Origin of the sequence: Actinomadura spongiicola, from assembly GCF_003432485.1 — a bacterium.
GTDB lineage: Bacteria > Actinomycetota > Actinomycetes > Streptosporangiales > Streptosporangiaceae > Spirillospora > Spirillospora spongiicola.
Genome location: NZ_QVNQ01000008.1, coordinates 171,443 through 400,095, shown reverse-complemented (window position 1 = coordinate 400,095; position 228,653 = coordinate 171,443). Strand labels below are relative to the sequence as shown.

Sequence of the window (228,653 nt, the reverse complement as noted above, 5' to 3'; positions counted from 1 at the left end):
GAAGACTTGAGTTGAGAGGGTATGACATATGCTCACGCATTTATCGCTTGACTACTGATAGGTCCCTTGTTGTTTCCTCTACTGCTTGTATCAAGAAATCCGCTGCTCGGTTGATTGCGTTCGTTACCTTATGGCCTTCGCCATAGCGCATTGTTATCTCGGTGAGTCGTTCTTGCACTGACAAAATGTGACCTTCTGGACTGGTTGTCATGTCGCAATATGTCAGGCGGTCGTACAATTTGGGGGGCCGGTAGCCGAATTCTTTCGATAGATCTGCGAAGAGCTTGCGGTCTTGAGCCTCGATTAGGGCGCAGGAATGGTGTGCGATTAGTCGGCACAGGTGGTCGTCGGCGTGGTGAGTGTCGCGTAGGTAGCGGGCGCCGTCTAGGGGGTGGAAGCCGGTGTCTATGAGGTCGGGGGCGTAGCCGATGTCGTGGAGCCAGGCGGCGGCTTCTAGGAGGTCGGCTTGGTCGCCGAGGATGGGGGCGAGGGTGCGGGCTTGGCGGGCTACGCCTTGGGTGTGGGCCCAGCGGCGGGGGAGTGGGGTTTCTAGGTGTTTGCGGGCGAGGTCGCGTGCCCATGCTGCGGTGTTCTTCATGGTGTTGACGCTACGAGGGTGAGTGAGGACGTCCACGGGCGTGTGTGGATCATCTGGGGACGTCTTGGCGGACGTAGCGTCCTTTGCCGTGGACGCAGGTGACGAGGCCGGCGGTTTCGAGGGTGATGAGGGCTGTTCGGGCTGTGGAGCGGGATACGCCGTGGCGTTGGGCAAGTTGAGCCTCGCTGGGTAGGGCGTCGCCGGGTTGGAAGTGTCCGGTCTCGATTTGGTGGCGTAGGTTCGCGGCGATTTGTTCGGAACGGGTGCGTGGTTGGGCTGTCGGGTCGTGGACGAAGCGGCCTACGCCGGTGCGGACGGTGATGAGTCCTTCGGCTTGGAGGGTGGACAGGGCCCGCCGCACGGTGTTGCGGGCTACGCCGAACTCGGCGCAGAGGGCGGCCTCGCCCGGTAGGCGGGTGCCAGGGGCGTAGGTGCCGTCTGTGAGGCGTTGGCGTAGGTCGCTGGTGATTTGGGCGTAGGCGCCCCATGCCGTGCGGCGGACCATGTCAGGGCTGGTCGTCTCTGAGGGGGTCGAACGCCGCGGAGACCCAGGGTGTGAGGAGGATGCTGAGCTTGTACGTGGCGAGGGTGACTCGCTTGCAGGGTGTTAGCCACAGGCCGGTGCTGGACTGGTACCACCACTCGCCGTTGCCCAGCGTCACGGAGATGCTCTCGCCGATCGCTGGGGCGTCCCATGAGTACACGCGCAACATGGGCCTGTGCCCGCCGGTACGGAATTCGGCCGCCCAGCCGGTGCGGCGGACACTGAAGGCGAGGCGGGTGAGGTGCCAGCGTCCTCGCCATGGGCCGCTGTAGGTGGGCAGAGGCGGCGCGGGCGGTGCATCCGGGGGATTAAGCACCGACCGCGCCACCTCCGCCCCTCCTCTGGGGACCGTCCTCCCCTTGACGGTCCCCTCTGGTGACGGCTGCGAGTTTCGCGCCATTACCAGGTCCCGGCGCGCACGACTTCGGCGCGGGCGGCTTCGTTGACGAGCGCCTCGCGAAGTTCGGCGGGGCTCGACCTGATGACCGTGGGGTCGACTCCGGCGGACGGGTCGTGCAGGCTCGCGACCCAGTCACCAAGACGTCCGTCCCTCTTCACGCCGCGCCAGATCCGGTGACCGGTGAAGTCCCGGCGCAACGCGGCGAGCGTCTCGTCTGCCGAACGCTCCGAGTCGGGCTTGTGGGTGGTCGGCGTGGCCTTGACGGGCCCTTCGCTGGACATGGGGTGCTCCTTGTCTTGCGTGCAGGTCGTTGGGCGAAGGGCGCGGTCTTCGCCGGTGCCTTGAGCCTTCCGTCCGGGTCGGGACCTCTCTATCGGCATCTAGGGACGTCTTGGGACGTCTTCTGTTAGCGTCGTTTGTGCGTCGTTCGTACTTGCGAATGCGGGAGGTTCGGTGAACGACTTGTTGCGGCGTGCCCTTGCCGACGCTCGTCTGACCGAAGCCGGTGTGGCCGCCCGGTTGGGGGTGGACCCTAAGACCGTCCAGCGGTGGGTGGCTGGGCGCGTGCCCTATCCCCGTCACAGGACGAGGGTCGCGTCTTTGGTGGGACGAGACGAGGCGGATTTGTGGCCAGAGCTCACGGTGGTGCACGTCCAGGAAGAGACGCCGGTGATCGAGATCCTGGCGACCTACGGGCACCGTTGGGCCGTACCTCGTCCCGTGTGGTTACAGCTCTTTCGAAGCGCGCGGACGGAGATCGACATTTTGGCCTATGCGGGACTCTTCCTCGCCGAGGACACCGGCATCATGCGCACGCTTGCCGAAAGGGCACGGGATGGCGTCCGTGTGCGCATCTTGCTTGGGGACCCGGAGGGCGTGTGTGTCGCTGAGCGTGGCAGTGACGAAGGGGTGGGGGAGTCTATGGCGGCGAAGATCCGCAATGCTCTCGTTCACTACAAGGCGCTGCGGGACGTGGACGGCGTTGAGATCAGGCTGCATGACACCGTCCTCTACAACTCGATCTACCGCGCCGATCAAGACCTACTGATCAACCCGCATGCCTACGGCATCGCCGCGTCCCATGCGCCGGTGCTGCACTTGCGGAGGGCGGGGGACGGCGACATGGCGAGTACCTACCTGGAGAGCTTTGAGCGTGTCTGGTCTAGCGCGTCGTCGGTGGCGTAGCCGGGCATGCAGAAGCCCCAGTCACGGCCTGGACGAGGCGTGACTGGGGCTTCGTGGTTCACGCTGGGGCGGATTGCTCCGCGGTGGTGATGATCTGTTTGACCTTACGACGGTCTATGCCGTGCTTCTCGGCAAGGTAGCGCTGTGAGAGTGGGCGTCCGGGACCGTTCAGGCTCGCTGTGTACTCGTCCAGCACCGCTTGCTCCGGTGTTCGCTCCGTATCGGTGTGGGGTTGTGCCGGTTCGGTGCGTTGCTTGTCTTGGGCGGCATTAGAGCGTGCCGCCGCGCGGGTGAGTGTCATGAGGAGTTCGAACGAGCCGACGAGGGCGAGTGCGGGCCATGCGCTGACGATCGCGCCTATGACGCCGTGGGACGCGCCGTGCGCCACGTTGGCGCCTACTGTCGCCACGATGCCGACGGCGAGGCTCCACTTGGCCAATGCGGGGGCGGGTTGCTTCCGGCGGCTTGCGTCTAGGATCACCATGGACGCGGCCCAGATGAGGCCGTCCACCGTGAACGGGACGAGACGTGCGGTCGGGCCGGTCTCGCCGTGGGTGTGGACGAGTTCGTAGGCGTGGCGGTAGGAGATGACGGCTGCCACGGCGGCTACCGCCAGTACGGCGAGCGCGGTTGTGATCCGGATGAGGCGGTCAGCCATGGGCCAGTTCCCTCCGCCACTCGATCACGCACGGGTCGTCCTCGCCGTGGGTGATGATCCGTTCGGCGAGTGACAGGGCGGTGATGGCGGCGTTGCGGTCGAGTGGGGTCGGCCATGTGGTGACGTGCCATCCGGTGGGCGTGCGGGTTCCGGTGGCGATGACCTTGTCGTTGAGGGTTGCGGTCATCGTGGTTTTGGTGATTTCGAGTGCCATGGGGTGGCCTCCTCTCTGCTGAGAGGGAGGGAGCCAGGGGAGCCAATCTCGGGAGCCAACGCGGGTCGGATCAACGCGACCTAGATCGACTGTGCCGGACTGGTCCTCTGGCTTCCCTTCCTCGTTTTCGCAGGTGAGTGGCTCCTTGGGCGACTTCCCGAGACTGTGTCGGACGAGGCGCGAATAAGGCTCGCTCAGGGGCTCCTTAACGCGGGCATAAGGGGGGTGCTGTGGGGGGTGGGGGGTGCGAGGTTCGGGGTGTGGCAATGGGAATGGGCAAGGGCATTGGTTCGTTCGCTCCCGGCGTGACGGGGGAGCGGATGCGGCCTGTTGTGGTCGCTCGGGCCTTTCGGGCGCTGCCGTCCGCGCACCGGGAGATTCTCGCCGAGACCGTGTTCAGGGAGCGGTCGGTCAACGAGGCCGCCGTGTCGCTGGGGGTGCCGGTGGACGTGGTCAAGCTTCGCGTCTACGAGGCGCTGCGGGCGTTGAGCGCGGCTCTGGAGACGGCCGGGCGGTAAATGGTTTGCCGGGGTGGGAATGGCCTTGGCAGTATGGGTGTTGTCGGGATCGAGACCGGGAGGGAACATGCGTAGTCATCGAATGTTCAGTCATTCCGGGCTCGGACGTGGGACGTGAGGTTCACGTTCTGAAGTCGGCCGCCCGGTTCTTCTGGGCGGCTTTTTGTTTCGGAGGGTTGGCCGAGTGGGAAGGCAGCGGCTTGCTAAGCCGTCGTCAGGGTCATCCCTGCGCGAGTTCGAATCTCGCACCCTCCGCACCGGGTGAGGACGCTGGTGTGTCCGGCGGTTTCATAAGCCGCGGCAGGCAGGTTCGATTCCTGCACCCGGTACGTATCATCAAGTCTCCGTGGCGCAGTGGAGAGCGCGCCGGGTTGCGGACCCGGAGGTCGCAGGTTCGATTCCTGCCGGAGATGCGGCTTTCGTGGTGTAGTGGTCTGCACGCCAGGTTGTGGTCCTGGAGGTGTCGGTTCGATCCCGATCGAAGGCCCTCAGATATTGCCGAGTGGCTGGTTCCGGATTGCGTTGTGTTGGAGCCGCGCTGGAGATGCCCTCTTGTATGCACGGTTTCTTCGGGAAGGCGACACGGTCTCGGGTGGTCGGGTGCGGCATGGTCGTCGTCCTGGCGCTCGTCACGTGCGGGGGGCGGGTGGAGCCCGGGCCCGCGCCCTACATGGATTCGCGGTTGGCCGTCGAGGATCGGGTGGACGACCTGCTCGACCGGATGAGCCTGGACGACAAACTCGGGCAGATGACGCAGCCCGAACGCAGGTACATCACGCTGCAGGAGATCACCCGGTACCGGATCGGGTCGGTGCTGTCGAGCGGCGGGTCGGCGCCCACGCCTAACACGGCGAAGAGTTGGGCGGACATGTACGACGGGTTGCAGCGGGCCGCGCTCGCCGGGCCGTTGGGGATTCCGCTCATGTACGGCGTGGACGCGGTGCACGGGCATAACACCGTGGTCGGGGCGACTGTTTTCCCGCACAATATCGGGCTCGGCGCGACACGTGACCCGAGGCTGGTCCGCGAGATCGGGGCGGCGACCGCGAAGGAGATGGCCGCGACGGGGGTGGACTGGAACTTCGCGCCGTGTGTGTGCGTGGTCCGCAATGACCGGTGGGGCCGGACGTACGAGTCGTTCGGTGAAGTGCCCGAGCTGCCGTCGATGATGACCACGGTCATCGACGGGATGCAGGACGCCGGTCCGGCGTCCGTCCTGGCGACGGCGAAGCATTACCTGGGGGACGGCGGCACCGAAGGGGGCGACGACCGGGGCGACACCAGGGTCTCGGAGAAGGAGCTGAGGGCGGTTCATCTGCCGCCGTTCCGGGCCGCGGTGAAACGCGGAGTGGGATCGGTGATGATCTCCTATAGTTCGTGGAACGGGCTGAAGATGCACCGGCACCGGTATCTGATCCGCGATGTGCTGAAGCGCGAACTCGGGTTCACGGGGTTCGTGGTGTCGGACTACAACGGCATCGACCAGATCGACGGGCAGCCGGGCTTCACCAAGGACGAGGTCTCCGCCGCGGTCAACGCCGGGATCGACATGGTGATGGTGCCGGCGAAATGGCGCCGGTTCATCGACTACCTGCGGGACGCCGTGAAGGCCGGTGAAGTCTCGATGGCCCGCATCGATGACGCGAACCGTCGGATTCTGACCAAGAAATTCCAGTTGGGGCTGTTCGAGCGTCCGATGGCGGACCGGTCGTATCTGACGACGGTCGGCGGTGCGGCGCACCGGAAGCTGGCGCGGCGTGCCGTGGCGGCGTCGCAGGTGTTGCTCAAGAACGACGGCGTGCTTCCCCTGGACGACGAGGACAAGATCTTCGTGGCGGGGGACAGCGCGAACGACATCGGCATGCAGTCCGGCGGCTGGACGATCACCTGGCAGGGGAAGGCGGGGCCGATCACGCCCGGCACGACGATCCTGGACGGCATCCGAAAGGTCGCCCCGTCCGCGTCCATCACCTATGGCAAGGACGGCACGGGGATCGACGGGTCCTACGACGCCGCGGTCGCCGTCGTGGGGGAGCGCCCGTACGCCGAGTACCACGGGGACCGCACCGGCGACCTCGGCCTCGACGCGGGCGACCTCAGGACCATCGACCGGCTCCGCGACGCGGGGGTCCCGGTGGTCGTGGTGCTGGTGTCGGGACGTCCGCTGGACATCGCCGAGCGGCTCCCCGGGTGGGACGCGCTGGTCGCGGCGTGGCTGCCGGGCACCGAGGGCGGCGGTGTCGCCGACGTGCTGTTCGGCCGGACCGCCCCGACCGGTCGGCTCCCGGTCACCTGGATGCGCGACGGCGACCAGCAACCGATCAACCGGGGCGACGGGAAGAGGCCGCTCTTCCCGTTCGGCCACGGGCTCACCTACCGGTGGCTCAGGTCGGGTTGAGCAGGACGAGGGGCGTGGTGGTCGGTCGTACGGAGCCGCCCGCCGGTTCGATCGTCACGCCCACCCGGTCGGAGGGACGCCACGTTCCCGCGACGACCGGCCGTGTCCGGTCGGCGGGCAGCAGACCCGCCGAGCGGGGGCCGGAGTCGTTGACCAGCCACAGTTGGTAGGTCTTCGAGGACGGCAGCGCCCGCAGCCCTGACGTGGTGACGACGACGCGGCCCGCCGCTCCGGACGCGATGATCGTGATGGTTCCGCCGCCCCTGGCGAGGCCCGTCGCCGACCGCGCGTCGGGCGCGGACAGTACGGACGCCACGGCGCGGGACGTCTCCTCGGCACGGTCCACACGCTGGCGTTCCCGGATCGCCTGGGTCACGGACACGGCCGTCACCAGGCACGCGGCCCCGACCAGGGCCGCGGTGGCGGCGCGGCGCCACCGTCGCGGACGCCCCTTCGGACGTTCCGGCGCGGGCGACGGCCGCGCGGTGACCGGGGGAAGCTGGCGGACGTGCCGGATGTCGGCCAGCACCCGGTCGCGCAACCCCGGCGGGGGAGGCTCCGCGGCCGCCAGGCCGAGCCGCGCCGTCGTCGCCCGGAACTCGTGGACCTCGGTCGCGCACGTCTCGCACCGGGCGAGATGAGACTCGAACCGCCGCCGCTCCTCCGTGTCGCCGATCGCGTCCATGGCGTACGCGCCGGAGAGGGTGTGCAGATCGTCCGTCATCCCTCGACTCCCAGGCAGTCGCGAAGCCGGATGATGCCGTCGCGCATCCGGGTCCGCACCGTGTTCGGCGGCGCCCCCACCAGCTCGGCCACCTCACGGTAGGTGTGCCCACCGTAGTACGCGAGCGTCACCGTCTCGTGTTGCAGCGGCGTCAGCGTCCGCAGGCAGCGCCGCACCCGCTCGTAGTCCAGCCGGGCCTCGACACGGTCGGCGACCGGGTCGTGCGCGGCGACGGGATCGCGCCGCGCGGCCCGCGCCTCCCGTTCGCCCGAGCTCCGCTCGCGCCGCACCCGGTCGACGGCCCGGCGGTGCGCGATCGTCATGATCCAGGTCATCGCGCCGCCGCGGTCGGGGTCGTGGCGGGCCGCGGACCGCCACAGTTCCAGCATGACCTCCTGCGTCACCTCCTCGGCGATCGCGGGATCGCGGACGACCCGTCGCACCAGGCCGTGCACCGGCGCCGCGACCGCGTCGTACAGCCGCTCGAACGCGCGCTCGTCGCCGCGCGCCGTCCGGCCGAGGAGATGGTCGACGACCTGTCCGGACACGGTGCCGTTGTCGGGCGGGCCGGTTCCCGTCGGCATGCCGCACTCCCCTCCGTGAACCGTCCATCGGGTACTGCGCAAAGGGTTCCTCCTCGGATCGGTGTTCACAGGACGAGGCTGCGCAACGTCAGCCCGACCCCGAGCGCGACGACCGTGGCGGACGTTCCGATGGGCATCACCCCGGACGGGATCCGCCTCCGCCCGGCCAGGGCGCGCCGCGCCAGGACGCGCCCGGAGCCCGCGACCAGGACGCCGACCGTCACGAGCGCGGCGGCCAGGCCGAGCCCGTACGCGAGGACGAGGACGATGCCGAACCAGGCCCGGCCGATCGCCGTGCCCCCGACCAAGACCACCACCGCGGACGGGCTCGGCACCATGCCGCCCGCCAGGCCCATCAGGATGAGCCCGCCCCGGCGCGGCCGCTGATCCCCGTGGCCGTGCCCGTGCCCATGGCCATGCCCGTGTCCGTGGCCATGCCCGTGTCCGTGGCCATGCCCGTGTCCGTGGCCGTGGATGTGGTGGCGGTTTCGCAGGGCGCGTCTCAGCAGCAGCGCGCCCGCCGCCGTGACCAGCATCCCGCCCGCCGCGCCGAGCCACGGGAACAGGACGTCCGGGGCCAGTAGCGTGCCCGTGGTCACCAGCGTCCCCAGGACGAGAACCCCGATGGTGTGCGTGAACGTGACCGTCAGGCCGAGTGTGACGACGTCCCGGGTCCGTCTCCGGCCGTCGCTCACCGCGTGCGCCGCCATGATCGTCTTGCCGTGGCCGGGGGCGAGCGCGTGCAACGCGCCGAGCGCCATCGCGATCAGGAAGGCCAGGACGGCGAAGCCCGGGGTGAGATCGCGGCGCGCGACCAGCGAGGTGAACCGCTGCGTGAGCCCGTCCGTGCCCCGGGGCAGCAGCCGTTCCGCGCCGCCGCCCGCCACGGGTCCGGCCGCGAGCGGCGGGCCGCCCGCCCGCACCGTGAAGGTCGCCGACCGCTGGTCGAGCGGCGAGGCGAGCATGTCCTCCGGATAGGAGGTGAGACGCCCGCTGCGGGACGACCCGGGCACATCGGACGACGACAGCGTCATCCGGTCGCCCCGCGCCGTGATCTCCCGCCAGCCGATCCGCCCGTCCGTGCCGCCGCCGTTCCGGAACGCGATCGTCCCCGGCCCGGCGGGCGCGGTGATCCGGCATTCGGCCCGCAGCGTCGGCAGTCCCGCCTGGCCGGGTGGCGCCGTGGCGGACGCCGCCACGACCGTCGCGGTCACGGGCCGTCCGTCGACCGTGACCTGTACGGACGCGGCCGCGCGCCCGCAGATCCCGCCCGCCCACGTGGCCAGTTCCGCGGCGGACGGGCGCCCGTCGCGGTCGGTGTCCACGTCAGGGAGGGCCTGGGCCGCGGGGATCTCCGCGAGGTCCTCGACATGGTCGATCCGCAGCTCGTGCGGCGCGGCGACGAGCCCGTCGTAGTGGTTCACGGTGAAGTTGCCCAGCGGATGCGCGGCGATCAACCCGGCCGCGAGCAGGGAGACGATCATGGGGTGTCCTCGGGTGCGGCGCCGAGCGACCTCTCGATGGCGCGCAGGTGGGCGCGGAACCGCGGGTGGCGGTAGCCGGTCGCCGTGGCCTGGCGGGCGTAGCGGAGCGCCTCCTCGTGCCGGCCGTTCATGTGCAGGGCCCAGGCCAGCGCGTCGGCGGCGTGGACGCCGCACTGGCGGACCTTCGGGTCCGGGCAGCGCCGGTCGTACTCCGCCCGCGCCGCGCGCAGCGCCTCCTTGGGATCGCCGTGGTCGGCTTCGAACAGCGCCGTCTCCAGGTCGGCGTCGACGCCGTTGGCCCGGGCGATCCGCGTCCAGGCGGAGGCGACCGCGTACTGCCGTCGCGCCTCGTCGGGGCGTCCCGCCTTTTCCAGCAGCGCCCCGTACTCGCTGAGGTACTCGGGCAGCGGCGACCGCCGGACGAGTTCCGCCCGCCCGGCGAGCGCGCCCTTGACGTCGCCGCGTGCGGCCTGGACGCGGGCCCGTCCGTCCAGAGCGGACAGGTGGCCGGGTGAGACGCGCAGCGCCTCGGCGTACTCCCGCCCCGCGCGGTCGAGGTCACCGTCGTTCCAGGCCAGTTCGCCGAGCTGGGTCGCGATGTAGGCGAGGTCGCCGCGCTCGGTCGCGGACGCGCGGGCGAGGCCGAGGACCCGGCGCGCCTCCCCGACCTCTCCGCGCAGCTCCCGCACGTACGCGAGCCGCGTGAAGATCGGGATGCCGGGCCGGCGGGCGTCCGCGGTCCGCGCCGCCGCGAGCGCCGCGTCGTAGCGGCCCAGCTCGACCAGCGCGTCCACGCGGACCGCGGCGGCGCGCTGCCCGTACGGGTTGGCCCGGAGCGCCTGGTCGGCGTACCGCAGCGCCCCGTGGAAGTCGTGCCGGGCGGCGGCGAGCGCGCCCAGCCCGGCGAGCGCGCCGTCATTGCCCGGCTTCTCCTTCAGCGAGCGGCGCAGCACGTCGTCGGCCTTGGGGTACCAGGCGGTGTTCCCGGTCTCCCGGGCCTCCTCCAAGTAGGCGACACCGAGCGACGCCCAGGACGCGGCGTCGCTCGGCTGCTCGTGGAGATGTCGTTGTAGACCCGCGATGCCCGAGGCCGGGGCCCCGGTCGACCCGGGCCCGGCCGTGGTGGACGATCCGGAGGGGCGGCTGGGAGCCACCGCCGCTCCGAACGTCAACACCACGACCAGCCCGGCGACCGAGGCCCCGGCGACCAAGGGACGGGGTAGAGGGGGACGGCGCATCAGGCCTCGTGCCGTCCCGCCGCGGGGCGCCTGTTGCGCCACCAGAGCAGACCACCGGTCATCAGGAACGTCGCCCCACCGGCCAGCCCGGCGGCGGGCAGCGCGCCGAGGAGCCCGGGTCCGCCGTCGTCGCCGGACCCGGACGTGCTCTCGGCCGCGCCCGCGTTGAGCAGGTTCAGCGTGGTGCCGTTGTCGTCGTTCGCCGCACCGGACGCCTTCGCCTTGGGCTTCGACGACCCGCGCGCCTCCGTCCCGGAACGCGGCTGCGCCACGTACGGGAACGCGTTCTCGAACTTGAGGTCGTTGGCGTTGACGGCGTCACCCAGGTCGTTCTTCGTGCCGAGCAACTCGCCCTCGACCACCTGGAGTTCGATGTCGACGACGTCGTCGGTGAGCCGCCGCCCGTTCGGGAAGCCCTGGTTGTCACCGCCGAGCACACCGAGCCGGTCCGGCTTCGCGGACGGCTTGATCGACGTGTTCAGCCGGAGCAGCTCGGCGGGACGCACCCGCGTCGGCTGGTTCAGCCCCGGAACGCCGGTCAGGAACACCTGGACGAGGTCGTTCCGCGGAGTGGGCGGCGCCGGGATCTTGTAGATCTGTTGGATCACCTTCGGCAGCTCGGGATCGGTGACGAACTTGGCGAACTGCGCGTCGTGCCACGGGTCGGAGGCGTTGAACAGGTCCTTCTTCCCCATCGGGTTGACGAGCTCGTTCACCAGCGGGTTCCCGAGCCGCGACACCTGCGTGTAGTCGCCCGAGGCGTTCTGCCGCTGCACGGTCGAGTACACGCCGATGACCGGGTCCTTGCCCGCCACCAGGTGCCGCGTCGGGATCTGCAGGGCGACGGTGTTGACGTTGTAACCGCTCAGGGTGTCGTCGCCGACCTCCTTGAGGTTGCCCCCGTAGATCAGGTTGAACACCTGGAGGTCCAGGAAGAACGAGTCGTCGGCCTGCCCGGCGAACGTCGTCATCCCGTCGTCCAGCGGCTTGATCGCCTGGTTCCGCAGCGTCCGGTAGTTCGGCATGGACGCCTGCCCCACGTTGGACGGGGCCACCGGCGCGTTGTCGGCGAGCTTGGTGGTGCTGTGCACCCGGCCCTCCGTGCGCCGGATCAGCGTCAGGTCGTACGTCTGCGTGACGTTGAGGTCCGGGTCGTCCAGGCTCGTCACCGGCCCGGTGTTGTAGAGGAAGGTGTTCTGGTTCTTGACGCGGTCCTGGAACTGGTACCGGTACGTGAGGTCGGCCAGCGAGTCGCCGTCGTTGTCGACGTTGATGTCGTACTGGGCGTCCCGCGCGAACTTGTAGAAGTTGGGCCCGCCCGCCGGTTCCGAGAACGGGAGGAAGTTCGCGATCAGCGTTGTCGTGTCCGGCTTGTCCGGACTGACGAACGCGTACACGTCGGTGTTGTCGTACTGCGGTTGCCCCGAGATGAGCGGGGCCTCCCGGTGACTTGACGCGGTTCCCTGACCGGGCGCCAGCCCGGCGAGGCCGCTCACGCTCAGCAGCCCCCCGGCGGCGACCAACGCGGCGATCCGCGCCCTGGACCGATGAAGTCTCGGCATCGTGCATCCCCTGCCGGTCGCCGGAGTGCCGCCGCGGCGGCGCCACTCTCGTGACGCTGGGCTAGGTCTGCCGCGACGCCGGATCGACCGGTTTCTTCGCCATGCCCGCAGCTACTTCGAAGCCCGCCCCCAAACCGATGGGTCGCTGGCCACATACGGCCACATCGATCGAGAAGTCCCTGGGCACAGCAGAACGCCCGGTGGAATCCGCCGGGCGTTCCGGACGTCGCGTTCGAGGTCGTGCTCTAGGCGACGATGAGCAGCGGGTTCTGGAGCAGCGTGGCGAGACGGTCCAGGAACCGGGCGCCGGTCGCGCCGTCGGTAGCGCGGTGGTCGACCGACAGCGTCACCGTCATGCGCTTGCCCGGCACGACCTGCCCGTCCCGGACGACCGGTTCGTCCCGGACCGCGCCCACGGCCAGGATCGCCGCCTCCGGCGGGTTGATCACCGCGGAGAACGAGTCGACGCCGAACATGCCGAGGTTGCTGACGCTGAACGTCCCGCCGCTCATCTCCGCCAGGGTGAGCTTGCCGTCCCGCGCCTTGCCCGCCAGCTCGCGGGTCTCCTGACCGATCTGGGACACGCTCTTGCGGTCCGCGTCCTTGATGACGGGGACGAGCAGGCCGTCCTCGACCGCCACCGCGATGCCGACGTGGACCCGCTTGTGGAAGAGCAGGTTCTCCTCGGTGTAGGAGACGTTCACGGCCGGGTGCTCCCGCAGCGCCGTCGCGACCGCCTTCACGACCAGGTCGTTCACGCTGACCTTGGCCGGGGCGAGCGCCTCGTTCAGCGTGGCGCGGAACGCCAGCAGCGGCTCGGCGTCCACCTCGCGGTTGAGGTAGAAGTGCGGCGCCTCCCGCTTGCTCTCGGTCAGCCGCCGCGCCGCCACCTTCCGGAAGCGGTTCAGCGGGACGGCCTCGACGTCCGGATCCTCGGCCCGCGCCGCGGCGGGTGCCGCCGCCGGAGCCTGGCCCGGGGCCGGGCTCGGGGCTGTGCTCGAAGAGGGGGCGGTGGCACCGTCGCGGATCGCGGACTCGATGTCGGCGCGGACGATGCGTCCACCCGGGCCCGAGCCGTTCAGCGTTCCGAGATCGATGCCGTGGTCGCGGGCCAGCCGCCGCGCCAGCGGCGACGACGGCGGACGCGACGCCCCGCCCGACGGCCGCGGTGCCGGGGCGGAGGCCGGAGGAGCCGCGGTCTCGGCGACCGGCTCCGCTGCCGTTGCCGGTGCCGCTTCGGGTGCCGGTTTCACCTCCGGCGCCGGGGCGGGCGCCGGTTCCGCGGAGTCGGCCGCGGGTCGCGCGCCGCCCGCCGGGGCGAGCACCGCGATCGGCGCGCCGATCGTGGCCGTCTCGCCCTCCGCGACCAGGATCTTCTCCAGCACGCCCGCCTCGTAGGCCTCGTACTCCATGACGGCCTTGTCGGTCTCGATGTCGACGATCACGTCGCCGACCGCGACCTCGTCACCCGGCTGCTTCTGCCAGGAGCTGATGACGCCCTCCTCCATCGTGTCGGAGAGGCGCGGCATGAGGATCTCGGTCATCAGATCTTCTCCAGGACACGGCCGGTCGCGCGGAGCGTGTCGCGGACGGCGGTGAGCAGCGAGTCGGCGGACGGCAGCGCCGCCGTCTCCAGGGACTTGGCGTAGGGCAGCGGCACCTCCGCCATCGCGACGCGCCGGACCGGCGCGTCCAGCCAGTCGAAGGCCCCCTCCTGGATCGTCGCGGCGATCTCGGCGCCGATCCCGTAGGTGAGCCAGTCGTCCTCGGCGACCACGGCGCAGCCCGTCCTGCGAACGGACTCGACGATCGTCGCCCGGTCGAGCGGGCGCAGGCTGCGCAGGTCGACGACCTCGGCGGACACGCCCTCGGCGGCGAGGGTCTCGGCGACCTCGGCGGCGACCCGCGCCATCCGCGAGTAGCCGATGATCGTGATGTCGGTGCCGGGACGGGTGACCGCCGCGCGGCCGATCTCAGCGGGCTCGACGTCCTCGACCGCGGCCGGCAGCTCGCCCTTGGTGTTGTAGAGCGCGAGGTTCTCCAGGAACAGGACCGGGTCGTCGTCGCGGATCGCGGCCTTCAGCATCGCGGACGCCTCGGCGGGCGTGCTAGGCGCGACGACCTTCAGCCCGGGAACGAAGGAGTAGAACAGCTCGACGTTCTGGGAGTGGGTGGCGCCGAGCTGCTGCCCGCCGCCGCCCGGAGTGCGGATCACCATCGGGACGCTGGCCTGCCCGCCGAACATCCCGTAGATCTTCGCGGCGTGGTTGACGATCTGGTCCAGCGCCAGCAGCGAGAAGTTGATCGTCATGATCTCCACGACGGGACGCAGCCCGAGCATGGCGGCGCCGATCGCGGCGCCGACGAAGCCCTCCTCGGCGATCGGGGTGTCGCGGACGCGGCGCGGCCCGAACTCCTTCAACAACCCCTCGGTGATCTTGTAGGAGCCCTCGAAGAGCCCGATCTCCTCGCCCAGCAGGAACACGTTCTCGTCCCGGAGCATCTCGGCGCGGAGGGTGTCCCGGAGGGCCTGGCGGTAGGTCATGGGTGCCATGGGATGCTCCTCAGGAACCGAAGACGGCGTCGGCGGGCAGGCGGCGCAGCTCGCCCGGGACGGGCGTGGCGTAGGTGTAGTCGAACAGCGTGGACACGTCGGGCGCGGGGCTCTCGTCGGCGAACGCGGCGGCGGCGTCCACCTCGGCCATGACCTTCGCGTCGAGCGCGTCGCGGTCCTCGTGGGAGAGGATCCCGGCCTCCTCCAGCTCCAGCGCCATCCGGGCCAGCGGGTCGGCGGCCTTGAGGGCCTCCTTCTCCTCCTTGGACCGGTAGCGGGCCGGGTCGACGACCGAGTGGCCCTTCAACCGCGGGCTCGTGGTCTCCAGCAGGTACGGCTTGCTCTGCGACCGGGCCCGCTCGACCGCGACCCGCGCGGCGTCCCGGACGGCGACGACGTTTGTGCCGTCGACCCGGGCGCTCTCCATCCGGTACGCGGCGCCACGCCGGTACAGCTCGGGCTCGGCGGCGGAGTTCTCCACGGTCGTGCCCATGCCCAGCCCGTTGTTGATCACGACGAAGACGACCGGGAGGTCCCAGAGGGCCGCGATGTTCAGCGACTCGTGGAACGCGCCGATCGCGGCCGTCCCGTCGCCCATGTGGCACATGACGACCTCGTCGCCGCCCTTGTACGACACGGCGAGCGCCGCGCCGGTGGCGAGCGGGACCTGCCCGCCGACGATGCCGTACCCGCCGAGCAGCCGCGCCTCGGCGTCGAACAGGTGCATCGACCCGCCCCAGCCCTTCGACACGCCCGTCGACCGCCCGTACAGCTCGGCCATGACCCGGTCGGCGCCGATGCCCTTGGCGAGGGCGTACCCGTGCTCGCGGTAGTTGGTGAACAGGTAGTCGGACGGCCGCAGCGCCGCCATCAGACCGACGACCGTGGCCTCCTCACCGAGGTTCAGATGGCAGTAACCGCCGATCTTGGCCTCGGTGTAGGCGCGGGCGGCCCGCTCCTCGAACCGCCTGATCAGCAGCATCTGCCGGTAGTAGCCGACGAGCGTCTCGGCGTCGGCGGCGGGGGTGGGAGCGTTCGGCTCGGGGGCGTCCGGCGTGGCGGCGTCCTTCGCCCGGGGGGTCCTGGTGCCGCGTGTTCTCCTGCTGGGAGCCGGAGCGGCCTTCGTCGTCTCAGCCATCGGCGATCTTCCTCTTTCCGGGGGCGACGCCGTAGGATCGCCACGACGCTCACCGATCATCTTTGATCTATGATCGATCATATTCCATCCGTCAAGAGTTCACTTACCGACGCTGCGTCTAACATGGGATGTCGTGAACGCGCCGACCGCCGCCCCGCTGCTCCGTACCGGACTCGCCGACCAGATCCGAGAGTTCATCGTGGACGGCATCAGCTCCGGGCGCTGGCAGCCCGGGGAACGTGTCGTCGAACGCCGCATCGCGGCCGAGTTGGGCGTCAGCCAGGGGCCCGTCCGTGAGGCCCTCCGCCAGCTGGAGGCGCAGCGGCTGATCGAGTCGCTGCCGAACCGCGGCGCCCGGGTCCGCGACTTCACCGAACGGGACCTCGCGGAGATCTTCCCCGTCCGCGCGGGTCTGGAGCGGACGGCCGTGGAGCTCGCCCTGCCCCAGATCTCCGACTGCCTGGACGCGCTGGAGGTGCACAACCGGCGGCTCGGCGAGGCCGCGCGGAACGGTGACCTGCCCGAGCAGATGCGCCTCAGCATCGCCTTCCACCGCGAGATCGTCGAGGCGGCCGGAAACCGGCTGCTGGTGTCGGTCTGGGAGGGCCTCGGCATCGAGCTGTGGACGACGCTGTCCCTCCGCCTCCACGAGACGGAGATCTACTCCAAGTCGGCCGAGCACGCGGAGCTGATCGAGGCGTTCCGCCGCCGCGACCCGCAGGCGCCGCAACTCCTGCACGACCACGTCATGAACTACGCGCCCGCGTCCTGAGCCAAGTACCCGTCATGACGCCCGCCCCGGCTTCATGACGCGCGTCCTCCACGGCGCGCGCCGTGGCGTCGTCAGGACGGACGGGCGGTGGTCGACTCCTTCTCGCGGTACCTCTTCGTGAGCTGTGACTCCGCGTCGTCCAGGTACGACCGGAGTTCCTTCTCGGCCGCCGTGAAGTCACCCTGCGCCATCAGGTCGTGGATACGGCGGTTGCGCGCGAGGTACGGCTCGTGGAACTCGCGCGGCGAGTCCATCTCGTGGAAGACCAGGCGCATCTCGACGAGCAGGTGCCCGATCATCTCGTCGACCCGGGGACTGCCCAACAGCCCGGCGAGGGCCCTGTGGTACTTGATGTCGGCGGTGCCGACGCCGTCCCACTTACCCTCCTCGGCGGCGCGCTCGCCCTCCAGCACGGCGGCCTCCACCTGATCGAGCGGGGCCCCGGTGGACGCCGCGGCGCGCACCCCCGCGCATTCCAGGAGGCGGCGGACGCGGTACAGATCCGGTAGCGCCTCGACGGGCACCTTGTTCACGAACATGCCGCGGTTGAACTTGTGCTCCAGCAGCCTGTCCTTGAGGAGGATCTGGAACGCCTCGCGGACGGTGTTGCGCGACACCTCCATGACGGGCGCGATCTCCTGGTCCGACAGCCGGTCTCCGGGGCGCAGCAGCCCGTCGGCGATCTGCTCGCTGATCGCCTCCGCGATCCAGGTCGCGGTGCTGGACCGGCCCGTGCCATGCCGGCGCTCGCTGATCGCGGCGAGCCACGGCTTCTGTGTCGACATCGGCCTGCCCTTTCCAGGCGCGGCTGGGGGAGCCGCGAACGACATGAGCGAACTGGAGGTTCGCTTCAGCGTATCCGGCGATCGATAACATTCTCAACAAGAGGATTGATGAACTGTTGAGCACGCCTTAGCCTGAGGACAATCCGAACCCCTCGGAAGGGCCAATCCCATGACGGATCGGACTACCCTCGACAGCCCCCCGGCATCACCCGCCTCCTCCCACCGCGGCGCGCTCCTCGGCGCCATGTTCCTGATGGCCACCAGCGCCATCGGCCCCGGGTTCATCACCCAGACCACCGTCTTCACCGCGAAGCTCGGCGCCGCGTTCGCGTTCGCGATCGTCGTGTCCGTGCTGGTCGACATCGCGATCCAGTTGAACGTGTGGCGCGTCGTCGGCGTGTCCGGCATGCGCGCCCAGGAGCTCGGCAACCGTGTCCTGCCCGGCGCCGGCTACGCCCTCGCCGCGCTGGACGTCTTCGGCGGCCTGGTCTTCAACATCGGCAACATCGCCGGCACCGCGCTCGGCCTGAACGCGCTCCTCGGCCTGGACGTCAAGATCGGCGGCGCGATCTCCGCCCTGGTCGCCATCGGGATCTTCCTGAGCCGCCGCGCCGGGGTCGCCATGGACCGGATCGTCGTCCTCCTCGGCGCCGTGATGATCCTGCTGACGCTGTACGTCGCGTTCGTGTCCGAGCCGCCGCTCGGCGACGCGCTCCGGCAGAGCGTCGCGCCGGAGACGGTCGACTTCCTCGTCATCACCACGCTGATCGGCGGCACGGTCGGCGGCTACATCACCTACGCGGGCGCCCACCGCATGATCGAGTCCGGGCTGCGCGGCCCGGACAACGTCCGGCAGATCAACCGCAGCGCCGTCACCGGCATCCTCGTCACCGGTCTCATGCGCGCCCTGCTGTTCCTCGCCGTCCTCGGCGTCGTCGCGGGCGGGGTGAAGCTCGCCGAGCAGAACCCGCCGTCCTCGGCGTTCGAGCACGCGGCGGGCGAGGTCGGGCTGCGGCTGTTCGGCCTGGTCATGTGGTCGGCGGCGATCACGAGCGTGATCGGCGCGTCCTACACGTCGGTGTCCTTCCTCGTCTCGTTCTCCTCGTTCGTGGAGCGGCACCGCAACCGCCTCGTCGTGGCGTTCATCGCCGTGTCCACCGCCATCTACCTCGTCATCGGCACGACCCCCGCCAAGCTGCTGATCTTCGCGGGCGCACTGAACGGGATGATCCTGCCGTTCGGCCTCGGCGTGCTGCTGTGGGCGGCGGCGCGGCGCCGCGACCTGCTCGGCGGCTACCGGTATCCGGGCTGGCTGCTCGCCCTCGGCGCCGCCGCCTGGCTGCTGTCCCTCTACCTCAGCTGGGACCTGCTCACCGGCCTCGACCAGCTCTGGAAGTGAGGACGACATGCGATTTCAAGAAATCCACGTTGTTTCAGGGAAGTGGGAACCATGAAGCCGACACGGGACGTTCCCCCTACACGGCCGCTGGCGACAGTCCAGGATTGGGGCCGTCCGGGTCATGCGGCGCTCGGCGTGGGGGTGTCGGGCGCCGCAGACCCGGGCTCATCGGACCCCACCGCGCGACGCCTCCGCAGGCCGGAGGGACTCCGATCATGACCGCACCCATCGAGCCGGGCGCGCTGTCACCCGAGCAGGCCAGGGCGCTCTTCCGCGCCGGACTCCGCGTCCCCACCTCCGGCTGGTGCGCGGGTTGGACGCAGGCGAACCTCATCGCGGTGCCCCGCGAGCACGCCTACGACCTGCTCCTGTTCGCGCAGCGGAACCCGAAGCCGTGCCCCGTCCTGGACGTCACCGAACCCGGCGAGACGTCCGCCTCCCTGTTCGCCGGGGACCTGCGCACCGACCTGCCCGGCTACGTCGTGTACGAGCACGGTGAACCGGTCGCCGAGACGTCCGACGTGATCGGGTACTGGCGGGACGACCTCGTCGCGTTCCTCATCGGTTGCAGTTTCACCTTCGAGGACGCGCTCCGTGACGCGGGCGTTCCCGTCCGGCACATCGAACAGAACCGGAACGTCCCCATGTACCGGACGAACCGCATGTGCCGCCGCGCCGGTGAGTTCGGCGGCCCGCTCGTGGTGTCGATGCGGCCCGTTCCCACCGCGCAGGTCGCCGACGCGGTCCGGGTCACGGCCCGGTACCCGGCGGTCCACGGAGCGCCCGTCCACATCGGCGATCCCGTCGAGCTCGGCATCGACGACCTGGACCGGCCCGACTTCGGCGACCCCGTCGACGTCCGCCTGGACGAGCTTCCCGTGTTCTGGGCGTGCGGCGTCACCCCGCAGGCGGCGGTGATGGTGTCCCGCCCGAAGTTCGCCATCGGGCACGCGCCCGGCCATATGGCGATCACCGATGCCCGCGACACGCGGTTCCTCGTCCCCTGAGCGCGTTCTAGGCTCTCTCCCATGCCCGAGATCGTCGCCCCGGGTGACCGCCTCGGGGAGCGCTACCGCCTCGACCGGCCCCTGGGCGCCGGGGGCATGGCGACCGTCTGGCGCGCGGTGGACCTGGTCCTCGACCGCGCCGTCGCGGTCAAGGTGCCGAGGGAGGGCTGGCCCGAGGAGTTCACGCGGCGGCTGCGCCAGGAGGCGAAGGCCGCCGCGGGTCTCGCCCATCCGAGCATCACCGGCGTCCACGACTACGGTGAGCAGGACGGCGTCCCCTACGTGGTCATGGAACTGCTGGACGGCGAGAGCCTGGCCGCCCGGCTGGCCCGGGGCCCGTTGCCGTGGCGTGAGGCCGCCGACGTCTGCGCCCGCGTCGCCGACGCGCTGGCCGCCGCGCACGCCGCCGGGATCGTGCACCGCGACATCAAGCCCGCGAACATCTTCCTCGCCACGGTCGGCGTGAAGGTGCTGGACTTCGGCATCGCCTTCACCGGGCCCGCCGCGTCCGGTGGGCCCGGTGGGCCCGTTCTCGGCACTCCCGCCTACGTCGCGCCCGAACTGCTGTCGGGAGCGCGGCCCACGGCGGCCGCCGACGTGTTCTCCCTGGGCGTCGTCCTGCACGAGGCGGTGACCGGCCTGCCGGTGTCCACGCAGGCCCTTCCGCCCGACGTCCCGGACGAGGTCGCCGCGCTCTGCCGTCGCTGCCTGGGCGGCGACCCCGGTACCCGTCCGGCGGCCGACGAGGTGGCCCGCGTCCTCGCCGACGCGGCCGGTGTCCAGCTCGCCCGGCTCCGGCCGCCGCCCCCGCGTGGCGACACGCGCCGGGCCGCGGACGACACCGCGCCCACGACCGTCACGCCCCCGGTCACTCCGCCTCCGGTGTCTCCGCGGCGCGAGCCGAATCCCACGCGGGTCCTGGACGAACCGCCGCCCGCCGCCCCGCCCTTCTCCCCGCCTCCGGTCGCGTCCCGTAAGCCGCTGGTCATCGCGGGAATCGTCGTCGGGGCCGCGGCGCTCATGGCGGGCCTGCTCGCGGCGCTCGCCCCCGACGCGTCCGAACCGGACGCCGCGCCGCCCACGTCGAGCGCGCCGACCACGTCGAGCGCCCCACCCACCGGAGCGTGCGCGGTCTCGTACCGGATCGTCGGGACGTGGGACGAGGGGTTCCAGGCGTCGGTACGCATCACGAACCACGGCCCCGGCGCCATCGACGGCTGGACGCTGGCCTTCGAGTTCCCGGACGGCCAGGCGATCACCCAGCTGTGGAACGGCAGCCAGGTGCAGGACGGATCGTCCGTCACGGTGACGTCCGCGGACTGGAACCGCGCGATCCCGCCGAACGGCGCGGCCGAGTTCGGCTTCCTCGGACGGCAGGGCGGCGCCAACGGCGCGCCTACCCGCTTCACCCTCAACGGCGACGAGTGCCGCCGCTGAATTCGCACCGGAGCCCACAGGCCCGAGCCAAATTGTTCCCAAACGCATTGCGTGACGGTGTGCTCCTCGATTATGAGTGAACCGTTGAAGCCGTGTTTTCGGGGAGGAAGACATGCGTATTTCGCGGGCTCGTGCCCGATTGTTCGCCGGGCTGATGGGAATGGCGGCCGTCGCCTGCGCCCTGCCCGCGCACGCGGAGGCCCAGGAGAAACCGGTCGGCGTCTACCTGCTGACGGTCACGCCCGATCATGGTTTCGCCGTCACGAAGAGGCTGCGCTGCCGTCCGGACGGAGGGACGCACCACGCCGCGTCCCGAGCCTGTGACCAGCTCGAAGCCGCCGACGGTGAGATAGGGCGCATCCCCGAGCAAACCGGGATGTGCACCCTGGAGATGGCGCCCGTCCGGATCAGCGCCGAGGGCACCTGGCGCGGGAGACCACGTCATTTCGCCCGCGACTACCCGAACCGGTGCCTCGCCGTACGCGATACCGGCGGAATACTGTTCCGGTAAAGTGCTCGCCTTCACCGGGCCGGACATTATGGTTGAATTCCAGCGTTCCGGAGGAATAGCTGGAATTCAGGAGCGGGTGACGGTCGACGGTTCCGGGACGGCCCTCGTCAACGACGAACCGATCACGCTCGGGCCGGGGGAGATGCGCGGGCTGCGCACCGCGCTGGCCCGCGTCGTCACCCTCTCGTCGTCGCCGGAGGGATGCGACGTCGCCGACCACTTCACCTACACGCTCACCTACCGGGGGCATCGGGCGACGCGGTGCCTCGTCCCGCCGGACTGGCGGGCCGCGGTCGAACGGCTGGAGGCCCTCGCCCGGCGGTGAACGCGCGGAACCGCGCGTCAGCGCCGCATGGCGGCCGCGCGGGTGTGCAGGTCCCGCATCGTGGCCTCCAGGGACGCGACCGGGCCGTCCACCCGGATGCCCGGCACGACCTCCCGGATCGGGAACGGCGTCACCGGGCCCGGTTCGACGCCCAACTCGGCCCGCCACGCGCCGAGCTGCGCGGACGAGTGCACGTAGACGATGCGGCCGAGCCCGACCCAGCCGTGCGCGGCCGAGCACATCGGGCAGTGCTCCCCGGACGTGAACACCGTCGCGGCGGCGCGTTCGTCCGGCGTCAGATGACCCGCCGACCAGCGCGCGACGGCGAACTCGGGGTGGCGGGTCTGGTCACCGTCCGCCGTGCGGTTGCGGTCCTCGAACACCCCCTCACCGGACGCGGACACCAGCACCGTCCCGAACGGCTCGTCGCCCGCCTCCAGCGCCTCGGCGGCGAGCGCGACACAGCGGTCGAGATGGACGAGTTCGGCGGCGGTCGGTTCATAGCCCATGAAAGGATCTTGTCACGTTCCGCGTCCCCCCGACGGCCAGGCTGCCACCGTGACGATCCCCGAGCACGACATCCCTGACGACGACGTCCCCGACGGCGTCCCCGAGCACGACCCCGCGCTCCATCTCGCCCGCGACCACACGATCCTGTCGGTCGTGTCCGGGTCGCGGGCGTACGGTCTCGCGACGGGCGACAGCGACGTCGACCGGCGCGGCGTCTACGCGGCCCCGGCGCCGCTGTTCTGGCGTTTCGCGAAACCGCCCACCCACCTCGACGGTCCGCTGCCCGAGCAGTTCTCGTGGGAGCTGGAACGGTTCTGCGCGCTGGCCCTGGCCGCGAACCCGACCGTCCTGGAGTGCCTGTGGTCGCCGATCGTCGAGAAGATCACCCCCGAGGGCGAGGAACTGCTGGCCCTCCGGTCGGCGTTCCTGTCGCGGCACGCGCACCGCACGTTCCTCCGGTACGCGCAGGCCCAGTTCCGCAAGCTGGAGGGCGATCTGCGCAACGGCGGCGCGCCGCGCTGGAAGCACGTCATGCACATGCTGCGGCTCCTGGTCAGCGGCCTGCACCTCGTCCGGCACGGGGAGCCGCGCGTGGACGTCGGCGGCCTGCGCGACCGGCTCCTCGCCGTCCGCCGCGGGGACGTCGGCTGGGACGAGATCGAGGCGTGGCGCGCCGAGCTGACCGCCGACCTCGACGCCGCCGTGGCCCACAGCCCCCTGCCCCCCGAACCCGACCGGGCCGCGGTCGAGGACCTGCTGATCTCCATCCGGCGAAGGAGCGTGGACCGGTGACCCGTCCCGTGGACCTCCCCGACGGCATGCTGGACCGCCTCGCCGCCGACCACCCCCATCCCCGCGCGTTCGTCACCGTCAGCGGCGCGCACCTGTACGGCTTCCCGTCGAAGGACTCCGACGTCGACCTGCGCGGCGTCCACCTGCTGCCGCTGGAGGAGATCGTCGGCCTGGAGACCGGCGACGAGACCGTCACCCTCATGTGGGACCACGCGGGCGTGGAGGCCGACGCCGTCACCCACGACCTCGCCAAGTTCTGCGCGCTGCTCCTGCGACGCAACGGCTACGTCCTGGAACAGCTCATGTCGCCGCTCGTCGTCGCCACGTCACCGGTGCACGAGGAGTTGAAGGCGCTGGTCCCGGGGCTGGTGACCTCCAACCACGCGCATCACTACCTCGGGTTCGCGCGCAGCCAGTGGACGCTGTTCGAGAGGACCAACGAGCTGAAGCCGCTGCTCTACACGTTCCGGGTGCTGCTGACCGGCGTCCACCTGATGCGGACCGGCGAGATCGAGGCCGACCTGACGCGGCTCATCGGCTCCTCGGACGGGAAGGCCCCGCCCTACCTGCCGGAGCTGATCGAGGCGAAGCGGGCCGCCGAGCACGGCGCGCTGCCCACGGACGCGCCCGCACCGTCCCGGCTTCACGCCGACGTCTTCGCGCTCACCGCCCGCCTCGTGACGGAACGCGACCGTAGTGACCTGCCGGTAGACCCAGCGAATCGCCGTGCCGTACACGACTTGGTGGTTCGCACGCGCCTAGGCTGAACCCTGCGGCACCTCCCCTCCGTGCCACGGATCGTACGAAAGACGTTCTGACCGGCGACCACCGCGCCACCGGTGATCGCCGAGCCGAGGAAGGGGAGCGATGCGCGACCAGGGCATCGAGCAGAAGGACTCACGTGGGGACGCCGCACCTGACGACGCCGCGACCAAGGACACCGCGAACAGGAACACCGCGAACAGGAACACCGCGACCAGCGACACCGCGATCGAGGACATCGCGCCCGAGGACATCGCGGAGGCGAGGCTGCGAACCCGCCGGGGCGTGTTCCGGGCCGTCGCGTTCCGCGATCCGGTCGACGGGCACGAGCACATGGCCCTGGTCCGCGGGGACGTCCGGGGCCGGGAGCGCGTGCTCGTGCGGATGCACTCCGAGTGCATGACCGGCGACATCTTCGGCGCCACGCGCTGCGAGTGCGGGGACCAACTCGACACGGCCCTGGACGCGATCGCCCGGGAGGGCGCCGGGGTCCTGGTCTACCTGCGCGGGCACGAGGGACGCGGGATCGGGCTGGTCGCGAAGGTCCGCACCCACATCCTCCAGGACGACCAGGGCCTGGACACCGTCGACTCCGCCACCGCCATCGGCCTGCCGGTGGACGTGCGCGACTACGGCCCGGCCGCCCGCGTCCTGCGGCATCTCGCGGTCCGGTCGGTGCGGCTGCTGTCGAACAACCCGGTCAAGGTCGACGCGCTGGAGTCGTACGGCGTGCCCGTCGCGTCCCGGGTGCCGCTGCTCGTCCCGGTCAGCGACGACAACGTCCGCTACCTCACCGCGAAACGCGACCGGCTCGGCCACGACCTGCCGCAGCTCGACGAACTCGACGAACTCGGGCAACTCGACGAACTCGGCGGGCTCGGCGACGCGCAGGTCGGCGAGGTCCACGGATGACGCGCCCGATGACCGCGCCCGGCCCGGTCGGGGTCGGGTGGCGTGCCGCCGCGCCGCCGTCCCGGAGCGGGCCGCGGGTCGGCAGGGGCGTGGAGCTGGCGATCGCGTCGGCCGCGCAGGTCGTGCTGCTGGTGGTGGTCCGTCCCGGCCTCGCGGGCCTGGCCGTGGGCGTCGGCTACGCGCTGGCGGCGTGGGCCGTCCTGAGCGTGGCGTTCCGCCGCCGCCGGGCGCTGGCCCCGGCCGACCATGTGACGCTGACCCGGGTCGTGCTCACCGGCGGTGTGACGGCCCTCGTCACGGCGCATCTCCTCGGCGGCGGGCACACCTGGACGCTCGTCGCGGTCGCGTCGACGGCGCTCGTCCTCGACGGGGTGGACGGGCGCGTCGCCCGCCGCACCGGAACGGCGTCGCGGTTCGGCGCCCGGTTCGACATGGAGGTGGACGCGTTCCTCGTCCTGGTACTGAGCGTGCACGTCGCCTGGACGGCGGGGGCGTGGGTACTGACGATCGGGGCGATGCGGTACGTGTTCGGCGCGGCGGCCCGGGTGGCGCCGTGGCTGCGCGCGGACCTGCGGCCGAGCCTGGCCCGCAAGGCCGTCGCGGTGGTGCAGGGCGTGACGCTCGTCGCGGCCGCGTCGGGCGTCGTCCCGTACGCGGAGGCGCTGGTGGCGGCGGCGCTCGCGCTGCTGCTGTGGTCCTTCGGGCGGGACGTGGCGTGGTTGTCCAGGCGGGCGTGGTCGTTCAAGCGGGGGAGGAGCACCGATGGAGCGGGACGCCCGAGCGTTCTGGATCCGGTCGCCCGGTGACGGCGAGATCCGCGACGAGGTCCTGCCGGAACCGGGGGACGGTGAGGTCCTCGTCCGGACGCTCCACACCGGGGTGAGCCGGGGCACGGAGGCGCTCGTCTTCCGCGGCGGCGTCCCGCCGAACCAGCACGCGGTGATGCGGGCGCCGTTCCAGGACGGCACGTTCCCCGGCCCCGTCAAGTACGGGTATCTGAACGTCGGCGTCGTCGAGCACGGCCCGTCCGGGCTGCTCGGCCGCCCGGTGTTCTGCCTGTACCCGCACCAGACCCGGTACGTCGTCCCGGCGAGCGCGGTCAGCCCCGTTCCCGACGACGTGCCACCGGAACGCGCCGTCCTCGCCGGGACGGTGGAGACCGCCGTGAACGCGCTGTGGGACGCCGCGCCGCTCGTCGGCGACCGGATCGCCGTCGTCGGCGCCGGAATGGTGGGCTGCGCGGTCGCCGGAGTCCTCGCCGGGCTCCCGGGAGGCCGCGTCCAGCTCGTCGACACCGACCCGTCCCGCGCGAACGTCGCGCGGGCGTTCGGCGTCGAGTTCGCGTTCCCCGAGGAGGCCGACGGCGACTGCGACCTGGTCGTCCACGCCAGCGCCACCGAGACGGGCCTGGCCCGCTCGCTGGAACTGCTCGCGCCGGACGGGGAGGTCGTCGAGCTGAGCTGGTACGGCGACCGGCGCGTCGCCGTCCCCCTCGGGGAGTTCTTCCACTCGCGGCGGCTGACCATCCGCGGCAGCCAGGTCGGCATGGTGGCGCCCGCCCGCCGGTCCCGCCGCCGCTTCGCCGACCGGCTGGCACTGGCGCTGCGCCTGCTCGCGAACCCCGCGTTCGACACGCTGATCACGGGGGAGAGCCGTTTCGCGGACCTGCCGGAGGTCATGCCGCGACTGGCGAGCGGTGAACTTCCCGCGCTCTGCCACCGAATCACCTATTGACGCTCCGACCCGACACCCCAGCCTGACATCCCGACCCGACACCCCGACCGACCGACGGGAGCATCCACTTTGTTCGCGATCACCGTTCGCGACCATGTCATGATCGCGCACAGTTTCCGCGGCGAGGTCTTCGGACCGGCGCAGCGGCTGCACGGCGCCACCTACGTCGTGGACGCGACGTTCCGCCGCGCCGACCTCGACCCGGACGGCATCGTCGTCGACATCGGCCTCGCCACCCGCGAACTCGGCGAGGTCCTCGGCGCGCTGAACTACCGCAACCTGGACGACGAGCCCGACTTCGCCGGGATCAACACCTCCACGGAGTTCCTCGCCAAGGTCGTCGCCGACCGGCTCGCCGACCGGGTCCACGCGGGCGCGCTCGGCGAGCACGCCCGCGGCCTCGACGGCATCGCGGTGACGCTCCACGAGTCGCACGTCGCGTGGGCGAGTTACGAGCGCGCGCTATGACCGTGCAGGAGGTCTGCGTCGTCGTCCCCGGCGACATCGACGACGCCGGGGCGCCGAGCGGCGGGAACCACTACGACCGCCGGCTGTGCGAGGAGTTGGCCGCGTCGGGGCGCCCGGTCCGGGAGCTGGCGGTGCCGGGGGCGTGGCCACGTCCGGGCGCCGCCGCCCGCGCCGGGCTCGCCCGGATGCTGGCCGCGCTGCCCGCCGAGTCCGTCGTCCTGCTGGACGGCCTCGTGGCGTGCGGCGTCCCCGAGATCGTCGTGCCGGAGACACGGCGGCTGCGGATCGCCGTGCTCGTCCACCTGCCCCTCGCCGACGAACCCGGGCAGGCCGATCTGAACGCGGCCGAACGCGACATGCTGGAGGCGGCCGGGGCCGTCGTCGCGACCAGCCCGTGGGCCAGGGACCACCTCATCGCCCACCACGGCCTCGACCCGTCCCGCGTCCACGCCGTCACCCCCGGCACCGACCCCGCGCCGCTCGCGACCGGCACCGACGGCGCCACCCGCCTGCTGTGCGTCGCGTCTGTGACGCCGCGCAAGGGTCACGACGTCCTCGTCGAGGCGCTCGCCGCCGTCGCGCACCTGCCGTGGCACTGCGAATGCGTCGGACCGCTGCGCCGGGACCCCGACCATGTGACCCGGCTGCGCCGCCTCATCGCCCGGCACCGCGTCGGCGACCGCGTCCACCTGGAGGGGCCGCTCACCGGCAAACGGCTCGACGACGCCTACGCCGCCGCCGACCTCGCCGTCCTCACCTCCCGCGCCGAGACGTACGGGATGGTCGTCACGGAGGCCCTCGCCCGGGGCGTGCCCGTCCTCGCGACGTCGGTGGACGGCGTCCCCGGCACCCTCGGCCAGGACCCGACCGGGGCCGTGCCCGGGATGCTCGTCCCGCCCGACGACCCCGCCGCGCTCGCGGCGGCGCTGCGCCGCTGGCTCACCGAGCCGGACCTGCGCGACCGCCTGCGCGCCGCCGCCCGCCGCCGCCGCGGCACCCTTCCCGGCTGGGACGACACCGCCCGCCGCATGGCCACCGTCCTTTCCCGGCTCCGCAGGGGGACCCGATGATCACGCATGGCGCCGCGGCGACCGGGGAACCGGCCCCCCGCGAGGAGACACCGGGTTTCGACCCCGCGTGGCTGGCGCTCCGCGAACCCGCCGACGCCGCCGCACGCGACGCCGACCTGCTCGAACCGCTCCGCGCCGCGCTCCCACCGGCCGGGCCCCTGACCATCTGGGACCTCGGCTGCGGCACCGGCTCCATGGGGCGCTGGCTGTCCGGACGGCTGCGCGGGCCCCAGCACTGGGTCCTGTACGACACCGATCCCCGGCTCCTCGACGCGGCACGCGGCGACGGCTGGACCAGCGCCGACGGCGAACCCGCCACGGTCGAAACCCGCAAGGGCGACATCGGGTCGCTGCGCGCGGCCGATCTCGTTGGCGCGTCGCTCGTCACCGCGTCCGCGCTGCTGGACGTGCTCACCGCCGCCGAGGTCGAGGCGATCGCCGCCGCGGCGGCCTGCCCGGCGCTGCTGACCCTGTCGGTCGTCGGACGCGTCCGGCTGATCCCGTCCGACCCGCTCGACGCAGACCTCGCGGCCGCCTTCGACGCGCACCAGCGCCGCGACGGCCTCCTCGGACCGGCCGCCGCAGGCGCCGCCGCCGACGCGTTCGCCCGGCGCGGCGCCACCGTCCTGACCCGGCCGAGCCCCTGGCGGCTCGGCCCCGGACACGGTGAGTTGATCACCGCGTGGCTGCGCGGCTGGGTCGCCGCCGCCGTCGAACAGCGCCCCGACCTCGCGCCCGCCGCGGACGCCCACCTGCGCCGCCGCCTCGACGCCTGCGCCGCGGGCGGCCTCGCCGTCGAGGTGCACCACGTCGACCTGCTCGCCGTCCCCGGGGGGGCGAGGTGACGAGGCCTGGTCGGCGGCTCTGGCCGTGGCTGCGCCTGCTCATCGGGCTCGGTATCCTCGCCACGCTCCTGTGGTGGCACAGCACCGCCGCGTTCGTGGACGCCCTCCGCGCCGTCGACGCCCCCGCCATCGCCGCCGCCCTCGCCGTCGGGCTGGTGACGACCCTGCTCAGCGCGGCCCGCTGGCGCCTCGTCGCCCGCCGCCTCGGCCTGCGCCTGCCCCTCGCCGACGCCGTCACCGACTACTACCGGGCGCAGTTCCTCAACGCGGTCCTGCCCGCCGGGATCCTCGGGGACGTCCACCGCGCCGTGAGCCACGGGCGGCAGTCGGGCGCCGGCGGCGTACGGGCCGTGTTCCTCGAACGGGTCGTCGGACAGGTCGTGCCGGTCATGGTGGGCGTCGTCGTCCTGTTCACCCAGCCCGCCGTCCTGGCGGCGATGACACCGGCGCTGCTCACGCTCACGGTCGTCCTGGGCGTCCTGCTCCTCCTGGCCCGCCGGTACCACCGCGCGCTCGCGGCGACGTTCGCCGACGTCCGGGCCGTCCTGGACGCCTTGCCCGCCATCACCGCCCTGTCCCTGACGGCCCTCGCCGGGCACCTCTCCCTGTTCGTGCTCGCCGCCCGCCTCGCCGGCTCCACCGCGCCGCTCCACCGGCTGCTGCCGCTCCTGCTGCTGGCGCTCCTCGTCATGATCCTGCCGGTGAACGTCGGCGGGTGGGGGCCCCGCGAGGCGGTGCTCACCGTCGCGTTCGGCGCCGCGGGCCTCGGCTCAGCGCAGGGCCTCACCGTCTCCGTCCTGTACGGGGTGCTGACCTTCGTCGCGTGCCTGCCCGGCGCCGCCGCCCTGCTGCTGAAGCGCCGCGAGGCACCCCCCGAACGACGCGACGAGGCTCGCCAGAGCGTCCCGGCCCTTGCCGGCGCGGGCCAGTGACGGCCGCCCGATGACCCCGGACCCGGTGTAGGCGGCCATCCCCGCGGTCAGCAGGAACCGCCGGTCATCGGCCAGATGGTCGGCGGTCCGGTACCCGTCCCGCACCAGCTCCGGGTGGGCGTGCAGCAGGATCGACGTCTCCAGCTCCCCGGCGTGCATGTCGCGGTCGCCGGACGTCTCCATCCCGGCGGCGCGCCTCGCGTCCTCCCAGTCGTCCAGCCCGGGGAACAGGGCCATGTTCCCGGCCGCCTCCTGCACCACGTTCCCCAGCACGTAGTTGCCGCCGTGCCCGTTCACCAGCACGAGCTTCGGCACCCCCGCCCGCGCGAGCGAATCGGCGACGTCCCGCACCACCGCGTGCAGGGTCGCCGCCGAGACGCTCACCGTCCCCGGCCAGGCCGCGTGCTCATGCGAGCACGAGATCGTCACGGGCGGGAGCGTCCGCACCGGATACGTCTTCGCGATCTCCCGCGCGATCGTGCAGGCGATCACCGTGTCCGTCGCCAGCGGCAGGAACGGGCCGTGTTGCTCGTGGCTCCCGATCGGCAGGACCGCCACGGGCACGTCCGGTGTCTCGGGACTCGTGTGCGTCGGCAGCATGCCCCCAACCCTGCCGCACCCGCTCCACCAGCGAAACCAGCGCCATCGCCGCGACCAGCAGCACGGCGGCGACGATCCCGTCCACCCAGTAGTGGTTCGCCGTCACCACCACCACGAACACCGTGATCGGCGCGTGCGTCGCGATGACCCACCGCCACCGGCTCCGCGACACCCGCAGCACCGCGACCGCCACCAGGATCGCCCACCCGATGTGCAGCGACGGCATCGCCGCGTACTGGTTCGCGATCCCGTCGGCCTCCGCCGGATACGCCGACGGCCCCACGGTCAGCATCGTGTCCACCGCGCCGATGCCCGCCAGGCGCGGCGGCGCCAACGGGAACAGCGTGTGCACGACCAGCCCCGCCGCCGTCAACGCCACCAGTTCGTTCCGCACCCTGCCGTAGGACGACCGGTGGCGCACGTAAAGCCAGACCAGCAGCAGGGCCGTTCCCGGAAAGTGCACGCCCACGTAGTACACGTTCGCGAGGAACGCCGTGTGATCCCACCCGAGCGCCCACTGCTGGAAATCCACCTCGTTCGGCAACCACGACCGCTCGAACCGCCACAGCCGCGCCGCGTTCTCCATCGCCGCGCCGGAACCGTGCTCGACCAGCGTCCGCCCCCACTTGTAGAAGGCGAACAGGACCAGCAGGAGCCCCATCTCGGTGACCAACGGCCGTATCGCGCGCCCCCGCATCGCCACGCTCGCCATGTCCCCTCCCGTGCCCGTCATCGTCGTCCAATCACAACCCTTACGTCCGACATTCCGGGAGGCACTGGGCCCAGCCACCCAACCCGGGGAGGGCAGGCCCATCACCGAAGGTGGAGCTAGCCCCACCCCCGATGCCCGGAGCAAGCCCGTGCCAACCGTCCCAAAGTGGCCCATCAACCGGGAATAGCCCCACTAGGTTTGTTGATCATGTCGCAGTGGAGCAGGCGAACGCAGACGGTTTTATGGGTCGCCGCGGTCGCGATCAGTGTGGCTCCGGACACGGCGGGTTGGGTCACCTCGTTGTTCAGCTCGTCGTCCGGTTCCTACCTGTACGGCAGTGGCATCAGCATCGGCAGTTGTGAAGGCTTCGAGCAGTGGACGATGCACATCGCGTTGCAGCCGTGGTATCGCCGCCTCATCGACATGCCGTACCTGATCGTCATCCCGGCGTTCTTGATCTGGATGGTGACCAGATGGCGTGCCGTCGGATGGGTGGCCGCGGGAACCCTGGGGCCGGTGATGGCCTGTGAACTGGTGCTCCTCGGTTACGACGTGGCACGGTCGGACGGCGCGTGCGCCGACCTGTGGCTGAGTCCCTTCATCGGCATGCAGATCACCGGATGGACATACGGCCTGGCGCCCGTGCTCCTGATCCTGGCTTCCACCTATCGCCCGGGCCGCCGCGCGATCCGGACGGTCGCGGCGACCACGGTCATCACCCTCATCTTGGGAGTCGCCGGTGACATGCCACGACCCAGGACCGTGCTGGCGACCCCCGACGACTGCCGGCAAGCGATACGCGCGCCCCAGATCGACCTTGAGGCACTGAGGTCGGAGGTCGGTAACCTCTCCGCGCACCAGCGAAGGCTCGCCTTCATCTGCTCGTCGCGAGCTTTTCCCGGCGGGCATTTCGTGCCGGGCGGGTCGCCGTCCGACGCCGTCCTCCTCAACGTTGGACGGCGCGCCTGCCAGGGGGACGAGCAACCACCGGATCGTGAACTCGCCCGCCTGGGCGTACGCTCGCCGTCCCTCGATCAGCTCGTGTATCTGTGCCCGGAAAAAGTGATCCCGCAACTGCGAAAACTGGAACAAGAGAGAGCCCAGAGGGACGCGGAGTATCGACGTGAGCAAGCGAAGGCGAAGGCCTACTGCAAACGGAACCTCCCCAAGGGACCGCGCCCGGTCAGGCAGGTGACCGAGCTCGGCCACGGCGGCGAGAGCGGTAGCTACTTCATCGGCACCGGGGACGACGGCCCTTCCTTCGACAAGGTTATCGACGACGGCTTGATAGCGGCCGTGGGCGGGACGGTCACCGTCCTCACCGGCACCGAAGGAAACCTGTGCCTGACCGTCCGGGTCTACCGGAAGGCGCCGCCGCTCACTCTCAAGGGCTGGGAGAAGGTCGTCGAAGTCGGCTTCGACAGCCCGGACGGCAAGACCACGGTCGGCTCGTATTCGGGTGAGACGGACCTGCCGCCCCTCACCGCGTCCGGCCCGGGACCGTACCGGCTGCGTCTCCACGTGCGCGGCCACGGCGCCCCCGAGGCCTTCTTCCCGGAAATGCCCGCCGAACATCACCTGATCGTCGTCTACCCCGGCAAATCCAAGAAACGCAAAGACCACAAGTAGCAGGTGAACCGAGTAGGCGCATGAGCGCTGTGAGCAGCACGTTGACGCTTGGAACGCTCTATGCGAATGAGAGAGGAATGGAACGTTCCGGACCGGGATTCCGGACCCGCGTTTCCCGTAGCAAGATCTTGCCACCCGGCCTTGCGCTGATCTTCATTCGGCTAGCATGAGCGCCATACGAAAGACGGGGGCAAATGTTTCTCCCGGCTTTGTGCTTCTTCGTGAAAGGGAAGAATTCATGCGCACAGCCGTTTCTCTGGCAGCCGCGATGGGGGTCGGGGCCGCTGTTCTGACGGCCGGAATTCCGGCCGCCTCCGCCGCGGCCGCGGGGCCGCACTGCGACCCGCACAACGTCGCCAAGATCCAGTCGAAGAAGACCTACCGGAAGGTCAGCGAGACCGTCACGCTGTACAACCGGACGAAGGACACCGTCAAGCGCGAGGTGAAATTCGAGGAGACCAGGAAGACGAAGTGGAGCGTCTCCGGCGGCGTCGAGGGCAGCCTGAAGGCCTGGATCTTCGCGGAGATCAAGGTGCACGTCAACGCCGGGCTCGACAAGGAGTCCACGGTCACCCGGGGATACAAGGACACCATCAAGATCCGCCCGCGCTACAAGCTGACCGCCCAGCAGGGGTGGGAGATGCAGCAGGCGAAGGGATACGTCTACCACGTCTACAGCAACTGCAAAACGCAGAACAGGGGCGGTTTCACCTTGAACGCGCCCTACAACAAGTACGTCTCGTACAAGACCACCAAGCTGTAGCGGTGTGATCCGCTCGGGCGGGTAGGACGATCGCAAGATCGTCCTACCCGCCCGAGGGGCGCTCTCAGGTGTGCCAGTGGCCGACCAGTTCGGCGTAGAGGGAACTGTGCCGCATCAGGGCGTCGTGCGAGCCGATGACGGGGGTGGGGCCGTCGAGGAGCAGGATGAGGTCGGCGCGTTCGGCGGAGCTGATCCGGTGCGCGATGACGACCAAGGTGCCGCCACGGTCGGCGAGGGCCTGTTCGGCGCGCGCCTCCGCGGCCGGATCGAGATGGCTGGTGGCCTCGTCCAGGATGGTGATCGGGGCGGGGGACAGGTAGGCGCGCGCCAGCGTGACGAGTTGACGTTCGCCGTGGGAGAGGGTGCCGCCGCCGGGTGGGATCTCGGCGTCGTGCCCGCCGAGACGGTCGACGGTCTCGGCCAGCCCGACGGCCTCCACGGCGCGGTCGAGCTGCTCGGCGGTGGCCCGGGGGCACAGGTAGACGAGGTTGTCGCGCAGCGTCCCGGCGAAGACGTAACTCTCCTGCGGGACGAGGGTGACGGCCGACCGCAGCCACGCCGGATCGAGATCGGGCACCGGAACCCCGCCGAGCGTGACGGTGCCCTTCTGCGGGCGGAGCAGGCCGGTGAGCAGGTTCGCGAGCGTCGACTTCCCGGTGCCGCTCGGACCGACGACGGCCAGATGGGTGCCTTCCGGGATGTACAGGGACACGTCCGTGAGAACCGGTTCGGCGCCCGGGGCGTAGGCGAACGTGAGGTGGTCGGTCTCGACGTCGAACGAACCCGGGGCGGCGGCCGGCGCGGCGACCGGCGGCGGGGCCGGGACGGCGCACACCTCGGCGAGCCGGCCGAGCATCACCGCGAGACTGAGCAGCAGGGTTCCGCCGGTGTCGACGAGGACGATGATGCCCGGCTGGAGGCCCGTCACGAGGTAGACCGCCCCACCCGCGACCTCCCCGGTGGTGAGGCCGTGCCGCGCGGTCAGATAGGGCGACAGGGCGAGGAGCGCGAGCAGCGGCAGATGCACGCCCAGGCCCAGCACCGGCAACCGGACCAGGCGGGTGCGGGCGTAGGCGCGCAGCGCCCCCGCCTGGGCGTCGACGGCTTCCCCGACCGTGCGGGCCGCGCGGTCCTCGGCGGCGCAGGCGGCGACGTCCCGGACGCCGTGCACGATCACGGCGGCGGTCTCGCCGATGCGCTCCGCCTCCCGGACGACGGCCCGGTAACGCCGCACCTGCATTCCGAGGAACGCGGCGAACACCGTCAGAGCCAGGCCCACCGACCCACAGGCGACCAGGGCCAGCGGAGGAGAGAGCACCGTCAGGCCGACCAGCGCGGCGACGCCCGCCGACAACAGTTGCCGGACGTTGCGCAGCGCCGTCCCCAGCAGCGCCCGGACGGCCTCGGCCTGCTCGGTCACCTGGGACGCGCCCGCGCCCGCCGCGTCCGGCGACCGGTCGGAGATCCGGTGCAGGGCGGCGGTGACGACCTCCCGGACGAGCGAGTCGCGCATCGGCTCGACGGTCGCGGCGAGCCACGGGTAGATCCGGCCGGTGCCCACCGCCCCGGCGACGTACAGGACCGCGAGGGCGCCCAGCCACGCCAGGCCGGTGAGCGGCCGGTCGGCGAGGAACCCGTGGTCGATGGCCCGCGCCAGCAGCAGCCCGGACGCGAGCGCGGGCAGCGACTCCAGCGCCGACCAGGCGGCGAGGCGGCGCAGCGCGGACCCCCGCCCGCGCAGGTGGCGGCGCAGCAGCCGGACGGCGGGCGGCGCGGCGATCATGAGGCCGCCGGACCCGAGCCGAACACGGCCCGATAGTCGGGGTCGTGCCACAGCTCCGCGTGCGGGGCCAGGGCCCGCACCCGGCCCCCGTCGAGCCAGGCGACGAGGTCGGCGCGGGCGGCCGTCGCGGGACGGCGGGCCACCACCAGGCTCGTGCGGCCGGCCAGGATCCTGCGCAGCGCCCGCGTCACCTTCGCCTCCGTGGCGGTGTCGAGGCTGCTGGTGGCGTCGTCGAGCACGACGATCCGCGCGTCGGTGAGCGCGGCGCGGGCCAGCCCGAGGCGTTGCAGCTCACCGCCGGACATCGGGGCGTCGGCGAGAAGGGTGTCGTATCCGTTCGGCAGCGCCCGGACGAAGGCGTCGGCGGCGGCGATGTCGGCGGCGCGGCGCACCTCGGCGCGCGTCGCGTCCGGACGGGCGTAGGCGATCGTGTCGTGCACGGTGGCTCCGAGCAGCGCGGGACGTTCGAAGGCGTAGGCGACGGCGCGGCGCAGCGCCGGAAGCGGCACCGCGGCGACGGGAACGCCGTCGATCTCCACGGCGCCCTCGTCGGGGTCGATCAGCCGCCCGATCGTCGACACCAGCACGGTCTTGCCCGACCCGGAGGCCCCGGCGACCGCGACGGCCGCGCCGGGCGGCACGTCCAGGTCGAGACCGTCCAGGACGGCGCGCCCCCCGGCGTGGACGGTGACCCCGCGGAGGACGAGCCGTCCGGGGCCGTCCGGCAGCCGCACCGGCCGTTCGGGAGGCCGGACCGCCGGGGCGGTCGTGAGGATCTCGTCGACGCGCCCGGCGCCGACCTGGCAGTTGAGCAGCGCCACGACGGTGTCGAACAGGGACGCCGACGCGACGGCCATCGCCACGTACGACGCGCTCGCCACGAGCTGACCGGTGGTGATGTCGCCGGTGGCCAGGCGCAGCCCCGCGACACCGATCACGATGACCTGCACGAGCGGCGCGAGCATCGCCAGCCGGCGGCTCACCCGGCCCTGGACCCGCCACGTCTCCAGGCCCGCCCGGCGCAGCTCGGGCAGCGGCCCCAGGATGCGGTGGACCTCGGTGCCCGCGGTGCCGCTCGCCCGGATCGTCCGGATGCCCTGGCGGGCGTCGAGCAGCCGCGTCACGATCGCCGCCTGGCACCGCTGGTAACGCGCGAACGGCTCGGTGGCCTTGACGACGAAGACCCGCAACGCCACGACGACCGGCGGCACGCCCAACGCGAACACGACGGCGAGCCACCAGTCGATCAGGGCCAGCGCGGTCACCGCGCCCACGGCGGTGAGCAGCGCCGCCGCCGCCGACAGCAGCAGGACGGGAAAGGCCGCCGGGGCGGAGGCGCTCTCGGTCAGCCGGGCCAGCACGTCCCCGGTGGGGAACCGCCGCTGGCCCTGCGCGCCGAGGGTCAGCACCCGGTCGACCAGCCGGTGCCGCAGCCAGGCGGTGATGTCGCTGCCGCAGTAGGAGCCGAGCACGTCCTCCAACGTGTCGGCCAGCGTGGCCACGGCGAGGACGACCGCCAGCCGTGCCGCGGCCGCGCCGACGCCCGCGTCGGCCCGGACCGCGTCGATCGCCGAGGCGAGCATGACCGGGACGAGCAGCGTCGCGCCGACACGGGTCGCGGTGAGGGCGGCCAGCAGGGTCACCTTCAGCCGGATGTGGCGCACCGCCTCCCACAGCCGGCGGCGGCCCGCGGCGCGCAACGCGGCGGTGGCGCCCGGCGATCCGAAGGGGACGGCGGCGCCCGCGGGCTCGGGGGTGTCCGGGGGCTCGGCGGGCGGGGTGGAGCGCGTCGAAGTCCGGGCCACCCTTGTCCGCTCCATCCGCTTTCAGCAGGAATCAACTACAGTCGATGACATGGGTCCGGTCACGGACCGGCTTGCGCCGGTCCGTGACCGGGGTTCTGCGGCCGGAACGTTCAGGGGTTCCTAGGTCCGCATGGGTCGCACGGCATCACGCGCAGGAGATGCCGATGCAGATGGTGTTCAGCAGCGTGAGCAGGCCGATGCACTCGCACGTGCCACCCAGCTGGATCCCGTCGATCTCGACCGGGTCGGTCTCGGGCAGCTCCTGGAGAGCGGCCACGATGTCACCGTCGAAAGCGTTCATGTTTGTCACCTCCTTTCCTGGTCGTGGGCTGCGGTCCATTCCGGGTGAGACAGAAACGGACCACGGCTTTGCGCAGGACGGGAGGCCACACCTGGACGACGCCGTGATGGTCGTCGTCCACCTCCAGGTAGTCGAAGTCGACTCCCTCTGTCCTGCCGAGTTCGATGAGGCGCCGCTTCAGCGCCCTGGACTGGCCCACCGGGACGACCTCGTCCCGGGAGCCGTGCACGAGCAGCAGCGGCGCGGTGAGCGCCGCGCACTCGTGAAGGACGTCGCGTCCGGACTCCCGCCCGCCGGGCGCGTCGCAGCGGCTCAGCCGGGACACGCGCTCCCCGACATGCCGCGGGACGGCGCCGTGCAGGGCGGACGCCGACGTGAAGGGCGCCAGCGCGACGCATCCCGACCACAGCTCCGGTTCCCGGCACGCCGCCAGCAGCGCGAGGAACGCGCCGTAACTGCCGCCGAGCACCGTCGGCCGGGGCAGCCCGGCACGGTCGCGTTCGGCCGCGACCGCGCGGGCCAGGTGGACGACGTCGTCCAGGTCGGGGCCGCCCCAGTCGCCGATGACCGGGCGCAGATGCCCGTCCCCGTAACCGGTGCTGCCGCGGTAGTTGGGCGCGGCCACGGCGATGCCCGCCGCCGCGAGGTGCTGGAACAGCGGCTCGAACTCGAACCGCCACGCCGCGAGCGGACCGCCGTGCAGGGCCAGCACCAGGCGAGGGCACAGACGCCAGTCCGCGCCGCCGTAGACGATCGTCTCGATGGGGCCCGCCGGACCCGGCAGCTCCACCAGCTCGGCGTCCTCCCAGCGGCCGGGCTCGCTCCGATGCCCGCTGGCGTACCGGACGTCCGGAGCCGGTGAGCCGGGCTCGGCCACCGTCGCCAGGGTCGCCAGTGTCGGCGGCCGGTTCGGTGCCGCGAACCGCAGGTGGATCCGGCCGTCGTCCGCCCAGTGGACGGGCGGCCACAGCATCCCCGGCGGGGCCTGGACAGGCGTGAGAAGGTCCCGCGCCGGGTCGTACACGGCGAGCCGCGCGGTGGCGCCGTGGATCTCCCGGACGAGCAGGCCGTGGCCGCCCGCGTCGAAGGTCAACGGTGTCCGGGGGCGGGTCGACCGGTTGAGGGTCTCGGGGAACCGCACGGTCCCGTCGCCGGGGAGCCGCAGGCCGATCTGCTCCGCGCCCGGCTGCTGGACGCCCGGCGCGGTGGTCGTGACCGCGAGGGCGCCCGTCCGGGTGCTGTAGGCGACGATCCGGTCGGTCGTGGTCTCCGACACCGACCAGACGCGCCGCCAGGACCGTTCGGCGAGGTCGACGAGGATGCCGTTCGTGCGGCGCCCGACCTCGGTGTGGTCGAAGGCGAGGGAGCGTCCGCCGTCCATCCAGATGCCGCCCGCCAGCACGCCGGGGATCCGCAGGACCGGCTCCGGGCGCGGCGACGCTTCGGTGAGCCGCCAGATCCGGGAGTGCCCGTCGCCCTCCACGGCCACCAGCAGGACGATCCGCTCCGGGCCCGCCACGAGGAACCCGGTCAGCATCGACGGAACGTGCCATGAACGGGTGACGCGCAGACCGGTGTCGGCCGGTTCCGCGGCGAGCACCGTCCCGTGCCCGGCGGGCTCCCCGTGGTCGCCGGTCGAGGCCCGCACGAGCAGGACACGGCCGTCGTCGAGCGGCAGCGCGCCGCAGCGGCGGTCGACGGGCGTCCCGGGGTCGGCGGAGTTCAGGACGCGCCGGGTCGGCACCGCGGGAGCGAGGTCCCACCGTTCGACCGTGACGTCCTCCTCGACGGCGCTCAGACAGGCGGCCCAGCGGCCGTCACCGGAGAAGGCGAACCCGAACCGGGTCGGAATGGGCGGCGGTTCCGTCGCTTTGAGCGGCGTGATGACGGCGGTCATGAGGCCTGTCCCGAACCGATCGGCGCGGCCACCGGAACGGTGGCCGACGCGTCCACGGGATCGGCGGTCCACAGCCGGGACGCGCCGTGCCGCAGCCGGAGCAGGAAGGCCAGGACGCCGCTGAGACCGTCGCCCCAGGTCACCGAGACCTGCCCGAACTCGTCGGGGAACACGACCGTCTCGTCGCGGTGCGCCCGCGCGGACAGGAGGATCTCGGCGAACCGCCAGGCCGCGTCGGTGTGGTGGTCGTCGCCGGTCTGCGCGGCCATGTCGAGCAGGAAGTCGCCGTTGCCCGCCAGCCCGTGGCACTGCCCCAGGGGCGCCCGCCACCGGTTCTCCACCACGGCCCGGGCGGACCGTTCCGCGGCCCGGACGAAGCGCGCGTCGCCCGTAAGGGCGCCGAGCCGCAGGAGGAATCCGCCGATCCCCGCGGCGCCGTGGCACCAGTACGGCGCCGTGGGCGCGTCGCCCGGGCCCGCCCCCCAACTCGCCGACCGGTCGGTGCCGGTCGCCTCTTCCAGAAGGTTCTCCGCGACGGCGACGGCCAGCGCCCGGTAGTCGTCGCCGCCGGTCACCCGCGCGCAGGCGGTGAGGAACTGGCCGACCCCGGCGACGCCGTGCGCGAACCCGTGGTACCGCCGCCCGGCGAGCTTGGACTCGTGCTGCGCCGGGGTGCTCCAGGAGAGCTTGCCGGACACCTTCTCGACGCTCGCGACCAGCGCGTCGGCGGCCGCGACGGCACGCTCGCCGTACCGTTCGTGGCCGGTGCGCGCCCACAGGTGCAGGGCGGTCAGGCCGAGACCGGACGTCCCGTGCGTGATGTCGGGACCGGGAAGCGAGGCCGGGAACCGGTCGGCCACCGCCAGCGCTCCGTCGACGAGTTCGCGGTCGTCCAGCGCCAGGCCCGCGTCGAGGACCGCCCACACGGCCCCGGCCGAGCCGAAGTACAGCCCGGCCTTACGGTTCGTGCCGCCGTCCAGCCGCGCCAGGATCCACCGGGCGGCCCGCGCGATCGTCTCCGGCAGGCGCGGATCGGTGGTGAGCTCGTGACATCGGACCAGGGCGCCCAGGACTCCCGCGGCGCCGTGCTGGAGGCTGCACGGGTCGGGCGCCCCGTGGACGCAGGAGGCGGGCCAGAGGGTCTGCGGGTTGTCGGGGGTCATGGTGGTGAGCAGGTGCTCGACGATCCCGCCGATCGCCTCGTCGCACAGCTCCCGCACCTTGTGCGGGACGCTTTCCGTCGACGCGTCGTCGGCGTCGTCGGCGCCGCCGGTCGGGGTGGGGAAGGTCAGCCGGGACAGCGCCGTCCGTGCCCGTTCCAGGCTCCACCGGTCGGCGGGGTCGTCGGCCATCAGTCCCAGCACCAGCGCCGGGAGGTCGGCCGGGTGGTCCAGGTCCCGGATGCGGGCGGTGAGCCATTCCGACAACCGCTCGGTGACGGGCCGGGGCTCGGGGCGCTCGTCCAGCAGGAACGGCGGCGCCCCGCTGATCAGATGGCAGAGCGTCGCGCCGAGGGCGAAGCGGTCGGCGGCGGGGTCGGGCCGCGCGCCGTCCATCTGCTCGGGCGCCGAGTAGCCGAGGGTGCCCGACCGCAGCGGCCCCGGGTCGGTGGCGTCGGGGGTCACCGCCAGCTCCAGGTCGATCAGGACGGGCACACCGTCCGGACGGACCATGATGTTGTTCGGGTTGAAGTCGCGCAGGACGACTCCGGCGTCGTGCGCCTTGCCCATCAGCTCGGTCAGCCGCCCGGCCATCTCCAGCGCCCTGGCCAGGTGCGGGCCCCAGCCGAGCTCGCCGATGACGTCCGCCGTCCACTGCCGCAGCGACGTCCCCGGGATCATCTCCTCGGCCAGGAACAGGTGGCCGCTCTGGGTGAACAGGGTGACCGGGCGGGGCGCGATGCCCAGGTGCTCGATCGCCTCCAGCGCGCGGGCCTCGGCGCGGAGCCGGTCACGGGTGTCCCTGCCCTGCTCGTCGGCGGCCACATGGGGCCGCGCCTCCTTGATCACGATCGGCCGGCCGTCGGTGGTGTCGGTGGCGCGGTACACGCCGCCCTTGTTGGTGTGGCGGATCGCCTCCCGGACCGCGAAACGCGTGCCGATCAGAACCTCGTTCCGCCCGTCACCGCCGTTGCCGCCCCCGTTCGCGCCGCCGTTCTTTCCATGATCGGGAAATGGACAGACCGCCCAGGGCGGCGGCGTGTACTTGCCGACGCGCTTGTCCTCGACCGGATTGCCGTCCGGGTCGAGGATCATCCAGGCGTAGAAGCCGTCATTGGTGATCCGGCGTTCTTCGACGAACGCGCCGTAACGATAATGAACCAGACTTCCGGGAGCGTAAGGACGATCGGACAAAATGCGCGGACCGGGCAATCCGGTCGTCGCGGCGTCCAGTTCCGCGGCGAGCCGGACGGCCTCGTCGTCGCTCACCGGATAGACCGTCAGGAATTTTCCGGAATGGCCGCGGGAGGTGTTGCGCGCGTTGAGCGCGGCGACATGATCGTGGGTGGCGGCGAACTTGAACGTCGAGTCGGCGGCCAGCAACACCTCGAGCGAGCGGGCGAGGACGTCCTCCGCGGACGCGGGCGTGGCCGACACGTGGAGCTTCCATCCCTGTGCCGGACAGTGGCCGCCGTTGGGTGTGACGTGACACCACATGGCGCTGCGGACGGTCGTCCAGCGCGCCGGCCCGGACCCGGCGGCGAGCGCCCGGTCGAGGACGTCGAGGAGCCGGGTGTCCCCGGACTCCGCCGCCGCGGCTCCACCGAAGACGCTGATATTGAAATCCGCCATGGGTTTTTCGCTCTCTTCCCGGGCCGCCTGCCGCCGCCGTTCCCGTACCCCGGCCGGCAGTGCTGCCCGGCTTATTGATCAAAGATTGGAATGATCAGGAATTGCTTCTGACGAACGAGGACACGGTAACCACGGACCGCCGTCGATCGCCAGACGCTATTCCCTCCCAGCATGCACTGTGCCGGTATAGAAGTCTTACTGACGCGCCTGGAGCGCCTGAGGTCCCTGTGCGGGGAGTGACTACTCGCGCCGCTAAATGTCGATAATTGAGCGGATTTGTCCGCTTGATGCGTCACTAACACGGAGGTTGACCTTGCTTATTCAGATACGAATCAGTTTCGGTCCGAGTCATGGCCAATGGCTGCCATCCCCGCCACTGGCGGTTCGCCGCCCACCTCTGCTATGAGGCGCCCGTCACGCGGGGGCGTTCGCGGCCCGGCCGTCGATGGCGTCCGGGGCCAGGACGCGGTCGAGGACCATCGCGGCGCAGCCGGTCAGACCCGCCGGTTCGCCCAGGCGGCTGGGTTCGACGCGCAGATCGCGGGTGGCGAGGGCGGTGGAACGCCGGTAGACGACCTCGCGCACGCCCGCGATGAGGGGCTCGTCCGCGCCGACCAGGTCGCCGCCGAGGACGACGACGGCGGGGTTGAGCAGGTTGACCGCGGTGGCCACGACCTCGCCGATCCGGCGTCCGGCCTCGCGGAGGAGGGCGACGGTGGCCGCGTCGCCCGAGCGGGCCAGCGCGGCCAGCCCGGCGAGATCGTCGGCGGGGGAGCGGGCGAGGAGGGCGGCGCCGCCCGCGACGGCCTCGACGCAGCCGGTGTTGCCGCAGCGGCAGGGCACGCCGTCAGCGGCGGGGATCGGGACGTGGCCGAGCTCGCCCGCGGCGCCGAGGGCGCCGCGCTGGATGCGGCCGCCGCATATCAGGCCCGCGCCGATGCCGGTGGAGACCTTGACGAAGAGCAGATCGTCCACGCCGGGATGCGCCTGGTGCTCGCCGAGCGCGGCGACGTTCACCTCGTTGTCGAGGTGGGCGGGGACGCCGAAGCGGCCGGTGATCGGGGGACCGATCTCCGTGGTGTTCCAGCGTCCGGCCGCGTGCTCGACGGCGTCGGGGACACCGAGACCGACGCCGCGGACGGTGGAGGCGTCCACGCCGGACGCGTCGAGGAGGGACGACCACGCGTCCAGCAGGCGGGGTAGGAACGCCTCGGTGGACGTCTCGGTGGACGTCTCGGCCGGGGGGCCGTCGACGCGCGCCAGGATCTTCCCGGCGAGGTCGCAGACGGCGAGCTGGCCGCGGGACTGGCCGAGGTTCGCGACGAGGACGGCGCCCCCGGCGGCGTTGAACTCCAGGCGGGCCGGCGGGCGACCCCCGGTGGACGGCCCGTCGGCGCGTTCGACGACGAGCCCCCGGGCGACGAGGTCGGCGACGCGGGAGGCGACGGCCGGACGGGACAGGCCGGTGACGCGGCCCAGCTCGGCGCGGGTGGCGACCCCGTGCTCCCGGATCAGGCGGAGCATGTCGCCGCTCGTGGACGGGCGGGAGACGGCACGCGGCATCCGGCCAGTCAAGCACGCACCCCTTCGGTGGGTCCAGTTGGTGCAAGCGCCAGACTTTTGTTAGCCGAACTTCATAAGTCCGCTTGTTCGACTTACGTATCTCTCGCTAGCGTGAAGAGCCGGAGATCCCCTCGTCTGGAGCGTTCTATGGCTGTGCATCCCGTGTTGGCGGAAGTGACCCGCCGTGTCGCCGAGCGGAGCGCCGGACGGCGCGGCGCCTACCTGGACCGGATCCGGGGCGCCCGCACCGCGGGCCCGGCGCGCGGCGGAATGGGATGCGCCAACCTGGCGCACGGCTTCGCCGCCTGCGGCGCCCAGGACAAGCTGTGGCTCAGGGGCGATGTCACGCCCAACATCGCGATCGTGTCGGCGTACAACGACATGCTGTCCGCGCACCAGCCGCTGAAGGACTACCCCGACCTGCTGAAGGCGGCCGTCCGCGCGGCGGGCGGCACGGCGCAGTTCGCGGGCGGCGTGCCCGCGATGTGCGACGGGATCACGCAGGGCCGGGCGGGCATGGAGCTGTCGCTGTTCAGCCGGGACGTGGTGGCGATGGCGACGGCGGTGGCGCTGTCCCACGACATGTTCGACGGCGCGCTGCTGCTCGGCGTGTGCGACAAGATCGTCCCCGGGCTGGTGATCGGAGCGCTGTCGTTCGGGCATCTGCCGGTGATCCTGGTGCCCGCCGGGCCGATGGCGTCCGGCCTGTCGAACGGGCGGAAGGCGCAGGTCCGCAAGCGGTTCGCGGCCGGAGAGGTCGGCCGGGACGAGCTTCTCGCCGCGGAGGCCGCGTCCTACCACTCGCCCGGCACCTGCACCTTCTACGGGACGGCCAACACCAACCAGCTCCTGATGGAGGTCATGGGCCTGCACCTGCCCGGGGCGAGTTTCGTCCCACCGGACACGAAGCTGCGCGACGCGCTGACCGAGGCGGCGGGACGCCGCGTCCTGCGGCTCACCGGGCTCACCGACGGCTACCTGCCGATCGGCGAGCTGCTGGACGAGCGCGCGTTCGTCAACGGGGTCGTCGCGCTGCTGGCGACGGGCGGGTCCACCAACCACACGCTTCATCTGGTCGCGATGGCCGCGGCGGCCGGAATCGAGCTGACCTGGGACGATTTCGACGAGCTTTCCACGGTGACGCCGCTGCTCACCCGCCTCTACCCGAACGGGACCGCCGACGTGAACCACTTCCACGCGGCGGGCGGCACCGCGTTCCTCATCGGCGAACTGATCGACGCCGGGCTCCTCCACGAGGACGCGCGGACGGTCGGCGGCGACTCCCTCGCCGCGTACCGGCGCGTCCCGGAGTCCACCGGCGACGGCGTCGACTGGCGGGAGACGGTGACCGAGTCGGGCGACACGGACGTCCTGCGTCCCGTCGCCGAGCCGTTCGACGCGCACGGCGGGCTGCGCACCGTGCGCGGCAACCTGGGCCGGGCGGTCGTCAAGGTCTCCGCCGTCCGTCCCGAGCACCGGACGATCGAGGCCCCGGCCCGCGTGTTCGACTCGCAGGAGCGGCTGCTGGAGGCGTTCGCCGCCGGGGAACTCGACCGGGACGTGGTGGCGGTCGTCCGCAACCAGGGGCCGCGCGCCAACGGGATGCCGGAGCTGCACCGCCTGACCCCGCCGCTGTCGGTCCTCCAGGACCGGGGGCACCGCGTCGCGCTCGTCACGGACGGTCGCATGTCGGGCGCGTCCGGGGCGGTGCCCGCCGCGATCCACGTGTCTCCGGAGGCGGCGGCGGGCGGCCCGCTCGCCCGCGTCCGCGACGGCGACGTCGTCCGGCTCGACGCGGTCGGCGGGGTCCTGGAGGTCCTCGTCCCGGACGAGGAGTTCGCCGCCCGAGAACCCGCCCCCTCGGGACCGGACGACGTCCACGGCACCGGACGCGAACTGTTCCACGCCTTCCGCCAGGCGGTCGGGCCCGCCGAGCGCGGCGCCGGGGTCTTCGCGTGAGCGCCCCGAAGCGTGGGCCGTGGCTGGTCGGGGACGTCGGCGGCACGAACGCGCGGTTCGCGCTCGTGGACGGCCCGGACGGCGTCCCCTCCCAGGTGAAGTCTTTGCCCACCCGCGACCACGCGGGCCTCGCCGAGGCGGCGTCCGCCTATCTCCACCAGTACGCGCCGGACGTCCGACCGTCCGCCGGGTGCCTGGCGGTGGCCGGGCCGGTCGTCGGCCGTACCTACCACCTGACGAACGCGGGCTGGCCGAAGGGGACGGCGGACGAGGTGCGCGCCCGCCTCGGCCTGCCCCACCTGGAGATCATCAACGACTTCGAGGCCCTCGCCCTCTCCCTGCCGCGGCTCGGCGGGGACGACCTGGTCCCGCTCGGCGGAACCGCCCCGGACCCCGGCGCGCCGCTCGCCGTCGTCGGACCGGGCACCGGGCTCGGCGTCGCCGGGCTCGTCCCCACGCCGTCGGGGTGGGTGCCGCTGCCCGGCGAGGGCGGCCAGGTCGACGTCCCGGCCGCGACCGACCGGGAACTGGAGGTCGTGCGGCTGCTGCGCGCCGAACACGGCACGTCCAACGTCGAATACCTGCTGTCCGGGAACGGCCTGGCCCGCCTCCACCGGTATCTCGCGGCGCTCGACGGCGAGGCCGCCGGAACGCTCACCGCCCGGGAGATCACCGAGCGCCGCGACGACCCGCGCTGCCGCGAGGCGCTCGACATCTTCTGCGCGCTGCTCGGTTCGCTGGCCGGGAACGTGGCCCTCACGCTCGGGGCGCGCGGCGGCGTCTATCTCGGCGGCGGGATCCCGCCGCGCATCGTGGACGTGCTGCGCGGCGGCGCGTTCCGCGCACGCTTCGAAGGGAAGCCTCCGATGGAGGACTACCTGCGCGCCGTCCCGGTCGCGCTCATCGTCCACCCCGGCCCGGCCCTCGCCGGCGCCGCCATGCGGCTCGCGCAGAGCCCGCCGGAACTGGAGCACGCATGATCGCCGACGACCTGTTCGACCTGGCGCCCGTCATCCCCGTCGTGGTGCTGGACGACGAGGACGCCGCCGTCCCGCTGGCCCGCGCCCTCGTCGACGGCGGCCTCCCGGTGATCGAGGTGACGCTGCGGACACCGGCGGCGCTCGCGGCGATCACGCGGATCGCCGCCGAGGTGCCGGACGCGGTCGTCGGCGCGGGCACGGTCGTCGCGCCGCGGGACGCCGAGCGGTCCGCCGCGGCCGGGGCGCGGTTCCTGGTCAGCCCCGGCCGCACGCCCCGGCTCCAGGACGCGATGGTCGCGACGGGACTGCCGTTCCTGCCGGGCGTCGCGACCGCGTCGGAGGTGCTCGCGCTGCTGGAGGACGGGATCACGGCGATGAAGTTCTTCCCCGCCGAGGCCTCGGGCGGGACCGCCTTCCTGAAGTCCCTGGGCGGGCCGTTGCCCCGGGCCCGGTTCTGCCCGACCGGCGGCGTCGGCCCGGGGAACGCCGCCGAGTATCTCGCGCTGAGGAACGTGGGCTGTGTCGGTGGGTCGTGGTTGACTCCGGCGGACGCGATCCGTGACGGGGACTGGGACCGCGTCCGCGCTCTCGCCTCCGAGGCGGCGGCCCTGCGCGCCGGTTGAGGCGGTACCGGACGCTCCACTTCGATGTTCACCCTCGCCGAGGGGGGACCTCGCAGTGCGGGCACGGCCCGGCGGTGAGGGGACGGGCGCCGCCGGTCGGGACGAGGTCCATCCGGAGCCTGCCGCAGCCGCACCGGGTCCAGACCACGACGCCTTCGCTGGTGTGATGCCGGGAAAGTGTGGTGCTCTGTTCGCTCATGCCTTCAGTCTGCTTCCGGACACCGTTCGCGTCTATTTCACATTTCCTCATCGAACCGTATAAAATAGTTGCATGATCGACCTTCGGCGGCTGCACATGCTCCGGCTCGTCCACCAGTACGGGACGGTGACGTCGGCCGCGGAGGCGCTGCACCTCACACCGTCCGCGGTCTCCCACCACCTGCGCGAACTGGCCCGGGAGCTGAAGGTGCCGCTGCTGGAGCCGCAGGGCCGCAAGGTGCGCCTCACCCCGGCCGCCCACGTGCTGGTCGAGCACGCCGACGGACTGCTCGCCAGGTGGGAGGAGACCCTCGCCGAACTGGAGTCGCATCGCGCCGGGGTCACCGGCCCGCTGCGCATGTGCGGGTTCACCACGGCGGTCGGCGGGCTGATCGCCCCCGCCGCGGGCGCCCTGCGGCGGGACGATCCCGAACTCGTCGTCGAGATCCGCGAATGCGACACCGACGTCTCGATGGGCCTGCTCGCCGCCGGGGAAGTCGACATCGCGGTCATCGAGCCGACCGCCGACGCGCCGCCGCCCGGCGACCCGCGCTTCCAGCGGGAACCGTTGCTGGAGGAACCCCTCGACCTGATCGTTCCGGCCGTTCACCCGCTCGCCCGCCGGCCGGGCGTGCGGCTCGACGACGCGGCGGACGAGGCGTGGGTCAGCATCCAGCCCGACGCCTGCGCCCACCACCAGCAGATCATGGCGTACTGCGCCGCCGCCGGGTTCACGCCCCGGATCGCCCACACCGTCTCCTCCTGGTCGGTGATCTGGGCGCTGGTCGCCCACGGCCTCGGCGTGTCGCTGGTGCCGCGCCTCGCGGACGGGCCGTCCGACCAGCCGGTCGTCCGGGTCCCGCTGACCGGCGACGGCGTGCCGAGGCGGCGCGTGCTGACCTGTGTGCGGCGCGGCAGCCGCGACAACCCGCTGATCGTCCGCGGGCTTGACGCGCTGCGCGACGCCGTCCCCGACCGCTGCGCCCGCGTCGCCGCCTGAGTCGCCCGCGGGCTACTCCGTCGCGATCGCCTGGAGGACGTTCATGCGGGCGGCGCGGCGGGCGGGCCACACGGCCGCGACGACACCGATCACGGCGGCCGCCGCGACGCACACCGCCAACCGGCCGTAGGGGATCGCGAGGACCTCCATCCCACCGTCGCCCTCCGCCATCACCCGCTGGAGGACGACGCCGAGGACGACACCCGTCCCGACCCCGAGCACCGCGCCGAACAGCGAGACGACGACCGCCTCGTAACGGATCATGCGGCGGAGTTGGCGGCGCTGCATCCCGAGGGCGCGGAGCAGACCGATCTCCCGCGTACGCTCGGTCACGGCGAGCGCGAGCGTGTTGACGATGCCGAGCGCGGCGACGAGGACCGACAGCAGCAGCAGTCCGAGCACGAGGTCGAGGAACAGGGCGATGTCCCCGGCGGCGTCGTCCTTGACCTGGGCGCGGTCCTTCAGTTCCAGGTTGGGCCACGGAGCGAGCGCCGACTCCAGCGCCGTTTCCGGCGCCGGACCGGTCGCCCCCGGGCCCGACGCCGCGACGTCGACCTCGATGCGGTCGATGGGGGCCTCCGGGTCGTGCGCCCGGTACCCCGCCCAGTCGATGATCATCGAGGGGGCGGACGGGGTGACCGACGGCCGGTCGACGTAGACGCCCACGACGCGGAACGTCCGTCTCGTCCCGTCCCGGTACTGGCCGTCGACCGTCGTCCCGGCCGTCCAGCCCCGCGCCGCCGCGACGCTGCGGCCGACGAGCAGCTCGTCCCCGCGTGCGGACGCCGTTCCCTCCTGGAGGGGCAGGCGGAAGTGGGCGAGGAGCTGACCGGGCGAGCCCGCCGCGGCCGTCCGCACGGAGCCGTCCATCCGGAACCGCGCCGTGCGGAGCGGGATCGCCGCGCGCACGCCCGCCACGCCCGCCACCGCGACGGCGGCCTCCTCGGCGACCGGGGTGATCCGGCTCCGCCCGGTGACCTGGTAGTCCGCGGTGAGGCCGGCGTCGAGCTGCCGGTCCACCGACGCCGCCATCGACTGGACGATCACCGACACCGACGCGATCAGCGCGAGCCCGACCGTCAGCGCGGACGCCGTCGCGGCCGTCCGCCGGGGATCGCGCAGCGCGTTCCGCCCGCCCATCCGGCCCGCGCTCCCGCCGAACCGGGCGAACGGCCAGGCCAGCGCCCGGACCGCCGGTCGGCTGAGGACCGGCGACACCACCACGACCCCCGCGAACAGCGCCATCGCGCCCGCCCCGACCAGGTTGAGCGCCGTGGACCCGTCCCCCGCGAGACCGGCGGCGACCAGGGCCGCGCCCGCCGCGAGCGCGACGCCCCCGCAGGCGAGACGCTTACGCGGCGGACGCGGCGACTCCGCCCCGTCGCGGAGCGCCGCGACGGGAGGTGTTCGCGCCGCGCGCCGTGCCGGGACCACGGCGGCGGCCGGCGTGACCAGCGTCCCCACCGCGTACGCGGCGATCACCGCGGAGGCGGGCACCACCGGCGACCCGAACGGCGGCGCCTCGCCACCGGTGACGACGCCCATCAACCGCGCCAGCCCGACCGCGACCCCGCAGCCGGCCGCGAGACCCAGCGTGGAACCGGCCAGGCCCACCCCGGCCGCCTCGCCGAGCACCGACCGCGTGACCTGCCCGCGCGAGGCGCCCACCGCCCGCAGCAGCGCCAGCTCCCGGACCCGGCCGCTGACCAGCATCGCGAACGTGTTGAAGATGATGAACGAGCCGACGAAGACCGCGATCACGGCGAACACCAGCAGGAACGTGCGGATGATCTTGATGACCTCCTTGATGGACGCGCCCTGCTCGTCGACCGCCTGCGCCCCGGTGATCGCCTCGACGCCGGGTGGGAGGACGGCGGCGACCGTGTCCCGGAGCCGCTCCTGCGGCACGTCGTCGTCCCCGTGCACGACGATCCGCGCGTACGTCCCCGGACGGTCGGACAGCAGCCGCCGCGCCGTGGCGGGCGCGAACGCCGTCATCGAGATCTGGTCGCTCAACGCGGAGTCGCCGACCTCGAACAGCCCCGTGAGCCGGAACGGGCGCGTGCCCGACGTCAACGCCACCGTGACCCGGTCGCCGATCCGGTATCCGGCGTCGTCGGCGGTCGTGACGTCGATGGCGACCTCGTCCGGCCCGGTGGGCGGCGCGCCGGACCTCAGCCGGGTCTGCGACAGGTCGCGATCGCCGTCCCACGCCACGCCCGTCTGCGGCTCCGCCCCCGCGATCTCGCCGCGCCGGTCCACGACGGCCGCGAACCCGGTGACCACCCCGCGCGCCTTCTCCACACCCGCCGCCCGCCGGACGGCCGCCAGCACCGACTCCGACACCGGACGGTCCGCCACCCGCTCCCCGAGTCCCGGCTCGAACGCCCGGTCGGCCCGGACGATCACGTCCGTGCCGCGTCCCAGATCGTCGAGGGCCCGGTCGAACGAGCGGTCCAGCGTGGCGGAGAAGATCAGCGTCCCGGCGACGAACGCGACACCGGCCACCACCGCCACCGCCGACATCAGCAGCCGGGCGCGGTGCGCGGCGAGGCCCCGGAGCACGAGCTTGAACATCATGGGACCGATTCCAGCCCGACGGGGCCGCGGCCCGGCAGCGTGAATCGTCGTGCCCGACCCCGACGAACGGCCCGCCTCTCGCGACTTTCGTAGGGGTGGCGCGCCGCGTCCCGATGCGTACGGTGTTGGTGTGCGCCTGCCATCGCCGCGTCCCGCCCTGGCGCGGCTTCTCCCACCCGGACGGTCCCGCGACCTGGTCGCCGACGCCGTCGTCGTCGTGTCCGGCGTGGCGTTGAGCCTCGGCGGGGACGGGGGAACGATCGTCCGTCCGCAGGGCGGCGCGACCGTCGCGCTCCTCATGGTCCCCGCGCTGGCGCTGGTGGCGCGGCGCCGCGCCCCGCTGACGGTCGCGTGGACCACCACCGCCGTGGCCGTCCTGGTGTGGCTCGTCGAACAGGCCGCGCCGGGGACGCTGCTGCGCGCGGACGCCGACCACACCCTCCGCCCACCGGTGTGGTGGCCGCCGACCGCGCCGCTCGCCGCCTACGCGGTGATGGCGTTCCCCCGCGACGGGGCCCGCCCGGTCTGGATCCGCGCGCTGCCCGTCGTCGTGCTGCTCGTCCCGGTCGGCGCCATCGGCGACGTGCTTCCGGTCACCGCCCTGCGGCGGTTCTCGGCGCAGGAGACCGACAGCGTCGAGGCACTGGTGTTCCGCAGCGCCGCCGCCGTGATCGGCGCGGCGCTGATCGGCATGTACGTCGCCGCGCGCCGCCGCGTCCTCCAGGCCCTCACCGACCGGGCGGAGCGGGCCGAGCGCGAACGGCACCTGCTGGCCGAACGGGCCCGCGCGGAGGAACGCGCCCGGCTCGCCGCCGAGATGCACGACGTCGTCGCGCACCGGGTCACGCTGATGGTGCTCCAGGCGGGGGCGCTGCGCGTCCGGGCCCCGGACGAGCCGACCCGCGCGGCCGCCGAGGAACTGCGCGGCACCGGCTGCCAGGCCCTCGAAGAGCTCCGCGACGTCGTCGGGCTGCTGCGCCGCGACACCTCCGGCGCCCCGGCGGAAGGCCCCGGCGCCGCCCCGGGACCGCTCCCGGACCTGTCGGCCCTGATCGCCGAGTCGGCTGCGGTCGGCGTCCCGGTGGAGTTCGCCGAGCACGGCGACCCGCCGCACGCGTCGCCCGCCGTGGGTCGCACCGCGTACCGGGTCGTCCAGGAGGCGCTGACCAACGCGCGCAAGCACGCGCCCGGCGCCACCGTCCACGTGGACGTCCGCTACGGCACCGGCGGCGTGACGCTGACCGTCCGCAACGCGGCGCGGTCCCGCGAACCGGACGCCGACCTGGCGGCCAGCGGGTCCGGGATGGGCCTCGCCGGGCTGCGGGAACGCGTCGAGCTGATCGGCGGGACGTTCGCCGCGGGCCCGCACCTGGACGGTTTCCGCGTCGAGGCGTCGCTGCCCGCCTACGTTCCGGTGGCGGGTTCGTGATCACCGTTCTCCTGGTGGACGACGAGCCGATGGTGTGCGCGCACCTGCGGACCATCCTCGGCGCCGCCGACGACGTTGAGGTGGTGGGGGAGGCGTACGACGGCGCCGCCGGGGTGGAGGCCGTCGTCCGGTACCGGCCGCACGTGGTGCTCATGGACCTGCGGATGCCGGGCGTCGACGGCCTCTCCGCGATCGAGCGCATCGCCGCGCTCCGCTCCCCGCCCGCCGTCGTCGCGCTGACGACGTTCGACGCCGACGAGTACGTCATCCGGGCCCTGCGGGCGGGCGCCGCGGGCTTCCTGCTGAAGACGACGCCGCCGGAGGACCTGGCGAAGCTGATCCGGGTCGCCGCCGACGGGCACACCGTGATGTCGTCGGCCGCGACCGTCCGGCTGCTCGGCACGGCCGACGCCCGCGCGTCCGACCGCGACCGGACCCGCGCCCTCCTCGGCGGCCTCACCGAACGGGAGACGCAGGTGCTGGCCTGCCTCGGCGAGGGCCTGTCCAACGCGCAGATCGCGGGACGCCTTTACCTCAGCGAGGCCACCGTCAAGGGTCACGTCTCCCGTGTGCTCGACAAGCTCGGCTGCGCCAACCGCACCCAGGCGGGGCTCATCGCACGCGACGCGGGCGTGCGCTGAGCCTAGGGCGCGGGCCCGCTCAGGCACCGTGCCGGGACCGGCGCACCTCGAACGCCAGCAGGACCGCACGGATCACCCAGATGGCCAGCGCCACCTGGAGGACGACGAGGAACCCCGCGCCGGGCCCCGCCGTGAACGCCAGCACCAGGAACACCGCGAGCAGCAACGGGAACGCCTTGAGAGGCCCGCGCGGATGGTGACGACGCCCTGCCATGTGCCGCATGTGCCTGTGCCGCATGTGATTCATGTGGCTCGCGTGTGCCATCGGACCCCAGCCGCCCGGCTCCCAGGGGACGGCGATGGGCGGCGGGGTCGCGGATTCGGGGAGGCCGGTCGGCGGCGGCAGATCCCGGACGAGCGCGCGCAGGTCGCCGTGCGTCTTGGCGGTGAGCGCGGTGTCCAGCCGCTCGTCCAGCTCGCCGCGGTCCAGCCGTCCGGCCGCGAAATGGTCGTGCAGGGCGAGCATCACCGCGTCGCGCTCGGCGTCGCCGACGCGGATCTCATCCTGGCGTGCCATCGTCACTCCTCGGCGGTCGCGGCCGTCGGGCCCGTGTCGTCGGTGTCGTCGTCGGCGAGGATCCGGTAGAGGTCGCGCCGCGCCTCCGCGAGGACGGCCGTGGCCCGATCGACCTGCTCCGCCGAACCGGAGTGGACGATCTGCATCATCGCGGCTCCCGTCTGCGCGGCCTGCTTGAACAGCTCGGGAACCCCCTCGCCGAACTCGGGCGTCATCTCCGCCCACGGCTCGGCCAGCCGCTCGGCGTTCTCCTCGACGTGGGCGCGGCCCGTGTCGGTGAGGTGGAACGAGCGCCGTCCGCCCGACTCCTCACCGGCGATCAGGCCCTCGTCCGCGAGCTGCTGGAGCGCCGGATAGACCGCGCCGGGGCTCGGCCGCCACGCGCCGCCGCTGCGCTCGTCGATCTCCTGGATGATCTGGTAGCCGTTGCGCGGCTCCTCGGCGAGCAGCACGAGGATCGCCGCGCGGACGTTGCCCTTGCGCGCCTTGGCGCCCTTGCCCCACGGCCCGCCGCGTCCCCGCGCCCACGGCGGACGCGGACCGTGCCCGAAGCCGCCGCGCGGGCCCCACGGCCAGGAGCCGGGACCGCCGCCACCGAACAGCGCACCGAACGGGAAGTCGCCCCAGGGGCCGTGGCCATGCGAGTGACCCATGTTCTTCACCACCTTCTGAGATCTCTCTAAGACCTCTCGCGATACGACAACGATATATCGAAAACGCGAAGATCGCACCGATGGTTCCCGGGACCTCCCACCCGGCGAACCGGACATGATCCTTAATTCCGGTCATGGCCGTCTGATCGCCGGGAAACGTGGGTAACAGCCGTAGGGGAAGGACGATGGGCGCACAGGAAGCGGTGACCGCCAGGGACGCGGTGCTCACGACGGACGCGCACGGCCCAGGGCTGCGCGTCCGCCGCGAGCTGCTGATCGGGCTGCTGCTGTTCGCGCTGTACACGGTGGTCGCCAAACTGCCCATGGAGGGCAGGACGGCCACCGCCCGCGAGAACGGCGAGGCGCTCCACAACCTCCAGAAGACCCTGCGCATCGACGTCGAGCTCGGCCTCAACGGATGGCTGGCGAACCAGTCGCTCGTGCGGGTCCTGGCCAACTACGAGTACGCGATCACCTACATCGCCAGCGCGCTCGCCCTGCTCATCTACCTGTTCGTCCGGCATCCCGAGCGGTACCGGATCGCCCGCAACGCGTTCATCCTGCTCAACCTCGGCGGCCTCACGACGTTCGCGCTGTACCCCGTCATGCCGCCGCGGCTCATGCCCGACCTCGGGTTCGTCGACACCGTCCTGCTGGGCGGCACGTTCGGTTCGTGGGGGTCGCCGCTGGTCGAGCACGCCGACAAGTACGCCGCCGTGCCGTCGCTGCACATGGGGTGGACGCTGTGGGTCGGCGTCGAACTCGCCCGCGTGCACGCCAGGCGCTGGGTGCAGGTGGTGAACGCCGTCCACGTCCTCGTCACCCTGTACGTGATCCTCGCCACCGCGAACCACTTCGTCCTGGACGCGGTCGCCGCCGTGCCGTTCGTCGTCGTCTCCGTGTACGTGGCGGAACGCATGGCCCGCCCGGCGCCCGCGCGGGCCGAGGGCCCCGACGCGTTCTTCCTCGCGGTGGAGACGCCCGCCGCCCCCCAGCACGCCGGCGGCGTGATCATGCTGGACACGTCGCGGCGGGACGTCGGCCCCGCCGACCTCGTCCGGGTGATCAAGGAGCGGCTGGGCGGGCTGCCCCGGTTCCGGCAGCGGCTGGTCCGCCGGGGCCGCTGGCGCCGTCCCGTCTGGCGCGCCCACGACCACGTCGACTGGGACTGGCACGTCTCCGAGCGGCATGTCGACGGCATGGACGGGCTGCGCGCCGTCGTCGCCGAACTCCAGTCGCGGCCGCTGCCGCTCGACCGGCCGCCGTGGCGCATGGTGGTGGTGAAGGGCGCCGCCCCGGGCCGCACCGCCGTCGTGTACCTGATGCACCACGTCGTCGCCGACGGCGTCGGCATCGTCGCCCAGGCCGTGCACCTGATGGACCCGCCGCCCGAACCGGCCGGCGCCCGGCCCCCGCGCAGGCCGCTCCGCAAGGCCCTCGCCACCGTGATCGGGCTCGGTCAGCTCGCCGTTGACACCGCGCCGCCCGACCGGCTGCCCGCGGCGGGGACGTCCGAGCGCCGGTTCGGCACCATGCACCTTCCGCTCGGAACCGTGCGGGACGTGGGCCGCCGGCACGGCGCCCGGGTCACCGACGTCGTGCTGTGCGCGGTCGCGGGCGCGCTGAACCGGACCGTCGCCGCGCGGGACGGCGCCCCCGGCACCTGCCGCGTCGCCGTCCCGCTGATGATGCGGCCGCCCGGCAGCGCCATGGTCGGCAACCACACCACCGCCGTCATGGTGGACCTGCCGCTCGGCACGATGCCCGAGACCGAACGGCTCGCGCTGATCTCCCGGCGCAGCCGCGTGCTGCGGTCCGGGACGCGGGCGCAGGCCGCGTGGACCGTGATGTGGCAGGCGGGACGGCTCCTGCCCGGCCCGCTGCACGCCCGCTTCGCGCGGATGGCCTACAGCGGCCGTTTCCTCCAGGGCACCGTGTCGAGCCTTCCGGGGCCGGACACGACGCTGCGGCTCGCGGGCGCCCCGCTCACCGCCGTGTACCCGATCGTCCCGCTCGCCCCCGGCACGCCGTTCGCGCTGGCCGGGCTCGGCGTCGCCCGCGAACTGTGCTTCGGGCTCTCCCTCGACCCCGGCCTCGTGGACGACGCCGACGCGGTGATGGACGCCTGCCTCGACGTCATCGAGGAACTGCGGGACGAGCCGGTGCTGTCAGACGCTGCGCATCGCGCGGAGTGACTGCCGAAGCGACCCCACGGTCGCGAAGACGGCGGTCGGTTCGTAGCCGCAGTGCGCCATGCAGTTCGCGCAGCGCTCGTCGCGGCCCCGCCCGTAGGCGGTCCAGTCGGTCGTGTCGAGAAGCTCCTGATAGGTGGCGGTGTGGCCGTCGTCCATCAGGTAGCAGGGCCGCTGCCAGCCCTTCAGCGAGTACGACGGGATCGCCCACGCCGTGCACGGGAAGTCGACCCTGCCTTCGAGGAAGTCCAGGAACAGCGGCGAGTGGTTGAGCCGCCAGCGGCGCCGCCGCCCGCCCGCGAACGCCTTGCGGAACAGCTCCCGCGTCTCCCGGACGCCGAGGAAGTGCTCCTGGTCGGGCGCCTTCTCGTACGCGTACGCCGGGGAGATCATCATCTGGTCGACGCGGAGGTCGTCGTTGAGGTAGTCGAGGACGTCGATCACCGTCTGCGGGGTGTCGGTGTTGAAGAACGTCGTGTTCGTCGTGACCCGGAACCCGCGTTCCCGACAAAGCCTGATCGCGTCCACCGCCTGGTCGAACACGCCTTCCTTGCAGACGGACGCGTCGTGCCGCTCCCGCAGCCCGTCGATGTGCACCGCCCACGCGAAGTACCGGGACGGCTCGAACAGGTCGATCTTCTTCGGGATGAGCGCCGCGTTCGTGCACAGGAACACGTACCGCTTCATCGCGACGAGTTCGGCGACCATCTCCCCGATCTGGGGGTGCATGAGCGGTTCGCCGCCCGCGATCGACACCATCGGCGCGCCGCACTCGCGGACCGCCGCGACGGCCTGCTCCACCGGCATCCGCTGCTTCAGCACGTCCGCGGGATGCTGGATCTTCCCGCAGCCCGCGCACGCCAGGTTGCACGCGAACAGCGGCTCCAGTTCGACGATGAGCGGGAACCTCGTCCGTCCGCGGAGCCGGTTGCGCAGGATGTGCCCGCCGACGCGGAGGCTCTGGCGCAGTGGCATCGCCATGTGTTCACGACCCCTTCAGGTAGCGGCCCAGCGCGCTGAGGGGGAACACCAGGCGGTACAGGTGGTAGTTGATGTAGAAGTCGCCGGGGAAGCCGGTGCCGGTGAAGTGGTCCTCGTCCCAGGTGCCGTCCTCGCGCTGCCGCTCGACGAGCCAGCGGACGCCGCGTTCGACGGACGCGCCGCGCTCACCGGCGGCGAGCAGCGCCAGCAGCGCCCACGCGGTCTGCGACGCGGTGGACGCGCCGTGCCCGACCCAGCACCGGTCGCGGTAGGAGCGCAGGTCCTCGCCCCAGCCGCCGTCGTCGCGCTGGTGGCGTTCCAGCCAGCCGACCGCGTTCCGGATCACGGGCCTGTCCGGCCGGACGCCCGCCGCGATGAGCGCGGGCACGACGCCGCCCGTCCCGTACACGTGGTTGGCGCCCCACCTGCCGAACCACGACCCGTCCGGCTCCTGCGCCTTCAGCAGCCACACCACGGCCCGTTTCACCAGCCGCGAGTCGGCCATGCCCCGGTGCGCCATCGCCTCCACGACGTGCGCGGTGACGTCGGCGGACGGCGGGTCGATCACCTCGCCGAAGTCGCAGAACGGCAGCCTGCGGCACAGTGCGCGCGTGTTGTCGGCGTCGAACGCGCCGAACCCGCCGTCCCTTGACACCATTCCGGCCATCCACCGCACGCCCCGCTCGATCGCCGGTTCCGCCGCCGGGTGCCGGACGCGGTTCAACGCGAGGACCACCTCGGCGGTGTCGTCGACGTCGGGATAGCAGTCGTTGTCGAACTCGAACGCCCAGCCGCCCGGGGGGAGGTCGGGGCGCCGCACCGACCAGTCGCCGGGGCCCTTGACCTCCTCGCGGATCAACCAGTCGGCGGCCCGTTCCACGGCGGGATGCCCGGCGGGCAGTCCGGCGTCGGTGAGGGCGTTCATCGCGAGGGCGGTGTCCCAGACGGGTGACTGGCACGCCTCGACGCGCCGTCCTCGTTCGTCGCGGATGGTGAATCGTTCGAGACCGTCCAGGGCGCGTTGGAGGATCGGATGGTCGACGCCGTAACCGAGCAGGTGCAACGCCAGTACCGAGTACACCCACGGCGGCTGGATCCCGCCCCAGCAACCGTCCCGCTCCTGCCGCGCGACGATCCAGTCGGCGGCGCGGCGCAGCGCGGCCCGCCGCACCGTCTTGACCGGACGCCGCTCGTACACGTGCAGCGCCTTGTCGAGCGTCCCGAACACCAGGTCCCAGCCCGACGGCGCCCGCTTCTCCGGGAGCGGGACGTCATAGCCGGGATACAGCTCGCCCAGCTCGAACGGCAGCGGCCGGACGGGCCGAAGCGCGCCCACGACCGACAGCGGGACGATCGTCTGCCGCGCCCAGCACGCGAAGTCGTAGACGTTCAGCGGGAACCAGCGCGGCAGGAAGATCATCTCCGGTGGCACGATCGGCAGGTCGTCCCACGACCACCGGCCGAACATCGCCAGCCAGAAACGTGTGAACACCCGGGTCGCCGGGACGCCTCCCTCACCGCGGACGTAGGCGGCGGCGCGGGCCATGTGCGGCGTGTCGGGCGGGTCGCCGGCGAGCCGCAGCGCCACGTACGCCTCGACGGTCGTGGACAGTTCGGGCGGCCCGTCGTGGAAGTTGGCCCAGGTGCCGTCCGGGGCCTGCTGCGACCTGATCCAGCGGGCCGCCTCGCGGGTGTCGTCGTCGGTGCGGACGCCGAGGAACTCCCGCAGCAGCAGGTCCTCGGCGTCCATCGTGACGTTGGTCTGCAACTCGCCCTTCCACCAGCCCTCCGGCGACTGGAGGAGCAAGAGATGGTCGCGGGCGGCCTCCAGCGCGTCGGCGGCGGTCCGCCGGACGTCCTCACGGCCCGTGGTGGGCTCCTCCACCGCCGTCATCAGTGGTCCCGGCGGGTGACGAAGTCGGCGACGCGCAGGAACTCGGCCCGGACGGGTTCGGGCAGCCGGGCCGAGGCCAGATGCTCGGCGGCGCGCTGGATCCGGCGCTCGGCCTCCCTCTCGGCCCAGGCGCGCCCGCCCGCCGCCTCGACGAGCGCCGCGACCTCCCGCAGGTCGTCCTCGGAGAGGTCGGCGCGCCCGTACATCTCGGCGAGGCGCTCGGCGTGCGGCCCCTCGGCGTTCAGCGCGGCGACGACCGGAAGCGACATCTTGCGGGACCGCACGTCCGACAGCGCGGGCTTGCCGGTCGCGTCCGGGTCGCCCCAGATGCCGAGCAGATCGTCCACGAGCTGGAACGCGATGCCGAGATCGGCGCCGAACGCCTCCAGCGCGTCCGACAGCGACTCCGGCGCCCCGTCCAGCACGGCGCCGATCGCGCAGGAGCACGCCAGCAGCGCGGCGGTCTTCCCGGCCGCCATGGCCACGCACTCGTCCAGACTGATCTTCCTGCGGGTCTCGAAGTCCATGTCGAGGGACTGGCCGGCGATCAGGCCGCGGGTCGCCGCCGCCAGCGCGTGCGCGGCCCGCGCCGACCCCTGCCCCGGCGCCTCCAGCAGCACCTCCCCGGCGAGCGCGAGCAGCGCGTCACCGGCGAGGATCGCGGACGCCTCACCGAAGATCGTCCACGCGGCGGGGCGGTGCCTGCGGGTCCGGTCGCCGTCCATGATGTCGTCGTGCAGCAGCGAGAACGCGTGTACGAGCTCCACCGCGACCGCGCCGGGCAGCGCGCTCTCCTGGGGGGCCAGGGCGGCGCGGGCCGACAGCAGCGCCAGCGCCGGGCGCAGCGCCTTCCCGGCCGGGGCCGCGCGGGGACGGCCCTCCTCGTCGGTCCAGCCGAGATGGTAGGCCGCGACGCGGTAGGTGCGCGGATCGAGCCGGCCGACCGCGGCGCGCAACGCGCCGTCGACCAGCTCGCGGACATCGGTCAGGGACACCGGAACCGCCGTCACCGGACTCCCACCCCCTCGGGCGCCCGCTCCGGCCACCGTTCCAGGTGGCGGCGGACGAGGCGGGCCGCGGTGAGACCGCTGCGCACCGCCCCCTCCATCGTGTCGGGCCACCCCGTGTCGGTCCACGCGCCCGCCAGGAACAGGCCCGGCGCCCGCGTCGCAGCGGCGGGCCGGACCTCCGCGCAGCCGGGACGCTGCCGGAACGTCGCCCGCCGCTCCCGCGTCACGAACAGTTCCCGGACGGACGCGCTCCGCGCGGCGGGCAGCAGCCTGCGCAGCTCCGGCACGAACCGGGCCCGGATCTCCGCGGTCGGCATGTCGATCCAGCGGTCGGCGGCCGACAGCGACACCGCGAGGTACTGGCCGGGGCCCCGCAGCCCGCTCACCGTCGACCTGTCGAACACCCACTGGACGGGCGAGCCGACCGCCGCGGCGAACGGCACGTCCAGGACCTTCCGGTCGTAGACGACGTGGACGTTCACGATCGGGCTGGCGTCCAGCTCGTGCCAGCGCAGCGGGTCCGGCAGCGCCTGCGCGGGCAGCAGCCGCGCCGCCGCCTCGTGCGGCACCGCCACGATCACCGCGTCGGCCGCGATCGGCGCGCCGTCCACGACGACCTTCGGGTCGGTGGTGATCGCCTCGACCTTCGCCTTCAGCCGCACCGTCCCGCCCATCTCGGCGATCCGCCGCAGCGCGGGGCCGCCGTGCAGCTCGCCCAGCGGCACGAGCGGCACCCCGATGTCGGCGGCGTCGGCGCGGCCGAACAGGGCGCGGCGGCACACCATCGCCGCCAGGCCGAGCGCGGCGTCGTCGACCTCGGCGTTCAACGCGGACGTGAGGAACAGCCCCCACAACGCCTGCCGGGCCCACGTCCGCTGCCCCCGCCCGGCCAGCCACGCCCCGGCCGACACCGCGTCGAGCGCCGGGTCGGCGGGGTCGAGCGCGCGCATCGCGGCCGCGGCCCGCAGGCTCCGGACCCGGTCGGTGAGGGGGAGCGGCGAGTATCCGGCCAGGGCGGGCAGCAGGTGCAGCGGGCCGGGCAGGCTCGACCGCCGCAGCCGCGCGGGCCGCGTCCCCGGCCGTAGGACCGGAACGTCGAACCGGTCCTGCACCGACACCAGGTGTTCGGCGCGAAGTCTGCGCAGCAGCCCCTGGTACGCCGTGCAGCAGCGGAGGAAGACGTGCTGGCCGTTGTCGACGCACAGGTCCCCGTGCCCGAACGAGTGCGTGGCGCCGCCCAGCCACGGGCGGGACTCCACGAGCGTCACCGGCACGCCCGACTCCCGCAACGCGATCGCGGCGCTGATGCCGGCGAGGCCGCCGCCGACGATGACGACGCTCACCGCTCCACCCCCGACAGCGCCCGCGCCGCCACGACCGCCTTCTGCCAGGCGGGCAGCGACACCCGCGTGTTCAACGCGGCCGAGGGGCGCTCCGCGATGGTCTCCAGCAGCCGCCGGTAGATGCCCGCCATCGCCGCCGTGCACGCGGCGCTGCGGCGGTCCAGCAGCGGCAGCAGCCGCAGTCCCTCGGCGTACCAGGCCCGCGCCCGCTCCGCCTGGAAGCCGATCAGCTCGTTCAGCCGCGACGGCGGGTCGACGAACATGCCGGAGTCGTCCAGCCGCAGCGTGCAGCCGAACCTGTCCAGGTCCTCGGCGGGAATGTAGGTGCGGCCCGCCATCCGGTCCTCGCGCAGGTCGCGCAGGATGTTGGTGAGCTGGAGCGCGACGCCGAGCGAGTCCGCGAGGCCCTCCGCGCGCTGCCGGCCGTCCGAGCCGAACACCCCGAGCGACAGCCGCCCCACCGACCCCGCCACCCGGCGGCAGTAGCGCAGCAGGTCGTCGAACGTCTTGTAGTCGGCGTCGCGGACGTCGTCCTCGCACCCGTCGATCAGCTCGTCGAACGCGTCCAGCGGGATCGGGTAGCGGTCCGCCGCGTCCGACAGCGCGGTCAGCACCGGATGGCCCTCCAGGGCCTGGACGTCGGCGCGGCGCCGCAGCACCTCGCGCACCGTCCCGAGCCGCCGCCGCGACCTGTCCAGGAGGTCCAGCCGGACGCACGCGGGCTCGGGACCGTCCCCGATGTCGTCGACGCCCCGCGCGAACGCGTAGATCGCGCTCATCGCCCGCCGCTTCGGCGGCGGCATCAGCCGGATCCCGTAGGAGAAGTTGCGGGCCTCCTCGCGCACCACCCGCTCACAGTGCCGATAAGCGTCAAGGACCCGGTCGGAACGTTCACACGCCTCCGAAACCGTCATCGCCTTCCCCTTCCCAGGCCCCGGGCCCATCCGGCCAGAAGCCCCGCGCGTTGTGGACGCAGTCGATGCGCCAGCACGTCGTAGCCGCCGCGCTCCAGCGCGGACAGCGTCGCCCGGCCCCCGGCGACATAGCCCGCCACGGCGATCCGCGCCCAGCCCGTCAGGCCCGCCATGAGCGGCGCGGCCCCCCGGTCCAGGAGTTCGCGGGCGCGCCCGGCCTCCAGCGCCAGCACGCCCCGCAGCCGCGTCGGCGTCACCGGCCGCGCCAGGTCGTCCTCGGCGCAGCCGAACCGGCGCAGGTCCTCGCCCGGCAGGTAGATCCGGCCGTCGCGGTAGTCCTCCCCGGCGTCCTGGCAGTGCTCGATGAGCTGCAACGCGGTGCAGACGTCGTCGGACGCCGCGACCAGGCCCGGCCGGTGGGCGCGGAACAGGTGCAGGACGACGCGTCCCACCGGCGCCGCGGACAGCGCGCAGTACGCCAACAGGTCCCCGAACGTCTCATACCGGTGGACGACCTGGTCCTGCCGGTTGGCACGGATCAGGTCGCGGAACGGATCCTCGGGGATCCGGTGCGCGTGCGCGACCGGGGCCAGCCTGCGCAGCTGCGGCAGGTTCGGCGTCCGCCCGGCGAACACGCGGTCGAGGTCGTCGTCCACCAGATCGAGCAGCTTGGACCGCTGCTCCGGCGGGGCCTCGTCGCCGATGTCGTCGACGAGCCGGGCGAAGCCGTAGACGGCCCGCAGCCCGGCGCGGTGCCGAGCCGGCAGCAGCCGCGCCGCGACGGGAAAGTTCTCCCGCGCGGCGAGCCGGTCCAGCTCGCGGTCCCGCTCCTCCAGGCTCCAGGACGCATCAATGATCACCTCCATGAGATCGACCGGACCGGCACCGGGGAAACCCTGGCCAAGGTATGGACTTCGTGAAGCGCCGCTTTACCCGGCCCGGACCGTTCCAGGAAACCGCCGCCCACGGGGTTGACCTTCTCCGGCCGGTCTCGGGGAATGGGGACCCGTTCCGTCGCCCGATCGCGATACTGGAGAGTGGCTGTTTCGGGCCGTTCCAGTGGGAGGCAGCGGTGAGTACTGCGCGGCGGCGGGGCCTCGCGGCGGCGGGCACGGTCGTGGCGGCCGCGCTGGTCAACGTGGCGACGGGGATGCTCACGCAGAACTGGACCGCCGCCTGGTGGGCGTTCACCGGCGTGGTGGTGCTGGTCGGCGGGGCGTTGCAGGCGTGGCTGACCGTCGCCATGGGCCCCGAGTCGTCGCGGACCCAGCGGATCGATCGCACGACCGTCGGCGGAAACGCCCGGCAGAAGCTCGACGGCCCGGGGGAACAGACGGTGAGCGGGTCCCAGATCAGCGGGGACCTGAACCAAGAGCAGAATGGCTGAACGCGACTCCGGTCGCGGACGGATCTTCGCCGGGCGGGGTGGCGGAGGGCCGGTGGTCAAACAGATCGTCCGCCGGTCGCGTGTCGGACGAGACGCGATCATGAACGTGTATCTCGGCGGGCGCGGCACCGGACGGGCCGTCCACCCCGAGGACCGCCGGACCATGCTGAACGCGCTGCGCCACATCTGGATCGACGGGGTCCTCGAACGGTCGATCTACCGCAGGACCGTCCTCGAACTCGGCCTCGAAGACCGACCCGACATGGTCGACAACCCCTGGGACGTGCACCTTGAGGAGCCCGACCACACGCCGGTGCCGCTGGAGCGGGGCGTCACCCCCGGCCACGTCCTGCGGACGCGGCGAAGCCTGCTGATCGTCGGTGCTCCGGGCGCCGGGAAGAGCACCATGCTGCTCCAGCTCCTGCGCGAACTCCTCGACGAGGCCGAGGACGAGACGAAGCCGATCCCGGTGGTGTTCCACCTCGGCTCCTGGCAGGGGGAGACGTCCCTGAGGCAGTGGCTCGTCGACGGACTCACGGCCACGCCGTACAGCGTTCCGCCGGACGTCGCCCGGCTGTGGGTCGAGGAACGACGGATCCTGCCGCTCCTCGACGGCCTCGACGAGGTCGCGTTGGAGCATCGTGTCGCCTGCGCCCGCGCCATCGACGCGTTCCACGCCGAGGACGGTCTGCTTCCCGTCGTCGTCTGTAGCCGTGTCGCCGAGTACGCGACCCTCGGGTTCAAGCTGGGGTTCAAGTCGGCGCTTCACGTGCAACCCCTGACACGTTCGCAGGTGGACGGCTATCTGGACCGCTTCGGCGCGCCCCTCGCCGGGATGCGCGAGGCGCTGGGCGCCGACCCGACCCTGTGGGAACTTCTCCAGACCCCGTTCCTGCTCGGCATCGCCGTCCGCGCCTACGAGGGGCTTCCCGCCGAGGAGATCTCCCTGGAGCACGGCCCGCTGCCGGACCGCCGCACCCGCCTGATCGACGCGTTCGTGGACCGCACCCTCCGCGGCCGTCCGGGCCGCTCGCAACTGGACAGGCGACAGGTCGTCCGATGGCTCGCCTACACGGCGAGGGCCCTGGGAGTCCGCCTGGAGACGGTCTTCCACATCGAGATGGTCACGCGTTCCTGGCTGCCACTGGGAAAGATGACCCTCGTGACGGCCGCGACCACGCTCCCCCTCGTCGCGTTGACCGGAACGCTGTGCTACCTGCTGACCGAGATGGTCTTCGACCGGAGCCAGGCGATTTCTTTCACGACGGTCGTCGCCGTTCTCGCCGGTGTCGGTGGCCTCGTCTCAGAGCACGAATTGAAGGGTCCGGTGGGCGGCGGCCGTGCCGAACAACTCGTCTCGACATTGAGGGAAATGTTGGCGATCGCCTCCGGGCTGGCCACCGTCTCCGCCTTGGGCGGTGGAGTGATCGGTGCCTTCGCCGCGGGTATCGCTCACGCCCCGATAAGGTCGTCGGATTTGATGGTCGTCGGCGACTATGCGGTCAGGGGTGCGTTCTTCCTTGCGCTGGTGGCGATTCTACTGGTCTTCGCCGACCCGGTTTTGGCCACGCGTCGGGAATTCCATGAGTTCCCACCGGGCAAGGCCCTCTCCCTGGAGAGTCGGCTGGGCCTCGACCTCACCCTGGCGATCGGCGTACCGGCCGCGCTGATTTTCGGGATCCTGAACGGCGGACCAGGTGCCCTCGCCGGTGGTCTGCTGGGCGTGTGCGCCGGATACCTGTGCGTTGGGCGAAGGCTCGTCGGTTACTGGTGCACACGTGTGCTCCTCGCCTCGGACGGGCTCCTCCCGCTCCGGTATCTCCGCTTCCTCGATCTCGCGGTGTCACGAATGCTGCTCATCCAGATCGGAGGCGGGCACAGGTTCTACCATCGCCTCCTCCTGGAGTATTTCGCCGGACTGGACCTGGAGGACGTGCCGGACGGCTACCGACAAGGCGGCCTTCCGGTCGCCGACATGACCCCTGAGGTCGTGTTGAGCAACGCGCAGACCAGCAAAGATCATCGGCTCGTCCTGAAACAGCTTCGATATGCCGGTAACCATGTGCCGGTGGAAGAGTTCGCACCCGCCGCTTTCGAGGCGGCGCGGAAAATGATCCCCGAACCGGACGATGATGGAAATCGAAAGGCGGATCAGTCGCTCGTGGACATCGTCGTCTCCGCCCATCGGCTCGTGTTCAACTCGGGGCACCTCGACCTGTCACCCGCAGCGGCGTTCGAAGTCGCAGAATTCCTGTACTCCCTCACCTCCGCCAAGGAGGCGCACATCAGGCGGTGGTGGAAGACGGCCGAGGAGTTCTACCGGTTGGCGATCGACTCGGAACATCCGATCTATGCGCCGGCGGCCAAGAAGAACCTGGAAAGGGGCCCCTCTCCCACGGCACTGAGACTTCCGGACGTCGCGCCCTATCAAGGGCACGGCCCGCCCTTCTTCTACTGACCGCCGGACGTCGTCCTTGGTGGATTTACCGGAGGCGTTCGGTCAGGTGGACGGTGATGTCGTCGCCGACGTCCTTGCCGAGCGCCTCGCGGACCTCCGCCTTCACGGCCAGCTTGTGGTTGCCGTCGCCGAGCGCCATGAACGAGCCCTGGAACGGGTGCCCGTCGATGGTCCCCTTGACCTTGACCAGGCCCCGCGTTCCGAAGAACTCCGCCGACTCGGGCCAGATCACGTACGTCCAGCCGCCCTTGGCCGGGCTCTTCCGCAGGGTCGCGGTGAATCGCTTGTCGAGACTCGTGGTCATGGTGCGTCCTCTCTGAGGGTGTCGTTCTCAGATGTAGACCGTCCTCGACTCCGAATCTCATCGCCGCACCCGACGAAATGTGCGCTTCGCTGCGTGCGCTTCAGCTCAGCCGGGGGAGGAGTTGGAGCGCGACGTCGAGGGGACGGCCGTCCGGGTCGCCGCCGTCCTCGGTCGTCCACACCTCGGAGAGCACGCACACGGCGAAGCCCCATGCCTCCACCCGCTCGCGCGGCATGCCGAGACCGTCCGCGAGCTGCTCGATCCGCGCGGGCACCAGCTTGAGCAGGGCGTCGTCGCGGTCGTCGGGGTCGGGGTTGTAGAGCAGGGCGCCCGTCTCGTAGCCGGGGTCGCCGACGTAGCCGTGCGGGTCGATGGCCAGCCACGGCTCCCGCTCGGCCCGCAGCACGTTGTCGTGGTGCAGGTCGCCGTGCAGGACGACCCGTTCCGTCGCGTCGCCGCACAGTTCCTCGAAGAGCTTCGCGGCCCGCTCCACCAGGTGCCGGGGCAGCGGGGCGTCCCCGGGGAACCGGTCCAGGTGCCTCGTGAACGCCGCGCCCGCCTTGACGAGATCGGGGAGCGGGCTCTCGGGTGGTGCCGGCCGGTGCAGCCGCCGGATCACGTCGATCACCGCGGCCGTGGCGTCCTCGTCCCGCTCGGGGACGAGGTCACGGGCGAGCGTCCCGGGGGTGGCACGTTCCAGCAGCAGCGCGCCGCGTTCCGCGTCGTGGGCCAGCAGCCGGACGGCGCCGCGCCCGTCGTAGAACTCCAGCGCCGCCGCCTCCACGGCGAGGTGGCCGGGCCGGGTCGGGCCGAGCTTCAGCACGGCCGCCGACCCGTCCTCCCGTGTCGCCTCCGCCACCCAGTGGTAGCTCAGCGCGTAGGGGCGCCCGAGACGCAGGCCCCAGTCCCGGGCGACGGCGTCGGCGATGCGGGGCAGGTCGTCCAGCCAGCGGCGGCCGTCCGCGCCCCAGACGCCGAGCGCGTTCCGGACGAGAACGGGAGGAGGAGTGATCACGACGTCAACTCTGCCATCTCCACCGGGATGCAAGTAACTCGATGTCGAGATAAATTGGAAGTAGCTTGACATCAAGAGAAGAGCGGTGGAAGTTAGCCGGACCTGATTCCCGGTCAGAAGCCCGGCTAGGGCAGGATCGACGTACGAGATCGAGATGATACGCCGCGTGCTCATGTCCCGGACCGGACGCGCGGTGGTGACGGAGGAGGAGTCCGTGTCCGCGAACAGCTTCGGCAGCCTTGACAAGCTGCAGGTTGGCGATAAGTCGTACGACATCTACCGGCTGGACGCCGTCGAGGGCTCGGCCCGACTCCCGTACAGCCTCAAGGTGCTGCTGGAGAACCTGCTGCGCACCGAGGACGGCGCGAACGTCACGGCGGAGCACATCCGCGCGCTCGGCCAGTGGGACCCCAAGGCGCAGCCGAACAAGGAGATCCAGTTCACCCCCGCCCGGGTGATCATGCAGGACTTCACCGGCGTGCCCTGTGTGGTGGACCTCGCCACGATGCGCGAGGCCGTCCGCGACCTCGGCGGCGACGCGAGCAGGATCAACCCGCTGGCGCCCGCGGAGATGGTCATCGACCACTCGGTCATCGTCGACTACTTCGGCTCCCCGGACGCGTTCGAGCGCAACGTACAGCGGGAGTACGAGCGCAACCGGGAGCGGTACCAGTTCCTGCGGTGGGGGCAGACGGCGTTCGACGAGTTCAAGGTCGTCCCGCCCGGCACCGGCATCGTCCACCAGGTGAACATCGAGCACCTCGCACGCGTCGTGTTCGACCGCGACGGCGTCGCCTACCCCGACACGTGCGTCGGCACCGACTCGCACACCACGATGGAGAACGGCATCGGCGTGCTCGGGTGGGGCGTCGGCGGCATCGAGGCGGAGGCCGCGATGCTCGGCCAGCCGATCTCCATGCTCATCCCGCGCGTGGTGGGCTTCAAACTGAGCGGTGAGCTGCCCGCCGGGACGACCGCGACCGACCTGGTGCTGACCGTCACCGAGATGCTGCGCGAGCACGGCGTGGTCGGCAAGTTCGTCGAGTTCTACGGCGAGGGCGTCCACGCCCTGCCGCTGGCGAACCGCGCCACGATCGGCAACATGAGCCCCGAGTTCGGCTCCACCTGCGCCATCTTCCCGATCGACGACGAGACGCTGAGCTACCTGCGGCTCACCGGGCGCAGCGAGGAGCAGATCGCGCTCGTCGAGGCGTACGCCAAGGCGCAGGGGCTGTGGCTCGACCCGTCCGTCGAGCCGGAGTTCTCCGAGTACCTGGAGCTCGACCTGGCGACGGTCGTCCCGTCGCTGGCCGGCCCCAAGCGCCCCCAGGACCGCATCTCCCTCGCCGAGGCCAAGACGACCTGGCGGCGGGACGTGCAGAACTACGTCGGAAGCGTGCTCGGCACGCTGGACGAGGCGTCCAACGAGAGCTTCCCCGCCTCCGACAGCCCGGCGGTCACCCGGCAGAGCAACGGGGACAAGCCGCGGCAGGTCGACCCCGACGGCTCGAACCGTCCGCACAAGCGGGTCCCGGTGACGCTGGAGGACGGGACGGAGTTCGAACTCGACCACGGCCATGTCGCCGTCGCCGCCATCACGTCCTGCACCAACACGTCCAACCCGTACGTGATGATCGGCGCGGCGCTGCTGGCGAAGAACGCGGTGGAGAAGGGCCTCACCCGCAAGCCGTGGGTGAAGACCTCCCTCGCGCCCGGGTCGCAGGTCGTCACCGACTACCTCGAACGCGCCGGGCTGACCCCCTACCTCGACAAGATCGGCTTCAACCTGGTCGGGTACGGCTGCACCACCTGCATCGGCAACACCGGCCCGCTCCAGCCGGAGATCTCCAAGGCCGTCAACGACAACGACCTCGCGGTCACGGCGGTGCTGTCCGGCAACCGCAACTTCGAGGGACGCATCAGCCCCGACGTGAAGATGAACTACCTCGCGTCGCCGCCGCTCGTCATCGCCTACGCGCTCGCGGGGACGATGGACGTCGACATCCTCAACGACCCGATCGCCGACGGCGCCGACGGCCCGGTGTACCTGCGCGACATCTGGCCCGCGCCCGAGGACGTCGCCGCGATCGTCGAGTCGTCCATCGGCCAGGAGATGTTCGCGGCGAGCTACGCCGACGTCTTCAAGGGCGACGAGCGCTGGACCGGCCTGGACATCCCCACCGGCGACCTGTTCGAGTGGGACCCGTCGTCCACCTACGTCCGCAAGGCCCCGTACTTCGACGGCATGAGCGCCGAGCCGGAGCCCGTCACCGACATCCACGGCGCGCGGGTGCTCGCCAAGCTCGGCGACTCGGTCACCACCGACCACATCTCCCCGGCCGGGGCCATCAAGGTCGGCACGCCCGCCGCGCAGTACCTCCAGGACAACGGCGTCGCCGTCAAGGACTTCAACTCCTACGGCTCGCGTCGCGGCAACCACGAGGTCATGATCCGCGGGACGTTCGCGAACATCCGGCTCCGCAACCAGCTCCTCGACGACGTCGAGGGCGGCTTCACCCGCGACTTCACCCAGGAGGGCGCGCCCCAGTCGTTCATCTACGACGCCGCGCAGAACTACGCCGCGCAGGGCACGCCGCTCGTCGTCATCGCGGGCAAGGAGTACGGCTCCGGGTCGTCGCGCGACTGGGCGGCCAAGGGCACGGCGCTGCTCGGCGTCCGCGCCGTCATCGCCGAGTCGTACGAGCGCATCCACCGCTCGAACCTCATCGGCCTCGGGGTGCTGCCGCTCCAGTTCAAGGACGGCGAGTCCGCCGAGTCCCTCGGCCTCACCGGCACCGAGACGTTCGACATCACCGGCGTCACCGCGATGAACGAGGGCGGCGTCCCGGACGAGGTCACCGTCCGCGCCGACGGCAAGGAGTTCTCCGCGACCGTCCGCATCGACACTCCCGGTGAGGCGGACTACTACCGCAACGGCGGCATCCTCCAGTACGTCCTGCGCAACCTCATCCGCAAGTAGCCGTGTACGGGCCGCCCCTCGCGGGGGGCGGCCCGCTTCACCGTTCGACGGCCACGCGCACGCCGAATCCGATGAACGCCACCCCGGTGACCTGCTGAAGGCGCCGCTTGACGGCCGGACGCGTCAGAACACCGCGCGCCGCCCCCGCCGCGAGGACGACGACCAGGAGCCACAGCAGCCCCTCCAGGACGTGGATGACGCCGAACAGCATGCTCGTCGCGAACGTCGGAGCTCCGTCCGGGATGAACTGCGGCAGCATGCTCATGTAGAAGACGCCGACCTTGGGGTTGAGCAGGTTGCTCGTCAGCCCGACGCGCAGCGCGGTCAACCCGGAGACGCTCGTGTCCGGGGCGTCCTCGCCGTCGCGCACCTTCCGGCGGTTCCGCCACAGCGCCTGCCCGCCCAGCCACAGCAGGTAGCAGGCGCCCGCGACGCGCAGCACGTCGAACGCGACACGGGACGCCGCCAGCAGCGCGGTCAACCCGGCGGCGCTCGCCGCCGCCCAGCACAGCAACCCGGTGACGACCCCCACACTGGCGAGATAACCGGTCCGCCGACCACTGGTCACGGTCGTACGCAGGACGAGCATCGTGTCCACGCCCGGAGTGATCGTCATCAGGGCGGCCACGACGGCGAAGGCGATGCAGGCCGTCAGCATGAGGATCATTCTCTCAGGAGCGTCCGCCCCTTTGAAGCCTTACAGCTCGGCGAATCCCACCAGGGCCACGACCAGTGCCGGCGCCCCGGTCACGACCAGGGCGCGAGCGAACATGCGCCCGTAGCTCGTCGCGAGTTGCAGCACGTTGAAGACGACCAGCCCGGCTGCGGCCACAGGCGTCACCACCGGATACCAGCCCGTCCACCACGGAACGACGACCAGCACCGGAACGAGCAACGACACCAGGCAGTCGGCGACGATGAGCCAGGCGGGGAACGCGCCCGTCGGAACTCCGCCCGCCAGCGCCACCAGCCCGTCGCCTCCCTGGGCGATCATGGGTTTCCGCCATCGGACGATCATGTGCCGCATTCCCACGACGCCCTGCGGCACCAGCAGAACGACCAATAACCCCTGACAGAGCCACATCACAACGTTCACGGCGATCGCCTCCTCGGGGGCGGCGGCGAACTGTCACCCTCGGGCCCGCTCAGTCGCGGGCATCCTCCCGGGGACGCGCCGCACCGACCGCAAGGATAGATCGACCCGGACCGCCGGAGACAGCGGCAGAACGTCCGTTTCCAGCGGCCTGTACCGTTCTACGGCGTGCCGGATCTTGACTTCCTCCTGATCGGCGGGCTGGCCGCGCTGGTCGGCGCGATCGTCCAGAGCAGCGTCGGTCTGGGCGTCGGGTTGGTCGCGACCCCGATCGTGACGATGCTGTTCCCGTCGCTGATGCCGGGGGCGATCCTCGTGGTCGCCGCGGTTCTGCCGCTCGCGACCCTCACCCAGGAGGTACGGGACGCCGACCTGCGCGGTCTCGGCTGGGCGTTCGGCGGCCGCGTCGCCGGAACACCGCTCGGCGTCCTGCTCGTCGCGGCCGTTCCCGCCCGCGCCCTCGGCATCGTCATCGGCGTCGTCGTCCTCGCCGCGCTCGCCGCCACCACCTGGTCGCGGGAGGTGCCGAGGAACCGGGGGACCCTCACCACCGCCGGGGTCATCTCCGGTGCCACCGGCACGGCGTCCGGCATCGGCGGCCCACCGCTCGCCCTGCTGTACCAGCGGGAGAGCGGACCCCGCGTCCGCGCGACCCTCGCCGTGTTCTTCGTCGCGGGCGCGATGCTGTCGCTGGCGACCCTCGCCGCCGCCGGGCAGCTACCCGCCCGGCAGATCACCGCGGGTCTGGAACTGCTGCCGTTCGTCCTGGCCGGGTTCGTTCTCGCCGGGCCGCTGCGCGGCTACCTGGACGCCGGACGCCTCCGCCTCGCGCTCCTCGTCGTCGTGGGCGCGTCCGCGGTGGCCCTCATCGCCCGTAACCTGATCTGATGCGCCCCACGAAGGCCGATCTGGAGGCCGCCCGCGACCGTGTCATCCCCGACGTCCTGCCTCCGGACGGTGGGACGCTCCGGGTCCTGTTCAGCGGCATCAACCCCGGTCTCTACTCGGGCGCCACCGGCCACCACTTCGCCCGGCCCGGCAACCGGTTCTGGCCCGCCCTGTACCGTTCGGGCTTCACCGACCGCCTTCTGGACCCGTCCGAGCAGGACCTGCTGCCCTCCTACGGGCTCGGCATCACCAACCTGGCGCACCGCACCACGGCCCGCGCCGACGAGCTGACCGACACGGAACTGCGCGAGGGCGGACGCCGCCTCACCGCCCTCGTCGAGCGGTACCGTCCGGCCTACCTCGCCGTCGCGGGCGTCACCGCCTACCGCACCGCCTTCGGCCGCCCTCGCACCCAGATCGGCCCGCAGGACGACATGTTCGGCCCCGCGAGAGTCTGGGTCCTTCCAAACCCGAGCGGCCTCAACGCGTCCTGGCCCCTCGCCCGCATCGCCGCCGAGTTCACCCGCCTCCGCGAGGCCGCCGACGCTCTCAGAACTCCGTGAGCGTCTGCGGGTCGAACCGGACGGTGAACGGCTTCTCGGCTTCGATCTTGGCGTCCAGCGTCTCCCCGGCTTCCACCGTCCGGTCCAGGCGGTAGGTACCTACGCCTCCCGGCCAATAGGATGTGCCGTCTTGGTCGAGGACGAAAACCTGGACCTTGGGTAGCGGAGTGAACTCGACGATCCAGTACTGCGGAATCCCGATCGCGGCGTAATCGCTGAGCTTCTTCACACGGTCGGTCCGTTCGCTCCCGCTACCGGGGGAGATCACCTCGACGACGAGAAGTAGCTCCGAACCCGGGATGATGACCGGGTCGCGGTTCACGATCGATGCGCGCGCCATGCTCTTGGGCACCACGAAGAGATCTGGTTTGCGAATGCCCGCGGGGGTGCTGATCTCCCATTCGCCACCGAGAGCGACGAATACCTCGGCGTTCGCGGCGGCGGCTTTCAGGAGCTCCCAGAGATGCATCGACACCCAGTTGTGCGGCGAGCTCGCAGACACCTCGATCAGCCACCCGTCCTCGAGTTCCAGGCCTCGGCCTTCGTCCTCTCGGGCGTGCAGGTCTTCCACCGTGTACGGGCCATGCCCGCCATGATCGTGCGCGACGCTCATGTTCCGCTCCCGTTGGTGGCATGACAGATCCATGCAGGCACCAGATTACCCCGCCCGAGTGTCGCGACCTAGCGTAGCGGTCTCTTTACTCTCAGGTGGCGTTGTTGAGGGCGGCGGTGGTGAACATCGTGGTGACCGCGGTGACGAGGGACGGTTTCGGTTCCCAGAGGCCGGGGCGGCCGAGGGCCACGATGGGGCGGGGGAGGGCGCGGACCTCGCTGAGGTGCCAGTGGTGCATTCCGGGTTCCGCCCAGGGGCCGCAGTCGCAGATGTCGGTGGGCGAGCAGACGTGGTCGAGGTCGGCGACGGCGATGACGGCGCCGATGGTCGCCAGGGGGTCGCGGGGGTCCCAGCCGGCGGCCTGGATGAGCGGGGAGTCGCAGGCCTTCAGGTCGACGCGCATGGACGCGTGGACGAGGAGCGGGCCGCGGTAGGCGGTCGGCATGCCCTGGTTCGAGACGGACTTGCCGCCTCGCGCGATCGCGAAAGCCCAGGGCTGCTGAACACTGATCGCCTGCACGCGGTCACCTCCAGTGCTCGCCTTCTCCACCGCCACGGGATCCCCCGAGGCCCGGCGAGACGCCGGTACACCGCGCAGTGATGCCCGAGAGGTTAGGCGCATCCCGACGGAAATTCCAGTGGAGGAGGTGAGCGGGTCGCTGCCGCCCCGGAATATCGGACGTCCGTTCGATTCCCGGTGCGGTCTCTCCTCTGATCATCCGTGTGACGCGCGAGGTGGCCGAGTGGTTGACGGGGCCGGTGGGGCTTCCGGCTACCAGCTCAGGGCGGGGGGCAGGTCGTGCCGTCCCGCGTCCGGCCAGTCTCGGGGCGCGCCGAGCGGCGCGAGTTCGGCGAGTTGGAGGCGGTACCAGGGTGAAGCCTCGGGTCGTTCGGTGAGCTCCAGGCAGCGCTCCCAGGTCCACCACTCGGCGCGTTCGACCTCCTCGGGGTTCGGGTGGACGGCCCCGTGCGCGGGGACGGTGGCACGGACGACCGGGCAGCGTTCGTTCTCGACGGTCCCGTCCCCCGCGACGGCCCGGTACTGGAACCGGGGCAGGACGGAGGTGAGGTCCGCGCCCGGGAGGCCGAGTTCGTCGCGCAGTCGCCGGAGGACGGCGTCGCGGAGACCCTCGCCGGGGCCGGGGTGGCCGCAGCAGCTTCCCGTCCATACGCCCGGGAATGTCCGTTTTCCTAGGGCGCGCTGAGTGATCAGAACGCGACCCTCCGTATCGACGACATAGCATGAAAATGCCAGGTGGTAGGGCGTGTCGGTGTGATGGCTCGCGTGTTTCGGAGCCGTCCCGACGGCCTCGTCGTCCGCGTTGAGCAGCACGATCTCTTCGACGACCATGCTTTCTTACTACCCCATGCGGGGGGTCGGGGTCAGTCGTTTCGCGGCGCGGTGGGCGTGGGTCTCCGGCGCGTCGTGGGCGAACCGGGATTAAACTCGGAACGGCCCGTGCCGGGGGAGACGCGACGGAGGAGTTGAGAGCGAGTGAGCTTGCTGGAGTCGATCTCGGGTCCGGGGGACCTCAAACGACTGGACGCCGCTCAACTGTCTCAACTCGCGGAGGAGATCCGCGAGTTCCTCGTCCAGGCGGTCTCCAAGACGGGCGGCCACCTGGGTCCCAACCTCGGCGCGGTCGAACTGACGATCGCGTTGCACCGGGTGTTCGACTCGCCGCACGACAAGTTCCTGTTCGACACCGGGCATCAGGCGTACGTGCACAAGCTGCTGACCGGGCGGCACGACTTCGACCGGCTGCGCCGGCGCGGCGGGCTGTCGGGCTACCCCAGCCGCGCCGAGTCCGAGCACGACATCATCGAGAACTCGCACGCGTCGACCGCGCTGTCGTACGCCGACGGGTTCGCCAAGGCGTTCCAGCTCCGCGGTGAGGACGACCGGGCCGTGGTCGCGGTCGTCGGGGACGGCGCGCTGACGGGCGGCATGTGCTGGGAGGCGCTCAACAACATCGCGGCGGGCGCCGACCGTCCGGTCATCATCGTCGTCAACGACAACGGCCGCTCGTACGCGCCGACGATCGGCGGACTCGCGTCCCACCTCGCCGACCTGCGGGTCACGCAGGGCTACGAGAACGCGCTCAGCCTCATCAAGAAGACCGTGCCGCGCGCCCCGGTCCTCGGCGGCATCACCTACGAGGCGCTGCACGGCATCAAGAAGGGCATCAAGGACGTCCTGCAACCGCAGGCCATGTTCGAGGACCTCGGCATCAAGTACGTCGGCCCGATCGACGGTCACGACGAGGACGCCGTCGAACGCGCGCTGCGCCGGGCCCGCGGGTTCGGCCGTCCCGTCATCGTGCACTGCATCACCACGAAGGGGCGCGGCTACGCCCCGGCGGAGAACGACGACGAGGACTGCATGCACGGCGGCGGCGCGTTCGACCCCGCCACGGGCGAGTTCGTCCGCAAGAAGGGCGGCCCCGCCTGGACGAGCATCTTCGGCGAAGAGATGGTGGCGATCGGCCGCGAGCGCGGCGACGTGGTCGGCATCACCGCCGCGATGCTCCACCCGGTGGGCCTCGCCCCGTTCGCCGAGGCGTTCCCCGACCGCATCTTCGACGTCGGCATCGCCGAGCAGCACGCCGTCACGTCCGCGACGGGGCTGGCGATGGGCGGCCTGCACCCGGTCGTGGCCGTGTACGCGACGTTCCTGAACCGTGCGTTCGACCAGGTCCTCATGGACACGGCGCTGCACGGGCAGGCCGTCACGTTCGCGCTGGACCGTTCGGGCGTGACCGGTGACGACGGTCCCAGCCACAACGGCATGTGGGACATGTCGATTCTCCAGCTCGTCCCCGGGATGCGCGTCGCCGTGCCGCGGGACGGCGCCCGGCTGCGCGAGCTGCTGCGCGAGTGCGTCGCCGTGTCGGACGGCCCGACCGCGATCCGGTACCCGAAGGGTCCCGCCGCCGACGACATCGAAGCGATCGACACGGTCGGCACCATGGACGTGCTGGCCCGCCACGACGGCTCCAACGGCGCCCGCGTCCTGCTCGTCGCGGTGGGAGCGCTGGGGACCGCGGTGATGGAGGCCGCCGAGCTCATCGCCGCGCAGGGCATCGGCGTCACCGTCGTCGACCCGCGGTGGGTGAAGCCGCTCGACCCGGCGCTCGCCGGCCTGGCCCGCGAGCATTCGCTCGTCGCCGTCGCGGAGGACAACGGCCGCGCCGGCGCCGTCGGCGACGCCGTCGCCCGGCTGCTGCGCGACGCCGAGGTCGACGCGCCGATCCGCACGTTCGGCATCCCGCAGGAGTTCCTCGACCACGCCGCACGCGGTGAGATCCTCGTCGACATCGGCCTGACACCGCAGGCGCTGGCCCGCGACATCACCGAGCACACCGCGCGGATCACCTCGACCGAGGCGCACGCCCCGGCCGAGGCGTCGGACCGGGAGACCTCCGACCGGGATTAGTGTTTTTCAGTCCCGGGCCACGCGTTCGCGTGCGGTGTGAGGCACTTCGACACATGCTCTAGACGCCCTCGGCGGACAGCAGATGCCAGGAGTGGGTGATGGACGCCGCGGACGTGCCGAGTCCTCGGCCCGAGTACGTCCATCGTCCGCGCAGGCGCCACAGGCGTCCCGAGCCGTCGCGGACGAAGACCTGGAGCGGGAAGCACGCGTCGTGCGCGCGGATGACGCCGGAGGTGTCGACCAGGGGGTCGAGTCGGGGCTCGCCCTCGCACCGGACGCCCATGACGGACGTGCGCGGGTCCTGGCGCAGGAGGCCCCGCGTCAGGTCGCGCACGAGCACGGAAACGTAGTCGGGGCCGAGCCACCTGAGGTCGGGGACCGTTTCGGGTGGAGGGAACCCGTACAGTTGCGGACCGCCGGTCACAGGCCGCACCGTAGCGCCAGAGTGACGGTCTCGTCACTACCTTCCGGGTCGGATATCGCGGCGCGGCCGGATTATTTACGGGTGTGGCACGCGGACGTCATCGCGTCCCAGCGGGCCAGCTTGACCCGTTCGCCGCGGTCGAGCCTGCGGGCGAGGGCGATCTCGGCGGCGTCGAGGTTGAGCCAGTCGTCGTAGGTGACGGCCCGCAGGTTGTGCGACGCCACGCGCGACTCCAGCAGTTCCTCGATGGTCCGCTTCGGCGGTGTGCGCACGGCCCCGTCCAGCAGGTCTTCGAGGAGGTTGCGGACGGTCTCGGCGGCGTCGGACTTGTTGGTGCCGACGACTCCCGTCGGCCCGCGTTTGATCCACCCGGCGACGTACTCGCGGGGGACGACGCCGTCGGGGCCGAGGACGCGGCCACCGTCGTTCGGCACGGTGGAGCTGCGTTCGTCGAACGGGACGCCGTCCAGCGGGACGCTCTGGTAGCCGACCGACCGCAGCACCATGCCGACGGGCAGCGTCTCGAACTCGCCGGTGCCGGTGACGCGGCCGGTGTCGTCCAGCCGGGTCCGCTCCAGGCGCAGGCCCTCGACCCGGTCGGTGCCGATGATCTCGACGGGGGCGCGCCAGAACCGCACGTCGATGCGGCGGGGCCGGTCGGCGGGCGGTTCGGCCGTCCAGCCGTTCAGGACCTTGATGTTGCCGCGGACGTGCCGGTCGGTCTCGGCGAGTTCGGCGCTCGCGGGGTCGAGGTCCATGTCGGCGGGGCTGACGTGGATGCCCGCGTTCTCCAGCTCGCCGAGTTCCCGGGCCTCCTTGGTGGTGAACTTGGCCTGCGCGGGCCCCCGCCGCCCGATCATGTGGACGCGCCTGACGCGGCTGCGCGCCAGCGCCTCGATGACCTCCTCGGGGACGTCGGTCGCGCGCAGCTCGTCCGCCGACTTGGCGAGGATCCGGACGACGTCGACGGCCACGTTCCCGACGCCGATCACCGCGACCTCCTCGACCGACAGGTCGAAGGCGTGCTCGGCGGCGTCGGGATGCCCGCAGTACCAGTTGACGAAGTCGGTCGCGGCGACGCTGCCGGGCAGGTCCTCGCCGGGGATCCGCAGGTGCCGGTCGACCATGGCGCCGGTGGAGTAGATGACGGCGTCGTAGCACTCCAGCAGGTCGGCGCGGCCGAGGTCGCGGCCGAGCTCGACGCAGCCGAAGAACCTCACGGCCGGGTTCTCCAGCACCTTCTGCAGGTACCGGGCGATCGACTTGATCGACGTGTGGTCGGGCGCGACGCCGTAGCGCACCAGCCCGTAGGGGGACGGCAGCCGGTCGAACAGGTCCACGCGGACGTCCCCGCCGGTCTGTTTGACGAGCGCCTCGGCGGCGTAGATTCCCGCGGGCCCGGAGCCGATCACCGCGACGAGCAGTGGAGGTGCCATGGGCGCCATTGTGCCCACCCGACGGCCGAAACGACACCGTTGAATCCCACGTGGCGGACCGGGGCGGGACGTCAGTTCTTCGCGTGCGTCCCGGTGGAGCGCTGCAGTCTGCTGTTCCGGGCCCCGTACAGGGCGTAGACGACGATGCCGACGCCCATCCACGCCAGGAAACGCAGCCATGTCTCGACCGGCAGGTTGATCATCACGAAGAGGCAGCCGAGGACCGACAGCGCGGGGACGACCGGCACCCAGGGCGTCCGGAACGCACGCGGCAGGTCGGGGCGGGTGCGGCGCATCACCACCACGGCGACCGAGACGACGAGGAACGCGAACAGCGTGCCGATGTTGACGAGTTCGGCGAGTTCGGCGAGGGGGATGAACCCGGCGAGCACCGCGGCGATCACGCCCATGATGACGGTGGCCCGGTAGGGGGTGCCGAAGCGCGGGTGGACGGCCGACAGCCGGGCGGGCAGGAGTCCGTCGCGGCTCATCGCGAACAGGATGCGGCTCATGCCGAGCAGCAGGATCATCACGACGGTGATGAGTCCGGCGACGGCGCCGACGTCGATGATGGTGGCGTACGCGGGATGCCCGTTCGCCTTGAACGCGTCCGCGAGCGGCGCGTCGGTGCTGAGCCGCGAGTAGTTCTGCATCCCGACGACGACGATGGACACGGTCGCGTACAGGATCGCGGTGATGACGAGGGAGCCGATGAGCCCGATCGGCAGGTCCCGCTGGGGGCGTTTGGCCTCCTCGGCGGCGGTGGCGACGATGTCGAAGCCGATGTAGGCGAAGAACACGATCGCGAGGGCGGAGAAGACGCCGAGCCAGCCGTAGGTGGCGGGCGTGAAGCCGAACAGCACCTGCATGAGCGGCGCGTTGAGGCCGCCCACCTCCTCGGCCGCCTGCGACGGCGGGATGAACGGGTCGTAGTTGTCGGCCTTGACGTAGAACAGCCCGGCGACGATGACGAGCAGGACCACCGCCACCTTGATGGTGACGACGATCGCGTTGACCCGCGAGGAGATCTTGATGCCGATCACCAGCAGCGTCGTGACCGCGAGCACGAGCGCGATCGCGGGGACGTTGACCGTCCCGCCCTCGCCCGGCGGGTCGGCGATGGACCCCGGGATCGTGATGCCGATGTCGTCGAGCAGCGCGGCGAAGTAGCCGGACCAGCCGACGGCGACGACCGCCGCGGCGAGGCCCATCTCCAGGATGAGGTCCCAGCCGATGATCCAGGCCGGGAACTCGCCGAGCGTGGCGTAGGAGAACGTGTACGCCGACCCGGCGACGGGGACGGTCGAGGCGAACTCGGCATAGCAGAGCGCGGCGAGGCCGCACACGACGGCGGCGAGGATGAACGACAGCGCGACCGCGGGCCCGGCCTTGTCCCGGGCGACCTGGCCGGTCAGCACGAAGATGCCCGTCCCGATGATCACGCCCACGCCGAACACGGTCAGGTCGAGCGCGGACAGGGCGCGGCGGAGCCGATGTTCCGGCTCCTCCGTGTCGCGGATCGACTGCTCGACCGACTTCGTGCGGAGCAGGTTCATCCTCGGTGCCCTTCCACGTCCGGTGACATCGCCGTCGACCTCATGCCCGCACGCGCGCACTTTATGATCAGGTCATCGGGAGGTCATGTCCGTTACGTGGGGCGACGTACAGAAAGAGGCATTCCGAATATCGTTCGGAATGCCTCTTTCGGTGGCGTGGACGGAACTCAGGCGGGCAGGGAGGCGACTCCCGGGTCCAGGAAGCGGCGGCCCGTCACCTTCTCGGAGACGCCCGTCCGGTCCAGGTACGGGGTGACGCCGCCGAGGTGGAAGGGCCACCCCGCGCCGAGGATCATGCAGAGGTCGATGTCCTGCGGGGCCGCGACGACGCCCTCGTCCAGCATGATCCGGATCTCGTCGGCGAGGGCGGCCAGCGCCCGGTCGAGGACCTGCCGTTCGGTGGACGGCTTCTCGCCGCCCGCGAAGATCTCCACGGCCTCGGGATCAAGCGTGAAGTCGGGCAGGTACACGCCGGACTTGCCGGACGCGACCAGCTTCTCCAGGTTCTCCGACAGCGGGAACCGGTCGGGGAACGCGGCGTGCAGGGTCTCGTTCACATGCAGCGCGATCGCGGGGCCGACCAGGCCCATCAGCACGAACGGCGGCATCGGCAGACCCAGGGGCCGCGCGGCCCGCTCGGCCGTCTCGATCGGCGTGCCCTCGTCCACGGCCTGGACGATCTCGGCGAGCAACCGCAGCAGGACGCGGTTGACGACGAACGCCGGGGCGTCCTTCACCAGTACGCACGACTTCCGCAGCGCCTTGCCGGTCGCGAACGCGGTGGCGAGCGTCGCCTCGTCCGTCCGCTCGCCCCGGACGATCTCCAGCAGCGGCAGGACCGCGACCGGGTTGAAGAAGTGGAAGCCGACGACGCGTTCGGGACGCCGCAGCCCGGACGCCATCTCGGTGACCGACAGCGACGAGGTGTTGGTCGCGAGGACGCACTCCGGCGAGACGTGCTCCTCGACCTCCGCGAACACCTTCCGCTTGACCGACATCTCCTCGAACACGGCCTCGATGACGAAGTCGGCGTCGGCGAACGCGTCCTTGCCGAGCGAACCGGTGATCAACGACGTGAGCCGGGCGGCCTTGTCGGGGGAGAGCCGCCCCTTCGCCAGCAGCTTGTCGATCTCGCCGTGCGCGTGGCCGACGCCCTTGTCGAGCCGTTCCCGGTCGAGGTCGGTCAGCACCACCGGCACTTCGAGGCGCCGCGCGAACAGCACCGCGAGCTGCGAGGCCATCAGGCCCGCGCCGACGACGCCGACCTTGGTGACCGGACGGGCGAGGGACGAGTCCGGCGCCCCGGCGGGCTTCTTCGCGCGTTTCTGGGTGAGGTCGAACGCGTACAGCCCGGCGCGCAGCTCGTCGCTCATGATGAGGTCGGCGAGCGCCTCGTCCTCGGCGGCGAAGCCCTCGTCGCGGGTGCGGTCCTTGGCGGCCTCGATGAGATCCAGGGCCCGCGTGTAGGAGGGGGCCGCGCCGTGGAGTTTGCCGTCCACGGTCCAGCGCGCCATGGCCACCGCGTCGTCCCAGGCCTTGCCCTTGTCGACCTCGGGCCGCTGGACGGTGATCTCGCCGGTGAGGACCCGGGCCGTCCAGGCGAGCGACTCCTCCAGGAAGTCGGCCGGGTCGAACATCGCGTCGGCGATGCCCAGCTCGTGCGCCTGCGGGCCCTTCAACATCCGGTTCTGCGCGAGCGGGTTGTCGATGACGACCTTGAGCGCCTTTTCCGCGCCGATCAGGTTCGGCAGCAGGTACGTCCCGCCCCAGCCGGGCACCAGGCCGAGGAACGTCTCGGGCAGCGCGAACGCCGGGACGCCGGACGAGATCGTCCGGTACGTGCAGTGCAGGCCGATCTCGACGCCGCCGCCCATCGCCGCGCCGTTGTAGTAGGCGAACGACGGGACGTGCAGTTCCCCGAGCCGCCGGAACACGTCGTGGCCGAGCCTGGCGATGGCGAGGGCGTCGTCCCGGCCCCGGATGAGCGGGATGCCCTTGAGGTCGGCGCCGACGGCGAAGATGAACGGCTTGCCGGTGACGCCGACCGCCGCGATGTCGTCGCGCCCGGCGACGGCGTCGAGGGCGGCGTTCAGTTCGGTGAGCCCGTGGGGGCCGAACGTGTTGGGCTTGGTGTGGTCGTGCCCGTTGTCGAGCGTGATGAGCGCGAGCGTGCCCGCGCCGTAGGGGAGGGTCACGTCCCGCACGTGGGCGTGGGTGACGACCTCGTCGGCCACGAGTTCTCCGAGGCTGCTCACTTGGCGCCCTCCCAGTCGGCGTTCTCCCAGAGCACGGTTCCGCCCATGCCCATGCCCACGCACATCGTGGTCAGTCCGTACCGGACGTCGGTGCGCTCCTCGAACAGGCGGGCCAGCTGGTTCATGAGCCGGACGCCGGACGAGGCGAGCGGGTGGCCGAGGGCGATCGCGCCGCCCCACGGGTTCACCCGCGCGTCATCGTCGGCGATCTTGAAGTGGTCCAGGAACGCCAGCACCTGCACCGCGAACGCCTCGTTGATCTCGATGAGGCCGATGTCGTCCATGGTCAGCGCGTTGCGGGCGAGGAGCTTCTCGGTGGCGGGGACGGGCCCGACGCCCATCACCTCCGGCTCCACCCCGGCGAACGCGAAGTCGACGAGCCGCATCCGCGCGGAGAGACCGAGTTCGGCGGCGACGTCCTCGGCGGCGAGCAGGCAGGCCGTGGCGCCGTCGTTGAGCCCGGCGGCGTTCCCGGCGGTGACGTTGCCGTGCACGCGGAACGGCGTCTTCAGCCCGGCGAGGTCGTCCAGCGTCGTGCCGGGACGCGGCGGCTCGTCCCGCGTCGCGAGCCCCCATCCCTTCTCCGCGGAGCGGACCGCGGTGGGCACGAGGTCCGGCTGGATCTTCCCGGCGGCGTAGGCGTCGGCGACCTTCCGCTGGCTGCGGACCGCGTAGGCGTCCGCGCGCTCCCGGGTGATGCCGGGGAACCGGTCGTGCAGGTTCTCCGCCGTCGAGCCCATGACCAGGGCGGACGGGTCGACGATCTTCTCGGCGAGGAACCGCGGGTTCGGGTCGACGCCCTCGCCCATCGGATGCCGTCCCATGTGCTCGACGCCGCCCGCGATGACGACGTCGTAGGAGCCGAACGCGATCCCGGCCCCCGACGTGGTGACGGCCGTCATCGCGCCCGCGCACATCCGGTCGATCGCGTAGCCGGGGACGCTCTTGGGCAGCCCGGCCAGCACGGCGGCGGACCGTCCGATCGTGAGGCCCTGGTCACCGGTCTGGGTGGTGGCGGCGATCGCGACCTCGTCCACCCGCTCGGGCGGCAGGGACGGGTTGCGGCGCAGCAACTCGCGGATCGCGCGGACGACCATGTCGTCGGCGCGGGTCTGCGCGTACAGGCCCTTCGGGCCCGCCTTGCCGAACGGAGTGCGGACGCCGTCGACGAACACGACGTCGCGTGCGGTGCGAGGCACGGGATCGTCCTCCCTGCGATGGGCTCCGGTGGGACGTTCCCAATGCTACTCGCTAGTAACCGAGTGCCGGGACGCAACTCGCGGGCACCGCCTCCGCGGACACGGGCAGCCGCACCGTGATCGACAGGCCGCCGCCCTCCCGGGGCACGGTCTCGATCGTCCCGCCGTGCGCGTCCACCACCGCCCGGACGATCGACAGGCCGAGGCCCGCGCCGTCCGCCGACCCCGTCCGCTCCCGGGCCCCGCCGCCGGACCCGTCGCGGTCGGCGCGCGGCCGGTCCGGACGCAGCCGCCGGAACGGCTCGTAGATCGCCGCGACCTCGTAGGACGGGACGGGCCTGCCGGTGTTCACGACCCGGAGGAACGCCGAGCCGTCCCGCACGCCCGTGCGGACCCACACCCGCCCGCCCCGCGCGTTGTACTTCACGGCGTTCTCCAGCAGGTTCACCGCGCAGCGTTCCAGCAGCACCGGATCGCCGGACACGGCGGCGGGCGCGAGCCGGGCCTCGACGTCCACGCCCGCCTCGTCGGCCAGGCCGTCCAGATGGTCGAGCGCGCCGCGGACCACGTCCGGCAGCGGCGTCTCCGCCCGCGCGGCGAGATCGCGCTCGGACCGGGCCAGCGTCAACAGCCCCTCGATGAGCCGCTCGTGGCGGGCCGTGTTGCCGAGCAGCACGTCCGCGAGCGCCTTGGTCTCCGGCGGGTTCTTCGGGCTGGCGAGCGCGACCTCCAGCACCGTCCGGTTGATGGTCAGCGGCGTGCGCAGCTCGTGCGAGGCGTTGGCGACGAAACGGCGCTGGCCGTCGAACGCGCGGTTCAGCCGGTCCAGCATCCGGTTGAACGTGTCGGCCAGGTCCTTGATCTCGTCCTGCGGGCCGTCCAGCGCGATCCGCTCGTGCAGGTTGCTCTCCGACAGCCGCCGCGCGGCCGCCGTGACGGCGTGCAGCGGACGCAGCATCCGCCCCGCCACCACGTACCCGATCACCACGGCGAGGACGCCGAGGACGAGCATCGTGACCAGGGAACTCTGCAGGAGCTGCTCCAGCACGTCGCGTTTCTGCTGGGCGATCTGCCGGTCCGCCCGCTCCTTCAGGGCGACGAGTTCGGTGACGTCGCCCGTGGCCGCCATGCTGCGCATCTTCGTGACGGTCGCCGGGTCCAGGTCGTCGCTCGCCGTGAAGCGCCGGTCCATGGTCCGGACGGTCAGCAGGTACGTCACCGCGACCAGGATCGCCGAGGTGACGAGGAACAATGACCCGTAGACGAGCGTCAGCCGCGTCCGGACGCTCACCCTGGGCACCGGCCGGACCCTCATCGCGACTCCAACCGGTACCCCGCACCCGTCACCGTCTCGATCACCGGTGGCTCGCCCAGCTTGCGGCGCAGCGTCGCCATCGTCACCCGGACGATGTTGCTGAACGGGTCGATGTTCTCGTCCCACGCGCGTTCGAGCAGCCGTTCGGCGCTCACCACGCCGCCCTCCGCCCGCAGCAGCTCCTCCAGCACGGCGAACTCCTTGTTCGTCAGCCGCAGTTCCCGCCCGTCGCGGGCGACCTTCCGGCGGTACGGGTCGAGCCGGATGCCGCGCCGCTCCAGCACCGGGGGCACCGGCGGCCCGGACCGGCGCGCCAGCGCCCGCACCCGCGCGACCAGCTCGCCGAACACGAACGGCTTCGGCAGGTAGTCGTCGGCGCCGAGGGACAGGCCGTCCACCCGGTCCTCCACGTCCCCGGCCGCGGTCAGCATCAGGATCCGCGCGGAGCTTCTCAGCCGCACCAGTTCCCGGCACACCTCGTCGCCATGGACGGTCGGCAGGTCCCGGTCGAGGACGACCACGTCGTACTCGTTGTAGGAGGCACGCTCCAACGCGTCGTCGCCGTCGTACACCGCGTCGACGGCGATCGCCTCGTCGCGGAGCCCGTCGGCGATCGCGTCCGCGAGCACCCGCTCGTCCTCGACGATCAGAACACGCATGGGCCGAGCATGACCGGCGCGACGTTAAACGCCGGTAAGGAGACGCCGACGCCGGCGGCCGACGGCCGCCGGCGTCCGCGGCAGGTCGCTAGGGCTTGATCGCGATGATGTCGTAGGGGGTCTGGGGGGTGGGCGGCGTGCTGAAACGCGCGTTCGGCAGGTACAGCATGTCCCCGGCCTTCGCCACGGTCGTGGGAACGTCGAAGCGCGGGTCGGTCAGCTTCTTGGTGACCCGGCCCTCGGTGGCGTCCTCGTTCAGTTCGATCACAGCCACGGAGTTGAGCGCGTTCTGCACCGCGTACAGGGTCCGGCCGTCGGCCAGGATGCCGTCCCCGGCCGTCAGCGTCTCGCCGTGCAGGTCGATCGCCTTCCCGACGCCGGTCTCGGGGTCGACCTTGAAGATCTTGCCGGCGTTGGACTGCATGAGGATGAGCGACCGTCCGTCGGGCGCCACGGCGATCCCGTTGCCGTTGAAGCCCTCCCTGTAGACGATGTCCCCGCTCAGCGGCAGGGTCTTGACCGGCCCGGACCCTTCGAGCGGGGTCCGGTAGAGCGCCTGGTTGGTCGAGTCCGTGAACCAGGCCCCGTCGCCGGCGACGATGACGTCGTTGATGAAGGCCGTCTTCGTCGTGAGCTTGAAGCTCTGGAGGACCTCCCCGCTCTCGGTGTCCAGGACCCGCGCGTCGCCGGCCCTGCCACCGGCCACGTACAACCTGTTGCCCTTGACCTTCATGCCGAGCGAGGGCGTTCCCGGCCCCTTGTTGATGATCTTTCCTTCGCCGGTGGTGAGGTCGGCCCGGTAGATCTGGCCCGTCGCCCGCGAGCCGAGGAACGCCACCGGCCCGGGACCGGCCGCGATGCCCTCGGGCTGGAACCCGGCGGGCAGCGGGATCCGGTCGGGCGGCGCCGCCTCGGCCCGCGCGGACGCGCCCAGCGGACACAGAAGACCGACGATCAGTGCGGTAGTAAGAATTCGAGACCACATGGGGACAAACTTCTCGTATCACGCACAAATCGACCAGACCTATCTAATGCTGCTTTAACCCCTATGGCGGTGTTATAGGGGCGGTCTACGGAGAGGTAGCGATGAGAATCCCAAGATTGACCATGATGATCACGGTGTCGTTGATGGCCGTCACCGCCGGATGCGCGGGCGACGACGAGAACGGCGTCGCCACGGCCGCCGGGACGACGGCGAAACCGTCGACGACGGCGTCGGCCTCGTCATCGGCACCGTCATCGGCACCGCCCTCACCGGGCAAGTCGATGTCTCCGGAGGACGCGCAACTCGAATTCGCGCGGTGCATGCGGAGGAACGGCGTGGACGTCCCCGACCCCGGCAGCGGCGACCTTGAGGCGATGCGGCTCGGCAAAGGAACCGACCCGAAGAAACTGGAGGCCGCGCTGCACGAATGCCGGCCCTGGCTCCAGGCGGGCGGGAAGCTCCCCGATCTCGAAGACCCTAAGGTCCGTGACCGGTACGTCAAGTTCGCGCAGTGCATGCGCGAGAACGGCGTGAACCTTCCCGACCCGGGGCCGGACGGCCGGCTCAGGTTCCCGTCCGGCGGCATCGACGAGGGCGCGTTCGAGAAGGCCCGCGAGGCGTGCAAGGCCCATCTCACGGTGATCCGCCAGTGAGGCGCCGCGTGATCGCGGGCGGCGCGGCCGTCCTGTCGCTGGTCGGCGGCGGCGCGCTGGCCTGGTCGGCGGACGGCGACGAGGCGGAGGCCGGGCCCCGGACGCGGCCGGCGACCGCCGCGGTGACCCGGGGCGATCTCGTCGACACCGAGACCGTGGACGGCCAACTCACGTACGCCGACGTCCGCGAGGTGTGGACGGGCGCGTCCGGTGTCGTGACATGGGCGCCGGAGCCGGGCGCCACGGTCGAACGCGGCGGAACGCTCCTCGCGGTGGACGGCCGACCGGTCACCCTCATGTACGGCGGCGGCCCCATGTACCGGACGCTCGGCAACGGCGTCTCGGGCAAGGACGTGCGGCAACTCGAACGCAACCTCAAGGCCCTCGGCTACGGCGGCATGACCGTGGACCGCGAGTTCACCGCGGCGACCGAGGCCGCCGTCAGGAAATGGCAGGACGACCGCGGGCTCCCCGAGACCGGCACGGTCGACGCCGCCCAGGTCGTCTTCCTGGACGGGGCCGTCCGCGTCAGGCAGGTCACGGCGCCCGAAGGGAAACGGACGGCGCAGGGACAGCCCGTCCTGACCGTGGCGGGCACCCGGCGCGTCGTCCACGTCGACCTGGACGCCGACCGGCAGGACCTCGCCCGCGAGGGCGCGAAGGTCACGGTCGAGCTGCCGGGCGGCGCGACCGTCAACGGAACGATCACCAAGGTCGGCGGCGTCGCGGAGACGACCGGGGAAGGGCAGGAGAAGAAGACCACGATCGGCGTCGACATCTCCCTGGGCGACGCCCCGACCGGACGCCTGGAGGAGGCGCCGGTCAGCGTCGAACTGGAGAGCCGGCGGCGCGAGAACGTCCTGTCGGTGCCGGTGGAGGCGCTGCTGGCCCTGCGCGAGGGCGGTTTCGGCGTCGAGGTCGTGGACGGCCCGCGCACGCGGCTCGTGCCCGTGCGCGCCGGGACGTTCGGCGGCGGTCGCGTCGAGGTCAGCGGCCCCGGCATCGCCGAAGGCGTGCAGGTCGGGGTGGCGGCCACATGATGCCCACGAACATCGTCGAGCTGACCGGTGTGGCCAAGGAGTACGGCGCCGGTGTCGCCGCGCTGCGCGGAGTCGACCTGACGATCGAGGCGGGGGAACTCGCCGCGATCGTCGGGCCGTCCGGGTCGGGGAAATCGACGCTGCTGCACCTGATCGGGACGCTGGACCGCCCCTCCAGGGGAACCGTGCGGGTCGCCGGTCACGAGGTGGCGGCCCTCGGCGACCGGGAGCTGTCGGCACTGCGCGCCCGCCACATCGGGTTCGTCTTCCAGCACTTCCACCTCGCCGCGGGTGTGAGCGCCCTCGACAACGTCGCCGACGGCCTCCTCTACAGCGGGTCCCGGCCGGGGGAGCGCAGGGAACGGGCGAGGGAGGCCCTCGCCCGGGTCGGGCTCGACCACCGGACCGCGCACCGGCCGCACGAGCTCTCGGGCGGCGAGCGGCAGCGTGTCGCGGTGGCGCGGGCGGTGGTCGGCGACCCCGACCTGCTGCTGGCGGACGAGCCGACCGGCAACCTCGACTCCGCGGCGGGCGCCGAGGTGCTGGCGCTGCTGCGCGAGCTGAACCGCGCCGGCACCACCGTCGCGATCATCACGCACGACCCGGACGTCGCCGCCGGGGCGCCGCGCCGGGTCCGCGTCCTCGACGGCCGGATCGTCGCCGACGAGCGAGCCGACGAGCGAGCGGAGGTCACCCGGTGAACACCATGAGGGAGAGGGCGGCGACGGGCACCCGCCTGCGGCCCGCGCGCCTCGGCGCCGGTGACGTCGTCCGCGTCGGCCTCGGCGGGCTGCGGACCCGTCCGGCCAGGGCGGTGCTGTCCGCGCTCGGCATCGCCATCGGGATCGCCACCATGGTCGCGGTCATCGGGATCTCCTCGTCCGCCGAGCAGGACCTGCTGCGCCGCCTCGACCGGCTCGGCACGAACCTGCTGCGGGCCCAGCCGGGCGACACGCTGTTCGGGGAGAAGGCGGCGCTGCCCGAGTCGGCCCCGGCGATGGTCCGCCGGATCGGGCCGGTCACGGCGGTCGGCGCGACCGGAACGGTGGACGCGACCGTCCGCCGCACCGACCGGATCCCCGCGGAGATCTCGCAGGGCATCGCCGTCCAGGCCGCGACGACGGACCTGCTCGGCACCCTCGACGTGACCGTGTCGAGCGGCGCCTGGCTGAACGCGGGCACGTCCCGCCACCCGGCCGTCGTGCTCGGCTCCGAGGCGGCGCGGCGGCTCGGGCTGGACCGCGCGGGCGGGCAGGTGTGGATCGGCGGCCGCTGGTTCGTCGTCCTCGGCGTCCTGCGACCGGCCGAACTGGCGCCGGAGATCGACCGCTCGGCGCTCGTCGGCTGGGACGCGGCGCGCCGCCATCTCGGGTTCGACGGGCATCCCACGACGATCTACGAACGGTCCGCGGACGCGTCCGTCGACGACGTCCGGGGCGTTCTCGCCCGGACGGTCAACCCCGAGCGCCCCGAGGAGGTCGAGGTCAGCCGCCCCTCGGACGCCCTGGCGGCCAAGGCCGCCGCGACCGGCGCGTTCACCGGCCTGCTGCTCGGGCTCGGCGCCGTCGCGCTGCTCGTCGGCGGCGTCGGCATCGCCAACACGATGGTGATCTCGGTGCTGGAACGGCGATCCGAGATCGGGCTGCGCCGCTCCCTCGGCGCGACCCGCGGGCAGGTCCGCGCGCAGTTCCTCGCCGAGTCGCTGCTGCTGTCGGCGTTCGGCGGCGTCGCCGGGGTCCTGCTCGGCGCGGCGGTCACCACCGGGTTCGCGCTGGCGAGGGGCTGGCCGCCGGTCGTGCCGGGATGGGCGCTCGGCGGCGCGCTCGCCGCCACCCTCGCCGTCGGGGCGGCCGCGGGCCTCTACCCGGCGATGCGCGCGGCGCGGCTCCCGCCGACCGTGGCGCTCGTCGCGACCTGACCCTCTGGCCACGTCACGGCGGAACGGTGCATGATTGGTGGGGCCCGACGAAGTTCCGCGCACGGGGGAGGTGCCGCACGAGTCATGCCGCTGTCACGCCCGCTCCGCGAACGCTGCCGCGAGTTCCTCGGAATCGACGGGGAGATCCGCTACATCTTTCCGGCGTTGACCTACGGCGGCGGCGTGGGCTTCATCTTCGTCATCACCGACGACCAGATCTCGGTGATCTCCACCGGCGCGATGAGCCGCAGCACGCCGAAGAGCGTGTGGGGCAGTTACCCGCGCGGCACCCGCATCGGGCCGGTGGAGACCAACGTGACGCCGTACTTCGAGTTCGCGGGCGCGGACTTCGAGCTGGAGGACGAGTACGTCGCCGTCGTCAACGCGGCCGACGCGGAGATCTTCGCCCGCGACAGCCTTCCCCGCGACCCCCTCCCCGACCTCTGAGGTCTGAACGAGACGGGTCTCAGAGGTCTCCCTTGTGCTCCAGGCGCAGGAAGGCACGGGCGATGGGCTGGGCGGTGAGCGCGACCTGCCAGTGGCGGGCGCCGAGGTCGCGCAGGGCCGCGCCGACGGCCGAGGCGGACGCCTCCGGCGGCGGCGTCCAGGCGAGGCGGCGGACGAGGTCGGGCTGCATCAGGTTCTCCGACGGCATCGAGTGCTCGTCGGCGAGGGCCGCGACGACCGCGCGGGCGGCGGTGAGGCGCTTGGCGGCCTCCGGGTCGCGGTCGGCCCAGCGGTGCGCGGGCGGCGGCCCGTCGCCGGGGACGGTCGAATCCGGCAGCCCGCGGTCGGTGAGCTCGCGGGCGCGGGCGACGGCGCGCAGCCACGCCGACTGGTGGCGGCGGGCGCCGCGGCCCCGCATCGTCGGCAGCGCCTGCAACTCGGCGGGCGTCCGCGGGGCGCGCTGCGCCAGCTCGATGATGGCGGCGTCCTGGAGCACCCGGCCGGGCGACAGATCCCGCTCGCGGGCGATCTTGTCGCGGGCCTCCCAGATCTCCCGGACCGTGGCGAGCGCCCGCCGGTTCCGTACGCGGTGGATGCCGGACGTGCGGCGCCACGGATCCGCCCGCGGCGGCTTCGGCGGCGTCGTCAGGATCGCGGCGAACTCCTCCAGCGCCCACTCCAGCTTGCCCGCGGCCGTCAGCTCCGCGTGCAGCGCGTCGCGCAGCTCCACCAGCAGTTCGACGTCCAGCGCGGCGTAGCGCAGCCAGTCCTCCGGGAGCGGGCGCGTCGACCAGTCGGCCGCCGAATGCCCCTTCTCCAGCACGTATCCCAGCACGTTCTCGACCATGGACCCGAGCCCGACGCGCGGGTAGCCGAGCAGCCGTCCCGCCAGCTCGGTGTCGAACAGCCGGCGCGGAACGAGCCCGACCTCGGCGAGGCAGGGTAGGTCCTGGTTGGCGGCGTGCAGCACCATCTCGGCGCCGGCGAGCACGGCGTCCAGGCCCGACAGGTCGGGCAGCCCGATCGGGTCGATCAGGACCGTGCCGGACCCCGCGCGGCGCAGCTGGATCAGGTAGGCGCGCTGCCCGTACCGGTAGCCGGACGCCCGTTCGGCGTCGACCGCGACGGGCCCCGTGCCCGCCGCGAACGCCGCGATGACACGTTCCAGTTCGGCGGTGCCGGTGATCACGGGCGGGACGCCCTCGCGCGGTTCCAGCAGCGGGACGGCCGGGGGACCGGCGCCGCCCTCGGACTCCGGCCGCGGGGCGGCCTGTGCTGGAACGGTCCCGGACCGCTTCGCGGCCGTGTTCTCCGCACCGGTCTCCCGCTCGGGGCCGGTGGCGCGCGTTTCGGACACTCCCACTGAACCTTTTTCATCTTCGGATCGACGAGCCCCGCGAGACGTCCGGGACACCGGCGGACGAAACGGGCCGTCCGCCTCCGTGTGCTCCCCCGCGGCCGCCCCGACCTCGGGCGGTGGCTCGGGCGGTGGCTCGGACGCTGTGCTCACGTCCCCTACCGTACGTCGCTCAGCCGCCCGCGCCGCCAGGGCGGTCGGGCAGCGCGGCGACACCGGACGGCGGCAACCCCGCCGTGGTGCACATCACCTCGCACCAGGCCGCCACATGCGGGGCGAGGTCGTCGCCCGTCGGGGACCAGGACGCCCGAAGCTCCAACTCGGTGGTGGACGGCTCGCCGCGCTTGTCGCCGAAGCTCTCCGACACCGCGCGGGTGATCGTCCCGGACACGCCCGCGTACCCGGCGGGCTCCAGCGCCTCCAGCAGCCAGTCCCACGCGACGGAGCCGATCAGCTCGTCGGCGGCGATGTCGGGCTCCAGGTCGGCGCGGATGTAGGCGACGATCCGGAAGTCGTTCGTCCAGCCGCCGCGCCCGTCCGGGTCGTACAGGACGATGAGGCGGCCCATGGCGACCTCGGTGTCGTCGTCACGGTAGACGCTGCCGGACATGGCCGCCGCGTAGGGCGCGAGGCTCTGCGGCGCGGGCATCTCCTCCAGGTCGAGCTCCGGTCGGACGCCCGGACCGGCGAGGATCGCCTGGAGGGTGTCGAGGGCCCGCTGGAAGGCAGGTGGGTTCATGGATGGACCGGCCTGGTCGCGGTGGCGTGTACGAGGACGGGGGCGTGCTTCGGATCGATGGTCGGGATGACGGGCCCGTGGCGGCGCGCCGCCACGAACGGGGAGGGCGGCGACGGAGGGACGCGGAGGGGAAGCAGGCACGGCACAGCTGGTTTCGTCTCGGGGGCCGGGCCGGTCAGGCCACGGCCCGCACGGTGGCCGCGGGGGCGGGCGGTCCTGGAACGGGTCCCGAAGCGGCGGCCGCGGGCGCGGCCGGCGGCGAGCCGACGAGCACGGCGGCGCCGCACTCCACGCAGGCGCGCTCGGGGCACTCCTCGCCGTGGCCGTCCGGACACGGCGGCTGCTCGAACTCACGTTCATCACCGCAGGTGGAGCAGTACAAGGGGGACCTCCCTCGGCTATGACACGCATCACGTTCGCACGCGGCGGTGACAGAATGCGGGACTTCGCTCGGCGTGTCCGGAAGTTCGTACCGCTCCGGGCGCCGTTCCCGTGCTTTCTCACCCTCGTTTCATGGGACGATCGCAAGGTGACTGAGAGCCCCTTCCTGCTGGCGTGCCGCCGGCGTCCGGTGCCGCACACGCCGGTGTGGTTCATGCGGCAGGCCGGCCGTTCGCTCCCCGAGTACCTGCGCGTCCGCGACGGCGTCCCGATGCTGGAGTCCTGCGCCCGCCCCGACATGATCGTCGAGATCACGATGCAGCCGGTGCGCCGGTACGCGGTGGACGCGGCGATCTTCTTCAGCGACATCATGGTGCCGCTGAAGGCCATCGGCGTGGACCTCGACATCAAACCGGGCGTGGGGCCCGTCATCGCCGACCCGATCCGCGACGCCGCCGATCTCGCCGCGCTGCGCCCCCTCGTCCCGGACGACGTCCCCTACGTGACCGAAGCCGTCCAAGGCCTGGTCGGCGAGCTGGGCGCGACACCGCTGATCGGCTTCGCGGGCGGCCCGTTCACGCTGGCGTCCTACCTGATCGAGGGCGGGCCGTCGAAGAACCACGAGCGCACCAAGGCCATGATGTACGGCGAGCCGCGGCTGTGGTCCGCCCTCATGGGCCGTCTCGCCGACCTCACGATCGCGTTCCTGAAGGTGCAGGTCGCGGCGGGCGCGAGCGCCGTGCAGGTGTTCGACTCGTGGGTCGGCGCCGTCTCCGCGCACGACTACCGCGAGTCCGTCCTGCCGCACACCCGCCGCATCTTCGCAGAGATCGAGCCGCTCGGCGTCCCCCGCATCCACTTCGGCGTCGGCACGGGTGAACTGCTCGGCCTGATGGGCGAGGCGGGCGCCGACGTCGTCGGCGTCGACTGGCGGGTGCCGCTGGACGAGGCCGCCCGCCGCGTCGACCCCGGCAAAGCCCTCCAGGGCAACCTCGACCCGGCCATCCTGTTCGCCCCATGGGAGACCGTGGAGCGCCGCGCGCAAGACGTGCTCACCCGGGGCCGCACCGCCGAGGGCCACATCTTCAACCTCGGCCACGGCGTCCTTCCGTCCACGGACCCGGACGTCCTGGCCCGCCTCGTGGACTTCGTCCACTCGGTTTAATTGCAGGAACGGCCCACTTCGCTCGCCTTGCGGCTCGCTACGTGACCGTTCCTGGGCGAACGCGCATCGCTTCGCGATCCGCCCGGCTCCGCTCGCCTTCGGCGTCGCTCCACCGGGCGGGTCACGCGTTCGGTGCGGGTTGAGGCCGTTGTGTCTATTACAGGCTCGGCCCACTTCGCTCGCCTTGCGGCTCGCTGCGTGACTGGGCCTGGGCGAACGCGCATCGCTTCGCGATCTGCCCGGTTTCGCTCGCCTTCGGCGTTGCTGCACCGGGCGGGTAACGCGTTCGCGTGCGGGGCTGAGGCTGCCTCGAATCCTGGTTCACGTGGACGGCGGCGGGGGCTGCGGGGCCTCTTCCGTGGGGTTCGTGTGCCTGAATCTGGTCGTGAACGTTCTGAAGCGGGCGCGTAGGCGGCGGCGGAAAACCACTGCCGGGACGGCGAGCAGGATTGCGGTGACGAGGAAGGGCAGGAGCCAGCCCACGAGGACGGCGATGCCGCCGAGGAACGCGGTGAAGGCATTCCAGCCGTCCTGGAGCGCGCCGACGAACCCGTCGCGCTCGTCGTCCTCCGCGGGCGGCGTGATCTCGCTCACCAGCGTCACGGTCACGGTCGCGTACGCGGTGCGGTTACTGAGCGTCTTCTCGCGGGCCTGGAGCGCCTCCAGGTCGGCCTCCCGTTCCGCGATCTCGTTCTCGATGTTGATGATCTCGCTGACGGAGTTCGCCCGTTCGAGGAGCTTGCGGAACGACACGAGCGTCGCCTCGGCGGAGCGGACCCGGGCCTGCACGTCCGCCACCTCGCCCGTGACGTCCTCGGCCTCCTGGGTCAGCGAGAGCTTCTTCCCGAGCTGTGTGGCGAGCTGGTTCAACACGGCGGTGTACTGGGCGGCCGGGATCTTCAGGGCGATCTCGGAGCGGGCCGGGTCGCTGGAGCTGGACTCCCGCTCGACATAGCCGCCGACCGCCGTGACCAGCTGCTTGGCCTTGGCGGCCGAGGCCTCCACGTCGTCCGCCCTGACCCGGAGGCCCGCCGTGTGGACGACCTCACGCCCGTTGTCCAGGGGCGCGTTCGGCGTCTTCCGGGTTCGGGGCGCGGCCGGGGCGCCCTCCTGCCGGAGGCCGTCGCTCGTGGCCGCGGGCGCCCGGCCGCCGTGGTCCACGGCCTTCGACTCGTTGGAACCGCCGTCGTCACCGGCGCAGGCGGACAGTGTTCCGGCGAGCGCGAGAACGGTTAGGGCGTATGCCGCATTTCTGACGATCCGCATGGGCCTTGGACGGCGGTGACCCGGGTCACCGTTCCCGCGGCGGCGTCGCGATCCGGGCACGAACGGGCCACACCGCCGTCACGGCGCGGGCGGGCCCCGGTGCGCGGTCTCCCGGGGCGTCTGGGAGGCTTGGGACATGTCCACGTCCCATGCCGTCGTCGTCGGGGGCGGCATCGCGGGCCTCGCCGCGGCGCGCGAGCTGGCCCGGGGCGGCGTCCGCGTGACCGTGCTGGAGGGCTCCCCGCTGATCGGCGGCAAGCTGCGCGTCAGCGAGATCGCCGGACTCGCGGTGGACGAGGGCGCCGAGTCGGTCCTCACCCGCCGCCCCGAGGCGCTCGACCTGGTCCGCGACCTCGGCCGCGGCGACGACCTGCGCGCCCCCGGCACGACCTCGTCCGCGATCCTCAGCCGTGGCGCGCTCCGGCGGTTCCCGGCCGGGCAGGTGATGGGCGTCCCGTCCGACCTGCGGGCGCTGGCCGCGTCGCGGGTGCTGTCCCCGGCCGGGCTGGCGCGCGTCCCGCTCGACCTCGTCCTGCCCGAGACACCGCGCGGCGGCGACGTGTCCGTCGCCGCGTATGTCGGCGCCCGGCTCGGGCGCGAGGTCGTCGACCGGCTCGTCGAGCCGCTGCTCGGCGGCGTGTTCGCCGGACGGGTCGAACTGCTGTCGTTCGAGACGGCGCTACCCGCCGTCGCCGCCGCCGCGCGCACCCACCGGTCGTTGATCGGCGCCGCGCAGGGCGTCCGGGGCGCGTCGTCCAAGGACTCCGGACCGGTGTTCGCCACCCTCCCGGGCGGCCTCGGCACCCTTCCAGGCCTGGTCGCGGACGACGTCGTCGCCGCCGGAGGAACGGTCCGGACCGGCGCGACCGTCCGCGAGCTGCGCCGCCGCGACGGCGGCTGGCGGCTCACGATCGGCCCGACCCGCGCCCCCGAGCAACTGGACGCCGACGCCGTGGTGATCGCGGTCCCGGCGGCGCCCGCGGCCCGCCTGCTCAAGGCGGACGTCCCCGCCGCCGCCCGGGAACTCGCGGGCATCGAGTACGCGAGCATGGCCATCGTCACGCTCGCCTACCCGGCCGCCGCGTTCCCGCGCCTGCCCAAGGGCAGCGGATACCTCGTCCCCGCCGTGGAGAGCGACCCGGAACGGGGCGGACGCGGCGTCAAGGCCGTCACGTTCAGCTCGGTGAAATGGCCCCACCTGCGCGACCGCGACCCCGGCCTCATCGTGGTGCGCTGCTCCATCGGACGGTTCGGGGAGGAACGCACGCTCCAGCGGTCCGACACGGAGCTGGCGGACGTCGCGGTCGCCGAGCTCGCCGCGACCTGCGGCGTCACCGGGCCGCCCGTCGAGACCCGGGTCACCCGGTGGGGCGGCGGGCTTCCGCAGTACAACGTGGGCCACGCCGACCGCGTGGCCAGGGTCCGGGCCGCGGTCGCCGACCAGCCGGGCCTCGCCGTCGCGGGCGCCGCCTACGACGGCCTGGGCGTGCCCGCCTGCGTCGCCTCGGCGCACGCGGCGGCCACCCGGATATTGGACGACCTGCGCAGCCGAGAAGGAGCAGATCATGGCGCAGAAGGCACGCGAGCTCAATAACGTCATCCGCTACACGATGTGGTCGGTGTTCCGGCTCACCGCCCCCGGAACGGTCGGCGAGCACGACGCGGCCGAGGTCCAGGACCTCCTCGACCAGGTCGCCGAGAAGGACGTCACCACCCGCGGCGCCTACGACGTCGCCGGGCTGCGCGCCGACGCCGACTACATGTTCTGGTGGCACGCGCCCACGTCCGACGACCTCCAGGAGGTCTACACCCGGTTCCGCCGGACGCACCTGGGCCGCGCGAGCGAGCCGGTGTGGTCGCAGATGGCGCTGCACCGCCCGGCCGAGTTCAACAAGAGCCACATCCCGGCGTTCCTCGCCGACGAGGAGCCGCGTCCCTACGTGTGCGTGTACCCGTTCGTCCGGTCGTACGAGTGGTACCTGCTGCCGGACGAGGAGCGCCGCGCGATGCTCGCCGAGCACGGGATGATGGCCCGCGAGTACCCGGACGTCCGGGCGAACACGGTGTCGGCGTTCGCGCTCGGCGACTACGAGTGGATGCTGGCGTTCGAGGCCGACGAGCTGCACCGCATCGTCGACCTCATGCGCCATCTACGGGGCGCGAAGGCCCGCCTCCACACCCGCGAGGAGATCCCGTTCTACACGGGGCGTCGCAGGTCCGTCGCGGAACTGGTCGCCGGCCTCGCCTAGGACGCTACCCGGCGGGTTCGAGGGTGAGCGAGATCGAGTTGATGCAGTACCGGTCGTCGGTGGGCGTGCCGTAGCCCTCGCCGTGGAAGACGTGGCCGAGGTGCGAGTCGCACGTCGCGCACCGCACCTCGGTGCGGACCATGCCGAGGGAACGGTCCTCGATCAACGTGACGGCGGTGGAGTCGGACGGCGCGTAGAACGACGGCCAGCCGCAGTGACTCTCGAACTTGGTCTCCGACCGGAACAGCTCCGTCCCGCAGCCACGGCACCGGTACACCCCGACGGTCTTGGTGTCGGTGTACTTCCCGGTGAAGGGCCGCTCCGTGCCCGCCTGCCGCAGCACGCGGAACTCCTCGGGGCTGAGCTCGGCCCGCCACTCTTCCTCGCTCTTGTGGATCTTCTGCATACACCCGACCGTACCCGGCGGCCTGTCCCACCTGTGGGTTAACGTGCAGACATGGCCTCGCCCTATATAGAGATCCCGGTCGGGGATCGGCTCGTCAAGGTGTCCAACCCCGACAAGGTCTATTTCCCCGAGCACGGCTACACCAAGCGGCAGCTCGTGGAGTACTACGTGGCCGTGGGGGAGGGGATCCTGCGCGCCACCCGCGACCGTCCGACGACGCTGGAGCGCTGGCCCGCGGGCGTCTTCGAGGGCGCCCGGATGGCCACCCGGGAGGACTACGCCCGCGGCCAGGCGGGCATGGGCGGCGGAAAGTCGGACGCCTTCTACCAGAAGCGCGTCCCCAAGGGCGCCCCCGACTGGGTGCGCACCTCCCGGATCGCGTTCCCCAGCGGCCGCTCCGCCGACGAGGTCCGCCCGACGGAGGTCGCCGTCATCGCCTGGGCCGCCAACCTCGGTACGCTGACGTTCCACCCGTGGCCCGTCCGGGACGGCGACGTCGATCATCCGGACGAACTGCGCATCGACCTCGACCCGCAGCCCGGCACCGACTTCTCCGACGCCGTCCGCGTCGCCCTCGGTCCCGCCCGCGACCTGCTGGCGGAGCTGGGCCTCACCGGTTTCGTCAAGACGTCCGGCAAGGGCGGGGTGCACATCTACGTCCGTATCGAGCCCCGCTGGTCGTTCACCGAGGTCCGCCGGGCCGCCCTCGCGTTCGGCCGCGAGGTGGAACGCCGCACCCCCTCCGAGGTCACCACTAAATGGTGGAAAGAGGAAAGAGGGGAACAAGTTTTTATCGATTACAACCAAAATGCACGGGACAGGACGATCGCGTCCGCCTACAGCGTGCGCCCGGTCCCGCACGCCGCCGTCTCGGCCCCCGTGACATGGGACGAACTCGCCGACGTCGACCCGCACGACTTCACCATCGCCACCATGCCCGCCCGCTTCGCCGAGGTGGGCGACCTGCACGCCGCCATCGACGACGAGTCGTTCTCCATCGAGGGTCTCCTCGACCTCGCCGACCGCGACGAACGCGACCACGGCCTCGGCGACATGCCGTATCCGCCCAACTACCCGAAGATGCCGGGCGAGCCGAAACGCGTCCAACCCAGCAAGGACACCGACAACCGCTGACACGGGGAGCAGTTTGATCGGCGGGCCGCGACCGACGCCCACGCCCCGCCACTTCGACGTCCCCGTGTGCTGGTTTTCTCATGCCGAATTCGCCTGGCCGATGTCGGACGATTTCGGCGCCGCCGTATGAGCTGGACGCTTTGCGTTGTGTGATCGACTCGGTCGTTTCTCCTCTCTATCCGCAATTGCCGGAGTCATTTAGCGTGCTGTTCGTCCGACGAATGATCGGGCTTGCCGTCGACGTCTCCCGGAAGGAGCACGATGGACCGGCCGCACAACGGCTCTTCTCGCCGGAAGTTCCTAGGCATGGCCGCTTCCGCCGCTTTGTCGCAGGTCATGACCGGTGCCCTCCCGGCCGACGCGGCGACCGCGCCCACCGGCCTACTGAAGCCGCCCGGGAGGAGGGGCGGCGGCAGGACCGTCGCGATCCTCGGCGCCGGGGTCAGCGGGCTGACCGCCGCGCTGAAGTTCGCCGAGGCGGGCTACAAGGTGACCGTTCTGGAGGCGCAGGGGCGCGTCGGCGGGCGCAACCTCACCGTCCGGCGCGGGGACACGATCACCGAGGTATGGGAGGACGGCTCGGTCCGCACCCAGAAATGCCGATTCGATCGCGGTCTCCACGCCGACCTCGGACCTGCGCGCTTTTCCTACGAGCACCAGCGTGTCATCGGAATGTGCCGCAGGCTCGGCGTCCCGCTCCAACCGTATCTGATACGGAGCGCCGCGAACCTGTACCAGACCGACAGGGTGTGGCGGCGGGCGCCCGTGTCCAACGGCCGGATCTCCAACGATGTCCGCGGATATGTCGCCCAGCTCGCGGCGGCGGCCGTCAAGAAGGGGCTGCCCGACGCCGGCGGACTGAGCGACGCCCAACGCGGCAGGCTGCTGGACCTGCTGGCCGCGTTCGGCGATCTCGACACGGAGGACCACGTCTACCAGGGGTCCTTGCGCTCGGGTGTGGCCGTGCCGCCCAGCATCCCGACGTGGGCGGAGAAGATCGACCCGCTGTCTCTCCGCGACATCGTGGAGAGTGGATTCTGGGAGCAGCGCTTCTGGGACGAACTCGAATACGGCTACCAGGCCACATTATTCCAACCGGTCGGCGGAATGGACAGGATCGTCCGTGGCATGGCGTCCGCGCTGCCCGCCGGGACCGTCACTCTCAACGCTCCGGTGCACGCCATCCGATCCGGCGAGGACGGGGTGCGGGTCGCGTGGAAGGACGCCGACGGCGAACACGATGAGCGTTTCGACTACTGCCTGAGCAGCATTCCCGTCCCGGTCCTGCGGCAGAGCGTCCAGCTCAAGGGCTTCTCCCGCGACTTCGCCCGCGCCGTCGCCGACGTCGAGTTCGTGCCGGGGTGCAAGATGGGCTGGCAGGCGAACCGGCGGTTCTGGGAGTCGGGGAAGAACCGGATCTACGGTGGCGTGAGCTGGGTCGACGACGAGATCCAGCAGATCTGGTACCCGTCCGGGGACTACTTCTCCGCGGCCGACAAGGGCATCTTGATCGGCGCCTACTGCGCCTACGACAACGGGGCGAGGTTCGGCGCCCGCTCGCACGCCGGGCGCCTGGAGACGGCACGGGCCGCCGGGGCGAGGCTGCACCGCGAGTTCACCGACCGGTCCGTCATCCCGGACCGGCAGGGTCTGAGCGTCGCCTGGCACAAGGTGCCCTACCAGCTCGGCGCATGGGCCCACTGGGACCGCGGCGTCCCCGAGCACCGGGAGATGTACGAGACCTTGATCAACGTCCAGGGGCACGGCAACGTCATGGTGATCGGCGACCAGGTCTGCCCGCTGCCCGGCTGGCAGGAGGGCGCGATGATGTCCGCGGAGTGGGCCTTCGAGACCATCAACGGTGACCGGCGCGGCACCCGTGCGACCGTCCGGCAGGTCCCGGATTCCCGGCGGCTGACGACCGGCCGCTGACCCCGCGCTCCGGCACGGCGAGGCCGCCGCCCCCGAGGGGACGGCGGCCTCGACACGGATTCTCAGTGGAACCTGCGTTCCTGGACGGGAAGCGTCACGTTCGACGGCCCCGGCCACCTCGTCTTCGACCGCGGCGGGACGAGCGCCTTGGCGTCGTCCTCGAACCCGGTCAACGGGAGGCTGAAGGAGCTGTTGTGCAGGTCGACCGTCACCTTGGCGCCGGTCGGCGTCTCGGTGTTGTAGTCGGCGTCCGTCCCGGCGATGATCAGCCCCAGCCGGTGCCCCTTCTTCAGCTTGTACTCCTGGGTGAGCGTCTCCCACCGGACGTCGTAGTAGCGTCCCGGCTCCAGCGGCGTCGGGTTGCTCAGCGACCGGTCGTTCTGGGCGTCGAGCCAGCCGCGCGCCACGACGTTCACCGCCGACTTCACCGTGGTGACCGCCGTCTGCTTGTAGCAGGCGTCGTCGGCGGGGACGCTCTCCCCGTGGCAGTCCTCGGTGTTGAGGGTCCGGATGCCCGAGCCGGTGCCGAGGTAGTCGACGCGGGTGTCCTCGCCGTAGTCGACGAGCAGCGCGGTCAGGTTGGCCGTCGGCTTGTCCAGCTTGATCCGCAGTTCCGCGTCGGGCGTTCCGGAGATGCGGGACGTACCCCCCAACGGCTCCGACACGAAGGCGACCCGGTACGGGCGGGCCGTCCCCGGCGAGCTGACCATGTCGCCCTCCGGGTAGCCCTTGCCGTTCGGCCCGGGCGCGTCGGTGAACGTGACGGTCGAGCCCTCCGGGGCGCGGTCCCCGATGCCGAACCCGCCGTTCTCAAGGGGCCGCATCTGGATGTAGATGCCGTTCTGGGACGGCCAGTCCTCCTCGGTGACCCACTGGTCGGGGCCGACCTCGATGTCGGCGCGCGGCTCGTCCATCACCCCGTTGCGGACCTTGTGCAGCTCATGGTCGAACCACTTGTGCAGGGCCGCGACCCAGTCGGCCCGCCGGATGTCGAACGGGTCGACGTGGCCGCGCTGCGACAGCCACACCTTCCGCTCGACGCCCTGCCTCGCGAGGGCCTGCCACCACACCGCGAAATGGTCGTCCTTGACGTTCAGGTCGTTGACACCGTGATAGGCGAAGACGCTGGCGCGGACGTTGCCGACGTTGCCGATGGTGCCGTCCAGGTAGTCGGCGGTCTTCCAGTAGTCGTTGTAGTTGCCGGTCCTGTCGTCCTGGTCCCTCGCGAGATCGTCGCGGACGGCGGCGCACTTCGCGGGCGGGTCGGTGTCGACGTAGTCGGCGAGCCACTGCTGGTAGCCCGTCCGGTACAGCACGCCGTTCATGCGGCTGTAGCGGTACCAGGTGCTGATCGCCGAGATCGGCACGATCGTCTCCAGGCCCTCCACGCCGGTCGCGGCGACCCCGTTGGCGAGCGTCCCGTCGTACGACTTGCCGATCATGGCGGTGCGCCCGGTCGACCAGGTCGCGGCCACCTGGGAGCCGTTCGCCCGGTACGCCTTCGCGCGCCCGTTCAACCAGTCGACGACGGCCTTCCCGCCGAGGACGTCGGACGGGCCGCCGCTCACCGGGCAGCCGTCCGACTTGGTCGTGCCCACCATGTCCACGGCGAGGAACGCGTAACCGCGCGGCACGAAGTAGTTGTCGTAGTACAGCGGGAACTTCGTCGGGTTCCCGGCGGCGTCGTAGGTCTTGCGCTCGTTCTCGTTACCGCGTCCCGCGTTGTCGTAGTAGGGACTCTCATCCATGATCACCGGCACCTTGAGACCGTTCTGGGTCTCCTTGGGCCGGACGATGTCCACGCGGACCCGGTCACGCCTGCCGTCACGGTCGCTGTCCACGGTCGACTCGACGTACACGTGCTCGCGGATCGCGTCCTTGTAGGAGAAGACCGGCTGCGTCACACCGCCCTTCACCACGATCTTGGGAGTCGTCTGCGCCAGGGCCGCCGCCCCGCCCGCCGCGGCGAGTGCCGCGCCGGTGAGCACGGCCACCGTCATCGTCCGCCGGGTTCGTCTCAGGGATCGCCTGGCCAACCCGCACCTCCTAGAGGAAGAATGATCTCTACGGAGGCACAGGCTCCTCTTCGCCGTACACCCCGTAAAGAGCGGAACCGGCCCAACCAGTGCCAGATCCTGGCACGCCCAGCCCTTGATCTCCGCGGCTTCGTCGCATCTTCGTTTCAGGCGAGGCTCGCGAGCAGGGATGGGAGGTCGTCGTCGTGGACGACCGTCAGGCGGCGGGTCGCCCTGGTCAGGGCCACGTACAGGTCCTGACCGCCCATGGGGGACTCGGTGACGATGCCGGCCGGGTCGACGATGACGACGGAGTCGAACTCCAGGCCCTTGGCCTCCTGCGCGGTCAGGACGACGGTGGGGGAGTCGAGGGCCTCCGGGGTGGCGCCCACGGCGGCGGACGGGAGGGCGTCCAGGACGGCGGCGTGCCGGGCGGTGGACGTGACGACGGCGAGACGGCCCTCGGTGAAGGCGCCGCCGATGCCGCCCGACGCGTCCCCGGCGACGAGCGACAGCTCGGAGCGGACGAGCCCCGGCAGATCCGAGACCGGCATCGCGATCGCGGTCGGCGGGGGACCGTCGTCGCGGACGGGTTCGGGCGGGGTCTGGTCGGGCGCGACGGCGGCGAGGACGTCGGCGGCGACCCGCATGATGGCGGCGGGGGTCCGGTAGTTGACCAGGAGCCGCTGCTCCCGCCACCGGCCGGGCACGTAGCGGTCGAGCATCTGCCCCCACGAGGAGGCGCCGGCGGCGCTGCCGGTCTGGGCGATGTCGCCGACGACGGTGAGGGACCGGGTCGGGACGCGCTTCATCACGGTGCGCCAGGCCATCGCCGACAGTTCCTGCGCCTCGTCGACGATCACGTGCCCGTACGCCCATTCCCGGTCGGCCATGGCGCGCTGGGCGGTGGTGAGCGGCGGACCGTCGTCGTGGTGGCGCTCGGCGAGGTCGGCGGCGGAGACCATGTCCAGGTCGGCGAGGCCGGTGGTCTGGATGACCTCGCGGGCGTACAGCTCCTCCGCCTCGCGCCGGGCGAGGTCGGCGCGCCGGCGGGCCGCCCGCGCCGCGGAGTCGTCCTTCCCGAGGAGGTCGGCGGCCTCGTCCAGGATCGGCACGTCGGAGACCGTCCACGGGGCGCCGGACGGGCGGCGCAGGAGCGCCGCCTCGGCGGGGCTCAGCCCCGCACGGGCGCCCAGGCGCGTCAGGGAGTCGAGGTCGGCGTAGAGGTCGGTCAGCAGCTCCTCGGGTGTCAGCTCGGGCCAGAGCGCGTCGAGGGCGGTCCGGACGGCCGGATCGTGCCAGAGGGCCTCCTTGGCCATCCGCAGTTCCGTCTCGTCCAGGAGTGGGGTGTCCTCGGCCTCGTCGATGAGCTCCTGGAGCCAGCCGGGAAGGCCGCCGTTCTTGGCGATCTCCTCCAGGGGCTCGTCCATGATGCGGTCGTACTGTTCGGCGCGGTCGACGGCGAGGGCCTCCAGCAGGTCGTGGACGAAGCGGCGCCGCTGGATGTTGTGGGGGACCCGTAGACCGCGGGCGCGGTCGCGTGCCCGCTCGCACGCTTCGGCGTCCACGGTGAGGGTCAGGCCCTCGACCTCGACGCGCAGACCGTCCGCGGGGACGCGCTGCCGGTCGTGGACGGCCTCCCGCACCAGGTCGGCCGTCCGCAGATCGCCCTTGACGACGGCGATCGCCGGGTCGTCCGCGGCGGTCGCCTTCAGGCCCGGGTACAGCTCCCCGACCGTGGCCAGCACGACGTCGGTCTCGCCCAGGCCGGGCAGGACCTGCTCGATGTAGCGCAGGAACGTGGCGTTCGGACCGACGATGAGGACGCCGCGCCGTTCGAGGACGTCCCGGTGCGTGTACAGCAGGTACGCGGCCCGGTGGAGCGCGGCGACCGTCTTGCCGGTGCCGGGACCGCCCTGCACGACGAGGACGCCGTGCAACCCCGAGCGGATCACCTGGTCCTGTTCCTCCTGGATGGTCGCGACGACGTCGCTCATCCGGCCCGTCCGGCCCCGGCGAAGGGTGGCGAGCAGGGCGGCCTCGCCGACGATGCCGCGCCGCTCGGACTCGGCCAGACCCTCCAGGTCGAACACCTCGTCGTCCAGGTGGACGACCGTGCGGTCGCGCAGGTGCAGGTGGCGACGTCGCGCGAGCGTGCCGGGGGCCCCGGAGGTGGCGGTATAGAACGGGCGGGCGGCCTCGGCGCGCCAGTCGATCAGGAGGGGCTCGCGGTTCTCGTCGCGCAGCCCGACGCGGCCGATGTAGAACGTGTCGCCGGGGCCGTCGGCGTCCGCGCGGTGGTCGATCCGGCCGAAGCACAGGCCGTGTTCGACGCCGCTGAGCCGGGCGAGGCGACGCGCGGCCTCGTCGGTGGCGACGGCGCCCTCCAGCCTGGCCTGGAACGCGCTGCCGCCGCCCGCCGCCGGACCGGCGCGCAGCGCCGTCTCCGCGCTCTCCCGTTCGGCGTCGAGCCGGGAGTACACGCGGGACACGTACTGCTGTTCGGCCCGGATCGCGGCCTGCCGCGACTTTTCCTCGCGCTCGGGGTTGACAGCGTCGGCTTGACGGAGTCCCATGCCTCTGCTACGCTCCTAGTTATAGGATGGAATTGCTGTGCGCAACTTGAAGTTGCCAGCCTACCATCCTCCTGTCCGCCCTGCATGACCCTTCCGGGTCTTCCCAAATGATCATTTTTGTTGTGGTGGACGTCATCCCCGCGGTGTCCTCGGGTCACCGGCCTTCGTGAGGCTTTCCGGCGATCGATGCCGGAACCTCCAGAAAGGTCGCTACTCCATGGCCGACACCGCACGCCGGCTGAACCGGCGAACCTTCCTCATCACCAGCGGACTCGCCACCGCCGTCGCCGCGACCGGCGTCCCGGGACCCGCCCACGCCGCCCCCCGCGCCCGGACACCCGACGGCGATCCGTTCACCCTCGGAGTCGCCTCCGGCGACCCCGACCCCGACGGGTTCGTCCTCTGGACCCGGCTCGCCCTCGACCCCCTCGCCGAGGACGGGCTCGGCGGCATGCCGTCCCGGACGATCCCCGTCCGCTGGGAGGTCGCCACCGACGAACGCTTCCGCCGCGTCGTGCGCCGCGGCGTCGCCGCCGCCCACGCCCGCTCCGCGCACTCCGTCCACGTCGAACTCGACGGCCTGCGCCCCGGCCACGACTACTGGTACCGGTTCCGCGTCGGCGGCCACATCTCCCCGGTCGGACGGACGCGCACCGCCCCGCACCCCTCCACCTACGGTTCCGCCCTCGCGATGGGCTTCGTGTCGTGCTCTCAGTTCGAACACGGCTACTTCACCGCGTACCGGCGGCTCGCCGAAGAGCACCCCGACCTGATCCTGCACCTCGGCGACTACCAGTACGAGTACAAGAAAGGCGTCTATACCATCCCGGGCGGCAACGTCCGCGACCACGAGGGCCCTGAGACCGTCACCCTCGGCGACTACCGGCTGCGGCACGCCCAGTACAAGTCCGACCCCGACCTGCAGGCCGCGCACGGCGCCGCGCCCTGGCTCGTCGTCTTCGACGACCACGAGGTCGAGAACAACTGGGCCGACGACGTCCCGGAGAACAACTCCGACACCCCGTCCCCCGAGGCGTTCCGCGCCCGCCGGGCCGTCGCGTTCCAGGCGTACTACGAGAACATGCCGTTGCGCCGCCGCTCCATCCCCCACGGCCCCGACATCCAGGTGTACCGGCGGGTCGCCTGGGGCAGGCTCGCCAACTTCCACATGCTCGACACCCGCCAGTTCCGCGACGACCAGGCGTGCGGTGACGGCTACAAGGACTGCCCCGACGCCATCGACCCGAAACGGTCCATCACCGGCGACCGGCAGGAACGCTGGCTCCTGGACGGCTTCCGCCGCTCCCGCGCCCGCTGGGACATCCTCGGCCAGCAGGTGTTCTTCGCGCAGCGCGACAACACCGCGGGCCCGGTCAAGAAGACCTCCATGGACTCCTGGGACGGCTACGTCGCGTCCCGCGACCGGATCACCAAGGGCTGGCTCGACGCACGGGTCCGCAACCCCGTCGTGCTCACCGGCGACGTCCACGCCCACTGGGCCGGCGACCTCAAAGCCGACTACGACGACCCGGACTCCAGAACCGTCGGCTCCGAACTGGTCTGCACGTCCATCACCAGCGGCGGCGACGGGAGCGACTCCAACCCGGCCGACCACCCCTTCCTCAAGATCAACCCGCACCTGCGCTTCTACAACAACCAGCGCGGATACGTGCTCACGAAGATCGGCAAGGACGAGATGAAGGCCGACTTCAAGACGCTGCCCACCGTCCGGACGCGCGACGCCGAAGCCTCCATCAAGGCGACCTTCGTCATCGAGGACCGCGAACCCGGCGTGAAGCAGACCTACCTGCGCCCCTACGACTCGCCCAGAACCAGGTCGCAGTCCGACGAGGAACTCATCCGCCAGACCATCCAGAACGAAACTCAGCCCTGATCCGGCTTCTCACGGCCTTCGGACGCGATCGCAACCGTGGGAAGCGTTGCGGGATTGCGGCGATGGCCGGGGTGAGCGCCGTCGGGTCGTGCGATCTCCGCGGTCGTGCGGCCCGGCGGGGCTAGTGGTCGGCTCTGGGGTTCGTGGCCTGGCCGGAGAGGATGTCGTCGAGGTCGTACGCCACGGGGATCTCCAGCTGCTCGTAGGTGCACGACTCGGGGGTGCGGTCGGGGCGCCAGTTGCGGAAGCGGGCCGTGTGACGGAAACGGTCGCCCTCCATCGCCTCGTACGCGACCTCGACGACCAGGTCGGGACGCAGCGGCACCCAGCTGAGGTCCTTCTTGCCCGTCCAGCGGGAGATGGCGCCCGGCATCCGGTCGACGGTCGCCTCGGACTGGCTCGCCCACTCCGCCCACGGGTGCTCGGTGAGATCCTCCAGCCGGTACGGCCGAAGCTCCTCGACCAGCTCGGCGCGGCGCTTCATCGTGAACGACGCCGCCACCCCCACGTGCTGGAGGTTGCCCTGGTCGTTGTAGAGGCCGAGGAGGAGCGACCCCACGATCGGGCCCGACTTGTGCCAGCGGAAGCCCGCAACCACGCAGTCGGCGGTCCGCTCGTGCTTGACCTTGAACAGGGCCCGCTTGTCGGACTCGTACGGCAGGTCGCGCGGTTTGGCGATGACGCCGTCCAACCCGGCGCCCTCGAACTCGTCGAACCAGCGCAGCGCCAGCTCGTAGGAGTCGGACGCGGGCGTCACGTGGATCGGCGCCCGCACCCCCGTGAGCGTGTCGACGAGGCGTTGCCTCCGCTCACCGAGCGGCACCTCCATCAGTGACTCGTCGCCCAGGGCGAGCAGGTCGAACGCGATGAACGACGCCGGGGTCTGCTCCGACAGCAGCTTCACCCGGGACGCGGCCGGGTGGATGCGCTGCTGGAGGGCCTCGAAGTCCAGGCGGGTGCCCATCGGAAGGACGATCTCGCCGTCGATCACGCAGCGTTCGGGAAGCTCGCGCCGCACCGCCTCGACCAGCTCGGGGAAGTACCGGGTGAGCGGCTTCTCGCCCCGGCTGGACAGCTCCACCTCGTCGCCGTCGCGGAACACGACGCAGCGGAAACCGTCCCATTTCGGCTCGTACAGCAGATCGCCCTTGGGCATCGTCTTCACCGCCTTGGCCAGCATCGGCGGCAACGGCGGAAGGATCGGCAGGTCCATCCCCCTATAGTGCGCCCCGGCACCGACAGCCCGGCGACGCGGGGGCCCGGATGGCGGCTCCGATGCCGCAGGTCAGCGGGTGTAGCGGAGGAAGAGGAAGTCGTCGTCGCGCAGCACCTGGGCGAGGGTCAGCTCCGGCGGGACGGGCAGCGGCGGGCCGTTCAGGATCCGCGTCGGGTGCCCGGCGAGCAGCTGCGGGCTCAGCGTGAGGCACAGCTCGTCCAGCAGCCCGTCCGCCACCACCTGCGCGAGGACGCCCGGCCCGCCCTCGCACAGCAGGCGCCGATGGCCGCGCGCCGCGAGCTCCGCGACGGCGGCGGGGAAGTCCAGGGAGTCCTCCCCGGCGATGATGACGTCGGCGCGCTCCCGCGCGGCCTCCAGTCGCGCCGGGTCGGCGGTCGCGGTCGCCAGCACGATCGTCCTGGCCCGCGCCTCGGTGAACAGCGGCGCGTCGAAGTCGAGGTCGAGGGTGCGGGAGACGACCGCCAGCGGCGGGACGGGCGCGCGCCCGTCCCGAATCCCGTCCCACGCGTCCGTCGGCAGGACGGGCCCGTAACCTTCGGCCCGCACCGTGTTGGCGCCGACGATCACGACGTCGGCGAGACCGCGCAGCAGCAGGAACAGATGCCGGTCGGCGGCGTTGCCGAGGCCGCCGCTGCGCTCGTCGCGCTGCGCCGCGCCGTCCAGGCTGGCGACCATGTTGGCCCGAAGCCACACCCCGTCGGACGGATAGGCGTAGCGCTCGACGAGATCGACCTCGCCCGCCTCCGGAGAAAGGATCCGCATAGGACTTCGAAGTCTACGGGAGCCTGCGCAGGACGCTCAGGGAGCGGCCGACGACCGGGACGGCGTCGCGGGCCTTGACGCGGGGACGTTCCCCGACCCCGCCGGGCTCGGCGGTGTCGAGGGCGAACTCCCAGCGTTCGCCGTACTCGCCGCCGGGAAGCGTGAACTCCACGGGATCGGCGCCCGCGTTGATCAGCAGGAGGAACGAGTCGTCGCGGACGCGGCGTCCGCGAGGATCGGGTTCGGTGATGGCGTCGCCGTTGAGGAACACGCCGAGCGACTTGGCGAACCCGACGTTCCAGTCGTCGTCGGTCATGCTCTCCCCGGCGGGCGTGAGCCAGGCGATGTCGGCGGCGGCGCCCGTTCCGGTGCCGGTGAAGAAACGGCGGCGGCGGAACACCGGGTGGTCGTGCCGAAGCCGCGACAGGGTCCGCACGAACTCCATGTCGTCGGAACCCTGCCAGCGCACCCAGGCGATCTCGTTGTCCTGGCAGTAGGCGTTGTTGTTGCCGTCCTGCGTGCGGCCCAGTTCGTCGCCGTGCGACAGCATCGGCACGCCCTGCGAGAGGAACAGCGTCGCGAGGAAGTTCCGGCGCTGCCGGGCCCGCAGGTCCAGGACGGCGGGGTCGCGGGTGGGGCCCTCCACGCCGCAGTTCCACGACCGGTTGTCGTCGGTGCCGTCGCGGTTGTCCTCGCCGTTGGCGTCGTTGTGCTTGTGGTCGTAGGACACCAGGTCCGTGAGCGTGAACCCGTCATGGCAGGTGACGAAGTTGATGGACGCCGACGGGCGCCGCGCGCTGTGCTCGTACAGGTCCGACGATCCGGTCAGGCGGGACGCGAACTCCGGCATCGTCGCGTACGAGCCGCGCCAGAAGTCGCGGACGGTGTCGCGGTACTTGCCGTTCCACTCCGTCCACAGCGGCGGGAAGTTGCCGACCTGGTAGCCGCCCTCCCCGACGTCCCACGGCTCGGCGATGAGCTTCACCTGCGACACGACCGGGTCCTGCTGGACGAGGTCGAAGAACGCGGCGAGCCGGTCGACGTCGTGCAGTTCGCGGGCCAGCGCGGACGCCAGGTCGAAGCGGAACCCGTCGACGTGCATGTCCATGATCCAGTACCGCAGCGAGTCCATGATGAGCTGGAGCGCGTGCGGGTTGCGGACGTTGAGGGAGTTGCCGCAGCCGGTGTAGTCGAGGTGGTAGCGCTTGTCGTCGTCGCGGAGCCGGTAGTAGGACGCGTTGTCGATGCCGCGGAACGACAGCGTCGGCCCGAGATGGTCGCCCTCGGCGGTGTGGTTGTAGACGACGTCGAGGATGACCTCGATCCCCGCCTCGTGCAGGGCGCGGACCATCGCCTTGAACTCCAGCACCTGCTCCCCGCACTGCCCGGACGACCCGTAGGCGTTGTGCGGCGCGAAGAAACCGATCGTGTTGTAGCCCCAGTAGTTGCCGAGGCCCCGCGCCACCAGCGCGTGCTCGGGGATCGACTGGTGCACCGGCATCAGCTCCACGGCCGTCACGCCGAGGTCGAGCAGATGGTCGATCATCACCGGGTGCGCGAGGCCCGCGTACGTCCCGCGCTGCTCCTCCGGGATGCCGGGATGCAGCTTCGTCAGACCCTTCACGTGCGCCTCGTAGATGACGCTCTCGTGGTACGGGACGCGCGGCGGCCGGTCGTCCCCCCAGTCGAAGAACGGGTTGATCACCACGTTCTTCGGCATGTGGGGGGCGCTGTCGTCCTCGTTCAGCGTGTCGGGGTCGGCGAACCGGTAGGAGAACAGCGACTCGTGCCAGCGGACGCCGCCCTCGACGGCCTTCCCGTACGGGTCGAGCAGCAGCTTGGCCGGGTTACAGCGATGGCCCTCCCGAGGGTCGAACGGCCCGTGCACGCGGTACCCGTACCGCTGGCCTGGGCCGACGCCCGGCAGGTAGCCGTGCCAGACGAAACCGTCCACCTCCGGCAGCGTCCGCCGCGTCTCGTGCCCGTCGTCGTCGAACAGGCACAGTTCGACGCATTGCGCCACCTCCGAGAACAGCGCGAAATTCGTACCCGTGCCGTCCCAGGTGGCGCCCAGCGGATAGGGGTCACCGGGCCACACCTCCCGCATGTCGCAACTCCTCCACCTGGTCGTCCTGGCCCGTCGATTGTGGCCTACCCCGCCGTCCGCCCGCGCACCATGGGTGCCGTCAGAGTGTCACGCGCGGCGGGCCGCCCGTCACAAGCGCTGTGTCCAGACGCCTGCGGGATGCTGTCGCGGGGGGAGCCACAGCCACGGCTGCGAATGGCGGAACGGCAGGTCCGTGCCGGGCTGCCAGGGGAACAGGCCCTCCCCGTTCGGCCACACGACCTGGAGCATCGGCGGCGTGGGGCGCCGGTAGAACGCGACGGCCCCGCCGAACATCGCGTCGTACCAGAGCGGATCGGTCTCGCGGAACGCGGCGGCCTGGCCGCGGACGACGCCGTCGCGGCGTTCGCCGTCCGCGGGGAGACGTCCGTCGGCGGTGTGGCGGCCGAGCGTGTTCAGCGACTCCTCCATCTCGTAGACGTCGCCGCCGAACATGGCCAGTTCGGGCGCGCCGTGGCTGTGCCACAGGCCGATCGTGTACGCCCACCCGGGCCCGTCGTCGGGGTGCACGAGGACGACGCTCCAGCCGTACTCGGTGATGTGCACGATCGTGCGGAGCTGGAAGTTGTCCAGGCGGTCACGGTCACCGTGGTTACAGATCACGCAGGTGCACGGGGTGTGGCCGTCGGACATGGCCTTCAGTTTAGGATCCATCGGCGCTCGGCATCGCTTCGTCTCCGGTGACCGGTCACCAAAACACGCCGGTGTCCGTCGGTCTGGCCTCGTGGGTGCTCCGGACGTCCGGTCCGGTGACCAGGCGGGCGAACACCGTCGCGAGCAGCAGCACGGCGGGCAGCGCGAGCGGCACCGCGGCGAGCGGCGCGATCGTGGCGACCTTCAGCGCCGTCCCGTCGAGCAGGCCCGCGACGCCGAGGCCGTCGCCCTGACGGCCCGCCGACCCCGCCACCGCGGTGATCGCGGCGGCGACGGAGAGTCCCGCGGCCGGCAGCGCGAAGATCCTGCGGCGGACGAAGAAGCCCAGCGCGACGCCCGCCGCGCCGAGCACCGGCAGGGCCATCGCCGCGAGCCAGCGGCCCGGCCGCGGCCGCAGGTCGACGCGCACGACCGGCGGTGGGGCGTCCGCGCGCAGCCGCCACGCGCGGGTGCCGGACGACCCGGTTCCCGCCCGCTCGGTTTCCGCCCGCTCGGTGTTCGCCGGGACCGTGGTCGCCCGCACCGTGGCCGGCACGGACGGCAACCGCAGCCTCATCGTCGTGTCGCGGAAGCCCGCCGCGGCCAGCAGCCGGACGGCGCCGGCCGTGTCGATCCGCAGCGACGGCCCGCGTCCCGTCCGGTAGGCGCGGCGGACCTCGGCCCGCGCGAACGGCACGCCGCGATCCCGCTCGGTACGGACGTGGATCGCCCGCGCGCCGGGGAACGTCGCCGCGGCGACCCGCCGGGCCAGGGCCCGCACGTCGGCGTCCGAGCCCAGCTGCCCCGCCGCGCGCAGGTCCAGCAGGGCGTTCCCGTCCGGCAGCACGGAGACACGAAACCACGCCCGCTGCGGCGGCGCGGGACCGCCACCGCCGCACCCGGCGAGCACGGCGACCGCGAGCACGGCCGCGGCGAACGCGGCGAGCCGCCGAACCGACACGGGAGCCTCCGAGGGGTGGGACCGATCGATTCAGCATGGCCGAATTAGGTCGCACCGGCGTCTCGTTCCGGTGACGGTGGATTCGCCGGGCGACCGTCGACAGACCGGACGAGCACCCCTGAAACGTTGACCGACCTGGTCGAACACCGTCACCGGAGGCGTTGGACGTTGTGGACACGTCAGACCGCCGGCTGCCGACGGCCGTTGGGAAGACGAGGTTGACCGGTTCAGGGGCCGGGGCAGAAAGTTGCTTCTGTGATCGACGAGGATCACCCACTGCCCCCGAAGTAGAGGTTCAACAAATGGTCGATGTCATCGGCGCCGGATTCGGACGCACGGGAACCATGTCGCTCAAACTCGCGTTGGAGCGGTTGGGGTTCGGCCCCTGCTATCACATGGCCGAGCTGACCGAGCATCCCGAGCAGATCCCGGTGTGGCGCGAAGCCGCACGCGGGAAGACGCCCGACTGGCGCCGGTTGTTCGCCGGCTACCGATCCGCCGTCGACTGGCCCGCGTCCAGATTCTGGGACGAACTCGCCGACGTCTACCCGTCCGCCAAGGTGATCCTGACCGTCCGGGACCCCCAGCGCTGGTACGACAGCACCGCGTCGACCATCCACCGCGTCGCCACCGCGTACTCCGAATCGGACGGGAGCGGCGGGCTGATCGCCGACATCCAGAAGGTCGCCACGGACGTCGTCTGGGAAGGGGTGTTCGACGGGCGCTTCGCCGACCGCGCCCACGCCATCGACGTCTTCACCGAGCACACCGAGACAGTCCGCCGGACGATCGCGCCCGAACGGCTGCTGGTGTTCCAGGTCAGCGACGGGTGGGGGCCGCTGTGCGAATTCCTCGGCGTTCCGGTCCCGGACGAACCATTTCCGCGCAGGAACGACCGTGAGGCGTTCGCCGAATGGGTGGAGGAGCTGTCGACACGGGCGGGACTCGACGCGGAAGGGTGACCCGATGTGGTTCACCGGAAAGGTCGCGAAAGGCCGACGCCGTGCCCGCGGGGAACCGTATCCGGACGATCGCCGATGATGCCTTCGGCCTGGTCCGCGGTCCATCCTCCTGAAGTGGTGGGACGATCTCGTCCGCGCGGCGGATTGCTCACCGTCACCGGGGGCATACCGTCGAAGCCATGAGTCAGTCCAGTCCACAGCCGGAGCGGTCGTCCCCGCGCCGCCCGCGGGACCGGCGGCAGGAACTGCATCCCGACCGGCCCGTCGCCGAGCCCACCGAGGCCACGGCGGCGCCCGGCCCGGCGGGCGCGCCCGACGCCGTCCGCGCCCCCGACCGGGTGCGCGCGTCCGACGCCGAGCGGGAGGCCGTCGTGGAGCGGTTGCGGATCGCCTCCGTCGAGGGACGGCTCACCTTCGAGGAACTGACCGAACGCACCGAGGCCGCCTACGCGGCCGTCACCCGCGGCGACCTCGACGCCATCACCGCCGACCTGCCCGGCATGGGCGCCCCCGGCGCCGAGCCCGCGCCGATCCAGGTGAAGCGCCGGTTCAGCGCCTTCATGGGCGACTGCAAGGAACGCATCGTCGGCCGTATCGACGGCCCGCTGGAGGCCGTGTCGGTGATGGGCGACGTCGAACTCGACCTGCGCGGCGCCCAGGTGCCGAGCGGCGAGGTCATCGTGACCGCCACCGCCGTGATGGGCGACGTCAAGATCATCGTTCCGGACGGCGTCCGCGTCGAGGTGACCGGCCACAACTTCCTGGGCGACCGCAGGATCTCCGTCCGGGAGCCCCATCCCGGGGCGCGCGTTCCCGTGGTCCGCGTCAGCGCGACCGTCGTGATGGGCGACGTCAAGATCGTCGATGACGAGCACCACGCGCCGTTCCGCCGCGCGATCGCCGACTGGTGGCGCGACCGCACGTGACCCGCGTCCGACCCGTACCCGAGCCCCCTGCGGGGCCGGGTGCGGGTCAGACCGCGGTGGCCGTACGGGCCGTCTCCAGCGCCTCGTCGTAGCGGCGCACGACCAGTTCGGCGACCTCCGGGGCCGCGCCGAGGACCGGCGAGACCACGGCGGCGCCCGCGGCGAGCGTCTCCGCCCTGACCTTGTCGGCGAAGTGGCCGGGCGCCAGGAAGTACGACGCCACCGCCACGCGGGGAGCGCCCGCGTCGAGCAGGGCCGTCACCGCCTCCGCCGGGGTGGGCCGGGCTGCCGACGCGTACGCGGCGACCACGTCCCACCAGCCGCGGGGCCGCCACCGCCGGGCGAGGCCCGCGATGGTGGCGTTGGCGGACGCGTCGCTGGACCCCGCCGAGACGAGGACCACGGCCGTGTCCGGATCGCCCGGCGCGACACCGGCCTCGGCGAGGCGGCGCTCCAGGGCGGCCGTCAGCAGCGGATGCGGGCCGAGCGTCCCGGCCGTGCGGAGACCGAGCCGGGGATGCCGTCCCCGCACCTGGTTCAGCACGCCCGGGATGTCGGTCTTGCTGTGGTAGGCGGCCGTGAGCAGCAGCGGCAGCACCACCGCCTCGTCCACGCCGGCGCGGGCCAGCCCGTCCAGGACGCGGCGGGGCGTGGGCGCGGCGTGGTCGAGGAACGAGGCGTGCACGGGCACGTCGGGCCGCCGGGCCCGGACGGCGTCCAGCAGGGCGGCGACGGTGGCGGCGGCGCGCGGGTCGCGGCTCCCGTGCGCCACCGCCACCATCGGCCGGCTCACAGGTGGATACCGCACTCGGTCTTGCCCAGCCCGGCCCAGCGGCCGCTGCGCGGGTCCTCGCCGGGCGCGACCGGACGGGTGCACGGCGCGCAACCGATCGACGGGTAGCCGTCGTAGTGCAGCGGGTTCACCAGGACCCCGTTGTCCTCGATGTAGTTGTCCATGTCCTCCTGGGTCCAGCCCAGGATCGGGTTGACCTTGACCATGCCGCGCTTGCGGTCCCACTCGACGACCCTCCGGTCGCGGCGGCTGGCGGTCTCGTCCCGGCGGATGCCGCTGAACCACGCCATGTAGCCCTCCAGCGCCCGGCCGAGCGGCTCCACCTTGCGCAGGTGGCAGCACAGGTCGGGGTTGCGGCCGAACAGGCGGGGCCCGAGCGCGGCCTCCTGCTCCTCCACCGTGCGGGACGGGGTGACGTTGATGACGTTCACCGGGTAGACGGCCTCGACGGCGTCGCGGGTCCCGATCGTCTCGGCGAAGTGGTAGCCGGTGTCGACGAACAGCACGTCGATGCCCGGCTTCACCTTCGACACCAGATGGATCAGCGCCGCGTCCGACATGGACGAGGTGAGGCAGATGCGGTCACCGAACGTGGCGACGGCCCACCGGATGATCTCCAACGTGGGAGCGCCCTCCAGCGCGGCGGCCGCGGATTCGACGATGTCCTCCAGGTCCAGGGTAGGTCTGTCGGTCTCCAGAAGAGTCACCGAGGGATCTCCTTGCTCGCGGTGCGGGGAGCGCCGACACCGATGAATTTCAACGTGAAGGATCGAAGGCAGTCGGGGCAGAACCACGAGCCGTGTTCCGCACGGGGTTCGAGGTTCTCCTCGCCGCAGTAGGGGCAGTAGAACGGCGCCATGCGCTCACTCATGCGCGTGCTCGCTCACTTGAGGTCCGCCTCGTCGGCGCGGTGCACCCAGGCGGCGAACGTCTCGCCGTCGGCGCGCTGCTCGTCGAACTTGCGGACGACCCGCTCCACGTAGTCGGTCAGCCCCGCCGACGTGGTCTTCAGGCCGCGGACCTTCTTGCCGAACGACGCGCCGAGCTGCCCGCCGAGGTGGATCTGGAAGCCCTCGACCTGGTCGCCGTTCTCGTCCACGACGAGCTGGCCCTTCAGACCGATGTCGGCGACCTGGATGCGGGCGCACGCGTTGGGACAGCCGTTGACGTTGATGGTGAGCGGCTGGTCGAAGTCGGGGAGCCGCTTCTCCAGCTCGTCGATCAGGTCCATGGACCGCTGCTTGGTGTCGACGATCGCGAGCTTGCAGTACTCGATGCCGGTGCACGCCATCGTCTGGCGGCGGAACGTCGACGGGTGGACCTGGAGGTCGTGCTTCGCCAGCTCCTCGGCGAGCTCCTCGGTGTTCTCCTCGGGGACGTCGAGGATGACCATCTTCTGCTCGATCGTCGTCCGGACCCGTCCGGAGCCGTACCGCTCGGCCAGGTCGCCGATGACGCCCAGCAGCTCGCCGTTCACACGACCGACGCGCGGCGCGAACCCGACGTAGAAGTTCCCGTCCTGCTGCGGGTGGATCCCGACGTGGTCGCGGCGGGGGAGCGGCGCGGCGGGCTCCGGGCCGTCCGGCAGCGCGTAGCCGAGGTACTCCTTCTCCAGCACCTCGCGGAACTTCGCCGCGCCCCAGTCCTTCATCAGGAACTTCAGCCGGGCGCGGCTGCGCAGCCGCCGGTACCCGTAGTCGCGGAAGATCGAGGTGACGCCGTGCCACACCTCGGTGGCCTGCTCCGGCTTGACGAACACGCCGAGGCTCTGCGCGAACATCGGGTTCGTGGACAGCCCGCCGCCGACGAAGAGCGCGTACCCGGTCTCACCGGCCTCGTTCACGACCCCGACGAACGCGATGTCGTTGATCTCGTGGACGGTGCAGTGCGCCGTGCAGCCCGACAGCGCCGACTTGAACTTGCGCGGCAGGTTGGAGAACTCGGGGGAGCCGATGTACTTGTCGTGGATGTCGCGCAGCTGCGGCGTCGCGTCGATGATCTCGTCGGCCGCGATTCCGGCGAGGGGGCAGCCGATGATGACGCGGGGGACGTCCCCGCACGCCTCCATCGTGTGCAGCCCGACCGCCTCAAGGGCCTCCCAGATCGCGGGGACGTCCTCGATCCGCACCCAGTGCAGCTGGACGTTCTGCCGGTCGGTGATGTCGGCGGTGCCGCGTGCGTACCGGGTGGAGACGTCGGCGATCGTGCGGAGCTGCGGGCCGCTCAGTTGCCCGCCGTCGATCCGCACCCGCATCATGAAGTAGCTGTCCTCGAGCTCCTCGTCCTCGAGCGCGCCGGTCTTGCCGCCGTCGATGCCGGGGCGGCGCTGCGTGTAGAGGCCCATCCAGCGGAACCGGCCGCGCAGGTCGGCCGGGTCGATGGAGTCGAACCCGGTCTTGGAGTAGATCTCGATGATGCGGCGCCGGACGTTCAGACCGTCGTCGTTCTTCTTGTTCTCTTCGTTCTTGTTGAGAGGTTCGTGATAGCCGAGGGCCCACTGGCCCTCGGCCTTCTTGCGCTTGATCGCGGGTGGCACGGCGCGCGTCCTCATCTGTGATGTGAGGGACGCGTAGCGCACCGGCAGTCAGGAGCGGCCGGCTCGGCACTGAGCTGGGTGAGTCAACGATGACGCCGATGCACCACGCGCCCGGCTGAGCAGGGGCGTGGTCGGAGCGTCACCGACAGATCGCGCTGCGGACGCGGAGGAAGTCGACGTGCCGGCGCTTGGCCAGCAACGGGTCCGCGGCAGTCATACCTGAACTGTGACATGCCGTCTCGCGGACTGTCCAGTTACGTCCCCCATACGGACGGGTGAGATGTGTCATCCTTGCCGTCTCCAATTCACCGGCGGCTCGGCCTCGTCGCCCGCCGGGCCGGTGGCGGGGCCGCTCTCGGACGGCCGCGGTTCGCGTGTCGCCGTTCCGGGATGGTGCTGGCAGTCGCACCAGGACCCGCCGCGGCACTCCTCGTGGCGGCGCTCCCGGCATGACTGGCAGATCACGCCTTCCATTGTCACCGATGGACGCGAATGCCCCGTCCGTCGCCTCGGCCCACGCCCCGCCCCCGGAAGACGATCATGATCGGGTGGACGTTCCGCACCGTCAAAGCGGGTATGGCGGAAGTGATGCGCGGGGAACGGGTGGGGAACCTGCGAGATGATCGGGCGGGGGAGGCGGTCGTAACGCGACGCGCGGAGCTGATCACCATGATGGGAGGGGGAGCGAACCGGAGGGTGAGCCCCCGGCGGGAGGTTCGGATGGGCGATGCGGCATGTTCCGGGCGCGTGACGCTCTACGGTGGGGCGGTGTGACCACCGTCTCCGACGCAGCGGGCGTCTCCCCGGCCGGGGACCCCGGCCCCGAGGGCGAGCCCGGCGGTTCCGGTGGGCCCGGCTCCGGCCCTGATGATCGGGAGCCCGGACGCGACCTGGTCGGTCGTGTCCGCGCGGCGGTCGAGGCGTGGGGGCGGGTCGGCTGGACGCTGGTCAAGGACACGGCGGTCGGCGCGTTCCGGTACCGGGTGACGGGGCTCGCCGCCGAGGCCGCGTTCTTCGCGTTGCTGTCGCTGCCGCCGCTGGTGCTCGGGCTCATCGGCACGATGGGGCACCTGCGCGGCGCGATCGGGCCCGACACCGTCGCCGAGATCCGCGCGTGGGCGATCGAGCATTCCCAGCAGGTCCTCACCAGGGAGGCGGTGGACAACACCGTCGCCCCGCTGATCGACGACGTGATCAAGGGCGGCAGCCCCGACATCGTGTCGCTCAGCTTCCTGCTCTCGCTGTGGGCGGGTTCGCGTGCCACGAACGTCTATGTCGACACGATCACCATCGCCTACGGGCTGTCCGGTGTCCGGGGCGTGATCCGCACCCGCCTGCGCGCGTTCTTCCTCTACCTCATCGGCCTGTTGATGCTGCTGGTCGTCGTCCCGCTGCTGGTGGCCGGGCCCACGCTGGTGCGCAAGGCGCTGCCGGAGAGCGCGGAGGCCGTCCAGTTGCTGTACTGGCCGGTCGTGGTGACCCTGTCGATCGTCTTCCTGGCCACCCTCTACCACGTGAGCGTCCCGGTGCGGACGGCGTGGTCGCGGGCCGTGCCGGGCGCGGCGGTGGCGCTGCTGATCTGGATCGTCGGCAGCATCACGCTGCGGATCTACCTGACGGGGTCGCTGAGCGGCGTGTCGGTGTACGGGTCGCTGGCCGCGGCGATCGCCCTGCTCGCGTGGCTGTACGTCGCGGCGCTGGCGGTGCTGATCGGGGCGACGTTGAACGCCGAGATCGACCAGCGGTGGCCGAGCGAGATCACCGCCCGTGCGCGGGCCGAACTGGCGGCGGAGGACGAACGGCAGCCGGACGGCGAGGAGGACGGCCGGCCGGACGGCGGGACGGAGTCCGCCGGCCCGGGAGGTAAAAACAGCGCCGATTGAGGCCCTGAAAAGGCGAAACATGTCGTAACCTCGCCTGACATGACCCCCCGAGTGGACACAGGCCGGCTCCGGACCGTGACCGGCACGATCGCGACGTCCGAGATCACCGGGCCGGTGCTGGCGCACGAGCACCTGCGGATGGACCTGCGCTGGCCGGCGCGTCCGCGGCTGGCGGAGTCCGACCCCCGTCGTTTCCTGGACGAGGAGAAGCCCGTCCAGCGGGAGCTCGCCGCGCTGCGCAGGGAGCACGGCCTCGGGCTCGTCGTCGACCTGACGTGCTCCGGCATGGGCCGCGACGCCGCCGCGCTCACCCGGATCAGCACGGGGTCGCGGGTCGCGGTCGTCGCCGGGACGGGAGTGTTCACCGAGCCGTTCCACCCGCCGTTCGTCCGGGAGTCGCTGGACGCCGACCGCGACGGGGCCGCGGCGCGGGACGGGCGCACCGGCGTCGACCGGTTGGCCGAGCGGCTCCTCGCCGAGGTCGGTTTCGGCCTGGACGGCACGAACGCGCTGCCCGGTGTCATCGGCGAGATCGGCACATGGGAGGAGACGCCGACCGAGACCGAGGAGCGGTGCCTGCGCGCCGCCGCGAGGGCCGCCCGCTACTCGGGGCTGTCGGTGGCGACGTACGGCCGCGCGGGCCTCGCCCAGCTGGAGATCCTCACCGCCGCCGGGCTGTCCCCGGACCGTGTCGCCGTGGGCCAGCAGGACCGCGTGGACGACCCCGGCCTGCACCGCAAGATCGCCGAGACGGGCGCCTATGTGTCGTTCGGCACGCTCGGCCTCGCGGGGGAGGACCATGCGGCGATCGGCGCCCGCGTCCGCTTCGTCATGGACCTGCTGGAGGCCGGGCACGCATCGCGGGTGCTGCTGAGCACGGGGGTGTCCCGGATGACGCGGATCACGAAGTACGGCGGCGCCGGGTACGGCTACCTGTTCGACACGTTCCTGCCCGCGCTGCGGGCGGCGGGCGCGGACGACGCGACCCTCGACGGGATCCTGCGCGACAACCCGCTGCGCTGGCTCACCGGTTCCGCCTGAGTCGCCGGGCCCGCACAGGCCCCGACGGCCTTCCCCGACGGGCGTCGCGGACGTCGGTAACGGCGGCGGGAGTGGGTAGGGGTGACCCCGGAAGGGGGTGCGCCGATGTCCTGGAACAGAACCTCACACGGAGGTTTCCAGCAGACCCAGACCGTCCGGCTCCCCTACACCGACCGCACCGACGCCGGGCGGGTGCTCGCCGAGCGGCTCGTCCCGATGGGGTTGGACGGCGCTGTCGTCCTCGCGCTGCCGCGCGGCGGTGTTCCCGTCGGGTACGAGATCGCGACACGGCTCGGATCGCCGCTCGACGTCCTGGTGACCCGCAAGATCGGTTATCCGCCGCAGCCCGAACTCGGGGTCGGGGCGATCGCCGAGGGGGGCTCGCCGGTGTTCGACGGCGCGCTGCTGCGCAGGCTCGGGCTGCGCGAGGAGGATCTGGCCGGGACGGTGGAGGCCGAGCGGGCCGAGCTGGACCGCCGGGTGCAGGTCTACCGGCGCGGGCGCCCGCTGCCGGAGACCGCCGGACGGCCGGTGATCGTCGTGGACGACGGTCTGGCCACGGGCGGGACCGCGCGGGCCGCCGTGCGGGCCATGCGCGAGCGCGGCCCGGCGCGGCTGGTGCTGGCGGTGCCGGTGGGCGCCGCCGAGACGGTCCACGGCCTGGAACCCGAGGTGGACGATCTGGTGGTGCCGGCCGCGCCGTGGGAGTTCCGCGCGGTCGGGCAGTGGTACCGCGACTTCGACCAGCTCACCGACGAGAACGTGATCGCCTGGCTGGACCGGGCCGCGCGGGCCCGGGAGACGGGCTGAGCCGCCGCCGGACGGCGACGGCACCGCCCGAGAAAATGGTGTGGCGAATTCTGGGAATTGGCCACGCGGCGGACGCCCCTTGCGGTAATGGCGTTGATTCGCGGAATGTCCCGACCGATGTGCCCTGACATGTGACGCACTTGTGACACGGACGGGACGAAGCGCCCCGCCCCGATCGCCGGGCGCCGATCCGAGACCGGAACCGGGCAACGCAAACGGCCCCGCGATGCGGGGCCGTGTCGTTTTCTCGGTGGCGTGCCGGGGTTCGCGATGGGAGCGTTCTGGCGCGTGCGTACCGACCCTCCGTCAGGCCCTGCCGGCCGATCCCGCCGGCCGGGCCCCGCCGACTGGCTACGCGGCGTTGGCGCGGCGCATCCGGCGGCGACGCTCGGACGCGCGCTCGTCTTCGTTGAGGCCGCCCCACGTGCCGTACTTCTCGGGCCTGGACACCGCGTAGTCCAGGCAGTCCGTACGGACGGGGCAGCCCATGCAGATCTGCTTGGCCTTGCGTTCGCGGATCTCCCGCTCGGGCTGGCGCTCACCGTCGGGACCGAAGAAGAGGACGAGGTCTTCCCCCCGGCACGCCGCGGCGTCCTGCCAGCCCCAGCTGGGACGAGGGAGGTTTGCCTGCCGACGTACCTGAGCCATGGAACACCCACCTTGATTGGTTCGAACAAATTCGGGACATGGACGCTCGACATGCTTCGAGTGACATGAGTCAGAAGCGCCGAATGGTCCAACGTCTGGAGTTGCCGCTCTGTTCCCGTCCGGTTACTCCGGAAACCAGGTGACGTGCGACAGGGAGGCCCTCGAATGGGGCCTCAGTGAGATTACACGAGGGCCGCCTCGTTGAGAAGGGTGAGTTCCCTAACAAGGTAGGTTTTCAGGTTCTCCCCACAGCCCGGCCCGCAGGGGGCGGACTGCTGGACGGCCTCCACGACGATGTGGTACCGGCACCCTTGCACGTTAACAACCCCTTTGTACCGAGATGTTCCCGTGATGGGGTTCACGCTCACGTCGGTCACGTCGTCCAGCCCGAGACGTCCGGTGTGCGCCCGGACGAAATGCTCGACGGCCTGCGCGGGTTCGGACGTCCCGGCTCGTCCGCGCAGCCGGTCGAGGACGACCTCGCCCCGCAGGTAGGCGTTCGCCGCCGTCACCGCCTCCGCCTCGCCGAGGTCGCCATAGCAGATCCCGTGGGGGAGGCACACCAGGTTCGCCGCGAACCGGTCGCCGCCGACGTGCGTGGTCTCCCAGACCCGGCGGCCGAAACGGGCGGTGAGGGAACGGGCCAGCGGCGCGCCGGTACGGGCGCAGCAGGCGTTGCGGCGGCCGTGCGTGCAGACCAGGAACACCGGTTCCAGCACCCGGTCGCCGAGGCCCGGCGACCGTCCGGCGGCGAGCGCGTCCAGGTCGAGCTCGGCCAGCTCGGCGGGGTCGGCGAGCTCACGCCCCTCGATCCAGGCCCGTTCCCCGCGCGAGAACACCGCGTAGACCTGGACGGGCGGAACGGCGCGGCGGCGTCCCGCCCGGCGGATCAGCTGGGGACGGACGCCCGCCAGTACGGCGGCCCGCACGGCCTCGGCCACCGGCACGGGACGGGCGAGGTCCTCGACGCGCTCTGGCCAGGGCCCCGGATGCTCGATGAGCAGCCACGACCGCGCCTTCTCGGTGGCGCTCGCCAGACACGGCCGCTGGCCGGTGTGGCTTCCCGGGCAGTGCCCGCAGCCGTTGCCGCCCGTCACAAGAGTCCCCCGTTGATCTCCGGCAATTAGGTAAGGATAACCTAACGTGCCTCGGTCAAACATGTCGGGGAAGTGCGTTCGGACATTCAGCGGGTGACACCGTGGTGGACCCCGTACAGGTCGCTGGGCCGGGCGCCGAGCAGGGACTCCGCCACCGGGAGCGCGGCCTCCCGGTCGGCCGCGACCAGCCCGATCCGGGTCCGCCGGTCCAGCAGGTCCCCGGTGTCCAGCGCGCCCTCGTGCCGCACCGCCCACGCCAACTCCACGCCGAGCACCGGCAGCCCCGGGACGACCGGTTCCAGCAGGGCCGGGTCGTCCTCGGCGAGCGCGACGAGCATCGGCGCCTCCGTCCCGTACCGCTGGACGAGGCGGGGCGGCGCGTCCAGCGCGTCGAGCGGCTCACGCGAGGCCGCGCCGACGAGGGGGAGCCGCGCGGTGCGGCTCGGGCCCGCGTCGAGGCCACCCGCGCTCACGGCCGCGTCGACGGCGTCCTGTGCCATCCGCCGGTAGGTGGTGAGCTTCCCGCCGACGATCGTGACGACCCCGTCCCGCGAGGTCAGCACGGCGTGCCGCCGGGAGATGTCGGCGGTGCTGCGGCCGTCCCCGAGATCCAGCAGGGGACGGAGCCCGGCGAACGCGCCGACGACGTCCGCGCGCCGGACGGGGACGTCCATGGCCGAGTTGAGGACGTCGAGCAGGAAGCCGATCTCGCCGTCCGTCGGCTCCGGGACGTCCGGGATCGGACCGTCGGCGGGCTCGTCGGTCAGGCCCACGTAGACGCGGCCGTCGCCCTGCGGCATGACCAGCAGGAAACGGCTGGCCGTGTCCGGCACGGGCACCTGCGTCCCGGCCGTCGGGCCGCGCAGCGCCTCCGCCCGCACCACGAGGTGGGTGCCGCGCGACGGGCGCAGCCGGACCCCGTCCACCAGCCCGCCCGCCCACACCCCGGTCGCGTTCACCACCGACCGCGCCCGGACGGTGAACTCCCGGCCGGTCAGCTCGTCCCGCACCCGCGCCCCGTCGCCGGAGAGGGCGACCGCCCGGCAGCGGGTGAGGACGCGGGCGCCGTGCCCGGCGGCGGTCCGGGCGATCGCGGTGACGAGCCGAGCGTCGTCGGCGAGCTGGCCGTCCCACGACAGCAGCCCGCCGCGCAGCCCGTACGGGCGCAGCGCCGGCGCCAGCCGCAGCGTCTCGACGGCCGACAGGTGCCGCGGGCCCGGCAGCGTCGACCGCGGGGTGCGCGCGGCGAGCCGCAGCGCGTCACCGGCGTGGTAGGCGGCGAGGGTGGCGATGGCCCGGGACCGCGGCACGAGCGGCGTCAGCGGCGTGACGAACGGCAGCGCGCGGACGAGATGCGGCGCGGTGTGCCGCATCAGGACGCCGCGCTCGACCGCGCTCTCGTGCGCCATGTCCACCTGCCCGGACGCCAGGTAGCGCAGCCCGCCGTGGATCAGCTTGGAGCTCCACCGGGACGTGCCGAACGCCAGGTCGTGGGCGTCGATCGCGGCGACGGACAGGCCCCGGGACGCGGCGTCCAGCGCGGCGCCCGCCCCGGTCGCGCCGAGGCCGACGACCAACACGTCCAGAACCTCGTCCGGGAGGGTCGCGAGCTCGCGTTCCCTGCGTGCGGCGTTGAGCGACGTGCGCGGGTCCGGGGTGTTCACGGCGCGAGCATCCTCTCCAGGACGTGGTGCAGGTCGGCGTCGAAGGCGTCGGGGCCGAGCTCGGGATCGGCGTCGTCGATCATGGTCGGCGCTGACAGCACGTAGGTCTGCACGACCAGCAGCACCGCCCGCGCCTGCCGTGCCGGATGGTCGCGGCGGATCGTGCCGTCGGCGTGACCCGCCCGCAGCGCCTCCTCGAACAGCTCCAGGAACACCAGTTGGCTCTCGCCGCAGCGGTCCAGGACGTAGGGGAGCAGCAGCTCCGGGTCCACCTCGACGATCTTGCGGAGCAGCGGGTGGTCGCGGAACGCCCGCACGCCGGCGACCAGGCCGGCCACGAACCGGGGTCGGACGGGACGGTCGTCGTCCGGCGGTTGCAGCGAGTCGCCGAGCCCGACCCACTCGCGGGTCATCAGTTCGGTGACGATCGTGCGGACGTCCGGCCAGCGGCGGTACAGCGTCATCCGCGACACGCCCGCGCGGCGCGCGATGTCGGTGAGCGTCGTTCGGCGCACGCCCACGGCCAGCACGCAGTCGCGGGCGGCGTCCAGGACCGTGTCGTCGGCGGTCCGCCTGTTGTGACGATTCGACGTCATGTGTCACAGTGTAAGCACAGTCGTCGGTCAGGCGGCAGGCCCGACACGGGGCACAAGACGGGGGAGGCGCGCGGTGCGGACGCGGGACATGCTGTGGAGCGGCTGGGGCGACCCCGACCGGGCCGCGCCGCTGCCGGAACCGGTGGTGGCGCTGCTGCGCGACCTGCTCGGCGTCCGGCCCGGTGCGACGGCGCCGGTCGCGCTGGCGGACGTCGAGGTCCCCGAGCCCCGGCTGTCGGCGGACGCCCTGACCGAGTTCGCCAGGATCGTGGGCGACCGCAACGTCCGCGCCGACACCGAGACGCGCGTCCGGCACACGCGCGGCAGGTCGACGCCCGACCTGCTGCGCATCCGCGCCGGGCAGGCGTCCGACGCCCCTGACGCGGTCGTCCTGCCCGGCACGCACGACGAGGTCGTCGCGGTGCTGCGGGCCTGCGCCCGGCTCCGGGTCGCCGTGGTCCCGTTCGGCGGCGGCACGTCGGTCGTCGGCGGTCTCGCCCCGAGCGGTCCCGCGGGCGCGCCGGGCACGTTCATCGCGCTCGACCTGCGGCGCATGGACGCGCTCGTCTCGATCGACGAGGTGTCGCGGACCGCGGTCCTGCAACCCGGCCTGCGCGCCCCCGCGGCCGAGGCGCTGCTGGCCGAGCGCGGCTACACCCTCGGACACTTCCCGCAGTCGTACGAGTGGGCGTCGATCGGCGGGTTCGCGGCGACCCGCTCCAGCGGGCAGGCGTCGGCCGGGTACGGGCGGTTCGACGACCTGGTCGTCGCCCTCACCGTCGCGACGCCGCAGGGCGACCTCGACCTCGGCCGGGCGCCGAAGTCCGCCGCCGGGCCCGATCTGCGGCAGCTCGTTCTCGGCTCGGAGGGCGCCCTCGGCGTGATCACGTCGGTGACGGTCCGGATCCAGCCCGTGCCGGAGACGCGGGCGTACGAGGGCTGGCGGTTCGCGTCGTTCGCCGAGGGCGCGGCCGCGCTGCGCCGCCTCGCCCAGGACGGGCCGCGGCCCGCGGTGCTGCGCCTCTCCGACGAGACCGAGACCATGGTCGGCCTCACCGACCCGTCCGCGATCGGGCCGGAGGGCGAAGCTCGTCCTTTGGATGGTGGTGGGCGGGGGCTGGAGGACGGGGGGTGCCTGGCCGTGCTCGGGTTCGAGGGGACGGCCGGGCGGGTCGCGGAACGGCGGGCCGGGGTGGCGGACGTCCTGCGCGCCGCCGGAGGCGAACCGCTCGGCGCCGGACCCGGTGAGAAGTGGGAGCGCGGCCGTTTCGACGCGCCCTACCTGCGCGACGCCCTCCTGGACGTCGGGGCGTTCGCCGAGACGGTGGAGACGGCGACGTTCTGGTCGAACCTGCCCGCCCTGTACGGTGCCGTCCGGGACGCCCTGACCGGCGCGCTGTCCGACGCGGGCACGCCGCCGCTGGTGATGTGCCACATCTCGCACGTGTACCCGTCCGGGGCGTCCCTGTACTTCACCGTCGTGTCCGCACAGGGCAAAGACCCGGTCGAACACTGGGCACGGGCGAAGCGCGCCGCCTGCGAGGCGATCGTCGACGCGGGCGGCACGATCAGCCATCATCACGGGGTGGGGACCGACCATCGCGACTGGTACGCCCGGGAGATCGGGCCGCTGGGCGCGGCGGTGCTCCGCGCCGTCAAGGACAGGGTCGACCCGGCCGGGATCCTCAACCCGGGCGTGCTCGTCCCACCGGTTTGAGGGGGTCATACGTGGGCGAGGCACGGGCGTTCACCGCCGTGGTCAACCCGGCGGCGGGCGATTCCGCGTCCGCCTCGTCGTTGTTGGAGGTGGCCCGGCTGCTGCGCGAGTCGGGCGCCGAGGTCGAGGTGGAGTACAGCCGCGGCCTGGCGCACGCGGCGGACGTCGCCCGCGCCGCCGCGGCGGCCGGGCGCGTCGTGCTCGGCGTCGGCGGCGACGGCATGGTCGGCTGCGTCGGCGGGGCGCTCGCCGAGTTGGACGCCGCGAGCGGCGCGGTCCTCGGCATCGTCCCGGCGGGCCGCGGCAACGACTTCGCGCGGCAGCTCGGCATCCCGTCCGACCCCGGGGAACTGGCGAAGCTGCTGCTGGAGGGCGAGCCGCGCGCCGTGGACGCCATCGACGCCAACGGAAAGGCCGTCCTCGGCAGCGTCTACGCGGGCGTCGACGCGGTCGCCAACGACAACGCCAACCGGACGCGGCTGCTGCGCGGGTCCGCCGCGTACTACGTCGGCGCGCTGCGCGCGATCGTCACGTGGCGGGCCGCCGACTACGTGATCACGGTGGACGGCGAGACCCGGGAGCGGCAGGGGTACACGGTCGTCGCGGCCAACTCCGGCTACTACGGGTTCGGCAAGCACATCGCCCCGGACGCGCGTGTCGACGACGGGCTCCTCGACGTGATCCTCATCCGGACGGCGCCGAAACGGCTCTTCTTCGCCGTCATGCGGGAGCTGACGGACGGCTCGCACGTGCGCCGCCCCGAGGTGGAGGTCATGCGCGGCGAGGAGGTGCGGATCGAGCTTGCCGGCCCGCCCGGCAGGACGCTCCCGTACGGCGCGGACGGCGAACTGCCCGGCGTGCTGCCCGTCACGGCGCGGGTGATGCCGGGCGCGCTCCGCGTCCTGGCGCCCTGACCGAGGGGGCCATGCTCCTGAACCTGCGCGGCTCCTGGGCCTGCGCGCGGTTCCCGGGCGTCCTCCCCGACTTGGCCCGAAGTTTGGGTCGATTTACGTCAGCATTACGGCCCCTCGGGTAGCGTCGGTTACGTCCCGCTAAGGGACCTTGGGGCCGTCTGTGGAGCCATCATGGGAAGGCGACCGCGACGCTCGCCGTTCTGGGGGGACTCATGATTGCCGCAGAGGCCCGTGACGTGGTGGCGCCGGCGCCCTTGGGGGTGGCGCCGGCGTCCACCACGCCTGACGACGCCCGCGGGCGGTCGAAGATCACGCTCTGAACTGCGGTAAGCCGCTTGACGGCGGAGTTCGCCTCCGGACAGTCTGTGAGGACCCCCTCACGCTGCCGGAGGCGTTTCTTGTCCGCCGAGCCCCTGCCCCCCGAGGCCGTCTCCAGCCCCGACAACTCCCGTGAGTCCGAGGCGGGCGCCGGGTGGGTCTGCCAGAGACCCGGCACGTTCGACGAGCTGCTCCCCGAGCGCGTCGCCGACTTCTCCTGGCGCCGTCCGAGGGTGCTGTGGCGCTCCCGCAACGACGTGCTCGCGCGCCTGTTCGGCGACCCGTCCAACGACATCCGCCGCCGCTGTGTCGCCGCCCTGCGCGACCGCGGCGCCCCGGCGGCGTTCACCGTCCACCGCGCCGACCCGGAGTTCTCGTTCGCCCTGCTCGGCGACACCGGCGAGGGAGATCGGTCACAGTACGCGGTGGTGCCGCCGTTGCTGAACGCGGCGGGCGACACCGACTTCATGGTCATCGTCAGCGACGTCGTCTACCCGACGGGCGACTCGGCCCAGTACCCGGACAAGTTCTTCCGCCCGTACAAGGACTACCCGGCCCCCATCTACGCGGTGCCCGGCAACCACGACTGGTACGACGGCCTGCGCGGCTTCCTGCACGTCTTCTGCGACCTGGACGCGGACTGCGCGCCGCCGCCCTGGCGCGGCCCGCTGTCGTTCCTTCCGCGCATGCTGTGGCGCGGTCCGGGCGAGGTGGACGGTGCCGCGCTCGCGGACGCCCGCGGCCGGTACCGGGGCGCGCCCGGCCAGCGGTGCGTCCAGCCGGGTCCGTACTGGGCGATCGACGCGCCGTCGCTGCGCGTCGTCGCCGTCGACACCGGGATCGACGGCGTCGTCGACCGTGACCAGGGCCGCTGGCTCCGAGAGGTCTCCGCGGGACCGAAACCCAAGCTGCTCGTGACCGGAAAGCCCCTTTATGTGGACGACGAGCATCATCCCGGCGAGATCGAGGGCGGCGGCACGATCGACGACGTCGTCCGGGACCCGGCGCACCACTACGTCGCCGCGATCGGCGGCGACGTGCACAACTACCAGCGGTATCCGCTGCGGACCGAGGACGGGCGGACGATCCAGTACATCGTGTCCGGCGGCGGGGGCGCGTTCATGCACGCCACCCACACGATCCCGAGGACGCGCGTCGTCGACGAGGACGACTTCCGCTGCTACCCGCTGCGCGGCGACTCCCTCTCCCGCTACAGCAAGCTGTACGGCCGGTGGCTGCGCCTGCCGAGGCTCTTCGAGCTCACCCCGGCGGAGGCCGCGGCCGCCGTCGAGCACCGCCTCGGCATCAGGTCGGGCCGCGGCTACACGGACTCCGAGGGCGGGGCGCCCGTGCCGTCCCGCCGGGCCCGCCTCGTCGCCGCGATGCTCGGCGTTCCGCGCGACGGGCGGCACCGCCCCGGACGCCTGCGGTTCCCCGTCCGCAAACTGCCGCAGCGTTTCCGCTCGGAACTCGCCGACTGGGACGACCCGCCGTTCTTCAAGAGTTTCCTGCGTCTGGACGTGACCGGGTCGTCACTGCGAATCCGCTGCCACGCGGCGACCGGCTGCGGCGACCAGGAGACGGCCCCGCCGTGCGAGGACGAGGTGACGATCCCCCTGCGCTGAACTGTGCGTTCGTGGCATTTCGGGGCAAAGCCGACCAATGTCGGCGTTCCGTTGCCGCGACGTGCGTGAATACCGTTACAGTCTTGGCCCGAAGTACGGGTGAACGGTAACGGACGGTCGGCCGGAAAACGACCGCTTCCCAGGAGCGATATTCAATGAGCTACCCTCAGCAGGGTCAGGGCCAGCCATACCAGCAGCCGCCTCCGCAGCAGCAGGCCTACCAGGGCGGCTACGCGCCCGCCCAGCACCAGCAGCAGCAGGGCCCCGTCGCCGTCGGCGCGGGCCTCAACATGAAGCGCCGCAACCCGGTCGGCGCCTGGCTCGGGCTGCCGATCATCACCTTCGGCATCTACGGGCTCGTGTGGTTCTACAAGGTCCACGTCGAACTGCACGAGTACGACCGCCGCACCGAGAACGCCGCCACCAACGCGCTGCTGTCCATGCTGCTCGGCTTCCTCACCCTCGGCATCTGGCCGCTGATCATGTACGTGAAGCTGGGTGGCCGCATCGCCGACGCCCAGCGTGCCGCGGGCCTGCAGCCGAGCTGCTCCGGCGGCATGGGCTTCCTGCTCGGCATCCTCGGGTTCGGCGTCCTGTACTACCAGATCCAGCTGAACAAGGTCGTCGACCGTTACGGCGACACGCCTGCGGGCCAGCAGGTGTCCCTGGTCGCCTGACCATCCCAGGGGCTACGGCCCTGGCCCCGTGAAGGCCGCACCCGGATCCCCTCCGCGCTCACCCGTCGCGGAGGGGATCCGTGCTGTTCGGGGGCCGTCGGTGGGTTGTCGGTGGGTTGTCGGTGGGTGGGGACACAATGCCGGTGTGAGGATCGCGGTGGCCGCCGGGGCGCGAGGCGGCGGGACGCTGCGCGTTCTCGGCGAGGACGGCACCCCCGCCGGGCCCGCCCGGGGCGTCCCCGACCTGGTCGCCGCGATCGACGAGCGGGAACGCGCGGACGCGCCGCGGTGGGTCTGGCCCGCCACGGCGCGCCTCTACCCGCGGCTGCTCCGCGCCGGTGTGCGGGTCGGCCGCTGCCATGATCTGGAACTGGTCGAGAGCCTCCTGCTCGGGCGCGCGGGACGGTACGGGGAGCCGCGCTCCGTCCGGGCGGCGTGGGCGCGGCTGCGCGGCGAGCCGGTGCCGCCCGACCGGCGGCCGCACCACGATGAGCCGGCGCAGCCCTCGCTGTTCGACGACGACCGCGACGACGAGGTCGCCGGCGACGACATCGAACAGGTCGTCGCCGTCCACGCCGAGCAGCAGCGCGCCATCGCCGGGCTGGACGGTTTCGCGCTGCTCGCCGCGGCGGAGTCGGCGGGTTCCCTGGTGGCGGCCGAGCTGAGCCACGACGGGCTGCCCTGGTCGGCGGCCGAGCACGACGAGCTGCTCACCGGGCTTCTCGGGCCGCGCCCCACCGGCGGCCTGCGCCCCCGCAAACTCCAGCACCTCGCCGACCGCATCAGCGCGGCGTTCGGAGCCGACAAGCACGTCAACCCCGACTCACCCGCGCAGATACTCAAGGCGTTCGCGTCGGCGGGGCTTCCGGTCACGTCCACCCGCGCGCACGTCCTCAAGCGGATCGACCATCCGGCCGTGCCGCTGCTCCTGGAGTACAAGGAACTGTCGCGTCTGCACACCGCGCACGGCTGGACGTGGCTGGACACCTGGGTGAGCGAAGGACGGTTCCGACCCGAATACGTGGTCGGCGGCGTCGTGTCCGGACGGTGGGCGACGAGCGGCGGCGGCGCGCTCCAGATCCCCCGGGTCCTGCGGAAGGCCGTCGTCGCGGACCCGGGCTGGTCGCTGGTCGTCGCCGACGCCGCCCAGCTCGAACCACGGGTCCTCGCCGCGCTCGCGGGCGACCGGGCGTTCACCCGCGCGGCGGCGCACGGCGACCTCTACGCGGCGCTCTCCGACGCCTTCCCCGAAGGGGGACACGGGGAGATGAGCGCGCGGGACAAGGCGAAGCTCGCGCTGCTGTCCGCGATGTACGGCGGCGGGACGGGCGAGGCGGTGCAGTTGCTCGCGGTGCTCAAGAACCGGTTCCCCGACGCGTTCGAGTACGTGGAGGCCGCCGCGCGGGCGGGGGAGCGCGGACGGCTCGTCCGGTCACGGCTCGGCCGCACCTGCCCCCCGCCGTCCGCCGGTTGGCGCGAGCTGACCTCGGCGGGCGACGACGAGACCCCCGCGACGGGCGCGGCGGCGCAGGCGCTGCGCGCCCGGGGACGGTTCACCCGCAACTTCGTCGTCCAGGCCACCGCCGCCGACTGGGCACTCGCCCTCCTCGCCTCACTCCGCCGCCGCCTCACCGCACTCGGCGACCTCCCGTCCTCCAGCCCCCACCCACCACCATCCAATCGACGAGCTCCGCTCGACCCCCCGTCCTCCAGCCCCCACCCACCACCATCCAATCGACGAGCTCCGCTCGACCCCCCGTCCTCCAGCCCCCACCCCGCCAGCCCCCACCCCGCCAGCCCCCACGCCACACCAAGCGATCGGCGAGCTGTGCTCGCCGGCCCCCGTTTGGTGTTCTTCCAGCACGACGAGGTCATCGTCCATACGCCCGCGGAGCTGGCGGCGGACGTCGTCGCGGCCGTGCACGCGGCGGCGGACGAGGCGCGGCGGCTGCTGTTCGGCGACACCCCGGTCGTGTTCCCCATGGAGATCGCGGTCGTGGACCGCTACTCCGACGCCAAGTGAGCCGCCGGACGCGTCCGTCATTTCAGGACGCGGAGCGCCTCACGGTCAGCAGCAGCCCGACGACGGCGGCGCCGACGGTGGTGATCGTGGCGAACAGGTAGACGGCGCCGTAGTCGTCGTGGACCGCCTGCGCCGGCAGCATCGCGGCGAGCACGGCGATGCCGAGCGCGCCGCCGAGCTGACGCGCGGTCGTGTTGAGGCCGGTCGCCCCGGCGAACTGGAGCGGGTTCACCGCGAGCGCGGCGGCGGACGCGGTACCCGTGGCGAGCATGCCCATGCCCGTCCCGACCAGCAGCCCGATCGGCAGCCAGAACGTGACGAAGTGCGGGTCGGGCGGCAACGCCGTCACCGCCCAGAGCCCGCAGGCGGCCATGATCAGCCCGCCGCCGGTGACGGCGGGACGGACGCCGACACGCCCGGTGAGACGGCCCATGGCGATCGCCGCGACGGTGGCGGTCAACGCACCGGGCGTCGAGGCGAAGCCCGCTTCGAGGATCGAGTAGTCCCATTCGCTTGTGAGGTAGAGCACGCCGACCAGCAGCCACGTGTACAGGGCCGTCCCGTAGAGGAACGAGGCGGCGTTGGCCAGGGCGAACTGGCGGCCGCGCCACAGCGAGATCTCCAGCGCGGGCACCGGATGCCGCGCCGACCGCCACAGCGCCAGCGCGACCAGGGCACCGCCGCCGATGAGCAGGGCGAGCGTGCGGGCGTCCGTCCAGGACCAGTCCCGGGTCTGGGTGACGCCGAGCGCGACCGCGCCCACGCCGCCGCCGAGCAGCACCGTCCCGATCAGGTCGGGCAGGCGCCCCGAGCCACGGTCGGCGCGGGGCAGGCGCCACCCGAAGAGCAGCAGCGCCACGCCGACGGGCACGTTGATGACGAACAGGGACCGCCAGCCGAACTGGTCGACCAGCACGCCGCCGAGGCTGGGGCCGATCGCGGCGGCGAACGCGCCGGCGGCGCTCCACAGCCCGATCGCTCCCGCGCGCCGCTCGGCGGGCATGTCCCGCAGCAGCAGCGCCAGCGACGCGGGGATCATCGCGGCGGCCGCCGCTCCCTGGAAGGCGCGGGTCGCCAGCAGGACCGGCACGTTCGGCGCGAGCGCGCACGCCAGCGACGCCAACGTGAACAGCCCGACGCCCCACTGGTACAGGGCCCGCCGCCCGACCAGGTCGGCGAGCCGCCCGGCGGGGGCGAGCAGCGCCGAGAACAGTACGGCGTACAGGGTGATGACCCAGGTCAGCCCGGACAGTGAGGCGCCGGGGAAGTCGGCGTGCAGGTCGGGGACGGCGAGGTTGGCGACGGTGGCGTCGAGCATGGCGAGGAACGCCGCCCCGGCGGCCAGCCAGGGCACGTCACGCCGGGCGCGGGGCGCGTCGGGCGGCCCGGCGGACGTCTCGGCGGTGGTCTCGGCGGTCATGAACTGCCCTCCAGAAAAGTAAACGAACGATCGTACACTCTTCTGGGTCGATCACCTTCCCGTCAAGGGGTCGGTCGGATTGACTTCGAACGAACGGTCGTGCAGATTTATCCCCGTGAACACCGACGGACGGCTTCTCAAAGGCGAGCAGACACGCGCCGCCATCCTGACCAGCGCCGCCGCCATCGCCTCGACGGAGGGCCTGGAGGGTCTGTCGATCGGCCGGCTCGCCACCGAGTTGAAGATCAGCAAGAGCGGGGTGTTCACGCACTTCGGTTCCAAGGAGGAACTCCAACTCGCGACCATCCGCACGGCCGTCGAGACGTTCCGCCGGCACGTGGTCCAGCCCGCGCTCGACGCTCCCGCGGGGCTGCGCCGCGTTCGTGCGCTCCTGGACGCGTGGCGGCGCTACCAGCGCGAACCCGTCTTCCCCGGCGGATGCTTCTTCGACTCCACGATGGCCGAGTTCGACGCCAGGCCCGGCCGCGTCCGCGACGCCATCTCGGCGTCACAGCGCGACTGGCGCGGCTTCCTCGAACACTGCGTCGCCGAGGCCCGCGACCTCGGCGAGATCGATCCGGCCACGGACGTCGCCCAACTCGCCTTCGAGGTGGACGCCCTCTTCCGTGCCGGATCGACCTACGCCCTGCTGCACGACGACCCGTCCCTCTACGACCGGGCCGCCCATGCCGTCGACACCCGCCTCGCGGCGGTCACGACCTGAACTCAGCGCGCGGAGACCGAGTAGGACGGGCGGGAGTTGAGCGACTCGACGTCCGAGAAGGACGTCTGCCGGTACGCGCTCGTGATCGTCGCCAGTTCGTCGGGAGTCAGGACGTCCTCGATCGCGGTGAAGCCGTCCGGGGCGCGCTCGCTCACCGTGTGCAGGATCCGGTCGGCGGGCATGTCACGGCAGGCCAGCACGATGGCGTTGACCTTCTCGCGCCGTTCCCGCTCGTAGCCGAGCAGCCCCTCGGCCGGATCGGAGGCGCGCGCCAGCTCGTGGGCGAGGACACGCGCGTCCAGCACGGCCTGGGAACCGCCGTTGGAGCCGATCGGATACATCGGGTGGGCGGCGTCGCCGAGCAGCGTCACCCGGCCCGACGTCCAGCGGTCGAGCGGATCGCGGTCGACCATCGGATACTCCAGGATCTCCGCCGACCCCGCCAACATCGCGGGGACGTCCAACCAGTCGAACGTCCAGTCCGCGAAGTGGGGGAGCACGTCCTCCAGGCGGCCCGTGCGGTTCCAGTTGGGGGTGGTGTCCATCCGGTCGTCCGCCAGCTTGACCTCCGCCACCCAGTTCAGCAGCGCCCGCCCCTGTCGCTCGGCCTTCCTGGAGATCGGATAGACCACCATCTTGGCCGCGGCGTTGCTGCCCGCGACGGCGAGCGTCCGGCCGGACAGGAACGGGTCGCCCTCGGTGACGCCCCGCCACATCCGGATGCCGTTCCACAGCGGCGCGGGCTCACCCGGACGCAACTGCGCGCGGACGGCCGAGTGCAGACCGTCCGCTCCGACCAGCACGTCGGCGGTGACCGTTTCGGCGGTGCCGGCCGCGCGGTCGAGCAGCCGCGCCCGCACGCGCGTCCCGTCCTGCTCGAAGCCCTCGAACACGGTGCCGGTGCGGACGGCGTCCTCGCCGAGCCGCGTGCGGACGGCGTCGAGCAGCGTCACCTGCAGCTCGCCACGGTGGATCGAGTACTGCGGCCAGTTGTAGCCGAGCGCGCGGCCCCGCGGCTCACCCCAGATCCGGCCCCCGTGCCGGTCGAAATGCACCATCTCCGCGGTCGCGACGCCGAGCTCGGCCAGCTCGTCCCCGAGCCCGAGCTCGGTCAGCTCCCGGACGGCGTGCGGCAGCAGGTTGATGCCGAGCCCGAGCGGTCGCAGCCGGACGGCCGCGTCGACGACGAGGGCCCGGACACCGGCCTGGTGCAGGCTCAACGCGGTGGTGAGGCCCCCGATCCCGGCCCCCACGATGACGACGAACATGATCCCCCTTTGTTCATTTCTCCACGACGGAGTCCGCTCCGCCGTCCGATGCGGCGTCTGAACCGGTCACCGTGGGCGCCGCCCCCGGCACCTTGGCGCCGCCCCGGACCAGCCGCCCCACCTCGGCCCTGAGCCGGACGAACTCCGCGAGCCCCCGCGTCTCGATCTGGTCGCGGGCCGAGGGCAGGTCGACGGGCAGGTCGGCGTGCACACGAGCGGGTGAGCGGTTCAGCACGACGACCCGGTCGCCCACGTAGACGCTCTCGTCGATGTCGTGGGTGACCAGAAGGATCGTCATCTTCTTCTTCCGGTGCACCTCCAGGACGAGGTCTTCCAGATCCTCGCGGGTCTGGGCGTCCACGGAGCCGAACGGCTCGTCCATCAGCATGAGCGACGGGCCGTACGCCAGCGCCCGCGCGATCGAAACGCGTTGTTGCATGCCGCCGGACAGCTGCCACGGATACTTGCGTCCCGCGTCGGGGAGACCCACCGACTCCAGTGCCTCCTGCGCTGCCGCGCGCCGCTCCTGCCGGGACTTCCCGCGTCTGCGCAGCGGCAGCGCCACATTGTCGCGGACGGTCAGCCACGGGAACAGCGACCGGCTGTAGTCCTGGAAGACGACCGCCAGGTCGTCCGGCACGCCGTCGATGGGCGCGCCGTCCAGCGTGAGCGTCCCGCCGGTCGGCTGGATCAGCCCGGCGATGCAGCGCAGCAGCGTGGACTTGCCGCACCCGGACGGCCCGACGATGCTGACCAGCTGCCCGTCCGGAACGGTGAGGTCGAGGCCGTCGAGGACCCCGTGGTCGTCGGCGTAGGAGTGGGTGAGCCCGGTGATCTTGAGCATTCCCGCCGCCTTCTCTCCGCGTTGAGTGGTACGGGCGTACGACGCCGAACGCTACCGTGATCACCTGGATTGTCCGAATGGCACCGGCATCGGCAAGGAGTTCGTCATGGTTCGAGCCGCCGCGCGCCCGTGTGCCAGGACAGCAGCCGCCTCTCCAGCAACACGAAGACGGCGTTGAACAGGCGCCGAGGAGGCCCGGCATGACGACGCCGGCCCACATCCGGGGCAGTTCGAACGTGCGCCGCGCGCCGGTCCCCTAGATGATCGTGCAATGGAGGTATATCACCGGGCGTGCGCGGGCCTTATGTGCACTTATCGAAATGTGAAAGGTAGGGCGCGTCATGCCGTCCCGCGGGCGCGGCGATGCCAGGCCAGGACCCGGCGCTCGACCGCGAGGAGGATCGTGTTGAACAGGTAGCCGAGCACGCCGAGCAGCACGATCACCGCCCAGATCGTCGGCAGGTCCGACTGGCTCTGCGCGTTCGTCAACTGGAAGCCGACCCCGTCGAAGGTGCCGGGCAGCAGCTCGGAGAAGACCATCAGGATCAGCGCCAGCGACAGCGCCAGCCGCAGCCCCGCGAAGATCTTCGGCAGCGCGGACGGGATGATCAGGAACCGGATCCGCTGGACGGCCGAGAGCCGGAACACGTCCGCGGTGTCCTGCTTGACGGCGTCGACGCTCCGCGCCCCGTCCGCGGTGTTGAGCAGGATGGGCCAGACGGCGCCGAAGACGATCGACGCGACCTGCATCTGCGTGCCGAGCTCGAACAGCACGAGGAAGACCGGCACCATCGTGGGCGGCGGGATCACCCGCGCGAACTGCAGGACCGGCTCCAGGTAGGCGAGGGCGCGCTCGGACCGGCCGAGCGCGATGCCGAGGACGACGCCCACCACGATCGACAGCAGCAGCCCGAGGGCCATCCGGGTCAGGCTCGGCGCGATGGACTCGCCCACGTCGTCGTTGAGGAAAAGCCGGCTCGCCGGGCCGGTGAACCACAGGTCCCGCATCCGCGTCGCGACGTCCGACGGCGGTGGGAAGAACGGGCTCTCGGCGACGCGGGTGGCCGCCTCCCAGCACGCCACGAGGATCGCGAGCGGCAGCAGGCGGTGCAGGAGCCCGCCGACCAGCCGTCCCGCCAGGCCGCCGGTCCGCGCGGTCCGTGAGGTGAGGGCGCCCGCCGTCATGACGCACCACTCCCTTGGGCCCGATGCCACCGGAACACGCGGTTCTCCGTCTGGACCAGGACGGTGTCGATGACGAGCCCGATGCAGCCGGCCCACACGGTCCCGGCGAGGACGTCGCGGGTCCCGTCGGGAACGGTGCCGGCCTGGGCGATGAACATGCCGAGGCCGTCGCCGAAGCCGGACAGGATCTCGGTCCCGACGGCCAGGATGAGGGCGACCGACGCGGCCAGCCGCACGCCCGTCGCGATGAAGGGCGCGGCGCTGGGCAGCGAGACCCTGAGCAGGACCTGTGTGCGGCTGAAACCGAACGTCCGGAGCGTCTCCTTCGCGACGGGGTCGACGTCCTGGAGGCCGTACATCGTGTTGAACAGGATCGGCCACGTGGCGGCGTACGCGACGAGCGGCACCTCCATGTTGAGCCCGGAGCCGAGCAGCAGCCCGGCCAGCGGGATCAACGCGACCGACGGGATCGGCCGCAGGAACTCCACGATGGCCCGGACCGCGGTGTTCACCGCCGGGACGCTGCCGAGCACCAGCCCGAGCGGAACCGCGATCGCGACCGCGACGGCGAGGCCGAGCGCCCAGGCGGTGAGCGTGACGCGCACGTTGAACAGGAAGTCCGGATCGCCGACGAGCTCGGCGGCGCGGGCGGTGACGCTGGACGCGGGCGGCAGGTACGAACGGTCCACGATCCCGGCCCTGCCGAGGATCTCGCTCGCCAGGAACAGGACCGCCACCCCGACGGCCCCCCGCACCCACTTTCCGGTGCGGGAAAGGCCGCGGGACGGCGCCGTCGTGTCGGACATGGCCGGTCGGTGCCCGCCGTCAGCTGGTCGTCGGGCGGAACAGGATCGCGCCCAGCGCGGGCTTCTTCGTCAGCAGCTTGGACTCCATCATGAGGTCCACGAGGCGCTGGATGCGGTTGGTGACCAGCGAGCTGGGATAGCCCGGCAGCGTGATGACCGAGGCGATCTTCGTGTCGATCCGGGTGTAGGTGGGCAGCACGCTCTCGACGCGCGTGCGGTCGGTGGTGGCGATCTTCTGGGCGGCGAAGATGGCCCGCTGGAACGCCGCGGCGGTCTTCGGGTTCTTCTTCGTGAAGTCCTGCGTGCCGACGTACCCGGCGATCGGCAGGTTCGTGACCGGCTCGGCGCCGCCGTCGACGGCCACCCGGGCCCCGAGCTTCTTCTCGACGTCGGAGGTGAAGGGCTCGACGAGGTGGACGGCGTCGACGTCGCCCTTCTCCAGCGCCGCCGCCATCTGGGGGAAGGGGACCTGGACGTACTGGACCCTGGTGGCGTTGACGTTGTTGGCCGTCAGGATCGAGTTGAGCGTCAGCGACTGGACGTTGTTCAGGATGTTGACCGCGACCCGCCTGCCCTCAAGGTCCTTCGGGGTCCTGATCCGGGAGTTGGGCATGACCAGCACGTCCATCATGTGCGAGGTCAGCGACGCGCCCTCGGCCAGGATGCTGAGCTTGAGGGTCTCCTTCTCGTTGGCCTGGAGGAACGACACGTAGTTGGCGCCCGCGATCACGTCCACGTCGCCCTTGATGAGCGCGGGGATCGCCTGGGTGCTCTGCTGGACGGGCTTGATCTGGACCTTCAGCCCCTCGGCCTCGAAGAGCTTCTCCCGCTGCGCGATGTACACGGCCACGTTGTCCGCCAGCGGGAGCGCGGCCACCGTCACGGTGTCCTTCTCCAGTCCCTTCCCGCCCGAGGAGGAGTCCCCGGAGCCTCCGCAACCGGCGGCGGCCACGACGAGGGCGAGAGCGCTGAACAGCGCTGAGAGACGTAGGGATTGCCGCATGGGCTCTCCTTAACTCACGGGGGGACGTTCGATTTCGCGGGGCTTGCGGTCAGGGCGAGCGCGCCAGGGGAACGACTGTAGTCACTCCGGCCCGGTCATGAAGATCTCGGGTGTCCAGAGAGTAGCCGAACCGGCGACATGAGTTGTTTGGCTCCGAATTGTGTGACGGTCTTGTGTCCTAGAGTGGGGCGGCGCGTGAACGTCCGGCGCTCCCGGCGGGCAATGGACGTCCATTTCCGCGAGCGCCCGGCGGCGTTCGCGGGCGCGGTGACCGTCCACTGTCGAACCAACGCGGAGAGTGATCGATCGTGTCCTGCGGAGACGGCCGGAAATCCGCTGGTCGGCGACCGGTCGGCGAAGGTCGCGAGGCGAGCGACGTTCGATTACCGTGCGCACCTCTTCGGTCGCCGAGAGTGTGTGTACGGTGAGTGACCCTCCGTGCTCGATAAAACGGACATATGGGCATGAAATCGCGATCATGGCGTTGGGCCATATCGACTGGCCTATGGTCCTTTGCGGCCTATCCGTGGATGTGCTGCAATGTCGTGCGCCTAGGGTGGAGGTTATGTCGCTTTTAGCCCTTTGTGCCGGTGAGGTCACGGAGAGTGCGACATCGTGTGGAGAGGGTGTTAACGGCGGATGCAACCTAGCGACGAAGGTCGCGACCGGCCTCGACCCGGCAACGTCGAGGTGCAGTCGGACCGCTCGAGACGATCGGGCAGCAGACTGAGCCTGCGGAACTGGCGCGTGCCGCAGCGGCTCATCGTCCTGATCCTGGTTCCGACCGTCGCCGCCGTCGTGCTCGCCGGGGTTCGCATCACCAACTCCGCGGACGAGGCGGAGACGTACGGCCGCGTGGAGCGCATGGCCGAGTTCGGCGCGGCCATCACGCAGTTCGTCACGGAGTTCACCTCCGAGCGCGACCTCGCCGTCGAGTACAGCGCGGCGGGACGCGCCGAGACGCTGCTGCCGGGCGTGCAGGCCTCGCAGTTCAGCACCGACGCCCAAATCCAGCCCGTGCGGCAGGCCGCGTCCGTCATCGACTCGTCCTACGGCACCGAGGCCGTCCGCGGCGCCCGCACGGTCATGAACCGGCTGGACGCCGTCGAGTCCCTGCGGACCCTCGTCATGCGCACGAGGGTGCCGCCCTTCACCCTGCTGCAGAAGTACACCCAGACCATCGAAGAACTGATCTCGGTTCTCGGCAGCATCTCCTCGAACGTGGTCGACAACCGCCTCGCCCAGGCGAGCCGGGCGCTCGGCGCCCTCACCCGCGCCAAGGAGGCCGTCTCCCGCGAGCGCGCGCTCCTGCTGCTCGGCGCGCGGCAGCGACTCCTCGCGCCCGACGAGATCGGCGCCCTCACCGCCGCCCGCGCCCGGGAGGACAGTGAGATCGCGACCTTCCGCGCCTCGGTGACCCTGGAGCAGGCGCAGGTGTTCGAGGACACCGTGGTCGGCGGCCGGGTCGACGAGGCCCGGATGATGCGGCAACGGGTGGTCTCGGCGGTCGCCGCGACCGGCGGGAGGCTTCCCCGCAACCTCATCGGCGACGGACCCGCCGGGGGCATCAAGGAAGCCATGTCCGACATGATCAACAAGATGCGCCTGACGGAGCTCGACCTGACGCAGGACATCCTGGACGTGGCCGCGGAGCGCCGGGGCGACGCCCGCAACGCGACGATCGTCGACTCGATCATCGTCGCGGTGCTGCTGGCCCTCGTCCTGCTGATCACGATCGTGATGGCCCGGTCGCTGGTGCGGCCGCTGCGCCGCCTGCAGTCCGGCGCCCTCGACGTGGCCAGCACCCGACTGCCCGGCCTGGTCGACCGGCTCCGGGATCCGGAGGCCGCGGCCGGCGGCATCGAGGTCGAGCCGATCGACGTGGACTCCACCGACGAGATCGGCCAGGTCGCGCGGGCCTTCGACGAGGTCCACCGGGAGGCGGTCCGGCTGGCCGCCGACGAAGCCGTCCTGCGCGGCAACATCAACGCGATGTTCGTCAACCTCTCCCGCCGCAGCCAGTCCCTGATCGAACGGCAGCTGCGCCTGATCGAGACGCTGGAGCAGAGCGAGCGCGACGAGGAACAGCTCGGCAACCTGTTCCGCCTCGACCACCTCGCGACCCGCATGCGCCGCAACTGTGAGAACCTCCTGGTCCTCGGCGGCCAGGAGCAGGTGCGGCGGTGGAACCGGGCCGTCCCGCTGATCGACGTCATCCGCGCCTCGCTGTCGGAGGTCGAGCAGTACGAGCGCGTCGCGCTGCGCGTGCAGGGCGACATGACGGTCGCCGGGCCCGTCGTCAACGACCTCGTCCACCTGCTGGCCGAGCTGGTGGAGAACGCGACCGTGTTCTCCTCCGAGCACACCAAGGTGACCGTGTCGGGGCAGATGCTGAGCGGCGGCGGCGCCATGCTCCAGATCACCGACAACGGTGTCGGCATGTCGACCGAGGACCTGGAGCAGGCCAACTGGCGGCTCGCGAACCCGCCCGTCATCGACTTCTCCGCCGCCCGCCGCATGGGCCTGTTCGTGGTCGGCCGCCTCGCCGTCCGGCACGGCATCCGCGTCGAGCTGCGGGCCGCGCAGGGCGGCGGGCTCACCGCGTTCGTGGTGCTGCCCGACGCGGTGATCACCCCCGCCGGGTCCACCGGGATCGGCAGCCGCGGCCTCGGCTCGCGCGAGGCCGACGCCGAGCTCGCCGCGCTCACCGCCACGCCGGAGCCGCCCGCCATCGGCACGGGCGGCGCGTACCGGCCGGACGGCCAGGGACCGGCCCAGCTGCCCGCCGGACCGCCGATGTCCGGGGGCAGCGGCTCGCACCCCATGGTCGGCGGCACCGGCTCGCATCCGATGGTCGGCGGCACCGGGCCGCTGCGTCCCGTCCGCGGCGCGACCGGCCCCCAGCCCGCCATGAACGAGACCGGACCGGTGCCCGCCGTCGGCGGGACCGGCCCCCACGCCACGTCCCCCGGCGGCTCCCACCCCTCCTTCGCCCCCGGCGAGCAGGGGCCGCCCACCCCCGGCAACGGCGCCCCCGCCAACGGCGCTCCCGCCACGGGCGGCGAGGAGCCGCCGCCGCGCAGGCCGGGCGAGCTGCCCGTCCGCCGGCCCGGCGCGATGCTGCCGCGGCGCCCGGCCGACGACGGTCCGAACGGCCTGTTCCAGCCGCGCAACGAGCGGCCGCAGGAGACGGGCAACGGCGTCCGTCGACCGGGTGTGCACCGGCAGACCGGCCCGCAGTCCGTCGTCCCGGAGGCGCAGCCGATGCTGCCCGAACCCGGGCCGTCGCGGCAGATCCCGTGGGGGACTGGGCCGCTGGAGCAGGTCGGCGGGAACTACGGCGGCGGGTCCGACCGGACGCCGTCCGACCCGTACGCGGACGGCTCCCCCGAGGTCCGGTGGACGGAGCCCGCGGCGCGGGAACCGCAAGCCCCGACCCCGTCCAGCTTCCACCCGCCGGAGGATGCCGTGCCCGAGCCGGTCGGCCACGAGCCGCCCGCACAGTCACCGCCACAGCCCCCACCCGAGCCGAAGGCGCCGCCGCGGCTCCCCGAGCGCTCGCCGATCTTCGACGCGATGCAGTCGGAGTGGTTCCAGCGCAGGTCGGACGCCGCCGCGGGCGAGGATCCCGTGCGCGGCTGGGAGTCGCCGGCGGACGCCGGATTCCGCGCCGCCGAGGCCGTCCGCGAGCCCGTCACGGCCACCCGCACCAACGTCGGGCTGCCCAAGCGGGTCCCCGGCAAGAACCGGGTGCCGGGCGCGGTCGGCCGTGGCGCGGCCTCCACCGGGAACGACCGGACGCCCGCCGCTCCCGCGCAGGGCGAGACGGCCGGGCGCGGCTCCGCCCAGGGCGCGGCGCGGCCGGGCCCATTGCCGGGAGGCTCGGCGGAAGGGCAGGCTGTGCAGGGCCGGCAGGAGCAGGGACACGGCCAGGCGGCCGACGTCGTACGCAACCGCTTCGCGAGTCTCCAGCGTGGCGTCCATCGGGGACGCCACGAGATTCGCGGCGAAGGCACGTCAGGTGAAGCGTCGTCGGACGACGACGGCGAGACAGGAGGCACCCGGTGAGCGGGCAGGATCTCAACTGGTTGGTGACGAACTTCGCGGACCGAGTCGCGAAGGTCGCGCACGCCGTCGTGGTCTCCTCGGACGGTCTGCCGATGGCGTACTCGGCGGGTTTCCCGCCCGAGCGCGCGGACCAGCTGTCGGCGATCGCGTCCGGGCTGATGAGCCTGACCCAGGGGGCGGCGAAGATCTTCGACGCCGGGGGCGTCAACCAGACGGTCGTCGAGATGGACCGCGGGCTGCTGTTCGTCATGTCCATCACCAACGGGTCGGTGTTCGCGGTCCTCGCGGCGCCCGACTGCGATCTCGGTCTCGTCGCGTACGAGATGACGCTGCTGGTGGAGCGCGTGGGCCGGGTGCTGACGCCCGCGCTGCGCGGCCAGGAACAGCAGCAGCCGCCGTACTCGGGGCCTCCCGTGCCCGAGATGGGCGCCGGGCCCGCCCGCTTTTGATCGTGACGGACTCTGACGGAGGTCGGCGACATGGATCGAGGCAGTCCCTACGGAGGCGGGCCCGGGGGGCCGGGCGGCTGGCCGGCGGACCCGGGCCGGGGAGCGGGCCCGGGACCCGCGCAGGGGCGGCCCCCCGAGGCTGAGGAGGGCGACTCCAGCTCGCTGGTGCGTCCGTACGCCGTGACCGGCGGACGGACCAAGCCGCGCTACGACCTGGCCATCGAGGCCCTGGTCACCGCGGCGCCGTACCCGCCGCGCGACGTGGCCGTGCTCACCCCGGAGTACCGGGCGATCATGGACCTGTGCCGGTCGGCGCGCTCGGTCGCCGAGGTCTCGGCGCTGCTGCGCCTGCCGCTGGGCGTCGCGCGGGTGCTCGTGGCCGACATGGCCGTCGAAGGGCTGCTGCGGTTGCACCAGTCGCAGCCCGCCACCACCACCGGCGGTCAGCCGGACCTCCGCTTGCTAGAAAGGGTGCTCAGTGGCCTTCGGAAGCTCTGACCAGGTTCCGGTCCCGGGGTCGCACGGCGGAGAGGCCGAGCTGACCTCGGTCAAGATCGTCGTCGGTGGCGGCTTCGGCGTCGGCAAGACCACCTTCGTCGGGTCGGTCTCGGAGATCATGCCGCTCACCACCGAGGCGGTGATGACCGCGGCCAGCGCCGACGTGGACGACCTGTCGGCCGTGCCCGACAAGACGACCACGACGGTCGCGATGGACTTCGGGCGCGTGTCGCTCGACAGCGAGCTGATCCTCTACCTGTTCGGCACGCCCGGGCAGCACCGCTTCTGGTTCATGTGGGACGACCTGGTCCGCGGCGCGATCGGCGCCGTCGTGCTGGTCGACACCCGCCGGCTGGAGGACTGCTTCGCCGCCGTCGACTACTTCGAGGAGCTCGGGCTGCCGTTCGTGGTGGGCGTCAACGGGTTCCACGGCGAGTTCCAGTACGCCGTGGAGGACATCCGCGAGGCCCTGTCGATCAGCGCGCACGTGCCGATCATCCAGTGCGACGCGCGCAGCCGCGAGTCCACGAAGCAGGTGCTGATCACGCTGGTCCAGCACGCGATGACGGTGCACGCCACGGCCCCCGCCGCTGCCCTGCCGCCCGGTGCGCCGGGCGGTGTCCAGCCTGGAGCCGCCTCCCCGAGCTGGACCTGACGCGCCGGGTTCCGCCCCCCGCCCGCCGTGTCACCCTGTCGTACCGCCCTGCCATGCTCCTCTGTCATGCCGTCCTGTCGTGCTGCCCACTTCGCGGCGGCTACGGTCGCGTAGGCCTCTGCGCACGATGCATCATCTTCCTACGTGATCGACCATAATTGGTGATGGGGGTTGCGATGAGGGAAATGGGGCGGATTGGGACATTCGTAGCACTCGGCGACAGTTTCACCGAGGGCCTGAACGACCCCTATCCCGGTGAGGGCGACCGGTTCCGCGGCTGGGCGGACCGGCTCGCCGAGCACATCGCCGCGCACAACCCCGGCCTGCGGTACGCCAACCTCGCCGTCCGCGGGAAACTCGTGCGGCAGGTCGCGGACGACCAGGTGCCGCGCGCCGTCGAGCTCGCGCCCGACCTCGTGACGCTCTGCGCCGGTGGCAACGACATGCTCCGTCCGGGCGCAGACCCCGACGCGCTCGCGGTCGTGTTCGACGACGCCGTCCGCCGGCTGCGCGCCACCGGCGCCCGGGTGGTCGTCTTCACCGGCTTCGACACCCGCGGCCTGCGCAGCGGCGGCCGCATCAGGGGCAAGGCGGCCACCTACAACATGCACCTGCGCGCCATCGCCGACCGGCGCGGCTGCACGGTCGTCGACCTGTGGCCGTTGCGGGTGTTCCACGACCCGCGCGCCTGGTACGAGGACCGCCTGCACCTGTCGCCCGAGGGACATCGACGCATGGCCCTCTTCGTCGCCGACGTCATCGGCGTCCCGGTGGAGGAGGACTGGCGCGAGCCCTGGCCGCCGCTGGACCCCGCCCACTGGCTGACCATGCGCCGCGAGGACGTCCGCTGGGCCCGCACGTACCTGCTGCCATGGATCGGCCGCCGCGCCACCGGCCGCTCCTCAGGCGACGGCCGCGGCCCGAAACGCCCCACCGCACTTCCACTCTGACCCTTCCACCGCGGCCTCGACCCCGCACACGAACGCGTGGCCCGCCCGTTGCAGCGAAGCCGAAGACGAACGAAACCGGCCGAATCGCGAAGCGATGCGCGTTCGCCCAAGGCACGGTCACGCAGCGAGCCGCCAGGCGAGCGAAGTGGGCCGGGCCTGTAATAGACACAACGGCCTCAGCCCGCACGCGAACGCGGGACCCGCCCGGTGTAGCGAAGCCGAAGGCGAGCGGAGCCGGGCGGATCGCGAAGCGATGTCGCGTTCGCCTCAGGGACGGTCACGTAGCGAGCCGCCAGGCGAGCGAAGTGGGCCGGGCCTGTAATAGACACAACGGCCTCAGCCCGCACGCGAACGCGGGACCCGCCCGGTGTAGCGAAGCCGAAGGCGAGCGGAGCCGGGCGGATCGCGAAGCGATGTCGCGTTCGCCCCAGGGACGGTCACGTAGCGAGCCGCCAGGCGAGCGCAGTGGGCCGGGCCTGCAATCAACGCAGCGCGTCCTCGACGGTGTCGGTGACGGGGATGCGCCGGTGCAGGCCGGTGATCTCCAGTGCGCGGCGGACGATGGGTCGCGGCGCGGCGAGGGTGAGTCCGCCGCCGCCGGCGGTGGTGGCCTTGTAGCAGGCGACGATGACCGAGAGGCCGCCGGAGTCCATGAACTCCAGGCCGGTGAGGTCGAGGACGAGGCGCTCCCCGTGCTCGCGGCGCGCGTCGTTCAGGTGCCTGCGCAGCTCGTCCACGGAGGCGATGTCGAGTTCTCCGCGCAGCCGCACCACGGCGCGCCCCTCATGTGGCCGGGTGGTCACTTCCAATGGCGGCACGAGACGATCCCCTCCCGTCGACGCGCACCCGTCCGGTGGATGCTTTCCGTGTGACAACTATTGCCGAGGAAAGGCGTACTGCCAACCCGCCGCGCGACGGGGGATGTGAGCCGTCGCCGCCGGGCCATAAGGTGCTTGCGACAAGGTGCTGTGCGACGTCATGCCCCGACCCGCCGCGGAGAAGTAGCGGACAACTGCGGACGACTGCGGACAAGTTAGGACCCCCCAGGTGAGTTCCCCCCGGTTGCCGGACCATCTCGAAGTGCTCCTCACCGAGGAGCCTGTCCTCGACGTCTACGCGCACGGGCCATGGCGGGTGCCGGACGGCCTGTACGAGGAGATGCGCGAACGCGCCGTCGAGTACAACAGGGACCCGCGGGCCGTCGTGCTGACCCGGCAGCTCAGCGACTTCTACGGGGACGGCACCAGCGCGGCGGGAGCCGAGCAGTGGTCCCTGCTGACGTTCCTGCTCGGCGCGTCGGCGGTCCGCGGCGGGTCGCGGGGCGATGTGGACTACGAGCTGCTGTCGGCGTTCCTCGCGACGCCGGAGCCCGCCGTCCGCGAACCGGTGGCGTGGTTCACGCAGGGCGGCCGGTGGCGGCCGCCGGGCCTGTGGCTGCCCGAACCGGCCGGAACCGACCGCGAGCGGCGCGCCGTGATGTTCGAGCTGGCGCGGGCGGGCCTGGACGTCTTCGAGGGTCTGGAGCCGGTGGAGCGCCGCAGGCGGGCGCTGATGGACCTGTTCGACCGGCGCGCCGCCGACCCCGAGCCGCGCGAGGAGGACATGAGCGTTCCGATCGCGCGCCTGGAGGAGGCCTGGGCCGCCGGGCTGACCGACGAGGAACTCGGCGTCCTGCCCGAACTCGCGGGACCCGTCGGATACCTCGGCTGGGCGTGCGCCGGCCTCGACGCCGCCCACGAGCGCCTGGCCGGGGCCGTCGCGGACGGCGACGAGCCCGACGTGGCGCTCGCCCGCCTGCTGCTGGCGGCCGAGGCCGCCGTCGTCCCCGCCGAGCTGGCGGTGGTCCTCGGCACGACGCGCTACGAGAACGTGGAGGAGCGGTTCCGCGCGGCCCGCGGTGGCTTCGCCGCCGACGCGTGGCAGCAGGAGGTGCGCGCGTGGCTGGCCCGCGGCCTGGTCGCGGGGGAGGCGGACGCGGCCCGCGCCTGGCTGGACATGGCGGTGCGCGTCACCGGCGCGGTCCAGGGGCTGCCCGACGCGGCGGTCAGCCCGCGCTGCCGGGTGCCCGTGCGCCTGTTCCAGGCCGACGTGCGGCGGCTGTTCACGATGCGGCGGGTCGTCAACGCGCTCGGCGCGTCGCTGGGCGACGGCCGGGACGAGGCCCGTGCCGAACGGCCGCGCGACCGGGAGGGCGGCGAGGCCGTCGAGGCCGTCGAGGACACGCTGGTCGGGCAGCCGGAACTGTCACGGGTGGTCGTGGACGCGGTGGCGGCGCGTCTGGCGGGGGAGCGTCCCGTCCGGTTGCTGGTGTCCGGTCCGGAGGGCACCGGCAAGGGCACCGCCGCCGAGACCGTCGAACGCGCGCTCGCCGAACGCGGCGCGGTCCGTGAGGCGCTGTGGATCTCCGACCAGGTGTTCGCGTCGCTCGGGGTGAGCGACGCCGTCCTGTGGCTCCAGGCCCGCGTCCGCGACTGCCTGGAGGCCGGGTCGATCCTTGTCGTGGACGACCTGGAGAAGCTCGCCGCGCACGAGCGGTGCGGCGCCGCCGCCGTGGAGGAGCTGCGGCGGCTCATGGCGCGCTCGCCGTCCCTCGACGTCGTCGCGCTGTGCCGCCCCGGCGGCGACCGGCGGCTGTTCGACGCGAACCCGGCGCTCGTGCGGTCGTTCGACGTGGCCCGCACCCGCGACTTCGGCGGCGACGACTTCGCCGAGCTGTTCGCGCGGGCCGTCGCGCGTCGCGGGGCGGACGTCGCCGTGGACGTGGCCGCGGCGGCGGGCGAGGTGCTCGCCCGCACCCCGCCGCTGCGGAACCTGCGCGGCGCGCGGCTGGTCGAGCACATGGCGGGCCAAGCGGTCGCGGCCGCCGCGCTGCGCGCCCGGAACGGATCGGACACCGGTACGAACGGCGCCTCGCCGCAAGCCACGCCGCCGCGAGTCCCGCGGCCACGGGTCACGGTGGACGACCTGCCGCAGCGGCTCATCCCGGGCCGTCCCGCCGACAGCGACCCGTTCGCCGAGCTGGCCGCCTGCGCCGGAATCGAATCCGCCAAACGGGAGGTGGACGCGCTGGTCGCCGAGGCCAGGGCGGCGCGCCTGCGCCGCGAGGCCGGGATGACGGCGCGGACGCGGCCCCGCCACCTGGTGTTCACCGGGAACCCGGGCACCGGCAAGAGCAAGGTCGCCGGGATCCTCGGCCGCATCTACGCCGACCTCGGGCTGCTGTCGTCGGGTCACCTCGTCCAGGTGGAACGCGCCGACCTGCTCGGCGAGTACGCCAGCGAGAGCGTCCTGCGGGTCCGCCGGGCGGTGGAGCAGGCGCACGGCGGGGTCCTGGTCGTCCGCGACGCGCACGCGCTGGTGTCGGCCGCGCCGGACGCCGCCCGCGGTCGCGAGGTCCTGGACGTGCTGCTCACCGGCGTCCAGGCGCACAGCGAGGACCTCGTCGTCGTCCTCACCGGCCCGGAGGCCGAGGTGAACGGGCTGCTGAAGGCGCACCCCGACCTCGCCGCGCACTTCCCCCGCACCGTCCGGTTCCCCGACCTCACCGTGGCCGAGCTGGTCGAGGTGTTCGCGGCCAAGGCCGCCGACTCGGGCTTCGCGCTGGCCCCCGGCGTCCTCGACAAGGTCCGCGAGCTCACCGAGTCCGCCCCGCGCGAACGCGGGTTCGGCAACGCCCGCGCGATGATCCACCTGCTGGACCGTGCGGTGGCGATGCAGGGCCGCCGCGTCCTCGCCGACGGCGTCGTCGACGAGACCGAGTCGCTCGACGAGATCCTCCCCGAGGACGTGCCGGACACGCTCAGCCGCGGCCGCGACGACGTGCCCGGCGACCCGCTCGCCGACATCGAGCGGCTGATCGGCCTGGCCGACATCAAGCGGGAGGTGGCGTCCCTGGTCGCCGAGGTCCGCGCCGAGCAGCTGCGGCGCGACGCCAAGCTGGCGCCGGCGCCCCCGTCCCGCCACATGGTGTTCATGGGCAACCCCGGCACCGCGAAGACGACGATCGCCCGATTGGTCGCCGCCGTCTACGCGCGGCTCGGCCTGCTGTCGTCCGGGCACCTGGTGGAGGTCACCCGCGCGGACCTCGTCGCCGAGTTCATCGGGCAGACCGGGCCGCGGGTGCGGGCCGCCGTCGAACGCGCCCTCGGTGGCGTCCTGTTCGTGGACGAGGCGTACGCGCTGTCGTCGGCGGGCGGCGACCCCCGCGACTTCGGCCACGAGGCGATCGCGGAACTGCTCCGGCTGATGGAGGAGCATCGCGACGACCTGGTGGTCATCGTCGCCGGCTACGACGGCGAGATGGAACGGTTCCTGGAGGCCAACCCGGGCCTGAGGTCCCGGTTCCCGAAGCTGCTGCGCTTCCCCGACTACTCCTCCGACGAACTCGTCACGATCTTCGAGTTCATGGCGGCGCAGGCGGGGTTCGCGCTTGCGCCGGGCGTCCTTCCCGCGCTGCGCCGGCTCGTCGCCGCCCATCCGCGGGACGCCTCGTTCGGCAACGCCCGGCTCGCCCGGAACCTGCTGGAGGCGGCGATCTCCCGGCAGGCGCGGCGCATCACCGCCGCACACGACGAGGCGCCCGCCGGAATCGATTCCACCGAGGTCGGGCTGCTGCGCCCGGTCGACCTGCCGGACGCGCCACCCGCCGACCCTCCCATCGGCCCCTACATCTAGGTCGTACTTATTGCAGGCCCGGCCCACTGCGCTCGCCTGGCGGCTCGCTACATGACCGTTCCTGGGGCGAACGCGGCATCGCTTCGCGCTCCGCCGGTTCCGCTCGCCTCCGGCATCGCTCCACCAGGCGGGTCACGCGTTCGCACGGGCTGAGGTCGCTGTATTCAGTACAGGCCCGGCCCACTCCGCTCGCCTTGCGGCTCGCTGCGCGACCGGGCCTAGGTGAACGCGCATCGTTTCGCGATTCGTCCGGTTTTGCATGCTTTCGGCTTTGCTGCGCCGGGTGGGTCACGCGTTCGCGTGGGGCTGAGGGTTCTCCGGAGCAGGCAGCGGTCCGCCGCGTGGACTGCTCTGGCGGAGCACGGTTCGGTGTTACCCCGTCACGCGGGCCAGCGCGGTCTCGTACTGCTTGGCCTGCGCCGGCGTCAGGAACCCCGAGACCCGCAGCAGGATCCCGCCCTTCACGTAGTGGTACTCGGAGCCCGCCACCCCGTCCAGCGCGCCGAGGGTCTGCTGGATGTACTCCGACCGCGCCCGAGCCCCGGCCTCTGTCGGGTAGACCTCGACTCCGCAGCCCCGCTCCACCGAACCGTGCTCGGTGTTCGCGAGCTTCGCCTTCGGGACCCTGCGATCCGTGCAGGCCGCCTTGCTCGTGTACCGTCTCGGCCGTCCCAGGTGTCCGTTCGGGTCCGTGCGCGCCGTGTAGACCACGGCCACCTTGATCGGCATACCGACCCTCCGTAACCCGGTGAGCACCTGCGCCGCGTTCAGCGATCGTCCCGTCGGGCGCGTCAACGGGTCCTCCGGCGCACCGCCCGCCGCCTTGGCCGTGACCGTCACCGTGACGGTCGCCGTGGGGGACGCCTTCGATCCGTCGCCACCGCACCCGGCCAGCGCGGCGGTCGCTCCGGCCGCGGCCACCATTGTGAACATCGTTCGCATCCTCATGATCGCGATCATGCCGTTCTCGCCCGCCGCGGGCCGGTGAAATCGGGCTGGATCGGCCGGAACCGGTCGCTTCGTCTAGGTGGCCCCGTAGGCGGCGGCCTGGAGGGAGTACAGCTCGGCGTAGACGCCGTCCACCGCCATCAGCGAGGCGTGGTCGCCCTCCTCGATCACCTTGCCGTGCTCCAGCACGTAGATCCGGTCGGCGTAGCGGACGCTGGCCAGCCGGTGCGTGATCAGCAGGACGGTCCGGCCGTCGGCGTGCGTGCGGATCCGCTCGAACAGGTGGTGCTCGGCCCGCGCGTCCATGGCCGCGGTGGGCTCGTCGCAGATCAGCAGCGGCGCGTCCCGGAAGAAGCCGCGGGCGACGGCGAGCCGCTGCCACTGGCCGCCCGACAGGTCCGCGCCGTCCTTGAACCGGCGGTCCAGCAACGTGTCGTAGCCGCGGACGAGCCCGTCGACGACCTCGTCGGCCCCGGACGCGCGGGCGGCGGCGAGCATCTCCGGGTCCTCCGATCCGTCGTCCCCGGGCGCGTGGTCGCCGTGGCCCATCGTGATGTTCTGCCGGGCGGTCATCGGCCAGTGCGTGTACTCCTGCGCGATGACGGCGACGCGCTCCCACACGTCCTGCTGCGCGACCGTCCTCAGCGGCACGTCGTCCCACCGGACCTCACCGGAGTCCGGGTCGTAGAGCCCGGCCATGACCTTCGCGAGGGTCGTCTTGCCCGAGCCGTTCTCGCCGACGAGCGCGACCACCTCGCCCTCGCGCAGCCGCAGGGAGATGCCGTTGAGCGACGGCGTGTCCGCGCCCGGGTACGTGAACGTGACGTCGTCCACGGTGATGCGCGCGAAGGCGTCGGGAAGCCGCCCGCGCGGCTTCGTCCCGTCGGACGGGGCGGACGGCAGCGCGCGGCGCGGGACCCTGTCCTCGGCCTTGGCGCAGAAGTCCAGGTAGTCGCCGAAGTAGAGGCCCTCCTCGTAGCACTGGTTGACGGCGTACACCAGGTTGACGAGGGAGGACTGGCCCGTCCTGATGGCGAGCACCGCCGTGCCCGCCACCGCCAGCGGCACCGTCCCCTTCCACAGCAGGAGGCCCAGCGCGATGTAGACGGTGGCCATCGCGACGCCCTTCAGCACGTCCCCGGTGACCCTCGCGATGGTCTGGCGGCGGGCGAGGTCCAGTTCGACGGACCGTTGATAGGCCGCCGACCGGTCGTACTGGTCGAGCAGGAACCCCCGCATGGTGAACGAGCGCACCTCGGCGGCGTGCTCCCGGTCGACCATCAGGTCCGACAGGATCCACTTCCGCCGCGCGACCTCGACCAGCGTCAGCATCGTCAGGTACCGCATCCGAGCGCTGCGGACGGACGCCCAGCCCTCCGGGACGGCGGTGAGGAGCAGCAGGGGCAGCAGCACCGGGTGCAGCACTCCGAGCGTTCCGGCCGCCGCGACCATGCCCACGGCGCCGGTGAGCACGTCCACCGCCTGCTGGACGACCCGCGCCGCCGACGTCAGGCCGCGGAACTTGGCGCGTTGCAGGTCGTCGAGGAAGTCGGAGTCGTCGAGCGCGGCGAGGTGCACGGCGGTCGTGGCCTCGTACAGCCGGAGTTCGGCGAGCCGCTGGACCTGCGGATCCAGCCGCGACTGCGACCAGCCCGCGCACGCCTGCAGGCCCGCGCGCAGCGCCACCGCGACCGCCACCAGCGCCAGCGACGGCAGCGCGTCGCGGACCCGGTCGGGTGTCGGACCGGCGCTGAACAGCGCGGTGAGCACCCCGGTCGTGGCGAGCAGCCAGAACGCCGTGAAGATCCCGGCGACGAGGTTGAGGGAGATCGTCGCGGCCGTGTCGACGCGACTGGCCCGCCACGCCAGGCCCGCCGCCTGGACGATCACCGCGGGAAGCCGTCGCGCGACCGTGCCCATCCCCGTCTCGGCGAGTTCCGCGTCCCGCGCGTGCCACCGGGGGGCGCTCAGTTCCGGGAGGTCGAGGTGCGAGGGCGGGGCCTTGTGGCGCCGCCCCGTCCGCCGTAAACGAAGGAACCGTGACAAGAACCGTCGTGCACTCATGCGCCGTCCTCCACCTGTCCTGCCCGCCCTAGGCAGTGTGCGCCGTCCGGAGGAGGATGTCCGTCGCATATGTCACACAGCGTATTGATTTGGAGCAGTGCACAATCATGCGCCGGATGGACGCGCCGAACACCCCGGGTTGTCTAGGGTTTACGGCATGAGCGACCGCTGGCCCGAGGGTTGGACACGCAGGGAGGACGGCCACGTGGGCCGCGGCAGGGACGGCTTCGCCCGCGCGGAGCATCGGCAGCCCGCCTACGGGCGGGACACCTACGACGATCCCTACGACCCGTACGCCGACCCGCACCCCGGTGACCAGCTCGCCGGACATGGGCGGGACGACGGCGGCCGGTACGGGCCCCCGCCCAGGCGGCGCCGGAGGCGTCGCTGGCCGCGTGTCCTCGCGGGCCTCACGGTCGTCCTGCTCGTCGTCGCGGTCGGCGGTTACCTCTACCTCGACTCGCGGCTGAAGCGGGAGGCCGTGCTGGAGGACTATCCCGGCCGGATCGCCGACACGCCCGGGACGAACTGGCTGATCGTCGGCTCCGACAGCCGCGAGGGCCTGTCGAAGGACGAGCAGCGCAAGCTCAAGACCGGCTTCACGGGCGGACGGCGCACCGACTCGATGATGCTGCTGCACTACGGCTCCGGTGGCACGTCCCTCATCAGCCTGCCGCGCGACTCCTACGTCCCGATCCCGGGGCGCGGCTCCAACAAGCTGAACGCGGCGTTCGCTTTCGGCGGCCCGAAGCTGCTCGTGCGGACCGTGGAGAAGGCCACCGGCGTCCACATCGACCACTACGCCGAGATCGGGTTCAACGGCTTCGTCGGCGTGGTCGACGCCGTCGGCGGCGTCGACATCTGCGTCAAGAAAGACATCACGGATCCCAAGGCGGGCCTCGACCTCAAGGCCGGCTGCCAGACGCTGGACGGCGGGCAGGCGCTCGGCTACGTCCGCACCCGCGCCTTCCTCCGCGCCGACCTGGAACGGGTCGAGCACCAGCGGCAGTTCTTCGCCGCGCTGATGAAGAAGGCGTCGAGTCCCGGCACGATGCTCAACCCGTTCCGGAGCGTGCCGCTGGCCATGAACGCCACCAGCAACTTCCTGGTGGACGACGGCGACCACCTGCACCACCTCGTCCGCATGATGTGGGCGATGAAGGGCGTCAGCGGGAACGACGGCGTGACCACCACCGTCCCGATCGGCGGCGGCGGCAACTCGCCCAGCGCGGGCGCGTACATCACCTGGGACAGGTCCAAGGCGAACAGACTCTTCGAGGCGCTCCAGCAGGACCAGCCGATTCCGCGGGACGTCATCACCCGATGACCGGGATGGGGGCGTCCCCGTCCGGTTAGAGTCGGATCATGTCCGACACGTCACCAAACGCCGCCGCCGAGCTCGACGCGCTGCCGTCCAGCGAGCTGTACGACCGCGCGATGCGGCTCGCCAAGGAGCGCCGCGACGTCGGCTTCCTCTGGGACCTGCTCCGTACGATCCCGCCCGCCGCGGCGGCGATCGGCGAGGTCGACCGCGCCCAGTTCGACCTGTTCCACGGGCTGTCGCTGCTGGAGGAGTTCACGCACGCGGGGGAGGGCGAGATGGCGGACGCGCTCCGTCCGCTCTACATCGAGTACCTCACCGCGCACGCCAAGGACACCTGACGCTCTCTTTGACGCTTCTTGATCTCCGTCCGGCCACCCCGGGGAATCACTCTTCGTAGGCAGTCGACCGCAGAGGGTGATTGAAGTGAACAAGAAGCATATGAAGATCGCCGCCATCGCCTTCACCGTCTGGTACGTCATCAGCAGGCCCGAGGGGGCGGCGAATCTCGTCAACAACGCCCTGAGCGGACTCGGCAACGCCGCCGAGTCGTTGTCGCAGTTCATGAGCGCGATCCCGAGCTGACGGACCGTTCCAGGGCCCCGTACCCCCGCCGGTACGGGGCTTCTTTCGCGCGTGGCCAGCAAGCGGTAGCCCCCGCGTCACAGTAAAATCGCGCTTTGCGGGCAGACGCGCCTGGGCACAATTGGATCGGGTCAGTTGTGTCGCTGCGCTACAACCAGGGACGGCGTACGGATGAAGAAGAACCTCCGCTATGTGGCGATCGCCTTCGTCATCTTCTATTTGCTCAGCTCACCGACGGACGCGGCAGGAGTGGTGAACAACGCCTTCACTCAACTCGGCACGGCGGGCAACCAGCTCGCCGCCTTCGTCGAGGCCTTGGGCAGCCCGGGCAGCTGAGGCCGCCCCGGCGCCGACGCCGAAGGCTTTGAACGACGAACACCGTCGGGGACGGGGCCGGTCACCCGGAGTGATCTCCTAAGATCGGCCTCATGTCTGTCTTCGACGTAGAGATCGACGGTCTCCAGGGCGGTTCCGCCGACCTCGATCAGTACCGTGGCAAGGCCGTGCTCGTTGTCAACGTCGCCTCCAAGTGCGGCCTCACCCCGCAGTACACCGGTCTGGAACGACTCCACGAGCGGTACGCGGAACGCGGCTTCACCGTCCTCGGGGTCCCCTGCAACCAGTTCATGGGACAGGAACCCGGCACCGCCGACGAGATCGCCGAGTTCTGCTCGACGACCTACGGTGTCACCTTCCCGTTGACGGAGAAGGTCGAGGTCAACGGCGACGGCCGTCATCCGCTGTACCAGGCATTGGTCGACACGCCCGACGCCGAGGGCCACACCGGCGACATCCGCTGGAACTTCGAGAAGTTCCTCATCGCCCCCGGCGGCACGGTCGCGGCACGCTTCGCACCCCAGACGGAACCCGAGTCGGCCGAGGTCGTAGCCGCCATCGAGAAGGACCTCCCGGCCTGACATCCACCCCGGGCGTGCACGCCCCCGCCGGGGGAGCGACAGCCCACGCGCGAGCCGCCCCTGCCCCTCGTCAGCCAAGGCGGTCACCCTACCCGAGAGGGACCTCCCTCCGAGGTCCGCTGCAGTGGGAGCGGTGCCTCTGCGACCTGGGGCCAGGTTGGGGGTTACTGGTCGGCCGGGGTGGTCGCCGTACCGGAGAACTTCGCGTCTGAGGTTCGCTTGCGGTTGTGCGCTTCCCCTGGGGGGAGCGGCACCCTGCGAGCAGGTCGGCCTCTCGGCCGCTGTCGGCCGGGTGGTCGCCGCAAGCGGGAGGAACCTCCCTGCCTGGCAGTTCGCTTGCGGGTGTGGCTTGCAGTGGGGAGTGGCTGCTTGCGAGCGGGGCGGCGCCTCGGGTCTTTCTAGAGGCCGGGGGACGATCGGTGGGCGGCGGGGACGAGGCCGTGGACCGCCTGGGCCAGCGTTGTGGCCACGATGGTGTCCGCGTTGGACGGATCGCGCTGCGCGAGGCGGGCCGCGGCGTCCACCAGGCCCTGGATCAGCGCGGCGCGGACCTCGGCGTCGGGGACACCGCCGTCCTCCAGCACGGTGACCAGGGGACGCAGCAGTTGCGCGTGGCCGTCCCTGATGCGTTCCAGGGCCGGTTCGGCGAGGGCGTGCTCGACGAGGGCCACGGCGGCGGCGTGCCGCCCGTCCGTCATGACCTCCAGCTGGGATCTGATGTAGGCCTCGACCTTGCCGCCGAGATCGTCCGGACCGGCCAGCGCCGTCTCGACGTGCGCCGCCCACCGGGGCAGCTCCTCCTCGACGATCGCGGCGACCAGGTCGTCCTTCGACCGGAAGTACTCGTACAGGCTCGGCCGCGACAGGCCCACCCGCCTCGCCAGCGCGGCGAGCGACAGCGCCTCGATGCCCTCCTCGGCGACGAGCGCCCGCGCGGCGTCCAGCAGCGTCCGCAGCTGCCGCGCCCGATGCGCCGCCACGGTCGCCTCACTGATCTTCGGCACCCGCCCATCCTACGAGCCGCCCGCCCGCGCCGGAGGTCGGACGGGCTGCGCTCACGGGCCGCGGGTGAGGTCCCAGTCGAGGGTGGCGGGCAGCGCGCCCTCCAGGGTGAGCAGCCACCGTTTGACCTCCACGCCGGAGCCGCCGCTGTAGCCGCCGAGGCCGTTGGAGGCGACGACGCGGTGGCACGGCACGACCAACGGGATCGGATTGGAGCCCATCACCTGCCCGATGACCTGCGCGTGCACGCCGGTGCCGGAGCGGACGCCGAGGTCGCCGTAGGTGACGACCTTCCCGTACGGGACGGTCTCGTACAGCGTCGAAAGGACCTGTCGCTGCACCTCGGACACGAGGCGCCAATCGATCGGCACCTCGAACCGCTTCAGGTCACCGGCGAAGTAGTCGCGCAGCGCCGACAGGGCGGGCGCCAGGCGTGCGGGCGCGTCCACGACGGGCAGGCCCGTCGCCTTGGCGGTGCGTTCACGGGCGGCGGGGGTGTCGCGGAAGTGCAGCGACACGACCCCCGTCTCCGTCTCGGCCACGAGGAGGCGTCCGAGCACGGTGTCGACCGTGCCGAACGCGAGGGTCTCGGTCATCGTGCGGCGCTCCTTCCCGGCACGTTCAGCCTTCCACGCGGGTCCGTCATCTCGTCAACACCGTCGCGAGGCCTCACGTTGCGAGGGTCCGGTGGAGGCGGGCGGACTCCTTGACCAGGCGGCTGGTTCCGCCGCGGGCCGCGACGTCGGCGACGCGGGGGATCGCGCCCCTGGCGCCCGTGGTCTCGGCGACGCGGATGCCGAGCGCGAGCAGGTCGGGGACGCCGGCCGGCGCGCGCCCGCCCGGTTCGGGGAGGACGTGGGGGAGGGCGGCGGCGACCGTCGTCCAGACGTCGGCGTGGGCGCCCGCGTCCACGGCGGACGTCAGGGCCTTCACGGCGCGGGAGAGGACGACGCGGCCGTGGGCGGCGAGCCGTCCGAGGGCCTCGCCCGTCTCCGCCGCCGGGAGGTGACCGCGTCCGCTGAACGCCAGCAGCGCCTCGACCACGTCGGCGCGGTCGCGCGGGTCCCGGCTCGTCAGTGAGCAGGCGAGGATCGTTCCGGTGGCGGCCCCCGTGGGCCCGTCCGCCTCGGCCAGATCGAGCAGGACGCCGCCTTGGCCGCAGCCGTAGTCGACGGCCTCGTCCGTCGCCAGTTGCGGGACGAGGTGCGCCGCGACGATCTCGCGATGAGAGGGCGCGACGGACGGCCAGAACACGAGGTGGTACCCGCCGGGTCGTAGATCTTCCTCCGACCAGCCCTCCTCGGGGAGGGCGCAGAGGCGCGCGACGTCGGGGTGGCCGGGCGTCTCCACCGGGGCCAAGACGTGGTGGGAGAAGCGGAGCCTGTGACCGGGCAGGGTGTGGGTCGGCTGGTCGAGGATCCGGCATTCGATGTCGGGGTCGGCGAGCCCGCCCTCGGCGAACCACGACGCGACCGCCCGCCCGGCCTCGGACGCCAAGCCCTTCGCGCGTGCCGCGACGGCCGCGTCGATGTCCCGAGGGAGGCGGAGCAGCGCCTGCGTCAGGTCGGCCGGGCCCGGCTCGACGCCCGCCTTCTCCAGCCGTTCGAGGCGGCCGACGAGGACGTCGGGGTCGACGTGGCCGCTGCCCTCGGTCGGCGTGGCGAGCAGAACCGGCACCTTCCCGACGACGAACGCGACCTCGTGCTTCCGCCAGGTCAGGAACCGCTCCATCCGCGGCCAGAACCCATAGGCATAGGCGTTGTCGTCGCGAGAAAGGTAGGACCTGTGCGCGTCTTCCGCCAGGCTCGGCTGCTGGAACACGTGCCTGCACACCGCCAACTCGACCCACTGCTGGTTCGTGTAGGAGTACACATGCGAGCCGCCGTCCCTGTCCAGGGACCAGGGGACGTGGTCGGACATCGCCCGCCGCAGCGCTTCCATGGTCCCGTCGAGGTCGCGATAGGCGAACTCGACGAGGGCGCCCGAAAGGCGCTCGATGGTGCGCCACGGCGTCTCCCTGCGCACGGAGGCGATGTACTCGTCCACCAGTTCGGCCGGTGAGCCGATCGGAGCGGGCGGCTCGCGCGGCGTGAAGGGCGGCGGGCCCGGTGGCTCCGGCGCGGGGTCGGCGGCGGTCGCGATCTCGCCGAACGCGGCTGCGATCGTCCCGCGCAGGTCGGTCGGAAGGACCTCGGCGGCGTCCCGGATCTGCGCGCGGACGGCGTCGCCCGCCCGGGAGGCATGCTTGACCGCGATCCTGACGGCGCGTTCTTGCAGGTCGAGGGCGTCGGAGGTGAAGACGGCGGCGACGCTGCGGAGCGTGGCGTCGACGCGGTCGCGTTGGCGGGCCGTCCGGTCCAGCCAGGAGAGCGTGGCCCGCACGAACTTCTTCTCCGTGCGGAAGAGCACCGCGCCCGCCGCCTCCTCGAACAGCGGCTCGTCGAGGCGCCCCAGGTCGTCGACCCGCCGGACCTCCCGCAGCGCGAGTTCGGCGACGATCGACGGCGCGGCCGGGAGCAGGCGCGCGTAGTCGCGGACGCGGGCGGTCGCCTCCTCCTCGGTGGTCTCCAGCGCGTCGTGCAACTGGACGAACCAGCGGAGGGTGTGCGGCGTGCCCCCACGCAGAAAACGGCTGACGCAGCCGTCGAGAAGGACGGTGCGTTCGAGGCGTCCGGCGCGGGCCAGGTCGACCAGAGCGATGGACCAGCTGCGTTCCCGGCCCATGTTCCACGCCCCCTGGACCGCCTCGCGGGAGAGGACGGCGCCGACCCCGTCCACCTCGAAGAGCTTCGGGACGAGCACGTCCAGGAACGGGTCGTCGGCGAGGGTCCGGGCACGGATCTGGGAGGCCGCCCAGCCGACGACGAAGCCGTCGGTGACCGGGACGGCGGCACCGGCGGACGTCACGAGCGCCGCCGCGATGTACCACCTGGGCCCGCCCTCCTCGGCGACCTGGACACGGGCGGCGATCCGGTGTGCGACGTCCGCGCGCCATTCGTCCGTGCGGACGGACGTGACGTCGCACAGCCATCGGCAAAGCGTGGTGATCGTGGCGATGTTCCACCGCGGGCGCAGGTCCGTCCTGCACAGCCAGGTCGCGGCGGCCGCGGGCCCGTTGATCGTGCCCGCGCCGGCCACGAGGAGGGCGTGGATGTGGACGTCCTCCAGGAAGCCGAGCCGTGTCAACGTGCGGAGCCGCTTCAGCTCGCCCGGCAGTTCCTTGGCCACGGCGCGCCGTCCGGGCTCGTCGAGTGCCGCGACCAGCCGTGCCGTCAGCTCGCCGTCACCGGCATCGATGGCCTTCTGAATGTCATCCCACGTGCTCACCGACCGGCCTCCACCATCACGTCGGCGTCCTGGCGGACGATGCGGGCGGCGAGGACGTGCTTGCACGGGCCGCGTTCCCCTCGATGGTCGATCCACCACGGGCAGGTACAGGTGACACGGTCGCCGACGAACCGGACCCGCCGTTCCCCGCCACCGGTCGACACGATCGCCGTGTCGTCGGCCGTGAACCGCACGGCGCCGTCCTCGACGAGCGCGCGTGCCGAACGCAGCCGCGGGTTGAGGGCCGCCACCCGGGACGGGTCGTAGGGCAGTTCGCGGTGGAAGAACGCGGCCTCGGCGGCGTCGAAACCGACGCGACCGGACGTCCCCAGCTGGGTCAGCGCCGCCTTCGTCCGCTCCAGCGTCAGCCCGGACCGCTCGGACAGCAGGTCGGGGTCGACGCGGGGCTCGAACGACAGCAACGCGCCGACCAGGTCGGCGTCCCCGGCGGCCTCGTCGGTCGCGAGCGCGTCGAGGACGGCGCCCTCACCGGAGAAGCCGCGCGAGTGCTGTGGCGACAGCGTCAGGACGTACCGCATCCCGGGCAGTTCCAGCTCCCAGACGCTCGACGCGGGGCCGCTCGCGCCGGTGACCGGTGGGCCGTAGACGCGCAGCGCCCGCGCGAAGCGGAGCAGGGGCAGCAGCGTCCGGAGCCGGTCGGACCCTGCCAGGCACACGGCGCCGGGCGCGGGACGCGAGGAGATCCGCAGCGTCCGACCCGCGGGCAGCGCCCAGAACACGTCCCGCCCGCCCCTGGGCAGTGACCGGAGGAACCGGACGGCGTCCGGAGCCGCCAGCTCGGCGCGCGGATCGAACCCGGCCGTGATGACCTGGACCTCCGCGAAACCCCGGAGCCACCGGTCGGGCAGCGGAACCTTCTTCTCCACGACGGCGCCGTCCAGGGTCGTCACGGCCAGTCCCTCCGCGCCGACCGCCAGGTGCAGCGGGTCGGAGCCGCCGACACGGGCCAGGGCTTCGCGGAGCGGGCCGTTCACGTCCACGTTGGTGGTGCCGCGCTCGTGCACCTCGCCGTCCAGCGCCGCTTCCAGCACGTCGAGCCGCGCGTAAACGCCGCCGCACGCGGAGAACGACTCCATCCGCAGCCGGTCGCCGCCGCAGGTCACGACCGGGTCGCGGAACGCGGTCGGACGCGGCTGGTGGTACCGGGTCTGCGCGACGTCGGCCAGGGCCAGCAGCGCCGCCGCGGCCGGTGCCGCCTGCGTGAGGACGCCGCTGAAGAACCACGGATGCGCCTGCGGCCCGGTGCTCGTCGTCCCGCCGGACGTCGACAGGCCGAGAAGCCCGCCGTCCAGCCCGGACGGACGCGCGTACGTGTACGACTGTGCGGCCCCTGCGGCCACGGTGCTGGTCGCCATGCCGAGAACGTAGGGCCCAATGCCGACAATTTCCGGGTTTCGGAGGATGATCCCCATCCGGTACGGGTGGACGGGCGGGGTCGTGTTCGAGGTCCATGTGACCGGGGGTAGGCTCGATGCCGTGCGACGGTTCCTCACCCCTGGCTGGATCGGGCTGCACGTGCTCGCGCTCGTGCTGTGCGGCGCGTTCCTCGGCTTCGGCTGGTGGCAGTTCGACCGCGCCCAGGGAGGCAACGACCGAAGCTGGGCGTACACCTTCGAATGGCCGATCTTCGCGATCTTCGTGATCGTGATGTGGGTCAAGATGATCCGCGACGAGCGGGCGGGCACGAGCCCGGCGCCGAAGGTGATCGAGGAGCCCGCGGAGGCCGAGGTCAAGCAGGAGATCATCCGTCGCCAGGAGGAAGAGGACCCGGCGCTGGCGGCCTACAACCGCTACCTCGCCCGGCTCAACTCCCAGAGCGGCGGACGAGGCTGACGCGGCGGTCCGCCGCCCTCCGGCCGCACACGCCGTCCGGCACCGTGCGGACCGTCGAACGAAAGGTGTGTCCTGTGGCAGGCGCGTTGGTCAGGTACCGGGTCCTGGCGCTGGTGGTCGGCACGCTGCTGGTGCTGCTCGTGATCGGGATGGTCCTGAAGTACTCGCCGATCGACGAGCCCGCCCTGGCGGGCGTGGTGGCGCCCGTCCACGGCTTCCTCTACATGGTCTACCTGCTGGTCGCCTACGACCTGTGGCGGCGCACCGGCTGGCCGCTGAGCCGCATGGTGATGATCGTGCTCGGCGGCATCGTCCCGCTGATGACCTTCTTCGTCGAACGCGGGATCGTGCGGGACGCGCGGGCCCTGCGCAAGGCCGAGGCCGTCGCGAACGTCTGAACCCCGAACGGCTGGCGGATCCGCCGTCGCGTCCAGTAATGTTTGACTGAGTCAAACGTTGGAGGTCGGCGATGGTGGTGACCGAGGAGGACGTCGAGACGGTCCGGGCGTTCAACCGCTTCTACACCGGGGTCATCGGTGTGCTCGGCGAGGGGCTCGTCCGGTCCCCGTACTCCCTCACCGAGGCGCGGGTGGTCTTCGAGTTGGCGCAGCGGCCGGACACGGAGGTCCTCGCCCTGCGCCGCGCCCTGGCGCTGGACGCGGGCTATCTCAGCCGGATGCTCACCCGGTTCGAGAGCGACGGGCTGATCACCCGCGAGCGTTCGCCCGACGACGCCCGCCGCCAGGTCGTCCGGCTCACCTCCCGGGGCCGCGAGGTCTTCGCGATGCTCGACGAGCGGTCCGTGACGGAGATCCGCGACCTGCTGCACGGGCTGCCGCCCGGCGAGCGACCCGGCCTGCTCGCCGCGATGCGGACCATCCACGGCGTCCTCGGCGACCGCCCGGACCGGGACGGCGGCGTGGTGCTGCGCCCGCCGCGCCCCGGCGACCTCGGGTGGATCGTGGAACGCAACGGCGCCCTCTACGACGTGGAGTGCGGCTGGGACCGCACCTACGAGGCCCTCGTCGCCGAGATCGTCGCCGACTACGCGCGCAACCACGACCCGCGGCGGGAGAACGCCTGGATCGCCGAGGCCGGCGGCGTCCGGGTGGGCGGCGTCTTCTGCGTCCGCCGCGACGACGACGTCGCCCAACTGCGGCTGCTGCACGTCGAGCCGGACACTCGCGGTCTGGGCGTCGGATCAGCCCTGGTCGAGGAGTGCGTCCGCTTCGCGACCGAGGTCGGATACGCCGAGATGATGCTGTGGACGACGGCGCTGCAACATTCCGCGCACCGTATCTACGCACGCGCCGGGTTCGTCCTGGAAGCGGAGGAACGGCCGGTGGAGCGCTTCGGGAGCGTCGTCCACGGGCAGGTCTGGCGCAGGAAACTCTGAAGCGGGCCCGTGGCGGCGTCTGCCTCCACGGGCCCGGATCCGCAGCGATCCCTAGGCTGCTCTGGCGGCCGGGACGGGGGTCGGACGGAGTTCCGGCCGCCGCTGATCTCACCGGCGAGACGCCGGTTCGTCTCGGTCCTGACCGTCACCCCCTTCCTGCTGTGGGCCGGGCGGGAGGACCGTCCGGCGGACGGGTGCGGACGCCACGTCGGCGCCCGAACGTCCGGGGCCGGGCCGGCGGCGCGACTGGACGGCGCCGCGGGCCCGGCCGGCGGGGGACACCGATGCCGCGGGGGCGTGCGGCACCGGGCTCCGGGGATGGTCGGCGGGCGGCCCTGCCGGTCCGGTACGGCCGAGGACCCGAGGTGTGCCGCCGCGCGTCCCCGCCGCCGCACCCGTTGGGGGACGGTGCCTGTCGCGGGGGGACGAGCCGTGGACGCCCTCGGCCGTACGGACCGGGCCGCGCGGGGTGGAACACGGGAGGAGGATCACGCGCTCTCGACGTCGCATCGGCCCTCCCGCGTCCTGAACCCGGGGCTTTGCCGCCCCGAGGATCTTTCCTTCACTCATTGTCACAATCTCGTTGCGGTAAGTACCCGCACGTCATGCGCGCGTAAACCGCACCCGTCGCAAAGAATCGTGATCAAGATCGCGACTTTGCCCCCGCATTGCCCACGGCGCCGGGAAGATCAGCCGCCGAGGACCTGACCGATCACGTGACGGGCGTTGGCGGAGATGACCGGGTTGGTGCCGCGGTAGTAGGGCAACTGGACGACGGCCATGGACAGCGCCCAGCCCCGACCACGCGCCCAGGTCGCGTCGTCGACGTCCACGGTCTCCCTGAACGCGTCCCGGCACGACGCCGGCAGCAGATTCCAGGCGGGAATCAGATCACAGGCCGGATCACCGACCCCGAGCGTGGCGAAGTCGAGCACGGCGGTGAGCCTGCCCCCGGCGACGAGCAGGTTGCTGGGCATGAGGTCGGAATGCACCCAGCACGGAGCGTTCTTCCAAGGGGGCACGGCCAGCGACTCTTCCCAGGCGGCCATGGCGGCGTCCGCGTCGAAGGGTTCGTCCGTGCGGCGCAACTCCTCGATCGCCTCCCGCGTGTAAACGTCCACGGTCGCCAGCGGAACCCCGCGATACGCCACGGGCCCGCCCTCGAAACCGAGCCGCCGCAAGACCCGCACGAACGTCCCCAGATCACGCGTGAGTACTTCAGGCTCAGCCAGGGCGCCTTCAACGGGCGTCTCACCATCAATCCACCGATGCACCGACCACGCCCACGGATACCCCGCGCCGGGCTCGCCCAGCGCGACGACGGTGGGAATCGTGACGGGCAGCATGGGCGCTAACCGAGGCAGCCACCGCCGCTCCCGTTCCAGGTCCTTGACGCCCGCTCCGGTGAGTGGAAGCCGAACCGTCAGACCATCACCGAGACGGTAGAGGGCATTGACGGTCCCACCGGACACGAGCGGCTCGATCGACATTCCCGCCCACTGCGGAAACTGCCCTTCGACCAGCCGCCGAACGAGGTCAGCATCGATCTCGGCCTCCCCGGCGTGCATCTTGGCCATCCACCCACGAGACCGTCCCGGCGCTGCACCCGTCAACGTATTTTCGAGGAGTCCCATGGGAAGAAGCAGCCGGAAACCTCCCCGGCGAGTCGGAACCACTTGTTCATGTCCTAGGGCGGTACTGCGCGGCTTCGCCCAACGGTGCGGTACGTGGCTTCATCCGCGGCGGGCGTGATCGCTGAGAGCGAACGTTGCTGTGGAAACAAAATCGTGCTCCGGTTTCTTGAGTGTGGATGACTCAACTTGGTGTTGGGTCTTCGGACTGAACTTGGAGCTGAGCATGAGCGAGACCCTGACGTTGCCGGTGCTGCCCCTGGACGACGGGGTCGTGCTGCCGGGCATGGTGGTGCCGCTGGACCTGTCCGAGAGCGGGGAGATCCGGGCCGCCATCGAGGCGGCGCGGGCGGCGGCACAGGCCAAGGGGCCGGGGATCCGGTCGGTGGGCAAGCCGCGGGTGTTGCTGGTCCCGCGGCTGAACGGGCAGTACGCCGCCGTCGGCACGCTCGGTGTGATCGAGCAGGAGGGACGGCTGCCCGGCGGGGAGCCGGGCGCGGTCGTGCGCGGTGTGCGGCGGGTGCGGATCGGGACCGGGACGACCGGGCCGGGCGCGGCGCTGTGGGTCGAGGGGACCGAGATCGAGTCCCCGACGCCCTCCGGGCGGGCGCAGGAGTTGGCGAAGGAGTACAAGAGCCTGGTCAGCGCGATCCTGCAGAAGCGTGGCGCGTGGCAGGTCGTGGACGTGGTGCAGCAGATCGACGACCCGTCCACCCTGGCGGACAACGCCGGATACGCGCCGTACCTGTCGCCCGAGCAGAAGGTCGAGGTGCTGGAGACCCCGGATGTGGTGGAGCGGCTCACCCTGGTGATCGGGTGGGCGCGTGACCATCTCGCCGAGCTGGACGTGGCGGAGACGATCCGCAAGGACGTCCAGGAGGGCATGGAGAAGACGCAGCGGGAGTTCCTGCTGCGGCAGCAGCAGGAGGCGATCCGCAAGGAACTGGCGGAGCTGAACGGCGACCCCGCCGACGAGGAGGACGACTACCGGGCCCGGATCGAGGCGGCGGACCTGCCCGAGAAGGTGCGCGAGGCGGCGCTGAAGGAGGTCGACAAGCTGGAGCGGTCGTCCGACGCGTCCCCCGAGGGCGGGTGGATCCGCACCTGGCTCGACACCGTGCTCGACATCCCGTGGAACACGCGGACCGAGGACGCCTACGACATCGCCGGCGCCCGGGAGGTCCTCGACGCCGACCACGCCGGCCTCGACGACGTGAAGGAGCGCATCGTCGAGTACCTGGCCGTGCGGAAGCGGCGTGAGGAGCGGGGCCTCGGCGTCGTGGGCGGACGCAGGAGCGGTGCGGTGCTCGCGCTGACCGGGCCTCCCGGCGTCGGCAAGACCTCGCTGGGCGAGTCGGTCGCGCGGGCCATGGGACGCGAGTTCGTCCGGGTCGCCCTCGGCGGTGTCAGGGACGAGGCGGAGATCCGCGGCCACCGGCGCACGTACGTGGGCGCGCTGCCCGGACGGATCGTCCGGGCGATCCGGGAGGCCGGGTCGATGAACCCGGTCGTGCTCCTGGACGAGGTCGACAAGGTCGGCGCCGACTACCGGGGCGACCCGACGGCGGCGCTGCTGGAGGTCCTCGACCCCGAGCAGAACCACACGTTCCGCGACCACTACCTGGAGGTGGAGCTCGACCTGAGCGACGTGCTGTTCCTCGCCACGGCGAACGTGGTGGAGGCGATCCCCGGGCCGCTGCTCGACCGGATGGAACTCGTCCAGCTGGACGGCTACACCGAGGACGAGAAGGTCACGATCGCCCGGGACCACCTGCTGCCGCGCCAGCTCGACAAGGCCGGGCTGGAGGCGCCGGAGGTCGACTTCGGCGAGGACGCGCTGCGGCTGCTCGCGGCCGAGTACACGCGGGAGGCGGGCGTCCGGTCCCTCGACCGGTCGATCGCGCGGGTCCTGCGGAAGGTCGCGGCCAACGTGGCGCTCGGAAAGGCGACCCTGCCGGTCTCGATCCGCGCGGACGACCTGCGGGACTACCTCGGGCGGCCACGGTACACGCCGGAGGTGGAGCTGAGCCGGAACGAGCGGCGGACGAGCGTCCCGGGCGTCGCGACGGGCCTCGCGGTCACCGGCGCGGGCGGCGACGTCCTGTACATCGAGGCGTCGCTGGCCGACCGGGAGACCGGTGACACGGGGGTCACCCTCACCGGGCAGCTCGGCGACGTGATGAAGGAGTCGGCGCGGATAGCGCTCAGCTACCTGCGCTCGCGCGGGGCGGAACTGGAGCTGCCGGTCGGCGACCTGAAGGAGCGCGGCGTCCACGTGCACGTGCCGGCGGGCGCGATCCCGAAGGACGGCCCGAGCGCGGGCATCACGATGACGGCGGCGCTGGCGTCGCTGCTGTCGGGGCGGCCGGTCCGTTCGGACGTGGCGATGACCGGCGAGGTGTCGTTGACCGGGCGGGTCCTGCCGATCGGCGGGCTGAAGCAGAAGCTGCTGGCCGCGTCCCGGCTCGGCATCACCACCGCGATCGTGCCGAAGCGCAACGAGCCGGATCTGGAGGACGTCCCCAAGGAGGTGCTGGAGAACCTGACGGTGTTCGCCGTCAGTGACGTCCGGGAGGTGCTCGAACTGGCCCTGGAGCCCGCCACCACGCCCGTGGCGGTCTGAAGAACGCGCGGGCGCCCGCGCCGGGACCCGGCGCGGGCGCTTCGGCGGGGCCGGCGCGGGTAGAGGGGATTCGGACGCCACCATTGCCGATATGCGCGCCAACCGGTCGTTGACGACGCTGGACCGCCCCAGCACACTCGTGCTCACCTGACCGCCCACCGGGAGGGGATCGATGAGGATCGGACTGGCCGGCGCGGGGCGCATCGGGGCGCGCCACGCCGTGGCCCTCGGTGCGCTGCCCGAGGTGGAGGCCCTGCTCGTCGCCGACGCGGACCCGTGCCGCGCCCGCGACCTCGCGGCCCGCCTGTCCCCGGCGGCCCGGGTGAGGGCGTTGGACGAGGTCGAGGAGCTGTTCGCCGCGGGGCTCGACGGGCTGGTCGTCGCGGCGGCCACGGACGCGCACGCGGGGCTGGTGGAGCGCGCGGTGTCCGCGGACATACCCGTCTTCTGCGAGAAACCGCTCGCCTCGGATCTTCATGGAACGTTCCAAATCATGGCGGCCGCCACGGCCGCCGGGGTGCCCGTCCAGGTCGGCTTCCAGCGCCGGTTCGACGCCGGGAACGCGGCGGCCCGGGAGGCCCTGATGTCGGGACGGCTCGGCTGGCTGCACACCGTCCGCTCGTGCAGCTTCGACCCCGCGCCGCCGCCCGCCGAGTACGTCCCGTCCTCCGGCGGGCTGTTCCGCGACTGCGTGATCCACGACCTCGACCTCATCCGCTTCGTGACCGGGCGCGAGGCCGTCCGCGTCACCGCCGCCGGCGCCAACCGGGGCGACGAGTTCTTCCGCGAGCACGGCGACATCGACACCGGATCGGCCCTGCTCGTCCTGGACGACGGGACGCTCGCGGTCGTGTCCGCCACCCGCTACAACGCCGCCGGGTACGACGCGCGCCTGGAACTGTTCGGGTCCAAGGACAGCATCGTCACCGGCCTGGACGACCGCACGCCCGCGACCCCCCTGCCCGAACGGGGACCCGAGCCGAGGAACGCCTACTGCGGGTTCATGGACCGCTTCGCCGACGCCTATGACGCCGAGCTGCGCGCCTTCGTGGACATGGTCGCCGGACGGCGCGGCAACCCGTGCCCGCCCGAGGAGGCGCTGGAGGCGTTCTACCTCGCCGAGGCGTGCGAGATGTCGCTGCGGGAGGGCCGCGCCGTCGGGACGGACGAGGTCCGCAGGTGAGGGCTCCAGCACCGTTACCCCTCGGATATCGTCCGCCGCCGCGATCTGTGATCGACTCCTCTGACCGAACGATCGGGTGGAAATCGGGGGGGAACGGAGAGCGACCTCATGAGAGGCGTGTGCGCGCGTGGGACGTCCAGGAGCCTGATGGCCCTGGCGACCGTGGGACTGCTGGCGCTGGGCGCCTGCAGCAGCGAGGGAGGGAAGAAGGCCGAGGAGGAGGCGGAGGGCACGGGCGCGCGGTTGAAGATCGCCATGGTGACGCACTCGGCCCCCGGCGACACCTTCTGGGACATCGTGCAGAAGGGGGCCAAGGCCGCCGCCGCCAAGGACGGCGCCGAATTCCTCTACGCGGCCGACCCGGACGGCGGCAAGCAGGCCGAACTCGTCCAGGCCCAGATCGACAAGAGGGTCGACGGGATCATCGTCACCCTCGCGAAGCCGGACGCGATGCGGGACGTCCTGGCCCGAGCGACCGCCGCGAAGATCCCCGTCGTCTCGATCAACTCCGGTCAGCACGAGTCGGCGAGGCTCGGCGCGGTCGCGCATTTCGGGCAGGACGAGACGATCGCCGGTGAGGCCGCCGGAGCGGAGATGACGAGGATCGGCGCGAAGAACGCCCTGTGCGTCGTCCACGAGCAGGGCAACGTCGGCCTGGAGGCCCGCTGCGCCGGGGCGAGGAAGACGTTCCGCGGGACGATGCGGAACCTTTTCGTCCAAGGGGCGAACATGCCGGGCGTCAAGTCGTCGATCACGGCCAAGCTCCAGGCCGACGACGGCGTCGACGGAATCCTGACGCTGGGTGCGCCGTTCGCCGCGACCGCCGTCGACGCGGTCAAGGAGGCCGGCGGCGACGCGAAGATCGGCACGTTCGACCTCAACCGGGACCTCATCGCCTCGATCACGTCGGGCGCCGTCGCGTTCGCCGTCGACCAGCAGCCCTACCTCCAGGGATACGAGGCCGTCGACCAGCTGTGGCTGCTGCGGACCAACGGCAACGTCCTCGGCGGCGGACGTCCCGTGCTGACCGGCCCGGCGATCGTCACCAAGGAGAACGCGGGGCGGCTGGAGGCGTTCGCGAACCGGGGGACGCGATGACCCGCGCCGCGTCCTCGGGCGTGGCGGAACCGCCGGTGGCCGGTCCCGGCCCGGACGAGCGCCTGGCCCGGCGGTCCCCGCTGCGGCGGCTGCTCGGCCGCCCGGAGCTGGGCGCGCTGCTCGGCGCCGTCGCGCTGTTCGTGTTCTTCTCCGTCGTCGCGGACGCGTTCCTGAGGGCGGGGTCGTTCTCCACCGTCCTGTACGCGAGCTCCACGTTCGGGATCATGGCGGTCGGGGTCTCGCTGCTCATGATCGGCGGGGAGTTCGACCTGTCCGCCGGGGTGTTGGTGACGTCCTCGGCGTTGATCGCCGCGCTGACCGCGTACCAGCTGACCCTGAACGTGTGGGCGGGCGTCGCGATCTCACTCGTCCTGACGCTGGCGCTCGGCGCGGCCAACGGGCTGCTCTACGTCCGGACGAGGCTGCCGAGCTTCATCGTCACGCTCGCGACGTTCTTCATGCTCGCCGGGCTGAACCTCGGTGTGACGAAGGCCCTCACCGGCAACGTCGCGAGCGACTCCGTCCGCGACATGGACGGGTTCGACAGCGCTCGCGCGGTCTTCGCGTCCGACATGGACGTCCTCGGCGTCAACGTCAGGATCACGGTGCTGTGGTGGCTGCTGTTCGTCGCGGTCGCCACCTGGATCCTGCTGCGCACCCGCACCGGCAACTGGATCTTCGCGGTGGGCGGGTCCGCCGACAGCGCCCGCGCCGTCGGCGTGCCCGTCGACCGCGTCAAGATCGGCCTGTTCATGGGCGTCGCGTTCTGCGCCTGGTTCTCCGGGATGCACCTGGTGTTCGCGTTCGCGACCGTCCAGTCCGGCGAGGGCGTCGGCAACGAGTTCCTGTACATCATCTGCGCGGTCATCGGCGGTTGCCTGCTGACGGGCGGCTACGGGTCCGCGATCGGCGCGGCGATCGGCGCGTTCATCTTCGGCATGACGAACAAGGGCATCGTGTACGCGGAGTGGAACCCGGACTGGTTCCGGTTCTTCCTCGGCGCGATGCTGCTCATCGCCACCGTGGTGAACCTGGCCGTCCGGCGCAGGGTGGAGCGGACGTCATGACGGGCACGGACCAGCCGCTGATCAGGTTGACCGGGGTCGGGAAGAGTCACGGCGCCGTCATCGCGCTCCGGGACGTGGACCTGGAGGCGTCCGCCGGCGAGGTGACCTGCGTGCTCGGCGACAACGGCGCGGGCAAGTCCACCCTCATCAAGATCGTCGCCGGGCTGCACCGCCACGACACCGGGACGTACGAGGTCCAGGGGGAGAAGGTCGAGTTCGGCTCGCCCCGCGAGGCCCTCGACCGCGGCATCGCCACCGTCTACCAGGACCTCGCGGTCGTGCCGCTGATGCCGGTCTGGCGGAACTTCTTCCTCGGCTCCGAGAAGCGCCGGAGGTTCGGCCGCCTCGACATCGTGTCCATGCGCGAGACCGCCCGCCGCGAGATGGCCGCGATGGGCGTCGACCTGCGCGACGTCGACCAGCCCATCGGAACCCTGTCCGGCGGCGAACGGCAGTGCGTGGCGATCGCCCGCGCCGTCCACTTCGGCGCGCGGGCCCTCGTCCTGGACGAGCCCACGGCCGCCCTCGGCGTCAAACAGGCCGGGGTTGTGCTGCGCTACATCGTCCGGGCGCGGGAGCGCGGCCTCGCCGTCGTCTTCATCACCCACAACCCGCACCACGCCTACCCGGTCGGGGACCGCTTCCTCATCCTCAACCGGGGAAGGAGCATCGGCGACCACAACAAGGACGAGATCACCCGCGAGGAGTTGACCGCGCTGATGGCGGGTGGCGGCGAACTAGAGGAGCTCGCTCGGGAGCTGGACGTCGCAGGCGATTGACCTGCTCACCCCTCCAGCGGGGACGCGTCGCCTCGCGCGACCCGGAACCGAAGCGGCCTGAGACGGGTTCGCGGCGGGACCTTTGCCTGATTGCGATTCGTCCAGTCAATTGAGCTTGACTGGGCCGGGTCGTCATCATCGTTTCCGATGGTGGTGCTCTTATTGGAAGGGGCCACCGGAAGGCCACCGGACGTGTGCGCGGACGGTGGCCTTCCGCTTTTCCTGGACGGGCGACGGCCGTTGAGCCGGTCAATTGCCGGGACGCCGGACGCGCCGTCATCATCGGTGTCGATGGTGGCTCAATGCTGCGAACCGGCCGCCTGGAGACAGCCCCCGGACATTTCTCGCCGGGGGCTGTCGCACGTCTCGGAGAACTCCCCGGAAGGCCGTGGCCGGTGCGCGACGCCCGGATCAACGATGACCGATCGGGCGCCCCCGGCACGCGGCCTTCCGGGGCCCGTACGAAAAGGAAGGAGAGCACTTTGGCGATCGCCTTCGACGCCGCCGCCGCGGCCGTGCCGCCCGGCGACGCTCCGGTGGCCGCGGTGTTCCCCGACGCCGAGGCCCTCGTCGGGGACTACCTGACGGCCCGGCCGGAGATGGCGGGCGTCCCCGTGGGGCCGGTGTTGCCGAGCGGCAACGACGGATCCCAGCCCGCCGTGGTGCTGATCCGCGACGGCGGCTCGTATCGCGAGTACCCGGTACTCGACGACGCTCAGATCCGCATCGAGACCTACGGGCCGAGCCCGACGGCCGCGCACGAGTTGATGAGGCGGGTCCGCGCGCTGCTGGCGGGCCTCCCGGAGGTCTCGATCCCCGGGTCGGTCGTCACCGACGTCACCGAGGAGGTGGGGCTGCGGGGACTGCGCCGCCTCACCGACCGCACCGACCCCCAACGCACCCGCTACGCACTCAATGTGCGGCTGCTCATCCGGCTGCAATAGCAGCGGACGCTAAGGAGAGAGAAATGGCAGGAATCAACGCGACCGAGATCCGCGTCGCCGGTACCGGGCGGGTGCTGGTCGCGCCCAAGAACACCGACATGGCGGCTCCCGGCACGACGCTGGGCGCCGAATGGAAGGACCTCGGTTACACCACCAACGACGGGATCAAGTTCACCAAGAAGGACAAGCTCGATCCCGTGGACTCGTGGCAGAGCATGGCCGCGGTCCGCTTCGTCCAGAGCGACCGGGACCTGACCGTCAAGTTCCAGCTGATCCAGATCAACGTGGACACGCTGCCGTTCGTCATGGGGTCGGGCAACACCCCGCTCACCCCCGACGTCGACGGCGTCATGCGGTACGACATCTCGGCGACGCCGGTGCCGGCCGAGTTCGCGTTGGGCCTGGAGTTCACCGACGGCGCGAGCGTCACCCGGTTCTACGTCCCCCGGGGCGTCGTCACCGACATGGACGAGGTGCAGTTCGCCAAGAACGCCCCCGTCAAGCTCGGCGTCACCATCAACGCCGTCGCCTCGGACGCCACCCCCGTCAAGCCGCTGGCCAGCTGGATGACGAAGTGACGGCCCGCTACAGCGTCAACGCCGCACGCGCGCAGCGGCTGGAGGCGCTCGGGCAGCACTGGGAGTTCGAGATCGACGGTGAGCGGTACGCGCTGGCGACCGAACTGCCGCACAAGATCGTCAAGCGGCTCGCCGACCTCGACCCGTCCGATGTGGAGGGCATGCTGGAGCTGCTGCTGGGCGGGGAGCAGTTCGAGCGCTTCCGGTTGCACGAGGTCAGCGTCCAGGACGTCCAGGCGCTGGTGGAGGCCTACGGACGGGACTCGGGGATGTTCCCGGGGGAAGGATCGGCCTCGACGAGCTCCTGACCGAGCACGCCGAGGCGATCGAGGCCGACCTGCTCCGTTACTACGGGGTCGATCTCCTCGATCTCCACCGCGGCACGCTGTCCGCGCGGCGGGTGCTGGTGCTGATCCGGCACCTGCCGCGTGACAGCGCGCTCGTCCGGGCCCTGCACGGCGAGGAGGCCGACTGGGGCGCGGTCGAGCACCTGCTCGCGGCGGTGGTCGATCATCTGGCGATCGGCAACTGGCTGTTCACCAGCGCCCACGGCGACTCGGAGCCGCCGCGTCCGGAGCCGGTGCCCCGTCCGGGGGACGCGCGGGAGGAGGAGACGGCGGCCACGCCGAGCCCGCGGGAGCTCGCCGCCTTCTTCGGAGGGCTGTGAGCGTGGCCGTTCAGTCGTCGGGGCCGCGCAGCCGTCGTAGGACGCGTTCCCAGCGCTCCACGCGGCGGCGCCGCCCCGAACGGCCGCCCGGCCGGTCCCCGGCCTCGACGGCCAGCACGATGACCCGGAGATCGTCGTCGAGGTCGATCACGGCGGAGTCGAAGAGCGCGTGCTCGGTGAGCTCGTCGCGGATGCGGGTGGGCAGCCGGTCGGCCCACGGGGTGTCGCTCGGCGGGGCCGCGGGTGGTGGGAGTTCCCGCGGCTGCTCGCCGGCGAGGAGCGCCTCGAAGGAACCGGGCGCCCAGCGCAACGCCAGTTCGACCAGCGGCCACTTCGTCGGCCGGCCGCCCATGCGGCCTGCCTCGATGTTGCGGATGGTCGTCTCGGAGACACCCGCGGCCGTCGCGAGGTCGCGCTGGCGCATGCCGAGATGGACCCGCCGGGTGGCCACGGACTCACCCACGGTCGCGTGACGTTGCATGAGCATCGCCTCATTCTGTCGCAGCCGGACGTCGGTACACCGGTCCATCACCTGGTTGGTCCGGGCGAGTACTGATACTGCCGGTCACGCCGGTGAGCTGTGACGACTCCGCGAGAGCCGCATCACCGAGATCGTTCTGTAGTGTGATCCTTCTCACAGGAGCGGTGAAAGTTGAACCATCTGAGCGCAAGATCATTGTCATAAATTGGCGTCATGAACCATCAACAACTCGTCCCCATCGATGGGGCGGCCTTACGCGTGCTCCGCAACCGGCGCCAGCTGAGGCAGGCGGACGTGGCGGCCCTTGCGGGCATCGATACGTCGTACCTCTGCATGTTGGAGACGGGGCGCAGGAGTCGGGCGTCCCATGCCGTGGCCTGCCGGATCGCGGCCGCGATGACGGTGCCGTTAGCGTCAATAATCAAAGAAAACCATCAGGATGTCGCATAGGAATCGAGGCCGAGTGCGGACGAACCGTCCTTCCGGGGGGGAGGAGCCATGAAGCTGGATTTCTCCGCCGCCTGGCACGCGCTGGCCGCCTGCCGCGGCGTCGATCCGGACGCGTTCTTCGTCAAGCCGTCCGACCGGGCGGGGGTCGCCGCCGCCAAACGCATCTGCTCGGGCTGCCCCGTACGGGAGGAGTGCCTGCGCTACGCCGTCGCCGACGAGGCCCTGGAGGGCATCTGGGGCGGCACGACCGACCGTGAGCGGTCGGCGACACGACTGCGGACCCGCCTCGCCCGAGGTCTGCTCACCACCACCCCCGCATGAGTCACGCCGGGGACCGCGCGGGACGGGACCGCGCGGTCCCCGGCGCCTTTCGATCCACCTTCGAGGAGACCCATGTTCCTTTGTCCAGGTCCGTGCAATCGGACTTCACGTCACCGCGCCGCGTCGGCGCCGCGGTCGGTGAGCGCCGGCGAGCCGGTGTGGTGCCGCCCCTGCCAGTCGCTGCTGCGCCACCGCCTGGTCGAGCTCGACGACCTCGCGGCCAAGATCGGCGCCGCGCTGGATCAGCGGCGGTCGGGCCCGGGGGAGAAGGTGTCGGGCACCCGCACCCGACCGTCGCCGTCCGCCGCGGTCGACGACCTGGACGAACTGCTGCACACCCTGTTGGGCTGGGAGGACGCCTACCGGGAGGCACGTTCATTACCGCCCCGCCCTCGCCGGGGCCGGTTCGCGCCGACACTGGCGGGCACCGTCGCCTGGCTCGCCCAGCATCTCGATGGACTCCTCGCCTTCGACGGCGCCGCCGACTTCGGCCGCGAGATCCTCGACCTGCACCGTCGTCTACGTTCGAGCAACCGCACCGGGGCACCCCGCCGCCCCACCGCGGCATGCCCGGACTGCGACCTGATGACCGTCTCGCCCGACCCGCACGCCGACGAGGTGCGCTGCGGCGCCTGCGGTTGGACGTCCACCGCCCACCCCCGCAAGAAGGTGTCATGACCGACCTGACTCGAACCTTCCTGTCCGTACCGCAGGCCGCTGAACGCGTCGGCATGGGCGTTCCGGCGATCCGCCAGTGGATCAGCCGCGGTCACCTGCCCGTCGTCCGGATCGGCCGTCGCGTCTTCATCCGCGAACTGGACCTGCTCATAGCCGAACGCGACACCCGCCGCCGCGGCGGCAAACGCCGCCCGTCGCCGCCGACCGACTGACCCGAGAGCCGGACATCTTCCCCTCCTGACAGAGGGACCCCCACGGCCCGCAACGTGGGGGTTCTCCCGCCTCCGCGGGAAACTCCCCACTCCTCGACCGGACCGGCCGACGCGAACAGCCACAGCGTTTCCGCCGACCCCCCGGCAAACCCGACCGCACACTCGGGCACGCCCCCCGCGCTCAGAGCCGGTCGAGGATCTCCTTCTTCTTAGCGTGGAACTCGTCCTCGGTGATGACGCCGGCGTCTCGGAGCTCGGCAAGCTTGCGGAGAAGCTCGGTGACGTCGCACTGTGGGACCGGAGCGTCGTCGTCCGTCTTCTTGGGGGTTGGACGCGGTACGTTCCTCAGTTGCTTGCGTTCAAGAACTGTGGCGGCGAATACCTGTGCTTCCACGAACTGCTCGTCTGTGTCCAGGAGCACCGTGGTGGCGTCGACGGTCTGATGCTTGAGCCGGTGAGTGCCGACGGGCTGGAAACGCAGATATCCGATCCCATCCGGATCCTGAAGCCGATCCATCCACGTGACGGACTGGAGATCATCGATCACCAGAGTCGTCCGGTTGAGGCGGCTCCGCTTTCGTGTGCTCGCTTTCAAGCCCCAGGTGAAGCGCAGGACGTTCCCTCGAAAATCCACGGCGCCGTCGAACCCCACCAACCGGACGATGGGGTTGGGTACAGAGATGAGAAATCGATCGGCGCGTGTGTTGGACAGGCCGTGTGCGTCGATCGCCGATGCGATTTCGGTCGCATAGTACTCGATCAACAACTCGTCGGCGGCGAGGAAGCTGAAGAAAAGCGGGTCGTCCGCGGGGTGTAGTTCTGCTCCCACGGCTTCGTGGAAGGGACTGGCACCAAGCCGTGGGAGGAGGCGGATACTCCCATAATGGTTCCGCGTCGCTCGCTTGAGTGTTACTCCTTGGAGGGCCGTAACCGGCACGTGCAGCTGCTTCAAAAGTCGATGCATATGGGCGCGTCGTCGCCAACCCTCGGTGTCGTTGAACTCGATGTAGCTGAAGTCGAGTGCATCCCTCGACCAATCACCGAAGGCCTTGAAGAGCTGCAGTCGGTCCATCAAACAGGAACTATACCATATCGGGCGAAAACCGGAAATCAATGCTGACCAAGCGAACCCGCGCGCCAGAAGTGCCCGGTGACTGAAACGGCCACCATGAAACGGGACATCGCTCAACGAGCTTCCCCAACGCAGGTTACGAACCTCTCGCACACCGAAGCGTCCGGCATAAAAGCCCAGAAAAATATCACGGCTGCGGCTCGACACCAACACGCCCTTGACTTCACTCCCTGTCGCCTTCGCCATGGCCAACATCAATGCGCTCGGCCGTAGAGTTCACCAACTCCAGACGCGGGTGGCGCCAAGACCTGCGAGAAGCTGCCGCCTCCGTGAGACCAGGCTGGTTCGCCGGTGTTCCTGGTGTTCAGAGCCGGTCGAGGATTTCCTTCTTCATGGCTTGGAACTCGTCTTCTGTGAGGAGGCCGGCATCGCGAAGTTCGCCGAGTCGGTGCAGTCGTTTGACGGGATCGTTGCCTTCTTGGGGGGCTGGTCTCTTCGAGCCGGAGGAGTAGAGTTGTGTCCAGACTTCCAGAATGGAGGGGGCTGGGCAGGTGTCGGTTCTCTGCATACGTTGCAGGAGAGTCGTGGCGATCAGCACTCCATTCGCATGGCTCTCTTCGCTTTCGAGCAGGATCGCGTTGACGTCCTCTGCAGGATGGACCTCCAATTGTGGAGGGGCGCCCGACAGACGCAGCTGAACAAAACCGTAGCCGCCGGCGGTGTTCCTTCCGGGCTGCCAGTTGACCGACTCGAGTGCGGAGATCGGTATCCGCCAGTGGGGTCCCTGGGATCTCTTGCTATGATCGGCGAAGGCGGCCCAGCTAATGGTCACGGTATCGCCGTCGAGGTGCATGCTGCCGTCTCGGCCGACGCACTGCGTGACTCTTTCTGGGTAGTGAATTAGAAAGTCTTTGGCCGGAGTGTCGGCGAGCCCGTGACTTTGAATAGCCCTTCGCAGTTCTTCGACATAACGCTTGGTCAGCCTTTTCTGTTTGCTGCTGAAGTTGAATCCCAGAGGATCGATCGCAGGGAGCAGATGTGAAGACACGGCTGTATGCAACGCACTGGCCCCCTGTCGTGGGACCAGCGTGATGTAGCCGTCGAGCCGACCGAGCGGCGGCTCTACCTTTACGTCGGCGAGTGCCGTGACCGGGATGTGCAGGCTCCGGATACCTCGCGCAATGTGCGCGTATGTAGGAAAGAGCTTCTCGTAGATGTCAGTCGAGTAGTCGAGTGAGACACTCTGTCCGTCCCAACCGAACCGAACACGTCTAAATTTGGCTTCCTTTTTCATGGGCGAAGTATAGCAAAAAAAGACTAGTTCATCTCTGTGGCCTGGTTTGCGGTGTCACTGTTCGATGCCATGGTGGTCGGGGGTCGGAAGGGAAGCTTAGCGACTTGTGGGCGAGCTACTGGCCATGCGAACGGCCGGTAAAATCCGTGCTGCTGTCGAGGACGTGATCTCGATGTTCAGAGCCGGTCGAGGATTTCCTTCTTCTTTGCCTGGAATTCGTCATCGGTGAGGATGCCGGCATCTCTGAGTTCACCGAGTTTGCGGAGTAGTTCGGCGGCGTCGGGAGGCGAGGCCAGAGCATTGTCCGTCTTCTTGGCGCTTGGGGGCAGCACCTTCTTCAGCTGCTTGCGTTCTAGAACTGTGGCGGCGAATACAATAGCTTCTGCGAACTGTTCATCTGTCTCCAAGAGCACCGTGGTGGCGTCGACGGTCTGGTGCTTCAGCCGCTGAGTGCCGACGGGCTGGAAGCGAAGATATCCGATCTTATCGGGATCGTTTCTCCAATCCATCCACGTGGTGGATTGAATATTGTTGATCGCCAGTGTCGATCGATGTAGGCGCATTCGCTTTCTTGGGTTCGCTTCCAGGCCCCAGGTGAAGCGCAGGACATCTCCTCGAAGGTCCACGGCGCCGTCGAATCCGACTAACCGGACGATCGGATTGGGAACCGAGATGAGGAATCGATCGGTGTGTGTATTGGACATGCCGTGTGCGTCGATCGCCGATGCGATTTCGGTTGCATAGTACTCGATCAACAGCTCCTGGTCGGTGTGGAAGTCAAAGTACAGAGGATCGTCGAAGGGGTGGAGTTCTGCTCCGATAGCTTCGTGAAAGGGACTGGCGCCTGGCCGTGGAATAAACCGGATGCCCCCGGTGCGGTTCCGATTCCCTCGCGTGAATTTCACCCCTTGGAGTGCGGTAACTGGCACGTGCAGTCGCTTCAAGAGTCGATACATATGGGCGCATCGCCGCAAGCCCTCAGTGTTGTGGAACTCGGTGTAACTGAGCTCGAGTGCATCCCCCGACCAATCGCCGGACGCATTGAAAAAGTGTAGTCGGTCCATCATGTAGAAACCATACCATATCGAGCGGGTGTCGGATACCAATGTTGAATGAGCGTACCCGTGCCTTGGGAGGTCCCTGTGAGTGAAACGGTCACCATTAAATGGGACACAACTGGCAGTTCGTCGAATCCCCCAGAGATCAAGGTCGATATCAACGTCCGCGTGGTGCCAGTGGTTCCGGACGGCTTTTTCAAGGGCATCACGGGCGCGGTCCAAGAAGCATTGAAGGCGCAGGCCGCGCCGAATTTTCCTGGCACGCCGATACCGATAGCGTTCACCGTTGGAAACATAGACGCGTTGTTGTTGGGAGCCGTCGGACTCGTCGGTGGCCTGATCGCAGCGAACGTGCCGTCCCTTGATGTTGGCCAGCGTATCGAGCGGAGGCGGAAGCAAAAGTTCGAAAGTCGCTTCGGTGGTGGAAGCGATCAGGGGAGCGCCCCACCCCGTATGAAGGATGCAGGATCGAGTGGTCAGCCAGAAATCCGTAAACAGGTCAACCGGCAGATAAAGCTGTTCTCCAAAGAGTTCAATGCGGACAGTCAAGAACTGGGCAAGGCGATCGCCGATGGGATCATTAAAGGTCTTCAGGCCAGACAGGTGGCGCTGAACACCGAGACCAAGCGGTTCTTCGGCCTCATTACCCGTACCGCTAAGACGACGCTCGAGATCTCTTCCCCGTCGAGAGTCATGATGAGGCTTGGGCGTGCCGTCGGGGAGGGACTGGAGCAGGGGCTCAAGCAGGGGCAAGGCGGGGTGTCGGCGGCGGCCAGGCGTCTCGCGCGAGCAGCAGCGGGACTGTCCGGGGCGAAGGCGAGCGCCATCCGGACCGGGCGGCAGATCGGGGACGGGCTGGCCGCGGGGATCAGGCAGTCGCGAGGGCAGGTCGCCGCGGCGATGCGGTCGGTGACCCAGCCGGTCGCGAGCTCGGCCGCCACCGCTTCGGCGGGGTTGAAGCCGATGAACAAGGAGTTGGCGGCTACGTCCAAGGAGGCGACCAAGAGTGGGCGGCAGATGGGGACCGCCACCAAGGGACTGAAGGGGATTGGGCCTGCGGGGAAGATCGCCGGAACCGGGCTCAAGGGGGTTGGGGCCGGGTTCAAGGCGGCGCTTGGGCCTGCTGGGCTGATCTTGATGCTTCTGGAACCCTTCTTGACCCAGCTCATTGAGACGGTTACGCGGTCTAAGAAGTTCAAGCAGGCCGTTGAGGTCGCGATGAAGGGGGTTTCCATCGCGGTCGGGTGGGTCTCCAAGGTGATCAAGGGGATCTTCGACTGGGTCAAGAAGAACTGGAAGAAGCTGCTGCCGCTGTTGCTCGGGCCGTTCGGGGCCGTGATCGCGGGAGTGCTGATCTTTCGGAAGCAGATCACCGCGGGTATCGAGTGGGTGATCAATTGGGTCAAGAACAACTGGAAGCTGCTGCTCGCGATTCTTACCGGGCCGTTCGGGCTGGCGATCGCGTTCGTGATCAAGTTCAGGGGTCGGATCGGCGGGGTGATCTCCTCCGTCATCAACTGGATCAAGGGTCACTGGCGAGGGCTGCTGGCAATCCTGGTCTGGCCGTTCAAGGTGGGGGCGTCGGCGGTCGTCGGGGTCTTCGGCAGGATCGTGTCCTATGCCCGTGGGTTGCCGGGGCGGATTCGGGGAGCCATTGGCTCTGTCGGGGGCGTTCTGCGGGACAAAGGCGCGGACCTCATCAGAGGGCTCATCAATGGAATCAAGTCCCAGGCCGGGGCGATCGTTGCGGCCATCAAGAGCTATGTCACCGACAAGATTCCCGCGTTCATCAGGAACAGGTTCAGTATGAGTTCTCCATCCAAGCTGATGATGGAGCTTGGGCGCCATGTCAGTGATGGGATGGCGTTGGGAATCGAAGCCGGGGCACGGAATGTCGATGATGCCATGGCCGGCTTGGTTTCGGTGCCGCGGATCGGGGCCGGTGCCTACGCGAGTCATCTGCGGCGCGGAGATGCGCAGCGCAAGTACGAGTTCCATTTTCACGGGCCGGTCACGGACCCGGAGGAGACCAGTCGTCAGTTCGCTTCCCGGTTGCGCGAATGGGAAGTGCTCAATGCCGCGAGTTAGGTGAGTCATGCCGATTCTCATCACACAACAGAGCAGGCCGGATCCGGGACCGTCCCCGGAGCGGGAGATCGCCACGGTGACGTGGACGTCCGGTTCCGGCACGGAGACCATTCTGTCGGATTGGCGGCGGGGTTACACGCTCGGTGCCGGGGCCAAGGGTCTGGGGATGCCGCAGTACCAGCTGTACCTGCGGGAATCTGGCGCGCTCGATGGTGATGTCGTCACCGGGGTGCGTGCCAAGGCTCGTCAGATCTTTCTGCCGATCGTCGTTTACGGCGAGGACCGCGCCGAGGCGCTGGCCAAGCGTGCGCTGCTGGCGGACGCGTTCGACCCCCTGGAAGTCAACCGGGGCGGTGAAGGTGTTCTCACCGTGGCCGAGCCTAGGACGGAGCCGCGCCGTATCCGCGCCTACTACGTCGAGGGCATGGAGGGCTCCGAGGGACGGGACGAGGCCGGCTGGAACTGGGCCCGGTTCGGGATCACCCTGCATGCCGCCGAGCCCTATTGGCAGGGTCCGGAGATCAGTCGGTCTTGGCGGGCCGGGATCGCGGCCGATCCCGTCTTTCCGCTCGGTGTTCCGCCGGCCCATCCGCTGCGGGCCAGGAACGTGCAGACCATCGGGGAGAGTGTGCGGGTCGAGTGTCCGGGTGACGCTCGGTCGTATCCGCGTTGGACCATCAGTGGGCCCGCGGCCTCCGGGGTTCGGTTCGTCAACCGTGATCTCGGTGCGGAGTGGCGGCTGAACCGGCCGCTCCAGGCCGGGGACGTCGTGGTCGTCGACTGCCATCCGCGGCGGCGCACCGTGACGCTCGGCGAGACCAACCTGTGGCCGGACCTCGCGCCCGGCGCGCAGTTGTGGCCGCTGGTCCCGGGCGTCAACGAGATCGACATGCTCCTCGGCGACGTCGGTGAGACCACGCGGGTCGAGCTGAGCTTCGTCCCGCTGTACAAGACCGCCTACGCGGTGCGGGCGGGCCGGTCGTGAGCACGGGCGAATGGCAGGTGCTCGTCCGGGACGCCGACCGCCGCGTCATCGGCGAGGTCACCGGGGAGAACGACCTGGAGGTGATCGACCGGCATCTCGCCGTCGGCGCCTGGAAGGTCACCGTGGACGCGGCGTCCCATGACGCGGCCCTGCTGCGCGAAGGCGCGGGCATCGTGTTCCTGCGGGACGGCGAGATCGCGTTCTCCGGCCCGACCCGGCAGATTGAGCGGGTCCAGAGCGCCGACGACGGTGGTGTGGGCACGCTGATCGCGTCGGGCGCGTGCGACAAGGCGTGGCTGAGCCGGCTGGTGTGGCCCGTCCCCGGCACGGCGATCCCGGAGACCGGCACGACCTTCCCGGTCGAGTCGTACGAGTTGGCCGCCGCGCCCGCGGAGACGGTGTTGCGCACGCTCGTCGACAAGCACGCCGGTCCCGGCGCCGCGGCGGCACGGCGGGTGCCGGGGTTGACCCTGGCCGCGGACGGGGCGCGCGGCACACCGGTGTCGGTGTCCTCGCGGTTCGGGGTGCTGCTCGACACCCTCGTCGAGCTGGGTGCGCGCGGCGGGGTCGGCTTCGACGTGGTGCAGCGGCCGGGCGGCTCCCTGGAGTTCGCGGTCTATCCCGAGCGCGACCGGCGGGCGGCCGCGCGGTTCTCGATCGAGCTGGGCAACCTCCGGTCGTACCAGTACACGCTGACCCCGCCCGAGGCCACGTTCGTGATCGTGGCCGACGACAAGGAGAAGACCGCCCGCAGGTTCTACGGCTTCGACCGGCCCGACCCGGGCTGGCCCGGTCTGCGGGCCGAGGACTTCGTGGACGGCGCCGACCTCGGCACGGCCGATCCGGTCGGGACCGCGCGGACCCAGGCCAACACCCGGCTGGACGAGACCGCGGGACGGGCCGCCGTCACCTTCGAGCCGATCGACACCGAGGCGGTCGTGCTCGGCCGCGACTACCGCAAGGGCGACCGGGTGAGCCTGGAGATCGACGGCGTCGAGGTCGACGACCTGGTCCGCGAGATCCGCTACACCCGCACGGCCGGAGAGGGCCAGGTCGTCGTGCCGATCGTCGGGGCCGACGAGCAACGTCCGCGCATCTATGAGCAGCTGACACGGCTGCGCCGCAGGATCCACAGCAGAGAGACGAGGCGATAGACATGGCCGAGAAGTCGGGAGTCTTCGCGGGCAACCCGATCGCGACGGAGATCGAGCTGGCCCGGTTGTTCCAGGGTTTCCAGCTCGACGGGGTGCGCGGCAACCCGAACGACACAGCCTGCCTGGTGATCCCGGACGGCGGGCTCAACATCAAGGTGCGGACCGGGTACGCGCATGTGGCCGGTTACTGGTACGAGTCGCTCGGGGACGGGGAGGTCCGCGCCGTCGCGGCCAACGCCGCCACCCAGCCGCGCAAGGACCTGGTGGTGCTACGCGCCGACCCGGAGGCCGACAGGGTGACGGTGGCGATCCGCCAGGGCACGCCGGCCGCGACGCCGCTTCCGCCCGACCCGGTGCGGCAGCAGGGCGGCATCTGGGAACTGCCGCTGGCGCGGGTGCGGGTGGCGCCCGGGGCCGCCTCCATCGGCGTGGCCGACATCGAGGACGCCCGGGAGTTCGCGGGGACGACGGTCGCGCCGAGCTACTCCACCAACCGGCCCGACAGGCCCGCGATGGGGCAGCTCATCTTCGAGGCGAACACCGGCCGCTGGGTGGGCTGCACGGACGGCACCACCTGGCGGACGGTGGCGGAGGACACCGGCTGGGTCAACCTGTCGCCCGCCTGGACCGACGTCTGGGAGGTCGGCTGGGCGCTGAAGGCCCGCCGCCTCAACGGGATCTGCTACCTGCGCGGTGCGCTGCGCCGCATCAAGTCCACGTACGGCAAGGGCGACGCGGACGGGACGCTGCTGACGATACTGCCCGCCAACCTGCGGCCCGCCGAGCGGCATTCGCCCGCCATGGTCTGTGACCACGGCAGCAAGGGCGGTTACGTCGTCCCGGGCCGTATGGACATCCACCCCGACAACGGCGAGGTGCGGCTCATGCACGTCAGCGCCGACGTGCCGGTCGGCCACTACGCGTTCCTGTCCACCAGCTGGATCGGGAAATGAGCGCGGCACCGGCGGGCACGGGCCCGGCGCGCGGTGCGCGGGCGAGGAAGACGGACATGAACGGTCGTGGCGAAGGGACGGTGGCCTGAAATGGCCCGACACACGTTCGGCGGCGGAATCGCCGACTACGTCGTGCAGTACGGAGAGGGCGGTGAGCTGCGACTGGCGGCCAACGCCCAGATCACTTTCTGGAACGCGTCGTCCGGCGGCGCCCAGATCACCGACCTGGTCGACAGCACCGGCCAGCCCATCGCGAACGGTGTGGTGACCGCCGACGGCAACGGCGCGATCCCGGCCTTCGGGCGGGGCCCCGACGGCGTCCGGGCGATGTGGGCGGCGGCCGCGCCGGACGCGCAGGGGCCGCGCCGGCTGATGCTCGCCTCCGACTCCGGCGACGAACTCGCCGACGTCCAGGGGCGCCTCGTGCAGATCGAGGAGAAGCTCGCGGGCGTCGGCACGATCACGGTGGCGCCGACAGCACCGACCGCGCCCGGCATCGGCGACGTGTGGATCGACACCTCGACACCGGCGAGCAACGAGCCGCTGGCGTTCCGGGCGGCGAGCGGGGCGGCGGAGCTCTGGGGGCCGGGTCTCACCTGCCCGCTGCCGAACGGACTCGTCGCCGGCGACTACCTGATCGCCGTCGTGTCGCTCAACTCCGACGCGGGACAGATGATCGCCACCGCGCCGGGGGGCTGGACCGAACTGGTGGCCCCGGTGTTCATCGGCGGCGACACCAGGGTCGCCGTCTACGGCACGACGTACGTCGCGGGACAGCCGAGCCCCACCTGGACCCTCACCGGGGAGACGAGGGTGACGGCGGCGTTGGCCGGATACGCCAACGCGGCGCCGCAACCGCAGGTCGGCGCCACCTACCAGCGGACGGGACAGTCCGCGCAGATCGACGCGCCGTCGATCACCACGGCGGAGCCGGGCATGCTCGTCGTCTGCGCCTACGGGGAGAAGAGCGCGGTGGCGACCTCGATCACCGAACCCACGGGCACCACCGTGCGGGTGACCCAGTTCGGCCTCGGGAACAGTGCCGTCCCGTCCGCGATGCTGTGCGACTTCGCCCAGCCCGTCGCGGGAGCGACCGGCACCCGGACCGCCACCTGGAACACCACGTCCAACAACGGGCTCGGCGTGCAGATCGGGCTCCGCCGCAGGAGCGAGTGATGGCCGAACTCGTCTACGGCTGGGTGGGCGGCACCACGGCCACCGCGGCGCGGTTCACCGTGTGCACCACGGACGCGTCGCAGGTGCGGGTCGCGGTGTCGAGCACGCCGGACATGGCGGGCGCCGTCCGCTCGACACCGCAGACGCCCGACGGTCGCGGCCTGTCGAAGCACGAGGTGACCGGCCTGCCGCCGTCCACGGCCCAGTACTGGGCCGTGGAGGTCGACGGGGCCGCGCTGCCCGGCACCGGCCGGTTCCGCACCCTGCCGGTCCCGGGGACGCGGGCCGACTTCGGTTTCTGCTTCTCCGGTGACCGCGTCCAGCACTCCGACCACGTCGTGTACGACCGGATCCGCGCCATGGACCCGCTCCAGTTCCTCTTCCTCGGGGACCTGCACTACGACGACGTCGACTCCGCCGACCAGGCCGCGTACGACCTGCGGCACCGGACGGCGCTGTCGACACCCCGATACGCCCGCCTCATCCGCGAGGTCCCCACCGTCCACACGTGGGACAACCACGACTTCACCGGAAACGGCGGCTGGTCGGGATCACCGGGCGCCCAGGCGGTCCGGCGGTCGCTGCTGGACCACGGGACCTTCTATCCACTCGCCGGTGAGCAGCTCCACTACACCTGGGTGGTGGGGCGGTGCCGGTTCATCATGCTCGACACCCGCGGCGGGCGGACCCGGCCGACTGACCCGGACGGGACCGGCAAGTCGCTGCTCGGCCCGGCGCAGAAGCAGTGGTACCTCGACCTGCTGCGCAAGGCGTCCGAACCGGTGATCTTCGTCGTGGAGTCCTTTCCGCACCGCGGCGGCACCGAGGACCGGTGGAAGGGCTACCGGACCGAGTTCGACGAGATCAACGCGTTCGTCAACGCGCTCGACGTCGGCGCGCGGATGGTGCTGCTCAGCGCCGACATGCACGTGGTCGCCGCCGACGACGGGCGCAACTCCCGGATCGGGGCGATGGAGCTGGTCGCCGCGCCCCTCGACCAGACCAGCGGCGGGGGCGGCAGTACCTGGCAGATCGGGCCGATCACGCCGGCCGCCGGCACCGGGCAGTTCGGGCACGTCCAGGTGACCGACGCGGGCACCACGATCACGGTGACCTTCACGGGCTACGACCACAACGGGACCGTGCTGGCCACCCTGGCGAAGGAGTTCCCGGTGACCGACCAGCGGCCGACGCCCCGCACGACCCCGCGTGCGCGCGTCGAGGACGGGTGGTTCGACGCTCCGGTCCTGGCCGGGACGGAGTCCGGCGCGGGGGCGGAGCTGACCGCCGCGCGCATGTGGACCTGGCAGGGCGAGGACTGGGGTTGAGAGAGGGAGGCACGAACATGCTCGTCGCATCGTCCCCACCGGGGACCCCGGAGACTCCGAAGGACCCGGGCGCCTCGGACGAGCGGGACCGGGAACCGCGTTCAGACGAACGGCGGGCCCCGGTCCCCGATTCGGCCCGGTCCGTCCGCCGGACGTCGCCATGAGCGGCGACGCTCCGGGCGTGGTCATCACCACCCGGGACATCTACGACAAGGTCGTCGAGGTCGGCGGCAAGGTCGACGGGATGCTCGCCGCCCACGAGCGCATCCGCGAGCAGGTCGGCGACCACGAGCAGCGGCTGCGCGCGGCGGAACGCTGGCGCTACGCGCTGCCGGTCTCGGTCCTGCTGGGCGGGCTCTCGGCCACGTCCACCCTCCTGGCGACGCTGCTGTGACCTAGCGGCCGCCCCCCGAGCGCCCCTCGTGGCGCCCCGCATATCGGGAGCCCCCGCCGATCACCGGCGGGGGCTCCCGCATTTCGCAGGTAACTCACAAGGAGCCGTCATGCTCGACAGCGTCATCCGAACACTCGTCCCGCTCGTCGCGGGCCTGCTGCTGACCCAGGCCGCCAAACTCGGCCTGGACATCTCCGAGGGGACCGTGACCGAACTGGTCACCGTCCTCGTCACCGCCGCCTACTACATCCTGGGCCGCCTCACCGAGGCCCGGCTGCCCCGGATCGGCGGGGCGCTGCTGTCGCTCGGCCTGGCCCGCCGCGTGCCGAGCTACACCCGGCGCGGAGGTGGGTCGTGAGGCTCGTCTCCCGCATGGGGTGGGGCGCCCGCGCGTCCCGCGGCGCGACCCGGCTGTCCTCGACCCGCGGGGTGAAGATCCACTACACCGGTTCGCGGGTCGACCCCCGGCTGGCCACCGACCACGGCCGCTGCGACGACGCGGTCCGCGGCATCCAGCGTTCCCACATGGAGAGCCGGGGCTGGAACGACATCGGCTACAGCATGATCTGCTGCCCGCACGGCCACGTGTACGTCGGCCGGGGCCCGAACCGGCTCCCGGCCGCCAACGGCCCCGGCCTCAACTCCGGGCACTACGCCGTGCTGGGGCTGGTCGGCGACAGCGGTCTGACCGAGCCGACGGACGCGATGCTTCACGGCATCCGCGACGCGATCGACTATCTGCGCCGCGAGGGCGGCGCCGGAAAGGAGATCAAGGGTCACCGGGACGGCTACGCGACCGACTGTCCCGGCAAGGCCCTGTACGCGTGGGTGCGCGCGGGCGCGCCCCGTCCCGGCGGCACGGCCTCCCCACCTGCGCCGCCGCGACCGGGGGAGAAGGCGCCCCCGTGGCCCGGACGGCTGCTCACCCAGCCGCCCATCATGCGCGGCGCCGACGTCCGGACGTGGCAGACCCGGATGCGCGAACGGGGCTGGGACCTCACGGCGGACGGCGCGTACGGGCCGAGGTCGGAGGCCGTCTGCCGGTCGTTCCAGGCCGAGAAGCGCCTGACCGTGGACGGTGTCGTCGGCCCGGCGACCTGGCGGGCGGCCTGGGAGACCCCGGTCACCTGACCGGAGGCGGCGGCACCCCCGGGCACGGGAGGCCCCGGGCGGGCACGGGGCCTCCCGGTGCCGCCACCGGGCCGCGTCTACAGCAGATGCGCGTTCGGCCGGCGGGCCCGGTCGGCCAGTTCGGGCAGCTCGACGACCTCGACGCCCGCCGCGGCGAGGATCTCCGCGCCCGTCCCCGCGGCGAACAGCGCCGGCTCCCGCCACGCGAACACGACCCGGCGGGCGCCCGACGCGACGATCAGTTCCGCGCACGGGCGGGGACGCGACGCCCGCCGCCCGCACGGCTCCAGCGAGCTGTAGACGGTCGCGCCCGTGAGGCCGGCGGCGGCCCTGGCGAGGGCGGCCTCCTCGGCGTGGTCGTTCGGGTCGTGGTCCCGGGAGTGGCCGCGCGAGATCTCCCGCCCGTCGGCGCCGACGACGACCGCGCCGACCGAGAACGCGGTGCGGGACGGCGGGCACAGCGCCGCCAGGTCGCACGCCAGCGCCAGCCACCCGAGGTCATCCACGCGAGCCCCCGACGAGGTAGCGCAGCAGCGCGAGGTCGCCGATGCGGGTGACCTCGGCGAGCCGCATCGGACGGTCCGGCGACTGCGGGAACACCCCGGACCGGACGAAACGCGGCGCGGACGGGTCACCGATGAAGAACGGCGCGACGACGAGCTGCAACTCGTCCACGACCCCGCTCGTCAGGAACAGCGTGTGGAGGCCCCCGCCGCCCTCGACCATCAGCCGCCGCACGCCGCGTCCCGTGAGATCGCCGAGCATCGCCTCCAGCGCGAACGGGTCACCGGCGTCGATCACCTCCGCGACGCCGTCGAGCGTCGACGTCAACCGTGCCGCCGTCGCGGACGGCGCGTACACCAGCTTCGGCGACTCGCCCGTCGTGAAGAACCGCGCGCCGGGATCGAGGTCGCCGCTCCAGGTCAGCGTCACCTTCGTCAGGTCGGGCGGCTGGCCGCGCCCGGCCCGCAGCTCCCGCCGCCGCGCCGACCTGATCAGCAGCCGGGGGTCGTCGGCGCGGATCGTCCCGGCGCCCACGAGGATCGCGTCGCACCCCGCCCGGACCGCGTCGACGCGGTCCCAGTCGGCGGCGCTGGACAGCCGCAGCCGTTCCGGGCTCGCGTCGTCGATGTACCCGTCGGCGGACATCGCGCAACTCAACAGCACGTAGGGACGCTCGCTCACGCCGTCACCCTATTCGAAGATTGTTTCGAGGCACTTCGGCGTTTCTGCGCCGGATATGACGGAGGGGACGCCTAGGGTTGCTGCGACATGCGACTCCTGCACACCTCCGACTGGCATCTCGGCAGATCGTTCCATCGCGAGGACCTGCTGGCCGCGCAGGCGGTGTTCGTCGACCACCTGGTCGCGACCGTCGAGGCGGAGCGGGTCGACTGCGTACTGGTCTCCGGGGACGTCTACGACCGGGCGCTGCCCGCGGTCGACGCCGTCCGGCTGTGCAACGAGGCGTTGGAGAGGCTCGCCGCCCGCACCCGCGTCGTCCTCATCGCGGGCAACCACGACTCGGCCCGCCGGCTCGGCTTCGGGTCGGCGCTGATGGACGCCGCCGGGGTGCACGTCCGCACCGACTTCGCCGCCGTGGGCGATCCCGTCGTCGTCGACGACGCCGCGATCTACGGCATCCCGTACCTGGAACCCGAACTCGTCCGGCACCCGTGGGACCTCCCCGAACGCAGCCACGCCGCCGCGTTGACCGAGGCGATGCGCCGCGTCCGCGACGACGCCGCGAACCGTCCCGGCCTGCGCTCGGTGGTGCTGGCGCACGCGTTCGTGACCGGCGGCGAGTCCAGCGAGAGCGAACGCGACATCTCCGTCGGCGGCTCGTCGCAGGTGGCGGCGTCGGTTTTCGACGGCGTCGACTACGCGGCACTCGGCCACCTGCACGGCCGCTGGGCCGTCACCGACCGCGTCCGCTACTCCGGTTCCCCGATCGCGTACTCGTTCTCCGAAGACGGGCACGTCAAGGGGTCCTGGCTGATCGACCTGCGCGAGGACGGCATGGCGGCGGAGTTCGTCGAGGCGCCGGTGCCGCGCCGTCTCGCCCGCGTGCGCGGACGCCTCGACGACCTCCTCACCGATCCGTCGTTCGACCGGTTCGAGGACCACTGGCTCCAGGTGACGCTCACCGACTCGCGCCGCCCGTCCGCCGCGATGGAACGGCTGCGCCGCCGTTTCCCGCACACGCTCGTGCTCGGCTTCGACCCGGGCGACGACGCGACCGACCACGCCCGCCCCTGGAGCGACCGCGTCCGCGGCCGTTCCGAACTCGACATCGCCGGTGACTTCGTCGCCGAGGTCACCGACGGTCCCGCGACCGCCGCCGAACGCGACCTCCTCCACGACGCGTTCGAGGCGTGCCGCCGGAAGGAGGCCATGGCGTGAGGCTGCACCGGCTGGAGATCGGCGCGTTCGGGCCGTTCTCCGGCACCGAGGTGGTCGACTTCGACGCGCTGTCGGACGCCGGGCTGTTCCTCATCCAGGGCCGGACGGGCGCGGGCAAGACGAGCGTCCTCGACGCGGTGTGCTTCGCGCTGTACGGGCAGGTCCCCGGCGTGCGGAACGCGGTGAAGGGCCTGCGCAGCGACCACGCGCGGCCCGGCGCCGGGCCGCGCGTGGTGCTGGAGACCACGATCCGGGGACGCCGCCTGCGTCTCACCCGCTCGCCCGCCTGGGAACGTCCGAAACTTCGCGGTTCCGGGACGACGACCGAACACGCCAAGGTCATCGTGGAGGAGTTCGAGCACAGCGCGTGGACGGGCCTCACCACGCGGCTGGACGAGGCCGGCGACCTGGTGTCGCGGATGCTCGGGATGACCGCCGTCCAGTTCTGCCAGGTCGCGTTGCTGCCCCAGGGCGAGTTCGCGGGGTTCCTGCGAGCGGGCGCGGACGAGCGGCGCAAGGTGTTGGAGCGGCTCTTCGCGACCGAGGTGTTCACCCAGGTCGAGAAGTGGCTGGCCGACCGCCGCGCCGCCACCGGACGCGAGGCCGCGGAGCTGGGCGCGGCGGCGGCGTCGATCGCCGACCGTGTCGCCGAGACCACGGGAACCGCGGCGGAGCCGTTCGCCGAGGTGGAGGCGCTGCCCGCGTGGGCCGCCGAGCTGGCCGCCGGGCACGAGGACGTCCGCGCCGCCGTCACCGGGCTGCGCGCGGAGGCCGCCACGGTACTGGAGACCGCCCGCGCCGCCCTCGACGAGGCGCGAGTGCTAGCCGATCTGCGCCGCCGCCACGCCGACGCCGTCGCCCGGCGGGCCGCGCTCCGCGACCGGGCCGAGCACAAGTCGCGGATGGCGTCGCGGCTGGACGCCGCCGCCCGCGCCGACCGGGTCGTCCCCCTGGTGAAGGCCGTGCGGGACCGGCACCAGGAGGCGGTGCCGACCCGCCGCCGGGCCGACGAGACGCGCGCCGCGGTCGGCGCGCTGCTCCCGCCGAACGCCTCGGAGGACGTGCTCGCCAAGGCCGAACGCGCCCGCCGCGACGAGGTCGCCGCGCTGGAGGGCCGCCGCGCCACGGCCGCGCGGCTCCGGGAGATCGAGGACGAGCGCGCCGCGCTGGCCGGCGAGCTGGCCCGGCTGGAACCGGAGGAGGCGCGGATCGCCGCGGCCCTCGCCGAGCTGCCGGGTGCCGTGGAGACGCGCCGCGCCGAGCTGGACGAGGCCCGGATCGCCGCCGCCGCGCGTCCCGGGGCCGAGGCGGCCGTCGCCGAAGCCCGCCGCCGCCTGGACGCCGCGCAGCGCCGCGACCAGGTCGAACAGCTCCTCACCGAGGCGGAGGAGGCGCACCGCGACGCCGTCGACGCCGCGCAGGACGCCCGCCAGAACGTCCTCGACCTGCGGCAGTCGCGGCTGGACGGCATGGCCGCCGTCCTCGCCGGCGACCTCGCCGACGGCGAACCATGCCGAGTCTGCGGGTCCACCGAGCATCCGGAACCCGCCACGTCCGACGCGCCGCCGCCGACCGACGAACTGATCGACCGGGCCCAGGCGGAGGCCGACCGGGCTCAGGCCGTCCGGGAGCGGACCGGCCGGGAGGTCGAGGCGAAACGCGCCGAACGCGACCATCTCCTCGACATCGCCGGCGAGGCGACCGTCGACGGCCTCGCCGGGCAGCTCGCCGACGCCGAGGACGACCTGCGGGACGCGGCGGAGTCCGCCGCCGCGGCCGAACGGCTGGAGGCCGACCTCCACCGGCTCGAACAGGAACTCGACGGTGTCCGCGACGCCCGCGCCGCGATCGACCAGGCCCTCACCGAGAACCGCACGAAGGACGGGGAACTGGCCGCCGAACGGGCCCGGCTGTCCGCGGAGCTGGCCGAGGCCCTGGACGGCGACGCCACCCTGGAGGCCCGCATCGCCCGGCTGGGCGGTGAGGCGGACGCGCTCGCCGCGGCCGTCGAGGCGCTGCGCGCGTCCGTCCGCGCCGCCGGGGAACTCGCCGCGGCCCGCGCGAACCTGACCGCGGCGGCCGAGGCCGAGGGGTTCCGCACGCCCGACGAGGTCGTCGAGGCCGCGCTGCCCGACGAGGACCAGGGCGCCCTGCGCGACGAGATCCGGCGGCTGGACGACGAGGAGGCCGCCGTCCGCGACCTGCTCGCCGACCCCGCTCTCGCCACGGCCGCCGCCGGGCCCGCGCCCGACCTTCCGGCGCTGGAGGCGGCGCTGCGGGCCGCGGACGCCGCGCACACCGGGGCCGTGTCCGCCGCCGACCGCGCCCGGCACCGCTGCGAACGCCTCACCGAACTGCGCCGCGACCTGGACGCCGCCGTCCGCGCGTGGCGTCCCGCCGCCGAACGTCACGAGGTCGCCAAGCGGCTCGCCGACCTGACGTCCGGCAAGCACGCCACGAACCGGCACGCCATGTCGCTGTCGGCGTACGTGCTGGCCGCCCGCCTCGAACAGGTCGTCGCCGCCGCGAACGAGCGCCTCGGCCGCATGTCCGGGGGCCGCTACGCACTCGTCCACACCACCGACAAGGCGGCGGGCGACCGCAGCAGGAGCGCGGGCGGGCTCGGCCTGCGCGTCGCCGACGCCTGGACGGGCCTCGACCGCGACCCGGTGACGCTGTCGGGCGGCGAGTCGTTCATCACCTCGCTGGCCCTGGCGCTCGGCCTCGCCGACGTCGTCACCGCCGAGGCGGGCGGCGCCGAGATCGGCACGCTGTTCGTCGACGAGGGGTTCGGCACCCTCGACGAGGAGACCCTCGACGAGGTGATGGACGTCCTGGACGGACTGCGCGACGGCGGCCGGGCCGTCGGAATCGTCAGCCACGTCGCCGAACTGCGCTCCCGCATCCCCGCGCAACTGCGCGTCACGAAGAACCGCCGCGGCTCCACCGTCGAGATCACCGTCTGACCGGCGTCTCCCGCGTCTCCCGCGTCTTCCGCGTCTCCGGCTTCAGGCGCCGTCGGTCCGCACCGCTTCGAGGACGTCGACGCAGCGGCCCAGCAGTTCGGCGAGGGTCGCGCGCTCCTCCTCGGTGAACGCGGCGGCGAGGCTCCGCTCGACCCGTACCGCGCGGGCGTCGGCGTCCGCCAGCGCCGCCTCGCCCTCGGCGGTGAGCCGGGTCTCCAGGATGTTGCGGTGCCATTCGTGCGGGGTGCGTTCGATCAGCCCGCGCTCCTGGAGGTTCCTCAGGACGGTGTTCATCGTCGGCGGGGTGACCGCGCAGGCGCGGGCGAGCGCGGCGGCGGACATGCCGGGGCTCTCGCCGAGGAAGAACAGCGCGGCGTACTGCGGTGCCGTGAGCCCGCTCGGTCTGAGCGCCGCGTTCTTGGCCCCGCTGAGCGCCTGCTCGGCGCGCTTGAGCTGGGAGCCGATCCGCTCCGACAGGGGCATCGAGGTCATTTCCGCATGGTATCGAGCCGATCGCACAGAAGAGCGTTGACGGATATTAGAACTCTAACTATCGTAAGGACGCGTCCTAATCTTTGTCTTTGAAGGAGATCTGTGTCCCGCTCTCGATACTCCGCGGCCCTCGCGTCCGCCCTCGCCGTGGCCGTGCTTCCCGTAGCCGTTCCAGGCGCCCCCGTTCCGACGGCGTCCGCGGCCGTCCATGGATCGGCGTCCCACGCCCGGGTCTCCACCGCGCACGTACTGCCCGGAGACCGCGTCTATCCCGAAGGCGTGGCCGCCGACCCGCGCGACGGCACCCTGTACGCGGGCTCGTACCAGGACGGCACCGTCTACCGGATGACACCCGGCCGGCGCGTGGCCGAGGTGTACCTCCCGGCGGGCGCCGACGGCCGCCGCACCGCCAACGGCCTGAAGGTCGACCGGGCCGGACGCCTGTGGGTGATCGACTCCACGACCGGGGTCTCGGTGTACGACGCGCGGAACCGCGAGCTGCTGGCCCGGTTCGACGTCCCCGGGAACGCGGCGCGGTTCGTCAACGACCTGGCCATCGCCCCGGACGGCGCCGCCTACCTCACCGACAGCATCCGTTCGGTGGTCTACCGCGTCACCCCGCGCGACCTGGCGAGGGCGAGGGGAGGACGCGCGACGCTGCACCGGCGCTTCGATCTCGGCGGCGTCGTCGAGCCGCACGTCCCGGGCACCTTCACCCTGAACGGCGTCGTCGCCGATCCCACGGGACGGTTCCTGCTCGTCGCCGACATGCACGGCGGCGACCTGTACCGGCTGGACCTCGCGACCGGTGCCGCCCGCAAGACCGTCCTGCACGGCGGGGACCTGCGGAACGCCGACGGCCTGGAACTCCAGCACGGACGGCTGTGGGTGGTCCACAACATCGACAACGCCATCAGCCGCTGGCGCGTCGCCCCCGCCGGAGACCGGGCCCGCCGCGAGCGCGTGCTGACGGACGCCTCACTCCAACTGCCGACGACGCTCGTCCGCCGTCACGGCACCCTCTACGTGGTGCGTTCACAGTTCGACAAGGGCGGCCCGCTCGGTGGGGGAACGCCGGAGATCCCGTTCACGATCGCCGCGGTCCGCGGCGTCTGACCCTCCGTGGGCCCGGCTAGAGGTACAGGCCGGTGCCGTGCTCCGGTCGTTCGCTGGCGATCGCGTGCAGGTCACGCTCGCGCATGACGAGGTAGTTCTCACCCTGGATCTCGACCTCGAACTGGTCGCCCGGGTGGAACAGCACGCGGTCGCCGACCTTGACGACGCGGACGTGGTGGCCGACCCCGCACACCTCGCCCCACACCAGCCGGTTGCCTTGCTCGACCGTCGCGGGGATGACGATGCCGCCGGTGCTGCGGCGCTCCCCGCTGTCCTTCTCGACCTTGATCATGACCCGGTCGTGGAGCATCTGGACTTCGAACTTCGGCTCGGACACGCTGGGGAGTTTAGCCGTCCGGACGGATAAGAGCGTTCCACGCGTCGGCGATGATGTCCGGCAGGGCGGAACGTTCCGGACGCCAGCCGAGACCGTCCACGATGGCCCGCGCGTCTCCCACCAGCACCGGAGCCTCGGGCGCTGGCGGGCGCCGCAGCGTGGGCACGGGCCTGCCGGTCACCTTCCGGGTCATGGCGACGACCTCGTGGACGGCCGCGCCGGTGCCGGTCCCGACGTTGTAGACGCGTTCCTCCCCGGGACGAACGGCCTCCAGCGCCCGGACGTAGGCGGCGGCGAGATCGTCCACATGCAGGTACTCGCGGACCGCGCGCCCGTCCCCGTTGATCTCCAGACGCGGCGCGTGCCCGGCCGCGACGGCGAGCGCCTTGGGGATCAGCCGTGTCTCGTCGGGGTCGGCCCGGCCGTCCACCGACCCGGCGACGTTGAACGTCCGCAGCACGACGGCGCCGATCGCGCCCGTCCGGGCGTGGAACCGGACGGCGTGCTCGGCGGCCAGCTTCGACGCCCCGTACGGGCCGGTGGGCGCCGGGGTCTCGCTCTCCGGGATCGGCTGCCGCTCCGGGGTCCCGTACACGGCGGCCGTCGACCCGAACACCACCCGGGCCGTGTCCACGGTCTCTAACAGGTTCACCGTGCCCTGCACGTTGGTGGTGAAGTACCGCAGCGGCACGTCGAACGACTCGCGGACGCGGGTCAGCGCCGCGAGATGGCACACCCCGTCGTACGGGCCCTCCGGCAGCCCGCCCGGGTCGAGCAGGTCACCGTGGACCGGACGGACCCCGTCCGGCACCTCGGCGTCCCGCCGCACCAACCCGTCGACCTCGTGTCCAGCCGCGACGAGACGCCGTCCCACCGCGTACCCGACATAACCCGCGGCCCCGGTGACCAGCACCCGCATCCCCGCGGCTCCGGTCATTCGCGACCGTTCGCGGACGACACCCGGACGACCAGCCCGCGGGGCAGCAGGCGGGCGGCGCCGACGATCAGCTTGTACTGCGGGCTCGGGACGCTGACGCGGACGCCGCGTCGCAGGTCACGGAGCGCGGCCTTCACCACGACGTCCTTGTCCAGCCACATGAGGTCGGGCACGTGCGACATGTCCAACCGGGCGCGTTCGTGGAACTCGGTGCGCACGAAACCGGGGCACAGCGCCATCACGCGGACCCGTCCGTGCGAGCGCCGCCCGACCTCGGCGGCGACGCTCTCGCTGAAGGACACCACCCACGCCTTGGACGCCCCGTACGTGCCGCTCGCCACGAACGCCGCCACCGACGACACGTTGACGACGCCGCCGCGCCCGCGCTCCAGCATCCCCGGCAGCGCGGCGTGGGTGAGCCGCAGCACGGCCTCGCAGTGCACCTTCAGCATCGTCAGCTCGTCCGACACCGGGGCGTCCGGGAACGCGCCCCGGTTACCGAACCCGGCGTTGTTGACGAGCAGGTCGACGCCCTCGCGGAGCCGTTCCTCCGCCGCGGCGAGGCCGTCCTCCGCGGACAGGTCGGCGGGCAGCGTCTCGGCGCGCACCGCGTACCGGTCGCGCAGTTCGGCGGCGGTCCGGCTCAGCCGTTCGGCGTCGCGGGCCAGCAGGACGAGGTCGAATCCGTCGGAGGCGAGGCGGCGGGCGAAGGCGGCACCGATCCCCGCGGTCGCGCCGGTGATGAAGGCGGTCGGCATGGTACCGAGCCTAGGCGCCCCGGCCGCGCGGCTCGTCGCCGACCATCGGAGAAGTTCGAACGATCGGCGCCTCCCGGCACCGTCTCGGTGAGGGCCGCCGGTTCCGGGCGGCCCTCACCCGGCGCCTACGGCGTGGCCGGCCCCGGTTCGTCGCCCTCCGTCTCCCCGCCGGGGTCCCCGCCGGTCTCGTCGGCCGCGCCCGTCAGCCGCCAGCCGCCGCGGCGGCGCAGGACGAGCGCGAAGTAGGCGGCCGCCACGACGATCACCGAGATGGTCACGAACAGGCTCGGCCGGCCGATCTCCGGGTCCTTGGCGCTCTGGTAAATGACGTAGGCGAGGGCGCCGAGCGCGGCGACGGGCGCGACCGGGAACCACGGCATCCGGTACCGCGCGTGCGCGGTGGTCCCGTTGCGGCGGCCCGCGATCACCGCCAGGCACAGCGCTCCGTACACGGCGACCAGGGACGTCCCGGTGACCACGAGCAGGAACTTCTCGTCCAGGAAGCACGCGGCGGCGCTGAGGACCCCGGCCACGATCGTCGCGATCCACGGGGTGCCGAAGCGCGGGTGGATCGCCGCCAGCGCGCCGTCGATCCTCGGCGTCCAGGTGCGGTCCCGTCCCGAGCTGAAGATCAGCCGGGCGGTGAGCAGCATGATGGCGATCACCGCGTTGAAGATGGCGAGCGCGATGGCCAGGCTGATCACGGTGTTGAGGGTGTCCCCGGCCCGTTCGGTGATGAAGTACTCCAGCATGTTGTCGGCGCGCAGGAGCTCGTTCACGTCGGGCGAGCCGAGCAGGACGGCGGTGACGGGGATCAGTTCGGCCGCCACCGTGATGCCGAGGGCCCACAACACGGTCCGGGCCACCGCCCGCTGCGCGTCGTGGGTCTCCTCGCCGAAGTACACCGCCGAGCCGTACCCGTTGTAGGCGAAGATCGCGACGGCGGTGGCCGCCGCGATCAGCCCCGCGGACGCGGCGGTGAGGCCCCCGCCGTCTCCCGCCACGACCGGGTCCGCGAGCAGGTCGGTGAACGGCCGCTCCACGTTCAGGAAGCCGAGCCCGGCCAGCACCAGCAGCGCGGCCATCTCGATGGCCAGGAAGATCCCGGTGACCACCGCGTTGACCTTGATGTCGAAGATCGCGATGACGGTCGCGACGGCGACCGTGACCGCGGCGACGACCGGGCCGTTCAGCCCGTCGACGAGCACACCGAGGTAGGTGCCGACCCCGAGCGCGATCACCGCGAGGATCAGCAGCTGGGTGATGAGGATCAGGCCGAGCACGACGAAGCCGGGCAGCCGTCCGAGGGTGCGGCCGACGATCGCGTACTCGCCGCCCGTGAGCGGATACGCCGACGCCAGCTCGGCGTACACGAACGCCATGAACACGCCCACGACGCCCGCCGCCGCGAAGCTCCAGAACGCGCCGGTGCCGGCCTGCGAGATCACCCCCGGCGCGATGATGAAGACGGAGGACGCGGGCGTGATCGCCGAGAGCACGATGAGCAGGGCGCCGACCGTCCGGAGCCCGCGATGCAGCGCGGGGCGGTCGTCGGCGGCGGTCGGTGGACGGACCTCGGGTGCGGCCATGGAGGGGACCTCCTCGACTCGAATTCTTCGAACGAGTATCAAAGAACGACCGGCCACCGGGTCAAGAAGCGACCGCATAACATCTTGGTCTCGGGTTTCTCGCTGGAGAAGCTGACTTGCATTGTCTGAAAGATCTTCGGAGAATGTTGGCATGGCACGACCCAGCAGGGCCCATGAACGGCGCGCCGACCTCGTCGCCGCCGCCCGCCGCGCGGTGCTCGACCGCGGCGTGCTCGATCTGCGGTTGCGCGATGTGGCCGCGGAGGCGGGGCTCTCGCCGGGGTCGGTCCTCTACTACTTTCCGACGCTGACCGACCTGCTGCGCGAGGTGCAGCGGGAGGCCGTCGACCGGTTCTGCGGCGAGCGGGAGGAGGCCGTCCGGGACGAGGCCGACCCCCGCCGACGGCTGCTCGCCATGATCCGCAGCGGGCTGCCCTCGGATCCGCGCGACGAGCTGTGCGTCCTGCTGTACGAGCTCGGCACCGTGGCCCGCCGGGACGCCTCGTACGCCGCGCAGCACATCCGGCTGTACGAGCGGCAGGTCGGCATCTACGCCGCGATCCTGGAGGCGGGCGCCGCGACCGGCGTGTTCACCCTGACCCGCGACGCCGGAAGCATCGCGCGCAACCTCGTCGCGCTGGAGGACGGGTACGGCCTGCACATCACCATGGCCGTGCCCACCATCGACGTCGCGCGGGCCGAGGGCCTGCTGCTGGCCTGCGCGTCCGACGCCACCGGCTGCGATCTCAGCACACTGGAACCCGGGGATCAGAGAGGTGACCGATGACCCGCGCCCGCACGTTCGGCCTGCCCCTGCCGGGCATACCCGGCCCGCACAACGCGATCACCGACGTTCCGGGGGTCGAGGTCGGCTACCGCACGCTGATCTCCGGGGACGGGCCGCTCCACCGCGGCGAGGGGCCCGTCCGCACCGGCGTGACCGCGATCCTGCCGCGCGGCCGGACCGGCTACCACGACCCGTGCGCCGCCGGGATCCACTCCCTCAACGGCAACGGCGAGATGACCGGGTCGCACTGGATCGCCGAGACCGGCGCGCTGACCCTCCCCGTGCTGATCACCAACACGCACGCGGTCGGCGCCTGCCACCGCGGCGCGATCGACTGGGCCCGGCGCGAGCGGCCCGAGGCGCAGGAGTGGATGCTGCCCGTCGTCGCCGAGACCTGGGACGGCTACCTCAACGACATCGACGGCGACCACGTCCGGCCCGAGGTCGCGATCGAGGCGATCGACGCGGCGCGCGGCGGCCCCGTCGAGGAGGGCTCCGTCGGCGGCGGGACGGGCATGAACTGCTACGAGTTCAAGGGCGGCAGCGGCACGTCGTCGCGCACCGTGCCCCACGGCCGCGACACCTACACGGTCGGCGCGTTCGTCCAGGCCAACTTCGGGACGCGGCGCCAGCTCACGGTGTGCGGGGTGCCGGTCGGCGCCGACCTCGCCGACGACAACCCGATCGCGGACCCCGCCTGGCTCGCGCCGCCCGGCGCGGGCTCGGTCATCGTCGTCATCGGCACGGACGCGCCGCTGCTGCCCGGCCAGTGCACCGCGCTCGCCCGCCGCGTCCCGCTGGGGCTGGCCCTGACGGGGACGTACGGGGGGCACTCGTCCGGCGACATCTTCCTGACGTTCTCCACCGGCAACCCCGGCGCGATCAGCGGCGGCTTCCCGACCGGCGACCCCGGCTACGACGCGCTCCGGTTCGTCCCGTGGAACCGGATCGACCCGTTCTACGAGGCGGTCGTGCAGGTGGTGGAGGAGGCGGTGTTGAACGCCCTGTTCGCCGCCCGCACCATGATCGGACGGGACGGCCACCGTGCCCCGGGCCTACCGCAGGACCGGCTGAAGGACCTGCTCGGGGCTCGCGGCGTCCTGTAGCCGCCGCCGGCGAAGGTCACGTGTCGACGAAGGTCTGCGGGACGATCACGCGCAGCGCGTTGCCGCGCAACCGGATCGACACCGGGGTGGTGCCCCGGATCTCGCCGTCCACGTCCACCCGCATCGGCGGATCGGTCTCGATCTCGACGTGCCCGGTGGTGAGGAACGCGTCGTCGTCGAGGCTCCGCCACTGGCCGGTCAGCACGTGCCGCGCCGTGGCGGACGCCAACCGCAGCCGCCGCTCGTCGCCGAGCCGGTAGACGGCCAGCAGGCGGTCGTCGGGGCTGGCGTCGCGGGCGATGCGCTGCCCGCTGTAATGCGCGCCGTTCGCGATGTTCAGCTGGTGCGTGGCCAGCTCCCGGGTCTCCCCGTCGATCGTGATCCGGGCGGTGAACGCCCGGTGGCCCGGCAGCAGCCGCGCCGCCGTCAACGCGTAGGCGGGACGGCCGAGGAACCGTTTCAGCGCGTGCGGGACCTTCTCGGCGACCTGCACCGACAGGCCGAGGCTCACCATGTTCGCGAAGATGTGCTCGCGGTCGCCCGCCGGTCCCTCGCCCTGCGGGTCGCCGGTGCTCTCGAACCAGCCGACGTCGACGTCGGCGACCTTCCCTCCGGAGGGCTCGCCGACCGCGAGGGTCCGGACGGCGCCGGGCAGGTCCATCGGCAGTTCCAGGCTGCGCGCGAAGTTGTTGGTGGTGCCGAGCGGCAGGATTCCGAGCGCGATGTCGCGGTGCGCCAGATGCCCCACCGCCTCGGCGACGGTGCCGTCCCCGCCGCCGACGACCACGAGGTCGGGCTCCAGCGCGAGGACGTCGGAGAACAGCTCCCGCAGCCGCGTCGGGTCGGTCACCGGGAACACGTGGACGACGTCCACGCCCGCCTCGCGCAGCATCCGCCGGGCCCTGCCGTAGAGGCGGCGGCCGCGCCGCGAACGGGCGTTGATCACCAACGCCGCCCGCCCGCCCTTGGCGATGGCCGACTCCAGTTCCGCCTTGCTCCGCATCTGAACGCTCCGCATCTCAACACTCCGCATCTCGGGCTCCGCTCACCTCCTCGAACGCGTCACCCTGCCCAAGGGAGTGAAACGCGCCCCCCGGCCCGAGAGTGATGAACCGATTTCGCGTCCTTAAACATGAACCAGGTCAGAAGGCCGACTTGTCGGCGTCCGGACCGTCAGTGGTCGCAGGGCGCGTTGCCCGCGTGCTCGTGCGGTTCGTCCCCTTCCGACACGTGCCGGGGGCCGTGCGGGTCGGAGCAGTGGACCCGGTCGCCGCCGGACGGTTCGTCCACGTGGTCGACCTCCAGCGTCGTGTGCGTGATCCCGTACGAGTCGCGCAGCAACCCCTGTAGGTCGCGGCGGACGGCGTGGCAGTCGCCCTTGGTGTCGACGAGGACGTGCGCCGACAGCGCCGGGTAGCCGGAGCTGACCTCCCACACGTGCAGGTCGTGGACTTCCTCGACGCAGGGACGCCCGGCCAGGCGGGAGCCGAGCTCGGACGGGTCGAGGCCCGCGGGCGCGGCCTCCATCAGCACCCGTCCCGCGTCCTTCAGCAGCCCGTACCCGGCTTTCAGCATGAGCGCGGCCACCACCAGCGAGGCGATGGCGTCGGCGCGGGCGAAACCGGTCGTCCAGACGACGAGTCCGGCGACGGCGGTGGCGATGAACGCGAACAGGTCGTTGAGGATGTGCTGGAAGGCGCCCTCGACGTTGAGGCTGCTGCGGTCCGCCCGGCTGATCAGCATGGTGGCGGCGACGTTGACGGCGATGCCCGCGAGGGCCGTCCAGAACACGAACTGGCCCTCGACGTCGTGCGGTTCGATCAGCCGCCGGATGCCCTCGTACACGAAGTAGACGGTGAGCAGGATCAGCGTCAGCCCGTTCAGCTGCGCGGACAGGATCTCGGCGCGGCGCAGCCCGTAGGTGAAACCGGCCCGCGGCGGCCGTGCGGCGATCCGCATCGCGACCAGGGCCAGCGCGATCGCGAACGCGTCGGTCAGCATGTGCGCGGCGTCGGTGATCAGCGCCAGCGATCCGGCGATCAGGCCGATCGTGACCTCGCCCGCCATGTAGACGACGATCAGGACGAGCGCGCCGCCGAGGAGCCGACGGTCGGCGTTCGGCGAGACGCCGTGCCCGTGTCCATGCCCGTGGCCATGCCCGTGCCCGTGGCCATGCCCGTGCCCGTGTCCGTGGCCGCGTCTGGGTTTCGCGGGGCCGCTCTCCCGGTGTGCCATCAGGTGCCCTCCGTCCCGTGACCGATGTGGGTGAGGGCGAGGTCGAGCAGCATCCGCACGTGCGAGTCGTCCAGCCGGTAGTAGGCCATCCGCCCGGCCCGGCGCACGCGGACGACGCGGTTGGCGCGGAGCAGGCGCAGGGCGTGCGAGACCGCCGATTCCGAGTGTCCGCAGGACGCGGCGATGTCGCATACGCACATCTCGCCGCCTTCGAGCAGCGCGATGATCACGCGTAGCCGTCCGGGGTCGGCGAGCAGGCCGAAGACCTGCGCCAGCTCCGTGATCGTCTCCGCGTCCGGCAGGGACGCGGTGACCATGGCGACCTTCTCGGAATCGACCACGCGGACGGCACAGGCCTCGGCCTCGACGACCGGCGCGACGACATCTGATTGGCTGCTCATATGTGCAGACTATCCCACTGCCCCAAGGGAACCCCTTGGGGCAGTGGGATCCGTCGAAGAGGAAACTGTGCCCGCCCCCGACAATCTCCCAGCCCTGACCAGCCAACATGCCCTGACCGGCCCGAACGACCCGCCCGACTCAGATAACCGGCGCCCCAGGTTCGGTGGACGGGGGCGTGGGCGGTGGCAGGGACACGGTCCCCTCCGACGGACCGCCCGGCGCCGCGCCTCCGCCTCCGCCTCCGGGATCACCGCCTCCCGGATCACCGGTTCCCGAGCCGTCGCCGGTTCCCGTACCCGGCCCCTCGGACGGCACGCCCGGTGAGGCGGGCGACATCCCGGGGTCGGGGGTGCCGTCGCCCGGCGTCCCCGTGTCCGGCGTTTCCGTGTCGGGCGACTCCATGCCCGGTGTGCCGGTGCCGGGGGACTCGGATCCGGAGTCCGTCGGGGCCGGCGAGTCGCTGACCGGGGCCTCCGTCTCGGTGGACGGCAGTTCGATCGGCGGTCCGTCGGCCTCGCCGCCGCTGGCGCGGGGTCGCTGGAATCCCATTCTCGCCTCCGGGTCGACGAGGACGAACGTGACGATCGGCCCCTTCCCGGTGTCTCTGGGGCGGACCTTCGTGACTTTCTCCTTCGTGAATCCCGGCCAGGATCGGCCAGTGTAGGTCGCGCTCCGAACAGAGATCTTTTTCTCGGGACGGGTCAACGGATTGCCGCAATTACACTTCACTACGGGCACTCCGTAACCATTGACCAAAACGCCCATTCCGGCCTGAAGGACGGCGGGGCCGCTCGTCGCCTTCCCGTCCCGGTATCCGTGGTTGGTGACGAGCGTGTCGGTGCGCAACAGGACCGGAGTCAGCCGCGACACGTACCGGGCGACGTCCTTGACGGGGATGCCGTGCACGCCCGCCCACGCCCGCGCCTTGGCCGGGTTGGCCTGGAGAAACGCGGCCAGCCGCCCCTGGTCACAGGTGGCCGCGCGCCGCGTTCCGCCGTACAGGCCGGGCGAGTCGCCCACCTGCGTCCCGCCCGCCCGGGGCCGCTTCTTCACCGCCGGTTCGTCGGTGTTCGCCATCCGGGTGTACGGATCGGGGCCGGGCGTGCCCACCGTCAGCCGGGTGATCGTCGCGCCCGCGTCGCCGCAGCCGGACAGGCCGCCCGCCACCAGTGCCAGGCCAACGACCGCGCCCACGACCGGCCCCGGGGAAACCCCGCGCCGTCGAATTGGCGAATGGATGTCACGCATGTTTCCTCTCCCGCTTCGGGCTCGCCGAACCTATACTCTTTGATGCCGGGCGACCGGGTTTTGTGCTCGCTCGAATGCTCAAAGTTTCTTCGCCGGCCGTCACGGCCGGTTTCGGGGACCCGACGGGGGTGGCGAATGGCGAGCCCGGCTCCCCTCACGTCCGCCGATCCGACCCGGCTCGGCGGCTGGGAGCTGCTCGGCAGGCTCGGCACCGGCGGCCAGGGCGTGGTGTACCTCGGCCGTCCCGCGCGGCCCGGGAAAGGTCCGGACCGCGTCGCCGTCAAGCTGCTGCACGCGCAACTGGTCGGCAACGCGGGGGCGCGGGAACGGTTCGTCCGCGAGCTGGCCCTCCTCCAGCGCGTCGCCGGGTTCTGCACCGCGCAGATGCTCGACGCCGACACCGCCGGCGACCGGCCCTACATCGTCAGCGAGTACGTGCCGGGACGGTCGCTGCGCCACCTCGTCCGGGACGAGGGCCCGCGCGCCGGCGCCGACCTCGACCGGCTCGCGATCAGCTCGGTGACGGCGCTGTCGGCGATCCACCGCGCGGGCGTCGTGCACCGCGACCTCAAACCGCAGAACGTGCTGATGGGCCCGGACGGCCCCCGCGTGATCGACTTCGGCATAGCCCGCGCGTTCGACACCGGCGCCACCCTGATCTCCCAGGTCGTCGGCACGCCCGCCTACATGGCGCCCGAGCAGTTCTCCGGCCGGGTCGGGCCGTCCACCGACCTGTTCGCCTGGGCGGGCACGCTGCTGTTCGCCGCCACCGGCCGCGACCCGTTCGCCGGGGGATCGCTGCCCGCCGTGATGAACCGGATCATGCACGAGACGCCCGACCTGAGCGTTCTGCCGAGCCCGCTCGCCGACGTCGCCGCCGCCTGCCTCGCCAAGGACCCGAAGGCCCGCCCCGCGTCCGAGGACGTCCTGCTGTGGCTCCTCGGCGAACGGGAGAAGCACGCCCGCCTGGAGACCACCCCCGCGAACACCGCCCCCGCGCCGCACAACCGGCGACCGACCACTGAGCCGCCCGAAGACGCCACCCCCACGACGATCCACTTCCCTCCCGGCACCGCGAGGCCTGACTCAGCGTCGCAAGACGCGACCTTCCCCACCTCCGCGCACCCCGACGCGGTATCACCCGGCGCGGCGACGCCTGCTTCGGCTTGGCCTGGCGCGGCGTCGCCTGGCGTGTCGTCCGGCATGGCGTCACCCGGCTCGGTCTCGCCCGCCTCCGCGCACCCCGGCGCGGTATCACCTGGCGCGGCGTCGCCTGCTTCGGCTTGGCCTGGCGCGGCGTCGAGCGGTGCTGCGGGGTCCGGCGCGGTGTCGCCTGGCGTATCGTCCGGCATGGCGTTCTCCGGCGAAGTCGCGCCCGGCGTGGCGTTGTCCGACTCGGGGACGCCTGGTGCGGTGCCGTTCATTCGGGGTCCGGAGGCGCGGACGGTTCCCGCGTTCCCGGGGGCCGCGTCGCGGCCTCGGCCCCTTCGGCGTGGGGCGGCGCTCGGAGTCGGGCTGGTGCTCGCCGGGCTGCTCGCCGCGCTCGACGTCGCCGCGCTCGCCGTCCTGATCGCGTTGCCGTCCCTCAGCGAGGGTGACGGCGGCGCCCTGCTGCCCGTGGTCGCGGCCTCGTTCGCCGTGGTGGCCGTGGTCACGCTCGTCGCGGTGATCCTCGCCTGGCGCGGCGGCCGGACCGCCGCGTGGACGGTGATGGCGGCGCGCGTCACCCGCGTCGCGATGTGGGGCGCGTGGGGCGCCCTGGTGCGGATCGAGGCGTTCGCGCTGGCCGGGCACGCCGTCCTGACCGGCGTCGTCGTGATCCTCCTGGCGCGGGGCCTGTCGCGTTCACCCCGCTGACGCGGCCGTCTGCCGCTCCGACCATTCCCGCAGGTCGCGGCGTTCGATCGCGGCGGCCATCAGCTCGGGGAACGCGTCCGGGGTGCACGCGAACGCCGGGACGTCCATCGCGGCGAGCGCCGCCGCGTTCGTGTGGTCGTAGGCGGGCGCGCCCTCGTCCGACAGGGCGAGCAGCACGACGACCTGCACGCCCGCCGCCGTCAGCGCCGCGACGCGCCGCAACAGCTCGTCCCGGATCCCGCCCTCGTACAGGTCGCTGATCAGCACGAGGATCGTGTCGTTCGGGCGCGTCACCAGGCCCTGGCAGTACGCGACGGCGCGGTTGATGTCGGTGCCGCCACCGAGCTGCGTGCCGAACAGCACCTCCACCGGGTCGTGCAGCTGGTCGGTCAGGTCGACGACGTTGGTGTCGAACACCACCAGCGACGTCCGCAGCGACCGCATCGACGCGAGCACCGCGCCGAACACGCTCGCGTACACCAGCGACGCCGCCATCGACCCGCTCTGGTCGATGGCGAGGATCACGTCCCGTTTCACGGCCTGCCGCCGCCGCCCGTACCCGATCAACCGCTCCGGGACGAGGGTGCCGTGCTCGGGCAGGTAGTGCCGCAGGTTCGCGCGGATCGTCCGCTCCCAGTCGACGTCGGCGAGCCGCCTCGGCCGCAGCACCCGCGCCGACCGGTCCAGCGCCCCGCCGACCGCCGACCGCGTCTTGTTCGCCAGCCTCCGCTCCAGGTCCTGGACGACCTTCCGGACCACCGCACGCGCCGACTCACGCGCCCGGTCGGGCAGCACCCGGTTCAGGGACATCAGCGTGCCGACCAGGTGGACGTCCGGTTCGACGGCGTCCAGCATCTCCGGCTCCAGCAGCAGCCGCGTGAGGTCGAGCCGCTCGATCGCGTCCTTCTGCATGATCTGCACGACGCTCGACGGGAAGTAGGACCGGATGTCGCCGAGCCACCGCGCCACGGACGGCGCGGAGTCGCCGAGCCCGGCGCCGCGCCGCCCCGGCCTGGGCCGCCCCTCGCCCTCCCCGGCGCCGTAGAGCCTCTCCAGCGCCCCGTCCATACGCACGTCGTCGCCGCTGAGCGACACGCCGGTGCCGTCGGCCCGGTCGCCGCCGAGCACCAGCCGCCACCGTCGCAACCGCTCGCGGTCGCCGCCGCCGTCGCCCTCGCTCATGCCCATCGCTCCCATCCGAGGATCCGCAGGGTCGTGGTGGTCGCCGCCGCCGCGCGGGCCTCGTCCACGTCGTCCTCGGACGGCCGGGACGCCGCGGCGGGCGCGTGGTCCAGGTTCCGCAGCCGTTCGCCGATGGCGCGGCGCTCGTTGGCCGCGTACGCGCCGAAGGTGCGGCGCAGCAGCGGCAGGACGTCGGTGAACGAGTCGCCGGGCAGGTCGGAGACCCATCCGTCGACGAGGCGGAGGAGTGTCTCGTCGTGCACGAGGAGCAGCGCGCCGCCGGACAGGAAGCCCTCGATCCAGGCGGCGGCGCGGGCGGGCTCGGTGCCCGTCGACACCACCCGCGCCATCCGGTCGGGGACGTCGTCCAGGCGGCCCGCGTCGTGCAGGAGGCGGGTGAGGCGGCCGTCGATGAGGCCGTGCAGGGTGTCCGGGCGGCCGACGAGGCCCTCCAGCGTGCGGCGCCAGCGTTCGAGGTGACCGTCGTCGGCGAGCAGCGACAGGGCGCCGTGGACGTCGTCGACACGGCCGAGGAACTCGCGGGCGGCGTCGTCGTCCAGGCCCGTGATCGCCGGTGGCAGGCCGACGCAGACGCGGACGACGAGGCCGTCGACGACCGTGCGGAGCGGACCGGTGGACGTGCCGCGGACGTCCCCGTACCGCAGCGCCCTGACCAGCGCGGGCATCGCCGCCATCAGGTGCGCGACGTCGGTGTCGACCGCGGCCCGGTCGGCGAGCGCCCGCATCACGGTGGGCAGCGCGTCGCCGAGGTCGGCGAGCAGGCACCGTTCCGCCACCGACGTCAGGTCGGCGAGCGCGGTCGCGTGCGCGGCGAGCGACTCGGCGCGGGCGGTGGCCGCGCCGCGCACCGTGGTGCCCCACGCGCTCGCCTCGATCAGCTCGACGTCGAACTCGGGCCGCCAGGTCAGCGTCCACGTCTCCCGGAACGTGCCCTTGGACCGGCCGGTCTCCGCCGGGACGCCCCAGGGCACGTCCAGGAGGCGGAGCCGGTGCAGCAGCCTGCTGCGGTCGAGATCGGTGGGTTTGCGCAGGTCGAGGTCCTGCTCCCGGTCGAGGGCGGACGGTTTGAGCCGGAGCCGCCGCTGCTCGGCCCGCAGGTCGCGGGCGAGCGGCACCATCGGCGTCCGCTCAGGGACGGCGCCGAGCCGCTCGCCCACCACCATCCGCTTCTGGATCAGGTCGACGGGCAGGTCGGCGCCCTCGCACAGCACCGCCCGCGTCGCCTCGGTCACCTCGTCCAGCCCCGCGAGGGGGCGGCCGCGCAGCGCCGCGAGCGCCTCGGCGAGCCGCACCGCCTCGATGACGTGCGCCGACGAGACGTGCAGATCCTCCTCGCGCAGGACGCGGGCCGCGGCGGTCAGCCACCGTTCGATCGGACGGTCCCGGGCGATGAACAGATGGTGGTACCAGCCGGGGGACCGGACGCCCGCGCCGTACCCGGACCAGCCCGCGAGCCGCCCGTGCGTCCACGGCACCCAGGTCATCGCGACCTTGGCCTTCGGCAGGCCGCGCAACGTCCGGTCGTCGTGCGCCGCCGGGACCTTCGCCCGCAGGGCCGGGACGTGCCACGCGCCGCAGACCACCGCGACCCGCTCGTGCCCCTCCTTGAGGGTGCGGCGCAGCGTCCGCCGCATGTGGGCCTCGCGCCGCTCCTCGCGCAGCGCGTGGCCGGGCGGCAGCGCCGCGGACGCCTTCCCCTCCGGCAGCGCGGCGAGCTGCTCGCGCAGCTCCGTCATGGCCTCCGCGATCGCGGCGAACGGGGACGGGCCGCCGCCGCGATGCTCCACGACGTCGTCCCACCACCGTTCGGCGTCGTCGTAACCTGCGGCCTTGGCCAGCCAGCCGAGCGGGTCGAGCCGGATCACCTCCGCCGCGTCCCCGGACGCCTCGACCTCCTCCGCTGCGTCCTCCGCTGCCTCGTCCTCGTGCTCGTCGTCGTCGGCCGGGACGAGCTGGTGCGCGGCCGGAAGGTCACAGAAACGGACGGGGACGCCCGCGCCGAGCGCGTACCGGATCGCCTGCCATTCGGGGCTGAACTCGGCGAACGGCCAGAACGCGGCCTTCCGGTCGCGGTCACCGTCGCCACCGCCCTCCCCCGAGCCGGCGGCGGAGCCGGACGTCGGGGCGGGGGAGTAGGCGAGGAGCGCGACCGGCGGCACCATGTCCGGGTCACCGGCCAGCTCCACGATCGGGTCGGCCTCCGGCGGGCCCTCGATCAGCACCGCGTCCGGCTTGAACTCCTCCAGGGCGCCGCGCAGCGCCCGCGCCGAGCCGGGCCCGTGGTGCCGGATCCCGTAGACCTCGACGTGGCTCAAGACACCTCCCGGCAGGCACGGTAGAAGTCCCGCCACTCCGGACGGTCCCGGACGACCGCCTCCAGGTACTCCCGCCACACCACCCGGTCCGACACCGGGTCCTGGACGACGGCGCCGACGATCCCGCCCGCCACGTCCGCGGCGCGCAGCACGCCGTCGCCGAAGTGCGCGGCCAGCGCCAGCCCGCTCGTGATCACCGAGATGGCCTCGGCGGTGCTGAGGGTCCCGCTGGGCGACTTCAGCTTCGTCCGCCCGTCGCCGGTCATCCCCGAGCGCAGCTCCCGGAACACGGTGACGACCCGGCGGATCTCCTCCAGCCCCGCCGGGGCCTCGGGCAGCTCCAGCCCGGCGCCGATCTGGTCGACGCGGCGCGCCACGATGTCGACCTCGTCCTCGACGGACTCGGGCAGCGGCAGCACGACGGTGTTGAACCGGCGACGCAGCGCGCTGGACAGCTCGTTGACGCCCCGGTCGCGGTCGTTGGCGGTCGCGATGACCGTGAAGCCCCTGCGGGCCTGCACCTCGGTGTTCAGCTCGGGGACGGGCAGCGTCTTCTCCGACAGGACCGTGATCAACGTGTCCTGGACGTCGGACGGGATGCGGGTCAGCTCCTCGATCCGGGCGACCGCGCCGCGCCGCATCGCCCGCATCACCGGGCTCTCCACCAGCGCCTTCTCCGACGGGCCCTCGGCGAGGAGCCGCGCGTAGTTCCACCCGTACCGGATCGCCTCCTCCGCCGTGCCCGCCGTCCCCTGGACGAGCAGGGTCGAGTCGCCGCTGACGGCGGCCGCGAGATGCTCCGACACCCACGTCTTCGCCGTGCCCGGCACGCCGAGGAGCAGCAGCGCCCGGTCGGTGGCGAGCGTCGCGACCGCGACCTCCATCAGGCGGCGCGGCCCCACGTACTTCGGGCTGATCGACGTGCCGTCGGGCAGGTCACCGCCGAGCAGGTACGTGGTGACGGCCCACGGCGACAGCCGCCAGCCGGGCGGGCGTGGCCGGTCGTCGTGCTCGGCGAGCCGGGCCAGCTCCCCGGCGTGCGCGTCCTCGGCGTGCGGCCGCAGCACGGCGCCCGTCTCTCCGGAGGGACGACCCCCCGGGTCCCCCGGGGTGTTCGGTTCGGTCACGGGGCAAGCTCCTTCAGCATCTCGGCGCGGAAACGCAGCGTGGCGATCAGTTCGGTGACGGCCGGTGCGGCCGTCGGGTCCATGTGGTCGAGCCTGGGCGCGACCGCTGGGTCGAGCCGCAGGTCGGCGAGCCGGCAGAGCTGGGTGACCAGGTGCTCCTCGCGTGTCGTGATCCGCTTGACCAGGCCGGGACGGGCCGCCGCGTCCAGCGTCGCGACCACGGCCGACGCGAGCGCGCCCGTCCACGGCCCGGGGACGCGTTCGAGCACGCGCAGCGCGTCCGACCGCCCTTTCATCCACCGGAGCAGGTCGGCCGCGGCCGTGTCGCGCTCCGCCTCCGGCAGGACGGACACCAGGTCGGCGAGGGCCTCCGGCTCGTCCGCCAGCACCCCGCCCTTGAGCAGCGCCCGCGCCCATCCGGCGTCGTGCTGGGCGAGCGCGGCCCGTGCCCACCCGATGTGGACGTCGCGTCCGTCCGGTTCCGGGACCGGCAGGCACACGATCTCCGTCGGGGTGGTGGCGAACAGCTCCGTCCAGGTGGACAGGGGAGTGCGGGCGAGGATCTCGCGCAGCCACGCCGCCCGCGTGCCCACGGGCTCGCCGCCGCTCCGCGGCGCGAACGATCCGCTCGGATGGAACGGGACGCCGTCGCGGGCGAGGTCCTCGTCGTGGGCGCGCGGCGGCTCGACCCGGATCCAGGTCCGCGTCCGGCCCCGGGTCCTGCGCTTCTCCGGGGTCAGGCAGGCGCGGGCCCGTGCCGCCATCCGCTCCCCGTACGCCGACCCGGGCAGGCGGGCCAGCAGGTCGGACGCGTGCTGCCGGACGTCCTTCCCGCGATCCTCCAGCGCCGATTCGAGGAACTCCTCGTCGTCCAGCGACAGCCCGTGCGCGAACGTGGCGAGGAACGCCGCGCGGTCGGGCGCGGGCTCGGTGGCCCATGTCGCCCGCAGCAGCTCCCGCGCCCGCCCCGGGTCGGTGCCGCGAAGCCTGGTCAGATACGCCACGCGCCGGTTGCGTGTTCCGGTCTCCCACACCTCGGGGCCGCCGCCGGGATCGTCCCCGGCGCCGACCAGGTACGCCCAGTCGGTGTTCTGCAACGCCAGCCACACGCCGCGCCGCCCGGCCGCCCGCACGATCAGCGGCCGCAGCGACCGGTCGCCGCGTCCCCGCTCCAGCAGGTCGGGCAGCGACTGGGCGGGCACCCGGAGGCCGTGGCGGGCCGCCGCGTCCAGCCATTCGGGCAGCACCCTGATCTGCTCGCCGACCAGGATCCGCCGCAGCCGCGTCGCCGCCGGGCCGGGCACCGCCGGCGCGTCCTCCACCGGGGCGAGCGCCACGGGCTCGGGCGCCCCGGCCGCGGGAACGCGCCCGGCCCGCCGCCGCACGGTCAGGACCGCCGCCTGGTCGAGCAGCCGCCCCGCCGCGTCACCGTCCTCGGCGTCCTGTGGCGGGGGACCACCCGCCGCTCCCGGCGTGGACCGCTCGGCCGCCAGGGACAAGGGCGGCGGGACGCGCCGTTCGGTGCCGAGCAGCGCGGCGGTGACATGCTCGTCCCACGCGGTCACACGATCACCGTTCCCTCGTCGTCGTGCCACGCGGCCAGCGGACGCAGGCCGCGCGGGCTCCATTCGCCCGCCATCGTGACGGGACCGCCGCCCGACAGCGCGAGCAGCCGCCATGGATCGATCGGCCGGAGCGGCAGCGCGTCCCCGGCGTCGTCGACGGCGAACAGGTCGCCGCCGTCCGCGCGGGCCAGGCGCACGCTCTCCAACGTCGCGGGCCAGCGGTCGATCCACGGGTCCTGCGCGAGGGCCGCGGCGTGCTCGTCCAGGAACGCCCGGACGGACGTTCCGGCGGGCCGGCCCGGCGCGACCGGCCCGTCCCGCCCGGCGACCAGGGCCCGCAGCGGCGGCGACCCCGGGTAGAAAGCCAGGTCCGCCTCGATCTCCGTGCCGACGACGAGCGACGCGTCCAGGGACGTGCCCGGCGCGGCGAAGGACAACACGAGCGCGGGACGCCCCGTCCGCCGCCCCCGCAGCCACACCCGCCGTGTCGTCAGCAGCTCCTGGGCGGTGTCGCGCTGCCCGATGACGCACCACCGGTCACGGACCTTCTCGCCGTCCGCCAGCACCTCGTCCTGCGGGACGGTGAACCCGACACGGGACCGGACGGTGTCGCGCAGCCCCTCAGGCAGCTCGTCGCGCCGCCGGTACGCCCGCACGAGCAGGCGCAGCAGCGCGTACTCCTCCAGCAGGCGGCCGGGCCAGTCGGGCCGCCGGGGGATCGCGGCGAGGCCCCTGACATGCCCGGCGAGCGCGCTGGCCTGCGCGTCCACGAGGCGCCTGGCCACGTCGTCCCACATCTTGTAGGGGGCCTTCTCCGCCTGCGCGAGCCCGTGCGCGACCTGGTCGTGGAGCCACCGGTCGAGTTCGGCGAGCCCGTCGTCGACGCGCCGCTCCCGCCGTTCGACCGTCTTCGGATCCCGGGCCTTGGCGGCCGAGGCGGCCCGCCGCTCCACCGCCTTCTCGGCGCGGGCCCGGCGTTCCTCCATCCACTCGGCGGCCCAGCCCGGTCGCGGCCCGCCGTCGACCGCGCCCTCCGCCCACAACAGGAGCAGCCCGAGGCTGTGCTTGCAGGGGAACTTCCGGCTCGGGCACGAGCACCGGAACGCCGGCTCGGTCAGATCGGCGCACGTCCGGTACGCGGACTTGCCGCTGCCCCTGCACTCGCCCCAGACCGCCTCGTCGTCACAGCCCGTTCCGGCCCACTTGGCGGGTTCGGCGACGCCGCCCGCCGCCTTCGCGGACGCCGCGTCGGGCGCGAGGCCGAGCACCTGTTCCCGGTCCCATCGATCGCTCACACCGCCGAAACTATCGGCGCCCAGGGACAATCCGACGGAGCCGCGATCAGGGGTCCGGCGTGGCGGAGAAGTCGGGGAGGGAGACGCCGTCCGGGACGAGGAGGGCGGCTCCGGTCACCAGCGCGAGCAGGGCCGTCGCGCCGAACAGGCCCACCCAGGCCAGGCCGGGGACGCCGGTGAGCTGCGCGAGCTGGTCGGCGTCGGAGCTCGGCGCCATCCGGTGGGCGCGCATCCGCTGCAACTCGATCACCGGGCGGGTGGCGGCCAGCAACAGGAACCAGGCCGCCAGGTAGGCGAATCCGGCCTGCACGTCCGCGCTGCCGAGCCACGACACCGCGAAGATGACCGCGCCGGTCACGATCACCGACAGCGCGCCATAGGCGTTCCGGATCATGATCAGCATCGCGCCGAGCAGGGCCAGCGAGAACCACAGCATCAGCGTGATGCGGCCGCCCGCGAGCAGCAGCGCGAAGAACAGCCCGAGCAGCGGGGGAGTGAGGTACCCGGCCATCGCCGTGAAGATCATGCCGGGGCCGTGCGGCTTGCCGCGCGAGACGGTGACGCCGGAGGTGTCGGAGTGCAGTTTGATGCCGTCCAGCTTCCGGCCGGTGAGCAGCGCGACGAGCGCGTGCCCGCCCTCGTGCGCGATCGTCACCGTGTTGCGCGCGATCCGCCAGGTGGGCCCGTGGACGACCGAGCCGAGCGCCACAACGCCGACGAGCACGACCAGCCACAGCGGGGGGTCGGGCTGCGTTCCGGTCACACGGTCCCACAGGTCACCGATGCTGATGTCGTCCACGTCCACCTCGGAGTCGTCGTCGCAATGCCCAAACATTAGGACGTCCGGCATCAAGGCCGCGTTCGGTTCGCCCAGGTCGGAAGTAGGTCGGAAGTACGTCGGACACATCACAGGGCGAAGTTGTGAGCAATAACACGCTGATTCGCCCGTAACCTGCTCTCTCGCCGTGGATCACCAGGTGAGAACTTCGCGGATCTCATACCGGTGCGCCGGTCATTACCGTTAAGGTGCCCTTCGCACCGAGGTACGGGGATTCGACCTCGGCGCGACGACCGGTGTGGACGAGACCGGGACCGCCGTCGGGCGACCGACGGCCACGCGGAACGTTGCTCACGATCACCTTCCGCGCGACGTTGACGGGGATCGAACGGGACGACCGCTCCGCCGCGCCGCCCACGGGTACACGGGCGGCTTCCACGCGGGATGTCCACGTCGAAAGTGGGGGGTGCACCCGATGACCGAGAACCCGGGGGCGGACGCGGACGCGTCGGCCGGACGGTTCGCGCAGATGTTCGCGGCCCTGGCGGGCAACGTCGAGCGGGTCGTGCGCGGCAAACGCGAGAAGGTCGAACTGGCGTTGACCTGCCTCCTCGCCGAAGGGCATCTGCTCGTCGAGGACGTCCCCGGCGTCGGCAAGACGACGCTCGCGCGGGCGCTGTCGGCGTCGGTGGAGGCGCGGTGGACGCGGATCCAGTTCACCCCCGACCTGCTGCCCGGCGACATCACCGGCGTGTCGATCTACAACCAGGGGACCGGCGCGTTCGAGTTCCACGCCGGGCCGATCTTCGCGAACCTCGCCGTCGCCGACGAGATCAACCGCGGCTCCCCGAAGACGCAGTCGGCGCTGCTGGAGGTCATGGAGGAGCGCCGGGTGACCGTGGAGGGCGTGCCGCATCCGGTGCCGCGCCCGTTCATGGTGATCGCCACGCAGAACCCGGTCGACATGGACGGCACGTATCCGCTGCCGGAGGCGCAGCTCGACCGGTTCCTGATGCGGATTTCCATGGGCTATCCCGACCACCAGGCGGAGGTGGCGCTGCTCGCGGGCGGGCCGACCGGCGCGATGCTCGACCGGCTGCCGCCGGTGCTGGGCCGCGAGGACCTCGCCCGGATGATCGACTTCGCGGGGCGGCTGCATGTCGCGCCCGCGCTGCTCGACTACCTGGTCCGGGTCGTCGCGGCGACCCGCGGGCATCCCGACCTGCGGCTCGGCGCGAGCCCGCGGGCCGGTGTCGCGCTGCTGGGCGCGGCGCGGGTGCGGGCGGCCGCGGCCGGCCGGGCCTACCTCGTCCCGGAGGACGTCAAGGCGCTCGCCGTCCCCGTGATCGCGCACCGGCTGATCGTGACGCCGGAGGCGGAGCTGCGCGGGCGTACCGGCGCCGACGTCGTCGAGGAGGCGCTGCGGAACGTCCCGACCCCCCAGGCCGCCGGTGTCTGAGGGGCCGGGTGTGTTCGAGAGGCCGGGCGTGTTCACGGGACGGGGTGCGGGGTGCTGACGCCGCTCGGGTGGGGGACGGTGGCCGTGTCGGCGCCGCTGTACGCGGCGGGCTGGTGGCTCGGCTACCCCGAGCCCGCGACGCTCGCGGTCGCCGGGCTCGTCGCCGTGGCGGCCGCCGCGGTGTGGACGCTGCCGCAGCCGAGGCTGGACGTCCGCCGGGAGATCGCGCCGGTGAGGGTCGAGCGCGGCGAACCGGCCGTGGGCGTCCTGCACGTGACGAACCGGGGCCGGAGCGCGCGGGGGCTCAGCGCGCACGACGCGGCGGGGCCCGAGCCGGTGTCGGTGGAGGTGCCGCGGCTGCGGTCGGGCGGGACGCGCTCGGTGACGTACCGGCTGCCGACGGGACGGCGCGGCGAGATCCCGGTGGGGCCGCTGCGGCTGGCGCGGGCCGATCCGCTGCGGCTGGCCCGCCGGGTCCGCGAGTACGGGACGTCGACGGTCCTGCTCGTCCGGCCGCGGACGGTGCGGCTGCCGCCGTTGCCGTCCGGACGCGCCCACCATCTGGAGGGCCCGACGAGCGACCGGTCCCCGGCCGGGACGGCGACGTTCCACGCCCTGCGCGAGTACGTGGTCGGCGACGAGCTGCGCCACGTCCACTGGAAGTCGTCGGCGCGGACGGGCACGCTCATGGTCCGCCAGCTCGTGGACGCGAGCCTGCCCACGACGACGGTCGTCCTGGAGGCGCGGTCGGGGGCGTGGCCGGAGCCGGACGACTTCGAGCTGGCGGTGGACGCGGCGGCGTCCGTCGCGGTGGGCGCGGCGGCGGCGAACTTCCCCGTCCGGCTCCTCACCGGCGAGGGGCGGCTCGCCGACACGCGAGGCGGGCCCGACGACGTGGACGTCCTCCTCGACCGGCTCACCCGCGTCACCACGCGGGACGGGCCGTGGTCGGCCGTGGACGCGGTCCGGCGGGTACGCGCGGGCGGGTCCCTCGTCGTGGTCACGTCGGGGGCGGCGGAGCTGGGACGGGTCGCGTCGATCCGGAGCCGCTTCGACCGGGTGGTGGTGCTGCGGGTCCGACCGGCGGAGCCCGCGTCGGCGCCGCCCGGCGTCCAGCTGATCGACGTCGCCGACCTGGACGGCCTGGCCCAGGCGTGGCGGAGACTGGGGAACGTCCGGTGACCCGCTACCTCTCCCTCATCGTGACGGCCTGCCTGGCCGCCGTCGCGGGCCTGTCGTTCCAGCGGGTCTTCGGGCTCGGCGCCGTGCTGCCGGTCGCCGCCGTCGCTGCCGCCGTGCCGACCGCGCTGAGCGCGCTCCTGTCCGGCCCGCGCGAGGACAAGAGGCCATGGCCGTTGTGGATCTCACTGGTGCTGACCGTCGTCGCGTGGGCGGGAACGGTCACCGTCACCGTGCTGCGCCCGGCGCTCAACGCCGGGACGCTGCCGCAGGCGCTCCGCGAGGGCGTGCTCAGCTCCTGGAAGTCGATCCTGACCACGCTGCTGCCCGCGCCCGCGAAGCCGGAGTTGCTCGTCCTGGTGCACGTGGTGGTGTGGCTGGCGGCGTTCGCGTCCGCCGAGCTGGCGCTGCGGACCTCGCTGCGCGCCGTCCCGTGCCTGCCCGCCCTCGCCGTGTGGGCGGTCGCGCTGCCGCTCGGGGTCGACGGACCCGGCTCCAACACGCCGCTCGCCGCCGCGACCGTCGTGCTGGTCGCGGTCCTGGCCCTCGTCCGCGCGGACGGCGCCGGCCGGCGACCGCTGCTCGTGGGCGTGCCCGCCGCCGCCGTCCTAGGCGGGGTCGCGTTCGCCGCGGGCCCGGTCGTCCCGGTCGGCGCCGAGCCGTACGACCCGCGCCGGCAGGTGCGGGCGCCGCCGCCGCAGAGGCACGACGGCGTCAGCCCGCTCGACCGTGTCGGCGGCTGGCTGCTGAATCCCGACCAGGTCATGTTCACCGTCCGGGCCTCACGGAACGAGATCGTGCGGCTCGCCGTCCTCGACCGCTTCGACGGCGTCTCCTGGTCGTCCACGGCCCGGTTCGTGCCGACCGGCAGCCGCGTCCCACGGGGGCCGCGACCAGGCAGGGAACACGAGGTCGCGCAGCGGATCACCATCCGGGACCTACCCGGCGTGTGGGTACCCGCCGCGGACCGTCCACGACGCGTGGACGGCCTCCCGGTCGTCGTCGACCCCGCCGCCGGCGCCTTGGCCGCCACGCGACCGCTGCGCCCGGGGCAGACGTACCGGGTCGAGTCCGTCGTACCCGAATGGACGGCCGGAGACCTCGCCGCCGCGAGCGTCGCCACCGACACCGAGGCGAGGGCCGCGCGGGAACTGCCGTGGGGGCCGGGCGCGAAGGAGCCGCCCCTCCAGATCGCCGAGTTCCGCCGTTTCGCGGGCGCCGCGACCCGCGGCGCGGTGTCACCCGTCCAGAAGGCCGCGATGCTCGCCGAATACCTCAAGCGGTACGCCAGGTACGACGTCACCGCGGCGCCCGGACACGGCTACCGCCAGCTCGACTACTTCCTCGGCGAGGGCAGACGCGGCACGCCCGAGCATTTCGCGACCGCCTACGCGCTGCTCGCCCGCACGCTCGACCTCCCAACGCGGATCGTGGTCGGCTTCGACGGCGGAAAACGCGTCGGCGACACCGTCCACGTCCGTTCCGGGGACGTGATGGTGTGGCCCGAGATCAAGTTCCACGGTCTCGGCTGGATCCGCTTCAACCCGCTCCCCGACAGCGCCCGCCGCTCCAAAGAGAACGACGCGGTCGCGGTCGGCGAGACGGAGCAGAGACTGGAGGAGGCGCAGAAGAGCGCCGCGTCCCAGGAGCGAGACCCCAACCCCCGCGACACGACGCGACGGTCCCCGGAGAAACCGATCCCCGCCGAGGACGCACCCACACCATGGTGGGCCTTCGCGTTCATCGCGGTGGCCATGCTGCTCACCGGTTACGTGCTCGCCGCCCTGCTCGCCCCGACCCTGCGCGGGAGACGCCGCCGAACGGGCACGCCCGCCGCCCGCATCACCGGCGCCTGGCTTCAGGCGCTCGACCACCTCGCCGACGTCGGCCTGGCCAGTGCCCGCACCCTGACCGCGCAGGAGGTCGCGCGGTTCGGCGCGTCCAACATCGGCGACGCCGCCGGCGGGCACCTGCGCCCGCTCGCCGACCTCGTCGACCGCGCCCGTTTCGCCGCGACCCACCCGGACCCGGAGGCCGCCGACCGCGCCTGGCATCACACCGACGAACTGGGCCGCCTCGTCACCGCCAGGGCCGGGCGATTCCACCGCCTCCGCCGCCGCCTGCACCCCCGGTCACTAAGGGACCGCCGGGACGTCCGACCGGACAACGGGACGAACCACGCCGACCCCGCCGACAACGTGGCCGTGCATCCGTGAACATGCGCTTTGTTCGGTCGACCGGGCCGGGTGCCGCCGATCGTGCCTGGTGGAACGTCGACGATGGGTCGCCTCCTCGCCGCCAGCGCCCGATTGCTGAGGGACCGCTGAGGTGGCGTCGCCGGTAGCGTGGGCGTGTGTCGGCGAATGTGCGTCATGTGCGGCCGCCTGAGACGGATGACCTTGATCGGGCCTGGCGGGCCGTGGACGGTGTGTTGGCGCCGACGCCGTTGGTGTCGTCCGAGCTGGCGCCCGGTGCGGCGTTGAAGCTGGAGACGTTCCAGCCGACCGGCGCGTTCAAGGTCCGGGGCGCGCTCGCGGCCGTGGCGGCGCTGCCGGACGGTGTTCCCGCCGTGACGGCCAGCGCGGGCAACCACGGTCTGGGCATGGGGTACGCGGCGGCCAGGTCCGGCGCGGACGTCACCGTGGTCGTGTCGACGCGGGCGTCGCGGGCGAAGGTCGAGAGGATCGCCGCGTATCCGGTGCGGCTCGTCCAGCACGGGACGACCTACGACGAGGCGGAAGCGCACGCGACGGCCCTGTCCGCGCGGAGTTCCGGACACTATGTGTCCGCCTACAACGACCCGGCGGTCATCGCGGGCCAGGGCACCCTCGGACGGGAGCTCGACCGGCAGGCGGACGGGCCGCTCACGGTCGTCGCGCCGGTCGGCGGCGGTGGGCTGCTCGCGGGACTCAGCCTGTGGGCGCGGGAACGCGGGGACGTGCGGCTCGTCGGTGTGGAGTCGGCCGTGTCGCGGGGCGTGTCGGCGTCGGTGGCGGCCGGACGGGTCGTCGAGGTCGAGGTCGGCGAGACGTTCGCCGACGGGCTGCCAGGCAACCTCGAACCCGGCTGCGTCACCCCGGGGGTCATCGGTCCGGACGCCGCGCTGACCGCCGTCACCGATGACCAGATCCGGACGGCGCTGCGCTGGCTGTTCCGGGAGCACGGTCTCGTGGCCGAGGGCGCGGGCGCGGCGGGAGTCGCCGCCGTCCTCGCGGGGAAGGTCGAGGTCACCGGGCGGCTCGTGGTCCTTGTCTCCGGGCGCAACATCACGGCCGAGACCTTCGCCGACGCGCTCCGTGCCGGTTGAGACACGCCCCAGTCTGCGAAAACGCGGATATTTCGAGCTGGTTTCCACTAACTTGTCCCCGTTGTTCGGGGAGTGGGATCGGGGGCGTGTGGATGGGGGGCCTGGGACGGCTGTTCCGGCGTGACCGGCTGACGGGGCAGGTGGCGCTCGGGCTCGTCGGCGTGCTCGGGATCGCCGCCGCCGTCTACGGGGTCGGCGTCGCGGGCGCCACGTACCGGATCTCCGACGTCGGCGCCTGGCTGTCCGCGCGGAGCAAGGGCCTGGCCGTCCACGTCAACGGTCTCCAGGGCAAGGTCGACGGCAAGGCGGGCGTGATCCCGCAGATGCGCGGCCACAACATCAAGATCGTCCAGGACGGCGCCACCGTGCTGATCGTCGACCTGGACACGGGCGTGGTCAGCCGGCTCGACCCGTCCCAGTTGAACATCGGCCAGAGCCGTCCCTTCGGCAAGGGCATCCAGATCCTCGCGGGCGCGGGCAAGGCGTACACGGTCGACTCCGTGAAGGGTGTCGTGCAGGAGATCGATCCGGTCGGGTTGGGGCCGGTGGGTCCGTCCGCCACGCTGCCGCCGATTCTCGGGCAGGCCGCGATCGACGGCAGGGGCGCCCTGTGGGTGCCGGTATCAGCGAGGGGTGAGGTGTCGGCGTTCAAGGACGGCCGGCTGCGACCGCCCGTCCGCGTCGGCGCGCCCGGCGACGGTCTCGCGCTGACCATCGCGGCGGGCGACCCCGTCGTCATCGACTCCGCCGCCGCGACCGCCACCGTCGTCAGGGCGTCCGGGGCGCGGCTCACCGTCACCCTGCCGACGACCGTGCGGCAGGCCGGGCGCGGCGGCGTGCTCGCCCCGGCGCACACCGACGGGAAGACCGTCCCGCTGCTGGTCCCGGGCACCGGCTCTCTGGTGACCGTCGACACCGACACCGGCCGGTACTCCAGCACGCGGCTGGCGATGCCACGGCACCGCTACCGGCCGCCGCAGATGCTCGGCGCGAAGGTCTACATCCCGGACGAGACCGCCGGGGCTCTGATCGTGTACGACGCGGCGGCCAACCGGTTCCAGTCCCCGATCCCGGTGACAGGGCGGCCGTCGAGGCTGGACGTGTTCGTCCGCGACGGGCTGCTGTGGGCGAACGACCCGTCCGGGCCGCGCGCCGTCGTGATCGACCGGCAGGGCGCGCACCGGGGCGTCGACAAGTACAAGGACCGGGTCGCGGGCGGCCCGAAGCGCACCACGATCCCGCTGCCCGGGGACGGGAACGCGCCGCCGCCCCCGGGGCGTCCCGAACAGTCCCGGCCGCGGTCGCGCCCGGGGGAGCCGACCGCGCCGTCCACCGTGACGGTCACGCCGGGCGCGGGCACCATGCGCGTCGACTTCCAGCCCTCGCGCGGCGACGGCGTCGTCGGATACGTGCTGAAGGACGTGCCGCCCGGCCTGTCCGCCGCGCCGTCCGCGATCGCGCCGGGCGCGGGCGCCTTCACTTTCACCGTGAGCGGCGGTGACTGCGGTCGCGAGTACCGGTTCCGCGTCGCCGCCCGCTACAAAGACGCGCACGGCCGGATCCGGGAGCAGGTATCGGACGCCAGCGATCCCGTCCGGCCGTGCGTCACGCCGGGTGCGCCGACCGGCCTCACCGCGCGGGCCACCGCGTCCGGCGCGCGGCTCGCGTGGACGGCCCCGCCCGGCGCCGGGGCCACCGCCTACGAGGTCGCCTGGGACGGTCCGGTCCGGGGCCGCCGGACGGTGTCGGCGACGTCCGCGACGCTCGGCGAGGTGTGGACGAACGGCTCCTACACCTTCACCGTCGCCGCCGTGAACGGCGCGGGAACCGGCCCGAAGGCGACCCGCGCGGCGAGGCTCACCGGCCCCGCGACCCGCTTCCAGGTGGAGCGCAACGGCAAGTCCACCGGCTACGTCAGGAGCGTCGCCGACGCGAACGGCGGCACGGTCGTCACGACCATGAAGGACAACAACGGCGAGAGCATCGTCGTCAATTGCCAGAAGAAAGGCGTGTACTACAGGAGGAACGACGCCCTCGCTGGTGATATGTACGCAAATATCACCTACAACGGCAAAACCGGCTACATCATTGGATATCTCGTAAACACGCCGGGGGACTGGAAGAACTTCTCCGGACTGCCGGTCTGGAACTGCGGATAATCGCGCATCCCGTCAGCCGCGCTTCTTGTTGACGCACGCGGGCGCCGACCAGGACACGTCCGGCGCCTGCCCCTCGTTGAGGCGCAGCACCGCGCCGACCCGGAAGCAGTAGACGGCCTTCGGCCGCAAACCCGAGACGGTCGCCGACCGGGAGTCGCGCTTGACCGGCACGATCGGGGTCGAACCGGCGGGCTGCCGCTGGACGAGCAACGGCAGCCCCCGCGCGGCGGACGGCAACGCCCAGCGGAGCGCCGCCGTCCGCCCGACCGGCCTGGCGACCAGCCGGCGGGGACGCGTCGCCGCGAACTGCTCGGGCGTGATCGGCTCCACCGGGACGCCCGCGGGCGGCTGCCGGGCGACCGGCGTGGACGACGGCGACGACGCGGGCGGGTCCTCCCCGGAACCGTCGCCGGTCAGGGCGAGGGCGCCGAGGCCGAGCCCCACCCCGCCGACGAGCGCGACGCCCGCCGCGACGAACAGGCCGCGCCGCGACCCGCCGTCCGTTCGGTCCCGGGTGGGCTGATGCGGTGTCGTGTGCGGGTCGGTACGGGGCGGCGCGGGCTCCGGGAACCGGGGCAGGGGGGCGGGAAGGGGCACGGGGGTGGACGGTTCCTGGGCGGTCGGCGCCCACTCCGGAACCGGCGGCGGTCCCGCCATGTCGGGAAAGTACGGCACCGGGCCGGAACGGGACGCGGACGACGGACCCGAGGACGCGGACCCGGTGTCGCCACCGCCCCTCCGCGGCGCGGGCGGCACGGAGGCGCCGCTGTGCGGGACGTCCGTGACCGGCAGGCCCAACTCGCCCTGCACGCGCTGCAACGCCCGCGCGAACTCGACGGCGGTCGCGAACCGCTGCTCGGGGGTCTTCGCCATCGCGCGGCCGATGGCGTCCGCGACCTGCGGGGGCACGTCCGGCCGGGGGATCAGCGGCGGCGGCTCGTTCAGGATTCGCAACATCAGCAGCGCGATGCCCTCGCCGATCGGGCCCTTGAACGCCGGACGGCCCGCGAGGAGCTGGTACAGGGTCGACCCGAGCGAGTAGATGTCGGCGCCGACGCCGGGCGGCCGTCCCTCCAGCACCTCCGGCGCCGCGTGGTGCGGGGTGAACGCCTGCGTGTGGGTGGCGTCGAAGGCGTCGACCAGGCGCGCGATCCCGAAGTCGGCGAGCGCGGGCTCCCCGTACCTGGACAGCAGCACGTTCTGCGGCTTGACGTCGCGGTGCAGGACGTCGGTCTCGTGGGTCGCGGCGAGCGCGCCCGCCATCTTCACCCCGATGCGGAGGACGTCCGCGACGGGCAGCGGCCCCTCCCGCGCGAGCCGGTCGGTGAGCGCGCCCTGCTCGAAGTACTCCATCGCGATGTAGGGGCGGCCCGACCGGGTGGTGCCGGTGTCCAGCACGGTCACGATGTTCGGATGACCGGACAGCCTTCCGGTGATCCTGCTCTCCCGCTGGAAGCGCCGCATCGCCGTGTCGTCGACGGAGCCGATCGACAGGACCTTCAGCGCGACCATCCGGTCGAGGTGCTCCTGGTGCGCGCGGTACACGACGCTGAAGCCGCCCTCGCCGACCTGCTCCAGCACCCGGTACCCCGGAACGTCCTCGATCAGCATCGGGGGCTCATGGGGGGAATCCTTCTTCGTCGCTCGTCCGGTTCGCGGCGGGGGCGCGATCCTTCGATGTCCTGCGGCCCGGGAAGGTTCCGCGGAGGTCAACAGCGTAGTACGGGGACGGATCGGAAGCGGTGCTCCGCGTGCGGGCGGGCCGCGACCCGCCGACCGGGGACGCGCTTCCGATGAAATGGACCGGCGTTTTCCATGGGGCGATAATCGTTGTCCCAATTACGCCTCAGCGGTGTTCCGCGGCGCCCTAACCTCATGGTTCCCGACGAAGGAACGGTCCGGAGGGAGTGGCCCGGCGTGACGGACGATGTCCTGGCGAGTCCGGAGACGGAGACGCCGACGACGAAAACTGCTTATGGCGACCTTGTCCGGATGGCGTATTTCGTTCTTCCGGGGACGGGTAAACGCGTCTACCGGCTGGCGATCGCGCGCCGGATCGTGGACGGCACCGCTCGCGGCGCCCGGGACCGTTCGCCCGCCGGGTACGCCCGCCGCCGGACCCGGGTGCTGCGCCGGGCGATGCGCCCGTCCCGCCGGCTCCGGATCGGGCTCGGGCCGTGGCTGCGGGCGCTGCCCGCGCAGCTTCCCGACCCCGCGCTCACCGC

General features: G+C 72.1%; 208 protein-coding genes, 4 tRNA genes and 2 pseudogenes (2 of these 214 running past the window's edge). 108 read left to right on the top strand and 106 right to left on the bottom strand.

Annotated features, from left to right (window positions below):
- On the top strand, nt 1-15 hold the final stretch of the coding sequence (locus D0T12_RS34990; protein ID WP_147339641.1) for a hypothetical protein. 390 nt of this gene lie to the left of the window's left edge; 15 of the gene's 405 nt are visible here — the last part of the coding sequence; its start codon lies beyond the left edge, outside the window; its stop codon occupies nt 13-15.
- Between the two features lie 25 nt (nt 16-40).
- On the opposite strand, the gene D0T12_RS26000 is transcribed toward D0T12_RS34990, so the two are convergent.
- The 4 genes from D0T12_RS26000 to D0T12_RS25985 form a co-directional block, all read right to left on the bottom strand.
- On the bottom strand, nt 41-598 hold the full coding sequence (locus D0T12_RS26000) for an HD domain-containing protein (protein WP_117402523.1): 558 nt from the start codon (nt 596-598) through the stop codon (nt 41-43).
- 49 nt (nt 599-647) lie between these two features.
- Nucleotides 648-1,103: a GntR family transcriptional regulator gene (locus D0T12_RS25995; RefSeq protein ID WP_117402425.1), complete on the bottom strand. Its 456-nt coding sequence runs from the start codon at nt 1,101-1,103 to the stop codon at nt 648-650.
- 1 nt (nt 1,104) lies between these two features.
- Nucleotides 1,105-1,458 carry a hypothetical protein gene (locus tag D0T12_RS34985; protein ID WP_147339639.1) on the bottom strand — a complete coding sequence of 118 codons (354 nt, stop codon included), beginning with the start codon at nt 1,456-1,458 and terminating at the stop codon, nt 1,105-1,107.
- Nucleotides 1,459-1,541: 83 nt separating this feature from the next.
- Entirely contained in the window at nt 1,542-1,823 is a 282-nt protein-coding gene (locus D0T12_RS25985) for a hypothetical protein (RefSeq protein WP_117402422.1), read from the bottom strand.
- Between the two features lie 172 nt (nt 1,824-1,995).
- On the opposite strand from D0T12_RS25985, the gene D0T12_RS25980 reads away from it, so the two are divergent.
- The gene (locus D0T12_RS25980; RefSeq protein ID WP_117402420.1) at nt 1,996-2,727 is read left to right on the top strand and encodes a DUF5919 domain-containing protein; all 732 of its coding nucleotides are present in this window, start codon (nt 1,996-1,998) and stop codon (nt 2,725-2,727) included.
- Nucleotides 2,728-2,785: 58 nt separating this feature from the next.
- Here D0T12_RS25980 and D0T12_RS25975 read toward each other — a convergent pair whose 3' ends face one another.
- Complete coding sequence (locus D0T12_RS25975) at nt 2,786-3,385, bottom strand: DUF2637 domain-containing protein (RefSeq protein ID WP_117402418.1); 600 nt, start codon at nt 3,383-3,385, stop codon at nt 2,786-2,788.
- On the bottom strand, nt 3,378-3,599 hold the full coding sequence (locus tag D0T12_RS25970) for a hypothetical protein (protein ID WP_117402416.1): 222 nt from the start codon (nt 3,597-3,599) through the stop codon (nt 3,378-3,380). Before D0T12_RS25970 ends, D0T12_RS25975 begins: the two co-directional genes overlap by 8 nt.
- Nucleotides 3,600-3,871: 272 nt before the next feature.
- Between D0T12_RS25970 and D0T12_RS25965 the strand changes: the two genes are divergently transcribed.
- The 6 genes from D0T12_RS25965 to D0T12_RS25945 all read left to right on the top strand — a co-directional run bounded on the left by D0T12_RS25965 (nt 3,872) and on the right by D0T12_RS25945 (nt 6,515).
- Entirely contained in the window at nt 3,872-4,117 is a 246-nt protein-coding gene (locus D0T12_RS25965; protein WP_117402415.1) for a sigma-70 family RNA polymerase sigma factor, read from the top strand.
- 170 nt (nt 4,118-4,287) lie between these two features.
- Nucleotides 4,288-4,372 (top strand) — tRNA-Ser (locus D0T12_RS25960).
- 1 nt (nt 4,373) lies between these two features.
- Nucleotides 4,374-4,446 (top strand) — tRNA-Met (locus D0T12_RS35550).
- An 11-nt stretch (nt 4,447-4,457) separates the two neighbouring features.
- Nucleotides 4,458-4,530, top strand: a tRNA-Arg gene (locus D0T12_RS25955).
- Between the two features lie 2 nt (nt 4,531-4,532).
- Nucleotides 4,533-4,604: transfer RNA gene (locus tag D0T12_RS25950), tRNA-His, on the top strand.
- Nucleotides 4,605-4,724: 120 nt separating this feature from the next.
- The gene (locus tag D0T12_RS25945; RefSeq protein WP_199487698.1) at nt 4,725-6,515 is read left to right on the top strand and encodes a glycoside hydrolase family 3 protein; all 1,791 of its coding nucleotides are present in this window, start codon (nt 4,725-4,727) and stop codon (nt 6,513-6,515) included.
- Here the strand turns inward: D0T12_RS25945 and D0T12_RS25940 are convergent.
- The 8 genes from D0T12_RS25940 to pdhA form a co-directional block, all read right to left on the bottom strand.
- On the bottom strand, nt 6,502-7,239 hold the full coding sequence (locus D0T12_RS25940) for an anti-sigma factor (RefSeq protein ID WP_117402412.1): 738 nt from the start codon (nt 7,237-7,239) through the stop codon (nt 6,502-6,504). The two genes, D0T12_RS25945 and D0T12_RS25940, sit on opposite strands and share 14 nt — an antisense overlap.
- Complete coding sequence (gene sigK / locus D0T12_RS25935) at nt 7,236-7,823, bottom strand: ECF RNA polymerase sigma factor SigK (RefSeq protein ID WP_117402411.1); 588 nt, start codon at nt 7,821-7,823, stop codon at nt 7,236-7,238. Before sigK ends, D0T12_RS25940 begins: the two co-directional genes overlap by 4 nt.
- 65 nt (nt 7,824-7,888) lie before the next feature.
- Nucleotides 7,889-9,307, bottom strand: a complete 1,419-nt coding sequence (locus tag D0T12_RS25930; protein ID WP_117402410.1) for a sulfite exporter TauE/SafE family protein — start codon at nt 9,305-9,307, stop codon at nt 7,889-7,891.
- Nucleotides 9,304-10,545 carry a tetratricopeptide repeat protein gene (locus D0T12_RS25925; protein ID WP_147339635.1) on the bottom strand — a complete coding sequence of 414 codons (1,242 nt, stop codon included), beginning with the start codon at nt 10,543-10,545 and terminating at the stop codon, nt 9,304-9,306. Before D0T12_RS25925 ends, D0T12_RS25930 begins: the two co-directional genes overlap by 4 nt.
- Entirely contained in the window at nt 10,545-12,107 is a 1,563-nt protein-coding gene (locus D0T12_RS25920; RefSeq protein WP_117402408.1) for a DUF4331 domain-containing protein, read from the bottom strand. The genes D0T12_RS25925 and D0T12_RS25920 overlap by 1 nt, the downstream gene beginning before the upstream one ends.
- Before the next feature lie 245 nt (nt 12,108-12,352).
- Nucleotides 12,353-13,651, bottom strand: a complete 1,299-nt coding sequence (locus tag D0T12_RS25915; protein WP_117402407.1) for a dihydrolipoamide acetyltransferase family protein — start codon at nt 13,649-13,651, stop codon at nt 12,353-12,355.
- Nucleotides 13,651-14,661: an alpha-ketoacid dehydrogenase subunit beta gene (locus D0T12_RS25910; RefSeq protein ID WP_117402406.1), complete on the bottom strand. Its 1,011-nt coding sequence runs from the start codon at nt 14,659-14,661 to the stop codon at nt 13,651-13,653. Before D0T12_RS25910 ends, D0T12_RS25915 begins: the two co-directional genes overlap by 1 nt.
- Before the next feature lie 10 nt (nt 14,662-14,671).
- On the bottom strand, nt 14,672-15,799 hold the full coding sequence (pdhA, locus tag D0T12_RS25905; protein ID WP_117402404.1) for a pyruvate dehydrogenase (acetyl-transferring) E1 component subunit alpha: 1,128 nt from the start codon (nt 15,797-15,799) through the stop codon (nt 14,672-14,674).
- Nucleotides 15,800-15,932: 133 nt separating this feature from the next.
- Here pdhA and D0T12_RS25900 point away from each other — a divergent pair, with 133 nt between their 5' ends.
- Nucleotides 15,933-16,571 carry a GntR family transcriptional regulator gene (locus D0T12_RS25900; protein WP_117402402.1) on the top strand — a complete coding sequence of 213 codons (639 nt, stop codon included), beginning with the start codon at nt 15,933-15,935 and terminating at the stop codon, nt 16,569-16,571.
- Between the two features lie 71 nt (nt 16,572-16,642).
- Here the strand turns inward: D0T12_RS25900 and D0T12_RS25895 are convergent, their stop codons facing one another.
- Entirely contained in the window at nt 16,643-17,356 is a 714-nt protein-coding gene (locus tag D0T12_RS25895) for a GntR family transcriptional regulator (protein WP_117402400.1), read from the bottom strand.
- A gap of 169 nt (nt 17,357-17,525) precedes the next feature.
- On the opposite strand from D0T12_RS25895, the gene D0T12_RS25890 reads away from it, so the two are divergent.
- The 5 genes from D0T12_RS25890 (at nt 17,526) to D0T12_RS25865 (ending at nt 22,035) form a co-directional block, all read left to right on the top strand.
- Entirely contained in the window at nt 17,526-18,755 is a 1,230-nt protein-coding gene (locus D0T12_RS25890) for an NRAMP family divalent metal transporter (protein WP_117402398.1), read from the top strand.
- 215 nt (nt 18,756-18,970) lie between these two features.
- Nucleotides 18,971-19,762, top strand: coding sequence for a putative hydro-lyase (locus D0T12_RS25880; RefSeq protein WP_199487697.1), 792 nt, complete (start codon nt 18,971-18,973; stop codon nt 19,760-19,762).
- 21 nt (nt 19,763-19,783) lie between these two features.
- On the top strand, nt 19,784-21,199 hold the full coding sequence (locus D0T12_RS25875; RefSeq protein ID WP_117402396.1) for a protein kinase domain-containing protein: 1,416 nt from the start codon (nt 19,784-19,786) through the stop codon (nt 21,197-21,199).
- 112 nt (nt 21,200-21,311) lie between these two features.
- On the top strand, nt 21,312-21,710 hold the full coding sequence (locus D0T12_RS25870) for an SSI family serine proteinase inhibitor (RefSeq protein WP_117402394.1): 399 nt from the start codon (nt 21,312-21,314) through the stop codon (nt 21,708-21,710).
- 76 nt (nt 21,711-21,786) lie between these two features.
- Nucleotides 21,787-22,035 carry a hypothetical protein gene (locus D0T12_RS25865; protein ID WP_117402392.1) on the top strand — a complete coding sequence of 83 codons (249 nt, stop codon included), beginning with the start codon at nt 21,787-21,789 and terminating at the stop codon, nt 22,033-22,035.
- Between the two features lie 17 nt (nt 22,036-22,052).
- On the opposite strand, the gene D0T12_RS25860 is transcribed toward D0T12_RS25865, so the two are convergent.
- Nucleotides 22,053-22,544 (bottom strand): nucleoside deaminase, encoded by a 492-nt coding sequence (locus D0T12_RS25860; protein ID WP_117402390.1) that lies wholly within the window; start codon nt 22,542-22,544, stop codon nt 22,053-22,055.
- A 49-nt stretch (nt 22,545-22,593) separates the two neighbouring features.
- Between D0T12_RS25860 and D0T12_RS25855 the strand changes: the two genes are divergently transcribed.
- From D0T12_RS25855 to D0T12_RS36740, 9 genes and pseudogenes are all read left to right on the top strand, one after another.
- Complete coding sequence (locus tag D0T12_RS25855) at nt 22,594-23,337, top strand: nucleotidyltransferase domain-containing protein (RefSeq protein WP_233526289.1); 744 nt, start codon at nt 22,594-22,596, stop codon at nt 23,335-23,337.
- The gene (locus D0T12_RS25850) at nt 23,334-24,104 is read left to right on the top strand and encodes a nucleotidyltransferase domain-containing protein (protein WP_233526288.1); all 771 of its coding nucleotides are present in this window, start codon (nt 23,334-23,336) and stop codon (nt 24,102-24,104) included. The genes D0T12_RS25855 and D0T12_RS25850 overlap by 4 nt, the downstream gene beginning before the upstream one ends.
- A gap of 100 nt (nt 24,105-24,204) precedes the next feature.
- A complete protein-coding gene (gene ribA, locus D0T12_RS25845) occupies nt 24,205-25,011 on the top strand; it encodes a GTP cyclohydrolase II (protein WP_117402385.1) in 807 nt (268 codons plus the stop codon).
- The gene (locus tag D0T12_RS25840) at nt 25,008-25,817 is read left to right on the top strand and encodes a CDP-alcohol phosphatidyltransferase family protein (RefSeq protein ID WP_233526287.1); all 810 of its coding nucleotides are present in this window, start codon (nt 25,008-25,010) and stop codon (nt 25,815-25,817) included. Before ribA ends, D0T12_RS25840 begins: the two co-directional genes overlap by 4 nt.
- On the top strand, nt 25,774-26,745 hold the full coding sequence (locus D0T12_RS25835; RefSeq protein WP_117402381.1) for a zinc-dependent alcohol dehydrogenase: 972 nt from the start codon (nt 25,774-25,776) through the stop codon (nt 26,743-26,745). The genes D0T12_RS25840 and D0T12_RS25835 overlap by 44 nt, the downstream gene beginning before the upstream one ends.
- 69 nt (nt 26,746-26,814) lie before the next feature.
- A complete protein-coding gene (locus tag D0T12_RS25830; protein WP_117402379.1) occupies nt 26,815-27,213 on the top strand; it encodes a 6-pyruvoyl trahydropterin synthase family protein in 399 nt (132 codons plus the stop codon).
- Entirely contained in the window at nt 27,210-28,283 is a 1,074-nt protein-coding gene (locus tag D0T12_RS25825) for a glycosyltransferase family 4 protein (protein WP_117402377.1), read from the top strand. The genes D0T12_RS25830 and D0T12_RS25825 overlap by 4 nt, the downstream gene beginning before the upstream one ends.
- Nucleotides 28,280-29,128 (top strand): class I SAM-dependent methyltransferase, encoded by an 849-nt coding sequence (locus tag D0T12_RS25820; protein WP_117402375.1) that lies wholly within the window; start codon nt 28,280-28,282, stop codon nt 29,126-29,128. Before D0T12_RS25825 ends, D0T12_RS25820 begins: the two co-directional genes overlap by 4 nt.
- Nucleotides 29,125-29,895, top strand: a pseudogene (locus D0T12_RS36740) (lysylphosphatidylglycerol synthase domain-containing protein); the annotation flags it as partial. The gene D0T12_RS25820 and the pseudogene D0T12_RS36740, both read left to right, overlap by 4 nt.
- A 3-nt stretch (nt 29,896-29,898) precedes the next feature.
- Here the strand turns inward: D0T12_RS36740 and D0T12_RS25810 are convergent.
- Together D0T12_RS25810 and D0T12_RS36735 are read right to left on the bottom strand one after the other, a co-directional pair.
- Nucleotides 29,899-30,660: a creatininase family protein gene (locus D0T12_RS25810; protein WP_117402373.1), complete on the bottom strand. Its 762-nt coding sequence runs from the start codon at nt 30,658-30,660 to the stop codon at nt 29,899-29,901.
- A gap of 49 nt (nt 30,661-30,709) precedes the next feature.
- A pseudogene (locus tag D0T12_RS36735) lies at nt 30,710-31,246 on the bottom strand (phosphatase PAP2 family protein); the annotation flags it as partial.
- A 333-nt stretch (nt 31,247-31,579) separates the two neighbouring features.
- Between D0T12_RS36735 and D0T12_RS25800 the strand changes: the two are divergent.
- A complete protein-coding gene (locus D0T12_RS25800; RefSeq protein ID WP_147339632.1) occupies nt 31,580-33,001 on the top strand; it encodes a hypothetical protein in 1,422 nt (473 codons plus the stop codon).
- A gap of 238 nt (nt 33,002-33,239) precedes the next feature.
- Nucleotides 33,240-33,764: a hypothetical protein gene (locus tag D0T12_RS25795; protein WP_147339631.1), complete on the top strand. Its 525-nt coding sequence runs from the start codon at nt 33,240-33,242 to the stop codon at nt 33,762-33,764.
- 64 nt (nt 33,765-33,828) lie between these two features.
- On the opposite strand, the gene D0T12_RS25790 is transcribed toward D0T12_RS25795, so the two are convergent.
- The 6 genes from D0T12_RS25790 to D0T12_RS25770 all read right to left on the bottom strand — a co-directional run bounded on the left by D0T12_RS25790 (nt 33,829) and on the right by D0T12_RS25770 (nt 43,905).
- Nucleotides 33,829-35,547, bottom strand: a complete 1,719-nt coding sequence (locus D0T12_RS25790) for an ABC transporter ATP-binding protein (protein WP_117402367.1) — start codon at nt 35,545-35,547, stop codon at nt 33,829-33,831.
- On the bottom strand, nt 35,544-37,352 hold the full coding sequence (locus D0T12_RS25785; protein ID WP_158581634.1) for an ABC transporter ATP-binding protein: 1,809 nt from the start codon (nt 37,350-37,352) through the stop codon (nt 35,544-35,546). The genes D0T12_RS25790 and D0T12_RS25785 overlap by 4 nt, the downstream gene beginning before the upstream one ends.
- Before the next feature lie 145 nt (nt 37,353-37,497).
- A complete protein-coding gene (locus tag D0T12_RS35995) occupies nt 37,498-37,653 on the bottom strand; it encodes a VenA family class IV lanthipeptide (RefSeq protein ID WP_199487696.1) in 156 nt (51 codons plus the stop codon).
- On the bottom strand, nt 37,634-39,550 hold the full coding sequence (locus D0T12_RS25780) for an alpha/beta hydrolase family protein (RefSeq protein ID WP_117402363.1): 1,917 nt from the start codon (nt 39,548-39,550) through the stop codon (nt 37,634-37,636). Before D0T12_RS25780 ends, D0T12_RS35995 begins: the two co-directional genes overlap by 20 nt.
- Complete coding sequence (lanL, locus tag D0T12_RS25775) at nt 39,547-42,342, bottom strand: class IV lanthionine synthetase LanL (RefSeq protein WP_117402361.1); 2,796 nt, start codon at nt 42,340-42,342, stop codon at nt 39,547-39,549. Before lanL ends, D0T12_RS25780 begins: the two co-directional genes overlap by 4 nt.
- A gap of 414 nt (nt 42,343-42,756) precedes the next feature.
- Nucleotides 42,757-43,905 (bottom strand): ROK family transcriptional regulator, encoded by a 1,149-nt coding sequence (locus D0T12_RS25770; protein ID WP_117402359.1) that lies wholly within the window; start codon nt 43,903-43,905, stop codon nt 42,757-42,759.
- 147 nt (nt 43,906-44,052) lie between these two features.
- On the opposite strand from D0T12_RS25770, the gene edd reads away from it, so the two are divergent.
- The 3 genes from edd to eda are packed head-to-tail and all read left to right on the top strand — an operon-like array spanning nt 44,053 to nt 47,467.
- Nucleotides 44,053-45,864, top strand: coding sequence for a phosphogluconate dehydratase (edd, locus tag D0T12_RS25765; protein ID WP_117402357.1), 1,812 nt, complete (start codon nt 44,053-44,055; stop codon nt 45,862-45,864).
- Nucleotides 45,861-46,844, top strand: a complete 984-nt coding sequence (gene glk, locus D0T12_RS25760) for a glucokinase (RefSeq protein ID WP_117402355.1) — start codon at nt 45,861-45,863, stop codon at nt 46,842-46,844. Before edd ends, glk begins: the two co-directional genes overlap by 4 nt.
- A complete protein-coding gene (gene eda, locus D0T12_RS25755; RefSeq protein WP_117402354.1) occupies nt 46,841-47,467 on the top strand; it encodes a bifunctional 4-hydroxy-2-oxoglutarate aldolase/2-dehydro-3-deoxy-phosphogluconate aldolase in 627 nt (208 codons plus the stop codon). Before glk ends, eda begins: the two co-directional genes overlap by 4 nt.
- A gap of 28 nt (nt 47,468-47,495) precedes the next feature.
- Here the strand turns inward: eda and D0T12_RS35545 are convergent, their stop codons facing one another.
- Entirely contained in the window at nt 47,496-47,666 is a 171-nt protein-coding gene (locus D0T12_RS35545) for a hypothetical protein (RefSeq protein ID WP_158581633.1), read from the bottom strand.
- 72 nt (nt 47,667-47,738) lie between these two features.
- Between D0T12_RS35545 and D0T12_RS25750 the strand changes: the two genes are divergently transcribed.
- On the top strand, nt 47,739-48,665 hold the full coding sequence (locus D0T12_RS25750) for a LysR family transcriptional regulator (protein WP_199487695.1): 927 nt from the start codon (nt 47,739-47,741) through the stop codon (nt 48,663-48,665).
- Nucleotides 48,666-48,677: 12 nt separating this feature from the next.
- Here D0T12_RS25750 and D0T12_RS25745 read toward each other — a convergent pair whose 3' ends face one another.
- Nucleotides 48,678-51,245, bottom strand: coding sequence for an FtsX-like permease family protein (locus D0T12_RS25745; protein WP_158581632.1), 2,568 nt, complete (start codon nt 51,243-51,245; stop codon nt 48,678-48,680).
- A 130-nt stretch (nt 51,246-51,375) separates the two neighbouring features.
- Between D0T12_RS25745 and D0T12_RS25740 the strand changes: the two genes are divergently transcribed.
- Nucleotides 51,376-52,674: a sensor histidine kinase gene (locus tag D0T12_RS25740; RefSeq protein ID WP_199487694.1), complete on the top strand. Its 1,299-nt coding sequence runs from the start codon at nt 51,376-51,378 to the stop codon at nt 52,672-52,674.
- Entirely contained in the window at nt 52,671-53,315 is a 645-nt protein-coding gene (locus tag D0T12_RS25735) for a response regulator (protein WP_117402350.1), read from the top strand. The genes D0T12_RS25740 and D0T12_RS25735 overlap by 4 nt, the downstream gene beginning before the upstream one ends.
- Before the next feature lie 19 nt (nt 53,316-53,334).
- On the opposite strand, the gene D0T12_RS25730 is transcribed toward D0T12_RS25735, so the two are convergent.
- The gene (locus tag D0T12_RS25730; RefSeq protein WP_117402348.1) at nt 53,335-53,832 is read right to left on the bottom strand and encodes a DUF1707 SHOCT-like domain-containing protein; all 498 of its coding nucleotides are present in this window, start codon (nt 53,830-53,832) and stop codon (nt 53,335-53,337) included.
- A gap of 2 nt (nt 53,833-53,834) precedes the next feature.
- Nucleotides 53,835-54,485, bottom strand: coding sequence for a PadR family transcriptional regulator (locus D0T12_RS25725; RefSeq protein ID WP_117402515.1), 651 nt, complete (start codon nt 54,483-54,485; stop codon nt 53,835-53,837).
- Nucleotides 54,486-54,670: 185 nt separating this feature from the next.
- Here D0T12_RS25725 and D0T12_RS25720 point away from each other — a divergent pair, with 185 nt between their 5' ends.
- Nucleotides 54,671-56,680 carry a bifunctional phosphatase PAP2/O-acyltransferase family protein gene (locus tag D0T12_RS25720; protein ID WP_117402346.1) on the top strand — a complete coding sequence of 670 codons (2,010 nt, stop codon included), beginning with the start codon at nt 54,671-54,673 and terminating at the stop codon, nt 56,678-56,680.
- Here D0T12_RS25720 and hpnH read toward each other — a convergent pair.
- The 6 genes from hpnH to hpnC are packed head-to-tail and all read right to left on the bottom strand — an operon-like array spanning nt 56,654 to nt 63,685.
- A complete protein-coding gene (gene hpnH / locus D0T12_RS25715; RefSeq protein ID WP_117402345.1) occupies nt 56,654-57,658 on the bottom strand; it encodes an adenosyl-hopene transferase HpnH in 1,005 nt (334 codons plus the stop codon). The two genes, D0T12_RS25720 and hpnH, sit on opposite strands and share 27 nt — an antisense overlap.
- Nucleotides 57,659-57,662: 4 nt before the next feature.
- On the bottom strand, nt 57,663-59,552 hold the full coding sequence (gene shc / locus D0T12_RS25710) for a squalene--hopene cyclase (RefSeq protein WP_117402343.1): 1,890 nt from the start codon (nt 59,550-59,552) through the stop codon (nt 57,663-57,665).
- On the bottom strand, nt 59,552-60,562 hold the full coding sequence (locus D0T12_RS25705; RefSeq protein ID WP_117402341.1) for a polyprenyl synthetase family protein: 1,011 nt from the start codon (nt 60,560-60,562) through the stop codon (nt 59,552-59,554). Before D0T12_RS25705 ends, shc begins: the two co-directional genes overlap by 1 nt.
- The gene (hpnE, locus tag D0T12_RS25700; RefSeq protein ID WP_199487693.1) at nt 60,559-61,905 is read right to left on the bottom strand and encodes a hydroxysqualene dehydroxylase HpnE; all 1,347 of its coding nucleotides are present in this window, start codon (nt 61,903-61,905) and stop codon (nt 60,559-60,561) included. Before hpnE ends, D0T12_RS25705 begins: the two co-directional genes overlap by 4 nt.
- Nucleotides 61,902-62,819, bottom strand: a complete 918-nt coding sequence (gene hpnD, locus D0T12_RS25695) for a presqualene diphosphate synthase HpnD (protein WP_117402338.1) — start codon at nt 62,817-62,819, stop codon at nt 61,902-61,904. Before hpnD ends, hpnE begins: the two co-directional genes overlap by 4 nt.
- Nucleotides 62,816-63,685, bottom strand: coding sequence for a squalene synthase HpnC (hpnC, locus tag D0T12_RS25690; RefSeq protein ID WP_117402335.1), 870 nt, complete (start codon nt 63,683-63,685; stop codon nt 62,816-62,818). The genes hpnD and hpnC overlap by 4 nt, the downstream gene beginning before the upstream one ends.
- A gap of 206 nt (nt 63,686-63,891) precedes the next feature.
- On the opposite strand from hpnC, the gene D0T12_RS25685 reads away from it, so the two are divergent.
- Together D0T12_RS25685 and D0T12_RS25680 are read left to right on the top strand one after the other, a co-directional pair.
- On the top strand, nt 63,892-64,206 hold the full coding sequence (locus tag D0T12_RS25685; RefSeq protein WP_147339630.1) for a hypothetical protein: 315 nt from the start codon (nt 63,892-63,894) through the stop codon (nt 64,204-64,206).
- 52 nt (nt 64,207-64,258) lie between these two features.
- On the top strand, nt 64,259-66,664 hold the full coding sequence (locus D0T12_RS25680; RefSeq protein ID WP_158581631.1) for an NACHT domain-containing protein: 2,406 nt from the start codon (nt 64,259-64,261) through the stop codon (nt 66,662-66,664).
- Between the two features lie 25 nt (nt 66,665-66,689).
- Here D0T12_RS25680 and D0T12_RS25675 read toward each other — a convergent pair whose 3' ends face one another.
- Nucleotides 66,690-66,968: a DUF1905 domain-containing protein gene (locus D0T12_RS25675; protein ID WP_117402331.1), complete on the bottom strand. Its 279-nt coding sequence runs from the start codon at nt 66,966-66,968 to the stop codon at nt 66,690-66,692.
- Between the two features lie 100 nt (nt 66,969-67,068).
- Complete coding sequence (locus tag D0T12_RS25670; protein ID WP_158581630.1) at nt 67,069-67,983, bottom strand: aminoglycoside phosphotransferase family protein; 915 nt, start codon at nt 67,981-67,983, stop codon at nt 67,069-67,071.
- Between the two features lie 214 nt (nt 67,984-68,197).
- Here D0T12_RS25670 and acnA point away from each other — a divergent pair, with 214 nt between their 5' ends.
- Nucleotides 68,198-70,963 carry an aconitate hydratase AcnA gene (acnA, locus tag D0T12_RS25665; protein WP_117402512.1) on the top strand — a complete coding sequence of 922 codons (2,766 nt, stop codon included), beginning with the start codon at nt 68,198-68,200 and terminating at the stop codon, nt 70,961-70,963.
- A 37-nt stretch (nt 70,964-71,000) separates the two neighbouring features.
- On the opposite strand, the gene D0T12_RS25660 is transcribed toward acnA, so the two are convergent.
- The gene (locus D0T12_RS25660; RefSeq protein WP_117402511.1) at nt 71,001-71,621 is read right to left on the bottom strand and encodes a LysE family translocator; all 621 of its coding nucleotides are present in this window, start codon (nt 71,619-71,621) and stop codon (nt 71,001-71,003) included.
- A gap of 39 nt (nt 71,622-71,660) precedes the next feature.
- Entirely contained in the window at nt 71,661-72,059 is a 399-nt protein-coding gene (locus D0T12_RS25655; RefSeq protein ID WP_147339629.1) for a hypothetical protein, read from the bottom strand.
- 165 nt (nt 72,060-72,224) lie between these two features.
- Here D0T12_RS25655 and D0T12_RS25650 point away from each other — a divergent pair, with 165 nt between their 5' ends.
- The gene (locus tag D0T12_RS25650) at nt 72,225-72,944 is read left to right on the top strand and encodes a sulfite exporter TauE/SafE family protein (protein ID WP_117402328.1); all 720 of its coding nucleotides are present in this window, start codon (nt 72,225-72,227) and stop codon (nt 72,942-72,944) included.
- Nucleotides 72,944-73,507, top strand: a complete 564-nt coding sequence (gene mug, locus D0T12_RS25645; protein WP_117402326.1) for a G/U mismatch-specific DNA glycosylase — start codon at nt 72,944-72,946, stop codon at nt 73,505-73,507. The genes D0T12_RS25650 and mug overlap by 1 nt, the downstream gene beginning before the upstream one ends.
- On the opposite strand, the gene D0T12_RS25640 is transcribed toward mug, so the two are convergent.
- From D0T12_RS25640 to idi, 3 genes are all read right to left on the bottom strand, one after another.
- Nucleotides 73,494-74,120, bottom strand: a complete 627-nt coding sequence (locus tag D0T12_RS25640) for a Uma2 family endonuclease (RefSeq protein ID WP_117402324.1) — start codon at nt 74,118-74,120, stop codon at nt 73,494-73,496. The two genes, mug and D0T12_RS25640, sit on opposite strands and share 14 nt — an antisense overlap.
- A gap of 91 nt (nt 74,121-74,211) precedes the next feature.
- Entirely contained in the window at nt 74,212-74,640 is a 429-nt protein-coding gene (locus D0T12_RS25635) for an ASCH domain-containing protein (protein WP_117402321.1), read from the bottom strand.
- 252 nt (nt 74,641-74,892) lie between these two features.
- Entirely contained in the window at nt 74,893-75,471 is a 579-nt protein-coding gene (gene idi, locus D0T12_RS25630) for an isopentenyl-diphosphate Delta-isomerase (protein ID WP_117402320.1), read from the bottom strand.
- Between the two features lie 144 nt (nt 75,472-75,615).
- Between idi and dxs the strand changes: the two genes are divergently transcribed.
- On the top strand, nt 75,616-77,556 hold the full coding sequence (gene dxs / locus D0T12_RS25625) for a 1-deoxy-D-xylulose-5-phosphate synthase (protein ID WP_117402318.1): 1,941 nt from the start codon (nt 75,616-75,618) through the stop codon (nt 77,554-77,556).
- Between the two features lie 58 nt (nt 77,557-77,614).
- Here dxs and D0T12_RS25620 read toward each other — a convergent pair whose 3' ends face one another.
- The 9 genes from D0T12_RS25620 to D0T12_RS25580 all read right to left on the bottom strand — a co-directional run bounded on the left by D0T12_RS25620 (nt 77,615) and on the right by D0T12_RS25580 (nt 87,662).
- Nucleotides 77,615-77,980, bottom strand: coding sequence for a hypothetical protein (locus tag D0T12_RS25620; RefSeq protein ID WP_117402317.1), 366 nt, complete (start codon nt 77,978-77,980; stop codon nt 77,615-77,617).
- Between the two features lie 71 nt (nt 77,981-78,051).
- The gene (locus tag D0T12_RS25615; RefSeq protein ID WP_117402316.1) at nt 78,052-79,425 is read right to left on the bottom strand and encodes an FAD-dependent oxidoreductase; all 1,374 of its coding nucleotides are present in this window, start codon (nt 79,423-79,425) and stop codon (nt 78,052-78,054) included.
- Between the two features lie 62 nt (nt 79,426-79,487).
- Nucleotides 79,488-80,972: an amino acid permease gene (locus D0T12_RS25610; RefSeq protein ID WP_117402315.1), complete on the bottom strand. Its 1,485-nt coding sequence runs from the start codon at nt 80,970-80,972 to the stop codon at nt 79,488-79,490.
- Between the two features lie 167 nt (nt 80,973-81,139).
- A complete protein-coding gene (locus D0T12_RS25605) occupies nt 81,140-83,227 on the bottom strand; it encodes a 3-hydroxyacyl-CoA dehydrogenase NAD-binding domain-containing protein (RefSeq protein WP_117402313.1) in 2,088 nt (695 codons plus the stop codon).
- Nucleotides 83,224-84,426, bottom strand: coding sequence for a thiolase family protein (locus D0T12_RS25600; protein WP_117402311.1), 1,203 nt, complete (start codon nt 84,424-84,426; stop codon nt 83,224-83,226). Before D0T12_RS25600 ends, D0T12_RS25605 begins: the two co-directional genes overlap by 4 nt.
- A 52-nt stretch (nt 84,427-84,478) precedes the next feature.
- Entirely contained in the window at nt 84,479-85,726 is a 1,248-nt protein-coding gene (locus D0T12_RS25595) for a sensor histidine kinase (protein ID WP_233526286.1), read from the bottom strand.
- Nucleotides 85,727-85,737: 11 nt separating this feature from the next.
- A complete protein-coding gene (locus D0T12_RS25590; protein WP_117402308.1) occupies nt 85,738-86,400 on the bottom strand; it encodes a response regulator transcription factor in 663 nt (220 codons plus the stop codon).
- A gap of 88 nt (nt 86,401-86,488) precedes the next feature.
- Entirely contained in the window at nt 86,489-87,385 is an 897-nt protein-coding gene (locus D0T12_RS25585) for an SMP-30/gluconolactonase/LRE family protein (RefSeq protein ID WP_117402307.1), read from the bottom strand.
- 85 nt (nt 87,386-87,470) lie between these two features.
- Nucleotides 87,471-87,662 carry a hypothetical protein gene (locus D0T12_RS25580; RefSeq protein WP_117402305.1) on the bottom strand — a complete coding sequence of 64 codons (192 nt, stop codon included), beginning with the start codon at nt 87,660-87,662 and terminating at the stop codon, nt 87,471-87,473.
- A 58-nt stretch (nt 87,663-87,720) separates the two neighbouring features.
- Between D0T12_RS25580 and D0T12_RS25575 the strand changes: the two genes are divergently transcribed.
- From D0T12_RS25575 to D0T12_RS25555, 5 genes are all read left to right on the top strand, one after another.
- Entirely contained in the window at nt 87,721-88,038 is a 318-nt protein-coding gene (locus D0T12_RS25575) for a hypothetical protein (protein ID WP_147339628.1), read from the top strand.
- A complete protein-coding gene (locus D0T12_RS25570) occupies nt 88,035-89,078 on the top strand; it encodes a peptidoglycan-binding protein (RefSeq protein ID WP_233526285.1) in 1,044 nt (347 codons plus the stop codon). The genes D0T12_RS25575 and D0T12_RS25570 overlap by 4 nt, the downstream gene beginning before the upstream one ends.
- Nucleotides 89,078-89,779: an ABC transporter ATP-binding protein gene (locus D0T12_RS25565; protein WP_199487708.1), complete on the top strand. Its 702-nt coding sequence runs from the start codon at nt 89,078-89,080 to the stop codon at nt 89,777-89,779. Before D0T12_RS25570 ends, D0T12_RS25565 begins: the two co-directional genes overlap by 1 nt.
- Nucleotides 89,780-89,784: 5 nt before the next feature.
- Nucleotides 89,785-90,996 (top strand): ABC transporter permease, encoded by a 1,212-nt coding sequence (locus D0T12_RS25560; protein ID WP_117402507.1) that lies wholly within the window; start codon nt 89,785-89,787, stop codon nt 90,994-90,996.
- Between the two features lie 84 nt (nt 90,997-91,080).
- On the top strand, nt 91,081-91,443 hold the full coding sequence (locus D0T12_RS25555; RefSeq protein ID WP_117402300.1) for a hypothetical protein: 363 nt from the start codon (nt 91,081-91,083) through the stop codon (nt 91,441-91,443).
- Nucleotides 91,444-91,462: 19 nt separating this feature from the next.
- On the opposite strand, the gene D0T12_RS25550 is transcribed toward D0T12_RS25555, so the two are convergent.
- The 3 genes from D0T12_RS25550 to D0T12_RS25540 form a co-directional block, all read right to left on the bottom strand.
- Nucleotides 91,463-92,662: a ribonuclease D gene (locus D0T12_RS25550; protein ID WP_199487707.1), complete on the bottom strand. Its 1,200-nt coding sequence runs from the start codon at nt 92,660-92,662 to the stop codon at nt 91,463-91,465.
- Between the two features lie 310 nt (nt 92,663-92,972).
- Nucleotides 92,973-93,539, bottom strand: a complete 567-nt coding sequence (locus D0T12_RS25545) for a DUF3000 domain-containing protein (protein WP_117402296.1) — start codon at nt 93,537-93,539, stop codon at nt 92,973-92,975.
- Between the two features lie 175 nt (nt 93,540-93,714).
- Nucleotides 93,715-93,921, bottom strand: a complete 207-nt coding sequence (locus D0T12_RS25540; RefSeq protein ID WP_117402294.1) for a hypothetical protein — start codon at nt 93,919-93,921, stop codon at nt 93,715-93,717.
- Nucleotides 93,922-94,068: 147 nt separating this feature from the next.
- Here D0T12_RS25540 and hemE point away from each other — a divergent pair, with 147 nt between their 5' ends.
- Nucleotides 94,069-95,085 carry a uroporphyrinogen decarboxylase gene (gene hemE, locus D0T12_RS25535; RefSeq protein ID WP_267900422.1) on the top strand — a complete coding sequence of 339 codons (1,017 nt, stop codon included), beginning with the start codon at nt 94,069-94,071 and terminating at the stop codon, nt 95,083-95,085.
- Between the two features lie 321 nt (nt 95,086-95,406).
- On the opposite strand, the gene D0T12_RS25530 is transcribed toward hemE, so the two are convergent.
- Nucleotides 95,407-96,351 (bottom strand): DUF4349 domain-containing protein, encoded by a 945-nt coding sequence (locus D0T12_RS25530; RefSeq protein ID WP_117402292.1) that lies wholly within the window; start codon nt 96,349-96,351, stop codon nt 95,407-95,409.
- Nucleotides 96,352-96,487: 136 nt separating this feature from the next.
- Here D0T12_RS25530 and hemG point away from each other — a divergent pair, with 136 nt between their 5' ends.
- Together hemG and hemQ are read left to right on the top strand one after the other, a co-directional pair.
- Complete coding sequence (gene hemG, locus D0T12_RS25525) at nt 96,488-97,945, top strand: protoporphyrinogen oxidase (protein WP_117402289.1); 1,458 nt, start codon at nt 96,488-96,490, stop codon at nt 97,943-97,945.
- Nucleotides 97,917-98,600: a hydrogen peroxide-dependent heme synthase gene (gene hemQ / locus D0T12_RS25520; RefSeq protein ID WP_117402287.1), complete on the top strand. Its 684-nt coding sequence runs from the start codon at nt 97,917-97,919 to the stop codon at nt 98,598-98,600. Before hemG ends, hemQ begins: the two co-directional genes overlap by 29 nt.
- A gap of 4 nt (nt 98,601-98,604) precedes the next feature.
- Here the strand turns inward: hemQ and msrB are convergent, their stop codons facing one another.
- Nucleotides 98,605-99,006: a peptide-methionine (R)-S-oxide reductase MsrB gene (gene msrB / locus D0T12_RS25515; RefSeq protein WP_117402285.1), complete on the bottom strand. Its 402-nt coding sequence runs from the start codon at nt 99,004-99,006 to the stop codon at nt 98,605-98,607.
- Between the two features lie 51 nt (nt 99,007-99,057).
- Here msrB and D0T12_RS25510 point away from each other — a divergent pair, with 51 nt between their 5' ends.
- Together D0T12_RS25510 and D0T12_RS25505 are read left to right on the top strand one after the other, a co-directional pair.
- Nucleotides 99,058-100,140, top strand: coding sequence for a DNA polymerase domain-containing protein (locus tag D0T12_RS25510; RefSeq protein WP_117402282.1), 1,083 nt, complete (start codon nt 99,058-99,060; stop codon nt 100,138-100,140).
- Between the two features lie 306 nt (nt 100,141-100,446).
- Nucleotides 100,447-102,072 (top strand): flavin monoamine oxidase family protein, encoded by a 1,626-nt coding sequence (locus D0T12_RS25505; protein ID WP_158581629.1) that lies wholly within the window; start codon nt 100,447-100,449, stop codon nt 102,070-102,072.
- A gap of 62 nt (nt 102,073-102,134) precedes the next feature.
- Here the strand turns inward: D0T12_RS25505 and D0T12_RS25500 are convergent, their stop codons facing one another.
- Both D0T12_RS25500 and D0T12_RS25495 read right to left on the bottom strand, forming a co-directional pair.
- Nucleotides 102,135-104,072 (bottom strand): Xaa-Pro dipeptidyl-peptidase, encoded by a 1,938-nt coding sequence (locus tag D0T12_RS25500; RefSeq protein ID WP_117402278.1) that lies wholly within the window; start codon nt 104,070-104,072, stop codon nt 102,135-102,137.
- A gap of 182 nt (nt 104,073-104,254) precedes the next feature.
- A complete protein-coding gene (locus tag D0T12_RS25495) occupies nt 104,255-106,663 on the bottom strand; it encodes a HelD family protein (RefSeq protein ID WP_117402275.1) in 2,409 nt (802 codons plus the stop codon).
- A gap of 217 nt (nt 106,664-106,880) precedes the next feature.
- Between D0T12_RS25495 and D0T12_RS25490 the strand changes: the two genes are divergently transcribed.
- Complete coding sequence (locus D0T12_RS25490; RefSeq protein ID WP_117402273.1) at nt 106,881-108,557, top strand: alkaline phosphatase D family protein; 1,677 nt, start codon at nt 106,881-106,883, stop codon at nt 108,555-108,557.
- Nucleotides 108,558-108,678: 121 nt separating this feature from the next.
- Here the strand turns inward: D0T12_RS25490 and D0T12_RS25485 are convergent, their stop codons facing one another.
- The 5 genes from D0T12_RS25485 to D0T12_RS25465 form a co-directional block, all read right to left on the bottom strand.
- Nucleotides 108,679-109,770 (bottom strand): ATP-dependent DNA ligase, encoded by a 1,092-nt coding sequence (locus D0T12_RS25485; protein WP_117402271.1) that lies wholly within the window; start codon nt 109,768-109,770, stop codon nt 108,679-108,681.
- A gap of 72 nt (nt 109,771-109,842) precedes the next feature.
- A complete protein-coding gene (locus D0T12_RS25480) occupies nt 109,843-110,556 on the bottom strand; it encodes a pyrimidine reductase family protein (RefSeq protein WP_117402268.1) in 714 nt (237 codons plus the stop codon).
- Between the two features lie 13 nt (nt 110,557-110,569).
- A complete protein-coding gene (glgX, locus tag D0T12_RS25475) occupies nt 110,570-112,663 on the bottom strand; it encodes a glycogen debranching protein GlgX (protein ID WP_117402267.1) in 2,094 nt (697 codons plus the stop codon).
- Between the two features lie 108 nt (nt 112,664-112,771).
- A complete protein-coding gene (locus tag D0T12_RS25470) occupies nt 112,772-113,314 on the bottom strand; it encodes a DUF4262 domain-containing protein (protein ID WP_117402265.1) in 543 nt (180 codons plus the stop codon).
- 55 nt (nt 113,315-113,369) lie between these two features.
- Nucleotides 113,370-114,275 (bottom strand): hypothetical protein, encoded by a 906-nt coding sequence (locus D0T12_RS25465; RefSeq protein ID WP_117402264.1) that lies wholly within the window; start codon nt 114,273-114,275, stop codon nt 113,370-113,372.
- A gap of 302 nt (nt 114,276-114,577) precedes the next feature.
- Between D0T12_RS25465 and D0T12_RS25460 the strand changes: the two genes are divergently transcribed.
- Together D0T12_RS25460 and D0T12_RS25455 are read left to right on the top strand one after the other, a co-directional pair.
- A complete protein-coding gene (locus tag D0T12_RS25460; RefSeq protein ID WP_117402261.1) occupies nt 114,578-115,237 on the top strand; it encodes a sulfotransferase family protein in 660 nt (219 codons plus the stop codon).
- A gap of 179 nt (nt 115,238-115,416) precedes the next feature.
- Nucleotides 115,417-116,163, top strand: coding sequence for a DUF1707 domain-containing protein (locus tag D0T12_RS25455; protein WP_233526284.1), 747 nt, complete (start codon nt 115,417-115,419; stop codon nt 116,161-116,163).
- 46 nt (nt 116,164-116,209) lie between these two features.
- On the opposite strand, the gene D0T12_RS25450 is transcribed toward D0T12_RS25455, so the two are convergent.
- From D0T12_RS25450 to D0T12_RS25435, 4 genes are read right to left on the bottom strand one after another with little or no spacing between them, the layout of a single operon-like run.
- A complete protein-coding gene (locus D0T12_RS25450) occupies nt 116,210-116,944 on the bottom strand; it encodes a sirohydrochlorin chelatase (protein WP_117402258.1) in 735 nt (244 codons plus the stop codon).
- 8 nt (nt 116,945-116,952) lie between these two features.
- Entirely contained in the window at nt 116,953-117,663 is a 711-nt protein-coding gene (locus D0T12_RS25445; RefSeq protein WP_117402257.1) for a phosphoadenylyl-sulfate reductase, read from the bottom strand.
- Nucleotides 117,660-117,827: an Insertion element protein gene (locus D0T12_RS25440; protein WP_117402256.1), complete on the bottom strand. Its 168-nt coding sequence runs from the start codon at nt 117,825-117,827 to the stop codon at nt 117,660-117,662. Before D0T12_RS25440 ends, D0T12_RS25445 begins: the two co-directional genes overlap by 4 nt.
- A 12-nt stretch (nt 117,828-117,839) precedes the next feature.
- Nucleotides 117,840-119,507, bottom strand: a complete 1,668-nt coding sequence (locus tag D0T12_RS25435) for a nitrite/sulfite reductase (protein WP_199487692.1) — start codon at nt 119,505-119,507, stop codon at nt 117,840-117,842.
- 755 nt (nt 119,508-120,262) lie between these two features.
- Here D0T12_RS25435 and D0T12_RS25430 point away from each other — a divergent pair.
- The 3 genes from D0T12_RS25430 to D0T12_RS25420 all read left to right on the top strand — a co-directional run bounded on the left by D0T12_RS25430 (nt 120,263) and on the right by D0T12_RS25420 (nt 123,226).
- A complete protein-coding gene (locus tag D0T12_RS25430; protein WP_233526283.1) occupies nt 120,263-121,375 on the top strand; it encodes a YihY/virulence factor BrkB family protein in 1,113 nt (370 codons plus the stop codon).
- 39 nt (nt 121,376-121,414) lie between these two features.
- Nucleotides 121,415-122,416, top strand: coding sequence for a phosphotriesterase family protein (locus tag D0T12_RS25425; RefSeq protein ID WP_117402250.1), 1,002 nt, complete (start codon nt 121,415-121,417; stop codon nt 122,414-122,416).
- Between the two features lie 105 nt (nt 122,417-122,521).
- Nucleotides 122,522-123,226, top strand: a complete 705-nt coding sequence (locus D0T12_RS25420) for a phosphoribosyltransferase (RefSeq protein WP_117402248.1) — start codon at nt 122,522-122,524, stop codon at nt 123,224-123,226.
- Between the two features lie 351 nt (nt 123,227-123,577).
- Here D0T12_RS25420 and D0T12_RS25415 read toward each other — a convergent pair whose 3' ends face one another.
- The 4 genes from D0T12_RS25415 to D0T12_RS25400 all read right to left on the bottom strand — a co-directional run bounded on the left by D0T12_RS25415 (nt 123,578) and on the right by D0T12_RS25400 (nt 127,231).
- Nucleotides 123,578-123,874, bottom strand: coding sequence for a WhiB family transcriptional regulator (locus D0T12_RS25415; RefSeq protein ID WP_075901375.1), 297 nt, complete (start codon nt 123,872-123,874; stop codon nt 123,578-123,580).
- Between the two features lie 182 nt (nt 123,875-124,056).
- Nucleotides 124,057-124,971 carry a sucrase ferredoxin gene (locus tag D0T12_RS25410; RefSeq protein WP_233526282.1) on the bottom strand — a complete coding sequence of 305 codons (915 nt, stop codon included), beginning with the start codon at nt 124,969-124,971 and terminating at the stop codon, nt 124,057-124,059.
- Nucleotides 124,972-125,057: 86 nt separating this feature from the next.
- Nucleotides 125,058-126,635 (bottom strand): glycerol-3-phosphate dehydrogenase/oxidase, encoded by a 1,578-nt coding sequence (locus D0T12_RS25405; RefSeq protein WP_117402243.1) that lies wholly within the window; start codon nt 126,633-126,635, stop codon nt 125,058-125,060.
- A complete protein-coding gene (locus tag D0T12_RS25400) occupies nt 126,632-127,231 on the bottom strand; it encodes a TetR/AcrR family transcriptional regulator (RefSeq protein WP_117402241.1) in 600 nt (199 codons plus the stop codon). The genes D0T12_RS25405 and D0T12_RS25400 overlap by 4 nt, the downstream gene beginning before the upstream one ends.
- 88 nt (nt 127,232-127,319) lie before the next feature.
- Between D0T12_RS25400 and D0T12_RS25395 the strand changes: the two genes are divergently transcribed.
- The 5 genes from D0T12_RS25395 (at nt 127,320) to D0T12_RS25375 (ending at nt 134,505) form a co-directional block, all read left to right on the top strand.
- Nucleotides 127,320-128,948, top strand: coding sequence for an FAD-binding oxidoreductase (locus D0T12_RS25395; protein WP_117402502.1), 1,629 nt, complete (start codon nt 127,320-127,322; stop codon nt 128,946-128,948).
- 11 nt (nt 128,949-128,959) lie between these two features.
- The gene (locus D0T12_RS25390; RefSeq protein ID WP_117402239.1) at nt 128,960-129,862 is read left to right on the top strand and encodes a diacylglycerol/lipid kinase family protein; all 903 of its coding nucleotides are present in this window, start codon (nt 128,960-128,962) and stop codon (nt 129,860-129,862) included.
- 398 nt (nt 129,863-130,260) lie between these two features.
- Complete coding sequence (locus tag D0T12_RS25385; RefSeq protein ID WP_233526281.1) at nt 130,261-131,805, top strand: metallophosphoesterase family protein; 1,545 nt, start codon at nt 130,261-130,263, stop codon at nt 131,803-131,805.
- A gap of 155 nt (nt 131,806-131,960) precedes the next feature.
- Nucleotides 131,961-132,482, top strand: a complete 522-nt coding sequence (locus D0T12_RS25380) for a DUF4234 domain-containing protein (protein ID WP_117402237.1) — start codon at nt 131,961-131,963, stop codon at nt 132,480-132,482.
- A 145-nt stretch (nt 132,483-132,627) separates the two neighbouring features.
- The gene (locus D0T12_RS25375; protein ID WP_158581628.1) at nt 132,628-134,505 is read left to right on the top strand and encodes a bifunctional 3'-5' exonuclease/DNA polymerase; all 1,878 of its coding nucleotides are present in this window, start codon (nt 132,628-132,630) and stop codon (nt 134,503-134,505) included.
- 22 nt (nt 134,506-134,527) lie between these two features.
- Here the strand turns inward: D0T12_RS25375 and D0T12_RS25370 are convergent, their stop codons facing one another.
- On the bottom strand, nt 134,528-135,925 hold the full coding sequence (locus D0T12_RS25370) for an MFS transporter (RefSeq protein WP_117402235.1): 1,398 nt from the start codon (nt 135,923-135,925) through the stop codon (nt 134,528-134,530).
- A 115-nt stretch (nt 135,926-136,040) separates the two neighbouring features.
- Between D0T12_RS25370 and D0T12_RS25365 the strand changes: the two genes are divergently transcribed.
- A complete protein-coding gene (locus D0T12_RS25365) occupies nt 136,041-136,649 on the top strand; it encodes a TetR/AcrR family transcriptional regulator (protein ID WP_233526280.1) in 609 nt (202 codons plus the stop codon).
- Between the two features lie 2 nt (nt 136,650-136,651).
- Here the strand turns inward: D0T12_RS25365 and D0T12_RS25360 are convergent, their stop codons facing one another.
- From D0T12_RS25360 to D0T12_RS25340, 5 genes are all read right to left on the bottom strand, one after another.
- Nucleotides 136,652-137,917: a flavin-dependent oxidoreductase gene (locus D0T12_RS25360; protein ID WP_117402233.1), complete on the bottom strand. Its 1,266-nt coding sequence runs from the start codon at nt 137,915-137,917 to the stop codon at nt 136,652-136,654.
- A 13-nt stretch (nt 137,918-137,930) separates the two neighbouring features.
- Nucleotides 137,931-138,761, bottom strand: coding sequence for an ABC transporter ATP-binding protein (locus tag D0T12_RS25355; protein ID WP_117402232.1), 831 nt, complete (start codon nt 138,759-138,761; stop codon nt 137,931-137,933).
- A gap of 339 nt (nt 138,762-139,100) precedes the next feature.
- Nucleotides 139,101-139,946, bottom strand: coding sequence for an ABC transporter permease (locus D0T12_RS25350; RefSeq protein WP_117402231.1), 846 nt, complete (start codon nt 139,944-139,946; stop codon nt 139,101-139,103).
- The gene (locus D0T12_RS25345; RefSeq protein WP_117402230.1) at nt 139,943-140,752 is read right to left on the bottom strand and encodes an ABC transporter permease; all 810 of its coding nucleotides are present in this window, start codon (nt 140,750-140,752) and stop codon (nt 139,943-139,945) included. Before D0T12_RS25345 ends, D0T12_RS25350 begins: the two co-directional genes overlap by 4 nt.
- Nucleotides 140,753-140,771: 19 nt before the next feature.
- Nucleotides 140,772-141,755 (bottom strand): ABC transporter substrate-binding protein, encoded by a 984-nt coding sequence (locus D0T12_RS25340; RefSeq protein ID WP_117402229.1) that lies wholly within the window; start codon nt 141,753-141,755, stop codon nt 140,772-140,774.
- 747 nt (nt 141,756-142,502) lie between these two features.
- Between D0T12_RS25340 and D0T12_RS25335 the strand changes: the two genes are divergently transcribed.
- From D0T12_RS25335 to D0T12_RS25315, 5 genes are all read left to right on the top strand, one after another.
- Nucleotides 142,503-145,823 carry a sensor histidine kinase gene (locus tag D0T12_RS25335; protein ID WP_199487691.1) on the top strand — a complete coding sequence of 1,107 codons (3,321 nt, stop codon included), beginning with the start codon at nt 142,503-142,505 and terminating at the stop codon, nt 145,821-145,823.
- Nucleotides 145,820-146,272, top strand: coding sequence for a roadblock/LC7 domain-containing protein (locus D0T12_RS25330; RefSeq protein ID WP_117402226.1), 453 nt, complete (start codon nt 145,820-145,822; stop codon nt 146,270-146,272). The genes D0T12_RS25335 and D0T12_RS25330 overlap by 4 nt, the downstream gene beginning before the upstream one ends.
- A 30-nt stretch (nt 146,273-146,302) precedes the next feature.
- Nucleotides 146,303-146,770 (top strand): DUF742 domain-containing protein, encoded by a 468-nt coding sequence (locus D0T12_RS25325; RefSeq protein ID WP_117402223.1) that lies wholly within the window; start codon nt 146,303-146,305, stop codon nt 146,768-146,770.
- 40 nt (nt 146,771-146,810) lie between these two features.
- A complete protein-coding gene (locus D0T12_RS25320; RefSeq protein WP_233526293.1) occupies nt 146,811-147,425 on the top strand; it encodes a GTP-binding protein in 615 nt (204 codons plus the stop codon).
- A gap of 185 nt (nt 147,426-147,610) precedes the next feature.
- Nucleotides 147,611-148,375 (top strand): SGNH/GDSL hydrolase family protein, encoded by a 765-nt coding sequence (locus D0T12_RS25315; RefSeq protein WP_407642110.1) that lies wholly within the window; start codon nt 147,611-147,613, stop codon nt 148,373-148,375.
- Nucleotides 148,376-148,857: 482 nt separating this feature from the next.
- Here D0T12_RS25315 and D0T12_RS25310 read toward each other — a convergent pair whose 3' ends face one another.
- Entirely contained in the window at nt 148,858-149,193 is a 336-nt protein-coding gene (locus D0T12_RS25310) for an STAS domain-containing protein (protein ID WP_158581627.1), read from the bottom strand.
- 229 nt (nt 149,194-149,422) lie between these two features.
- On the opposite strand from D0T12_RS25310, the gene D0T12_RS25305 reads away from it, so the two are divergent.
- Nucleotides 149,423-153,049, top strand: a complete 3,627-nt coding sequence (locus D0T12_RS25305) for an AAA family ATPase (protein ID WP_147339627.1) — start codon at nt 149,423-149,425, stop codon at nt 153,047-153,049.
- A 372-nt stretch (nt 153,050-153,421) separates the two neighbouring features.
- Here the strand turns inward: D0T12_RS25305 and D0T12_RS34980 are convergent, their stop codons facing one another.
- Both D0T12_RS34980 and D0T12_RS25290 read right to left on the bottom strand, forming a co-directional pair.
- Nucleotides 153,422-153,982 carry a hypothetical protein gene (locus D0T12_RS34980; RefSeq protein ID WP_147339626.1) on the bottom strand — a complete coding sequence of 187 codons (561 nt, stop codon included), beginning with the start codon at nt 153,980-153,982 and terminating at the stop codon, nt 153,422-153,424.
- 90 nt (nt 153,983-154,072) lie between these two features.
- A complete protein-coding gene (locus tag D0T12_RS25290) occupies nt 154,073-156,061 on the bottom strand; it encodes an ABC transporter ATP-binding protein (protein ID WP_117402210.1) in 1,989 nt (662 codons plus the stop codon).
- Between the two features lie 157 nt (nt 156,062-156,218).
- Here D0T12_RS25290 and D0T12_RS25285 point away from each other — a divergent pair, with 157 nt between their 5' ends.
- The 5 genes from D0T12_RS25285 (at nt 156,219) to D0T12_RS25275 (ending at nt 158,884) form a co-directional block, all read left to right on the top strand.
- Nucleotides 156,219-157,388, top strand: coding sequence for an LCP family protein (locus D0T12_RS25285; RefSeq protein ID WP_117402208.1), 1,170 nt, complete (start codon nt 156,219-156,221; stop codon nt 157,386-157,388).
- A 38-nt stretch (nt 157,389-157,426) separates the two neighbouring features.
- Nucleotides 157,427-157,723, top strand: coding sequence for a hypothetical protein (locus D0T12_RS25280; protein ID WP_117402206.1), 297 nt, complete (start codon nt 157,427-157,429; stop codon nt 157,721-157,723).
- Between the two features lie 85 nt (nt 157,724-157,808).
- Nucleotides 157,809-157,967, top strand: coding sequence for a hypothetical protein (locus tag D0T12_RS35990; protein WP_199487690.1), 159 nt, complete (start codon nt 157,809-157,811; stop codon nt 157,965-157,967).
- A 171-nt stretch (nt 157,968-158,138) separates the two neighbouring features.
- Entirely contained in the window at nt 158,139-158,303 is a 165-nt protein-coding gene (locus tag D0T12_RS35985) for a hypothetical protein (protein ID WP_199487689.1), read from the top strand.
- Between the two features lie 92 nt (nt 158,304-158,395).
- On the top strand, nt 158,396-158,884 hold the full coding sequence (locus tag D0T12_RS25275; RefSeq protein WP_117402203.1) for a glutathione peroxidase: 489 nt from the start codon (nt 158,396-158,398) through the stop codon (nt 158,882-158,884).
- A gap of 398 nt (nt 158,885-159,282) precedes the next feature.
- Here the strand turns inward: D0T12_RS25275 and D0T12_RS25270 are convergent, their stop codons facing one another.
- The 4 genes from D0T12_RS25270 to D0T12_RS25255 form a co-directional block, all read right to left on the bottom strand.
- Entirely contained in the window at nt 159,283-159,888 is a 606-nt protein-coding gene (locus tag D0T12_RS25270) for a TetR/AcrR family transcriptional regulator (protein WP_233526279.1), read from the bottom strand.
- A gap of 51 nt (nt 159,889-159,939) precedes the next feature.
- Nucleotides 159,940-160,482, bottom strand: a complete 543-nt coding sequence (locus tag D0T12_RS25265; protein ID WP_117402200.1) for a methylated-DNA--[protein]-cysteine S-methyltransferase — start codon at nt 160,480-160,482, stop codon at nt 159,940-159,942.
- A gap of 73 nt (nt 160,483-160,555) precedes the next feature.
- Complete coding sequence (locus D0T12_RS25260) at nt 160,556-163,213, bottom strand: DUF6493 family protein (RefSeq protein ID WP_117402197.1); 2,658 nt, start codon at nt 163,211-163,213, stop codon at nt 160,556-160,558.
- On the bottom strand, nt 163,210-164,589 hold the full coding sequence (locus tag D0T12_RS25255) for an SWIM zinc finger family protein (protein ID WP_117402195.1): 1,380 nt from the start codon (nt 164,587-164,589) through the stop codon (nt 163,210-163,212). The genes D0T12_RS25260 and D0T12_RS25255 overlap by 4 nt, the downstream gene beginning before the upstream one ends.
- Before the next feature lie 46 nt (nt 164,590-164,635).
- On the opposite strand from D0T12_RS25255, the gene D0T12_RS25250 reads away from it, so the two are divergent.
- From D0T12_RS25250 to D0T12_RS25240, 3 genes are all read left to right on the top strand, one after another.
- Nucleotides 164,636-165,067 carry a hypothetical protein gene (locus tag D0T12_RS25250; protein WP_233526278.1) on the top strand — a complete coding sequence of 144 codons (432 nt, stop codon included), beginning with the start codon at nt 164,636-164,638 and terminating at the stop codon, nt 165,065-165,067.
- A 74-nt stretch (nt 165,068-165,141) separates the two neighbouring features.
- Nucleotides 165,142-165,465: a DUF3817 domain-containing protein gene (locus tag D0T12_RS25245; RefSeq protein WP_117402193.1), complete on the top strand. Its 324-nt coding sequence runs from the start codon at nt 165,142-165,144 to the stop codon at nt 165,463-165,465.
- Nucleotides 165,466-165,536: 71 nt separating this feature from the next.
- On the top strand, nt 165,537-166,463 hold the full coding sequence (locus D0T12_RS25240) for a bifunctional helix-turn-helix transcriptional regulator/GNAT family N-acetyltransferase (protein WP_117402191.1): 927 nt from the start codon (nt 165,537-165,539) through the stop codon (nt 166,461-166,463).
- A gap of 689 nt (nt 166,464-167,152) precedes the next feature.
- Here D0T12_RS25240 and D0T12_RS25235 read toward each other — a convergent pair.
- Nucleotides 167,153-168,040 carry an aminoglycoside phosphotransferase family protein gene (locus D0T12_RS25235; protein ID WP_199487688.1) on the bottom strand — a complete coding sequence of 296 codons (888 nt, stop codon included), beginning with the start codon at nt 168,038-168,040 and terminating at the stop codon, nt 167,153-167,155.
- A gap of 280 nt (nt 168,041-168,320) precedes the next feature.
- On the opposite strand from D0T12_RS25235, the gene lon reads away from it, so the two are divergent.
- From lon to D0T12_RS25190, 9 genes are all read left to right on the top strand, one after another.
- Nucleotides 168,321-170,717 carry an endopeptidase La gene (gene lon, locus D0T12_RS25230; protein WP_117402189.1) on the top strand — a complete coding sequence of 799 codons (2,397 nt, stop codon included), beginning with the start codon at nt 168,321-168,323 and terminating at the stop codon, nt 170,715-170,717.
- A gap of 172 nt (nt 170,718-170,889) precedes the next feature.
- Nucleotides 170,890-171,900 carry a Gfo/Idh/MocA family protein gene (locus D0T12_RS25225; protein ID WP_117402186.1) on the top strand — a complete coding sequence of 337 codons (1,011 nt, stop codon included), beginning with the start codon at nt 170,890-170,892 and terminating at the stop codon, nt 171,898-171,900.
- 147 nt (nt 171,901-172,047) lie between these two features.
- Nucleotides 172,048-172,998 (top strand): substrate-binding domain-containing protein, encoded by a 951-nt coding sequence (locus tag D0T12_RS25220; RefSeq protein WP_117402184.1) that lies wholly within the window; start codon nt 172,048-172,050, stop codon nt 172,996-172,998.
- Nucleotides 172,995-174,065: an ABC transporter permease gene (locus D0T12_RS25215; protein ID WP_117402181.1), complete on the top strand. Its 1,071-nt coding sequence runs from the start codon at nt 172,995-172,997 to the stop codon at nt 174,063-174,065. Before D0T12_RS25220 ends, D0T12_RS25215 begins: the two co-directional genes overlap by 4 nt.
- Nucleotides 174,062-174,844, top strand: coding sequence for an ATP-binding cassette domain-containing protein (locus D0T12_RS25210; RefSeq protein ID WP_117402179.1), 783 nt, complete (start codon nt 174,062-174,064; stop codon nt 174,842-174,844). The genes D0T12_RS25215 and D0T12_RS25210 overlap by 4 nt, the downstream gene beginning before the upstream one ends.
- Nucleotides 174,845-175,326: 482 nt before the next feature.
- Nucleotides 175,327-175,788, top strand: a complete 462-nt coding sequence (locus D0T12_RS25205; protein ID WP_117402177.1) for a hypothetical protein — start codon at nt 175,327-175,329, stop codon at nt 175,786-175,788.
- Nucleotides 175,789-175,811: 23 nt separating this feature from the next.
- The gene (locus D0T12_RS25200; protein ID WP_117402176.1) at nt 175,812-176,366 is read left to right on the top strand and encodes a phage tail tube protein; all 555 of its coding nucleotides are present in this window, start codon (nt 175,812-175,814) and stop codon (nt 176,364-176,366) included.
- Nucleotides 176,363-176,674, top strand: coding sequence for a hypothetical protein (locus tag D0T12_RS25195; protein WP_117402173.1), 312 nt, complete (start codon nt 176,363-176,365; stop codon nt 176,672-176,674). The genes D0T12_RS25200 and D0T12_RS25195 overlap by 4 nt, the downstream gene beginning before the upstream one ends.
- A 92-nt stretch (nt 176,675-176,766) precedes the next feature.
- Nucleotides 176,767-177,033, top strand: coding sequence for a hypothetical protein (locus D0T12_RS25190; RefSeq protein WP_199487686.1), 267 nt, complete (start codon nt 176,767-176,769; stop codon nt 177,031-177,033).
- Nucleotides 177,034-177,043: 10 nt separating this feature from the next.
- Here the strand turns inward: D0T12_RS25190 and D0T12_RS25185 are convergent, their stop codons facing one another.
- Nucleotides 177,044-177,520: a helix-turn-helix transcriptional regulator gene (locus D0T12_RS25185; protein WP_158581626.1), complete on the bottom strand. Its 477-nt coding sequence runs from the start codon at nt 177,518-177,520 to the stop codon at nt 177,044-177,046.
- A 207-nt stretch (nt 177,521-177,727) separates the two neighbouring features.
- Here D0T12_RS25185 and D0T12_RS37450 point away from each other — a divergent pair, with 207 nt between their 5' ends.
- The 4 genes from D0T12_RS37450 to D0T12_RS35535 all read left to right on the top strand — a co-directional run bounded on the left by D0T12_RS37450 (nt 177,728) and on the right by D0T12_RS35535 (nt 179,175).
- The gene (locus D0T12_RS37450; RefSeq protein ID WP_117402168.1) at nt 177,728-177,964 is read left to right on the top strand and encodes a helix-turn-helix domain-containing protein; all 237 of its coding nucleotides are present in this window, start codon (nt 177,728-177,730) and stop codon (nt 177,962-177,964) included.
- A gap of 48 nt (nt 177,965-178,012) precedes the next feature.
- The gene (locus tag D0T12_RS25175) at nt 178,013-178,285 is read left to right on the top strand and encodes a WhiB family transcriptional regulator (RefSeq protein WP_117402167.1); all 273 of its coding nucleotides are present in this window, start codon (nt 178,013-178,015) and stop codon (nt 178,283-178,285) included.
- A 138-nt stretch (nt 178,286-178,423) separates the two neighbouring features.
- Nucleotides 178,424-178,963 (top strand): hypothetical protein, encoded by a 540-nt coding sequence (locus D0T12_RS35540; protein WP_158581625.1) that lies wholly within the window; start codon nt 178,424-178,426, stop codon nt 178,961-178,963.
- Entirely contained in the window at nt 178,960-179,175 is a 216-nt protein-coding gene (locus D0T12_RS35535; RefSeq protein ID WP_158581624.1) for a helix-turn-helix domain-containing protein, read from the top strand. Before D0T12_RS35540 ends, D0T12_RS35535 begins: the two co-directional genes overlap by 4 nt.
- A 181-nt stretch (nt 179,176-179,356) precedes the next feature.
- On the opposite strand, the gene D0T12_RS25165 is transcribed toward D0T12_RS35535, so the two are convergent.
- From D0T12_RS25165 to D0T12_RS35530, 3 genes are all read right to left on the bottom strand, one after another.
- Nucleotides 179,357-180,247, bottom strand: coding sequence for a DUF4429 domain-containing protein (locus D0T12_RS25165; protein ID WP_233526292.1), 891 nt, complete (start codon nt 180,245-180,247; stop codon nt 179,357-179,359).
- Between the two features lie 364 nt (nt 180,248-180,611).
- Nucleotides 180,612-181,541, bottom strand: a complete 930-nt coding sequence (locus tag D0T12_RS25160; protein WP_117402165.1) for a DUF4429 domain-containing protein — start codon at nt 181,539-181,541, stop codon at nt 180,612-180,614.
- A gap of 176 nt (nt 181,542-181,717) precedes the next feature.
- Nucleotides 181,718-182,608 (bottom strand): DUF4429 domain-containing protein, encoded by an 891-nt coding sequence (locus D0T12_RS35530; protein ID WP_158581622.1) that lies wholly within the window; start codon nt 182,606-182,608, stop codon nt 181,718-181,720.
- Between the two features lie 75 nt (nt 182,609-182,683).
- Between D0T12_RS35530 and D0T12_RS35525 the strand changes: the two genes are divergently transcribed.
- The 9 genes from D0T12_RS35525 (at nt 182,684) to D0T12_RS25110 (ending at nt 191,808) form a co-directional block, all read left to right on the top strand.
- The gene (locus D0T12_RS35525; protein ID WP_158581621.1) at nt 182,684-184,687 is read left to right on the top strand and encodes a phage tail protein; all 2,004 of its coding nucleotides are present in this window, start codon (nt 182,684-182,686) and stop codon (nt 184,685-184,687) included.
- A 7-nt stretch (nt 184,688-184,694) separates the two neighbouring features.
- Nucleotides 184,695-185,672, top strand: coding sequence for a phage distal tail protein (locus D0T12_RS25145; protein WP_117402164.1), 978 nt, complete (start codon nt 184,695-184,697; stop codon nt 185,670-185,672).
- Complete coding sequence (locus D0T12_RS25140) at nt 185,669-186,826, top strand: Gp37-like protein (protein WP_117402162.1); 1,158 nt, start codon at nt 185,669-185,671, stop codon at nt 186,824-186,826. The genes D0T12_RS25145 and D0T12_RS25140 overlap by 4 nt, the downstream gene beginning before the upstream one ends.
- Before the next feature lie 2 nt (nt 186,827-186,828).
- Complete coding sequence (locus tag D0T12_RS25135; RefSeq protein ID WP_117402160.1) at nt 186,829-187,779, top strand: hypothetical protein; 951 nt, start codon at nt 186,829-186,831, stop codon at nt 187,777-187,779.
- 90 nt (nt 187,780-187,869) lie between these two features.
- Complete coding sequence (locus D0T12_RS25130) at nt 187,870-188,955, top strand: hypothetical protein (RefSeq protein ID WP_117402158.1); 1,086 nt, start codon at nt 187,870-187,872, stop codon at nt 188,953-188,955.
- Nucleotides 188,955-190,283 (top strand): alkaline phosphatase D family protein, encoded by a 1,329-nt coding sequence (locus D0T12_RS25125; protein WP_117402155.1) that lies wholly within the window; start codon nt 188,955-188,957, stop codon nt 190,281-190,283. The genes D0T12_RS25130 and D0T12_RS25125 overlap by 1 nt, the downstream gene beginning before the upstream one ends.
- 160 nt (nt 190,284-190,443) lie before the next feature.
- Nucleotides 190,444-190,677 carry a hypothetical protein gene (locus D0T12_RS25120; protein ID WP_117402153.1) on the top strand — a complete coding sequence of 78 codons (234 nt, stop codon included), beginning with the start codon at nt 190,444-190,446 and terminating at the stop codon, nt 190,675-190,677.
- A 109-nt stretch (nt 190,678-190,786) separates the two neighbouring features.
- Nucleotides 190,787-191,035: a hypothetical protein gene (locus tag D0T12_RS25115; RefSeq protein ID WP_117402151.1), complete on the top strand. Its 249-nt coding sequence runs from the start codon at nt 190,787-190,789 to the stop codon at nt 191,033-191,035.
- A complete protein-coding gene (locus D0T12_RS25110) occupies nt 191,032-191,808 on the top strand; it encodes a peptidoglycan recognition protein family protein (RefSeq protein ID WP_233526277.1) in 777 nt (258 codons plus the stop codon). The genes D0T12_RS25115 and D0T12_RS25110 overlap by 4 nt, the downstream gene beginning before the upstream one ends.
- 77 nt (nt 191,809-191,885) lie before the next feature.
- Here D0T12_RS25110 and D0T12_RS25105 read toward each other — a convergent pair whose 3' ends face one another.
- Both D0T12_RS25105 and D0T12_RS25100 read right to left on the bottom strand, forming a co-directional pair.
- Entirely contained in the window at nt 191,886-192,314 is a 429-nt protein-coding gene (locus D0T12_RS25105) for a deaminase (RefSeq protein WP_117402147.1), read from the bottom strand.
- The gene (locus D0T12_RS25100) at nt 192,307-192,993 is read right to left on the bottom strand and encodes a RibD family protein (protein WP_199487685.1); all 687 of its coding nucleotides are present in this window, start codon (nt 192,991-192,993) and stop codon (nt 192,307-192,309) included. The genes D0T12_RS25105 and D0T12_RS25100 overlap by 8 nt, the downstream gene beginning before the upstream one ends.
- An 87-nt stretch (nt 192,994-193,080) precedes the next feature.
- Here D0T12_RS25100 and D0T12_RS25095 point away from each other — a divergent pair, with 87 nt between their 5' ends.
- Nucleotides 193,081-194,211 carry an exonuclease SbcCD subunit D gene (locus tag D0T12_RS25095; protein ID WP_117402143.1) on the top strand — a complete coding sequence of 377 codons (1,131 nt, stop codon included), beginning with the start codon at nt 193,081-193,083 and terminating at the stop codon, nt 194,209-194,211.
- A complete protein-coding gene (locus D0T12_RS25090; protein ID WP_117402141.1) occupies nt 194,208-197,177 on the top strand; it encodes an AAA family ATPase in 2,970 nt (989 codons plus the stop codon). The genes D0T12_RS25095 and D0T12_RS25090 overlap by 4 nt, the downstream gene beginning before the upstream one ends.
- Before the next feature lie 42 nt (nt 197,178-197,219).
- On the opposite strand, the gene D0T12_RS25085 is transcribed toward D0T12_RS25090, so the two are convergent.
- A complete protein-coding gene (locus D0T12_RS25085) occupies nt 197,220-197,669 on the bottom strand; it encodes a MarR family winged helix-turn-helix transcriptional regulator (protein ID WP_199487684.1) in 450 nt (149 codons plus the stop codon).
- A 102-nt stretch (nt 197,670-197,771) separates the two neighbouring features.
- Between D0T12_RS25085 and D0T12_RS25080 the strand changes: the two genes are divergently transcribed.
- On the top strand, nt 197,772-198,785 hold the full coding sequence (locus D0T12_RS25080; protein WP_117402139.1) for an SMP-30/gluconolactonase/LRE family protein: 1,014 nt from the start codon (nt 197,772-197,774) through the stop codon (nt 198,783-198,785).
- 16 nt (nt 198,786-198,801) lie between these two features.
- On the opposite strand, the gene D0T12_RS25075 is transcribed toward D0T12_RS25080, so the two are convergent.
- The 4 genes from D0T12_RS25075 to D0T12_RS25060 form a co-directional block, all read right to left on the bottom strand.
- The gene (locus D0T12_RS25075) at nt 198,802-199,122 is read right to left on the bottom strand and encodes a GroES family chaperonin (RefSeq protein ID WP_117402137.1); all 321 of its coding nucleotides are present in this window, start codon (nt 199,120-199,122) and stop codon (nt 198,802-198,804) included.
- A gap of 10 nt (nt 199,123-199,132) precedes the next feature.
- Nucleotides 199,133-200,059, bottom strand: a complete 927-nt coding sequence (locus D0T12_RS25070; RefSeq protein WP_233526276.1) for an NAD-dependent epimerase/dehydratase family protein — start codon at nt 200,057-200,059, stop codon at nt 199,133-199,135.
- Nucleotides 200,056-200,817 (bottom strand): SDR family NAD(P)-dependent oxidoreductase, encoded by a 762-nt coding sequence (locus tag D0T12_RS25065; protein WP_117402135.1) that lies wholly within the window; start codon nt 200,815-200,817, stop codon nt 200,056-200,058. The genes D0T12_RS25070 and D0T12_RS25065 overlap by 4 nt, the downstream gene beginning before the upstream one ends.
- 125 nt (nt 200,818-200,942) lie before the next feature.
- Nucleotides 200,943-202,406, bottom strand: a complete 1,464-nt coding sequence (locus D0T12_RS25060; protein WP_117402134.1) for an APC family permease — start codon at nt 202,404-202,406, stop codon at nt 200,943-200,945.
- 151 nt (nt 202,407-202,557) lie between these two features.
- On the opposite strand from D0T12_RS25060, the gene D0T12_RS25055 reads away from it, so the two are divergent.
- Entirely contained in the window at nt 202,558-203,193 is a 636-nt protein-coding gene (locus tag D0T12_RS25055) for a TetR/AcrR family transcriptional regulator (RefSeq protein ID WP_117402133.1), read from the top strand.
- Nucleotides 203,190-204,299 carry a DmpA family aminopeptidase gene (locus D0T12_RS25050; RefSeq protein WP_117402132.1) on the top strand — a complete coding sequence of 370 codons (1,110 nt, stop codon included), beginning with the start codon at nt 203,190-203,192 and terminating at the stop codon, nt 204,297-204,299. The genes D0T12_RS25055 and D0T12_RS25050 overlap by 4 nt, the downstream gene beginning before the upstream one ends.
- Nucleotides 204,300-204,315: 16 nt before the next feature.
- On the opposite strand, the gene D0T12_RS25045 is transcribed toward D0T12_RS25050, so the two are convergent.
- The 4 genes from D0T12_RS25045 to D0T12_RS25030 form a co-directional block, all read right to left on the bottom strand.
- Nucleotides 204,316-205,302 carry a diacylglycerol/lipid kinase family protein gene (locus D0T12_RS25045; RefSeq protein ID WP_117402482.1) on the bottom strand — a complete coding sequence of 329 codons (987 nt, stop codon included), beginning with the start codon at nt 205,300-205,302 and terminating at the stop codon, nt 204,316-204,318.
- Nucleotides 205,303-205,472: 170 nt separating this feature from the next.
- Nucleotides 205,473-206,534 (bottom strand): cation diffusion facilitator family transporter, encoded by a 1,062-nt coding sequence (locus D0T12_RS25040; RefSeq protein ID WP_117402131.1) that lies wholly within the window; start codon nt 206,532-206,534, stop codon nt 205,473-205,475.
- Entirely contained in the window at nt 206,534-206,935 is a 402-nt protein-coding gene (locus tag D0T12_RS25035; protein ID WP_117402130.1) for an ArsR/SmtB family transcription factor, read from the bottom strand. Before D0T12_RS25035 ends, D0T12_RS25040 begins: the two co-directional genes overlap by 1 nt.
- Before the next feature lie 139 nt (nt 206,936-207,074).
- Nucleotides 207,075-208,130: a DUF6777 domain-containing protein gene (locus D0T12_RS25030; protein WP_117402129.1), complete on the bottom strand. Its 1,056-nt coding sequence runs from the start codon at nt 208,128-208,130 to the stop codon at nt 207,075-207,077.
- Between the two features lie 189 nt (nt 208,131-208,319).
- Here D0T12_RS25030 and D0T12_RS25025 point away from each other — a divergent pair, with 189 nt between their 5' ends.
- Nucleotides 208,320-210,041 carry a serine/threonine-protein kinase gene (locus tag D0T12_RS25025; protein ID WP_158581620.1) on the top strand — a complete coding sequence of 574 codons (1,722 nt, stop codon included), beginning with the start codon at nt 208,320-208,322 and terminating at the stop codon, nt 210,039-210,041.
- Here the strand turns inward: D0T12_RS25025 and D0T12_RS25020 are convergent.
- The 6 genes from D0T12_RS25020 to D0T12_RS24995 are packed head-to-tail and all read right to left on the bottom strand — an operon-like array spanning nt 210,030 to nt 218,381.
- On the bottom strand, nt 210,030-211,223 hold the full coding sequence (locus D0T12_RS25020) for a VWA domain-containing protein (protein ID WP_117402480.1): 1,194 nt from the start codon (nt 211,221-211,223) through the stop codon (nt 210,030-210,032). The two genes, D0T12_RS25025 and D0T12_RS25020, sit on opposite strands and share 12 nt — an antisense overlap.
- Nucleotides 211,220-213,559: a DUF5682 family protein gene (locus D0T12_RS25015; RefSeq protein ID WP_117402127.1), complete on the bottom strand. Its 2,340-nt coding sequence runs from the start codon at nt 213,557-213,559 to the stop codon at nt 211,220-211,222. Before D0T12_RS25015 ends, D0T12_RS25020 begins: the two co-directional genes overlap by 4 nt.
- Nucleotides 213,556-214,686, bottom strand: a complete 1,131-nt coding sequence (locus D0T12_RS25010; RefSeq protein WP_117402126.1) for an ATP-binding protein — start codon at nt 214,684-214,686, stop codon at nt 213,556-213,558. Before D0T12_RS25010 ends, D0T12_RS25015 begins: the two co-directional genes overlap by 4 nt.
- Complete coding sequence (locus tag D0T12_RS25005; protein ID WP_117402125.1) at nt 214,683-216,251, bottom strand: DUF5691 domain-containing protein; 1,569 nt, start codon at nt 216,249-216,251, stop codon at nt 214,683-214,685. Before D0T12_RS25005 ends, D0T12_RS25010 begins: the two co-directional genes overlap by 4 nt.
- Nucleotides 216,248-217,546, bottom strand: a complete 1,299-nt coding sequence (locus D0T12_RS25000) for an SWIM zinc finger family protein (RefSeq protein WP_117402124.1) — start codon at nt 217,544-217,546, stop codon at nt 216,248-216,250. Before D0T12_RS25000 ends, D0T12_RS25005 begins: the two co-directional genes overlap by 4 nt.
- A 46-nt stretch (nt 217,547-217,592) precedes the next feature.
- The gene (locus tag D0T12_RS24995; protein WP_199487683.1) at nt 217,593-218,381 is read right to left on the bottom strand and encodes a M50 family metallopeptidase; all 789 of its coding nucleotides are present in this window, start codon (nt 218,379-218,381) and stop codon (nt 217,593-217,595) included.
- A gap of 418 nt (nt 218,382-218,799) precedes the next feature.
- On the opposite strand from D0T12_RS24995, the gene D0T12_RS24985 reads away from it, so the two are divergent.
- From D0T12_RS24985 to D0T12_RS24965, 5 genes are all read left to right on the top strand, one after another.
- The gene (locus D0T12_RS24985) at nt 218,800-219,783 is read left to right on the top strand and encodes an AAA family ATPase (protein WP_199487682.1); all 984 of its coding nucleotides are present in this window, start codon (nt 218,800-218,802) and stop codon (nt 219,781-219,783) included.
- A gap of 51 nt (nt 219,784-219,834) precedes the next feature.
- Nucleotides 219,835-220,965 (top strand): DUF58 domain-containing protein, encoded by a 1,131-nt coding sequence (locus tag D0T12_RS24980; RefSeq protein ID WP_117402122.1) that lies wholly within the window; start codon nt 219,835-219,837, stop codon nt 220,963-220,965.
- Nucleotides 220,962-223,178 carry a DUF3488 and transglutaminase-like domain-containing protein gene (locus D0T12_RS24975; protein ID WP_117402121.1) on the top strand — a complete coding sequence of 739 codons (2,217 nt, stop codon included), beginning with the start codon at nt 220,962-220,964 and terminating at the stop codon, nt 223,176-223,178. Before D0T12_RS24980 ends, D0T12_RS24975 begins: the two co-directional genes overlap by 4 nt.
- A gap of 203 nt (nt 223,179-223,381) precedes the next feature.
- On the top strand, nt 223,382-224,269 hold the full coding sequence (locus tag D0T12_RS24970) for a threonine ammonia-lyase (protein WP_199487681.1): 888 nt from the start codon (nt 223,382-223,384) through the stop codon (nt 224,267-224,269).
- A 92-nt stretch (nt 224,270-224,361) separates the two neighbouring features.
- A complete protein-coding gene (locus tag D0T12_RS24965; protein ID WP_117402120.1) occupies nt 224,362-226,428 on the top strand; it encodes a fibronectin type III domain-containing protein in 2,067 nt (688 codons plus the stop codon).
- A 12-nt stretch (nt 226,429-226,440) separates the two neighbouring features.
- Here the strand turns inward: D0T12_RS24965 and D0T12_RS24960 are convergent, their stop codons facing one another.
- Nucleotides 226,441-228,039, bottom strand: coding sequence for a serine/threonine-protein kinase (locus D0T12_RS24960; RefSeq protein WP_117402119.1), 1,599 nt, complete (start codon nt 228,037-228,039; stop codon nt 226,441-226,443).
- A 381-nt stretch (nt 228,040-228,420) separates the two neighbouring features.
- Here D0T12_RS24960 and D0T12_RS24955 point away from each other — a divergent pair, with 381 nt between their 5' ends.
- On the top strand, nt 228,421-228,653 hold the 5' portion of the coding sequence (locus tag D0T12_RS24955; protein ID WP_117402118.1) for a hypothetical protein. 1,225 nt of this gene lie beyond the right edge of the window; only the first 233 of its 1,458 coding nucleotides appear in the window; the start codon lies at nt 228,421-228,423; its stop codon lies beyond the right edge, outside the window.

Excerpts from the sequence above, each read along its gene's own strand:
- D0T12_RS26000 (WP_117402523.1), bottom strand. The coding sequence starts at position 598 with ATGAAGAACACCGCAGCATGGGCACGCGACCTCGCCCGCAAACACCTA.
- D0T12_RS25995 (WP_117402425.1), bottom strand. The coding sequence starts at position 1,103 with ATGGTCCGCCGCACGGCATGGGGCGCCTACGCCCAAATCACCAGCGAC.
- D0T12_RS25985 (WP_117402422.1), bottom strand. The coding sequence starts at position 1,823 with ATGTCCAGCGAAGGGCCCGTCAAGGCCACGCCGACCACCCACAAGCCC.
- D0T12_RS25975 (WP_117402418.1), bottom strand. The coding sequence starts at position 3,385 with ATGGCTGACCGCCTCATCCGGATCACAACCGCGCTCGCCGTACTGGCG.
- D0T12_RS25970 (WP_117402416.1), bottom strand. The coding sequence starts at position 3,599 with ATGGCACTCGAAATCACCAAAACCACGATGACCGCAACCCTCAACGAC.
- D0T12_RS25965 (WP_117402415.1), top strand. The coding sequence starts at position 3,872 with ATGGGCAAGGGCATTGGTTCGTTCGCTCCCGGCGTGACGGGGGAGCGG.
- D0T12_RS25945 (WP_199487698.1), top strand. The coding sequence starts at position 4,725 with ATGGTCGTCGTCCTGGCGCTCGTCACGTGCGGGGGGCGGGTGGAGCCC.
- D0T12_RS25940 (WP_117402412.1), bottom strand. The coding sequence starts at position 7,239 with ATGACGGACGATCTGCACACCCTCTCCGGCGCGTACGCCATGGACGCG.
- sigK (WP_117402411.1), bottom strand. The coding sequence starts at position 7,823 with ATGCCGACGGGAACCGGCCCGCCCGACAACGGCACCGTGTCCGGACAG.
- D0T12_RS25930 (WP_117402410.1), bottom strand. The coding sequence starts at position 9,307 with ATGATCGTCTCCCTGCTCGCGGCCGGGTTGATCGCCGCGCATCCGCTG.
- D0T12_RS25925 (WP_147339635.1), bottom strand. The coding sequence starts at position 10,545 with ATGCGCCGTCCCCCTCTACCCCGTCCCTTGGTCGCCGGGGCCTCGGTC.
- D0T12_RS25920 (WP_117402408.1), bottom strand. The coding sequence starts at position 12,107 with ATGCCGAGACTTCATCGGTCCAGGGCGCGGATCGCCGCGTTGGTCGCC.
- D0T12_RS25915 (WP_117402407.1), bottom strand. The coding sequence starts at position 13,651 with ATGACCGAGATCCTCATGCCGCGCCTCTCCGACACGATGGAGGAGGGC.
- D0T12_RS25910 (WP_117402406.1), bottom strand. The coding sequence starts at position 14,661 with ATGGCACCCATGACCTACCGCCAGGCCCTCCGGGACACCCTCCGCGCC.
- pdhA (WP_117402404.1), bottom strand. The coding sequence starts at position 15,799 with ATGGCTGAGACGACGAAGGCCGCTCCGGCTCCCAGCAGGAGAACACGC.
- D0T12_RS25895 (WP_117402400.1), bottom strand. The coding sequence starts at position 17,356 with ATGTCGACACAGAAGCCGTGGCTCGCCGCGATCAGCGAGCGCCGGCAT.
- D0T12_RS25890 (WP_117402398.1), top strand. The coding sequence starts at position 17,526 with ATGACGGATCGGACTACCCTCGACAGCCCCCCGGCATCACCCGCCTCC.
- D0T12_RS25880 (WP_199487697.1), top strand. The coding sequence starts at position 18,971 with ATGACCGCACCCATCGAGCCGGGCGCGCTGTCACCCGAGCAGGCCAGG.
- D0T12_RS25875 (WP_117402396.1), top strand. The coding sequence starts at position 19,784 with ATGCCCGAGATCGTCGCCCCGGGTGACCGCCTCGGGGAGCGCTACCGC.
- D0T12_RS25870 (WP_117402394.1), top strand. The coding sequence starts at position 21,312 with ATGCGTATTTCGCGGGCTCGTGCCCGATTGTTCGCCGGGCTGATGGGA.
- D0T12_RS25860 (WP_117402390.1), bottom strand. The coding sequence starts at position 22,544 with ATGGGCTATGAACCGACCGCCGCCGAACTCGTCCATCTCGACCGCTGT.
- ribA (WP_117402385.1), top strand. The coding sequence starts at position 24,205 with ATGCGCGACCAGGGCATCGAGCAGAAGGACTCACGTGGGGACGCCGCA.
- D0T12_RS25840 (WP_233526287.1), top strand. The coding sequence starts at position 25,008 with ATGACGCGCCCGATGACCGCGCCCGGCCCGGTCGGGGTCGGGTGGCGT.
- D0T12_RS25835 (WP_117402381.1), top strand. The coding sequence starts at position 25,774 with ATGGAGCGGGACGCCCGAGCGTTCTGGATCCGGTCGCCCGGTGACGGC.
- D0T12_RS25825 (WP_117402377.1), top strand. The coding sequence starts at position 27,210 with ATGACCGTGCAGGAGGTCTGCGTCGTCGTCCCCGGCGACATCGACGAC.
- D0T12_RS25820 (WP_117402375.1), top strand. The coding sequence starts at position 28,280 with ATGATCACGCATGGCGCCGCGGCGACCGGGGAACCGGCCCCCCGCGAG.
- D0T12_RS25810 (WP_117402373.1), bottom strand. The coding sequence starts at position 30,660 with ATGCTGCCGACGCACACGAGTCCCGAGACACCGGACGTGCCCGTGGCG.
- D0T12_RS25800 (WP_147339632.1), top strand. The coding sequence starts at position 31,580 with ATGTCGCAGTGGAGCAGGCGAACGCAGACGGTTTTATGGGTCGCCGCG.
- D0T12_RS25795 (WP_147339631.1), top strand. The coding sequence starts at position 33,240 with ATGCGCACAGCCGTTTCTCTGGCAGCCGCGATGGGGGTCGGGGCCGCT.
- D0T12_RS25790 (WP_117402367.1), bottom strand. The coding sequence starts at position 35,547 with ATGATCGCCGCGCCGCCCGCCGTCCGGCTGCTGCGCCGCCACCTGCGC.
- D0T12_RS35995 (WP_199487696.1), bottom strand. The coding sequence starts at position 37,653 with ATGAACGCTTTCGACGGTGACATCGTGGCCGCTCTCCAGGAGCTGCCC.
- D0T12_RS25780 (WP_117402363.1), bottom strand. The coding sequence starts at position 39,550 with ATGACCGCCGTCATCACGCCGCTCAAAGCGACGGAACCGCCGCCCATT.
- lanL (WP_117402361.1), bottom strand. The coding sequence starts at position 42,342 with ATGGCGGATTTCAATATCAGCGTCTTCGGTGGAGCCGCGGCGGCGGAG.
- D0T12_RS25770 (WP_117402359.1), bottom strand. The coding sequence starts at position 43,905 with ATGCCGCGTGCCGTCTCCCGCCCGTCCACGAGCGGCGACATGCTCCGC.
- edd (WP_117402357.1), top strand. The coding sequence starts at position 44,053 with ATGGCTGTGCATCCCGTGTTGGCGGAAGTGACCCGCCGTGTCGCCGAG.
- eda (WP_117402354.1), top strand. The coding sequence starts at position 46,841 with ATGATCGCCGACGACCTGTTCGACCTGGCGCCCGTCATCCCCGTCGTG.
- D0T12_RS35545 (WP_158581633.1), bottom strand. The coding sequence starts at position 47,666 with ATGAGCGAACAGAGCACCACACTTTCCCGGCATCACACCAGCGAAGGC.
- D0T12_RS25750 (WP_199487695.1), top strand. The coding sequence starts at position 47,739 with ATGATCGACCTTCGGCGGCTGCACATGCTCCGGCTCGTCCACCAGTAC.
- D0T12_RS25745 (WP_158581632.1), bottom strand. The coding sequence starts at position 51,245 with ATGATGTTCAAGCTCGTGCTCCGGGGCCTCGCCGCGCACCGCGCCCGG.
- D0T12_RS25730 (WP_117402348.1), bottom strand. The coding sequence starts at position 53,832 with ATGGCACGCCAGGATGAGATCCGCGTCGGCGACGCCGAGCGCGACGCG.
- D0T12_RS25725 (WP_117402515.1), bottom strand. The coding sequence starts at position 54,485 with ATGGGTCACTCGCATGGCCACGGCCCCTGGGGCGACTTCCCGTTCGGT.
- D0T12_RS25720 (WP_117402346.1), top strand. The coding sequence starts at position 54,671 with ATGGGCGCACAGGAAGCGGTGACCGCCAGGGACGCGGTGCTCACGACG.
- hpnH (WP_117402345.1), bottom strand. The coding sequence starts at position 57,658 with ATGGCGATGCCACTGCGCCAGAGCCTCCGCGTCGGCGGGCACATCCTG.
- shc (WP_117402343.1), bottom strand. The coding sequence starts at position 59,552 with ATGACGGCGGTGGAGGAGCCCACCACGGGCCGTGAGGACGTCCGGCGG.
- hpnD (WP_117402338.1), bottom strand. The coding sequence starts at position 62,819 with ATGACGGTTTCGGAGGCGTGTGAACGTTCCGACCGGGTCCTTGACGCT.
- hpnC (WP_117402335.1), bottom strand. The coding sequence starts at position 63,685 with ATGGAGGTGATCATTGATGCGTCCTGGAGCCTGGAGGAGCGGGACCGC.
- D0T12_RS25675 (WP_117402331.1), bottom strand. The coding sequence starts at position 66,968 with ATGACCACGAGTCTCGACAAGCGATTCACCGCGACCCTGCGGAAGAGC.
- D0T12_RS25660 (WP_117402511.1), bottom strand. The coding sequence starts at position 71,621 with ATGCTGACGGCCTGCATCGCCTTCGCCGTCGTGGCCGCCCTGATGACG.
- mug (WP_117402326.1), top strand. The coding sequence starts at position 72,944 with ATGCGCCCCACGAAGGCCGATCTGGAGGCCGCCCGCGACCGTGTCATC.
- D0T12_RS25640 (WP_117402324.1), bottom strand. The coding sequence starts at position 74,120 with ATGAGCGTCGCGCACGATCATGGCGGGCATGGCCCGTACACGGTGGAA.
- idi (WP_117402320.1), bottom strand. The coding sequence starts at position 75,471 with ATGGTCGTCGAAGAGATCGTGCTGCTCAACGCGGACGACGAGGCCGTC.
- D0T12_RS25615 (WP_117402316.1), bottom strand. The coding sequence starts at position 79,425 with ATGGCGCCCATGGCACCTCCACTGCTCGTCGCGGTGATCGGCTCCGGG.
- D0T12_RS25610 (WP_117402315.1), bottom strand. The coding sequence starts at position 80,972 with ATGAACCTGCTCCGCACGAAGTCGGTCGAGCAGTCGATCCGCGACACG.
- D0T12_RS25590 (WP_117402308.1), bottom strand. The coding sequence starts at position 86,400 with ATGCGTGTTCTGATCGTCGAGGACGAGCGGGTGCTCGCGGACGCGATC.
- D0T12_RS25585 (WP_117402307.1), bottom strand. The coding sequence starts at position 87,385 with ATGTGGTCTCGAATTCTTACTACCGCACTGATCGTCGGTCTTCTGTGT.
- D0T12_RS25565 (WP_199487708.1), top strand. The coding sequence starts at position 89,078 with ATGCCCACGAACATCGTCGAGCTGACCGGTGTGGCCAAGGAGTACGGC.
- D0T12_RS25560 (WP_117402507.1), top strand. The coding sequence starts at position 89,785 with ATGAGGGAGAGGGCGGCGACGGGCACCCGCCTGCGGCCCGCGCGCCTC.
- D0T12_RS25555 (WP_117402300.1), top strand. The coding sequence starts at position 91,081 with ATGCCGCTGTCACGCCCGCTCCGCGAACGCTGCCGCGAGTTCCTCGGA.
- D0T12_RS25545 (WP_117402296.1), bottom strand. The coding sequence starts at position 93,539 with ATGAACCCACCTGCCTTCCAGCGGGCCCTCGACACCCTCCAGGCGATC.
- D0T12_RS25530 (WP_117402292.1), bottom strand. The coding sequence starts at position 96,351 with ATGCGGATCGTCAGAAATGCGGCATACGCCCTAACCGTTCTCGCGCTC.
- hemG (WP_117402289.1), top strand. The coding sequence starts at position 96,488 with ATGTCCACGTCCCATGCCGTCGTCGTCGGGGGCGGCATCGCGGGCCTC.
- hemQ (WP_117402287.1), top strand. The coding sequence starts at position 97,917 with ATGGCGCAGAAGGCACGCGAGCTCAATAACGTCATCCGCTACACGATG.
- msrB (WP_117402285.1), bottom strand. The coding sequence starts at position 99,006 with ATGCAGAAGATCCACAAGAGCGAGGAAGAGTGGCGGGCCGAGCTCAGC.
- D0T12_RS25510 (WP_117402282.1), top strand. The coding sequence starts at position 99,058 with ATGGCCTCGCCCTATATAGAGATCCCGGTCGGGGATCGGCTCGTCAAG.
- D0T12_RS25505 (WP_158581629.1), top strand. The coding sequence starts at position 100,447 with ATGGCCGCTTCCGCCGCTTTGTCGCAGGTCATGACCGGTGCCCTCCCG.
- D0T12_RS25500 (WP_117402278.1), bottom strand. The coding sequence starts at position 104,072 with ATGACGGTGGCCGTGCTCACCGGCGCGGCACTCGCCGCGGCGGGCGGG.
- D0T12_RS25495 (WP_117402275.1), bottom strand. The coding sequence starts at position 106,663 with ATGGGACTCCGTCAAGCCGACGCTGTCAACCCCGAGCGCGAGGAAAAG.
- D0T12_RS25490 (WP_117402273.1), top strand. The coding sequence starts at position 106,881 with ATGGCCGACACCGCACGCCGGCTGAACCGGCGAACCTTCCTCATCACC.
- D0T12_RS25485 (WP_117402271.1), bottom strand. The coding sequence starts at position 109,770 with ATGGACCTGCCGATCCTTCCGCCGTTGCCGCCGATGCTGGCCAAGGCG.
- D0T12_RS25480 (WP_117402268.1), bottom strand. The coding sequence starts at position 110,556 with ATGCGGATCCTTTCTCCGGAGGCGGGCGAGGTCGATCTCGTCGAGCGC.
- glgX (WP_117402267.1), bottom strand. The coding sequence starts at position 112,663 with ATGCGGGAGGTGTGGCCCGGTGACCCCTATCCGCTGGGCGCCACCTGG.
- D0T12_RS25470 (WP_117402265.1), bottom strand. The coding sequence starts at position 113,314 with ATGTCCGACGGCCACACCCCGTGCACCTGCGTGATCTGTAACCACGGT.
- D0T12_RS25460 (WP_117402261.1), top strand. The coding sequence starts at position 114,578 with ATGGTCGATGTCATCGGCGCCGGATTCGGACGCACGGGAACCATGTCG.
- D0T12_RS25455 (WP_233526284.1), top strand. The coding sequence starts at position 115,417 with ATGAGTCAGTCCAGTCCACAGCCGGAGCGGTCGTCCCCGCGCCGCCCG.
- D0T12_RS25450 (WP_117402258.1), bottom strand. The coding sequence starts at position 116,944 with ATGGTGGCGGTGGCGCACGGGAGCCGCGACCCGCGCGCCGCCGCCACC.
- D0T12_RS25440 (WP_117402256.1), bottom strand. The coding sequence starts at position 117,827 with ATGAGTGAGCGCATGGCGCCGTTCTACTGCCCCTACTGCGGCGAGGAG.
- D0T12_RS25435 (WP_199487692.1), bottom strand. The coding sequence starts at position 119,507 with ATGAGGACGCGCGCCGTGCCACCCGCGATCAAGCGCAAGAAGGCCGAG.
- D0T12_RS25425 (WP_117402250.1), top strand. The coding sequence starts at position 121,415 with ATGACCCCCCGAGTGGACACAGGCCGGCTCCGGACCGTGACCGGCACG.
- D0T12_RS25420 (WP_117402248.1), top strand. The coding sequence starts at position 122,522 with ATGTCCTGGAACAGAACCTCACACGGAGGTTTCCAGCAGACCCAGACC.
- D0T12_RS25415 (WP_075901375.1), bottom strand. The coding sequence starts at position 123,874 with ATGGCTCAGGTACGTCGGCAGGCAAACCTCCCTCGTCCCAGCTGGGGC.
- D0T12_RS25400 (WP_117402241.1), bottom strand. The coding sequence starts at position 127,231 with ATGACGTCGAATCGTCACAACAGGCGGACCGCCGACGACACGGTCCTG.
- D0T12_RS25395 (WP_117402502.1), top strand. The coding sequence starts at position 127,320 with ATGCTGTGGAGCGGCTGGGGCGACCCCGACCGGGCCGCGCCGCTGCCG.
- D0T12_RS25380 (WP_117402237.1), top strand. The coding sequence starts at position 131,961 with ATGAGCTACCCTCAGCAGGGTCAGGGCCAGCCATACCAGCAGCCGCCT.
- D0T12_RS25370 (WP_117402235.1), bottom strand. The coding sequence starts at position 135,925 with ATGACCGCCGAGACCACCGCCGAGACGTCCGCCGGGCCGCCCGACGCG.
- D0T12_RS25360 (WP_117402233.1), bottom strand. The coding sequence starts at position 137,917 with ATGTTCGTCGTCATCGTGGGGGCCGGGATCGGGGGCCTCACCACCGCG.
- D0T12_RS25355 (WP_117402232.1), bottom strand. The coding sequence starts at position 138,761 with ATGCTCAAGATCACCGGGCTCACCCACTCCTACGCCGACGACCACGGG.
- D0T12_RS25350 (WP_117402231.1), bottom strand. The coding sequence starts at position 139,946 with ATGACGGCGGGCGCCCTCACCTCACGGACCGCGCGGACCGGCGGCCTG.
- D0T12_RS25345 (WP_117402230.1), bottom strand. The coding sequence starts at position 140,752 with ATGTCCGACACGACGGCGCCGTCCCGCGGCCTTTCCCGCACCGGAAAG.
- D0T12_RS25340 (WP_117402229.1), bottom strand. The coding sequence starts at position 141,755 with ATGCGGCAATCCCTACGTCTCTCAGCGCTGTTCAGCGCTCTCGCCCTC.
- D0T12_RS25325 (WP_117402223.1), top strand. The coding sequence starts at position 146,303 with ATGGATCGAGGCAGTCCCTACGGAGGCGGGCCCGGGGGGCCGGGCGGC.
- D0T12_RS25315 (WP_407642110.1), top strand. The coding sequence starts at position 147,611 with ATGGGGCGGATTGGGACATTCGTAGCACTCGGCGACAGTTTCACCGAG.
- D0T12_RS34980 (WP_147339626.1), bottom strand. The coding sequence starts at position 153,982 with ATGTTCACAATGGTGGCCGCGGCCGGAGCGACCGCCGCGCTGGCCGGG.
- D0T12_RS25290 (WP_117402210.1), bottom strand. The coding sequence starts at position 156,061 with ATGAGTGCACGACGGTTCTTGTCACGGTTCCTTCGTTTACGGCGGACG.
- D0T12_RS25285 (WP_117402208.1), top strand. The coding sequence starts at position 156,219 with ATGAGCGACCGCTGGCCCGAGGGTTGGACACGCAGGGAGGACGGCCAC.
- D0T12_RS25280 (WP_117402206.1), top strand. The coding sequence starts at position 157,427 with ATGTCCGACACGTCACCAAACGCCGCCGCCGAGCTCGACGCGCTGCCG.
- D0T12_RS35985 (WP_199487689.1), top strand. The coding sequence starts at position 158,139 with ATGAAGAAGAACCTCCGCTATGTGGCGATCGCCTTCGTCATCTTCTAT.
- D0T12_RS25275 (WP_117402203.1), top strand. The coding sequence starts at position 158,396 with ATGTCTGTCTTCGACGTAGAGATCGACGGTCTCCAGGGCGGTTCCGCC.
- D0T12_RS25265 (WP_117402200.1), bottom strand. The coding sequence starts at position 160,482 with ATGACCGAGACCCTCGCGTTCGGCACGGTCGACACCGTGCTCGGACGC.
- D0T12_RS25255 (WP_117402195.1), bottom strand. The coding sequence starts at position 164,589 with ATGGCGACCAGCACCGTGGCCGCAGGGGCCGCACAGTCGTACACGTAC.
- D0T12_RS25250 (WP_233526278.1), top strand. The coding sequence starts at position 164,636 with ATGATCCCCATCCGGTACGGGTGGACGGGCGGGGTCGTGTTCGAGGTC.
- D0T12_RS25240 (WP_117402191.1), top strand. The coding sequence starts at position 165,537 with ATGGTGGTGACCGAGGAGGACGTCGAGACGGTCCGGGCGTTCAACCGC.
- D0T12_RS25235 (WP_199487688.1), bottom strand. The coding sequence starts at position 168,040 with ATGGCCAAGATGCACGCCGGGGAGGCCGAGATCGATGCTGACCTCGTT.
- lon (WP_117402189.1), top strand. The coding sequence starts at position 168,321 with ATGAGCGAGACCCTGACGTTGCCGGTGCTGCCCCTGGACGACGGGGTC.
- D0T12_RS25225 (WP_117402186.1), top strand. The coding sequence starts at position 170,890 with ATGAGGATCGGACTGGCCGGCGCGGGGCGCATCGGGGCGCGCCACGCC.
- D0T12_RS25220 (WP_117402184.1), top strand. The coding sequence starts at position 172,048 with ATGGCCCTGGCGACCGTGGGACTGCTGGCGCTGGGCGCCTGCAGCAGC.
- D0T12_RS25215 (WP_117402181.1), top strand. The coding sequence starts at position 172,995 with ATGACCCGCGCCGCGTCCTCGGGCGTGGCGGAACCGCCGGTGGCCGGT.
- D0T12_RS25210 (WP_117402179.1), top strand. The coding sequence starts at position 174,062 with ATGACGGGCACGGACCAGCCGCTGATCAGGTTGACCGGGGTCGGGAAG.
- D0T12_RS25200 (WP_117402176.1), top strand. The coding sequence starts at position 175,812 with ATGGCAGGAATCAACGCGACCGAGATCCGCGTCGCCGGTACCGGGCGG.
- D0T12_RS25185 (WP_158581626.1), bottom strand. The coding sequence starts at position 177,520 with ATGCTCATGCAACGTCACGCGACCGTGGGTGAGTCCGTGGCCACCCGG.
- D0T12_RS37450 (WP_117402168.1), top strand. The coding sequence starts at position 177,728 with ATGAACCATCAACAACTCGTCCCCATCGATGGGGCGGCCTTACGCGTG.
- D0T12_RS25175 (WP_117402167.1), top strand. The coding sequence starts at position 178,013 with ATGAAGCTGGATTTCTCCGCCGCCTGGCACGCGCTGGCCGCCTGCCGC.
- D0T12_RS35535 (WP_158581624.1), top strand. The coding sequence starts at position 178,960 with ATGACCGACCTGACTCGAACCTTCCTGTCCGTACCGCAGGCCGCTGAA.
- D0T12_RS25165 (WP_233526292.1), bottom strand. The coding sequence starts at position 180,247 with ATGGACCGACTGCAGCTCTTCAAGGCCTTCGGTGATTGGTCGAGGGAT.
- D0T12_RS25160 (WP_117402165.1), bottom strand. The coding sequence starts at position 181,541 with ATGAAAAAGGAAGCCAAATTTAGACGTGTTCGGTTCGGTTGGGACGGA.
- D0T12_RS35530 (WP_158581622.1), bottom strand. The coding sequence starts at position 182,608 with ATGATGGACCGACTACACTTTTTCAATGCGTCCGGCGATTGGTCGGGG.
- D0T12_RS25145 (WP_117402164.1), top strand. The coding sequence starts at position 184,695 with ATGCCGATTCTCATCACACAACAGAGCAGGCCGGATCCGGGACCGTCC.
- D0T12_RS25135 (WP_117402160.1), top strand. The coding sequence starts at position 186,829 with ATGGCCGAGAAGTCGGGAGTCTTCGCGGGCAACCCGATCGCGACGGAG.
- D0T12_RS25130 (WP_117402158.1), top strand. The coding sequence starts at position 187,870 with ATGGCCCGACACACGTTCGGCGGCGGAATCGCCGACTACGTCGTGCAG.
- D0T12_RS25125 (WP_117402155.1), top strand. The coding sequence starts at position 188,955 with ATGGCCGAACTCGTCTACGGCTGGGTGGGCGGCACCACGGCCACCGCG.
- D0T12_RS25120 (WP_117402153.1), top strand. The coding sequence starts at position 190,444 with ATGAGCGGCGACGCTCCGGGCGTGGTCATCACCACCCGGGACATCTAC.
- D0T12_RS25115 (WP_117402151.1), top strand. The coding sequence starts at position 190,787 with ATGCTCGACAGCGTCATCCGAACACTCGTCCCGCTCGTCGCGGGCCTG.
- D0T12_RS25095 (WP_117402143.1), top strand. The coding sequence starts at position 193,081 with ATGCGACTCCTGCACACCTCCGACTGGCATCTCGGCAGATCGTTCCAT.
- D0T12_RS25085 (WP_199487684.1), bottom strand. The coding sequence starts at position 197,669 with ATGACCTCGATGCCCCTGTCGGAGCGGATCGGCTCCCAGCTCAAGCGC.
- D0T12_RS25070 (WP_233526276.1), bottom strand. The coding sequence starts at position 200,059 with ATGACCGGAGCCGCGGGGATGCGGGTGCTGGTCACCGGGGCCGCGGGT.
- D0T12_RS25065 (WP_117402135.1), bottom strand. The coding sequence starts at position 200,817 with ATGCCGACCGCCTTCATCACCGGCGCGACCGCGGGGATCGGTGCCGCC.
- D0T12_RS25060 (WP_117402134.1), bottom strand. The coding sequence starts at position 202,406 with ATGGCCGCACCCGAGGTCCGTCCACCGACCGCCGCCGACGACCGCCCC.
- D0T12_RS25055 (WP_117402133.1), top strand. The coding sequence starts at position 202,558 with ATGGCACGACCCAGCAGGGCCCATGAACGGCGCGCCGACCTCGTCGCC.
- D0T12_RS25050 (WP_117402132.1), top strand. The coding sequence starts at position 203,190 with ATGACCCGCGCCCGCACGTTCGGCCTGCCCCTGCCGGGCATACCCGGC.
- D0T12_RS25045 (WP_117402482.1), bottom strand. The coding sequence starts at position 205,302 with ATGCGGAGCAAGGCGGAACTGGAGTCGGCCATCGCCAAGGGCGGGCGG.
- D0T12_RS25040 (WP_117402131.1), bottom strand. The coding sequence starts at position 206,534 with ATGGCACACCGGGAGAGCGGCCCCGCGAAACCCAGACGCGGCCACGGA.
- D0T12_RS25035 (WP_117402130.1), bottom strand. The coding sequence starts at position 206,935 with ATGAGCAGCCAATCAGATGTCGTCGCGCCGGTCGTCGAGGCCGAGGCC.
- D0T12_RS25025 (WP_158581620.1), top strand. The coding sequence starts at position 208,320 with ATGGCGAGCCCGGCTCCCCTCACGTCCGCCGATCCGACCCGGCTCGGC.
- D0T12_RS25020 (WP_117402480.1), bottom strand. The coding sequence starts at position 211,223 with ATGAGCGAGGGCGACGGCGGCGGCGACCGCGAGCGGTTGCGACGGTGG.
- D0T12_RS24995 (WP_199487683.1), bottom strand. The coding sequence starts at position 218,381 with ATGTTTGGGCATTGCGACGACGACTCCGAGGTGGACGTGGACGACATC.
- D0T12_RS24985 (WP_199487682.1), top strand. The coding sequence starts at position 218,800 with ATGACCGAGAACCCGGGGGCGGACGCGGACGCGTCGGCCGGACGGTTC.
- D0T12_RS24965 (WP_117402120.1), top strand. The coding sequence starts at position 224,362 with ATGGGGGGCCTGGGACGGCTGTTCCGGCGTGACCGGCTGACGGGGCAG.
- D0T12_RS24960 (WP_117402119.1), bottom strand. The coding sequence starts at position 228,039 with ATGCTGATCGAGGACGTTCCGGGGTACCGGGTGCTGGAGCAGGTCGGC.